The organism is Sphingobium sp. SG1, assembly GCF_057063145.1.
The window spans coordinates 1-223,892 of sequence record NZ_JBVVOJ010000006.1; the positions used below are offsets into that span (position 1 = coordinate 1).

Here is a 223,892-nt window from a genome sequence, read left to right on the forward strand (position 1 = left end):
TTCACGCTCGAGGCCGGCCAGGACCATCGCCTTGAGAATGGCGACATCGTCAGGAAGGTCGGCTGCCGTGGCGGACATGCCCTATTTCTGGCAGTTTCCGGGCAGTCCGCAATGGCATTTCGATCAGGGGAATCAGGCTTGCGACCTATCGCGTCGTCACCGGAGCCTGAGCGCGCGGCGTGTGCATTTTCGACCACTGCAGCCCTTCGAACAAGGCTGACGCCTGTGATGCCGACAGCCGCATCACGCCATCCTGTGCCCGTGGCCAATGGAAGCCCCCAGTCTGCAAAACCTTGCTCACGAGCACCAGGCCGCTGCCATCCCAGACCAGGAGCTTGATCCTGTTCGCCCGCTTGGAGCGGAAGATGAAGACTACCCCCGAGAAGGGTTTAAGTCCGAGTTCATGCTCGACCAGCGCCGCCAGGCTGACGGCCCCTTTCCTGAAGTCGACCGGTTTTGTCGCCACCATCACCTTAAGCGGCCCTGGCGGGATGATCATCCCGACCGGCTCACTGCGGCAAGCACACGGGCGATATGTTCCTCGCTCACCCCTGGCGGCACATGGATCGCCAGCCTTGCCGTGCGGATCACGATCTCATCGCCTCCACCATCAGCCGAGCCGGAGCCGTCCGCATCTTCAACCACCGCCGGAACGAAACCCAGCTTCTTGCTGGCCAGGCGCTTGCCCGGAATGCTGTCATGCCGCCACGCATAGCCGCCCAATGAGCGAAGCATGTTGGCCCGGATCGGCCTTGGTGACGATGATGACGCCTTCTTCATTCGCCTCTCGCATCAATGTCCCGTCGATGCTGGTGAAGCGCTCCTGCTCGACTTCTCTCGCCACGCTGGCAGCGATCTCTTGGCTAGTGCGAGGGCCCAGGTCGAGGGAGACGATCTCGGTCGCCCGGGTGCGAAGGCCCTGGGTCATATAGTCCCGGGCGATGACCAGATCCTTGCCGGTCTCATCCTTGCCGCGCACGATGACATGGCTGTGGGGATGGCCGGTGTTGAAATGATCGACTGCCACCCAGTCGAGTTTCGTGCCCAGGTCTTTCTCGGCCTGTTCCATCAGGCGGCGGACCACCGGCTTCAGGTCATGATATTGTGCGCCATCCTCCGGGGCGACGATGAAGCGGAACTGGTGGCGGTCGCCGGCCGATCGTTCGAGGAAGGACTTGCTGTCGAGCCGATCGTCGTCGCGGCCATAGAGCGAGCCGCGCTCGCCCTCGCGGGTCGTGCCGTCGCGCTGGAGATAACGAAGATGCGCGGCGGCAGCCATGCCCCTGCCCAGCTTCACGATCCGGCTCTTCACAACCACGCGGCGAGCGCTGTGGATCGGCGTGCAAAAAGGACCCCGTTAGCGGGGTGATCGGCGTCTAAAAGGGACCCCTCATTTCGATAGCTTACACAGTCGCGTGGAAGTTCATGCGGCGAGATCGGGATGTTGGTTTTGGAGACAGTGGTTCGTATCCGGCGTGAGTATGCCGGCGGGAAGGCGATCAAGGCGATCGCGCGTGATCTGCATGTGTCGCGGAAGGTAAGCCTTGCTCAATGACGTGCGAATGCAAGGGAACCTCCCTGGCCACTCTGGTCTTCACAGTTCCGGCATCGGGCGTAATTTTCATTACCCAGACGCCCTCCACTTCTATGATGTCCTGTTTGCGGAGTTGGCTAAGTTCATTCACCCGAGCGCCGCTGTAAGCACAGAGCCACGGTATCCAGCGCCGCGCCCTGACGTAAGGAGCTGAGAGCCTGCCCTTTGGAGGTTCAAGGCTGGCCCGCAAAATTGCCAAAGCCTCTTCGGCGGTGAAATCCTTATCCCGAGTAATCGTGCTTTTAGGAATGCGCACTTTCAGCCCGTGAGCGACGTTTTCAGCAAGCATCTTTTCTTCGGTCGCCCACGCCAATGTGCAGCGCACCGCAGTCACATACTTATCGCGCACCGTCACGGGCTTACGCAGCTTCCCTTGCCGCCCCGGAGTTTCCAACAAATGGTCACGCCAACGGGCCAAATCATCACGAGTTATCAGACGGGCATCATCATGCCCCAAGAAGCCGATCAGACTCTGAATATAGCTGCGCCACTCCTTACGGACACCGGGAGACACGCCCTGAGCGGCCGTATACGCCTCAAAGGTCGGCATGAGATGAACCGGCGGCTTCTGCTCTACCGATTTTGCTTGCGGCGCTTCTGGCTCGACTGGCGTAGGAACGTCTTTGCCGTCCAACCGCGCCAGGATGGACTGCCACGTTTCGATCTGGGCATTGTGAAACGCCCGCACATAAGCGGAAAATTCAGCGGTTCTGGTATCAACGATGAAGCCAAGCTCTTCTGCGTGCTCTTTCGCTGGACCGCCCCACAGCGCCGCTATCGCCTCAATATCTCCGAGCGCTCTCAAGGATTTTGCCTCCTCAAGCTCCTCCGCGATTTCGACGATGAAGTTCGCTCGCGCTTCCCTTTTTCTGGCGCTAGGCCGATCTACCCACCGAACCTCCTCGTCCAGTTCCAGTTCTGCAGAAATCCATGCCTCACAAAGGTACTTGGCGAGTTCGGGAGACAGGTCATTGAATTGCCCCGAATGCTTACGCACAGCTAGCGCGACTTCGCGGTCATACTGCTTCACTGCCGCATCATAGCGCTTCAGGAAATCCGGAGATTCAGGATGGCCCAACGATATCCGCAGTTGGGTCCCATGAAGGTACGGCCGGAGATGATTTGGAAATAGACGGCGGAAGGATTTTCTACCTCCCGGATGGTTCTGGATGTGCTTCACGAGCCAACCCATAGCAGATTCCTTGTACCCATGCCATGTACCCTGGCAGGCCTAGAAATCGCAGAAATCCGGTTTTTTCCTGAGAAATCCTCATCTTAAATGAGGAATGGTGCCGCTTACGTGACTCGAACACGTGACCCTCGCATTACGAATGCGATGCTCTACCAACTGAGCTAAAGCGGCACTGGCGCGGGCAGATAACAGCGGTCGGGCGATTGGACAAGCGCCCAAATGCACTTTCTTGCCCCCGCCCCCGCCGTCGCAGCGCAATCGACCGATATTGCGCGCCATCCATCCGCTTTTGCACGCGAATTTACGGCATGTTTACCATCCCCGTGGCACAGCCTTGCGCAAAGTCGCTTATTCTCTGTTCCAAGGACCGACCGGATGGACATTCTGCGGGGGCATGACGTCGCCAACGACCAGGACGATTTCGAATATCCCGGTGATGCCGCGATCGACCGTCCGCTCGCCGTGGGATATGAGGAACGGCGCATGCAGGTGCGCGCCTATAATTATTGGGCGTCGCTGCTGGGCGATCGCGCCCTGCCCCTGATCGAGGATCTTTCGCCCGATCAGATGGACGATTTCGGTCCCTATAGCGTGCTGCTCGATTTCACCGCCGGCATCGAGAATCCCGCGATCGTCTATCTCGGCACCGCGCTGCGCGAGGAATGCGAGATCGAGGGGCCGATCGGCCATATCGCCGATGTCCCGCCACGTTCGCTGCTGTCGCGCCTGACCGATCATTATCTCCAGATCATCGCCAATGCCGCGCCGATCGGATTCGAGGCGGAGTTCATCAACCAGCGCGGCCGCGAGATTCTCTATCGTGGCATCCTGATGCCCTTTTCCGCGCAGAGCGATTCGATCGACTTCGTGTTCGGCGTGATCAACTGGAAGGAAATGGCCAGCCACGCTTTGTCGGTCGCGATCGAGCGCGAGGTCGACACCAATTTGCTGCACAATCCCCCGGCGCGCAGCGATGCGCCGATCTGGGCCGATGGTCCGGGCGCGGACGAGGATGACGATGTGCTGGATCTGGCCGGCATGGAGATGCCGACCGAGGATGCGCCGCTCGCCGACTGGCTGGCGCTCGCCCGCGAAGGCGCGGAAAAGGCCCGCACCAGCGAAGCGCGCAGCCACGCCGCCCTCTATCGCGCGATCGGCCTTGCTTATGATTTCGCGCTGGTGACCCGTCGTTCGGCCGAGGAATATGCCGAACTGCTGGAAGATTATGGCATCAAGGCGCAGGCGCGCAGCCCGATGACCGCCGTCATCAAGCTGGTCTTCGGCGCCACCTATGACAAGACGCGCATCACCGAATATGCGACCGCGCTGGATCATGCCGCGATCGCCAGCCTGCCGGTCGGCAGCTTCGCCGCCTATCTGGCCGGTTATGATGGCGGCCTCAAGGCCCTGGTCCGCGACGAGCGTGCGGCCCGCCGGGCGGACATGCCCGCCCGCCCCGACAAGCGCCAGACCGCCCGCGACACGATGAAATGCGCCACCGCGCTCGATCCGCTGGCCGTCGCCACCGACAATGACGGCCTGGCCGTCGTCGTCGCCCGGCGCGAGGCGGATGGCACGCTGGCGATCGTCGGCGCGCTGCCGGAAGGGTCGGACCTGGGTCAGCGCGTGATCCTGGCCGCCGCCGACTGAGATTTTGCCTCGGCGCCGGCCCTCACCCCCAGCCGTGGCGTAAACGCGCCATCTTGGCGTGACATCGCGGCTTTCCAAGTGCATAGGGACATGCCTGCTCTTCGGGCCATGCCTTCCGGACATCGATATCCGCCAGTAACGGGCGGCCCGACCATGCTGCGCTGCATCATAATATTTCACGCGCGCGAAATTTTATTTCGACCAATACTTGAGACGATCCGGTGAGAGGGGCATATAGAGGCCCCTAGGACAAGGAGTCGTCTGGCGGTGTTCCAGCGCCTCCTCCGTTTCGGCAACGGCGGGACATTTCCCCGCGGCTAAGAGGTAGGCGAATGACGGCGCTGGCTGATCCCAATATCAAGGAAGTCGATTCAACTGTTCGGGCGGCGCTGGAAGGCGTCCTGGCAAAGGGCGCCCTGCCCGGCGAGAGCGAGGGATTTGATCAGGCGGCCATCGCCGCCGCTGCGGCCTTCCTCGGTCGCACCGCCAATGCGCGCAAGGCCGGCCAGCCCGGTATCGCGATCGAGACGCTGGGCGAAGGCGCCACCGGCCGCTTCATGCGGATCGCGCTGATCAATGACGACATGCCCTTCCTGGTCGATTCGATCGCCACCACGCTCGCGGCGGCAGACATCAGCATCCACCGGCTGCTCCACCCCGTTCTGTCGATATCGCGCGGCGCCGATGGCACCCTGTCCGCGATCCTGGACGATGATGCGCCGGGCGCGTTGCGGGAATCGATGATCTATATCGAGGCCGACCGGGCCGACGCAAAGGCCCGCCGCGCGCTCGAAAAGGCGCTGGAAGACACGCTGGCCGACGTTCGCGTCGCCGTGCGCGACTGGCCGCGCATGCAGGAAGCCATGTCGGCCGACGCCAATGCCGTCACCGACGATGAAGGCGCCGCGCTGCTGCGCTGGTTCCTCGCGGGCCATTTCACCCAGATCGGCCATGAACTGTGCAGCCGCGTCGGCACCTCGGAAGAGCGGCTGGGCATCTGCGCGCTGCGCGACAAGCCGATGATCGCGCCGGCCTCGCGCGAAGCCGCCTTCACCTGGTTCGAGGAAGGCAAGCGCAGCCCGCTCATCATCAAGTCCAACATCCTCTCGCGCGTCCATCGCGGCGTGTTGCTGGACCTCATCATCCTGCCGGTGCGCGAGGGCAAGAGCGTCACCGGCCTGTCGATCCACGCCGGCATGTGGACCAGCGCGGCGCTCGCCGCCTCACCGGAAAAGGTGCCGCTGCTGCGCTCGGCCCTGTCGGCGCTGATGGACAAATATGGCTTCGACCCGGCCGGCCATGCCGGCAAGACGCTGGCCCATGCGCTCACCACCCTGCCGCATGACATATTGATCGGCTTCGAGCGCGACACGCTGGAGCATCTGGCGCTCACCTTCATGTCGCTGACCGACCGGCCGCGCCCCAAGCTGGTGCTCGCCACCAGCGCGCTCGCCCGTCACCTCTATGCCTTTGTCTGGCTGCCGCGCGACGAACTGTCGACTGCGCGCCGCGTCGCGATCCAGGACATGCTGGCCAAGGCGGCGAATGGCCCGGTATTGAGCTGGTCGATCGCGCTGGAGGAAGGCGGCCTGGCGCTGCTGCGCATCACCCTCGACCTGCGCGACGGCGGCGTGGTGCCCGATGATGCCGCGCTCGATCGCCAGCTCAAGCAGATGGTGCGCGGCTGGCTGCCCGCCGTCGAGGAAGCGCTGGCCGAAAGCGAGGAAGCCGGCCGCGCCGCGGCGCTGGCCCAGCGCTTCGCCCCCGGCTTCCCGATGGCCTATCGCAACGGCGCCGGCCCGGTCGAGGCGGCGGTCGACATCCGCCTGATCCACGGCCTGTCGGGTCCGGGCGACAAGTCGATCCGCATCTATCGCAATCCGGAAGACAGTGCCGAACGGCTGCGCCTCAAGCTCTACAGCCATGACGCGATCGCCCTGTCCGAAGTCGTCCCCGCCTTCGAGAATTTCGGTTTCCGCGTGATCGACGAGATGACCACGCCGATCGACGGCGGCGCGCTCGGCCATGTCCAGCGCTTCGTGCTGGAACTGCCGGCCGGCGGCGATGCCCAGGCGGTGGTCGACCGCGCCGAAGTGGTGACCGAGGCGATCGCCCAGGTGATCGAAGGCGTCGCCGAAAATGACAGGTTCAACGAACTGATCGTCACCGCCGGCTTCGCGCCGCGCGCGGTGGTGCTGTTCCGCGCGCTGTTCCGCTATCTGCGCCAGACCGGCACCGCCTTTGGCATGGCGACCTTTGCCGACACGCTGCGCCGTGAACAGGGCGTCGCCCGCAATCTTGTCGCCCTGTTCGAAGCGCTGCACGATCCCGCCGCGCAGGACGGCAGCGACAAGGCGACCGCCATCCAGGCGGAGATCGACGCGGGCCTGGAACAGGTCAGCTCGATCGACGAGGATCGCGTGCTGCGCCTGATCCGCGCCGTCATCACCGCGACGCTGCGCACCAACTTCTATGCCCCGGCTGCGGCCGAGGCGCTGGCGTTCAAGATCGACAGCGCCCTGGTCCCCGGCCTGCCGGCGCCGCTGCCCTGGCGGGAAATCTGGGTCTACAGCCCGCGCGTCGAGGGCATCCATCTGCGCGCCGGTCCGGTCGCCCGTGGCGGCCTGCGCTGGTCCGACCGTCGCGACGATTTCCGCACCGAAATCCTGGGCCTGATGAAGGCGCAACGTGTCAAGAACGCTGTCATCGTGCCGACCGGCGCGAAGGGCGGCTTCTACCCCAAGCAACTGCCCAATCCGCAGGTCGACCGCGATGCCTGGTTCGCCGAAGGCACGGAAAGCTATCGCATCTTCATCCGCACCTTGCTGTCGATCACCGACAATATCGTGAAGAACAAGGTGAAGCACCCCGCCCAGGTGGTGGTGCGCGATGGCGACGATCCCTATTTCGTGGTCGCCGCCGACAAGGGCACCGCGACCTTCAGCGACGTCGCCAATGCAATCGCGCTGGAACGGGACTTCTGGCTGGGCGACGCCTTCGCCAGCGGCGGCTCCAACGGCTATGACCACAAGGCGATGGGCATCACCGCCAAGGGCGCCTGGATCAGCGTCCAGCGGCACTTCGCCGAAATGGGCGTCGATGTGCAGAGCGAGCCGGTCAAGGTCGTGGGCTGCGGCGACATGTCGGGCGACGTGTTCGGCAACGGCATGCTGCTCAGCAAGGCGATCAAGCTGGTCGCCGCCTTCGACCATCGCCATATCTTCCTCGACCCCAATCCCGATCCGGCCAAGAGCTGGGAAGAGCGCAACCGCATGTTCGCCCTGCCCCGCTCCAGCTGGGAGGATTATGACAAGGGCCTGATCTCCGAGGGCGGCGGCGTGTTCGCCCGCAGCCTCAAGAAGATCCCGCTCACCCCGCAGGTGCAGGAAATCCTGGGCGTGACCGAAAGCGAGATGGAGCCGACCGCGCTCATCTCCGCCATCCTCAAGAGCCCCAACGACCTGCTGTGGTTCGGCGGCATCGGCACCTATGTGAAGGCCGCCGCGCAGAGCCATGGCGATGTCGGCGACCCGGCCAATGACCGGCTGCGCGTCAATGCCGAACAGCTGCGCGTCAAGGTGGTGGGCGAAGGCGCGAACCTTGGCACCACTCAGGCCGGGCGCATCGCCTTCTCGCTGCATGGCGGGCGGATCAACACCGACTTCATCGACAATAGTGCCGGCGTCGACTGCTCGGATAATGAGGTCAACATCAAGATCGCGCTGAACAAGGAAATGGCGGAAGGCCGCCTGCCCTTCGACAAGCGCAATGCCCTGCTCGAAAGCATGACCGATGCGGTCGGTGCGATCGTGCTGGAGGATAACCGGCTTCAGGCGCTCGGCCTGTCGATCGCCGAAAGCGGCGGCGCGGCGGACCTTGCCTCCTATGTCCGGCTGATCGAGACGTTCGAGGAAACCGGCCGTCTCGACCGCCAGGTCGAAGGGCTGGCCGCCAATGACCAGTTGCTGCGGCGTGGCCAGGATGGCCAGGGCCTCACCCGCCCCGAACTCGCCGTGCTGCTCTCCACCGCCAAGCTGGCGCTGCAGGACGCGATCGAACATGGCGACCTTGCCACCGATCCCAGCATGGGCGCGGAACTGGCCGCCGCCTTCCCTGCCGCGATGCAGGAGAAGGAAGCCGATGCGATCGCGGCCCATGCGCTCAAGAAGGAGATCATCGCCACCAAGGTTGCGAACCGCATCGTCAACCGCCTCGGCATCATCCATCCCTTCGAACTGGCGGAAGAAGAGGGCTGCTCGCTCGCCGATCTCGCCAGCGCCTTCCTGATCGCTGAGCGTCTCTACGACATCCGCACCCTGTGGGCGGATATCGACGCGGCCGACATGTCGGAAGCCGCCCGCCTGGCCCTGTTCGGCGACATCGCCAGCGGCATGCGCGCGCAGATCGCCGACATCCTGCGCAGCGTGCCGGCCGGCACGCTGCCGGACGCCGGCCATGCGATCCTGGCCAAGGGCGTCGAAACGCTCGCCAACCAGGTCGACGACCTGCTCACCAGCGAAGCGCTGCGTCGCGTCACTGCCGTTACCGATCGCCTGCTCTCGCTCGGCGCACCGGACACGCTGGCAGTGCGCACCGCCGGCCTGTTCAAGCTGGACGGCGCGGTCGGCATCGCCGCGCTCGCCGGCCGCCTGAAGATGGACGAGATCGCGCTGACCCGCGCCTTCACCCATCTGGGCGAGGCTGTCGGCATCGACTGGGTCCAGTCGGCCGCCGCCCGCATGGAACCGACCGATCCGTGGGAGCGCCTGCTCATCTCCGGCGTCGCGCGCGACATGCAGCAGGTGCGGCTCGACTTCCTGGCCCAGGGCAAGGGCAAGGACGTATCGGACCATGTCGAGAAATGGCTGATCGAGCGCGGTGCGCGCATCCAGCAGTTCCGCGCCCTGGTGCAGCGCGCCAAGGCAGCGGCATCGCCCAATGTCGCGATGCTCGCGGAAATCGCCGGTCAGGCCCGCGGCCTGCTCGGCCGCTGAGGCCATCGCCCCTTCCCGTCAGAGGGAAGGGGTTTCAGCACCCCAGAAAAAAGGCGCCCGATCCAGTGATCGGGCGCCTTTTTCTTTTCTGTGCCTTCGATGCGATCAGCGCGGATCGGCGGGCAGCGGCTGCACCATCAGCGGCTTGGGCGCCGGTGCGGGGGCCGGTTCGGGTGCCGGCGCAGCAGCAGGCGCCGGTGCCGGCTCTGCAGCCTCCGGCGCCACAGCGGCCGGCGCATCGGCTGCCGACTTGTCCTTGCCCGGCACGCGCAGCCCCGGACCATAGACCGGCGTCACACCCGGCGTGTAGCGACCGTGCAGCGCCTCGATCTCCGCCTTGCGCTGGTTGAGATAGAGGTCGCGATAGCTGCCATAGGGATTGTCGTCGGAACGGATCGCCTGGATGCGCTCGTCGAACGCCGCGCGCTCGCCCAGTTGGTCCAGCACCGCCATCGGGATGACGACCGTGGGCTGGGTGAAGGGCTTGCCCACCGCGAAGGGCAGGATCATCTTGTCGACCGTGTCGCCGATGATGTCGCGCAGCGTCGTCGGGCCGACCAGCGGCAGATACATGTACGGCCCCGGCCCCACGCCATAGAAGCCCAGCGTGTTCGCGAGGCCATTGGGGCGATAGGGCAGGTTGAACGGCTTGCGCTTGGCAACGTCGAACAGGCCGACAAAGCCCAGAGTCGTGTTGATCGCGAAGCGACCGGCCGTCTCGAACGCCTTGCCCGGCTTGAACTGCAGCATATAGGCCGCGAACACCACCGGCTCGCCCAGGTTCGAGAAGAAGTTGCGCAGCCCCTTGCGCACCGGGCGCGGCAGGCCCTTGTTATAGGCCTTGGCCACCGGCTCGATCAGCGCCTTGTCGACGGCCTGGACCGCTTCGAAAGACTGTTCGTTGATCGCGGCGAAGGGATCGCGCTTGCGCAGGCCGGTATCGCCGGTCACGACGATCGCATTGGGATCGACCGGAACCTCTTCCTTGGGCTGCTCCGCAATCGGGCTCAGCGTCGGCAGCACGACCGGCGGCGGATAGGGACTGTCGGGTGACGGCGCCTGTGCCGGCATCTGGGCGGGCTGGATCGGGTCGGCAGGACCAGTCTGGGGCGTTTCCGCCGGCGCAGGTGCCACGGCCGCAGCCGGCACCACCGGAGCGCCGCTGTCCACGACCTCCCCCTGTCCCGCCATCAGCATCATTCCAGTGGCGGCAACCGAAAGCAGCATAAATCGTCCCTTGTCACGGCCCCGTCTGGACGACGGGCCCAACGGCCAGCAACGGCCTGGATAAGGGCCGATAAACAGACATTGCATCCCCGCGACATCGCTGTCCAAGCTGATTTCGCTAGGGGGGCGTGCCGCACCCGTCAAGTATGGTGGTCAAGACGGAGGCGGCAGGCGGAGACGCGCGTGCGGCGCTTTGGTTCCCGACCGCTTACATTTTGATACATTTTTCCTGTTGCGAGCGGTTTGCAATTGCGAGTCGTTCGCGTTATTCGGGCCACCTCATTTCCCACAGGACTCGCCCTTCCCTCGATGCACGCTCCCGCCCGCGCCCAGCCCAAGAAAAAGAAGAGCGCCAAGGCATTCTGGCTGAAGCAGCTGCATACCTGGCATTGGGTGAGTTCGGCGATCAGCCTGATCGGCCTGCTGCTATTCGCCTTCACCGGCATCACCCTCAACCACGCCGCCGATGTCGAGGGTTCGCCCCAGACCGTCGAGAAGAGCGCCACCCTGCCCGCCCCGCTGCGCAAGCTGGTCGCGGCCGATGATGCGCCCGATGCCAAGAAGCCCCTGCCCGCCCCGATCGCCCAATGGGTCGAAAAGGAAATCGGCCAGAGCGGCGCAGGCGAGGCGGAATGGTCGGCGGACGAAGTCTATCTCGCCCTGCCGCGTCCCGGCGGCGATGGCTGGGTGTCGATCGACCGGCATGACGGCAAGGTCACCAGCGAAGCGACCAGCCGTGGCTGGGTCAGCTATCTCAACGACCTGCACAAGGGCCGCAATGCCGGCACCGTGTGGAAATGGTTCATCGATGTCTTCGCAATCGCCTGCTTCCTGTTCGCGCTGACCGGCCTGCTGCTGCTCCAGCTTCACGCCGCCAAGCGGCCGAGCACCTGGCCGCTGGTCGCGATCGGGCTTGCGCTGCCGGCGCTGCTCGCCATCCTCTTCATCCACTAACGGGGGTCCATCTTTCCATGCAGATCAGTCCCAAGCTCATCCTGTCCGGCGGTGCCGCGCTTGGCGCCACCGGTGCGCTGGCCGCACCGGCCGCCGCGCAGACCATGACCGTCACGGTCAATATCCCGCGCCTGTCGGTCGCCGAATATCACCGCCCCTATGTCGCCATCTGGCTGGAGAAGGAGGGCGCCGCCCCCCGCACGCTCGCGGTCTGGTATGATGTCGACAAGGCCAAGGGCGAAGGCACCAAATGGCTGCGCGACATCCGCCAGTGGTGGCGCGTGTCCGGCCGCACGATGAGCTTCCCGGCCGATGGCGTATCGGGCGCGACCCGCGCGCCGGGCGACCAGAAGATCGCCTTCACCGCCGGCAAGGGGCCGCTCGGCGCCCTGGGTCCGGGCAAATATACGCTGGTGGTGGAAGCCGCCCGTGAAGTCGGCGGCCGCGAACTGGTCCGCCTGCCCTTCACCTGGCCGGCCAAGCCCGGCGTCGCCGCCAAGGCACAGGGCAGCAGCGAACTCGGCGCCGTCAGCGTCAGCTTCGGCAAGTAACAGGGGACAAAGACCATGAAAGCCAAATATCTGATCGCGGGCGCGCTTGCCGCCCTGATGCTCTCCGGCGCGGCCCAGGCCCACCGCCAGTGGATGCTGCCCTCCTCCACCACCCTGTCGGGCACCGACAGCTGGGTGACGGTCGACGCGGCGGTCTCCAACGACCTCTTCTATTTCGAACATTTCCCGATGCGCACCGACGGCATCGCCGTGACCGAGCCGGATGGCACCACCGGCAAGATCGAAAATGCCGCCACCGGCAAATATCGTTCGACCTTCGACGTGCATCTGACCAAGCCCGGCACCTATCGCATCGCCAATGTCTCGACCATGGTGATGGGCAGCTACACCCTGAACGGCAAGCAGGAGCGCCTGCCGCGCGGCACCACCAAGGCCAATCTGGCCCAGGCGATCCCGGCCGGCGCCACCAATGTCCAGACCGCCGAGGCGAGCAACCGCAACGAGATCTTCGTGACGCTGGGCGCGCCGACCACCACCATCTTCAAGCCGACCGGCACCGGCATCGAACTGGTCCCGGTGACCCATCCCAATGACCTGGTGTCGGGCGAGACCGCGACCTTCCAGTTCCTGCTCGACGGCAAGCCCGCCGCCGACCTCAAGGTCACCGTCATCCCCGGCGGCATCCGCTATCGCGATGCGCTGGGCCAGATGGACCTCGTCACCGACAAGGATGGCAAGCTGGCCGTCAAATGGGGCGCCCCCGGCATGTACTGGCTGAACGCCAGCACCGGCGGCGGCCGCGAAGGTGGCCCCGGCGGCCCCGGTGGTCCGGGCGCGCAGGGCGGCAAGCCGGAGGGCGCACCGCCCGCACCGCCGGCCGGCCCGCCGCAGAAGCGCGCCTCCTACATCACCACGCTGGAAGTGCTGGCGCCCTGACCCGGCCCGCCGGCCATCCCGTCCGGATCGCGATAGCGCCCGACCTGTCGCCCGAGCAATTTGCCGGGCGCCAGCGTCAGGGCGCTATCGTCACTTTGGGCGGACCGACCATGGGCACCACATGGTCGGCCCGCATCGTCGATCCGCCCGCCGACTGCCAGGCCCATGTCGAGGCCGTGCTGGCCGCCGTCATCGGCGAGATGAGCAATTGGGAAGCCGGCTCCGACATCAGCCGCTTCAACCGCAGCCCGATCGGCCAATGGACCCGCCTGCCGCCCGCGATGATGGGCGTGCTGAGCGCCGGCCTGTCCATGGCCCGCCTGTCGAACGGCGCCTTCGACCCGGCGATCGGCGGCATCGTCGCGCGCTGGGGCTTCGGCCCGGCGCTCGCCGGCGGCAGCGCCACCGCTTCGGTCGCGCCCTGGACCTGCATCGAACTCAATGGCGACCGCGCCCGGCGCACCGCCGACGTCGCGCTCGATTTTTCCGGCATTGCCAAGGGCTATGCGGTCGACGCGGTCGCGGCCTGCCTGCGCAGCCTCGGCCTCCCCAACTTCCTGGTGGAAATTGGCGGCGAACTACGCGGCGAAGGGGTGAAACCCGATATCCAGCCCTGGTGGGTCGATGCCGAAGTGCCGCCGGGCCTCGACCTCCCGACGCTGCGGGTCGCGCTCTGCGGCCTTTCCATGGCCAGTTCGGGCGATTATCGGCGCTACCGGATGGAGGGCGATCGCCGCCTGTCGCACAGCATCGATCCCGCGACCGGCGCGCCCATTGCGGAGGGCGTCGCCGCCGTCACCGTCCTCCACGCCTCCGCCATGCTGGCCGACGCCTGGGCGACCGCGATCACCGTACTGGGCGCCGATCGCGGCATGGCCCTCGCCACCCGCCACAACCTCGCCGCCCGCCTCATCCTGCGCACCGAAACCGGCGGCCAGGAATATATGACCCCCACCCTCGCCGCGATGCTGGCTGATTGAGGGCGACTTCAGGCGGCGTGGCACCCCAGAGGGCGGAGTTGAGTGAGAGCAAGACATTCCTCCCCGTCACGGGGAGGGGGACCGCTCGCGTAGCGAGTGGTGGAGGGGCACAGGCCGGATAGCGCAGCGCTAAGAGGCACCTGCCCCTCCGTCAGCGCTTCGCGCTGCCACCTCCCCGTGCCGGGGAGGAATGTCCGCTTCTGGTCGCAAGCCGCCCTACCCACATCCGTCTTGCCGGGCTTGACCCGGCATCCCGCTTTTAGATGCCACAGATAAAGAAGCGGGACCCCGGCTCAAGGCCGGGGTGACGATGGCAGCTTCTGGTCGCTTCCAATCCGCCCCTAATAAACGTCGCGCTTGTAGCGGCCGGCCTCGGCCAGGTCATTGAGCGCCGCCTCGCCCAGGATCGCGATCAGCGCCTCATGGACGCTCTGCGCCATGCCTTCCAGGCTGCCGCAGACCAGGATGGTCGCGCCCTGTCCGATCCGTTCGCGCAGTTCCGCGCCCGCGTCCGCCAGCAGATGCTGGACATAGCGGCCGCAATCCGCATCGCGTGAGAAACTGCGGTCCAGCCGTGCCAGCGTGCCGTCCGCCAGCCAGGCCGACAGTTCCGCATCGAAATAGCGCTCATGCGCCCGGCTGCGCTCGCCGAACAGCAGCCAGTGGCCGCCCATCCCGTCATGGGCGGCAGCGCGCAGATGGGCACGCAGCCCGGCGATGCCGGTGCCATTGCCGATCAGGATCATCGCGCCGCGCGACGCCGGGTCGGTGCGGAAGCCCGGATTGGGCCGCACCCGCATCATCGTCGTCTCGCCCGGCGCCATATGTGCGGTCAGCCAGCCCGAGCCGATGCCCAGCCGCCCGTCCCCATCGCGCACCTGCCGCACTACCAGGTCCAGCACGCCATCGGTCATGATCGACGCCGCCGAATATTCGCGGGCCGGCAGCGGGCGCAGCGCCCGCGCTTCTGCCATGGTAAGCGGGGTTCCGGCTTCGGGCAGCATCGCGCGTGCCAGTTCCGCCCGCAACGCCGCCGGCACAGCGATCAGGTCGCCCTCGGGCGCCTGGCTGGCCAGCAGCGCCTCGACCGCCTCGGGCGCGTTGCAGGGGTGGAGTTCGACGATATCGCCCGCCTGCCATTCGGGCACGTCCGTACCCACCGGCTCGAACTGCAGATGATAGGCGGTGAGCGCCGGGCTGTCCGGATTGAGCGCATGGCGCGCCACCAGTCGCCACGGCGTGAACGGGATCACCATCTGGCCCCGATCACCCTCGCCCGCGCCCAGATCATGCAGCGCATCATGCCAGACCTGCTCCGCCGCTTCATCTTCATGCCCCATGGCGATCAGCGGGAAGAGCGGCTGCGAGCCCGCCCCCGCCATCCAGCCGTCGACCGCGATGCCGAAGGCGCAGAAATCGGGATATTCCCGGTCGCCGATCGCCAGCACGCCATAATGGAGATGGCCAAGATCGATCTCCCCGCCACGCAGCAGCCGGCTGGCAAAGCCGCGCGCCATGTCCGGCGGCTCACCCTCGCCATAGGTCGAAACGACGAACAGGATTCGCTGCGCCCCCGCCAGCATATCGCGGGTCAGCCGGCCGACCGGCACCACCTGTGCCCGCACCCCGCCATGGGCCAGCGCCTGCGCCGCATTGCGCGCGCGGATCTCGGCCGTCCCGGTCTGGCTGGCATAGGCGATCAGCAGGTCGCCGCCGCCCATGTCGCCGCCCGCAACCGCCACAACATCGCCGGCCAGCGCCCGCGCCGCCTGCTTGCGCTTGCGGCGCGACAGATAGAGCAGGAAGCCGGTCACCGTGAACAGCGGCATGGTGAGGCTGGTCAGCATCATGATGATGCGGCCGGGCAGCCCGAAAAAGGCGCCGCGGTGCAGTTCATAGACGCTCTGGGTGATGATCACGCCCAGCGGCCGGCGATCATAGAGGTCGCGCTTCTCCAGCGCATGGCTGGCCGGATCATAGCTATATTTGTCGGTCTGGCGCAGATGGCGCGCGCCTTCGGGCCGGGCGTCGAAGCTGATCGTCTTCATCGGCTGCGACGGCGCCGGCTGGGTGATGCGCACCCAGATATAGTCATTGCCGGTGGCGCGGCGGAAGGCGGTCCAGGCCGGATCGATCGACGGGCGCGGCGCGATCCCGTCGCGCTTCTCCGGCCGCCGCCCTTCCTCGCTCGGCGCCTTGCCGGTCAGGCTGTAGATCACCCCCTGCCGATACCAGTCATAGCTCCACCACAGGCCGGTGAGCGCGCTCAGCAAATAGAAGAGCAGCACCCAGGTGCCGATCACGACATGCAGCGCGCGCCACAGGTTGCGCCCCGTCTTGCGCAGGTCCAGCACCAGCCAGGCGCGCCAGTCCAGCGCCTGGCGCGGCCAGCGCAGATAGAGGCCGGACAGCGCGAAGAAGATCAGCGCAATCGCGCTGAAGGCAGTGATCTGCCGGCCGATGCCATTGCCGCCGCCCGGCAGCGCCAGCCAGCGATGCAGATCATCCATCAGGTGGAAAAAGCCTTCGCCCGCCGGCGCGCCCAGCCAGGCGCCGGTGGCCCGATCGACCTGCCCCTGCTTGCGACCGCGCCCTTCGCTCGACGACAGGCGCACGCTGTGCGACCGGTCGCGCGCCATTTCCCAGTCCAGCCGCGCGATATAATAGCCCGGATTGTCGGCCTGCACTTTGGCGATCAACTGGTCGGGCGACAGGTCGGGTTTGGAAGGCACGCCGGGCGCATAGAGGCGCGGCGACAGCGCCTCGCTGATCTCGTCCTCAAAGCTCATGGTCGCGCCGGTCACGCCCATCAGCGCCAGCACCAGGCCGGCGGTGATCCCCAGGAGCCAGTGGATCTGGAACAATATGCGCTTGGTCACCGGGGCTCCGTGGGCTGTCATCCGAAAGCCCAGCCTATTACGCATCTGCAACATGAATGCAATTGCGACTTAGTTTCAAGCAGGCCGGATCAAGATCAGCCCTAAAGCGCGGTGTAGAGGCAGGTCGCGCCCAGGATGATGCCGGGCACATTGGCGACGATGATCGGCCAGTCCTTGTCCTTGTGCAGCCAGCCATAGGCCGCCCACAGGCAGGTATTGAGCACGGTCGCCAGCGGCTGGATCACCGATCCCTTCTCCCCGGCCAGGTTCATCCGGATCTGGTCCAGATAGGAACCATACATGAGGATGGCGGTGACGGTCGCGATCCAGCCGACCACCCGCAACGTCCGCTCGTCGAGATGCCGTGCCATCCTGCCCCCATGCCTGTCGTCGGCGGCACTTAGCCACCGACCGCCGCCCGCGCGCAAGACCGCAATTACCCGGAGGCGCGCATGGCACCGCCGGGCATGGGGGAGCAGGCAACCTCCCCCCGATGGAGGGAGGCGCCGGGCGTCAGTCTAGGTTCGGGCGCAGATAGCGTTCGGCGGTTTCCAGGTCGATGCCGCGGCGCTGGGCATAATCTTCCAGCTGGTCGCGGCCGACGCGGGCGACGCCGAAATATTCCGCCTGCTGGTGGCCGAAATAGAAGCCGCTGACCGCCGCCGTCGGCAGCATGGCAAAGCTTTCGGTGAGGGTCGCGCCGGTCGCATGATGGGCGTCCAGCATCTCGAACAGGATGGGCTTCAAACTATGTTCCGGGCAGGCCGGATAGCCGGGCGCGGGGCGGATGCCGCGATATTCTTCCTTGATCAGCGCCTCATTGGTCAGCTGCTCGCCCTCGGCATAGCCCCAGAGCGCGGTGCGGACATAATGGTGCAGCCGCTCGGCAAAGGCTTCGGCGAGACGGTCGGCCAGCGCCTTGAGCAGGATGTCCGAATAGTCATCGATCGCATTCTTGAAGCGGGCCAGATGCGGCTCGATGCCGTGGATCGACACGGCAAAGCCGCCCATCCAGTCACCATCATGGCTGATGAAGTCGGCGAGGCACATGTTCGCCCGGCCTTCGCGCTTGGCGATCTGCTGGCGCAGCATCGGCAGGGTGTAGTGCTTCTCGTCCTCGACATGGACGATGATGTCGTCGCCCTGACGACGGCAGGGCCACAGGCCCGCGACGCCGCGCGCGGTCAGCCACTTCTCGTCAATGATCTTCTGGAGCATCTTCTGCGCGTCGGCGAACAGGCTGCGGGCGCTTTCGCCGACAATCTCGTCCTCCAGGATGGCGGGATAATTGCCGGCCAGTTCCCAGGCGCGGAAGAAGGGGGTCCAGTCGATATAGTTGACCAGATCCTTCAAGTCCCAGTCGGGGAAGCGGTGGGTGCCGGGCAGCAGCGGGCGCGGCGCCTTCAGGCTCTCGTCCATTTCGAAGGCGTTGGCGCGGGCGTCCTCGATGGACAGGAGCTGGCTCTGCCCCTTGTTCGCGCGGGCGACGCGGACATGCTCATAATCATCCTTGGTCTTCTGGACGAAATCGGCCTTCTGCGTTTCGGACACCAGGGCGGTGGCAACACCGACCGCGCGGCTGGCGTCGAGCACATGGACGACCGGGCCGGTGAAGGCCGGGTCGATGCGCAGCGCGGTGTGGACGCGCGAGGTGGTCGCGCCGCCGATGAGGAGCGGCATGGTCATGTTGGCGCGCTGCATTTCGGCCGCCACCGTCACCATCTCGTCGAGCGAGGGAGTGATGAGGCCGGACAGGCCGATCATGTCGGCATCATTCTCGTTCGCGGCCTTGATGATGTCCTGCCAGGGCACCATCACGCCCATGTCGATCACCTCGAAGCCGTTGCACTGGAGCACGACGCCAACGATATTCTTGCCGATATCATGGACGTCGCCCTTGACCGTCGCCATGATGATCTTGCCCTTGCCCTTGGCGCCGGGTTCCTTGGCCGCCTCGATATAGGGCAGCAGATGGGCCACCGCCTTCTTCATGACGCGGGCGGACTTCACCACCTGGGGCAGGAACATCTTGCCCGCGCCGAACAGGTCGCCGACGACGTTCATGCCGTCCATCAGCGGGCCTTCGATGACCTCGATCGGCTTGGCGGCGGCGAGGCGGCATTCCTCGGTGTCTTCCACGACATACATGTCGATGCCCTTGACCAGCGCATGTTCGAGGCGCTTGGCGACCGGCCAGCCGCGCCATTCCTGCGCGGCTTTTTCGGATGCGGCATCCTTGCCCTTGAAGGATTCCGCGAGAGCGACGAGGCGGTCGCCGGCTTCGGGATCGCTGTTCAGCAGCACATCCTCGCACGCCTGACGCAGTGCCGGGTCGATCGCGTCATAGACGTCGAGCTGCCCGGCATTGACGATCGCCATGTCGAGGCCGGCGGGAATGGCATGATAGAGGAAGACCGAGTGCATCGCCCGGCGCACCGGTTCGTTGCCGCGGAAGGAGAAGGAGAAGTTCGACAGGCCGCCCGAGATATGGACGTGCGGGCAGCGCTTCTTGATCTCGCGGCAGGCCTCGATGAAGTCGACGCCGTAGTTGTTATGCTCCTCGATTCCCGTCGCGACGGCGAAGATATTGGGATCGAAGATGATGTCCTCAGGCGGGAAGCCGATGGTCATCAGCAGCTTGTAGGCGCGCTCGCAAATCTCGACCTTGCGCGCCTGGGTGTCGGCCTGACCGGTCTCGTCGAAGGCCATGACCACCACGGCGGCGCCATAGGCCATGCACAGGCGGGCATGGTGCAGGAAGGCTTCCTCGCCCTCCTTCATGCTGATCGAGTTGACCACCGGCTTGCCGGAGACGCATTTCAGGCCGGCTTCAATCACTTCCCATTTCGAGCTGTCGATCATCACCGGCACGCGGCTGATGTCCGGTTCCGAGGTCATGAGCTTGAGGAAGGTGGTCATCGCCTCGACCGCGTCGAGCAGGCCTTCGTCCATGTTCACGTCGACGATCTGCGCGCCATTTTCGACCTGCTCGCGGGCGATATCGATCGCCGCGGCATAGTCGCCGGCCATGATCAGCTTCTTGAACTTGGCGGAGCCGGTGACGTTGGTGCGCTCGCCGATATTGACGAAGGTGGCGCCAGAAAGATCGGGGGAGGTCTGCGTGGTCATTCTATCAATCCGTTCGCTTCGAGCCTGTCGAGAAGCGTTGCGCGCCCGGTTCTCGACAAGCTCGAACCGAACGGAGGGTGGTTTTACGCCGCGATATGCATCGGTTCGAGACCGGCGAGGCGGGTCACGACCGTCAGTTCGGGCACCTGGCGCGGCTTGTGGCCGTCCAGCGCCTTCGCCACCGCGCCGATATGGGCAGGCGTAGTGCCGCAGCAGCCCCCGACCATGTTGACCAGCCCTTCGTCCACCCACTGACGGATCAGCTTCGCGGTGGTTTCGGGCAGCTCGTCATATTGCCCAAGTTCATTGGGCAGGCCGGCATTGGGATAGGCCAGGATCAGCGTGTCGGCATTTTTCGACAGTTCGGCGAGATAGGGCCGCAGCAGGTCGGCGCCGAAGGCGCAGTTCACGCCGATGGTCAGCGGCTTCAGATGCCGCAGCGAATACCAGAAGGCGTTGATCGTGTGGCCCGAGAGATTCCGGCCCGACATGTCGGTGATGGTGAAGCTCAGCATCACCGGCACCGAGCGGCCGGCCGCCGCTTCGGCTTCGCGCGCGGCCATGCCGGCGGCCTTGGCGTTGAGTGTATCGAAGCAGGTTTCGATCAGCAGGAAGTCGACGCCGCCAGCGATCAGCGCATCGCACTGTTCGCGATAATCGGCCTTGAGCGTATCATAATCGACCTCGCGATAGGCGGGATCGTTGACGTCCGGCGAGATCGACAGCGTCTTGTTGGTCGGGCCGATCGAGCCACAGACGAAACGGGGCTTGCCGTCCTTCGCCGTCGCCTTCTCGCAGGCGGCCCGCGCGATCTTGGCGGCCGCGACATTGATGTCCCACACCAGATGTTCGCAGCCATAATCGGCCATGGCGATCTTGGTGGAGGAGAAGGTGTTGGTCTCGATCATGTCGGCGCCATTGTCGAGATAGGCGGTGTGAATGCCCTCGACGATGTCCGGCCGGGTCAGGCAGAGCAGGTCGTTATTGCCCTTCTGATCCTTCGCAAGGTCCAGATCACCGCGATAATCGGCCTCGGTCAGTCCATGTTTCTGGATCGACGTGCCATAGCCACCGTCGAAGATCAGGATCTTTTCCGCCGCCAGGGCGCGCAATTTCTGTTCAGCGTTCATCGTCATATCCCCTCGTCCCGTTCGGTTCGAGCTTGTCGAGAACCCTCGCGCTACCGGTTCTCAACAAGCGCGAACCGAACGGAGGGGATGGTTTCAAATCAGGCGTCCACCGTCACCTGCGGGCGCAGGCCCAGCAGGTGGCAGATCGCATAGCTTAGTTCCGCCCGGTTGAGCGTATAGAAATGAAAGTCGCGCACGCCGCCCATATAGAGGTTGCGGCACAGTTCGGCCGCCAGCGTGGCGGAGACGAGCTGGCGCGCGGCGGGATGCTGGTCCAGCCCGTCGAACAGGCGGCCCATCCAGGCGGGGACGTCCGTGTTGCACATCGCCGACATGCGCTGGACCGCGGCGAAATTGCTGACCGGCATGATGCCGGGAATGACGTCCGCATCGATGCCGGCGGCGGCGACCGTGTCGCGGAAGCGGAAGAAGGTGTCCGCCTCGAAGAAGAATTGGGTGATCGCACGGGTCGCGCCGGCGTCGATCTTGCGCTTCAAATTGTCGATGTCGCTCTGCGCGCTCAGCGCATCGGGATGGGTTTCGGGATAGGCGGCGACCGAAATCTCGAAATCATGGCGCTTGCGCAGCCCCTCGACCAGTTCGGCCGCGCCCTTGTAACCATCGGGGTGCGGCTGGAAGGCGGTGCCGGCCTCCGGCGGATCGCCGCGCAGCGCGACGATATGGCGCACGCCCGCTTCCCAATAGGCGTCGGCGACCTCGTCGATCTCGGCCTTGCTGGCGGCGACGCAGGTCAGGTGCGCGGCGGCGGCCAGCGGCGTTTCCCTGGCGATGCGGGCGACCGTATTATGGGTGCGCTCGCGGGTGGAGCCGCCCGCGCCATAGGTCACCGACACGAATTTGGGCGCCAGCGGGGTCAGCGTCTCGATCGCGGACCAGAGCTGCTCCTCCATCTTCTCCGTCTTGGGCGGGAAGAATTCGAAGCTCACATTGAGGTCGCCGGCCAGATCCGCATAGAGCGGCCCTTCGGCATCATGGCGGGCGCGGTCAGTCTGGGTCATGCGGAAATCCGTTCTTCGATGGGCAGGATGTCGGCGCCGCGCTGGCGCCCGAGCCATAATTGTACCGTCAGTTCCTGGCCGGGCAGCACGTCCACCCGCTCCAGTTCCAGGCCCGCCTGCGCGAACCAGCCTTCGATCTGCATGTCGGAAAAGCCCAGGCGCGCATGCTGGTCGCGGGTGCGCAGTTCCTCGCGTTCATGGGCGGCGAAATCGACGATCAGCACCCGGCCGCCGGGGCGCAGCACCTGCGCCGCCTGCGCGATCACCTGCTCGGGCGCCTGCGCATAATGCAGCACCTGATGCAGCAGCACCGTGTCGACGCTGGCGGGATCGATCGGCAGCGCGGCGAAATCGCCGAGCAGCAGCGCATATTTGTCGCCCGCATCCTCGGGCAGCTTGGCGCGGGCCAGCCGCAACATATCGGGGCTGCGATCAAGCGCCGTCACCTGATCGGCGGCGGGGCCGAACAATTCGATCATCCGCCCGGTGCCGGTGCCGATATCGAGCAGATGGCCGATCGCCTGCCCGTCCAGCATCGCGCGCATCGCCGCTTCCACATCGGCTTCGGCGACATGGAGCGAACGGATCGCGTCCCATTCCTCGGCATGTTCGGCGAAATAGGCTTCGGCTGCGCGCGCACGCTCGGCCCGCACGGCGGCAAGGCGCGCGAGATCCGCGCTCTGCCAGGCGGCCTCAGCGGGCGACGGCTGCAACTGGTCGAACAAGGTGATGAAGGGTTGGACCGACACCTTCTGGCCCAGCCGCAGGAAGACCCAATTACCCTCCTTGCGCCGTTCGACCAGGCCGGATTCCACAAGAATGCGGATATGGCGCGACACGCGCGGCTGGCTCTGGTCGACCACCTGCGCCACTTCGCCCACGGCCAGTTCCATCGCCCGCAACAGGTGGACGATGCGCAGCCGCGTCGGGTCTCCAAGAGACCGGAAAATGTCGAGGACGCCACTCATGGGGCAATCATATAAAGAAATCTTTATATGCGTCAATGGCCGTCCATTGCGGGCACTTCCGACAAAAACCGCGCCTTATCAGGCCCTCCCGTTCAGGAATGGGATTGCCTTGCTTCGCCCAAAGCATTACGAATCAGCGCGCAGGCGCAATGGGGGGTGAGCTTTTCTCCGAGAGTGGTCTGCATCTTTTTTTCTCTGAGAGGGGTTTGCCCATGTCCAAGTCGATTGCTCTTTCGCTCGTTCTCGCCGCTTCGCTGGGTCTGGCTGCTTGCGGTGGCCACACCGCCGAAAACGCTGCCAACAACGCCGCCAACGCTGCTGAGAACGCTTCGAACGCTGCCGACAACGCCATGAACGCCGCGATGAACGCTGCCGACAACGCTGCGAACGCCGCTTCGAACGCGACCAACAACGTCGCCAACGCGATGTAATTTCCCTTTCGGGAAGAGTTTCTTGGAAAAGGGCCGCACCGGAAACGGGAGCGGCCCTTTTCTTATGCGCGAAAGGACCGGCGAGTGATCAAGCGACCTGCCCTGCTGCTCCTGCTGGCGCTGGGCGCCTGCAATTCCGGCCAGGATGATGGCGTCGGCGGCGTCAGCGCGGCCGAAGCCAGCGCGCTCAATGCCGCCGCGGCGCAGCTGGATGCGCGCGCCGGCGCCGCGTCGCCGCAGGAGGCCGAGCTCAACCCCGCCGCCGTCGCGGCCGCCCGTGCCGACCGGCGACAGGCCGGGGGCAATGGCGCCCGATAGCAAAAAGGCCGCCCCCTTCACGGGGACGGCCCTTCAAAGTCACCAGATGGGGTGACGCTCAGCAGTTGCGATCGATCGCGCGGCCAGCCAGCGCACCGACGCCCGCGCCGATGATGGCGCCCGTGGTGCCGTCGCCCCGGCCATAGCGGCCGCTGCCCCGACCCACCTCGTTACCGAGCAGGCCACCGGCGATCGCACCGATGATGGTGCCGCCCGTGCCATTGTCCCGGCAGCGATAGCCGCCACGATAGCCGCGATAGTCATTGCGATAATAATTGCCGCGATAACCGCCGCGATAGCCACGGTCGCCGCGATAATAGTCGCCCCGATAACCGCGATAGCCACGGTCACCGCGATAGCCGCGATCACCCCGGTAATAGTCGCCGCGTTCATAGCCGCGGCCCCAGCCATCGCGCGCCATGGCGGGCGTCGCGGTGACGGCGAGGGAGGCAGCGCCCATGGCGAGCGCAGCACCCAGATTGATCAGATACTTCATCTTCATGGCGTTGCTCCTCAGATTGCCATTTCCGCGGTGAACCGGACGGGCCGATCACCAGGATTGATGCCCTTATGACTGATTCGCGTTGAGTGGAGCCTGAATGGCGGTGACAGCCACCGTTCAGCTGCCAACGCTTCGCCACTCCCCTGCTGCGTCCCGCCGACATTTCCCCTATGGCAGAGCGCGATGCGTCGAATCCTGATCGTTCTCGCTCTTGCGATCCTGCTGCTGCCTGCCCCGCCGTCCACCAAGCCCGCCGCCGTGCGGCCGGGCACCTTGCTGGTGACGGCGCGGTCGGTGCCGCTCGACAGCAGCGATCCCGATCGCCGCCGGGTCGGCACGCTCACCTATCTGGGCGGCTGGCAGCTTGGCAGCGACAATCCGGGCTTTGGCAGCATATCCTCGCTGCTGGTCGACGGACCGGGCCAGATATTGGCGCTGAGCGATGCCGGCGTGCTGATGGGCTTCCATGTCGGCCCCGGCCGCGCCAGCCGCCGCCCCTTCATCGCGCCGCTGCCGGTAAGGGCGCAGGACAGGGACCGGCCCTGGTGGTCCTGGGATTCGGAATCCATGACCCATGATCCGGCCAGCGACCGCTATTGGGTCGGGTTCGAGCTGCTCCAGGCGATCTGCCGCTACTCCCCCGGCTTCGCGCGGGTGGAGGCGTGCCGGACCTGGCCCGAAATCGTCGCCTGGCCCAAGACCGGATCGATCGAATCCTTCACCCGCCTGCCCGAGGGCCGCTTCATCGCGATCGGCGAGATGGGCATGACCGCCGACGGCCATCATGACACATTGCTCTGGTCGGGCGATCCGGCCGAGCATGACACGGCCGACCCGATCCATCTCCATTATGTCGCGCCGCAGGGCTATCGCCCGACCGACATGGTCGCGCTGGACGATCACCATCTGCTGGTGCTGAACCGGCGCCTGACCCTGCAGGAACTGTTCACCGCGACGATCGCGATGATCGAGCTGCCTGAGAATCCCGCCCCGAACACGGAGTTGCGCGCCCGGACGCTGGCGCGGCTGGCGCCACCGCTGCTGGCCGACAATTTCGAAGGACTGGCGCTCAGCCGGGAACAGGGCCGGACGATCCTGTGGGTCGCCTCCGACGACAATCACGAATTCTTCCAGCGCACCTTGCTGCTGAAATTCCGATTGGATTGATCAGGGCCGAAACGCGGGCTGGTGCGGCGCATTCCCTGCTCAGCAGAGAATATCAGAAAACGCAAAAAAGCGGCCTGTTGCCAGGCCGCTTCTTATGCCGAAACGAATCGAAGCGAATCAGGCGGCTGCGGCAGCCTGCTTCTTGACGATGTCGCGCTTCAGGCGACGGGCCTTCAGCGACAGCTTGTCGTCGCTGGTCTTGACCAGCCAGTTGTCGAGGCCGCCATTATGCTCGACCGAGCGCAGACCATGGGTCGACACGCGCAGCTTAACGGTGGTTTCCAGCGTTTCGGAGATCAGCGACACGTTCTGCAGGTTCGGCAGGAACACGCGCTTGGTCTTGTTGTTGGCGTGGGAAACATTGTGACCCACCTGGCGACCCTTACCGGTCAGCTCGCAAATGCGCGACATAGTCAATCAACCTTTGAAATTCGGGTTCGTTCGGAAAGCGGCGCCGATAGCGGGATTCCCGCTCGCCGTCAACCTTCCGCTCGGTTCGTGGCACTATCGCAACCATTTCACCGGGCCCCGCGTTCATCCCCCCGTTCAATAGAGGAGAGTGCCATGCGTTTCATCGGCGGATTGCTGCTGATCGCGCTTATCGTCATCGGCGCCGGGATAGCAACCGGATTCATCGACCTGCAGAAGACTCAGGAAGGTCGTCTGCCCGAAGTCTCCGTAAAACAGGGCGCCCTGCCCAAATATGAGGCGAGCGTCGCCAAGGTCGAAGTGGGCAGCCGCAACGAAACGGTCGAGGTTCCGACCGTTGACGTGAAGAAGCCCTGAGTCGATTCGCGGCATTTTGATGCGCCGCCCGGCGCATGGACGGCACCAGCCCGCACCCCCACCCGGCCGCCCAACAGCCTATCCTGGAATGGGAGGCCGGGTGGGGGTTCAGCCGAGTCCCGTGCCTTCCGCTGAAGGCTGGTGCAGCTCTCCCTCTCCGACTAAGGCGGGGTCATGACCTCGCCCTTTCCCTTGCCCGAACCGATGCGCCGCGCCTTTGCGCTGGCGCGGCAAGCCGAAGCGGCGGGCGAGGTGCCGATCGGCGCCGTGGTCACGCGCGATGGCGTCATCATCGGCGAGGGCGAGAATCGCAACCGCCGCGACAATGACCCCACCGCCCATGCCGAAATGGTGGCGATTCGCGCCGCCGCCAACCGGATCCGCGATTTCCGACTGACCGGCTGCGACCTGTGGGTGACGCTGGAGCCCTGCCCGATGTGCGCGGGCGCGATTGCCCACGCGCGCGTCGCCCGGCTCTATTATGCGGTGTCCGACCCCAAGGGCGGCGCGGTCGAACAGGGACCGCGCCTCTTTGCCCAGCCGCAATGCCTGCACCGCCCCGAAATCTATGGCGGGCTGGCCGAGGCGGAAGGATCAGCGCTGCTGCGCGACTTTTTTGCCGCCCGGCGCTGAGTAATCAATTCTGTAGAGCATGTAGGGCAGCGTCATCGCCGTCTTGAGCGTCACCGGCTGCAACCAGGCGGGAATCGTGCCGCGCATCAGGTCCGCATAGAAGCCGCGCGGGCTGCGCGACTGATAGATGGTCCCTTCGGGGAAATTGGGACAGACCAGCAAATAGGTCGCATGATGCTTCGCCGCGATCGGGCGGAAGGCGTCGGCCGGCCCGTCATAGGCATGATGCATGTCGAGGATCGTCGCGCCATTGCGATGATAGGGACCGGCCACCGCGCTATGATGCGTCGTGGCGATGATGCGCGGCCCCAGGTCGACCATGGTGAAGATGGTCGCCGGCGGCAGCTGGTCCAGCACCTCCAGCGCCGGCAGGGTGCGACAGCGGCCATTGGCCTTCTTGATCGCATCGGTGCGGGCAATGGCGGACGGGCGCCATGGCTTGGGCTTGGTGCCGGTCGCCTGCTGCCACAGCGCGATCACCTGCGGATAGAGCGGATAGGCACAGGCGATGGCGCCCACCAGCAGCGTGCCGATCCCCGCCAGGATGCGCACCCGGCGCGATCCGGTGAAGATTGCCGTCACAAGCCGCCATCCGGCCCAGGCGGCGGGCGGGATCGCCAGCAACTGTGCCGCCGGCCCGGCGCGCAGCTGCCAGAAGAGCAAAGCGGTCGAGAAGAGCATCATCAGGCCGATCGTCGCGAACGCCCAGAGCCGGTCGCTATCGCGCCGCAGTTCCCACAGCGCCCAGAGCAGGCCGAGGAGGCCCACCGCCGGCAGCGCCATCAGCGGCACGACCAGGCTCTGCGCCTGCGCGGTGATCGGCTTGGCCTCGCGGATATTGGCGAGCCAGAGCTGCTGCAGCTCAGGCGAGATCTGATAGGGGGTCAGGCATTGCGGCCAATTGAGCAGGAAGAACAGGCCCACCGCGCCGCCGACGATGATGCCGGCGATCAGCCGCTGCCACCAGAGCCGCAGCGGCAGGCGGCCGAGCAGCACCATGCCCGCACCGGCCGCGCCGAACACCGCGACCCAGATCGGCGAGATCGCGTCGCACACCATGTGGCGGTTGTCGTAGCTGGCGAAGAGGACGTAGCAGAGCGAGGTCGCCCCCGCGAGGCTGAGGCCATAGGGCAGCATCCGCCGCCCGGCCCCATCGCGGAACACCCAGCGCAGCGCCACCAGCGCGCCGCCGGCGGCGAGATAGACGATCATCTCCATGCCGATCGCCACCGACAGGGCGCTCGACACGCCGGCCACCACGCCGCCGCGCAACCAGTTGCGATCGATAAGCCCCGCCATCATCGTCAGCGCCAGTGCCAGCTGCCAGCCATGATGGTCGATCCGCATCGGCGCGAACATGCCCAGGCCCATCTGCGCGGCGAGCGGCGCCAGCACCGCGAACAGCCAGGCCCAGCGCGCACCGACCGCGTCGCCCGCCAGCCGGCGTGCGATCGACCCCAGGCTCAGCATCAGCAGGAACAGCGGCAGCAACGGCGCGATCGCGCAGGCAAGTCGGTCGGCCAGATCCTGTTCGACAAAGGCGCGGAAGAACAGCATCAGCCCGGCGAGCGGGATGTCGACCAGCCGCGACCAGTGGATATTGGCACCGCCCGGCGGATCGAGCCGATATTGGCGCAGATCATACCAGCCTTGCCCGGCAAGCCAGTCCTTGACCTGGACGAAGCGGATATTGTCGTCGGTGTCGCTGAGCGTCAGCCAGTGGATGGCGGGCCAGCGGTCGACCAGCATGCCGACCAGGATCGCGATCCAGATCAGGAAGGTCAGCCACTTCCAGTGGCGATCGGCATAGGCGGTGAGGATCGCGAACCAATGGGACGCGCGGGCGCGGAAAGCAGGCCAGCTTTGCAAATTCATGGCCGGTGGATTAGACGCTCCACACCAAAGCGCAACGGGGCTCCATGAAAATCATCGACCGACTGTCGCCGGCCCATCAGGCCCTGTTCTGGCAGATATTGCGCTATGGCATCAGCGGCCTGTTCATCACCGCCTGCCAGGCGGCGATCTACTGGACGCTGGCGGCGCCGGTCGGCCTCCATCCACAGGTCGCCAACGGCATCGGCTATCTGTGCGCGGTGGCGATCGGCTATGTGCTGCACAATGCCTTCACCTTCCGCGGCCATGGCAGCCAGTCGGGCCATGCCGCGCGCGGTGTCCGCTTCGTTGCCGTCTCGCTGGTCAGCTATGCGCTCAACGCCCTGTGGGTCTATCTGTGCGTCACCCATATGCGCTGGCCCGAATGGTCGCCGATCCCGGCGATGATCTTCCTCACCCCCGCCGTGGTCTTCGGCCTCAACCGGCAATGGGTGTTCCGCTAAGGGATCGGGCGCCAGCAAGTTCCCCCTCCCGCAGGCGGGAGGGGTTGATGGGAGGCAAGTGACTCCCATCAAGGGGGTGGGCCAGCGCAACGGCGCGAGAGCCCCTCAGATCGCCAGCGCTCGGTTCGGCATGGCGCGCAAACGGCCGACGTCGCGCTGGGGTGGCGCGCCGAACAGGCGGCGATATTCACGGCTGAACTGGGACGGGCTGTCATAGCCGACCTGATAGCCGGCCTCGGCCGCGTCGATCCGCTGCGCCAGCATCACCTGCCGCGCCTGCTGGAGCCGCAGTTGCTTCTGATATTGCAGCGGCGTCATCGCCGTCGCGCGGCGAAAATGATCGTGGAAGCTCGACAGGCTCATGCCGGCAAGATCGGCCAGCACCGGGCCGCTGAACGGTTCGCGATAATGCGCCTTGAGCCAGCGGATCGCGCGCGCAATCTGGCCGGTGCGGCTGTCGCCGCTGGCAATTGCCCGCAGCAACCCGCCGCTCGGCCCCATCATCAACCGCAGCAGCAATTCCCGCTCGACCAATGGCGCCAGCAGGGCGGCGCTATCCGGCTGGCCGAGCAGGCCGGTGAGCCGGCTCGCCGCGTCCAGCAGTTCGGGCGTGATCGGATGGAGCGAGAGCGCCCACCCCTCCTCCACCGCCGCGGCAGCCGGCAAGGTCAGCGCGATGTCGGACAGCATCGCCGGGTCGAGATAGAGGCAGAAGCAGAGATAGGGGCTGTCCGCATCCGCCTGCGTCACCGTGCCGGTAATCGGCAGGTCGAGCGAGGCGACCAGATAGCTGGCCGGCCCATAGGCTATGACCGCGTCGCCCATCATCACCTGCTTGGCGCCCTGCGCGATGATGCACAGCGCCGGGCGCTGGAGCATATGCACCGGTTCGCCCGGCTGCGACCAGCGCACCAGCGTCAGGCGCGGGATCAGCGTGTCGACTATGCCGTCCGCGTCCATATGGCGGGCGATCTGCTCGCCCAGATGCTCATGGCTCATGCGCCCCCTTCCAGGAATTTCAGGCAATCTGAATAGCCCATAAGCCCGCCAATGGCCACGTCCGATCATTCATTCGGAATATCGTGCAATCATGGCGCAGGACCATTCTACCGCTCCACGGCCGATCGGGCGCATTCCTGCTCCATCGGATCGGATGTCGATCCGCCCCAAGGATGGAGCTTCAATCATGGCTATCGAGAACAAGGTCATCGCGATCACCGGCGCCAGCAGCGGTATTGGCGAGGGCACGGCGCGGCTGCTGGCGGCGCGCGGGGCGAAGCTGATGCTGGGTGCCCGCCGCACCGACCGGCTGGCAGCGCTTGCCGACGAACTCAATGCTGCCGGCGGCCAGGTCGCTTTCCGCGCGCTCGACGTCACCGACCGCGCCGATGTCGAAGCGTTCATTGCCGCAACCGAAGCCGAATTTGGCCGCATCGACGTGCTGGTCAGCAATGCCGGGCTGATGCCGCTGTCGCGCTTCGACAGTTTGAAGGTCGAGGAATGGGACCGGATGATCGACGTCAACATCCGCGGCGTGCTGCACGGCATCGCCGCCGCCCTGCCCCGCTTCAAGGCCCAGGGCAGCGGCCATTTCGTCAATATCTCGTCGATCGGCGGCTATCGCGTCTGGCCGACCTGCGGCGTCTATTCGGCGACCAAATATGCGGTCCGCGCCATTTCCGACGGGCTGCGGATGGAGCATGACGATATCCGCGTCACCATCGTGTCGCCCGGCGTGGTCGAATCCGAACTGGCCAGCACCATCACCGAAGCGGGCGCCGCCGCCGCGATGGAGGATTTCCGCGCCATCGCCCTGACGCCCGACGCGATCGCCCGCGCCATCGCCTATGCGGTGGAACAGCCCGACGACGTCGATGTGAACGAATTGATCGTCCGTCCGGTGCGGACGATGGACTGAGGAAGAGACCATTTGAGAAATGGCTGTACCAGCCCGCTCCCCCGCCTAACCACCCGATCCAGTGTCATCCTGTCGGGTGGTTGGGCGGAGGAGCGGGCTGGTACCGTACCGAAAAATCGCTCTTTCGCGATTTTTCCAAACAGACTCCGGGATCGGTTCAGGCCATCCCCCACCAAACGGCCGGCCGCCCCTGCACGGGCGGCCGGCGCCGTTTCGTCAGTGGACGAAACGCGCGACGACGTCGCGGTAGGAACGGCTGACCTTCACCTGGGCGCCGGATTCCAGCACCAGGAAGCATTCGCCGTTGGTATGGGGCTTCACCTGACGCACCTGGCTCAGGTTGACGATGGTCGAACGATGGACGCGCTGGAAATTGCGCGGGTCGAGCCGCTTTTCCAGATCCTTCATCGTCTCGCGCAGGATCAGCGAGTTGTCGGCGGTATAGATGCACATATAGTCGCCCGCCGCGTCGATCCGCTCGATCGAATCCACGTCGACGCGGAAAATCTGCCCGCGATCCTTGATGTTGATCAGTTTCTCGAAGCGGTTCGACGCCGGCGCATCCTCGTCGCCATTGGCAAAATCGTGCATCGCGTCGGGCGCCACTTCGGCCAGCACCTCACGCAGCTTTTCCGCTTCCTGAACCTGCTTCTTCTCGGACAGGCGCAGGCGCACCCGGTCGAGCGCATCGGCCAGGCGGCCTTCGTCCACCGGCTTCATCAGATAATCGACCGCCTGTGCCTCGAACGCGCGGATCGCATGGTCGCTATAGGCGGTGACGAAGATGAACAACGGTGGTTCGACCTCCATCATCCCCTGGACGACGGAGAAGCCGTCGAAGCCGGGCATCTGGATATCGAGGAACACAAGGTCGGGTTTATGCGTCTTGATGGCACGGATGGCTTCGCGGCCATTGGTGCAGGTCTCGATGATTTCGACATCCTCATGCGCTTGCAGACGGAGCTTAAGGCCTTGGATAGCCAGGCTTTCGTCGTCGACGAGGATTGTTCTGATGGTCATGCGGCCACTTTCGATGTTTCATCCATGTTAAGCGGAATTTCGATGATGACCGAAAATCCGCTTTGCGTGGAACGCGTTTCGAACCGCTGTCGTTCCCCGAAGGCCTGAATTAACCGGTCCCGGATGTTCGGCAGGCCGACGCCCGTCCCCTCGCTGACCGGAATGTGTGGCTTCATTGCGCCATCGTTCAATCCCGGCCCGCTGTCCGACACGACGATCCGGACATTTTCACCGGCGGGTTGCGCCGAGACCGAGATTTCCGCCCCTTCTTCCTTGGGCGTGACCGCATATTTGATCGCATTTTCCACCAGCGGCTGCAGCAGCAGCGACGGCAGGCGTGCATGGGCGACCGAGGGATGGACGTCGAAGGACGGGCGCAGCCGGTCCTCGAAGCGCATCTTCTCGATCTCCAGATAGAGTTTCAGCGTCTCAATCTCCTGCTCGATCGTCACCTGCGCGGTCGGCTCGTTGATCAGTGTGTAGCGCAGGAAGGAGGACAGCCGCGACAGCATCGCATTGGCGCGCGTCGTTTCCTTGAGCAGCACCAGGGTCGAGATGGAATTGAGCGTGTTGAACAGGAAATGCGGATTGAGCTGATAGCGCAGCATGGCGAGCTGCGCGCTCGACGCCTGATTCTCCAGATGCAGCAGCTGGTCCGCCTGTTCCTCCACCGTCAGGTAGAAGTTGATCGCATAATAGAGCGCCGACCAGGCACCCAGCAGCGTCATCGACAGATAGAAGGCGCCTAGGAACAGCTGCAACCCGGCGGTTTCGCTGCCCTTGTTCTGGGTCGAAAAGACCCAGGCATCGATGAAGGCGACCATCGCGGCAGCGGCGACCACGGTGACGATCGACGCGCCCCAGGTGAGGATCGGCCGCTGTTTCTGCAGGAAGCGGAAGGCGACAGCGATCAGCAAGGTCGCCGAATAGCCGGTGACGGTGGAGATCAGCACCGGGATCAGGCTGGAGAGCGGCTGACCATTGGCGATGGTGGACGACCCGCGCAGCAGGAAGGCCCCGGCCCAGCCAAGCGACTGGAGGTTCCAGAAAGCGCGATTCTTGTCCGCGAAAAAGGGTTTGGGCTGCAGGGGATGGACTGACATTGCCGACAGCCTAGGCGATTTCAGCGCCATGGTGAAGCCGCCCCGTCGTCCGGTATCAGGCCGCCGCAGCCGGCTCTTGCGCCATCGGGGTCACTTCGTCGCGGCACAGCCAGACCAGGTCGCTCAGGTCCAGCGTGCGGCCGTCATGCGCCTGGATCGCGATCGCGCGGATCGGCATGCCATCGCGCTTGTCCGCCAGCACCTGGCAGAAGGGCGGCGCGCTGCCCCATTTCTCGCCCCACTGGCGCAGCGCAATCATCGCGGGGGCCAGTTCCTGCCCCTTTTCCGTCAGCCGATATTCGACCTTGCGCCGGTCGCATTGCATCGGCTGGCGCAGCATGATGCCATTTTCGACGAGCCGCGCGAGGCGGTTGGCCAGGATGTTGCGGGCGATGCCCAGCGTCGACTGGAACTCCTCGAAATGGCGAATGCCCGACAGGGCACCGCGCAGGATCAGGAAGGACCAGCGCTCACCCATCGCCTCCAGCGCGGCGGGAAGGGCGCATTGTTCCAGGTCCTGGGCAAGATTATGTTTCATGATGTCGATCTAATAGCGCAAAGCGGCAACCGTTGCAAAAGTTGCACAAAGGCAACCCAAATCACACAGATCGGGATTTTTTTGTTGCGCTGCAAGGCGCTTCCCACACAATCGGGAAACGATGCTACGTCAATATGAACTTGTCGAACGGGTAAAGCGCTACGATCCGGATGCGGATGAAGCGATGATCAACCGCGCTTATGTCTTCTCCGTCCAGAAGCATGGCTCACAAAAGCGTGCCAGCGGTGACCCCTATTTCAGCCATCCGATCGAGGTCGCGGGTATCCTGACCGACTTCTATCTGGACGACCAGACGATCGTGACGGCGCTGCTGCACGACACGATCGAGGATACGCTGGTCACCTATGACGAGATCGAGGAGGCCTTCGGCAAGGATGTCGCCCGCATGGTCGACGGCGTGACCAAGCTCTCCAAGATCGAGGCCATGTCCGAAAATGAGCGGGCGGCCGAAAATCTGCGCAAGTTCCTGCTCGCCATGTCGGACGATATCCGCGTGCTGCTGGTGAAGCTGGCCGACCGGCTGCACAATATGCGCACGCTGCACTTCATCAAGAATGAGCAGAAGCGCCGTCGCATCGCCAAGGAGACGATGGACATCTATGCCCCGCTGGCGGAGCGGATCGGCATGTATGACTTCATGCGCGAGATGCAGCTTCTCTCGTTCCGCGTGCTGGAACCCGAAGCCTATGACAGCATCACCAAGCGGCTGGAGCAGCTGAAGGAAGGCGGCCATGACAAGGTCGACCGGATCGGCGCGGAACTGCAATTGCTGCTGGGCAGCCATAATCTGTCCGTCACCGTGTCGGGCCGCGAGAAGCATCCCTATTCCATCTGGAAGAAGATGCAGGAACGGCACATCAGCTTTGAACAGCTGACCGACGTCATGGCTTTCCGCGTCATCACGGAAACGACCGAGGATTGCTATCGCGCGCTCGGCGTCATCCACCAGACCTTCAAGATGGTGCCGGGCCGGTTCAAGGACTATATCTCCACCCCCAAGCGCAACGGCTATCGCTCGCTGCACACCACGGTCATCCATCAGGAAAATGCCCGTATCGAGGTGCAGATCCGCAGCCGCGACATGCATAATGACGCCGAACTCGGCCTCGCGGCGCACTGGGCCTACAAGCAGAAGGGCGACGCCACCGACCAGAATGCGGCCTGGCTGCGCGACCTGGTCGAAATCCTGGAACAGAGCCAGGATGCCGACGAGCTGCTCGAACATACCCGCATGGCGATGTATCAGGATCGCATCTTCGCCTTCTCGCCCAAGGGGGAGCTGCACCAGTTGCCCAAGGGGTCGACCCCGGTCGACTTCGCCTATGCCGTCCACACCTCGCTCGGCAACCAGACCGTGGGGGCGAAGGTGAATGGCCGGGTGGTGCCGCTGCGCACCTCTCTTGAAAATGGCGACCAGGTCGAAATCCTGAAATCCGCCGGCCAGGAACCCCAGCCCGGCTGGCTCAGCTTCGCCATCACCGGCAAGGCGCGCGCCGCCATCCGCCGCTTCATCCGCCAGAAGCAGCGCGGCGAGGAAGTGGCGCTGGGCGAAAAACTCTATGAGGAAATCATCGGCCGCTTCTCGCCCGAACTGGCGAGCGAGCTGGGCGACAAGGCGCTCAACGCCGCGCTCAAGCGATTGAAGCTGGAGGATCGCGCCTCGCTGATGGTGGCGATCGCCACCCATCGCCTGCTCGATTCCGAAGTGATGGAGGCGCTGATCCCCGGCTCCACCAGCGGCGAGGAACTGGTGGAAGCCCATCCGCGCCAGCATGCCCCGGTCTCGATCCGCGGCCTGACGCCGGGCATCGCCTACAAGCTGAGCGAATGCTGCCACCCGGTGCCAGGCGACCGCATCGTCGGCATCCGCCGCACCGGCGAGCCGATCGAGGTCCACACCATCGACTGCCGCACGCTGGAGGCGGGCCAGGACGACGACTGGGTCGACCTCAGCTGGGACAGCAAGTCCAAGGGCGGCACCGCCCGGCTGCAGGTCATCGTCATGAACCAGCCCGGCGCCCTCGCCGCGGTCGCCAATGTGTTCGGCGCGACCAAGGCGAACATCCTCAACCTGCAACTGGTCAATCGCGAAGGCCCCTTCCACACCGACATCATCGACCTGGAAGTGGCCGACGCCCAGCATCTGAGCCGCATCGTCTCCGCACTCCGTGCCCTCGATACGGTGGTGCAGGCGGACCGGGTCTAGGACCATCCTCGCTTCGGCGGTGGCACCTATCGCCACCGCCGAAGCAGGCCATCGATCAGGCGGCCGCCTCGACCCGCATCCGCAGGCCCAGCGCCGGCAGCAGCTTCAACATGCTGCCCAGCGTCGGATTTCCCTCGGGGCCAAGCATCCGATAAAGTTGCTGGCGCTTCATGCCGGTCTCCTTTGCCAGTTCGGTCATGCCATGCGCCCGCGCCACAATCCCGATGGCCTGGGTGATGACATGCACGTCACCGGTGGCGAACGCATCGGCGAGCAGTTCCGCCTGATCCTCCGCTTGCGTCAGCGCCTCAGCCGCATCAAAGCGGGTCAATTCGATCGTCATACCAGCCTCCTTGGCCGGGTCGATGAGGGACAGCTCAATCGATCCGGGCCGCCATATCCTTTGCCCTGGCGATGTCCCGCGGCTGGCTCGACTTGTCGCCACCAACCAGCAGGACGATCAGCCGATCCCCGCGCCGCACGAAATAGAGGCGATAGCCCGGACCGAAATCGACACGCGCCTCCAGCACGCCATCGCCCACCGACTTCACATCGCCCAGCAATCCCAGTTCGAAGCGCGCAATACGCCCGGCAATCTTCGACCGCGCCCGGCGATCGCGAAGCGCGGCAAACCATTCTGCAAAGACCGGCGTTTGCAGCACTTCCATGCCGACAACACATATGTGACACACCAACGCTTATCAAGCCATCGTCGGCCGCACCCGCCGTCCTGCCAGCGTTTATCCGTTGCGCTCCATGCCCAAAATCTGTAAGGGCGCCCCAGCAGACCCGTGGCTCATGCCATTGGTCTTCCGTCCGAGACAGTTGGTGAAGGGAATTTGCCCTTCTTAATCTCCAGCCTAGACGGGGAAAAGTTCTTTACCGGACGGGCCATGCGCCCGATTCGGGTCTGCCTGATTTCCTTTTCGAGGATATGGGCCAGTCGACCTCTCCCCTTCGGACTTAACTGCCCCATGGCTTGCCATGGGTTTTAGCCGTTCGCGTGGCGCAAGCGACGCGAACATGAAGTGGAGAATGGCATGGATCGTAATCAGAAATCTGAGATCGTCTCCGCGCTGAACGCTCAGCTGGCAGAAGTTGGCGTGGTCGTCGTGACCCGCAACCTCGGCATGACCGTCGCTCAGTCGACCGTCCTGCGCCAGAAGATGCGCGACGCCGGTGCGTCCTACAAGGTTACGAAGAACCGCCTCGTCAAGATCGCCCTCGAAGGCACCGACTATACCGGCATCAGCGACCTGCTGACCGGCCCCGTCGGCCTCGCCTCCTCGGTCGATCCGGTTGCAGCCGCCAAGGTTGCAGTCGATTTCGCGAAGACCAACGACAAGCTTGAGATCGTTGGCGGCGCGATGGGCGAAGTGCTGCTCGATGCGGAGGGCGTCAAGGCCCTGGCATCGATGCCGTCGCTGGATGAACTGCGTGCGAAGCTGGTCGGCCTTCTGGTCGCCCCGGCTACCAAGCTCGCAACCGTCACCCAGGCACCGGCTGCGCAGCTTGCGCGCGTCTTCAACGCCTATGCGGAGAAGGAAGCGGCCTGAGCCGCCCCTCATCCTCATTAACTTTTGAACCTCATTTGTTCGGGGCGATCGCCCCTTAGAAGGAATTGAAAAATGGCAGACATCAACGCTCTGGTCGATCAGCTCTCGGCCCTCACCGTCCTCGAAGCCGCTGAGCTGTCGAAGGCTCTGGAAGAAAAGTGGGGCGTTTCGGCCGCCGCTGCTGTCGCTGTGGCCGCTCCGGCTGCTGGCGGCGCCGCTCCGGCTGCTGAAGAGCAGACCGAATTCGACGTGATCCTGACCGGCGACGGTGGCAAGAAGATCAACGTCATCAAGGAAGTCCGCGCCATCACCGGCCTGGGCCTGACCGAAGCCAAGGCTCTGGTCGAAGGCGCCCCGAAGGCTGTCAAGGAAGGCGCCAGCAAGGACGAAGCTGAAAAGCTGAAGAAGCAGCTGGAAGAAGCCGGCGCGACCGTCGAGCTGAAGTAAGCTGTTGCGGCCTTGCTTCGGCAAGGCCCGGCTTTCCGGTTTCCTTATGGAAAGAGCCTGATTCACGTCGTCGGCAGAAGCGCCAAGCGCCTCTACCGACAACGATCAGGCTCTGGGCCGGAGAAATTTGGGGTGGTGCCTTCGGGCGCCGCCCCTTTTTCTTTGTCCGATCAAGCGGATTGATTTCCGCGCCATATTTGCCTCTATTCCCGCCCACAGAATGGAATGGAGGATGCAGGCGATGCGGCGGACCACTATCATCGGGCTGGGCGCCCTGTTGCTCGGCACCAGCGCCCTTGGCACGGCGCCGCTTGCCGCCCGTTCCCCCACGCCCCAGCCACAGATGGTCCAGACCGAGGCGGGTATCGTCCATGGCGCGCTCGACGCCGGGGTGGAAAGCTGGAAGGGCATTCCCTTTGCCGCGCCGCCGGTCGGCGACCTGCGCTGGCGCATGCCCCAGCCGGTGGCCCGCTGGCAGGGGGTGCGCGAAGCCACCGCCTATCGCAACGACTGCATGCAGCTTCCCTTCCCCAGCGACGCCGCGCCGCTCGGCACCCCGCCGGCCGAGGACTGCCTCTACGCCAATGTCTGGAAGCCCGCCGGCGCCACCGCCAAGCTGCCGGTCCTGTTCTGGATCTATGGCGGCGGCTTCGTGAATGGCGGCTCCTCCCCGCCGACCTATTCGGGCGCGGCGCTCGCGAAGCAGGGGCTGATGGTGGTCAGCTTCAACTATCGGCTCGGCCGCTTCGGCACCTTCGCCCACCCCGCCCTTGCCGCCGCGAACGAGGACAAGGGCCTCGCCGGCAATTACGGCCTGATGGACCAGGTCGCGGCGCTGCAATGGGTGAAGCGCAACATCGCCCGCTTCGGCGGCGATCCCGCCAACATCACCATCATCGGCGAAAGCGCGGGCGGCATGTCGGTCCACGCGCTGCTGACCTCGCCTTTGTCACAGGGCCTGTTCCAGCGCGCGGTCATCATGTCGGGCGGCGATGGCCAGATGATGGGGCCAAAGGATGGCAGCGCCGCGACGATCGGCGAAGCCTTTGCCGCGACCAAGGGGATCAAGGGCAGCGATGCCGCCGCGCTCAAGGCGCTGCGCGCCCTCCCCGCCGACCAGGTGATCGACGGCCTCAACCTGGAAGGCATGTTCAAGGGCCAGCTCGGCCCCTACAGCCCGCCCTTCCCCGACGGCAGGATCGCGGTCAATCCCGCCGCAGCCTATGCGGCCGGCAATTTCGCCCATGTGCCGGTGATGGTCGGCGCGACCGGCGCCGATATTGGCGGGCCGACCGGCTTCATGGTCGGCGGCGCCCGCACCGTCGCCGCCACGCTCGCGGCGGCCAAGCTGCCGGTCTATGCCTATCGCTTCGACTATGTTGCCACTTCGGTGGGCAAGCCCGGCGCGGGCCATGCCACCGACATCCCCTATTTCTTTGACACCCAGGCGATCAAATATGGCGCCGCGACCACGCCACGCGACAATGATATGGGCCGCACCATCAGCGCCTATATCGTCAATTTCGCGCGCAGCGGCGATCCGAACGGCACCGGCCTTGCCGCCTGGCCGCGCTATGACGCGAGCGAGGACCGGATCATGCTCTTCAACCCCGACGGCAAGGCCGCAGCGCAGAAGGATCCGCTACCGCCGGTCACGCCCTAACAGGGGCATGGCCGGTCAGTAGTTCCACTGCACCTGGGTGCGGATCAGATTGCCTTCCGCCCGGCCGGTGCGCCGTTCATCGGCTTCGGCGCGCTTCATCCGGCTATAGGCGAAGGTGAATTCCAGCGCCTTCCACGGCTGCCATTCCACACCCAGTTCGAACTCGTCGGTTTCCAGCCGCGGCGCGTTAGTGCCGGCCTTCCACCCGCCGCGATAATGCTGCCAGCGGCCATAGGGCATCAGCGCGCCGATCGTCTCGGTCGGCAGGCGATACATCATCTGGACATAGCCACCGCTCAGATTCTTGGTCTCGATCGACTGGCTGGCGACGTCATATTCCGGCCCCTTGCCCCAATTCCATTCGGCCTGGATGCCGAAGGGCTGGGGATAGAGAATGGCGTGCAGGCCGACGCGATCATCGTCATAGGCAATCGTGCTGACGCCGCCGCTGCGCAGTTCGGGCTGCACATCGTTCATCATCGCCGATCCGCCGATTTCCAGCACCTGGCCTTCAAAGGCACCGCCCAGCCCGTCCAGCTCGAACGGCCAGGTCGCGAACGCCACCTTCATCAGCCCGCGATTCTGCTCGGTCCGGTTGGTGCCCTGGCCGTTGAAGACGCCCAGGCCGAACGCGCCATAATTGCCGAACAGCTTCTGTCCGTCATGCCCCAGCCGGTCCCAGATCTGCTGCACCGATGTCGGCGTATAATAGCCGACAATGCCCAGATCGCGCTCGCTCGGCACCGCGCTGTTGATCGCGTCGCTGCGATCCAGCGTCAGCCGGTTGGACGAGGACTGCATATTCTCCCAGCCGAACGGCACCTTCGACTGGCCGAAGCGCACACGCCAATTCTTCTGCTTGTCGAGGAAGACATCGGCATAGGCATCGCGCAGCTGGACGAAGCCCTCGCGCCGCTCGCTGCCCGCCTGGTTGTTCACCGCCGACGCGAAATCGGATTGGAGATAGAGCGACACCCGATCGGACACATCACCCTGCAGCACCAGCCGCGCCCGACGCAGCGAGAAGCCGCCACGGTCGGAGATCGAACTGTCATGGGGCGAACGGAGCCGGGACTGGCCGGACGGCGCCGTATCGTCACCCGACAGGAAGCCATTGTAGCGCATCTGGGTATAGCCGCGCAGCGACAGCTTCTCATACCAGGCCTTGGACTTGGGCGCGTCCGCAGACACCGGGACGGCCGCCGGTGCGGCCGGTGCAGCGGCAAGGGCGACGGGCGCAGCAGGCGCTGAAGCGGCCTCCACCGCGGGCGCTGGCGCGGCCGCCACCGGCGGCGCGCTCTTGTTGGCCGCCAGTGCGGCGGTCAGCGCCTGCACCTGCGCCTTGAGTTCGTCGATCTGGCGCTGCAAGGCCGCATTATCCTGCGCCTGTGCCGGCGTGGAGATCATCAGCGTCGCCAGCGCGGTGCCGGCGGCCAGTCGCAATCGGAGCGTCATTCCTGTCCATTCCCCTGTTTCGGGGACGCCAGTATGAATCTTATGTTACATCGCAGCGTCTTTCAGATGTCGGTTTTGTTACATTGGCAAAAGCGCCGATCGCGGTTGGCGGCGGCGCCCCATCGGGCTGGAGCAGATTTCGATCCGGCTGTGCCGGATCGGCTGCTCCATATTTTTGATTTCCCGCCTTTTCCGAGTCATCAGGTGATTCCACCTGATTGGAAAACGCTTTAAGCCCGTTCCTGCATGTTCGCCGTCCCGCCCCGCCTGCGTCGCCTGTCGCGCCGCGCCGCCCTGATCGCCGGGGCCAGCCTCGGCCTCGCGCTCGGCAGCTGCTCCGACGAAGGCAGCGGCCCGGTGGTGGTCAGCGTCATCGGCAGCCGCACCGAACTTGCCAAGCCCTTGCAGAACCTGCCCAATCCGGCGGCGAAGCTGATCCTGGAGGCCACCGCCCAGGGGCTGGTCGCCTTCGATGCAGGCGGCGACATCTTGCCGGCCCTCGCCCAGCGCTGGGTGGTGGAGGATGATGGGCGCAGCTATATCTTCCGCCTGCGCCGCGCCTTCTGGGCCAATGGCGCCCGCGTCACCGCGCCCGATGTCGCCCGCATGCTGATGGCGCGGATCGAGATGCTGCGCCAGCTCGACCCCGACGGACCGCTCGACGCGGTAGAGGCGGTCGTGCCGATGACCGGCGAGGTGATCGAGATTCGCATGGCCGCACCCCGACCCTATGTGCTGCAGATGCTGGCCCAGCCGCAAATGGCGGTGCTGTCGCGCGACGGCGGCACCGGCCCCTATCGCAGCGTCTGGCGCAGCGGCGCGGCGATGCTCGCCCCGGTCGATCGCCTCAGCGGCGACGATGCCGACAGCGATGAGGAAGAAGCCGGCGTCCCCGCCTGGCAAACCCGCGTGCTGCGCGCCGAGCGTGCATCCCTCGCCATCATCCGCTTCCGCGAGAAACAGTCGGCGCTGGTGCTGGGCGGCCGCTATGCAGACCTGCCCCTGCTGGTGCCCGCCGGCATCGATCGCGACGCGGTGCGGATGGACCCGGTGCAGGGGCTGCTGGGCCTTGCCGTCACCGGCAAGGGCGATCTGCTCGACGATGACGGCGTGCGCGTCGCGATCAACATGGCGGTCGATCGCAACCAGCTGCTCCAGATGTTCCCGCTGGGCGGCTGGGCGATCAGCGAGCAGTTGCTGCCCGGCCAGCTCGACCTGCCGGTGGCGCCACCCACGCCCGCCTGGGTCGGACAGGCGATGGATGATCGCCGCGCACAGGGCCGCGCCATCATCGACCGCTGGCGCAATACCCATGGCGATCCGCCGCCGCTGCGCATCGCCCTGCCCGCCGGCCCCGGCTCGACCCTGTTGTTCGGCCTGTTGGCCCGCGATCTGGGCGCCATCGGCCTTGCCGCAGAGCGGGTCGACCTGGCCGACAAGGCGGACCTGTCCCTGATCGACGAGGTCGCCGCCTATGACAGCGCGCTCTGGTATCTCGGCCGCATCGGCTGTGCCCGCAAGATTCACTGCAGCCCGGAGGGCGAAGCCGCGCTGCAGGCCGCCAGCCTCGCCAGCACGGCGGAGGAACGCGCCGCCCGCGTCGCCCAGGCGGTGGGCCTCATTCAGGGCCATGATGGCTATATTCCGCTCGGCGCACCGATCCGCTGGTCGCTGGTGTCGAAACGGCTCAGCGGCTTTCTGCCCTCGCCGCGTGGCCGCCACCCATTGAACCATCTCTTCCGCAGCACCAATTAAGGATCTGCGCCCTTTTTGCCGCGCCGGACGTTATCCGGCAGCACGGGGCTTTGGAGAGTGATGGAATGCCCGTTTCGGCCAAGCAGTTCGATGACCTTGTTCGTGACATGCCCGGTTTCGGCCGCGACCCCGCCTCGATCCGTCGCCGGATCGAGATGATGGAGGCCGTGCTGGAGGGGCTGTTCGTCATCCCCGGCACCAAGCGCCGGGTCGGCATGGACAGCCTGATCGGCCTCGTCCCCGTCGTCGGCGACATTGCGACCGCCGCCATGGGCGCCTGGATCGTGTGGGAAGCCCGCAATCTCGGCCTGTCGAAATGGCAGCTCACCCGCATGGCCGCCAATGTCGGCGTCGACACGCTGGTCGGCGCCATCCCCTTTGCCGGCGATATCTTCGACTTTCTCTACAAGTCGAACACGAAGAATCTGCGCATCATCCGCAAGCATCTCGATCGCCACCATCCCTCGACGGTGACGATCGACGGCTGACATGCACCATCGTTGATCCTCCCCTGCCAGGGGAGGGGGACCAGCAAAGCCGGTGGAGGGGTGTCCCGCTCTCGATGGAGCGCTGCCCCTCCGCCTGACCCGCGATCATTGCCCTTCCCACGCGAGAAAGGGCGCCTGGGTCTCAGCGACGCGGCTCGATCCGCAGCTGCGCCCGGTCGCGCACGCCGCCTTGCTGCGGCGGACAGGCCATGTAGCGATATTTGCGGTCCATGCAGATCCACACTTCGTTCAGCGCGCCGTCGCGGTTGACGTTCAGGCGGATGCCATCGGCGACCATGCCCTTGTTCTCCGCCGCGAACGCCTTGGCGAAATCCTGCGCCGACAGGGTCGGCCGCGCGGCCAGCGCCGCCATGTCGGGATAGCGCAGCGCCTGATAGAGCTTGCGCGACAGGGCGAAGAATTTGGTCGGCGTGGTCGGCATGCAGGTGCCATGCTTGACCCACTCATGCTGGATCAACTGCACCGAAGGCGTCGAACAGAGATGTTCGCGGATCACCTTGCGCGGCAACGGCGCGGCCGGTTTGCAATATTGCGGCCATTCCTTGCCATAGCCGTCGGGCCACAGGCCATGCAGGGTGAAACCGAAATCATTGCCCGACCCGCACTGGAAGGCATCGCGGGCGCCGCCCCGCGACGTCTTGCAATATTGCGGGCTCCAACTGACGGCCAGCGTGTAATAGCCGATCGGCAGCACGCGCTTGGGCTCGTCGGCGCTCGGCCCCTCCACCTGCGGGCGGGCGATGATCTCGGGCAGGCGGCACTGATTGGCCTGGGCGTGGGCGATGCCGGGCAGCAGCAGGGCGATCAGGGGCAGCAGATATTTACGCATGGGAAAAATCCAGTCCGATGTCGGCGGCAGGGGCAGATTGGGTGAGGCGGCCGACGCTGATATAGGTGACGCCGGTCTCCGCCTTGGCGCGGATCGTCTCCAGCGTGACGCCGCCCGATGCTTCGGTCGGCACCCGCCCGCCGACCAGGGTGACGGCGCCGCGCAACGTGGCTGCATCCATATTGTCGAGCAGCAAATGGGTCGCCCCGGCGGCCAGCGCCGGTTCGATCTGGTCGACCCGATCGACCTCGACGATGATCTGGGCGATGCCGGCGGCAACCGCACGGCGCGCCGCTTCCTCGACCGACCCGGCGACCGCGACATGATTGTCCTTGATCATCGCCGCATCCCACAGGCCCATGCGATGATTGGTCGCGCCGCCCATGCGGGTGGCATATTTCTCCAGCCGGCGCAGGCCGGGGATCGTCTTGCGCGTATCGAGCAAGGTCGCGCCCGTGCCCAGGATCGCGTCGACATAGGCGCGCGTCATGGTGGCGATACCGGTCAGATGCTGCACCGTGTTGAGCGCCGAACGCTCGGCCGTCAGCAGCGCGCGGGCCTTGCCCCGGATGCGCATGATGTCGGTCCCCGCCGCCACCCGATCGCCATCCTGGTGCAGCAGCGCGATCTCGACATCGGGATCGAGCGCGCGGAAGAAGGCGACCGCGATCGGCAGGCCCGCCAGCGTCACCGCGTCGCGGCTGTCCATCACCCCGTCGAAGATCGCGTCGGCCGGGATCACCGCCTCGCTGGTGACGTCGCGGCCGTCCGGCCCCAGATCCTCGGCCAATGTTGCCGCGACAAAGGCGTCGAGGTCGAACCCCTCCAGCGTGAAAGCCGCGCTCACTTCTTCTTCTCCACCAGTTCGCGGGTCAGGAAGGCGTGCAGCAGTGCCGCGCGCACCGCATCCTCGGCATGGTCGGCGCCGACCGAATGGCCGCCCTCGCGATATTCATGATAATAGACCGTGCTGCCGGTCGCCTTCAGCTTCGCCGCCATCTTGCGCGCATGGCCCGGATGCACCCGGTCATCCTTGGTCGACAGGTAGAAGAAGGCGGGCGGATAGTGCACCCCGGTCTTCACATTCTGATAGGGCGACCATTTGGACATGAACGCCCAGTCGGAGGGCACATCGGGATCGCCATATTCCGCCACCCACGAGGCGCCAGCCGACAGATGCGAATAGCGCTTCATATCCTCCAGCGGCGATCCCGCGATCACCGCGCCATACAGGTCGGGCCGCTGGGTCATCGCCGCGCCGACCAGCACGCCGCCATTGGAGCGGCCGGAAATGCCGATATCGCCCTTGGTCGACACGCCGGTCTTGACCAGATCCTCGGCCACCGCCGCCAGATCGTCGAACGCATTCTGGCGCTTCTCGCGCAGCGCATCCTGATGCCAGGCCGGGCCATATTCGCCACCGCCCCGGATATTGGCGAGGACATAGGCATTGCCATCCTCGACCCAGAACAGCCCCAGCGGCCCGGCGCGATAGGGTTCGGTGGTGAGGTAGGTCGGCGTCTGCGCCGCGCGGAACCCGCCATAGGCATGGATGAACGCCGGCACCGGCCCCGTCACGCCCTTCTTGCGCGCCAGGAAATAGGGCACCTTGGTCCCGTCCTTCGACGTGGCGAAGCGCTGCTCCACGACGAACTGGCTGGCGTCGAAGCGCGCGGGCAGTTGCTGGATCGTGCGCGCCGGCCCCTGCGCTCCTGCCACCATCAGGCTCGGCGGGGTCAGCATCCCCTCGACCGAGGCGAAGACCCGGTCGCCCTTGTCGTCGGTGCCGACCAGATGGACCGTCGCCTTGTCGGCCAGCGGCACCGAACGGCTGGTCCAGCGGCCGGTGGCGGCGTCGCGGGTCATCGCCAGCAGCGCGCCCGAGACATTGTCGAGCTGCTTCACCCACAGGATATTGTCGGTGGTGCGCACTTCCTCGACCACGGTGGTCACGGTCGGCTTCAGCACGACCTGTGGCGCCCCCGCCTTGCCCGCCGCCACATCGGCGATCGGCCAGGACACCAGCGATCCGGTCGGAATGTCGCCCAGCGGCTTGTTCAGCAGCACGATCATCTGCCCGTCGATCAGGCCGCGGAAATCGGCCGTGTCGGGCACCGGCGTGCGGATCAGCTCGCCGTTCGCGCCCTCGACATAGAGGTCGTTGGTGTAGAAGGTCAGCGCCCGGTCGATGAAGACCCAGCGCTTGGCCCCATCCTGTTCGACGCGCGGCCGCACCGAAATATCGCTGTCGACGCCTTCCTTGACCAAGGTCGCGGCCGACAATGGCGTGCCCCGCTTCCAGCGCTTGACGATGCGCGGATAGCCCGACGCGGTCAGCGATCCCGCGCCATAGTCGGTGCCAACCAGCAGCGTGTCCTTGTCGGCCCAGGCGACGTCACTCTTGGCTTCGGGCAGGGTAAAGCCACCCTCGACGAACTTGCCGGTGGCGAGGTCATATTCGCGCACGACATCGGCATCGGTGCCGCCCGCGCTCAGCGAGATCAGGCAGCGGCTGTAATCGGGCGCCAGGCAATCGGCGCCATGCCAGACCCAGCTCTTGCCCTCGGCCTTGCCCAGCGCATCGACGTCGATGATCGTCGTCCAGTTGGGCTTGCCGGCGAGATAGGATGCCAGGTCGCTCGACCGCCACAGGCCGCGCGGATTCTTCGCGTCGCGCCACAAATTGGTGACGCGGCCGCCCATCACCTTGTCGGGCACCGCAATCTGGCTTTCATCGTCCAGGATCGCGCGCGCGCGCGCCCGGTCCGCCTCGAACCGCGGGCTGGCCCGCAACAGCTTTTCCGTCTCGCCATTCCACTGCTCGACCTGCGCGATCGCCTTGGCGCCCTCGATATCCTCCAGCCAGAGATAGGGATCGTCGCCCGTGGCGGGCGCGGCGGCGATCAGGGCAGGAGCGGAAGCGATGGCGATCGCCATCAGGGCGGAACGGAGCGTCAGCTTATGTCTCATGGCCCGATGCGATAGGCGATGATGCGGGGCCGTTACAACAGCGAGCCCACCATCCGCGCGACATTTTCCGCAACCTTGCGATAGAGCGGCCGCGCCCGCCATGTTTCGCGGTCCAGCGTCTCCGCCCGCGCCATGAAGCGGCGCTGCACCAGCTCCACCGCCGCCACCGTTTCCGCGTCATAGATGAGCAGGCTCGCCTCCTCGTTCAGCTCGAAACTGCGCATGTCGACATTGGAGGAGCCGACCACCGCCAGCCGACCATCGATGCTGACCGTCTTGGCGTGGACGAATTCGGGCCGGTGGGCATGGATGCCGATGCCCGCCGCCATCAGCTCGGCATAATAGGAGGCTTGCGCTGCATGGACCAGCCACTGGTCCACCGGCTTGGACACGATCAGGTCGACCTTCACCCCGCGCACTACCGCCGTGCGCATCGCATCGACCAGGTCATCGTCGGGAATGAAATAGGGCGTCACCAGCATCACATGGCTGCGCGCCTGGTGCAGCTGCCACACCAGCAGCGTCTTGAACCCTTCCAGCGGATAATTGGACCCGCTCGGCAGCAATTGCGTCACCGCGTCGCCGGCCGGCTCGGGAATGACCACCGGCCCATCGGGCAACTGGTGCGTCTCCATATACCAGTCGGCGCGCACCAGCGCCTCCAGCTCCGCCACCACCGGCCCGGTCACCCGCGCCACCAATTCCTGGTTGACGATGCCGGGCTTGAAGTCGCGCGCGACGATATTCTGCGATCCGACATGGCCGATCATCCCGTCGATCACGAACAGCTTGCGATGGTTGCGCATGTCGCGCCTTGTCCGCCCGCGGATCCAGCGGAACGGCAGGGCGGCGCACAGCTCGACGCCCGCCGTCGTCAGCATCGCCTCCATCCCCTTGCGCCAGGGCCGCGATCCGACGGGGTCATACATCACCTGCACGGTGACGCCGCGCTTGACCGCTGCGCCCAGCGCGTCAGCCACCCGCCGCCCCACCGCATCATCGGCAAAGATATAGACGAGGATGCGTACGCTTTGCCGCGCGGCGTTGATGTCCGCCACCAGCCGGTCGATCGCCACGATATAGTCGAAGATCAGATCGACCCGGTTGCCCCCGGTCGCCGGCATCTTGCCCAGCTTTGCGGCGAGGTCGACGATCGGCGCGCGATCAGGGTCGGGTGACGGCGCATGGGGCAGCAGCCGCGCGGCAATGCCGCCGAACCAGGGATCAAGCTCGCCGAACCGGGCGCGCCGCCATTCGGGGAAACGTGGGCTGCCGATGATCCAGAACAGGATCAGCCCCGGCACCGGCAGGAAGAAGATCAGCAGCAGCCAGGCCCGCGTCGCCGCCGGCGTCCGGCGAAAGGGCACGGCGATCAGCGCGCCGATGCGGATCGCCCATTCGAGGCAATAATAGAAAAGGCCGAAGTCGCTGTCGGGGAGGTTGACCATGTGACCGACCTCCCCCGTCTATCCTCAGCGTGCGCCCAGATCGCCCTGGCCGACCGTGCCGCTGGCCATTTCCAGCATCCGGTCCAGGCTCTTCTTGGCGGCGACGCGCAGCGTCTCGTCCATCTCGATGCGCGGGCTCAGGTCGCGCAGCGACAGATAGAGCTTCTCCATCGTGTTAAGCGCCATATAGGGACAGATATTGCAGTTGCAGTTGCCGTCCGCGCCCGGCGCGCCGATGAAATTCTTGTCCGGCACGCTTTTTTGCATCTGGTGGATGATATGCGGTTCGGTGGCGACGATCAGCGTGTCACCCGGCATCGTCTTGGCAAAGTCCAATATGCCGCTGGTCGAACCGACATAATCGGCATGGTCGACGATATAGGGCGGGCATTCCGGGTGCGCGGCGACCGGCGCGTCTGGATGCTGGGCCTTGAGCTTCAGCAATTCGGTCTCGCTGAACGCCTCATGCACGATGCACACGCCCGGCCACAGCAACATGTCACGTCCCAGCTTGCGCTTCAGGTAACCACCCAGATGCTTGTCGGGGCCGAAGATGATCTTCTGATCCTTGGGGATCTGCGCCAGGATCTTCTCGGCCGAAGAGCTGGTGACAATGATGTCGGACAGCGCCTTCACCTCGGCCGAACAGTTGATGTAGCTGAGCGCAATATGATCGGGATGCGCCTCACGGAACGCCTTGAACTGGGCGGGCGGGCAGCTGTCCTCCAGCGAACAGCCGGCGTCCATGTCCGGCAGCACGACGATCTTCTGCGGCGACAATATCTTCGCCGTTTCGGCCATGAAGCGCACGCCACAGAAAGCGATGACATCGGCGTCGGTCTCGGCCGCCTTGCGCGACAGTTCCAGGCTGTCACCGACGAAATCGGACAGATCCTGAATCTCGGGCGACTGATAATAATGGCCCAGGATGACGGCGTTGCGCTCCTTGCGCAGGCGGTCGATCTCCGCGCGCAGGTCCGTCCCCTGCGGAATATCGGTGAAAGCGTTCATACCCTGTGACTCCTCGGTCTTACCGGGCGCCCTAGCGGGCCTGTCTCCGGTTTGCCAGTACCTCGTTAACCGGCGTGGTCACGTCCCAGCGATCGCGATTGGGTCGTTCCGCCGGGAAAGTGACGATCACCCGCGCATCGCCCTGCCCGGCCGCCGCCAGCGGCGCGCCCATCAGCTTCACCAGCGCGGCCCGGCCATATTCGCGCGCCTGCGCCATCCGCTCGGGCGATCCGGCCGATTTGGCGGCCCGCGCCTGCGCGTAAGCAGATGTGCGCCGGCTCAGTTCCTCGCCCGCCTCGCGCGTCACGAACAGGCCGCCGGTGCGCACCAGAGTACGCTGGCTCTCGTCGACATTGGGCTTGCCGACGGTCACGTCAGGTGCGTTGACGATCAGGGTGCGGCGCTCCGCATCCCATTCCAGGTCATCCGCGCCGATCGCACCGACATTGACGAAATAATCGACCGAAAAGGGCATCTTCACCACCTGATCGGACTTCAGCCAGCCAAAGCCGCGCACATCGCGCGCGCTGCTCTGGATCGTGCCGCTCAGTTCGGAGACCTTCAGGCTGCTGGTGCCGGCGATCCTTTCGGCAATGACCTTGGTCACCGCCGTCCCGTCCTCCTCGACGCTCACCACATAGTCGCGATTATAGCGCTGCCAGCCGACCAGCATCGCCCCGCCGACGATCAGGATCAGCAGCGCGACCGCGACCGGCCCGGCATAGCGCTTCAGCGCATCTGCCATCGCCCATCCTCCAGCGGCGCGGCCATACCCCGGCCATTGAGGTCGATCAGGTGCGCCAGCACCGATCGCCCTGCCGCCCCATAAAGGCGCGGGTCCACGCCCTTGTACATCTCCGCCACCATGTCGGGGATGGCGCTGTCGCCATTGCGCTCCAGGAAGCGCATGATCTGTCCCTCGCGCTGCTTGCGATGGCCCATCATGCCGCGCACCAGCCGCTGCGGATTTTCCACCGGTTCGCCATGGGCCGGATAATAGACGATATCGTCCCGCTCCAGCAGCCGCTGCATCGATCGCATATAGGCGGTCATGTCGCCATCGGGCGGGGAAATGACGCTGGTGGACCAGCCCATCACATGGTCGCCGGTGAACAGCGCCTTGTCTTCAGCCAAGGCAAAGCAGAGATGGTTGGACGTATGGCCCGGCGTCGCCACCGCCGCCAGCGTCCAGCCGGTGCCGGCTACCAGCTCGCCATCGCCCAGCACCCGGTCAGGCCGATAGTCCGCGTCAAAGGCCGCGTCCGCGCGCGGCCCGTCGTCGCTCAGCGTCAGCGGCGCACAGCCGATGATCGGTGCGCCGGTCAGCGCGCTCAGCGGCCGCGCCGCCGGACTATGGTCGCGATGGGTATGGGTGCAGAGGATCGCCACCACGCGCCGCCCGCCGATCGCGGCGATCAGCGCGTCGAGATGCTCGGCCTCGTCCGGCCCCGGATCGATCACCGCGACATCCGCGCCACCGACCAGATAGGTCTGGGTGCCGGTATAGGTGAAGGGCGACGGATTGGGCGCCAGCACGCGCGCCACCAGCGGCGACAGCGTCATCAGGATGCCGGTCGGCAAATCGGCCGGATCAAACGGGGTAGCCATGGCTCCCATGTGCCCATTTCCCGGCGGATTTCAAGGGCCGCAGATGATCGTCACCCGGCCTTCGCCGGGGTGACGATCAGGTAGGAGAGCGCCACCTGTCCTACATCGCCCCCCTCTGCTAGGCTGCCGTCATGCGCAACGCCGCCCCTCCCCGCATCCCCCGTTCCTCGCAACAAGATTTCCAACTCTTGTTTCATCCTATCAAAATGTGCGGGAAATATGCGAAGTTAAGCGCGGTATTTCCAACATGACCCCCTCCCTCCCCGAACGCTGGCGCCAGCATCTCAGCCTCGACCGGCGGCGCTCCACCCATACGGTGCGGGCCTATGTCGCCACCGCCGAGCGGCTGGTCGCCTTCCTTGCCGAGCATCAGGGACAGGCCGTGACCGCCGCCAGCCTTGCCCGGCTGGAGCAGGCGGACCTGCGCGCCTATCTCGCCAGCCGCCGGGTCGACGGCATCGGCAATATCTCCGCCGCGCGCGAATTGTCGGCAGTGCGCGGCTTCCTGAAATTTGTCGGCGGCGCGGAGGCCCGCGTCCCCCAGCTCAAGGGGCCACGAGTCAAGCGCGGCCTGCCACGCCCGATCTCTCCTGACGAGGCGCTGGCGCTGGCCGGCGACATTGCCGAGGGCGCGCGCGAGGACTGGATCGGCGCGCGCGACTGGGCGGTGCTGCTGCTGCTCTATGGCGCGGGCCTGCGCATTGGCGAGGCGATGGGGCTGATGGGCGACATCATGCCGCTGGGCGACACGCTGCGCGTCACCGGCAAGCGCGGCAAGACCCGGCTGGTGCCGCTGCTGCCGCAGGTCCGGGCCGCGATCGAGGCCTATGCCGACCAATGCCCCTGGTCGCCGGAGCGCGACCAGTCGCTGTTCCGGGGCGCGCGCGGCGGTCCGCTCTCGGCCGCGCTCATCCGCCGGTCCGTGCAGGGCGCGCGCGGGCGGCTTGGCCTGTCCGACCGGACCACGCCCCATGCGCTGCGCCACAGTTTCGCGACCCATCTGCTCGGTCGCGGCGCGGACCTGCGCTCCCTCCAGGAACTGCTCGGCCATGCCAGCCTGACCTCGACCCAGGTCTATACGCAGGTCGATGCCGCCCATCTGCTCGACGTCTATCGCGCCGCCCATCCCCGCGCCTGAAACGGCCATGGATTCGCCGTAATCCTGCGTCAGCCTCGCTGACAGATCCCCGTTGCGACCGGAGGAACCCCAGGATGCTGCGTCTGTTGATGGCCCTGCAAAGCGTTGGCGGCACCGACATCCCGCCCGATTTCGACCTTCAGAAGGTGCAGCCCGCGCCCAATCCCAACGCCATCGTCGTCACCGGCCGCCGCCGCGACGAACGGGTCGACCGCGAGATCGTCGCCACCAGCGACGAGCCACCGCTCGGCCGCGCCGAGACCACCCTGTTCGGCAAGTTGAAAGGCAATGTCCATGTCGAGAGCCAGACCATGGCGAACGGCACCACCTCACAGCGGGTGATGGTGGGGATCAAATTGCCCTTCTGAGCCTGTTTGAAAAATCGCGAAAGGGCGATTTTTCAATACGGTACCAACCCACTCCCCCGCCCAACCACCCGACAGGATGACACTGGATCGGGCGGTTGGGCGGGGGTGCGGGCTGGTACCGGCTTTCTCAAAAAGACGCTTACCCCTTGGGCCGCCAGGTCGCCAGCCGCCAGAGATAGAGCAGCACCGCGCCGACCACGCAGGCGGTCGCCACCGGTCCCACATATTTGTCGATGTCGCGGAAATTCTGGCCGAGCAGGAAGCCGGCATAGGCCAGCACCAAATTCCACACCAAAGCGCCGCCGGCAGTCCAGATCAGGAAGCGCACATGCCCCATGCGGAACAGCCCGGCGGGCAGCGAGATCATCGTGCGGAAGGCCGGCATGAAGCGGAACACGAAGACGACGATCTGGCCATATTTGCCGAACAGCCGGTCCAGCGCCTCGACATCGCGCCATTCCAGCGTCGCCCAGCGGCCGAAGCGGTCGACCAGCGGCTTCAACCGGCCAAAGCCCAATATATGGCCGACCAGATACCAGAAATAATTGCCGATCGTGGTGCCCAGCGTGCCCGCCAGCAGCAGCCATTCCATCGCCATCCGCCCCTGGCCGACGCGGATGCCGCCAATCCCCATGATCAGTTCGGACGGGATCGGCGGAAAGACATTTTCGAGGATCATCAACAGGAAGATCCCCCAATAGCCCCCCGCATCGATCAGCCGCAGCACCCAGTCGGTCATGCCCCTATGTCCGTTCGTGCTGAGTAGAGGCTGAGCGAAGTCGAAGCCTCGTATCGAAGCATCGCGTGCAACATCCTTCGATACGCCATTTCGACATGCTCAATGGCTACTCAGGACGAACGGAGGAATGGCACACATCCGTCAGGCCGCCGCCCGTGCCGCCAGGCGCGCGTCGATCGCGTCCCAGATCATGCCGCCGGTGTCGGTGCCGTCGAACGCGTCGATCGACACGATGCCGGTCGGCGACGTCACGTTGATCTCGGTCAGCCATTCGCCGCCGATCACGTCGATGCCGACGAACAGCAGGCCGCGACGCTTCAATTCCGGACCCATCGCCTCGCAGATTTCCCGCTCGCGATCGGTCAGCACCGTCTTGGCGGCCGATCCGCCGACCGCCAGGTTGGAGCGGATTTCGCCCGCACCCGGAATGCGATTGACCGCACCCGCGACCTCGCCATCGACCAGCACGATGCGCTTGTCGCCCTGCGCGACGCCGGGGATGAAGGCCTGGACCATGAAGGGTTCGACCCACGAGGCCTTGAACAGTTCCACCAGCGACGACAGGTTCGCGCCATTGCTACCGACATGGAACACCGCGACGCCGCCATTGCCATAAAGCGGCTTCACCACGATCTCGCCATGCTCGGCCAGGAAGCACTTCACCTCGGCCAGGTCGCGGGTGATCATCGTCGGCGGCATGAAACGGGCATAGTCGAGCACGAACAGCTTTTCCGGTGCATTGCGGACGCTGGCCGGGTCGTTCACCACCAGCGTCTCTTCCTGCACCCGCTCCAGCAAATGGGTGGCGGTGATGTAGCTCAGGTCAAAGGGCGGGTCCTGCCGCATCCACACGACATCGACGTCGCGGCCCAGGTCCAGCATCTCCGGCTCGCCCAGCGCATAATGATCGCCCTCGACCTTCTGCACCTTCACCGGCCGCGCCTTGGCCAGCACCCGGCCGTCGCGATAGGTGAGGTCAGGCGCCAGATAATGATAGAGCTTATGCCCCCGCGCCTGCGCCGCCAGCATGATGTGGAAGGTCGAATCGCCAGCGATCCTGATCCCTTCCATCGGGTCCATCTGCATGGCGACGGTCAGGGGGTTGAGTTCGGTCATCTTCATTCCTTTTACCGTTCGCCCTGAGCGAAGTCGAAGGGCTCCGCCGAGCGTTAGCGAGGTGATTTGCCTTCGCTGGCGCTCAGGCGTGGGCTTCGACTTCGCTCAGCCCGAACGGAATGGAGAGCCTTCACCCCCCATGCCAGACATTGGCCAGATGGCGTGGCGGGCGGCCGGGCGCAAGGAGGATGACGTCGATTCGCATGTCGTCTCCGGGTCTTGCCAGTTGATGCCACAATATTTCGGCGCTCGCCGCCACCCGCGCCAGCCGGCGCTGGTCGATCGCGACATCCAGCTCGGCGTCGGTGGCGCGGCTCTTCACCTCGACAAAGGCCAGCATTGCGCCCTTGCGCGCAACCAGGTCGACCTCGCCCGCCGGCGTGCGCAGGCGCTGGCCGACGATCTGCCAGCCCTTGAGGCGCAGCCACCAGGCGGCGATGCGTTCGGCCTGTCGGCCGCGCTTCTCCGCCTGCTGGCGGTTCACGCCTCGCGTTCTCCCTTCAGCTCATTCGCCCGGTCATAGAGCGTCCGCCGGTCGAGCCCCAGCTTCTTGGCGACCTCACCCGCCGCCTTCGACACCGGCAGTCTGGTCAGCGCCTCCCGCAGCGCCGCGTCGGCATCCTCGGCGCTGGCCGGGGGTGCCTCGCCGGGCGGGCCGACGATGACGACGATCTCGCCCTTGGGCGGGGCATCGGCATAGCGGGCAGACAGTTCGGTCAGCGTGCCGGTCGCCGTCTCCTCGAAGGTCTTGCTGATCTCGCGGCTGACCGCCGCCTCGCGATCGCCCAGCGCCGCCGCCATCGCCGCCAGACTGTCCGACAGGCGCGGCCCGCTTTCGTAGAAGACCAGGGTCGCGCGCAGCGCCACCACTTCGGCCAGCACGTCGCCGCGCGCCTTCGCCTTGTTCGGCAGGAAGCCCATGAACAGGAACCGGTCGGTCGGCAGGCCGGACAGGGTCAGCGCCGCGATCGCCGCGCTCGGCCCCGGCAGGGTCGTGATCCTGCGCCCGGCCGCCCGCGCGTCGCGCACCAGCTTGTAGCCCGGATCGGAAATCAGCGGCGTCCCCGCGTCCGACAGCAGCGCCACCGATTCGCTCGCCATCCGCTCGATCAGCCGCTGCCGCACATTTTCGGCGCTATGGTCATGATAGGGAATCATCGGCCGATCCGATCCCGCATGCCGCAGCAGCCTTGCGCTGACCCGTGTATCTTCCACGGCGACCACGTCGGCCAACCGCAGGACTTCCGCCGCGCGCGGCGTAAGGTCTCCAAGGTTGCCGATCGGCCCCGCCACGATGTAAAGCCCGGGCTCAAGCCCGGATGCCAATATAGTTTCCATAAGGATCCCAGATGACAGAGACGGATGCCCCCCGGCAAGCGAACATGTTCGCGGCGATGAAGCGCAGCGCGCGATTGCTGTTCGTTGCCAGCACGATCATGCTTGCCGCCTGTCAGTCGATCGTGCCCAAGGGCCCCGGTCCCGCCCAGCCCACCGGTCCCGCCAAGCCGACCGGCCCGGAAGTGACCCAGGGCCTGCCGACCGACACCGCGCGCCACCGCGTCGCCCTGCTGGTGCCGACCAGCGGCCCCAATGCCGGCGTCGGCCAGTCGATCGCCAATGCCACCACCCTGGCGCTGATGGATATCAAGACCGACAAGGTCCGCATCACCACCTATGACACCGCCACGGGCGCGGCGGCCGCCGCCAACCGGGCGCTGGCCGACGGCAACCGCCTGATCCTGGGTCCGTTGCTGGCCGATGACGCCCGCATCGTCGGGCCGATCGCGGCCAAGGCCAATGTGCCGGTCATCAGCTTCTCCAACGACACCAGCGTCGCGGGCAGCAACATCTTCCTGATGGGCTATACCCCCAACCAGTCGATCGAGCGCGTGATCGGCTTCGCCCGTCAAAAGGGCCTGTCCAATTTCGGCGCGCTGGTGCCGCGCGGCACCTATGGCGAGCGCGCCGGCAATGCGCTGCTGCGCGCGGTCGAACAGGCCGGCGGCACGGTCGTGTCGATGCAGACCTTCGACCGCACCCCCGCCTCGATCACCGCTGCGGTCAAGAAGCTGCAAGCCTCGTCCAGCTATGACGCGCTGCTGATCGCGGACAGCGGCCGGGTCGCGCTGCAGGTCGCACCGATCGTGCGCAAGAATGGCGGCGCCAATGCCCGCCTGCTCGGCACCGAAATCTGGAATACCGAAGAATCGCTGGCCACCAGCCCCGTGCTGCGCGGCGCCTGGTATGCCAGCGTGTCGGATGGCCTCTATCGCCAGCTCGCGACCAAATATCGCACCCGTTACGGCAGCGCGCCCTTCCGCCTGTCGTCGATGGGCTATGACGCGGTGTTGCTGACGGTGCGGATCGCCCAGGACTGGAAGCCGGGCGCGCCCTTCCCCACCGCGCGCCTGCGCGATCCGGGCGGCTTTGCCGGCATCGACGGCGCCTTCCGCTTCAACCGCAACGGCATCGCCGAACGCGCACTGGAAGTGAGCGAGGTCGGCGCCGGCACGATCAGCGTGGTCGATCCCGCCCCGCGCGGCTTCGGCAACTAAGCAAAGGGGGCCGGAAGGCCCCCTTTTTCGTTACCGATCAGACCCGTGCCGTCGGCACGATCAGCGGCAGGCCGTCGCTGACGTCGATCCGCGCTGCGACGCCATAGACGGATGCCAGCCGCTGCGACGTCAGCACGTCCATCGGCGCCCCGTCCGCGACCAGCGCGCCGCCATCCATCAGCAGCAGCCGATCGCAATAGCGCGCCGCCATGGCGAGATCATGCAGCACGGTGACGACCAGCGCCCCGCCCTGTGCTTGCGCTCGCAACAATGCCATCACATCGATCTGGTGGCCGGGGTCGAGCGCAGCGAGCGGCTCGTCGGCGATCAGTGCCGGCGCGCCCACGGCTAGCGCCCGCGCCAGCAGCACCCGCGCCCGCTCGCCACCCGACAATTCGGTCGCGATCCGGCCCTTGAAGCCGGTGACGTCGGCGCGGACCATCGCATCCTCGATCGCCGCCTCATCGTCGGCGGTCAGGCGCGACAGCGGCCCCAGATGCGGCAAGCGCCCCAGCGCCACCAGCCGCTCTACCGCCAGGGGCCAGTGCAAGGTCTGGCCCTGCGGCAGATAGGCGATGGACCGCGCGACCGCCTGGCGCGACAGCCGCTCGACCGGCGTGCCGTCCAGCAGCGCGCGTCCGGCGGCCGGCTTCACCAGCCCCAGCAGCGCCCGCACCAGGGTCGACTTGCCCGCGCCATTGGGGCCGATCACGCCGATCAACTGGCCCGGCGCCATGGTCAGGTCGACGCCGCGCACTGCCAGATGGCGGCCCAGCCGGACGTCCAGTTGCTCGGTCGACAGGGTCACCATAGCCGCCGCTCCCGCATCAGGTGAATGAGGAAGACGGGCACACCCAGCATCGCGGTCAGCACGCCCAGCTTCAATTCGCTGCTGGTCGGGATGACGCGCACGCCGATATCGGCCAGGGTCAGCAGCACCGCGCCGCCCAGCATCGAGGGCAGCAGCAGCGCGGAGGGCGAGCGATCGGTCAGCGGCCGCACCAGATGCGGCACGATCAGGCCGACGAAGCCGATCGATCCCGTCACCGCCACCGCGCCGCCGACGCCGATCGCGACGCCCGCCATCAGCCGCAGCCGCGCCCGCGACAGGTCGACGCCCAGCGCCCGCGCGCCATCCTCACCCAGGGTCAGCGCATCGAGCGCGCGCCCGTCATAGAGCAGCAGGGCCGCGCCGACCGCGATACAGGGCAGCGCCAGCAGCAGATGGTCGATGCTGCGATTTTCCAGGCTCCCCATCAGCCAGCTCATGATCTCCATCGCGGCAAAGGGATTGGGCGACAGGTTGAGCGCCAGGCTGATCCCCGCCCCCGCCAGCGTCGCGACCGCGATCCCGGCCAGGATCAGCGTCAGCGGACTTTCCGACGGCCCGGCAAGCAGGAACAGCGCGCCGATCGCCGCCAGCGCAGTGACGATCGCCAGCAGCGGCAACGCCATCGGATGCAGTTCGGACAGGCCGAAATAGAGTGCGATCACCGCCCCCAGCGCCGCCGCATTGGACACGCCCAGCACGGCGGGTTCGGCCAGCGGATTGCGCAGATAGCCCTGCAATGCCGCGCCCGACAGACCCAGCATGCCGCCGACCAGCAGGCCGATCGCCATGCGCGGCAGGCGCAGGTCGATGATGATCGCCCGCGCCACCATGTCGCCGCCGCCCGCCAGCACCGCCAGGATGCGGGCCGGCGCCATCGTCACCGATCCCAGCGCGACCGACGCGATCGCCGCGACCAGCAGCAGGGCGATCAGCCCCGGCAGCAACAGAGGATGCCGCCGCCCCTTAGAAGCGGACACGCACGCCGCCATAGGCCGACCGGCCATAGGTGCCATAGCCATAGGCGGTGGCGTAATCCGCATCGAACAGATTGTCGATCCGGCCATAGACTTCCAGATGATCGCCCACGGGGAAGGACGCGCGCAGCCCGGCCAGCGCATAGCCGTCGAGCCGGCGCGCGTTGGCCGTGTCGTCATAGCTGTCGCCGACCATGGTCAGTGCCGCGCCGGTCGACAGGCCGAAGGACCAGAGATAGTCGGCCGACACACTGACCGCATTGGCGGCGCGGCGCGGCAGGCGATTGCCGTCGGTGGCCCCGCCCGATCGATCGCGCGCATCGACATAGCTGTAGGATGCCGCCACCGTCACCGCCTCGACCGGCTTCAGCGTCAGCGTCGCTTCCACGCCCTTGGCGCGGGTCCGGTCCAGATTGCCATAGATGTAGGTCGCATAATCATAGTTGATCTGGTTGCGGGTATCGCGCCGGAAGGCGGTCAGCGACAGCACCGCCTTGTCCCCGTCCAGGCTCTGGTCGAAGCCGATATCATAGCTTTTCGACCGTTCCGGCCGCAGCGCGCTGTTGCCGCTATAGGTGTCGTAGAGCTGATAGAGCGACGGCGCCTTGAACCCCTCGCCATAGGAGAGGCGGATATTGGTGGCGCCGGCGTTGGGCGTGTAATTGGCGTTGGCGCCAAAGGTGGTCGCGCCGCCGAACTGGCTATGATCGTCATGGCGCAGGCCCCCGGTGACGGCGAGGCCGGCAAGCGGCTTCACCACCGCCAGCGCATAGACGCTGTCGATGTTCGCCTTCGCGCTCGCTATGTCACCAAAGCCGAAATACTCATAGTCCGGCCGCTCATGCTCATAGCCGAAGATCAGCCTGGCCTGATCCACCGGGGCATAGACGCCCTCATATTCGAAGCGCAGATTGGTACCCGAATAGCCATAATCCGGGTCGGTGCCGCGCACGAAATAATAGTCGCGGTCGTTGCGCATCCAGGTCACGGCGGCACGATTGGTCAGCTTGCCGTCCAGAAGCGCCAGGTTGATCCCGGCATAGCCGACATATTGGTCCAGCTTGCTGACATCGCTGCTGTCGGCCGGCGCGCCGAAGAAGCTGTCATAGTCGAGATCGGCATGGATATAATAGCCGCGCAGGTCGAGGCTGAGCGTGTCGGAAAAGGCGATCTTCAGCTTGGCGTTGGTGGCGATATTCTCATAGCCATCCTTCTCCACGCCGCCGAACGACCGGCCGACCGAGGAAATTCCATCGGTGTTGAAATAGGCGACGCCGACGCCGCCCGACACCGCGCCGCGCGTGCCGGACACATCGGCCTTGGCATTCAGCGTGTCGCTATAGCCATAATCGGCCGAGGCATTGACCTCGAAACCCTCGCTCGGCGCGCCGGTCATCACATTGACCACGCCGCCGATCGCCTGGCTGCCATAGACGACCGAGTTGGAGCCGCGCAGCACTTCGATCCGGCGGATGTTGCCGGTCAGCAAATGGCCGAAATCATAGCCGTCGCCGATGCCGCTCGGGTCGTTGACCTTGACCCCGTCGATCAGCACCAGCGTCTGGGTCGTCTCCGCCCCGCGCAGCGACACGCCGGTCACGCCGCCGGTGGAGCCGTTGCGGCTGAAACGGACGCCCGGCGTGGTGGCGAGCAGGTCGACGACATCGACCGCCTGGCGCGTTCTGATCGTGTCGGCATCGATCACCGTGATCGCCTGGCCAACCTCGTCGCGCGGCTGCGCAATGCCCGAAGCGGTGACGACGATATCGTCATCCTGTGCCAGATCCTGGGCCAGTGCCGGCGTAGCGGCCAGCAGCGCGATCAGCGAAATCCCCAACATCTTCATTTTATCGTCCCCCGGCGTCCGTCGATTTGGAACCGGGGCGTCCGCGCGAACGGTCGCTGCGTGAGGATCGGGAAGACGCCAGCGCCCCGCCCCACGCACCGATGCGGCCCCGGCCGCCATGGGCGTCGCTCGACGGAAACACCGCGCCATGGCCATCCCCTGGGCCAGGGCAAGAGCGACCAGACGCCGGCAGGTCTCCTGGCTCGCGGGTCAGGGCAGCGATGCGCCAGCCTTCCCGGACCTGTCGGTCCAGTGGCCGGTTCCGGCCCTCCCCTTTTGAAGAGCTTGGGAACCCTGCGCATCGCGCTCACCGCTTACAGTTGCAGGGACAGCCGCGGATTTGGAAGGGCTGCGCCCCCCGCACCGCATTCCCGTTTTCAGCCCATGCGGGCACCGGCGCGATCATGCGCGTCCGGGGCTTTCGATCACCCCGGCGCGCGGCCCCCATAAGCCAAAGCACAAGCCCTGCCAAGCGGGCCCGGATCGCCCCGGCGGATCGTTGCGCGGCGCCGGCGGGCGGCTATGCAGGGGCCTCTGACCCAAGGAGCCGACATGACCGATTCGCTTGCTATCACTGCCGCCGACGTCGCCGATGCCGCGCGGCTGATCGCGCCGGCGGCGGTCCGCACCCCGCTGATCGAGAATGCCGCGCTCAACGATTTGTGCGGCCGGCGCGTGCTGGTGAAGTTCGAGGGCGCCCAGCATAGCGGATCGTTCAAGTTCCGCGGCGCCTATAACCGCCTCGCCCGGCTGAACGATGCGGAGCGGGCGGCGGGCGTCGTCGCCTGGTCCTCGGGCAATCATGCCCAGGGCGTCGCCTTTGCCGCGCGCCTGCTCGGCATTCCCGCCACGATCGTGATGCCGGCCGATGCCCCGGCGATCAAGACCGCCAACACCCGTGCGCTCGGCGCCGAGGTCGTCCCCTATGACCGCTTCACCCAGAGCCGTGAGGCAATCGCCACCGCCCTGGCCACCGAACGCGGCGCAACGCTGGTCCCCTCGTTCGACGATCCCTTCATCATCGCCGGCCAGGGCACGATCGGCCTCGAAATACTCGACCAGGCCCAGGCCGCCGGCGCCGACCTCGCACAGATTCTCGTCTGCTGCGGTGGGGGCGGGCTGGTCGCGGGCACGGCCACGGCGGTCAAGGCCGCCCGCCCCGACATCAGCGTCTATGCGGTCGAACCCGCCGGCTTCGACGACACGGCTCGCTCGCTCGCCAGCGGCGTGCGGGAAAGCGTCTCGCCCGACGCACGCAGCATCTGCGATGCGCTGCTGGCGCCCAGCCCCGGCACGCTGACCTTCCCGATCAACCACGCCCTGCTCGCCGGCGGCCTGGTCGTCAGCGACGATCAGGTACGTGACGCGATGCGCTTCGCCTTCACCACGCTCAAGCTGGTGGTCGAACCGGGCGGCGCGGTCGCGCTCGCCGCCATGCTCGCCGGCCTCGCCCCAGCGACCGACGGCGCCACCGCCCTCGTCATCTCCGGCGCCAATGTCGATCCGGCCGCCTATGCCGCGATCATCGGCGGCCCGAACGCCTGACCGCTGGTCTTTTGCCCCGTCCCGCACTAAATGCGGCGCCATGATGAGCCGCTTTTCCAAGATGCATGGTCTGGGCAATGATTTCGTCGTGATCGACGCGCGCCAGGCGCCGGTCGCGATGACGGAGGCGCGCGCCCGCGCCATTGCCGATCGCCATGCCGGCATCGGCTGCGACCAGTTGATCGTCATCGGCTCCCCGCAAGCCGGCGATCAGGCCGACGTGTCGATGCTGATCTTCAATTCCGACGGTTCGGAAGTGGAAGCCTGCGGCAATGCCACCCGCTGCGTGCCGCTGTTCGTCGGCAAGGACGTGCTGATCCGCACCAGGGCCGGGCTGCTCGACGCCAAGGGCGTGGACGGCGGCGCCAGCGTCGATATGGGGGCGCCCCGCTTCGACTGGGACGCGATCCCGCTTGGCTATCCGATGGACACGCTGACGATGTCGGCCAGTTGGGAAGACCTGCCCGCGCCGGCCGCCGTCAATGTCGGCAACCCGCATGTGATCTTCTTCGTCGAGAATCTGGACGCGGTCGATTTCGAACGCCTCGGCCCGCTGATCGAGCATGACCCGCTCTTCCCCGCCCGCGTGAACGTCAATTTCGCGCAGGTCGTCGGCCCGCAGCATCTGCGCCTGATCGTCTGGGAACGCGGCGCCGGCCTCACCCGCGCCTGCGGCACCGGCGCCTGCGCCACCGCCGTCGCGGCGATCCGGCGCAAGCTGATGGCCGGCCCGGTAACGGTCAGCCTGCCGGGCGGCGACCTGGAGATCGACTGGGCACCGGGCGGCACGATCCGCATGACCGGCCCCGCCACCCATGTGTTCGACGGCGAGGCGGACTGGGACCGCTTCTGACCGTGGCCGGTCCCGACATCATCACCCTGGGCTGCCGGCTCAACATCGCGGAAAGCGAAGCGATCCGCGAAATGGCCGGCGCACAGGACGACCTGATCGTCGTCAACAGCTGCGCCGTGACGGCCGAGGCCGTGCGCCAGACCCGGCAGGCGATCCGCCGCGCCAGGCGAGACCGCCCCGACGCCCGCATCCTCGTCACCGGCTGCGCCGCCCAGACCGAACCCCAGACCTTCGCCGCCATGGCGGAAGTGGACGGCGTGATCGGCAACCGGGAGAAGCTGGAGGCAGCCGCCTTCGCCCCGGTGGCGGATAAGGTCAACGTCTCCGACATCATGGCCGTGCGCGACACCGCGCCGCACATGGCCAGCGCCTTTGCCGAACATGCCCGCGCCTTTCTGGAGGTGCAGAATGGCTGCGATCACCGCTGCACCTTCTGCATCATCCCCTATGGCCGGGGGAACAGCCGCTCCGTCCCCGCCGGCGCGGTGATCGACAAGGCGAAGCAGCTGGTCGATGCGGGCTATAGCGAGATCGTGCTGACCGGCGTCGACGTCACCAGCTATGGCCCCGACCTGCCGGGCAGCCCCTCGCTCGGCCAGCTTGTCGAACGGCTGCTGCGCCATGTCCCGGACCTGCCTCGACTGCGCCTCTCCTCGATCGACAGTGTCGAGATTGACGAGCGGCTGTTCGACCTCATCGCCCATGAGCCACGGATGATGCCGCATCTGCATCTCTCGCTACAGGCCGGCGACGACATGATCTTGAAGCGCATGAAGCGCCGCCATGCCCGCGCCGATGCCGTGCGCATCGTCGATCGGGTGAAGGCTGCCCGCCCGGACATCAGCATCGGCGCCGACATCATCGCCGGCTTCCCGACCGAGGATGACGCCATGTTCGCCAACAGCCTGGCGCTGGTCGCCGATTGCGACATCGTCCATGGCCATATCTTTCCCTATTCGCCGCGCACCGGCACGCCGGCCGCGCGCATGCCCCAGCTGGATCGCACGACCATCAAGGCGCGCGCCGCGCTGCTGCGCGATGCCTGCACGGCGCAGCGCGACGCCTGGCTCGCCCGCCTGGTCGGCACCCGCCAGTCGGTGCTGGTCGAACGCAACGGCCTGTCGGGCCATGCGGAAAATTTCGCGCCGGTGCGCTTCACCACGCCCCAGCCCCCCTCCACGATCGTCGCGGCCCGCATCAGCGGCCTTGAGAATGGCGCGCTGATCGCGCAAGAGGCGCAATAATGACTGACACCGGCACCAGCTGGCGCGACCGCCTCTTCGGCGGCCTCAAGCGCACATCCGACAAGCTCGGCGAGAATCTGACCGGCCTTTTCACCAAGGCCGCGCTCGACGACCAGACCCTCGACGAGATCGAGGAAGCCCTGATCATGTCCGATCTCGGCCCGGCGATGGCCGGCCGGGTGCGCGACCGCCTCGCCGAGGGGCGCTACAACAAGGAACTGACCGAGGAATATCTGCGCGAGATCATCGCGGAAGAGATCGAGAAGGTGCTGGCCCCGGTCGCCCGCCCGCTGGAGATCGAAGCCTTTCCGCGGCCGCAGGTGATCCTGGTCATCGGCGTCAACGGATCGGGCAAGACCACCACCATCGCCAAGCTCGCCAATAATTTCCTGGAACAGGATTATGGCGTGATGCTGGCAGCGGGCGATACCTTCCGCGCGGCCGCCATCGGCCAATTGAAGGTCTGGGCAGAACGCCTCGGCGTGCCCATCGTCGCGGGCAAGGAAGGCGGCGACGCGGCAGGCATCGTGTTCGACGCGGTCAAGCAGGCCACGGCCACCGGCATCGACGTGCTGATCGTCGACACCGCCGGCCGCCTGCAGAACAAGACCGAACTGATGGACGAACTGGCCAAGGTGCGCCGCGTGCTCGGCCGATTGAACCCGGCCGCCCCGCACGACGTTGTCCTGGTCCTCGATGCCACCACAGGACAGAATGCGTTGAACCAGATCGAAGTCTTCAAGGAAACCGCACAGGTCACGGGCCTGGTCATGACCAAGCTGGACGGCACGGCGCGCGGCGGCGTGCTGGTCGCGGCGGCGGAGAAATATCGCCTGCCGATCCACGCCATTGGCGTCGGCGAAAAGATCGAGGATCTGCGCCCCTTCGATGCCGGCGACATGGCACGCGCGATCGCGGGGACAGCCTATGCCCGCTGACGCCAAGAAGCCCGCCCATGGCGGCAGCCTCAGCCTCGCGCTCGATTTCGGGCCGCTGCTGGTCTTTTTCCTGAGCTACAAGGGCGCGGGCTGGTTCTGGGGTGCGGGCAACCCGATCACCGCCATGAGCTTTGGCACCGCCGCCTTCATGGCCGCGATCGTGATCGCCGTCATCATCTCGAAGGTGAAGCTGGGCCGGGTCTCGCCGATGCTGTGGCTCTCGGCACTGCTGATCCTCTTCTTCGGCGGCCTCACCATCTATTTCCACGACCAGCGCTTCATCCAGTTGAAGCCGACCATCATCTACGCCTTCTTCGCGCTGATGCTGTTCGCCGGGCTGCTGCGCGGCAAGCCGCTGCTCAAATATCTGCTCCAGGCCGCCTATGACGGGCTGACCGAGGAAGGCTGGCGCAAGCTGTCGCGCAACTGGGCCTTCTTCTTCGTCTTCATGGCGGTTGCCAACGAGCTGATGCGCCGGTCGATGAGCTTCGACACCTGGCTCGCGGTCAAGGTCTGGGGCGTCACCATCGTGTCGGTCGTCTTCGCCGGCGCCAACATCCCGATGCTGCTGCGCCACGGCCTGACCCTGGACGATGGCCTCGACAGCGACGAGGTGGGCGAAACCACCCCGCCGCAGGGCTGACACGGCGCTGATCCGCGTGGTTCAGGCCTCCGCCTGAACCACCGCATCCACCATGATGTCGCGCAGATGGCCGTCGCGGTCCGGCCACAATATCGCATTGCCCGCCCGCATCCCGATCAAGGCGGCGCCGACCGGCGTCAGGATCGATATCCGGCCCAGCGCCACATCGGCATGGCTGGGAAAGACCAGTTCCACCCGGCGCGGCGTCCCGCGCGCACCATCGCGATAGAGGATGGTCGATCCCATCGCCGCGACATCGGCCGGTAGCGCCGCCCGGCTGCACAATTGCGCCCGGCCGACCTCCTCCAGCAACAACTGGCTGACGTCAGGAAAGCGGTCGCGCGCCGCCCAGGCGAGGTCGGAAATCATGTCGGCTTCGGATTCGACGATATGGATCGGCGGCACGGCCGCCCACTTCTGTTGCAGGGTCATGGGAAAACTTCCTGATAGGGGTGCGCGCCCGGTCCTCGGGCGCAAAGCGTCAAGAAGGGTGCCCCGAACCTGCCGGCAGCGCGCCTGTCAGGTCCGGGGCGGATGGCCCGCGAGAAGCTGTCCCCCATGATGGCGGAAGCGTGCAAAGATGACCTTGAACGGCATGGCCGGGATCATGTTCGGCCCCGTCCCGCCTGTCAAGCAAGCCGCCCCGGCCCTGCCCGGCCGTCATCGCCCGAAAGCCCCGCCAACCGCCTGTTTCTGCGATCGTTTCGCAATAGGCACATATTGGTTTTCTTGGGCGTTGGGTGCGCATATGGGAAGCGACGGAGGCGTCCACGCCCCGCATGGACCATATGATAAACCGGCATCGCAAGCATCGCTGCGAGCCGCCCCATAACGAACCCGAGGAGTTCCGCCATGGCCTTTGTTCTGCCCGATCTTCCCTATGCCAAGGACGCCTTTGGCGACATCCTGTCGGTCGAAACCTTCGACTTCCACCACGGCAAGCATCACAATGCCTATGTCGTGAAGGCCAATGAACTGGTCGCCGCCGACGAGAGCCTGCAGGGCAAGTCGCTGGTCGAACTGATCAAGTCGTCGAAGGGCGGCCTGTTCAACCAGGTCGGCCAGATCTGGAACCACACTTTCTACTGGAACTCGCTGTCGCCGGTGAAGACCGCCCCGACCGGCGACCTGCTCGCCAAGATCGAGGAAGCCTTCGGTTCGGTCGACGCGCTGATCGAAAAGCTCAAGGCAGAGGCCGTCGGCCACTTCGCCAGCGGCTGGGCCGCGCTGATCCTGAAGGACGGCAAGCTGGAAGTGACCAGCTATCATGACGCCGACACCCCCGTCGCCCATGAAGGCCACGCGCCGCTGCTGATCCTCGATGTGTGGGAACATGCTTACTACATCGACTATCGCAACCTGCGCCCAGCCTATGCCGAAAAGCTGCTGAAGGAAGCGATCAACTGGGACTTCGCGGCCCTCAATCTCGACGGCCAGGGCGCCAGCCGCGCCGACCAGCCGGCCTGATCGCGTCAGGCTCCGATGGAGCCTGATCCACAGGATCTATGACAGAAGGACCGTCCGGTGCGCAGGCGCCGGGCGGTCCTTCTTTTTACAGGCTTTGCGCGCTTTGCCTGCCCTGCGCTCCAATCCCCTCTTAACGCCGGCCGATGCATGATCGCACGGGGCAGGGAGGATGATCGCGATGAACATGGACGAGTTGGGGACGCAGCATGAGGAGATCGCCCTGATCGCCGCGCAACTGCGCCAGGCGATCGCCGATCCCGACCTGCCCCAGGCGGTGAGCGCATTGCGCTGGCAACTGGCGCGCAAGCTGATGGCCCATCTCGCGCTGGAGGATCGCATCCTCTACCCCGCGCTCCAGCGCCAGGGCGACGATCGCGTCCGCACCACCGCCGCCCGCATCCAGGCCGAGATCGGCGCGCTGGCCGAGAGCTTCGCCCGCTACATGGCCGCCTGGACCGACGAGCGGATCACCCGCGACTGGCGCGGCTTCTGCGCCGACAGCGACCGGATACTGGATGCCCTTGCCCGGCGGATCGATCGGGAAGAGCGCGTCCTCTATCCGCTGGCACGCTCTATCGATGACCAGGCAACCGGCCAGATAGCCCGCGCCGGCTGACCGGCGATCAGGCCGCTTCCAACTGCGCCACGAACAGGTCGGTCGCGCGCTGCAACTCCTGCGCGGTGCGCGACAGGCCGGCCGCCGCGCTCGATACGCGATCGGACAGATTTTCGGTATTGCGCGCGACATCGGCCACGGTCGCCATCCGCTGCGCCATATGATCGGCGTCGCGGGCGGTATCGCGCGCCGACTGGCCGATCGCCGCCGTCGCATCCCGCTGGTCGGCCACTGCACGCTGGATCGCCTGCGCCGCCTGCGCCAGTTCCTCGACGCTGCCGGCCACCTCGGACAGGGCTTCCTGTGCCACCCCGGCGCCCTGCCGCGCGGACGAGGCCAGCGACTGGATTTCGCCGGTCGCACTTGCCGTCTGGTTGGCCAGCTGCTTCACTTCGCCGGCCACCACCGCAAAGCCGCGCCCGACCTCGCCGGCCCGTGCCGCCTCGATCGTGGCATTGAGCGCCAGCAAATTGGTGCGGGCAGCAATCTCGGTGATCGAATCGGCGAAGCTGGTGATCGACGCCGTGCGCCCTTCCATCGCCTGCATCGCTTCATGCCCCGCCACCGACACGCGCTGCGCCTCGCCGCCCAGGCTCGCCTGCTGGCTGGCCGCCGCTGCAATTGCACTGATCGATTCGGACAATTGCTCGATCCGCCGCGCCAGCACCGCCGCGCTGGCCGAGGATTGGCCCGCCGCCGCCATCGTCTCGTCCGTGCCCACGCTTGCCCGGCGCGCCAGATCATGCAGCAGCCCGGCCGATTCCTTTAGCTCGCCCGTTGCCGCGCTGACCGCGCTCACCACGCCCGCGACCGACTGGCGGAACGCGCCGACCAGCGCCAGCGTCTCGCTGCGCCGGTCCTGCGCCATCCGTGTCTTTTCGGCATCCCGCTCGATCCGCAGATGCGCCTCGCGCGCGTCGGACTGGCGCTGGGCATCCATCGCCGATTCCGCCGCATTGCGCCCCGCCTGCGCTTCCCGCGCCAGCCGGGCGGTGTCCGCCACATGCGCGTCCTGCGCCAGCAGCAGCCCATGCAATTTGATGCTGAGATAGCCCAGGATCGTGCCCTGCAGCACCACCGCAAAGCCGTGGATGATGACCCGGCCGATCTCCGCCTGCCCCGAGAACACCCAATTGGGCGCGACATAGGTCAGCACCAGATGATGCAGCGCGATCAGCACCGACGCCAGCAGGATCGGCCGCCAGTCGTAGAGCACCGCCAGCGAGGCGAGCGCCACGAAGAAATACATGTGTGCGTCCATCTGCCAGACATGGCCGCTCAGCAGGAACAGGGTGATCGCCGGCTGCACCGCCGCCAGCGTCCCCATCACCAGCCGCACCTCCAGGTCGTTGCGACGCCGCATCACCATCCAGGTCGGCAGGATGTTGGCCAGCGCCGACAGCAGCATGGCGGGCGCCGCCCGCTCATTGCCGATCATCATGCCGCCAATGCCGATCAGCACGGTCCAGATCAGGCTGCACAGCAACAGGATACGCAGCCCGTGCAGGCGCAGACTTTCGAGACTGTTGAATGCCATCAGGCCAATCCTCCCACCGGTTCGCCACAGGCCGCGGCAAAGGCGCGCAGCGGCAATATGCCGCCCCGCAACAAGGGCAGCAGCGCGTCGCGCTGCCCCTCCACCACCATCGATCCCGGCAGGCGTCCGCTCGCCACCAGCCGGGCGCCATGCGCCACCGCATCAGGCACCAGATGCGCACGCGCGCCGGCCGTCATCGGGATCAGCAGGATGCGCCCCTGCGCCGGCGGATTGCCATAGAGCAGGGCGAGACCCAGGAGGATGATCGCGAACTGGGCCAGCAGCACCGCACCGCGCGAGGAAGGAAGCCATATCCGCATGGCATCCCCCCTAGGAAATGTTGGTAAGGATAGGCTTAACAGGCCCGTCCGGATTTACGCATTTTGCGTAAGTCAGCCCGGTTTCTGCGATTCCGCCTGCGCCGGCAGGTCCAGCGCCGTCGCCAGTGCGTCCAGATCCGCCCCCGGCCGCACCAGCAGCCAGTCGCGGCTCGCCGCGCCGTTGACCACGGTGATCGCGCCCTTCGGACAGACGCCCAGGCAATTCACCTCTATGATGCCGGCCGCCGCCTTGCGCCCCTTCTTCAGCGACAAATGCCGCCGTAGCGCCTTGGCCAGCCGCTCCTCGCCATCCTTGCCGAAGCCGCCGTCCAGCTTCTTCGAGCATTTGCGGCAGACCAGCACGGCATTTTGCCAGTTGGACCGGACATGATCCTTCAATCGCTGGCGCCCCGCGGCTTCCAGGTGCGCCGCTCCTCGGCCGCACGCAGCACCTCATAGGCGGCCTGGATTGTCTGGAACTGCACCGCCGCCTCGGCATCGCCCGGCTTCACGTCGGGATGATATTCCTTGGCCAGGCTGCGCCAGCTCTTGCGCACCGCCTCGAAATCGGCGTCATCCTCCAACCCCAGCGCCTGCAGCGCGTGCATCTCGTCGCGCGACCGGCTGCCGTCGCCGGGACCGCCCCAGCCATGATGGGCGCTCGACTGATAGCCGCCGGCATCGCGCCGTTCGGTGCGCTCGCGTTCGGCCCGCTCTTCCTCGTCCAGTCCCTGAAAATAGTCCCAGTTGCGGTTATATTCGGCCGCATGCTCGCTGCAGAAATACCAGCGGTCCGGGCTGTTGGGCGATTTGGGCGCGGGGCAGTTACCCGGCTGGTCACAGCCGAAACGGTCGCAGATGCGCACGCGCTGCGCTTCCCGCGTCGCGCCATAGGCACGCCAGCGGGGAAAACCCCAGTCATTTGATCGGCTCTGTCTTGCCATCGGACCAAATTAGGGAAGCCGCGCCCGGAAAGCCAGCCCTGCGCCGGGATTAGCGACGGAAAGTCACGCCCTGCATGTTGCCGCCACAGCCAAGCCCCCCATCGGGACGATAGCTTTGCTCATATTTGGCCCGCGTCACGATCTTCGTGCCGTTGGTGCCAAAGATCATTGGCGGATAGGTGATGACCGCCCGCTGGTTGCGCGTCGTGCCGTCCGCCGCGATGTCGAACTGAACCCGCGTCCATCCCTCGACACCCACGGACACCATGTCCGTGGGATAATCCGCGGAGGATACCGGCGCGCTGCGCAGGCTGGGCTTGGCATCGACGATCGAACATTGCTGCGCCGACAGCCCGGTCGCGGCATAATCGGCCCGTGCCGCTTCCAGATTGCCGCCGGTCGCCTGCAGGCTCGCCCGCCGCACCAGCGCCGCCACGCGCAGCGGATCATTGGCCGGCAAGGCGCCATCATCGATCACCGCGTTCAACAGCGCCTGCGACCCGGCCTTTTCCCTGGGCCTCAGATCATCATAGGCCAGGATCGCGAAGGTCGCCCGTGCATCGGCATCGGCCTGATAATCTGCGGCGCGCAACGCATAGGGGGAATCGGCCCGGATACGGATATCCACATGTTCGGCGGCATCATGGACCAGGCGGTCGACCCGCAATTGCGCCAGCGGCGGGGCATCCGCCGTCCGCACCACCCGGCGCAGCAGCGGGCCATAGGTCTCGACATCCTCGCGCGCGGCCATCGATCCCGCGAGCAGCGGGATCAGCACCGGCACCAGCTCCACCGTCGTGTCGCCCTTCTGGCTACGGATCAGCTGCGCCTGCTGCAACAGCAGCGCGCGCTGCCGGGTCATCGGCACATTGTCCAGCACCGGGCCGGGAACGCGCTTGGCCTCCAGCCAGTCGCCCAGCGCCTTGGTCGGCCCCGCCAGCATCGACGGACCACCTTCCGCGGTCGAACAACGCAGTTCCAGCCGCGTCACGAACCGGAACAGCGCCGGGATCTTATTGACGTCATCGGGCCGCCACGACCAGTCCCGCACCGCCCGCGCGAACGCGAGCGCCGAAGGGCCGGGGCGCGATCCATAGACCGGCCGGGCATAGGAAACAGCGCCGCTATCGCTGATGCCGAATTCCACCACGGCATAATCCTCGGGCTGGACGCCATCCTCGCCACAGCGCGGCAGCGCCATGTCCGCGCCCTGGGTGAAGTCCTGCTGCGGCATGCGCCCGGCACCGGTATAGACCAGATAATTGCGCGCCGTGTCGCGATGGCCGGCCAGCATGGCCGCGATCGACGCATCCGACCGGGTCACCAGATCATCGAAATCGACCCTGGTGGTCAGCCCGCCCTGCTGCTTCACCGCCCGCGCGAACAGTTTTTCCGCAGGATCGAACTGGCCCAGATTGAGCAGCGCCCGCCCCCGGATCAGGTCGATATGCGCCAGCGACGCCTTGTCGAACATCTTGGGGTCCGCGACCGCGATGGCATTGGCCGTTTCGGCGGCCTTCAGCGCTTCGGCCGGATCGACGAACGTACCGGCCTGCGCCTGCCCCAGCAGCGCCTGGATGCGCGCCGCCGGCCCCTCCGCTTCGGCCAGCGCCGCGCTGAAATGGGCCAGCGCACCGACATAGTCGAGGTCGCCCATCGACACGCGCCCCAGCGTGTAGGCGGCACGATAGCGGTCGGTCGACAGGCTGGTATCATCCCTGGGCAGGGCCGGCGCCGCCTGGTTCAGCAGGTCGCGCGCCTCGGCCCAGCGCGACAGTTCCGCCAGTACCATCGCCTTGCGCACCCGCACGATCGCCAGGCTGCGCGGATTGCGCACCACCCGGCCTTCGAGCGTGGTGAGGATTTCAAGCGCGCGGGGATAATCCGCCGCCTCGGTGGCTTGCGTCGATTGCTCGAACAATTGCTGGATCGTGCCAGTTGCGGGCGTGGGCGTTGCGGGGGCTGGGGCAGGCGCTGCCGGCGCCGCATCCTGCATCGCATGGCCGATAGCGGGCATGGCGGCCATCGCCATCAGCAAGGCCAAATATCTGTTACGCAAACCGAATCCCCCCAAGACCGCGGACCGGTTATTGCGATAACCTCGCAACAGGGGAAATGCCAGAGGGCCTGTAAGCCGGGTTCTGTCCACCCCCAAAGGGGGATAGGCGACCATTCCTCTAGGGGACGGATTGCTCCGTCCCTCAAGCAACCAACCCGAGCGGTCTCAGTCGAAACAGACCTAGCAGTCAAGCTGCGCGCCGCCCCTATTCGGTCTTGCTCCCGGTGGGGTTTACCGTGCCGTCTTGCGTTGCCGCAGACGCGGTGCGCTCTTACCGCACCCTTTCAATTTCACTGGGCCGAAGCCTTAGTGACCTGCTTTCTGTTGCACTGTCCCTTGGATCACTCCAGCCGGCCGTTAGCCGGCACCGTCATTTCGTGGAGCCCGGACTTTCCTCGCCGTGGAAGTTACCCGCCACGCCGCGGCCGCCCGGCCCTCTGGCACAGGCGCCTATAGGCGCAAAAATCGGGTCAGTCATCCCCTGTCGGCTTGGGCAGCAACAGGGCGAGCAAAATCGCCCGGCATTCGCCATCGATGACGCCGTCGATCAGTTCGGGGCGAAAGCGCCGCTGGAAGGCGACGACCGCCGGCTCCGGCTCGGCAATGTCATAGCCGAAACGTTCGAGCGCCAGCATGAAGCCGCTGTCGGTCCAGTGCGGGTCCATCAGATTCTTGGTCGGTCGCGGCAACGCCAGCCGCAACCGCGCCAGTTGCCCCCAGGGGAATAGTTCGCCCGGATCCTGCTTGCGCGCGGGCGCGATGTCGCTGTGCCCGACGATATTGCCGCGCGTGATCCGGTGGCGCTGGACGATGTCATGCACCAGCGGGATCAGCGATCCCATCTGCGCCTCGGGAAAAGGCCGATAGCCCCATTCATGCCCCGGATTGACGATCTCGATGCCGATGCTGGCGCTGTTCACATCGTCGATGCCGCGCCAGTGCGACCGGCCGGCATGCCAGGCGCGCTTGTCCTCGGCCACCATGCGGATGATCTGCCCATCCTCGGTCACGACATAATGGGCCGACACCTTGGATTCGGCATTGGCCAGCCAGTTGATGGCGCTCGCCGCGTCCGGCATGCCGGTATAATGGAGCACCAGCATGGTGATCGGCAGGCTGCGCTCGTCATAATTGGGCGACGGCGTCTCGATCATGGGGATGTCGGTCATCGCAAAGGGCCCGTCACCACGAAAAGTCCAGTCTCACGCCCTGTTCCGCCCTGCGTCGCGCCGCGTCATGCAGCCACAAGCGGAATCATGGCCGAGACCGGCGCGGCAATCAAGCGTGGTAAATGATCGGCGGACGATTAGCCCGCGCGCCGGGCCGAATTGCCGGCATCGGCCGATGGCCCCCGCCGCGCATAGCTGCCGCGAAATTCGGGGTGCGGCACAAATTCCTCGCTCTGGCCGATCACCGTCTCGCCCGCGCCCAGCAGCAGCACCGATCGGTCGTGGCTGTGCCGGGCCAGTAGGTCGAACACGCTCTGGCGCCGTTCGGGCGAGAAATAGAGCAGTACATTACGGCAGAGCAGCAGGTCATAGGCGCCGGTCGGAACCCGCGCGGCGAACAGATTATCCTGACGGAAATCGATCATCCGTCGCAGCTCCGGGTTCGCCCGCCAGTCATCGCCAGCCGGCTCGAACCATTTGATCAGGTCGCCGATCGGCAGGCCACGCTGCACGTCCATCTGCGAAAAAATGCCGCTGCGCGCCTGGTCGATCGCCGCGCTCGAAATATCGGTCGCCAATATCTCGATCCGCCAGCCCGCCCAGCGCGCCGCCTCGTTGCAGAAGCGGATCGCCAGCGAATAGGCTTCCTGCCCGGTCGAACAGCCCGCGCTCCAGATCCGCAGCACCCGGTCGCCCCGCGCTTCCTGGATGCGCGGCAATATCTGCCGGTGAATGAGGTCGAATATCTGCAGATCGCGGAAGAAGCTGCTTTCGTTGTTCAGCAGGGCGTTCACCACATCCTCGTCCAGCCGCGGATTGCGGCTGCGCAACAGCTTGCCGGCCAGTTCGTCGATATCCTGCAGGCCATGATCGCGCAGCACGGGCTTCAGCGCCGTCTCCATGCGCCAGGCCCGCCCCTCGGACAGAACCTGGCCGGTCCGCGCTTCCAGCAGACCCGTCAAAATCCGGGCAGCGCCCGATCCCATCCTGGAAGGGGGCAAGGCCATCAGTCGTTTATCTTTCCGCGTCGTGCGACAAAATCCATGATCGCATGGGGTTCCATCAGGGCACAGGTCAGCCCTGCCCCTGCGACCGATCCCGGCATCCCCCATACCACGCTGCTTGGTTCATCCTGGGCAACGATCCAGCCGCCCGCTGCCACGATATCCCGCGCCCCGGCCGTGCCGTCGCGACCCATGCCCGTCAGCACGATCCCCGCCGCGCCCGCGCCATAGACATCGGCCATGGCAGCGAACATCGGATCGACACCCGGCAGATTGCCCGACGGCGTCCGTTCCGGGTCCAGCACCACGCTCACCCGGCCATGCAGCCCGCGCCGCAGCAGCAGATTGGCGTCGCCCGGCGCGACATAGACGGTGTCGGGCGCCAGCAGATCGCCGGCCTGCGCCACCTTGACCCGCAGGCTGGTCATGCGCGCCAGTTGCTGCGCAAAATAGACGGTGAAGCTGACCGGCAGATGCTGGGTCAGCAGGATCGGCACGCCCAGCGGCGCGGTCAGGCCGCTGAACAACTGGCTGAGCGCATGGATGCCCCCGGTCGACGCCCCGATGCCCAGGCAGGCCAGGGGTTCGACCGCAGCGCCGGTCGCATGGGCGGGCGGAACCATGGTCGACCGCTGCGCCGGTGCCGTCGGCGCTTCACCGCCGAACAGCCGGCCGAGCCGTTCTATCAGTGCCTGGGGAAATTGCTCGCCAAAGCTGCCGCTCCCCGGCTTGGACAGGATATCGCTCGCGCCCAGCGCCAGCGCCTCGATCGCCGCCGCACTGCCCTCCTCGCAGCGGCCCGACAGGATCGCCACCTTGCCCTGCGGGTTCGATCGCAGGATCGCGGGCAGCGCCGCCAGGCCGCTCTGGCCCGGCAGTTCGATGTCGAGCAGCACCAGGTCGACGCTATGTTCGGCCAGATAGCGCAGCGCATTTTCCGCGCTGTTGGTCTTGTGGACGACGGTAAAGCCGGGATCGGCGTTCAGGATGCGCTCGATCACCGTGCGCACCACCACCGAATCGTCAACCACCAGCGTGCGCACCGCGGGAGCGGTGTGGCTGTCGAGGCTGACCATGGTCGGCACGAAGACGGTCATTGACGGGCTTTCAGAACGAAGAGGCTGGGAAAGACGGCGATATCCTCGAAGGGAGGGATCGGACCTAGATGACCCCGACGATCGCCAGCTTGCTCTCCAGCGTCTCGCGGTCGAACGGCTTCATCACATATTCGTCGGCACCGGCCTCGACAGCCGCCTTGATATGGCTGATGCCGTTTTCCGTGGTGCAGAAGATGATCTTGGGCCGGGCCTCCATCTTGGTGGCCGACAGCGCCTGCAGGAATTCCATCCCGCTCATCACCGGCATGTTCCAGTCGAGCAGCACCACATCGGGCAGGCTGGCCTCGCACTGGGTCAGGGCATCCTGCCCGTCCACCGCTTCGGTCACGGTCAGGTCCAGCGATTCCAATATGTGGCGTGCCACTTTGCGGATGACCTTGGAATCATCGACGACCAGGCAGTTCTTCATGAAGCGTCCCTTTGATTTTTACGTGCCGGGAAGAGAGGCGTAAACGCGAAAGGCGAGGAAATGGTAAACGACGCGGTCAAGCGATCAGGCCGCCTGTGCCTGGGCACCGGCCTCGATGAAGCCGGCAAGCGACACCAGCAGATGGGGCACGCCCTCATGCTCCACCACGCCGCGCGCAAAGGGCATCCAGGCCGGGTCGAGCTGTCCGCGCAGCGGCAGTTCGCCCTCGGGCACGCGGCAGATGTCCGACACGCCATCGACCATCAGGCCATAGCTATGACCGCTGATATTGGCGATGATCGCCAGGTCGCGCTGGTCCGCCGGGGTCGCGCGCCCATGAATCAGCGCGGCGACATCGATGATCGTCAGCACCCGGCTGCGCAGCGCGGAAAGGCCCGCAACATGCACGCCCATGCCGGGCACGGGCGATATCTCGGTCAGCTTGACCACCGCCTCGACCTCGCTGGCATCGACCGCGATGCGGGCGCCGGCCAGCGTCGCCAACAGATAGAGTTGCTCCATCGCTCTTCCCCTTATCCGCGTGCGCCGGACAGCGCCGCCATCAGCGCGTCCTGGTCATAGCGGTAGATGCTGGCATCCATTGGCCCGGTGGCCCGCGGCGTGGCGCGCAGATGCACCACCCGGCATCCCATGATTTCGGCCACCTGGCCGACATCGCCGGCCGAATAGAGCACGATATCCTGCGCATCGACGGCGTCGCCCGGCAGGCCCAGCACGACCTCATGCCCGGCCTGGCGCAGCAGCGGCGCCAATATCTCGCGGGTCCAGCCATCCTCCGCATCGGCCAGCAGGCAGCGGCCCCGGCTATGCGGCGCGATCGGCTCCTGCGGCAGCGCGGCGAACAGGGCGAAGGGGTTGATGACCTCCAGATGCTCGCCATCGACCACCGCGACACCGCTCAGCATGCCGTGCATCGCCACCATGTCCGGCACCAGCGGCATCTGGACGATGTCCAGCACCGCCGCGACCGGGTAACAGGCTTCCAGACTGCCATCGCGCAGGCGCAGCGCACAGACCTTGTCCTCGGCAAAGGCGTGGCGGCCGTTCACCACCGGCACCAGCCGCTCGTCCAGCCGGACGAAGGCCTGGCCGCCGGACCGGCCGAACAGCCTGGCCTCGATATCCTCGACCCGCTCGATCAGCGACAGGCGCAGCAGGCGCCGTTCGCCCGACAATTCCTCGAAACGCAGTGCCGCCACCATTTCGACGCCGGCTTCCTGCGCGGCGGCATCCGCCACCGCCCCATGGGCGCGATCGTCGATCAGGTTCGGCAGGCGCGCCGCATTGGCCAGACCCGCCGCATCCAGCAGCAGCATCGGCTTGCCATTGTCGGGCAGGGTCATGCCGGCATAGACGCCGCTCGCCATCACCAGCGGCGATGCGGGACGGATCACCAGTTCCTCATGATTCTCGACCGCGGACACGCCCATGGCAAAGGGCACGCCGGTCGCCGATCGCACCACCATCACGGCGCGCGGCCCGATCTGCTGCGGCTTGTCCATGCCAAGCACATCTTCCAGGTCGATCATCGAATGGCGGAGCGACCGGATCGTCGCGATCTTGGCGCCGCCGACATCGGCGATCTGCATCATCTCGTTATTGTCGTGCAGTATCTCGACCACCGCCGCGCGCGGGATCGCGAAATGCAGCCCGCCGGCGCGCACGATCAGGCCCGGAATGATGGTCAGCGTCAGCGGCACGCGCAGCGTGATGCGCAGCCCCTGCCCCGGATGATTGTCCAGCGCGATGACGCCGCCGATCCGTTCGATATTGGCGCGCACCACGTCCATGCCGACACCGCGCCCCGACACCGCCGTCACCTTGGCGGCCGTCGTCAGCCCCGGCTGGAAGATCAGGTCCAGCTTGTCCTGCTCGGTCATCCGCGCCGCCGCATCGGGCGTCAGGCGCCCGGCTGCGATCGCCTTTTCGACCAGCCGCGCGGTGTTGATGCCGGCGCCATCGTCGCTGATCTCGATCACGATCTGGTTACCCGACTGGCGCGCCTCCAGCCGCAAGCGGCCGGCCTCCGGCTTGCCCGCCGCACGACGCCGCTCGGGCGTCTCGATGCCATGGTCGATGCTGTTGCGCACGATATGGGTGAGCGGGTCGACGACCATCTCCACCATCTCGCGGTCCATCTCGACATCGCCGCCTTCCAGGCTCAGTTCGATCCGCTTGTCGAGATCGCGGCTCAGGTCGCGCACCATGCGCGGCATCGCCGCGAACAGGCGCTCGACCCGCTGCATGCGGGTCTTGGAAATCACGTCGCGCATGTCCGCGACACAGGTGGACAGCCGCTCGAACGCGCTGTCCAGTTCGGGATCGGCCGACCGGTCGCGCAGCTTGCGCGACAATTCGTTGCGCGCCAGCACCATGTCCGACACGCCGTTCATCAGTTGGTCGATCAGCGACAGCGGCAGGCGGATGGTGCGCAGCGCCTGGCCCTGGCGCACCGCCGCGACCGGGGCCGCCGGCTCTTCGGGCTCAGCTTCTGCGGCGGGCGCGGCCGGCGCCTCCACCTGCGTCAGCGCGCCGATCAGATATTCGTCATTCTCGTTAGGCAGCGCCGCGCCGCGCGCCACCGCCTCGGCCAGTTCGCCGATCCGGTCCATGATCGCCAGCACCGCGCTGACGGTCGCGGGATCGGGCTTGCGGTTGCCGGCGCGAATCTCCGACAGCACATCCTCGGCCGCGTGGCTCAATTTCTCGAAGCGCGGCAGATTGAGGAAGCCGCAGCTGCCCTTCACCGTATGGAAGAAGCGGAAAATGGCGTCCAGCCGCTGGCTATCGCCCGGATTGGCCTCCCAGGCGACGACTTCGCCCGCCAGGGCCTCCAGCGTTTCCTGCGTTTCGGATATGAATTCCTGAAGTAACTCGTCCATTCCCACGACCTTTGGATGCGCGCGAGGGCACCATGGCCGGCCGTGGTTAAGGGGCCGTTAAAGGCGCGGGCAGGCAAAGAAAAAGGGCGCCGCAAGCGCGACGCCCCTTTGGCCCGATGGTCGGTGCCGCAGCGGATCAGTGCTGCTTCTTCTCCACCGCGTCGGCGGCAGCCTCGCCCGCCTCGCGGGTGGCGTCGGCCTTGTTCTCCAGCGCGTCGGCCGCATTTTCGGCTGCGTTTTCGGCGTTGCCCGACAGGTTGTCGGCCATCGCTTCCATGTTCGCGGCCTGATTGTCGAGAGCGTCCGCCTGATTCTCGTAGGCATTCTCGACCTTGTTTTCCTGCTTGGAATCGCACGCGGCGAGCGAGACCATGCTGGCAAGGCCAAGGATTGCGACGAAGCTTTTCACAGCGTTTTCTCCTGTTGCGCCCCCTTTAGGGCAGACATGTTCGACACGAGGTCCGGGACGATCCATGCCATCCCGAACCCTGACGCCGATCAACCGGCCGCGCCCCCAATGGTTCCCACCGGGGCCTCGGTTCGTCGCAATCGCTTATTTTTTCAGCGAGTCGCGAATCTCGCGCAGCAGCACGATATCCTCGGGGGTGACGGCCGGCGCCGGCGCCTCCTCGGGCTTGGCCAGAACCTTGTTCACCAGCTTCACCAGCAGGAAGATGATGAAGGCCAGAATGATGAAATTGACCAGCACGGTCAGGAACTGGCCCCAGCCGAACATGGCGACACCGGCCGCCTTCAGGTCGGCATAGCTGTTGGGATTGCCCTTGAACCCCTCGGGCAGGTCGCCCAGGCGCAGGAAGTAGCCCGAAAAGTCAGCGCCGCCGAAAAGATAGCCGACCACCGGCATGATCAGGTCATCGGTCAGCGACTTGGTGATGGTGGCGAACGCGCCACCGATGATGACACCAACCGCCAGGTCCATGACATTGCCGCGATTGATGAACGTCTTGAATTCCGAAATCAGCCCCATGATGAACCTCTTGTCTCGCCTTCGATAAACTCTGCATGGCCCGTTGCACGCCATCCGACAACGCCCTATTTCCGTCAGCGAAACAGAGCCGAGGATGTTCCATGCTTTTCCCGCGTCGCCTCTCCCGCCTTTTGCTGCCGGTCATGGGCGCACTTGCGCTGTCCGCCTGCGGCATCAACAGCGTCCCCACTGCCGAGGAAAATGCCAAGGCCAAATGGGCTGACGTCCAGGCGCAATATCAGCGCCGCGCCAACCTCACCGGCAATCTCGTCGCCACGGTCAAGGCCGCCGGCAAGCAGGAACAGGCGACGCTGACCGCCGTGACCGAGGCCCGCGCCAAGGCGACCTCGATCCAGATCAACGCCGCCGACCTGTCCGATCCGGCCAAGGTCGCGCAATATCAGGCCGCCCAGGCACAGCTGAGCCAGGGCCTTGGCCGCCTGCTCGCCTCGGTCGAGGCCTATCCCGACCTCAAGACCAACGAGAATTTCCTGCAGTTCCAGTCGCAGCTGGAAGGCACGGAAAACCGCATCGCCGTCTCGATCCGCGACTATAATGAAGCGGTGCAGGCCTATAACACCCGCATCCGCACCTTCCCCGACGCGATCGGCGCCAAGCTGATCCATGGCGCCAAGCCCATGGCCCCGTTCCAGGCGGTCACGCCCGGCGCGGAAGAAGCGCCCAAGGTCGACTTCGGCAACTGAGCCGATAACGATGATGCGGCGCCTGCTGCTGGTCCTTGCGCTGCTGGTCTTCATACCGGCGGCGCAGGCACAGACCTTTCCCAAGCTGACCGGCCAGGTGGTCGATGCCGCCAATCTGCTCTCGCCGCAGCAGGAGCAGGCGCTGACCGCCAAGCTGGCCGCGCTCGACAAGCAGAGCGGCCGGCAGGTGGTGGTCGCCACCGTGCCCGATCTCCAGGGCTATGAGATTGGCGACTACGCCTATCAGCTCGGCCGCAGCTGGGGCATCGGCAGCAAGGAAAAGGACGACGGCACGATCCTGCTGGTCGCCCCGAACGAGCGCAAGGTGTGGATCGCCACCGGCTATGGTGTCGAGGGTATCGTCACCGACGCGCTCGCCTCGCGCATCTATCGCACCGCCATCATCCCGCGCTTCAAGGCGGGCGACTTTCCCGGCGGCATCGATGCGGGTGTCAACGAACTCGCCACCCTGCTGACCCTGCCGCCCGAGGAGGCCAAGGCGCGCGCCGCCGCAGCCGAGGCGGAGCAGCGTAAGGGTGACAGCGGCGGCGGCGCCGTGATGCTGGTCTTCTGGGTCATCGTGATCGTCATCGTCGGCATATCGATGTTCGCCAGCCGCGGCGGCCGCGGTCGCCGCTATCGCGGCGGTGCCGGCCCTGTCATCATCTGGGGCCCGTCCGACAGCGGATGGGGCAGCGGCGGCGGTTCCGGTTGGGGCAGTGGCGGCGGTGGCTGGGGCGGCGGCGATGGCGGCGGCTTTTCCGGCGGTGGCGGCAGCTTTGGCGGCGGCGGTGCGGGAGGCAGCTGGTGAAGCCGGTTCAGTTCAGCGAACGCGATCATGACCTTGTCTCGGCCGCCGTGATGGAGGCCGAACAGCAGACATCGGGCGAGATCGTGCCGATCGTCGCGCGCCGGTCCGACGCCTATCATGATGTCGGCCTGCACTGGGCGATCGGCACCGTGTTCGTCGCCCTCGCCTTTTTCGCCTTCTTCCCGGACTATCTGCGCGACCTGGCCGGCCGGCTGCTGGGCGATTGGGACCATCAGGTCGCCGACTGGAAGATGTTGACCATCCTGCTGGGCGACCTGATCCTCGACTTCCTGGTGGTGCGCTACCTCCTCGCGATCATGAAGCTGCGCATGGCGCTCACCCCGCGCGCGACCAAGGCGCGCCGGGTCCGACGCCGCGCCATATTGCTGTTCCGCGCCGCTGCCGAGGCCCGCACCGCCGGCCGCACCGGCGTGCTCATCTATCTCTCGCTCGACGAGCATCGCGCCGAAATCGTCGCCGACAAGGCGATCAACGATCGCGTCACGCCGGAAGCCTGGGGCGAGGCGATGGCGCTGTTGATCGATGCGGTGCGCGACGACCGGCCGGGTGAAGGGCTAGCCCTCGCCATCGGCCGGGTCGGCGCGATCCTGGCGCCGCACTTCCCCCGCGCCGCCGACGACATCAACGAACTGCCGGACAGACTGATCGAATTATGAGCGACAATGACTGGAATGCGCCCGAGGAAGTCATGTGGACCGGGCGCTTCATTACCGCCAAGAAGCGCGGCAAATGGGAATATGTCGGCCGCGCCCGCGGCATCCGTGCCGCCGTCATCCTGGCGATCGACGAGGATGCGGACGGCCGCCATGTCCTGCTGGTCGACCAGTATCGCGTGCCGCTCGGCAGGCGCTGCATCGAACTGCCCGCGGGCCTGGTCGGCGATCATGACGCTGGCGAGGACGCCAGCCTTGCCGCCAGCCGCGAACTGGAGGAGGAGACCGGCTATCTCCCCGGCCGCCTCGAATCGCTCGGCGAATTTTTCAGCTCGCCCGGCATGGTCTCGGAAAGCTTCACCCTGTTCCGCGCCCATGATCTGGTAAAGACCGGCGAGGGCGGCGGCGTCGACAGCGAGGATATCCGCGTCCACCGCGTCCCCCTCGCCACCCTGCCGGACCAGATCGCCGCCTGGCGCGACCAGGGCTTTGCCATGGACGTGAAGCTGCTCCTGCTGCTCGGCGCAGGATTCTTGGCCTGAATGCAAACATACCGCGCCCCTCCCTTCCAGGGAGGGGTTGGGGTGGGTAGCGAGCGCAGCGGGGGCCATGGCCTAGGCGCTACGGGCCGCTGCATATTTATTCCGTTCGCCCTGAGCGAAGTCGAAGGGCATGACTGAGCGAAGGCGAAGTCATCGCCTCGCGCCGCTCGGCCGAAGGCTTCGACTTCGCTCAGCCCGGACGGTTCATTTAGCCCCCCTCACCCCATCCGATACCAGTCCGCCACCCGGTCGAGCGCCAGTCCCAGCACCAGCTTGCCCGCGCGACTGGGCCAGCCCAGCGCCCGTTCCGCCGGCCCCAGCCCCTCACCCGCGCACACCACCCGCCACAATATGTCGGCCAGTCCCGGCCCCGCCGCCCGCACCGCGCCGTCGAACCGCTCGCGCGCCGACAACTGCGCGGCGCTCGGATCGGGCATCGCCGCCGCGCCGCCCCGTCGCCGCTCCGCCGGTGCCCCGTCCCAGCGCATCGTCACCCGCGCGCCCAATCCCGCCTGCTCCCAGTCGCGCCGCAACCTCTCGCCCGCCGCCAGTTGCCGGTCGCTCACATGGCCGCGCGCATGCAGCCAGCCGAGCGGCGATTCCCCCAGATGCAGTTTCACCGCCTGCATCTTGCCGGCAGGGTCTTCGATCATCTGGTCGACAAACTGGGTGGCCATGGCGGCATCTCCTGACAGGGTGGCGAAGGCCAGGGGCTTGCCACGACGGATAATCTGTAGGAAAGAGAAAACCAAATAGGTTATCAACCCGAGGACAGCCATGATCACCCGCATCCGCGAGGTCCGCAAGGCCAAGGGCCTGACGCTGGAACAGGTGGGCCTGCTCTGCCTGCCGCCTACCACCGCCCAGACCATCGGCCGGCTCGAAACCGGCACCCGCACCGTCTCGGTCAAATGGCTGAACCGGATTGCCGATGCGCTCGGCGTCACCAGCGCGGAACTGGTCGCCCTGCCCGGCCAGAGCGAAGTGCCCGTCGCCGCCCTGCTCGGGCCGGAGGGCGCGCGCGCACCGGTCCGCGCCCTGTCCTTCCCGCCGCCCGTGCCCGCCGACGGCATGATCGGCATCCAGGTCAATGCCAGCATAGGCGACTATCGCAGCGGCGACGCCATCTGGTGCCGTCGCATCGCCCCGGCCGATTTCGCCAGCGCCTTGAACCGCGACGTCCTCTTCCCCCGCCCCGCCGGCCGCTTCCTGTTCGGCCGCCTCATCGGCCGCGAGGGCGACCGGCTCCAGATATTGCCGCTCGGCCATGGCGCCCGGCAACAGGTACTGACCGACCCACCCTGGGGCGCAGTGGCGGTGCAACTCGTCCGACGGCTATAGCCAAGCGCCCCCGCCACGCCTAAGCCTCGCTTAACCGACATGCAGTAGGGAGGGCCCATGACACTCAACGTCCTCACGCTTTCCACGCTCTTCCCGGACATGAGCCGGCCCAATTTCGGTGTCTTCGTGGAGCGACAGGCCCGCGAACTGGCGAGCCGCCCCGACGTCAGCGTCACCGTCGTCGCCCCGATCGGCATGCCGCCCTGGCCGCTGTCGCGCGCCGGCCGCTATGCCCCGCTGCGCGCCCTGCCGCCCAAGGAAAGGTGGAAGGATCTGACCGTCTATCGGCCGACCTTCCCGATCATCCCGAAATTCGGCGGCCGCACCAACGTCCTCACCATGACCCGCGCGATCCTGCCGCTGGTCAAGCGGCTGCACGCCCAGACTCCGTTCGACGTGATCGACGCCAGCTTCTTCTTCCCCGATGGTCCGGTGGCCCAGCGCCTGTCGAAGGCGCTTGGCATCCCCTATTCGGTCAAGGCACGCGGCGCCGACATTCATCATTGGGGCACGCAGCGCGGCACCAGGAAGATGGTGAAGCGCGCCGCCGACGGCGCCGCCGGCCTGCTCGCCGTCTCGGCCGCGATGCGTCGTTCCATGGGTCGGATGGGCATCGATGCCGACAAGATCCGGGTCCATTATACCGGGGTCGACCTTGATCGCTTCGAAATCGCCGACCGCGATCAGGCCAAGGCCGCGCTCGGCTTCGAAGGGCCACTGATCCTCTGCGTCGGCGCGCTCATCCCGCGCAAGGGCCAGGATATTCTGGTCCGCGCCCTGCCGCTGCTGCCCGGCACCACCCTGCTGCTCGCCGGCCAGGGCCAATATCGCCGGATGCTCGAAAATCTCGCGCAGGAACTCGGCGTCGAACGGCGCATCGGCTTCCTCGGCTCGGTGCCGCACGACCGCTTGCCGCGCCTCTATGCCGCCGCCGACGTGATGGCGCTGCCGTCGGAATCCGAAGGGCTCGCCAATGCCTGGGTGGAATCGCTCGCCTGCGGCACGCCGATCGTCATCACCGATGTCGGCGGCGCCCGCGAACTGCTCGACCGCCCCGAAGCCGGTAAGATCGTCGATCGTGAACCCGAAGCCCTGGCCGAAGCCATCGCCGACATATTGGCCGCCCCGCCCGAGCGCGACGCCGTCCGTGCCGCCGCCCTGCGCTTCACCTGGACGGCCAATGGCGACGCCCTGCTCGATCACCTCACGGACATGGCGCGGGGCTGAAGCTATCCAGAATATGGCCTTAGCCCTCCGCTGGGATGCCGAAGCTGGGTGGTTTCCCGCCATTCCCCTCCCGCTGGCGGGAGGGGCAGCGAGACTTGCGCGCACAGCGCGTTAGTCGCAGCGGGGTGGGCTTCGCGATGCCCAGCCCACCCCCTAACCCCCTCCCGCCTGCGGGAGGGGGAACAGGTCTGCTTCTGGTCGGTAGCAGCCCCATCGCTTTCCTACTCGCGTCCTTTCTGTTCCACATGCGTCGATGGAACGCCGCGCCCTTTCCCGCCTCCACTGCCGCCGCCCACGCGACACTGTCGCGTCGCTGTCCTTTCCCCGTTGCCTCGCTGTCGCGTCGCAGGTGCGGCACCGGCGTCTAATCGTCGCGCGGCCATTACCCCGCGCCGACCGACCTGGCGCAAATCCGCCAGAAGCCGCGCCACCATATGCCGCATAACGGTGTGAACTTTCTACTGTCGCGTCGGCGCCTCATCGCCCGGCGATCTACCGCCTAGGACAGGGGCAGCAGGCGGGCCTTGCTATCCGGCGTCGGGAAGCGTCCCTCGTCGAACGGCAGTTCGCCCCAGCGCCAGGGGGTCAGTTCCTCATAGGCGGGGTTGGAAATCGGGGCATGGCGGCGCAGGTTGAGCAGCCGCGCGCCGTCATTGCCATAGGCGGTCAGGCGCACATGCTCGCGATAGATTTCCGCCGCCCATTCATAATGGAAGGCCGCCTGCCAGCCCATGGCGCGCGCGACCTGGGTGACGATCCACCAGTCGGGCTTGGCTTCGCCGGGCAGCGGGAACAGCCGGCGCTGGCGGCTGATCAGCCGGTCCGCCCCGGTCAGCGTGCCGTCCTTCTCGACCCAGCTGGCCGATGGCAGCAGAATGCCGCGCCCGTCCCGCTCGGGATCGGCCCAGGGGGTGGAGCGGACCGCCAGCGGCACCGCGTCCAGCGCTGCGCGCAGCCAGGCCGGATCGATGCCGTCGCCGCCTATGCTCCACAGCGCGCGGATGCGCCCGCCCCGGACCGCTTCGGCCAGTTCCGCGCCGTCCAGTCCCGGCCCGGTCGCCATCGCCTCGGCCGACCAGAAACGGGTTATTTCGGCCATCGCCTCCGCCGTGAAGCCGCGATGCGCCGCAAGCCCCGTCGCATTGCAGCCGACCTCGCGCCCGCCCATGCCATTGGCCGCGGCCGTCATGGCAAAGGGCGTCGCCCCCGGCCTGCCAATCCGTCCGGTTGCCAGATGGAAATCGATCACCGCCCGTGCCAGCCCCTCGTCCGCGCCGCCAAACAGCGTCACGATCCGCGGCACCGCGGCGATCCGGTCATAGAGCGCACGTAACTCCACCGGCGACAGGCCGCACCCCCGCGCCACCGACCACAGATCATGGCGGGTCCGCAGTTGCGCCCAGAAATCATCGGGCACGCTGACACTGCGCGCCAGATAGTCGTCATCCGTCGCGTCTGTGTCATGGCAATGGCGCAGCAGCCCGGCGATCCAGGACGCCATGCGGTCGCGCGGCACGTCGATGCGCAGATCCGCCTCGATGCTCGTCCCCTCGCCCGGCGCCGCCAGCAACAGCAGTTCGACGCCCTGCTCGGCCCGCGCCGCCGCGATCCGCGCGTTCAGCACCGGATGATCCTGCGCCAGATCCGCGCCGATCATCAGGATCAGTTCGGCCCGCTCGATATCCTCATAGGCGGCGGGCATCACATCCTCGCCATAGGCCGCGCGCTGCGCCAGCGCCGCGCCATCATTGGCGGCCCAGCCCGCATCGACATGGGCCGAACCGATGAAGCCCTTCATCAGCTTGTTGGCGACATAATAATCCTCGGTCAGCAGGCCGCCGCCGACATGCAGCGCCACGCTGCCCGCGCCATGCTGAGCGATCACCGCCGACAGCCGCCGCGCAACCTGTGCGATCGCCTTCTCCCAGCGTTGCGGCCGACCGTCGATCATCGGCTGGAGCAATCGCCCTTCCAGCCCGACCTCTTCCGCGATCTCCAGCCCGCGCCCGCACAGCCGCCCGGCATTGGCCGGATGCATCCGGTCGCCCTCGACCATCAGGTCGCGATCCTCGCCGGTGATGGCGCGCAGGCCACAGCCGACGCCGCACCGGCCGCAAAGCGTGCGTATCACTGCCATGTCAAAGGGCTGCGCGGGTCCGGCCGGAACGGACGAAGGGGGGAAGGATCGGCGTCACCGGCGTCTGCTTAGCGGATCGAACGCGGCGACAAAAGCATGTGCCTACAATTGCATGGCCGCGGCGCCAAGCGCACAAGGCGTCCATGCGCTTCCTTCATCCGATTCCGCTCCTGCTGCGCGCGCTCGCGCTGCTGTCACTATCCTGGGCGGCCGCGCAGGACAAGCGCGGGCCGCTGGTCCTTGCCGCCGCCAGCCTGCAGGAATCGATGAATGCCGCCGCCGATGCCTGGGCGCGGCAGGGCCATGCCCGCCCGGTCCTGTCCTTCGCCGCCTCCTCGGCGCTGGCCCGGCAGATCAAGGCCGGCGCGCCTGCCGACCTGTTCGCCTCCGCCGACGAGGATTGGATGGACGATATCGAGAAGGCCGGCTTCGTCGCGCGCGGCAGCCGCGCCGACATGGCCGGCAACCGGCTGGTGCTGGTCACCCCGGCCGGCAAGCCGGTGCGGCTGCGCATCGGCCGCAACATGCCGCTAGCCGCAGAGTTGAACGGCGGCCGCCTCGCCATGGCCGATCCCGACGCCGTGCCGGCCGGCAAATATGGCAAGGCGGCGCTCACCGCGCTCAATGTCTGGCCCTCGGTCGCGGACAAGGTCGCGCGCGGCGACAGCGTGCGCGCCGCCCTCGCCCTGGTCGAGCGCGGTGCCACCCCGCTCGGCATCGTCTATGCGACCGATGCCCGTGCCTCGAAAACGGTACAGACCGTCGGGACTTTTCCCGCCAACAGCCATCCGTCGATCCGCTATCCGGTGGCGCGGCTGACCGCCAGTCGCCACCGCGACGCGGAAGGCTTCCGCCGCTTCCTGCTGTCGGCGCAGGGCCGGGCAATCCTTGGCCGTTACGGCTTTAGCGCGCCCTGATCGCCGATTGTTTTTCTACGGATCGCGCACGCCATCATCTCAAAGCCCCGCCCCATCTCCGGTTTTCGACGGACGGATCGAGACAAGGTCGGCTCCCAGCGCCTCCAATTCTGCACGATCGTGACTGACATAAAGAATCGGGATCGATGTGGCCGCGTGCAACTTGCGTATAAGCTCCAGTATCTGGTCCTTCAGGCCCTGGTCCAGGCCCGTCAATGGCTCATCCATCAACAAAAAATGAGGATTGGCTAGCAAGGCACGCCCAATCGCCACGCGCTGCGCCTCCCCCCCGGAGAGAGAATGTGGCCGGCGCTCAAGCAGATCGCCGATGCCTAACATGTCGACGATAGCTGGCATATCAAGCGCGCTTCCTCCACTATGCCTTCGGCCATAAATAAGGTTCCGGCGCACGCTCATGTGCGGAAAGAGGCGCAGATCCTGAAAAATATAGCCGCAATGCCTCTGCGCGATGGGCAGGTCTACGCCGACGGCGCTGTCAAACAACGTGCCCCCGGCAATCGCGACACGACCTTCATCGGGACGTAATAGACCGGCCACCATGTTGAGCAGGCTGCTCTTACCTGCCCCAGATGGACCAAATAGGCCGACGATCGCACTGGAACTGGCAATGTCTATGGCCAGATGATTGGCCCCTAGTCGGCGACGGACATGGATGTCAAAGGACATGGTCGCCCCTGCCCATGCGTCTCGCGAGCCATTCGGATGCCATCAGCGCGCCGAGCGACAACGCAATCGAAATCAGTGCCAGCCGCAATACCGCATTTTCGCTGTCCGGCAGTTGCAGCGCGGAATAGATGGCGATCGGCAGTGTTCGGGTCTCCCCTGGTATATCGGACACAAAGGTAATGGTGGCGCCAAATTCCCCGATCGATCGAGCAAAACCCAGGATCATGCCAGCCAATATGCCCGGAACCGCGAGTGGCAACGAGATGGTGCAGAAGACCCGGATACGGCCGGCTCCGAGCGTCTGGGCGACAGTCTCCAATCGTCGATCGATTGTCTCAATCGACAGCCGGATAGCGCGCACCATCAGCGGCATCGCCATGATTGCTGCCGCGAGCGTTGCGCCCGTCCAGCGAAACAACAGACTGATGCCAAACCAGCTTTCCAGCCAATGACCAAAGACACCCTGCCGACCAAACAGAAGCAGCAGTAGCCAGCCGGTGACCACCGGTGGCACCACCAACGGCAAATGCACCAGTGCATCAAGCATCAGTTTGCCAGGAAAACGATAGCGCGCGAGCAACCATGCCAAGGCAAAAGCTATCGGCAGCATCGCGAAGACCGCTGTCAGACTGACCCGGAGCGAAAGCCCGATGATCGCCCATTCTTCAGCACTGATCGATGACAATAGCATGTAGTCACCGATTCACTTCGGCAAGATTGCGCATTCGCCGATCAATGGCGATGGTCACCAAAATTGTCCTTTAGCGTACTCCACGTAACGCCGTGCCCTTTTGCATTGTCCATCGTGGTGCCCGGCCTCTGTCTGGCCGGATAATCTGCGCAGGCGCCCGCAACAGCCGATCAACCGCGTTGCTGACGAGCATCTGCAGCCCTTCCTCGCTCAGAAGCCCTCCGCGAATGAGGCAGCGATCGACCAGAACTCGCCGAAACGCTGAATAGAGCGTCATGTCCGGCTGGCGCGGCGCCAACCAGAAATCATCAAGGCTCGACTGATGCACCACTCCTGGCACCTTGTAGACTGCGTGCCCCAGAACCACGACAGGCTTGCCGGCATTGAGCGCCAACGTGCCTACAGTGCTGTTCACCGTCACCACGCCCAACGACTTGCCCACCACTTCGGCAATGTCCCAATCGGCCAGATAGACGACACGGTCCTTTACGCCATAATGAGCGGCCAGCCGGCGAGTCAGTCGGTCCCAGGCGACAAGACCGGGGTCCAGCGGATGGCGTTTCACCACAAGAGAGACATGATCAGGCGCATGCTGCGCAAAGCTCTTGATAGCGAAACGCAGCGCAGCGCGCATGTTGCCGAAGGGCGAATGAACGCGAATCTGATAGTCGGAGTTGAGTTGCAACGGGAGCGCGAAATAGGGCTTATCCTTGACCGTATCCCACGCCTTAAAAGACCGGCGCCCGTCACCGCGACGCATGACCAGCTTGCGACACCAGGCGACCGATTCCATCAGGAAACTATGCGGTCGGTGGGTTCGGTAGAATGGGAAATAGGGCCGCATGAATGCAGCGGCCAGACCATTGCGCATCGTGTTGCGCGCACGGGCAGTGAAGGTCGAGGGCACGGGCGGCAGATTATCGATATAGTCCGGCAAGCCCCGGACCTGGTCTAGATACCATTGTGGGTCCAGCGGCAGAGTCGAATTGCCGTTAACGCCATCGTCCTGCAAGGTCAGGAAATCGGGGCGAATATACCCTTCCTCCACGACATGAACATGCAAGTTGCGCAGCCGTGCCATGCCATGTGCCGAGGTATGGTAGGGACGGCAATCACCATAGAGAATCAGGTCCGTAACGCCATGATTGACGATAAAATCGTCAAAGAAGAGCGGCCAGTTACGAAATGTTCCACGATAATCGGTGGCATCTCCTGGCCAATCGACCTTGTCGCCACCATTGATGTTGATCCGCAGAGCAGAATGCCCGCGCTTGCGCAACGCGTCCGCAAGCATCGAGAAATAGGGACCATGCGGCCCCTGCAGGAACAAGAATGTTTTCGACGTTGGTTCAGCCATGAAGGAACTCAGCGGACAATGTCATAAATCTTCGTAGCTTCCCCTGTAGCGCGCGCAGCCGGATGAGCCATGTCATCGGCGGCGTCGATCCACTCGCTAGGCGGTCCACCATCAGTTCGGGACCACAAGGCAAGCGCGTCACGGGATCGATGTAGCGAGGATAGAGAATGAGTGCGGCCGCGACAAGTCGATCCACGTCGAGTTGTCGCCCCCGTCGCGGAGAGGATTTGGCAAGGTCGCGAGTCAGCCCCCAACCAGCGTAGAAAGGCATGCCATGCACCGTAACGGAACAGCCGCGCATCAACGCCTCAAAGCCTGTCAGCGATGACAGGACATGCACTTCGTCCACCGCCTGCACCAACGCCATCAGGGGCGCGCCGCTGTCGATCTCGTCGGCATGTTCCAGCACGACAGCGTCGCTCAAATGCCCCTTGCGGTGGCCGGCCTGCACATCGGGGTGCGGGCGATAGATGATCCAGGCGTTCGGTTCTGCACGGCGCACTCGCGCCAGAAAGTCGAGATTGCCATCGACCCCGGCCCCGCCCAGTTGCACCGACATGTCGTCATCGACCTGCCCCACCGCCAGTACCGTGCGCCGGCCGGGCGGCAAGTCGATCATTTGGCCCGCCTCGGCACCATATTTGGTGACACCGGCATCACAGACTCGCGCGCGCAGCAGCCGCGCGCGTTCGACCAGGTTCGGCGAAAATACATGCGTGGCGAGCAAGCTTTCCAGATCGCTTGCCCCGCGCGCATTATAATAGATGCCGCATCGATCGATCACCACCGATCCGGGCGGATGCAGCGCCGCGCCAAGCCCCCGTGAACGCAAAAACCCGTCCTCGACGCGTGCCAAAGCAACGCCGGCAGCAGCCGCATCTGCTGCGATGGTCACGGGCACCCGCGATGGCCAGATCGCCAGCGCGCCCGCTTCCCGCCGTGCCCGCGCCAAGCCGCGTGCAGGTGGCAGGAAGGGCGGTGAGCGGACTCCATCCCACAGGAAATGACGCATCGCTTCCCGCTTCCAGAATGCCATGCCGCTTGCCGCCGCAATTCCTCTGTTGCCGTCCACATGCCGTCGCCAATCGGCCAGTTGCGCAACTGCATATGCGGCATCGACCATTTCGCCACTGAAGCAATCGCGATAGCGGGCACTGGCCAGCCGATAACGGGCCGCTTCCTTCAACTGCTCTGCAGAGAACGCCGCACCATCCGGCCCGAAGACCGCAATGCCCAACAAGCCGGCAACGATGGCCAGGTCATCGTCCACCTCGGCATGGACAGTACGCGCGTCGGCCAGCAACGCCCAGGGATCGCAGACCGAAGGCAGCCAATGCCCGACTGCTGGCGCTGGCCCACGCTTCGCGCTAACATCAGCGGGCACAACGCCGATCTGCCCGGCAACAAGACCGACGCAGATGGAGGGATCGATGCGCACGCCTTCGCGCGCGACCAGCAGCAGACCTTTTGGCCGATGTCCCCAGAAATCGCCGCCCACCCGCGCCAGCCGCAACGCATCCAGTAACGCGTCGGATATGGGCGCCAAGAAGCCGCCCTGGTCATCCTGACTGATGGCCGCAACAGCGGGATCAATGCCGGGGAAAGGCGGCGACCGCAGGAACGGAACACGGTCTGCGCGACGGCAGGCTCCGACTCCCGCGTCGGCCATTTCCGCCATGTTCACATACCCCCGACGACGCCCCCCCAGGCCTACCAACGCCAAGGAGGGAAATTGCATTCAACCCATTCCATGATCGCCTGAAAATTCCAGGTCAAGGAACAGTAGCAGTCACATCTTCCAATAGTTCCGCCACTATGTCGAAATAGTCACGCCAAGTCGGCGCATGCCATCCGCCGATCCGCGCAAGCTGCGCCGCCCGCTGCGGCGAATCCGCTGCGGCATAAGCGTGGATCATCCGCATCCAGCCGATGCCATCGAGTGGATCGATATAATCGGGCGCGTCCCCGCCGACTTCGCGATGCGCCGAAATGTCGCTGCAGATCACCGGGACGCCGGCACACAGCGCCTCGACCACCGGCATGCCGAATCCTTCGGCAAAGGATGGCATCAGCATCGCCCGCGCGCCCGCGACCAGATCCTGCATCTGGTTGTCGGGCAGCTCGCCCGCCTCGACCACATGGCCGCGCAGCGCCTCGCCGCGCTCCAGCATGTCGATGACATTCTCATTTTCCCAGCCGCGCCGACCGATCAGCACCAGCATCGGCGCCGCATCACCCAGTTCGTCCACCATCCGCCGCCAGATATTGAGCAGCAGCAGATGGTTCTTCCGCGGCTCGATGGTCGACAGATAGACGAAATAGGGCCGCTCAGGGAGCGTCGTGCCGGACCCGCCAAACACATCGGGCGGATCGGCGCCGAAATGGGCGACGCATGTCTGGCGATCGGTCAGGCCGTTCGACAGATGCGGTTCCAGCGCGTCCAGCGTCGCCTGGCTGTTGCCGATGATGCCGGTTGCATAAAGATCGATGCTGCGCAGCCGGCGACGATGCTCGTCCGCGCCCTGCGGCCGGGCGAACTCGGGATGGCTGAGCGGAATGACGTCATGCACCAGCGTGACGAACTTCGCGCCCTCCGCGCGCAAAATCGCGCCCACCTGCGCCGCATCGTCCAGATGATGGGGCGATGCCTGCAGATAGATGCGCGGTCCCCTGGCCCTGGGCACCGGGCGCGGGCGCGTGGCGAACATGTGGCGGATCACCGCCGCCCGCTCCTTGCGCTCGTCGGGCGAATCCACATTACGCCATTTCGCCGCGGTGAAGGCCAGGAACTGGCGCACCGCGGCATGGTTCAAGCGCCCATAATAGCCGCCCGCCGGATGAACGGCGGCAAAGGCCAACCGATCGGGCATCCGCTCCAGCAATTCGCGGGCATAGACATATTCGACCCGGTCGATGCCGGTCGGCGTCGGGTGGAAAGCACGCGAGAGCAGGCGCGAGATGTCGAGGATCACCTCGGCCCCGCCCCGGTCGCCGGTCAGATAGCTGTTCGCCGTCTTGGACCGCAGCGCCAGCCGCGCGCCCGGCGCCTTGAAGGGTTTCAGCGCCACGTCAGAACTGCGCGCGAATCTCTTCGGCCAGCGCCGCCAGCGCATCCTTGTCCGCCTGTGCGCCCGCGCCATGGGCGGCAAAGCCCTTGGGATCGCCCTCCCAGCGCGGCAGGATATGGACGTGCAGGTGGAAGATGGTCTGGCCCGCCGGCGCGCCATTGAACTGGGCGATCTGGATGCCGTCGGGGTTCAGCGCCTTGCGGATGGCGGTAGCGACCTTCTTGGTGGTCGCCATCACCTGGGCCAGCGCCTCATCCTCCATCTCCAGCAGGTTGCGTGCCTTGGACCATTTGGAAATGACCAGCGCATGGCCCCGCGTCTGCGGCATGATGTCGAGGAAGGCGAACGTGTTCTCGTCCTCGTACAGCTTGGTCGACGGGATCTTGTCCTGCAGGATCAGGGCAAAGATATTGGCTTCGTCATAGGTTCCGTCGAGGCTCATGAAACGCCCTTAGCTGAGATAATGGGCGGTCGTCTTAGCAGCGACTTCCTCGGCGGTCACGCCCGGTGCCAGCTCGACAAGCTTGAACGGGCTGTCATGGTCGAGACGCTGGAACACGCACAGGTCGGTGACGATCATGTCGACCACATTCTTGCCGGTCAGCGGCAGGGTGCAGGCCGGGATGAACTTGGGATCGCCATTCTTGGACGTATGTTCCATCACCACGATGATCTTCTTGACGCCCGCGACCAGATCCATCGCGCCGCCCATGCCCTTGATCATCTTGCCGGGGATCATCCAGTTGGCGATGTCGCCATTCTCGGCCACTTCCATCGCGCCAAGGACGGTCAGGTCGATATGCCCGCCGCGGATCATCGCGAAACTGTCGGACGAACTGAAATAGGCCGATTGCGGCAGCTCGCTGATCGTCTGCTTGCCGGCATTGATCAGGTCCGCATCCTCATCCCCCTCATAGGGGAAAGGGCCGATGCCCAGCATGCCATTCTCGCTCTGCAGCGTCACTTCGACGCCATCGGGAATATGGTTCGCCACCAGCGTCGGGATGCCGATGCCCAGATTCACATAGAAGCCGTCCTCCAGCTCCTTCGCCGCACGCGCGGCCATCTCGTCACGGGTCCAGGCCATTCTCACTTCTCCCCTTGGGCGGGCGGCGCCCACCTCTTGTCGGCAGGAAAAACATCGTCGAAGCCGCCCTTGAGGCCGCTGCCATAAACGGGGTTGGGCAGGACGAACCAACCCGCGCCCCAGAGTTTCGCGATTCCCAGGCCTTCGGTCGCGGCGCGGCGCGCCGGCACGTTCTGCCCGACATTGAACAGGTCGGTGAAATCACCCAGTTGGTCGCCGCCCAGCGCGATCACGCAATAGCTGCGCGAAATCGTCCAACGTCGGCCGTCCTTGCGCGATCCCATCGCATCGTCGCCCGCCAGATACAGCGTCTGGCCATGCACCGCCTCGCCCAGCCCCGCCGCCTTGATCGCGCGTGCGGTCGCGTCGGCATTGGCGGCCGAGCGGTTGGTGTTGAAGATCACGGTGACACCCATCGCCCGCAGCGCGCTGAGGCCGCTGTCCGCGCCCGGCACCGGCCCGACCGCGCCTTCGCCGGTCTTTTCCCACGCATCCCAGTCGGCGGCATCATAGCCCTTTCCGGTCTTCGCATCATGATATTCGAAGCCGGTGTTCAGCATCACCGTCTCGTCGACGTCGAACACGGCGGCGAAGGGCCGGTTGCCGCACGGCACATATTTGGGCGCATCCAGGCTCGCGCCTTCGGCCAGCACGACAGAATCGGCCGGCCGTGCCTTCACGACGGCAGCGGCATGAGCGACCAAAGCGGTCCAGGCCTGGCGCGACAGCGCCGCCGCCTCGCCCGATCCGTAGAGATATTGCATGCCAGCCGGCGGCACCGCCGGTCCGGTCGGCGTCACCGGCGCCGGTTCACTTGCCGTGGTCGTCGCACAGGCCGCCAGCGGCGCCAGCAACAGTGCCGGCGCAAGCCGCATCATCGTCGCCATCAGGCCGCGTCCCTCTGGCGCACGGTACGGAACTCGATCTTCTTGTCATAGGGCGCGCCGACGATCATCCGCTTGACGTAGATGCCGGGCAGATGGATCGCATCGGGGTCCAGGCTGCCGACCGGCACCACTTCCTCCACCTCGGCGATACAGATCTTCGCCGCCGTCGCCATCGGCGCGTTGAAATTGCGCGCGGTCTTGCGGAAGATCAGGTTGCCGCTCTCGTCCGCCTTCCAGCCCTTGATGATCGCGACATCGGCAAAGATGCCGCGTTCCAGGATATAGTCCTGGCCGTCGAAATTCTTCACTTCCTTGCCCTCGGCCACCGCCGTGCCGACGCCGGTCTTGGTGTAGAAGCCGGGAATGCCCGCCCCGCCCGCGCGGCAGCGCTCGGCCAGCGTTCCCTGGGGGCAGAATTCCACCTCCAGCTCACCGGCCAGATATTGCCGCTCGAACTCCTTGTTCTCGCCGACATAGGAGGAGATCATCTTCCTGACCTGGCGCGTGCGCAGCAGCTTGCCCAGCCCCTCGCCGTCGATGCCGGCATTGTTGCTGGCGATGGTCAGATCCTTGACCCCCGAATCGCGGATCGCATCGATTAGCCGTTCGGGAATGCCGCACAGGCCAAAGCCGCCCGCGCACAGATGCATGCCGTCGAACAGCAGCCCCTCCAGCGCAGCGGCGGCATCGGGGTAGAGCTTCTTGGCCATCGGCATCCATCCTTTGTACGATTTCGGTGCAGACTAGGCAGGCAAACCGATCAATACCAATGATTTGTTTTTTCGGTTAAACCCAAACAATGTCTATCAATCGCATCGCCTTCTACCATCTCGAAACCCTGCTCTGGATTGCGCGGCTGGGCACATTCGCGGCGGCGGCGGCGCGCCTCAACACCACCCAGCCGGCCATTTCCGCGCGGGTGCGCGAACTGGAAAGCCATCTGGGCACCGCGCTGTTCCGGCGGGAGGGGCGGACGATGGCGCTGACCCCGGCGGGACGGGAGTTGGTGCGCGAGAGCGAGCCGCTCTGGGCGCGTTTCCAGGGCGTGCTGATGGGGTGCAGCGACATATCCGGCGCGACCGGCATCATCCGCATCGGCGCGGGCGAGATTGCGGCGGCCAGTTGCCTGCCCGGCTTCGTCGCCCAGCTTGGCCGCGACCTGCCCCATGTCAGTCTGGAGGTCGACATCGCGCTCACCGCCGACCTCATCCAGCAGCTCGCCTCGGGCCATGCCGACCTCGCCTTCGCCGCCGGCCGCATCGCCCATCCGATGCTGCGCACCGCGCCGATCGGCAACGTCGACCTGCTCTGGCTCGCCAGCCCCGCAACCGTCGCGACCATGGCAGACATCCGTCCGCCAATCTGGTCGCTCACCAACCTGTCGCCGCTCTACCGCATCATGAAGGACGCGATCGCCGCGTCGGATCTGGCCGATTGCCCGCTCAACCTGTGCAACAATGTCCGCACCATGATCGACATCGTGCTGGAAGGCGGCGGCATCGGCATCTTCCCCCGGCCAATGGCCCGCCAGCAACTGGCCGAAGGCCGACTGGTCCCGGTGCCCGGCGCCCCGCTCATGCCCCCGGTCGATTTCCACGTCGCCGTCCGCGCCGCCGAAGCCGACCCGCTGGTGCTCGCGATCTTCGACCGGGCCAGCCGGCTGGAATTGCGGGGTGAGGATGAGGTTTAGTATTCCTCCCCGGCACGGGGAGGGGGACCGCTCGCGCAGCGAGTGGTGGAGGGGCACGGCCCCAATAGCGCAGCGCTAAACGCCCGCCATCACCCTGTCCTACACGCGGGTCTTCTGATCTACCTTTGGGGATGGGCTATCCGTACGCATTCGACCGCCTGCCTGCAGTCCAGGCGTCGCTTCACTGTCGCCTCAGTGTCGCGTCGGACGCGCGCGATCGTGACCCGATTGTCGCGCTACTGTCGCTTCGCTGTCGCGTCGCGGGCGCATTCCCGGCGCATTGGTCCGGAATCACCCCCACGACACTGTGAACTTCGACTGTCGCGTCGAATCTTCCGCCGAGACGCCCTGGAATCAGATCAGGCCAGCGAGCGGGCTCGACGGGTCGGCATACATGCGCTTGCCCATGCGGCCGGCGCGATAGGCCATGCGGCCGGCCTCGACGCCCGCCTTCATCGCCGCCGCCATCAGCACCGGGTCCTTCGCCTCGGCAATGGCAGTGTTCATCAGCACGCCAGTGCAGCCCAGCTCCATCGCCTGCGCCGCTTCCGACGCGGTGCCCACGCCCGCATCGACCAGCACGGGCAGCTTGGTGCCTTCCACGATCAGGCGGATCGTCACCTTGTTCTGGATGCCCAGGCCCGACCCGATCGGCGCGCCCAGCGGCATGATCGCGACCGCGCCGGCATCCTCCAGCCGCTTGGCCGCGATCGGATCGTCGACGCAATAGACCATCGGCTTGAAGCCTTCCTTGGCCAGCACCTCGGTCGCGCGCAGCGTTTCGACCATGTCGGGATAGAGGGTGCGCGCCTCGCCCAGCACTTCCAGCTTCACCAGTTCCCAGCCGCCCGCCTCGCGCGCCAGGCGCAGGGTGCGGATAGCCTCCTCTCCGGTGAAGCAGCCGGCGGTGTTGGGCAGATAGGTGACCTTCTTCGGGTCGATATAATCGGTCAGCATCGGCGCGTTGGGATCGGAGACGTTGACGCGGCGCACCGCCACGGTGACGATCTCCGCACCCGACGCGACCAGCGCGGCGGCATTCTGCTCGAAACTCTTATATTTGCCGGTGCCCACGATCAGGCGCGAGCGGAAGGTCTTGCCCGCCACCGTCCAGCTATCGTCATCCACCGGGGACATATCCCCGCCGCCCACAAAATGGACGATCTCCAGTTCGTCGCCGTCCTCGACCTTCACGTCGGCCAGGGTCGAACGCGGCACCACCTCCAGATTCCGCTCCACCGCCACCTTCTCCGGCGCGAAGCCCAGCTCGCTCGCCAGCTCGGCCAGGGTCAGGCCATCGCGGATGCGGCGATGCTCGCCATTGATATGGATGGAGATGGTGCCGTCGATGCTCACTACATTATCCCATTCGTGGCTGGAAACGTGTCTCGACTTGGCGCGACACGAAGGGCTAAAGATCAGCGCGCATATAGGGGCGGCGACGCCGCGCCCGCAACAGACAAGTCTCGACCGACTGGGGGATCGCCATGGCGGACACACGCAAAATCTATGTTCTGAACGGCCCGAACCTTAACATGCTCGGCACCCGCGAACCGGAAATCTACGGCTATGACACGCTCGACGACATTGCCGAGCGGATGGAGGATGCCGCCCACCGCGCCCATGTCGAGATCGATTTCCGCCAGTCCAATCATGAAGGCCATCTGGTCGACTGGGTGCAGGAGGCACATCGCGAGGGCGCCCATGCCATCATCATGAATCCCGGCGCCTATACCCACACCTCCATCGCGCTGCATGATGCGATCAAGAGCATCACCGTGCCGGTGATCGAGATCCACCTGTCCAACCCGCACGCGCGCGAAGCCTTCCGCCACAAATCCTATGTCGGCATGGCCGCCAAGGGCACGATCGCGGGCTTTGGCGCCATGTCCTACATGCTGGCGCTCGAAGCAGCTCTGGAACTGTAGAACGCACAAAAGTTGCGCTTTGGCGCAAATGAGCATAGGCGCTGGCCGCCAGAACGCATTTTGAAAGACGACAAGGGTCAAGCATGAACGACAAGCATGACAAGGGCGCGATGCAGGTGGACGTCACCCTGGTGCGCGAACTGGCAGCTTTGCTGGACGACACCAACCTGACCGAGATCGAGGTTGAAGACGGCGACCGCAAGATTCGCGTGGCGCGCAAGATCGGTGGCGGCGCCCCCATCTTCGCAGCGCCCGCTGCCGTAGCGGCACCCGTCGCTGCCCCGGCTGCGGCACCGGCCGCTGCCCCCGCCGCGGCGGCCGAGCCCGCCCTGCCGGCCGGCAATGTGGTGAAGTCGCCGATCGTCGGCACCGCCTATCTTTCGGCCGAGCCGGGCGCCGCGCCCTTCGCGCGCGTCGGCGCGCAGGTGAAGGCCGGTGAAACCGTGCTGATCGTCGAGGCCATGAAGGTGATGAACGCGATTACCGCACCCGTCGCCGGCACCGTCAAGGCCGTGCTGGTCGATAACGGCCAGCCGGTCGAATATGACCAGCCGCTGATCGTCATCGAATAAGGCCGCGATCCCATGGCCATCGAAAAACTGCTGATCGCCAACCGGGGCGAAATCGCGCTGCGCATCCACCGCGCCTGCCATGAAATGGGCATCAAGACGGTGGCGGTCCATTCGACCGCCGACGCCGATGCCATGCATGTGCGCCTCGCCGACGAGGCGATCTGCATCGGGCCGGCCGCTGCCAAGGACAGCTATCTCAACATCGCCGCGATCATCTCGGCGGCGGAGATCAGCGGCGCCGACGCGATCCATCCGGGCTATGGCTTCCTCAGCGAAAACGCCAAGTTTGCCGAAATCGTCGAGGCTCATGGCCTGGCCTTTGTCGGTCCCAAGCCCGAACATATCCGCACCATGGGCGACAAGATCGAGGCGAAGCGCACCGCTGGCGCACTCGGCCTGCCGCTGGTTCCGGGTTCCGACGGCGCAGTCAGCGATGTCGAGGAAGCCAAGATCATCGCCGAAGCCGCCGGCTATCCGGTGATCATCAAGGCCGCGTCCGGCGGCGGCGGTCGCGGCATGAAGGTCTGCACCTCGCCCGACCAGCTCGAAACGCTGATGCAGCAGGCCGGTTCGGAAGCGAAGGCCGCATTCGGCGACGCCACCGTCTATATCGAGAAATATCTCGGCAACCCGCGCCACATCGAAATCCAGGTGTTCGGCGACGGCAATGGCAACGCCATCCATCTGGGTGAGCGCGACTGCTCGCTGCAGCGCCGTCACCAGAAGGTGCTGGAAGAAGCGCCCTCGCCCGTCCTGAGCCAGGCCGAGCGCGAACGGATCGGCGGCATCTGTGCCAAGGCGATGGCCGACATGGGTTATCGCGGCGCGGGCACGATCGAGTTCCTGTGGGAAAATGGCGAATTCTACTTCATCGAGATGAACACCCGCCTGCAGGTGGAACATCCGGTGACCGAGATGATCACCGGCCTCGACCTGGTGCGCGAACAGATCCGCGTTGCCGAAGGCAAGCCCCTGTCGGTGAACCAGGAAGATATCCGCTTCACCGGCCATGCGATCGAATGCCGCATCAACGCGGAAGATCCCAAGACCTTCGCGCCCTCGCCGGGCACCGTCACCAGCTATCATGTTCCGGGCGGCATGCACGTTCGCGTCGATAGCGGCCTGTATCAAGGCTATAAGGTGCCGCCTTATTACGACTCCATGATCGGCAAGCTGATCGTCTATGGCCGCACCCGCGAGGGCGCGATCATGCGTCTGCGCCGCGCGCTGGAGGAATATGTGATCGAGGGGATGAAGACCACCATCCCGCTGCACCAGGCGCTGCTGAAGGATCCCGAATTCCTCAACGGCGACTATACGATCAAGTGGCTGGAAGAATGGCTTGCCCGTGAGGATGGCCAGTGAAGGCCACCATCTGGCACAATCCCAAATGCGGCACGTCGCGCAAGACGCTGGCGATCCTTGAGGAAACGCCCGGCGTCGAGGTGGAGGTGGTCGAATATCTCAAGACCCCCTTCACCCGCGACAAGCTGGCCCAGCTGTTCGCCGACGCCGGGATGACCCCGGCCGAAGCGATCCGCAAGATGGACACCGATGCCGAGGAACGCGGTCTGCCGGACATGACGGCGGATGCGATCCTGGACGAGATGGCGGCCAATCCGGCCTATGTGAACCGCCCCTTCGTCGAAACCGAAAAGGGCGTGCGCTTCTGCCGCCCCCAGGACAAGGTTCTGGAAATTCTCTGAATATCAGCCGCTTGTCACGCCCATGTAACAAGCGGCTGATTTGAGCCCTTGCTTTGACGGGGGGAAGCCGTAGCTTCCTCTCCCATGGCAAAGGAACCGGCATTGGCGACCATCGCCGTCTACAGCCTCAAGGGGGGCGTTGGCAAAACCACCTTTTCGGTCAACCTCGCCTGGGCGGCGGCGAGCATATCGAAGCGGCGGACCCTGCTCTGGGATCTCGACCCGCAGGCGGCGTCGAGCTGGCTCCTCTCCACCGATCTTGAAAGCCGCGATGCGGCCCAGGCCATCTTCAGCAAAGATGTCGAGGTCCGCAAGCTGATCCAACCCACCACCGTGCCGGGTCTGGACCTGATCGCCGCCGACACCTCGCTGCGCAGCCTCGACCATCTGTTCCGCGAGATGGACAAGAAGAAGCGGCTAGCCAAGTTGATCGACAGCCTGGGCAAGGATTATGACCGCATCATCCTCGATTGCCCGCCGGGCCTCACCGAAACCAGCGAGCAAGTGCTGCGCGCCGCCGACCTGATCGTCATCCCGGTCATCCCCTCCCCCCTGTCGCAGCGCGCGATGGGCGAGGTGGCACGCTATCTGGTGCAGCGCGGCGGCAATCATGCGCCGATCCTGCCGGTCTATTCGATGGTCGACCGCCGCCGCAGCCTGCATCGCAAGGCACTGGACGAACAGCCCGGCTGGGGCGCGATCCCTATGGCCAGCACGATCGAGCAGATGACGGTCCGTCGCAAGCCACTGGGCGCCTTCGCCCCCGCCTCGCCCCCGGCCCAGGCCTTCGGCGCGCTATGGACGATGGTCGAGCGGCAGGTTCAGCAGGGCTGAGGCCGTGCCTCAGCCAACGGCGCAGGCCTGCGCCGGCGGATCAGGGAACAGGCGCGCCGCATCCTGCGGCAGCATCGGCCGGCCATAATAATAGCCCTGCACCTTCTTGCAGCCTAGCCGGCGCACCATGTCCAGTTCGGTCGCGGTTTCCACCCCTTCCGCCGTGGTCGACATGCCCAGGCTTTCCGCCAGCGTCACCACCGCCCGGATGATCGCCAGATTCTCCGGCGTGTTATGCGCCGCGCCGACGACGAAGCTGCGATCGATCTTGATCGTGTTGAAACGGGTGCGGCTGAGATAGCCGAGCGAGGAATAGCCGGTACCGAAATCGTCGAGCGACAATTGTATGCCCATCGACTGCAACTGATCCAGTACGCGCAGCGCGCCGTCATCCTCATGCATGAACACGCTTTCGGTGACCTCCAGCTCCAGCCGCCGCGCATCGAGCCCGCTCTGGGCCAGCGCATTGATCACTGCGGAGATGAAGTTGGACTGGTGCAGCTGTTCCGCCGACACGTTGACGGCCACCCTTATATGCGCGGGCCAGCGCATCGCCTCGCGGCAGGCGGTCCGCAGCACCCATTCGCCGATCGGCCCGATCAACCGAGCCTCCTCGGCCACCGGCACGAATTTCGACGGCGGGATCGGCCCCAGTTCGGGATGGGTCCAACGCGCCAGCGCCTCGAAACCGGTAATCACGCCTGAGGTGGCATCCACGACCGGCTGATAGAGAAGATGGAGCTGATCCTTCTCCAGCGCCTCGCGCAGCGCCTGCTCCAGACGCTACCGTTCCTCCGCCTTGGCATGCAGCTGCGGCTCATAGGGACAATGGACGCCGCCCCCTTCGTCCTTGGCGCGATAGAGCGCCAGATCGGCGCTGCGAATGATCGATTCGGACTGGTGCCCGTCGATCGGCGAGACGGCCGAGCCAACCGACGCCCCGACATGCAGCACATGCTGATCGATCTGATAGGGGGCCGACAGGGCGTCGATGATCGCGATCGACAGGCGCGCCACCGCCCGGTCGTCGTCGATCCGCGCAATCACCACGCCAAATTCGTCGCCACCGATACGACCGCAAAATCCGGCACCGCCACAGACATGGCGCAAACGCTGCGCCACCTGGCTGAGCAGCTGGTCGCCGACCTGATGGCCCAGGCTGTCATTGATCGCCTTGAACCGGTCGAGATCGAGCATCAGGAACGCGCAGCCGGGCCGGCGATTGCCGGTGTCTGCCATCGCCTGATCCAGCGCATCGCGCAGATGAGCGCGGTTGGGCAGGCCGGTAAGCGTGTCGAACCGCGCCAACTGGGCGATCTTGTCGGCCGATTCCCGCTGGATGGTGATGTCCGACCCGACACCGCGAAAGCCCTGGAAATTGCCATTGTCATCATAGCGGGGCGAGGCCGACAGTTCGAGCCAGCGCGTGCGCCCCTGCACATCGACGGGCAACGCCAGATTGCTGAAGCTCTCCCGCCGCTTGAGATGATCCGCCAGGCTATGCAGGCTGGAGGCAAAGCGGCCACTTTCCCATCCGGCGCCAGCCAGAACCTGGACCAGCGGCGCCCCTTCCAGCGCCTGCGGCGTCATGCCGACGCTTTCGGCGAAACGCTGGGATACGCCGCTGATCCGGCGCAGCGCATCGGTCTGCCACAGCCAGTCGGATGCGCCCTGCTCATATTCGCGCAGCAACAGGCTGACGACCTCGGTCTGCTCGGCCAGCTGGACCGTGGTGCTGTGCTGGCGCGCGAAGGTGCGGGCATAGATGAGGCAGCCGACCAGCAGCGACAGCGCGTAGCTGGTAGCGAGCGCCCGCAGCGGCAACAGGGTTTCGCCATCGAACATCGCCGACAGGCCGACGATGCAGGGGACCAGGAAAGCGATCGCGGCCAGCGGCGTCGCCGCATAGCTGATCGCGCCGCACACCATGATGCAACTGATGAGGGTCCAGAGCGCCACCAGATGCTCGGCCCCCTCTCCCTTCGAAAAAAGCGTCATGCAGGCCGCCCAGACCAGGCCGTGCAGCAGGCCGGTCAGGGCATGACGGCGCAGGTCGCGCGCCTGCGGCACGCCGCCGGCGCCGATCTTCCGGCGATGGATCAACAGGGCACTGATGACGACGGCACCGATCAGCGCGACGCTCCAGCCGATCATGACGGTCGCCGAAACATGGCTGCCGAACACGCGCCAGAGGAACAGCAGGCCGAACACGTTCATCGCCAGACGCAGCAGCGCGACGCTGTCTGCCGACTGCAACTGGGCAGTCAGGACGCGCATATCGGCTTCATCGACGAGGCGTGCGAGCCCCATCATCGCCCTTAGCGAGCCCCGTCCCTGTCGGTCGGTTTCGGATTGCCCTTGCTCGATACCCACATGCCCGGCCTAGCAGGCAATGGTTATCAATCGGTATGCGTCGCCCGATCAGGCAGCGATATCGTAAGGACGGATCTCGCCGGTCAGATAGAGGTTGCGTGCCTTGGACCGGCTGAGCTTGCCGGAGCTGGTGCGCGGCAGGGTGCGCGGCGGCACCAGTTCGACGACGCAGTTCATGCCGGTGATGGCGCGAACCCGCTCGCGAATCTGGTCGCGCAGACGCGAACGCTCCTCATTGTCGGAGGTGCGGCAATGGACCAGCACCGCCGGCGCTTCCTCGCCGCCCGGCGTGGTGATCGCGAAGGCGGCAATGTCGCCCTGCTTGAAGCCCGGCAGCTGTTCCACGGCCCATTCGATATCCTGGGGCCAGTGATTCTTGCCGTTGATGATGATCATGTCCTTGGCGCGGCCGACAATGTAGAGATAGCCATCGGACAGATAGCCCATGTCGCCCGTGTCCAGCCAGCCATCCGCCATGCAGGCCTCGGTCGCTTCGGGATCGCGGAAATAGCCGACCATCAGCGAGGGGCCGGTGGTCCAGACCTTGCCGATCTGGCGCTCGTTCATCAGGCCGCCATCCTCGTCGCGGATCTCGACGATCATGTCCTTGGCGGGCTTGCCACAATTGACGATCGAGCGGAAACGCTGCGGACGGCCTTCCGGTGCGGCACCGCCCGACAGGTCGGTTTCCTCGACCAGCTCGACGATGATGCCTTCGCCCGGCGGCATGATGGTGACCGCCAGAGTGGCTTCGGCCAGGCCATAGCTCGGCAGGAACGCCTTGGGGCTGAAGCCGGCATCGCCAAACGCATCGACGAAGCTCTGCATCACGTCGGGGCGAATCATGTCGGCGCCGTTGCCGGCCAGGCGCCAGCGCGACAGGTCGAAACGGTCGGCCGCCTTGGTCTGACTCGACATGCGACGCGCGCAGATGTCGTAGCCGAAGGTCGGCGAGTAACTGATCGAGGTGCCTTCATTGCGGCTGATCAGGTCCAGCCAGGCCAACGGACGGCGGGCAAAATCCTCGGTCTTCATATAATCGGTCGACACCTGATTGGCGACGACCGACAGGAAGCAGCCGACCAGGCCCATGTCATGATACCAGGGCAGCCAGCTGATGCAGCGATCGCTTTCCTGCACTTCCATGCCATGGCTGTGCGCCGACAGGTTGGACAGCAGCGCATGGTGCGTCACGGCGACGCCATGGGGGAAGCGGGTCGAACCGCTCGAATATTGCAGATAGGCGATTTCCTCGCCCTTGGCCTGCGGCAGGTCGCAGGGGACCGCCTCGCGGGCGATGAAATCCTCGAAGGCGATGCTCTCGACCGACTTCTGGCGACCGGATTCGCCCGCCATGTCCTCCAGTTCCTTGGGGAAGAGGAACAGCATCGGGTCACAGCTCGACAACTGGACATTGAGCTGGTCGATATAGCTTTCCTTGCCGCCAAAGCTGGTCGGCAGCGGCAGCGGCACCGGCCAGGCGCCGGCATAGACGATGCCGAAGAACAGCATGGCGAAGTCGGCGCCGGTTTCAGCGACCAGGGCGACGCGGTCTTCCGGCTTCACGCCATGGGCGATCAGGCGATGGGCACAGGCGATCGCGTCCGCGCGCAGTTCGCTGAATGGATAGGGCCGCGCCAGATTGCCGCGCGCATCATGGAAATTGAGACCGCGCTTGCCCTGCGCCGCATAGTCCAACGCTTCGCCCAACGTCTCGAAATCGGAGAAGCGGCGCGGAAGAACATCGTTGGTCGGCGTAGGTGCCATCATAATCTGCGAACCCGTCATATTGGTGTCACCCAATGTCATATCTGTCATATTCCGGCGGCCGCTATCAGTTTTGACGTCGACTTGCACCGGATAGTTTCAATCCAGCCTGTGCTTCTAGACCATAAGGCGCGGTAAAATTCCGGCCCGACTGTGGCATAAAGATGGCGCTTAGCGCATGATGGCGCACAATGCACGACCGGTCATGACCAGCAAACGCCCGCCCCCCCCCCTGGACGAAGACGCCTTGCGCGAATTGGCGCTGCGCTATGTCGGCCGGTTCGCGACCAGCCGCGGCAAGCTGCTCGCCTATCTTGCGCGCAAATTGCGCGAGCGCGGATGGGGCGGGGAAGCGCCGGCCGATCCCGAAGCGCTGGTCGCCCGCTTCGCGGAACTGGGCTATGTCGACGACAGCGGCTTTGCCCTGATGAAGAGCGCGGCGCTCGGTCGGCGCGGCTACGGCGCCCGCCGCATCACCGAAACGCTGCGCGCCGCCGGCATAGAGGAGGCCGATCGCAGCGCGGCCGATGCCCAGGCACAGGCTGATCGCTGGGCGGCTGCCGACCGATTCGCCCGACGCAAGCGGATCGGCCCTTATGCAATGCAGGCGCCCGATCCCAAGGGACGGGAAAAGGCGATCGCCGCCTTCCTGCGCGCCGGCCATGATTATGCCCTGGCCCGGCGCTGGGTCGATGCTGCACCCGGCGACTTCCCCGAAGCGGAGGATTGAGGGTTAATTCTCTCCCGCACCTCCCCGAAACCCGCTAGGCAGGATCGCATGATCCTTACCCGACTGCTTTTCGCCGCCGCCCTGCCCGCGCTGCTCCTGGCCTGCTCTGCCAAGCCCGATGCCGGCGCCGATGCTGCAAATGACAGCGGCAATGTTCAGGTCGCCGCACCGCAGGGCGCGCTGCTCCCCCTCGTCATCCACACGGCGAAGGGGGTACATCGCTTCAACGTGGAAGTCGCCCGGACCGAGGCGGAGCAGGAACAGGGGCTGATGTTCCGCAAGGCGCTGGATGCCGACAAGGGCATGCTGTTCCCGATGGAGCCGCCGCGCACCGCCAGCTTCTGGATGAAGAATACGATCATCCCGCTCGACATGTTGTTCATCCATACCGACGGCACGATCGCCTTCATCGGCGCCAATGTCGCCCCTTATTCGCGCGAGCCGGTGTCCGCCGGCGTGCCGGTGGTGGCGGTGCTGGAACTGCGCGGCGGCCGTACCGCGGAACTGGGCATCAAGGAAGGCGACCGCCTATCCTGGGGCAAATGCGCAACAACCGACGGCAAGAGCGCGATCGACCTCGATTTCTGCCCGTCAACCGCCCGTTAGGGCCATATCGTCCTTGCCCACGTCAATCCCAGCGGCTAAGCGCATCGGCCATGGGTATCCTGGCAAACATCTTCACCTGGTGGAATGGCGCCACCTTCGGCACCTGGCTCTTCACGGCCCGCAAGGGCACGAAAGTGGGCGAGGACCATCAGGGCAATGTCTATTATGAAGGCGGCGTCGATCCGAACGGCCTGACGCGCCGCTGGGTGATGTATAACGGCGCCAATGATTCGAGTCGCGTGCCGGCCGAATGGCATGGCTGGCTGCACCACTCGATCGAGGGCACGCCCGAAAGCTTCCTGCCGCCACCGCGCATCTGGGAAAAGGAATTCACCCCCAACGCGACCGGCACCGCCAACGCCTACCGTCCCTCGGGCGCGCTTGAAAAGGGCGGCCAGCGCCAGAAGGCGACCGGCGATTACGAGGCATGGAGCCCCGACGCGGCATGATTCGGCGTCCGGCGGGGGGATTCCCGCCGATCCTGCTTGACGCGTCGCTTCTGGGGTGCGCGCTGCTGGCGGCCTGCGGTCGCAATGATGCGCCAGAAGCGAATCAGAGCGGCCCGGTGAAGATCGAGGGCCAGCCTATCCGCAACGCGGACGAGGCCAGCCTGTCCGGCACGCCGATGGCCGAGCGCACCGCCGTGATCGGCCTGCTCAACAAGCGCAACGGCCTGACCCGCGACCTGACGATGAAGCCCGGCGAGGCGCTGCGCGTCGGCGACGCCATCGTCCGCCTGCAGGCATGCGAGACCACGGCCCCCTGGGAGAATGTGCAGGAAACCGGCGCCTTCGTGCAGTTGGACGTGCGCAGCAGTTCCGACGGCAAGTGGCGCCGCAATTTTTCCGGCTGGCTGTTCCGCGAACGGCCCGACCGCAATGTCGTCCAGCACCCGGTCTATGACGTCTGGGTCAAGAACTGCACGATGGAATGGCCCGAAAGCGGTCCTGCCACGGTCAAGCTGGGCGACAAGGGCAAGGTGCCTGCCGCCGCATCCCCGGCCAGCGGCGCAAACGCCAGTTCGGCCGCCGCGCCAGAACCGGCCGACAGCACGGCGTCGCCCGCTCCCAGCGGCACGTCGCCGACGGCAACGCCCAACAACTGAAGATAGTCGCGCTGGCTGATTTCCTGCGCGCCCATGCTGCGCAGATGATCGGTCATGAACTGGCAGTCGAGCAGGCCGAAGCCGCCAAAGCGCATCCGCGCCACCAACCAGGCCAGCGCCACCTTTGACGCATCGGTGCGGCGCGACACCATGGACTCGCCGAAAAAGGCACCACCCAGCGCCACGCCATAGAGGCCGCCGACCAGTTCATCCCCGTCCCAGCATTCGATCGAATGGGCAAAGCCCAGTTCGTGGAGATGGCGATAGGCGCGCTCGATGGGGCCATTGATCCAGGTCGACGGACGATCGGGCGCGGCTTGCGCACATAGGGCGACGATGCCGGCAAAGGCGCGGTTGGCGGTGACGCGAAACCTGTCCTGCCGGATCGTCTTTGACAGCGAACGTGACAGGTGAAGGCCATGGAGCGGCAGGATCGCCCGCCTTTTGGGCTCGACCCAATAGACATCGTCGGCCTGCCGGTCATCGGACATCGGGAACACGCCGATGGCATAGGCCTGCAGCAGCAACAGCGGATCGATCGTCATCGTTTCAAGGGTCTAGCCAATGTCGTACCCGCCCGCCAGCCGCGATTGACTTGATCCGTCGCCCCCCTAGTCTCCCGCGCCATGATATCCCTCCGCCTCGCAGCCCTGCCGCTGCTCCTCGCCACCGTCGCCCTCCCCTTCGCCGCCTCGGCCGCGCCCGCATCCGATCCCTATGCCGCGCGAATCGCCAAGGTGCTGAAGGCCACCCCGCTGATCGACGGCCATAATGACTGGCCCGAAGCGATGGCCGGCAAGGCCGGGGACGCCCGCTGGACCATGCCGCTCGACCGGCTCGATCCCAGCCAATATCATACCGACATCACCCGCCTGCGTGCCGGGCAGATGGGCGGGCAATTCTGGTCCGTCTGGGTGTCGGCCGATCTGCCCGAACTGCAGCAGGTGAAGGACACGGTCGAGCAGATCGAACTGGTCCACAGCCTCGCCCGCCGCTACCCGCAGGACTTCACCCTCGCCACCACCGCTGCCGAGGTCCGTGCCGCGCACAAGGCCGGACGGATCGCGTCGATGATCGGGGTCGAAGGCGGCGGCCAGATCGACGGCAGTCTGGCCGTGCTGCGCGCCTATCATGACCTTGGCGCCGGCTATCTGACGCTGACCCACAGCCGGACCATCGCCTGGGCCGACAGCGCCACCGACAATCCGCAGCATGACGGCCTCACCCCGTTCGGCGAGGCGGTGGTGCATGAACTCAACCGCCTGGGCATGCTGGTCGACCTCGCTCATGTCAGCGAAGGCGTGATGCTGGACGCACTGAAGATCAGCAAGGCACCAGTCATCTTCTCCCATTCCAGCGCGCGCGCCCTGTGCAACACACCGCGCAACGTGTCCGACGCGATCCTGCAGCAGGTCGCGGCCAATGGCGGCGTGGTCATGGTCAATTTCGCGCCGCAATATGTGTCGGAGGCCCGCCGGGTCTGGAGCGCGGCGCGCAGCGCGGAAATGGCCCGCTATAACGCCCCGCCCTTTGGCGGCCTTTATATCGGTGATCCCGAGGGCGCGAAGAAGGCGCTGGCGGAATGGGAAAAGGCCAATCCCGAACCGGTCGTCACCCTGTCGATGGTCGCCGACCATATCGAACATATCGCCAAGGTTGCGGGCGTCGACCATGTCGGCATCGGCAGCGATTTCGACGGCGTGGGATCGCTGCCCCAGGGGCTGGGCAGCGTCGCCACCTATCCCGCGCTGCTGGCCGAACTGATGCGCCGCGGCTGGAGCGATGCCGACATCGCCAAGCTGGCCGGCGAGAATGTGCTGCGCGTCATGGCGGCGGCCGAGAAGGTTGCAGAGGGGATGAAAGGCGAGCCGATCGGCAATGGCACCGTCGCCTCGCTGGACGGCGCCAAGCCCGCAACAAAGGAATAGAGCCTGATTCACGCCATCGCTGGAAGCGCGGAGCGCTTCCAGCTCAAACGATCAGGCTCTAACTGACAGCCGGCTCCAACAACCGGATCGTACCCGCGTCCGCGTCGATTTCGGCGCGGGCGCCGACCGGCAGGCTGAACTGGTTGGCGATATGGCCGAACAGCGCGCCCTGGAAAGCGGGGATGCCGAGCGGCGCCAGATGCTGCTCCAGCACTTCCGACAGGGTGAAGCCGCCATAGGACACGCCGGTGGCCGTGCAACTGGTGCATTGGCCGAAGACGAATCCGGCGAGCTTTGGCAATATGCCCGCCAGCGACAATTGGGTCAGCATCCGGTCGATGCGATATTCCGCCTCGTTGGTTTCCTCCACGAACAGGATCGCGCCGGTGAAATCGGGCAACCAGGGCGTGCCCATCAGCGCCGTCAGCACGGTGAGATTGCCACCCAGCAGCCGCCCGCTCGCCTTGCCGCTGCCAAAGGTGCGGATGCGGCCGCTGCGCGGCACCAGCCTATCCTCCGTCCCCACCGGATTGACATAGGTCGGTGTCGCCCCGTCGAACGCCACCGCGCGAAAACTGTCCCAGCTGAGCTTGCCCCAGCCGCTGGCGGCATTGGGGCCATGGATGGTGGTGAAGCCGGCGCGGGCCGCAAAGGCGAGATGCAGCGCCGTGATATCGGAAAAGCCGGTCAACAGCTTGGGATTGGCGCGGATCGTCTTGAAATCGAGATAGGGTAGCATGCGCGCGCAGCCCCAGCCGCCGCGCACCGCGAACACCGCCTTCACCTCCGGATCGGCATACATGGCGTTGACGTCGGCGGCGCGGTCGGCATCCTTGCCCGCCAGATAGCCATAGCGCTCGACCAGATGCGGCGCGGCCTTGGGCTTGAGCCCCATCGCCCGGATCGTCTCCTTGACCAGGTCCAGATCGAAGGCGTCATCGGTGAAACCGGCCGGCTCGACCAGGCCGACCACATCCCCTTCGCGCAGGCGCGGCGGCCGGATCAGCCCGGCGGGCGCCGCTGCCGAAACCGAGGGCACGCCCGCCGCGACCACAGCACCACTTATTCCGGCCAGCAACCCACGACGATCCATCATGCAAAAACGCTCCCATCCTTGTGGCGATAGACCCCACCGGACAGGTGCAGATCGATATCGGGATAATGGCAATCACTGACAGACGGACGGCCAAAGGCAAGCAACACGCAGTCCTCATCGCTTTCGTTAAGCAGATGATGGCCATCCGCCACACCCTTGGGAAAGGCCGCCATGTCGCCCGGTGCCATCGGCGTGCGCCCGCCCTCCTCGACCAGCACCGCCTCGCCCGACAGCAGGACGACAAATTCGTCCTCGCCCTCATGCCAGTGGCGTTGCGATGAGGCTGCGCCGGGTTTCAGCACGACGTGGCTGACGCCGAAATCGCCAAGACCCGTCGCCGGGGCCAGCCGGCGATAGTAGCGACCGGCCACCGCCAGCGCATGATCGCCCGGATAGCCGGTGGCATTGCTTTGTGGAATGGCGGCGAGATCGATCTTCGGCATGGCCCCTCTCCTCTGCGCTGGTCAAGAAAGACGGCTTTCGCTAACGCTGCCCCATGACCAAGACCAGCACCAATCATGACGCCCTGGCCCTGGCCGAGCGTCTGCTCGCCTGCCCCTCCGTCACCCCGGCCGTCGGCGATGTGTTCGCCGAACTGGAAGCGATGCTGGTCCCGCTGGGCTTCACCGTAGACCGTTTCGTCAGCGGCGTCGCGCCCGACGGCCCGGTCGAAAATCTGCTCGCCTGGCGCACCACCGGCGCCGGCCCGCATTTCGCCTTTGCCGGCCATCTCGACGTCGTCCCGCCCGGCCATGGCTGGGCCAGCGATCCTTTCACCCCGGTGGTGCGCGGCGACCTGCTCTACGGCCGCGGCGCGGTCGACATGAAGGGCGCGATCGCTGCCTTCGTCGCGGCGCTGCACGAATTGCCCGACGGCCTGCCTGGCACGATCAGCCTGATCATCACCGGTGACGAGGAAGGCCCGGCCACCTATGGCACGCTCGCGCTGATGGACCGGATGGTCGCCCATGGCCTGCACCCCGACATGTGCCTGGTCGGCGAACCCACCTCCTCGGCCCGGCTGGGCGACGTGGTGAAGATCGGCCGGCGCGGCTCGGTCAACATGTGGATCAAGGTGGCGGGCACGCAGGGCCATGTCGCCTATCCGCACCTGGCCGACAATCCGATCCCGGCGCTGGTCCGCATCCTGGCCAAAGTGGATGCCGAAGTGCTGGACGAGGGCACCGACTGGTTCCAGCCCAGCAATATCGAGATCACCGACCTGGAAGTCGGCAACCCGGCCCATAATGTCATCCCGGCGGCAGCAACCGCGCGCATCTCGATCCGCTTCAACGACCAGCATAGCGGCGCGTCGCTGATCGATCGGATCAGCGCGATCGCGGCGAGCGAGGGCGGCACGGTGGACGCCAAGATCAGCGGCGAGCCGTTCCTGACCCAGCCGGGCACGCTCTCCACCTTGATCAGCGATGCGATCCGCGACGTGACGGGCCTCGACACCGAATTGTCGACCACCGGCGGCACGTCGGATGCACGCTTCCTCTCGCGCCTCTGCCCGGTCGCCGAATTCGGCCTCAACAATGCGACGATGCACAAGCTGGACGAGGCCGTTGCGGTCGCCGACCTGCACGACCTGACCCGCATCTACACGCTGATCACGGAACGGGCGCTGCGGGGCTAGATTAACCGTCTGCCTGGAAGCAATTCGTCCAGAGCGGGCGCCCAAGCCCGGCATGACGGGTGAGCATGATCACATCTTGAACAGAGGAGCAGTTGCCCTCTGCTCCGCGATCATTCCTCTTCGGGATATCCGCATGCGCATTTCGCAGGCTCACGCCAATCGGCGGTAAGTTCCTCGACCTTTGCGATCTGCGTGGAACAGGAAGGGCACCAGACCCCGAATTCATCAACATAAGACCAGCTAGTATCGGGCCAGCAGACTTTCTGATTCATCAAATTTCTCCGTGGCGCACCGTTTGGAGCGATCCACGAAGAGACACCAGTTAAAGAAAGGTAATCTTGCTACGTGGCGGCCTGTAGCTTGGCCTTACTTGACGAAGGCCGGACCGATGGCTCGCTCCTACTCCTTAGCTTCTGATCGCGATGCCTCGGACAGGAGGCAAGAACAATATTATGAAAAATCATGATAAAAATTGCCGCAGCAATCAATTGGCATCATTTTTCTCCGTATCTTCACGTAAATTCATGCCAACAGGCGTCGCGCCTAGTCGATCGATGATGCGAGTCACCCCCATGTCGGCGGTGACATTGCCGACGGTACGGAAGATGTCGGGCACGGTTTCCACCGCGAGCAATAGCGGTAACGCCTCGACCGGGACGCCCATGGCGAGGCAGATGGGACCGGTGGTGGTGAAGAAGGTGATCTGGCTCGGCAAGCCGACCGCCGCCAGGCTGACGATCGCGGCGACCGCGACGCCCAACATGATCTGCACCGGGCCGAGCGCCACGCCGTTCATCGCCGCCACATAGAGGGCGACGCCCAGATTGGCGGGCGGACTGGTGATGCGGAACAGCGAGATGGCGAGCGGCAGCACGATGGAGCGCGTGCTTTCCCGCACCGCCAGCGGGCCGTCGCTCGCTGCGATCATCGCCGGCAACGAGGCGATCGAGCTTTGCGTCGAAAAGGCGATGAGCTGGGCCGGCAAGGCCGCACGGGCAAAACGGCCGGGCGCGATCTGGCCCAACAGGATCACCAGCGGGTAGACCAGCGCCGTCACAGCCAGGCAAATGAGGACGATGAAGGCTATATAGTGGAGCAGTGCCCCGGCGGTGGCGAGGCCTGAGCGGCTACCGGCCACCAGTGCCAGGGCGAACACCCCGATCGGGGCGAGCCACAACACCCAGCCGACGACGATCAGCAATGTATCGACCAGCGCGGTGAGGAAGCCCGTCAGCGCGGCGCGCCGCTCCTCCGCCACCCGCGTCACGGCAAAGCCGAAGACGAGGGCGAAGAGGACGACGGCGACCACCTGCCCCTCGGCCGCACTGCGGATCGGGTTGGCCGGGATGAAACCCAGCAACCATTCGGCGGACGGGCGAACGCCGGGCACCTCGCTGGCCGGCCCCGCCCCGGTGAGCGCCCCCACAGCGCCAGCCGGCACTGGCCAGAATTGCAGCAGCAACAGCCCCAGCAGCGCCGCGACAGCCGCGGAGGCCGTGAGCAGCAGCGCAAAGAGGATCAGCGTCCGGGTCGCCGTGCCGCTGGTCCGCGCCGTGCTGGCGGCGGATGCGACACCTGTGACGAGCAGCGCAAAGATCAGCGGGATGAGCGGCATCTGGAGCCCGTTGAGCCAGGCCTTGCCGACTGGCTGGGCGATATCGACGATGCGCGCATCCAGCGCGCCGCCAAATTCCGACAGGGCAATGCCGCACGCCAGTCCCGCGACCAGCGCTATCATGATCCTGACCGTCAACGACATGTGCATTCCCCCTGATGCGTGACGGCATCGCTCCCCTGCCGATCAGCCTAAAAGCTTGCAGGCAAAAAGAAAGCCCGGCGATCGTTACGATCGCCGGGCCAATTTGGTCTGGCTGGGAGCCGACCGTATCTTGACTGCTCAGCCCTTCTTTTCGGGCGGCAGGGTGATCTTCACATCCTCGCCATTCTGGCCGGGGAAATTGGTGAACATCGCGTCGATCAGATTGGGCACCAGATAGGTGAGCTTGTTGGACAGCGACTGGGCGCTGGCCTTGCCCTCGAACAGGCGCAGATTATCGGCCGCACGATCGATCTTCATGCTGAGATCGCTGGTGTAGACGGTGTAGCTCGACACGTCGTTGAAGCCGGCACCGCCGAACAGCCAGGGATCATAGAAGCCATAGCCCCAGGGACGACCCCAACGGCCATAGCCCCAACCGCCGCCGAAATAGGGGCTCGGCCCGAAACCACCGGTCGAGCGCACACGCTCGCGGCCATTGTCGACATCATAGGCGACACGCACGATGAGGTCGGCCTTGGCCGGATCGCCGGCGGCGACATAGCCGGTCTGGGTCAGGCGTTGCCCGACCATCTGGGCATAATGGGAAAATTCGAGCCCACCGGCGAGCTTGGGATCGTCGGCGACGATCGTGTAGCTCTGCCCTGCGGGGGCGGGGAGCTGCTGGAAACGGGCGACGTCCGCCTTGAACGACGTGGCGCAGCCGGACAGGGCCACCAACGCCAGCGCGGGCGCTGCGAAAAGGCCGATCTTGCTGAAAGCTTTCATTTTTTCGCGTCCTGAATCAGGCGGATGCCTGTTAGTCTTCTTGCGCCCTGCTCTAGCAAAACGCAACTGAACATCGTTTGAACGCACCAACCCGTCGATTGGACGCAAGCCATGTCCGGTCAATGAAGGGACGGAGCGGCGGCGCCCATTCCGTATGCATGCCGCAGGGGATGGACTCTTTCCCTACCCCCTGTGGCATCAGGGCATCACTCAGCGCATCAGACCCATGGCATCATAGGCGGCTCGCAGGGTCGGTTCGGCTGCCGCCGCCGCCTTGGCCGCGCCCTTGTCGAGGATCGCATCGAGCGCGGCATCGTCGGTGCGCAGTTCCACGAAGCGCTCGCGCATCGGCCGCAGCGTTTCGACCAGCAATTCACCCAGCGCCGGCTTGAACGCGCCGAAGCCCTTGCCGGCGAACTGCGCGCAGACCGCATCGGGCGTGCTGTTCGACAGGGTGGCGTAGATGCCGATCAGGTTGGTCGCTTCCGGACGACCGGCCAGGCCTTCCGCCGTTTCCGGCAGCGGCTCGGGATCGGTCTTGGCCTTCTTCACCTTGGTCATGATCGCATCATCCTCGTCGGTCAGGTTGATGCGGCTCAGGTCCGAGGGGTCGGACTTGGACATTTTCGCCGTGCCGTCGCGCAGCGACATGATGCGCGCCGATTCCTTCGGGATGATCGGCGCCGGCAGGGTGAAGACGTCAGCGCCGAAATCGGTGTTGAACTTGGTGGCGATGTCGCGCGACAGCTCGAGATGCTGCTTCTGGTCCTCGCCCACGGGGACATGGGTCGCCTGATAGAGCAGGATGTCGGCCGCCTGCAGCACCGGATAGACGAACAGGCCGACCGACGCGCCCTCGCGGTCCTTGCCCGCCTTGTCCTTGAACTGAGTCATGCGGTTGAGCCAGCCGATGCGCGCGGTGCCGTTCAGGAGCCAGGCGAGTTCGGCATGGGCCGGCACGCGCGCCTGATTGAAGAGGACCGAGCGATCGGGATCGATGCCCGATGCGACCAGGGCGGCGGCCATGTCGCGTACGTTGCGGATGCGCTGCTCGCGCCCTTCATGCACGGTGATCGAGTGCATGTCGGCAAGGAAGAAGAAGCACTGGCTGCCTTCATCCATCTCGTCCTGCATCTTCACCCAGTTGCGGATCGCGCCAAGGTAGTTGCCAAGGTGCAGATTGCCGGTGGGCTGGATGCCGGAAAGGACGCGCATACTCTAATCCATTCTGTTGGTTATGGGGTGCCTCGCCGCCGCATCAGCGCCTTGAGGTCGGATAGGCGATAGGCGCCGGTGACGAAGCAAGCCAGCCCGTACAGCGCGACGCCCGCGCCGACAAGCAGGGCAAGCCCGATATAGCGGCTGACCATCGGGCCCGAGAGCATCGGATCGAGCAGATCCTCGCCCGCCCAGAGCGCCAGCCCCATCACCACCGCCGCCACGGCAAGGCGCGGGATACGGCGGCGCAGCTGCGGGTCTGCCGTAAAATGGCCACGCGCGACCAGCGTGCGATAGAGCATCGCGACATTGACGGTGGAGGAGAGCGCGGTGGCGAGCGGCGGCCCGATATGACCGAGCGTGGGGATCATCGCGAGATTGCCGACGATATTGATGGCGATCGACAGCATCGCATAGCGCACCGGCGTCTTCGTATCGCCGCGCGCGTAATAGCCCGGCGTCAGCACCTTCACGAGCACATAGCTGGGCAGGCCGATCGAGAAGGCGGAGAGTGCCCAGCCGCAGCGCATCGCGTCCTCCGCACTGAAGCGGCCATATTGGAACAGGCCGCGCACGATCGGTTCGGCAACGGTGATGAAGGCGATGGTCGCCGGCAAGGTCAGGAACAGGGCGAGTTCGATGCCCCGGTTCTGCGTTTCCATCGCCGCCTGATCCTCACCCTTCGACAGCATGCGCGAGATGGTGGGAAGAAGGATGGTGCCAAGGCCGATGCCGATCAGGCCGAGCGGCAACTGATTCAACCGGTCGGCATAATAGATATAGGTGATCGAGCCCGAGGCGAGCAGCCAGCCCGAGAGCGCCGTGGAGATCAAGAGGTTGATCTGCGACGCGCCGGCGCCGGCAGCGGCCGGCACGATCAGGCGCAGCAGCTCGCGCACGTCGGCGTCGAGGCGCGGACGCTTCAATTTCATCGAGACGCCGGCCCGCTTGCAGGCCCAGATCAGCCAGAGGAGTTGCAACGCCCCGCCGACCGTGACCGACATCGCCTGAACACGCGCGGTTTCATATTCGTCGGCGCCGTGGAAGAACCACAGGCCGGCGATCATCGCGACGTTGAGCAGGATCGGCGCGGCCGCATTGACCCAGAATTTGTCGAGCGAGTTCAAGATGCCGCCCAGCAAAGAAGCCAGGCTGATCAACGCAAGATAGGGAATGGTGATGCGCGACAAGGTGACGGCGAAGGCGAACTGATCCGGCGTCGGATTCTGGCGCGAAAAGCCGCCCGACAGCGCCCAGGTGATCGGCCAGGCCGCCGCCAGCAGCACGATCGTGAACAGGATCAGCACCGGCAGCAGCACGGCCAGCGCCCGCTCGGCGAAATGATAGCCGTCGGCCATGCCGCCCGGCCCGGCCGCCTTCTTGTTGAACAGCGGGATGAAGGCGGCGGAGAAGGCGCCCTCGGCAAAGAAGGCGCGGAACATGTTGGGCAGGCGGAAGGCGACGCCGTTGAAGGCGTCCGACGCGAAGCCGGCGCCGACATAACGAGCCGCGAGCGAATCGCGCACCAGCGCCAGCACCCGGCTGGCGAGCGTCAGCCCGCCGACCGAGCCAAGGGCCTTCACCAGTTTCATGGCAATCTCCGTTCGGGCTGAGCGAAGTCGAAGCCCTGCCCTGAGCGTAGCGAAAGGGCTTCGCTACGCTCAGCCGCGCCCTTCGACAGGCTCAGGGCGAACGGATGGGTACTCATCAAGAATCAGGCGTGGCCGGCGGGTTCGCCTGCGGTCTGCTGCATCTGTTCGGCCTGCTGCAGGTAGAGCGCGCCGAAATCGATCGGATCGAGCAGAAGCGGCGGGAAGCCGCCGTCGCGGATCGCGTCGGCCAGCACGCGGCGGGCAAAGGGGAAGACGAGGCGCGGCGCTTCGGCCAGCATGAAGGGCTGGATCTGGTCCTCGGGCACGTTGCGCATGCCGAACAGGGCCGCATAGACGAGTTCGACGGCAAAGGCGGTGCCCTGCGGCGCGACGGCCTTCACTTCGATCTTCAGGGCGATTTCCAGCACTTCGTCACCGACGCGGTCGGCACCGATGTTGAACTGGACGTCGATCTGGGGCTGGTCCTGCCACTGGTAAACGGCCGGGGCGTTCGGATTTTCGAACGACAGATCCTTCACATATTGGCTGATCAGCGCAATCTGCGGCGCGGTGTCGGCGCCATTGCCGGTCACGTTGGTCTGGATGGTGTCGGCTTCGTCGGCCATTGTCCTCAAATCCTTGCTGATCGTTCGTTGCTCGAAGGGCCGGAACGGCCCGCGATATCGATCCGCGCGCTTAGCAGTGGCGAAAGATCAGGGCAATGCCGCCCGACAGGAAGCAATGTCGGCCAATTGCTGCGCATTACAGAGCAAGCCGATATTTGAAGTATCGTGCAAACATGCCTATGTTGATGGAACATCATCCCGAACAAAGGGTATTTGCCTCCGTGTACGTGATCGTCATCCTCGCCATGATTGCCGGCTTCCTGGCACTGCGGCTCTATTCCGTTCTTGGAAAGCGGACGGGCCATGAGCAGGAGCCTGCGCTGCGCCCGGCGGAGGAACGCGCCAAGGTGGGCGGCTTGCAGCCCCGCCCGATGCCGGAAGCGACGGGCGATTCGGTTCGTCTGGCCGAAGGCCTCATTACCCCGGCGGGCGAAGCAGGCGTGCGCGCGCTGATCAGTGCCGATCGCAGCTTTGACGTGCCGCAATTCGTCGAAGGCGCCAAGAGCGCCTACAAAATGGTGCTGGAAGCCTTCTGGCGCGGTGATCGCGACGAACTGGCCTGGCTGTGCGACGCCGATGTTCTCGGTTCCTTCGAGGAAGCGATCGCGGCGCGCGAAGCCGAGGGCCATGTGCTCGACAATCGCCTGGTGCGGATCGAGAAGGCGCAGATCGTCGATGCCAGCGTCAATGGCCGTATCGCCGAAGTTTCGCTGCGGTTCGAGGCGGACATTGCCGCCGTCACCCGTGATAAGGACGGCAATGTCATTGCCGGGTCGCTGACCGACGCGGTCGGCACCAACGATATCTGGACCTTCACCCGCGACATCCGCAGCGCGGATCCCAACTGGAAGCTCAGCGAAACCGACGAGGCGGCGTGAGCCTGCGTCATTCGGGGGGAGCGCTGCTTGCGGCGCTGATGCTGTCCGCCTGCGCGGGCGGCGTCATTCCGCCATCGGCCGGCGGCCCTGCGCCAAGCCGGCCGAGCGGTAGCGGCGAAGGCGCGACCCGGCCGGTCCCGGCCACGCCCCGCCCCACCCTGCCCCCGAAACTGCCGACCGTATCGCCGGACGACCTGTCCACGGATCAAGCCAATGCCGCCGGCTTGGGCGTCACGCCCGGCCCCGACATTGCCAGCCTGATCCCGTCCGGTGAGCGCGCCCGCGCCGCCCTGCAGGCCTTTCGCATTTCCTGTCCGACGCTGATGAAGCGCACCGACCAGAGCGGGCTGACGCGCGGATCGGACTGGAACAGCGCCTGCAGCGCGGCGTCGAGCTGGCCCGAAGCCACCGCGGCCGAGTTTTTCTCCCGCTATTTCGAGGCGGTGCAGGTGGGCGAGGGCAAGGCCTTCGTCACCGGCTATTATGAGCCGGAAATCGCCGGATCGCGCACCCGCCAGCCCGGCTATCAGGTGCCGATCTATCGCCGCCCGGCGGAACTGATCGACGTCAACCTTGGCCTGTTCAGCGAAAGCCTGAAGGGCCGCACCATTCGCGGCAAGGTGCAGGGCAGCAATTTCGTGCCGTTCGACGAGCGATCGCAGATCGTCGACGGATCGCTGGCGGGACGCGGGCTGGAACTGGCCTGGGCGGCCGACCCGGTCGAATTCTTCTTCCTGCAGGTCCAGGGCAGTGGCCGGCTGACCCTGCCCGACGGCGGCGTGATGCGCATCGGCTATGACGGGCAGAATGGGCGCGACTATACCGGCATCGGCAAGCTGATGAAGGATCGTGGCCTGATCCAGGCCGGGTCGATGCAGGACATCATGCAATATCTGCGCGCCCACCCCGCCGAGGGCGCGGCGATCATGAACGAGAATAAGAGCTTCGTCTTCTTCCGTGAATTGACCGGCGCGGGACCGATCGGCGCGCTGGGCGTACCGGTTACGGCCGAGGCGACGGTGGCAGCCGACCCCAAATATATTCCACTGGGCGCCCCTGTCCTGCTGTCGCTGGACCGGGCCGAACCCAATGGCATCTGGATCGCCCAGGACACTGGCGGTGCGATCAAGGGCGCCAATCGGTTCGACAGTTTCTGGGGGGCAGGCGACCGCGCGCGCGGCATTGCCGGCGGCATGTCCGCTCGGGGCAGCGCACTGATATTGCTGCCGATCGGGTCCGCCGCACGGCTGGCGCGCCCGTGATCGCGCGCCATGCGACGCCGGACCCTATCTTCTGAAGAGCAGGCGCTCTGGGGCGCATTGACGCGCTCGGTCCGGCCGTTGCGGCCGGGGCTGATCCGTCCGCCTTTGCCCGTTGTCGCCCCGGTGCCGATCCCGGAAACAAGGTTAACGCCGCAGCCTGCCAAGGCGGTGCCGATCACCCCCGCCCGCACGCCAGCGGCCGTACTCGACACTGGCTGGGAAAAGCGAATCCGTAGCGGCAACATCGCCCCCGATATGTCGATCGACCTGCACGGCCATAATCTGGCCGGCGCCCATGTCAGGCTTAATCAGGCGCTGGCGGCAGCGATTGCTCGTGATGTCCGGGTGCTGCTGGTCGTGACCGGCAAGCCGCCAAAAGCCAGCAGCCACGGGGATTCGAGCCGGCGCGGCGCGATCCGGGGCGAGATCGGCCACTGGCTGGAGACCAGCCCCTATGCCGATCGCATCGCCAGCGTGCGCATCGCCCATCCCCGCCATGGCGGCGACGGCGCCATCTACCTGATCCTGCGCCGCAAAAAATGACGCAATTTGCGCAGCCACTGACCTTTTCTTAACCACTGTCCTTCATATCCGCCTGATCCAGCAGCACCGATTATCGGGGGCTTTGAGCAGGCAGGGAGGCACATGCAGGGCGTGACAGTGAAAAGCCGCGCTGCTGCCTTTGCCTGTGCGGCTGGCGCGCTCGTCTTCATCCTGTCGCTACTATTGGGCCATGGCGCGGCCGACAATCTGGTCGATGTCGGCCGATCCCTGATCATCGCGATCCTGTGCGGCACGATGAGTTGGGCGTCGGCCCAGCGCACCATCGCCGCGACCGCAAACGCGATCGATACCGCGACCGAGCGGCTGCTGGCCGCTGCCCATGGCGATCTTCATTCCCACGTCCCCGCCGAGATCGGACTGGAACTGCCCGACCTGTCAGTGGCGATGGAAAGCCTGTTCAGCCAGGTCCGCACCAATCTGGATCATGTCCAGACATTGGCGCTGTTCGACCAGGTGACCGGCCTTGCCAACCGCACCAGCTTCTGCCGGCAGGTCGAACGCCTGCTCGTCGAACGCAGCGGCATGGGACCGGCCGCCTTGTTCTTCATCGACCTGGACGGCTTCAAGGCGGTCAACGACACGCTGGGCCATGCAGCCGGCGACCAATTGCTGGCGCGGGTGGCGGGCCGCCTGCGCGAAGTGGTGATGGCGCAGGTCAGCGCGGGTTTGGGCGACGCCGTGATCGGCCGCCTGGCCGGCGACGAGTTCACCATGTTCTTCCCCACCCTGCCCAGCCGCGATGCCGCTTCACGCATCGCACGTGCCATCCAGTTCGCGCTGGGCGAGCGATTCGAACTGGGCAGCCAGCATGTCGACCTGGGCGCGTCGATCGGCATCGCCTGCTATCCCGAACATGGCGACAGCCTGTCCGCGCTGCTGCGATCGGCCGACATCGCCATGTATCATGCCAAGCATGAAGGCCGGGGCCGCGCCGAGATGTTCACCGCCGAACTGGCGCTGGAAGCGGCGGACCGGGCCGAACTGGAACGCGACCTGCTGCTGGGGCTGGAGCGCGACGAATTCCTGCTGGAATTTCAGCCGCAGATCGAGATGAGCCATGGCGGGGTGGCGCAGGCGGTCACGGCCGAGGCGCTGGTGCGATGGGTCCATCCCGAACGCGCGCTGATCATGCCCGGCGCGTTCGTGCCGGTTGCCGAGGAAAGCGGCATGATCGTCGCGCTGGGCGACTGGGTCATGGGCCGGGTATGCGAGACCGCTGCGAGCTGGGCGCGATCGGGCGTGCATCAGCGAATCGCGATCAACATTTCGACCCGCGAACTGGCACAGGCCGATTTCTTCCTGCGCCTGCGCCACGCCATGGCGACACACCAGACCCCGCCGGCCATGCTGGAGCTGGAGATCACCGAATCGCTGGCAATGGACATGGACGAGCGCGTGTTGGGACAGCTCAGCGCGCTGCGACAGGATGGCGTGCGAATCGCCATCGACGATTTCGGCACCGGCTATTCCAATCTGGCCCGGCTGCGTGAATTGCCGGTCGACCGGGTGAAGATCGACCGCAGCCTGGTGCGCGACATCGCGACCTCCGCAGAGGCGCGGACGATCTGCAGCGCAGTCGTTGGGCTGATTCAGGGCCTTGGCATGGAAGTGGTGATCGAAGGGGTCGAGACGCAGGCACAGATGGACATGCTGCGCGTCATCGGATGCACCCTGTTTCAGGGCTATCACCTCGCCCGACCGATGGGCGAGGCGCAATATCTGGATCGATATGCCGCCGCCCCCACCGTCGAACCGACGGAACGACGCAGCCTCTAAGCTGGACGATTCAGGGCAGGCGCCGGGCCGACAGGATCTTGACCGTCGGCTCCAGCATCTGCCCCTTCATCACGCCATTGCCGGCGGTGGGCGATTTCGGCCCGGCCTGGATGGCCTTCACGATATCCAGCCCCTCGACCACATGCGCGAAGACGGCAAAGCCCTGATTGTCGCCGGCCGATTCGGGCTGCGCGTCCATCGCCGGCATCTTGCCCAGCACGATGAAGAAATCCCCGGTTGCGCTGCCCGGTGCATAGCGCGCCATCGACAGCGCACCGTCATCATGGGTGAGGCCCGTCTGACTGGTCGGCTCATGCTTGATCGGCGGCAGGACGCGCTTGGGATCATTCTGTGTCCCGCCCTGGATGAAGCCATAGTCCGGGCCGCCGACCGCGCGATAGAAGACGGTGCCATCGAACCGCTTCTGATCGACATAGCGCAGGAAATTGCCGGCCGTGACCGGTGCCTTGTCGGGATGCAGTGTCACCACGATGCGCCCGGCACTCGTATCGAGCGCCACCCGGACATCGCTTGAGGCGACAGGCGGCGGAACCGAGGTTGAAGACTGGGCCATCAGCGGGCCGGAGGCCAGCGCGACAAGGAGGAACAGGGCCAGGGTGCGGATCATGGCATCAAGCCTAGTCCAACCACCCTGCCCTGTCAGCCCATGGAGTCAGCCCATGGTTGGGTCTGCTATCAGCCTTCCAGCTGGCGCATCAGGGCGCGGACGTCGGCGTCCATGTCCGGATGGCTTTCACGCAGCTTCTCGATCGTGCGCACCGCGTGAATCACCGTGCTATGATCGCGACCGCCAAAGGTACGGCCGATTTCCGGCAGCGAGCGCGGCGTCATCTTCTTCGAGATGTACATCGCCACCTGACGGGGACGCGCGACGGCGCGCGCACGGCGCTTCGACTTCATTTCCGACAGGTCGATCTTGAAATGCGCGGCACAGGCCTTCTGGATCTCGTCGATGGTCAGGCGACGCACATTGGCGCGCACTGCGTCGGCGAGCATGGTCTGGGCAAATTCCAGATCGATCGAACGACCGGTCAGCTGGCCATAGGCCACCAGCTTGTTGAACGCGCCTTCCAATTCGCGCACGTTCGAGCGGATCGAACGGGCAAGGAAGTCGATCACCGCATCGGGCACCGGCGGATCGCCGGCATGGGCGCGGCGCGCTTCCAGAATCGCAAGGCGCAGATCGAGACCGGCCGGACGGATATCGGCTACCAGACCGCCCGCCAGACGCGACAGGATGCGCGGATCAATGCCGTCCAGCATCTGCGGCGCCCGGTCGGCGGTCACGACGATACGGGCACCGGTATCGATCAGGTCGTTGATCGTGTGGAGGAATTCTTCCTGGGTCGAACCCTTGCCGGCGATGAACTGGATATCGTCGATCAGCAGCAGGCGCGCGGCGCGCAGGCGGGCCTTGAATGCCATCGTCTCGTTCGAGCGCATCGCATTGACGAACTCGACCATGAAGCGTTCGGCCGACATGTAGAGCACCGGTGCGCTCGGCGAATGGGCAGAGAAGGCCCGCGCGATCGAGTGCAACAGGTGCGTCTTGCCCTGGCCGGTGCCGCCATGGATGAAGAGCGGCGTGAAGCGGGGCTCCGCCTCGCCCGCCATTGCCAGCGCCGCCGAATAGGCGAGCTGGTTGGTTTCACCCGGAACGAACTGGTCGAAGGCGTGACGCGGCTGGAAGTTGCAGGCGACGGTCGGCGCAGCGGCAACGATCGCCGGCGCCGTCACGGCTGCGGCCACGTCGCGCTTCACCTCCAGCAGGCGCGGACCCGACGAATCGGGCGCACGGCGCAGGCGCACTTCACGCACACCGGCGCCCGAACAGCGCCAGGCCATGCGCAGGCGATCGCCAAACTGGCCGGAAACGAAATTCGCGCTGAAATCCGACGCAAAATGGAGATCCAGCGTCTGCGAATCGGGGCAATAGTCACCCAGGCGCGCAGGCTTCAACCATTGGTCGAACATGCGCGCGCCGATGTCGCGGCGCAGACCGGTGCGGATGGTCGTCCAGGCGGATTCCAGGCGGGCCATATCTGCCGCTGCCTCTCCGTCCTGAATTCCAAGCACCGCCGCATTATCCTTCATTGAATGCTGCCCCCAAAATACCAACAAAAATGCCCCTGAGGGCACGACTATCGGACGCAACAAGATGGTTCGGAAAAGCGCCCCCGCCTTTCCGAGTCTGATACATCGACTGACATTATGACGACCGCCAGGAAGTGATTCGATCAGCGGCCGGAGGATCAAAATAGACAGGGCCGCTTCGCCGGATCAAGGGCGGGTCGCTTCAAAAAACTGAAATAAAGACGTTGACTCGGGAATCCCGCGGAAAACTGCAGATTCACAAATTATGGCTATTTTTCAGTGAATTACTTGGCAGCGATTCTGACGATCCGGCTCGAATCGTGAGAAATTCGCGGGTCAGGGAAATGACTATTCCGTGACTCCAGCAGAAAAAGCCCGCTCCGGCGATCCGGAGCGGGCTTTTCAGATAAGCGGGTAGCTTAACGTAAGGCTTAGGCGATCGCGCCGACGGCCTTGGTCAGGCGACCGAACTTACGAGCGGCGGTGTTCTTGTGCAGAACGCCACGGGCAACGCCGCGGGCCAGTTCGGGCTGGACAGTCTGAAGCGCGGTCGCAGCAGCATCCTTGTCACCGGCGAGGATGGCGGCTTCCACCTTCTTCACCAGGGTGCGGATCCGGCTGATGCGGGCGCCATTGATCGCGGCGCGACGCTCATTGCGACGGATGCGCTTCTTGGCTTGCGGCGTATTGGCCATTCTATTCCTCGGTTCTCATCAAATCTCGGGAAGAGGCCCGTCGGATTCGCCAACCAGCCTCGTGAAGGTGCGCCCCTTACAGCTGTTCCGGGGTGTCGTCAACCAGCGAGCCCCCCGCTATTTCTGGCATTTGGGGCAATGGAAGGTCGATCGCCCCCCATCGACTCGGCGTTGCACGGTGCCGCCACAGGGACAAATCTGTCCCTCGCGCCCATAGACTCGCCATTGGTTGGAGAAATAGCCCAATTCGCCATCCGGCCGCGCATAATCGCGCAGGGTGGACCCGCCGGCGACGATGGCGGCGGACAGAACGGTACGAATCGCTTCTACCAGCAAAGTGAGTCGGGGCTTCGATATGCGCCCTGCCGCTCGAGTCGGGGCGATGCCCGCCATGTTCAGCGCTTCGCAGACATAGATATTGCCCAACCCCGCGACGATGCGCTGGTCGAGCAGCGCCGCCTTGATCGATGTTGCCTTGCCATCCAGCGCCTGCGCCAGATAGGCCGCGTCGAAATCCGGCCCCAATGGTTCCGGGCCCATGCGGGTGAAGGGGGCATAGCCCTGCCAGGCGTCACTGCGCACCAGATCGAGCGAACCGAAACGGCGCGGGTCGTTGAGCGAGAGAAGATGCCCGCTGCCCGTCTCCAGCAACAGATGGTCATGCGCCCCGATTTCCGCCGGATCGATTCGCCAACGCCCCGACATGCCGAGATGGAAGATCATCATGTCGCCGCGATCGGTTTCGATGAGGCCATATTTGGCCCGGCGCGAGAGGCCCGTGACGGTGGCGCCGGTCATACGCTGACGCAGGTCCACCGGAATCGGGAAGCGCAGATCGGCGCGGCGTGGCTCGACCCGTGTGAGGGTCGCCCCCTGCAAGACGGATCGCAGACCGGAAACGGTGGTTTCGACTTCGGGAAGCTCTGGCATGGCCCCTATGTAGGATGCCGGATAGCGGAGCGACAGGGGCGTTTACGCCCAGCTCCCAACCCATGCCTTCGCGCTGGATTGGCGCTGAAACTGCGCAATCACATAAGAGCGTAATTCACCGTATCGCGTGAGCGCGCATAGCGCTTCCATCTGGCACGATCAGGCTCTAGAGCGAACCGCATGAGCGAAACAGCATCCTTCGGCTATCGCGACGTCGATGCCGCCGAGAAGGCCGGCATGGTCCGCGCCGTATTCTCCAATGTCGCCGCCAAATATGACCTGATGAACGACGCCATGTCGGGCGGCGCCCATCGGTTGTGGAAGGATCAGTTCGTCAAGCGGGTGAAGCCGCAGCCGGGCGAGCAGATATTGGACATGGCCGGCGGCACCGGCGACATCGCCTTTCGCATGCACAAGCTGGGTGCGCATATCACCGTGTCCGACATCAACCCCGAGATGCTGGCCGTGGGTGTCGAGCGGGCGCAGAAGAAGGGCTATGAAGGCCTGATCTGGTCGGAGCAGAATGCCGAGACGCTGACCTTTGGCGACCGGGAATTCGACGCCTATACGATCGCCTTCGGCATCCGCAACGTCACCCATATCGACATGGCGCTGCGCGAGGCGCACCGCGTTCTGAAGTTCGGCGGGCGCTTCTTCTGCCTGGAATTTTCGACCACCACCTGGCCGGGCTTTTCCGACGTCTATGACAGCTATTCGCACAAGCTGGTGCCACAGCTGGGCAAGCTGTTCGCCAATGACGCCGACAGCTATCGCTATCTGATCGAATCGATCCGCCGCTTCCCGCCCATGCCCAAGTTCGAGAGCATGATCCGCGACGCCGGTTTCGTGAATACCAAGGTCGAGCCGATCCTGGGCGGACTGGTGGCGATCCATTCGGGCTGGAAGATCTGACGCCCGCATGACCACCCACGCGACTCATATCTGGCGGCTCCTGAAATGGGGCCGGACACTCGCACGCCATGGCGCCCTCACTGGCATTGAACGCGATCCGCTGACGCCGACGCCGGTACGCCGGCTGGTGCGCCTGGCCCGGTTCGGCGCGCGCGTGCCCAAGCAGCCACGCTATGCCGATGCGTTCCAGTCGATCGGCCCGGCCGCGATCAAGCTGGGTCAGACGCTGGCGACCCGCCCAGATCTGGTCGGTGAGGAGGCGGCGAACGATCTGTTGCGCCTGCAGGACGCCCTGCCCCCGGTTCCGTTCGACACGATCCGCGCGCAGGTCGAGCAGAGTTTCGGCCGGCCGCTGGAGCAGGTCTATGCCCGCTTCGACGAGCAGCCCGTCGGAGCCGCGTCAATCGCGCAGGTGCATCGCGCCGTTACCAGCGACGGCCGCGAGGTCGCGGTCAAGGTGATCCGGCCCGGCGTGATCGACCAGTTCAACCGCGACATCCAGACCTATGAATGGGCTGCCGCCCATGTCGAGATGCTGGGCGGCGAAGTCGCCCGCCTGCGCCCGCGCCTGGTGATCGCCAATATGAAGCGCTGGACCGCGCGCGAGCTGGACCTGCGGCGCGAAGCGGCATCGGCATCGGAACTGGCCGAAGCGATGGAAGCGATGCCCGGCTATCGCATTCCCGCCATCGACTGGGATCGCACGACCGGCAAGGTCATGACGATGGAATGGATCGACGGCATCAAGATCTCCGATCGCGATGCGCTGATCGCCGCCGGCCATGACCTCAAAGACATCGCCGCGCGGCTGGTCAACGCCTTCCTGCGCCAGGCGATCGCCGAGGGGTTCTTCCACGCGGACATGCATCAGGGCAATTTGTTCGTGAAGGGCAATGGCGACATCGTCGCGATCGATTTCGGCATCATGGGCCGGATCGATCGGCGCGCCCGCATGTGGCTGGCCGAGATTCTCTATGGCCTGATCACCGGCAACTACAAGCGCGTCGCCGAAATCCATTTCGAGGCGCAATATGTGCCCGGCCATCATAATGTCGACGAGTTCGCTACCGCGTTGCGCGCCGTGGGCGAGCCGATGCGCGGCAAGCCGGCGAGCGAATTGTCGGTCGGCGGTATGCTGGACGGACTGTTCGCCATCACCCGCGATTTCGACATGCAGACCCAGCCGCATCTGCTGCTGCTGCAGAAGACGATGGTGATGGTCGAGGGCGTCGCCCATCAGCTCGATCCCGAAATCAACATGTGGGAGACGAGCGGCCCCTATGTGAAGGAATGGCTGCGCACCGAATTGGGGCCGGAAGCCAAGGCCGCTGATGCGCTGATCGAGAATTGGCGCCTGATTCAGCGGCTGCCGGCGCTGGTCCGCCGCATCGAAGACGCCTTCCCCGAAAAGGGCGGTGCCCCGCCGCCGCTGCCGCTGGGCGACGTGAAGCTGATCCAGGTGGGCGGCGGCTGGCGCTATGGGCTGGTTGCGCTGCTGGCGGCGGCGATCGGCGCCGGGGCGATGGCCGCCGCCACGACCTTCTTCTAAGTCGGCGACCGGGCTGGACAAGTCCCGGTCGCACGACCAAATGTTGGCCATGACCCAGCGTGTCCTTCTCATCGTCTCCGGCGGCATTGCGGCCTATAAGTCGCTGGAACTGGTGCGCCAGTTGCGCAAGCGCGGCATCGCCGTGCGCGCGGTGCTGACCGAAAGCGCGCAGCAGTTCGTCACGCCGCTGAGCCTGGGCGTGCTGACCGAGGATCATGTCTATGGTGACATGTTCGATCTCAAGGAAGAGCGCGAGATCGGCCATATCCAGCTGTCGCGCCAGGCGGACCTGATCGTCGTCGCGCCGGCGACCGCCAACATCCTGGCGAAGATGGCGGCGGGCATTGCCGATGACCTGGCCACCACCATATTGCTCGCCACCGACAAGCCGGTGCTGGCCGTACCGGCGATGAATGTGCGCATGTGGCACCACAAGGCGACGCAGCGGAACCTGGCGCAGCTCCATGCCGATGGCCTCCACATCATGACGCCCGACGATGGCGAGATGGCCTGCGGCGAATATGGCAAGGGGCGCCTGCCCGAGCCGGAAGCTATTGCGGCGGAGATTGGGCGCTTGCTGGCCGCTCCGACTTTGCCCGATCCGCTGGCGGGTCAGCCGGATTTCGCCGGCGCGGATGAACCGCTGACCGGACGGCATATATTGGTGACGGCCGGGCCGACGCATGAGCCTATCGATCCGGTGCGCTACATCGCCAATCGCTCTTCGGGCAAACAGGGTTTTGCTATCGCCGCCGCCGCTGCGCGTGCCGGGGCGAAGGTGACTTTAGTGGCGGGCCCCGTGCATCTGCCCACGCCCGCCGGTGTCACCCGCATCGATGTCGAGACCGCGCGCGAGATGCTGGCGGCGGTCGAAGACGCGCTGCCCGCCGACGCAGCGATCATGGTCGCGGCCGTTGCCGACTGGCGCACCGCCGACGCGGCCGAGCAGAAGCTGAAGAAGGACGGATCGGGCGCGCCCGCGCCGCTTAGCCTGGTCGAGAATCCCGACATATTGGCGACGCTGGGCCATCATGTCCGCCGACCCCGCCTGCTGATCGGCTTTGCCGCCGAAACCCAGAAGATCGCCGAACATGCGCAGGCCAAGCTGACCCGCAAGGGCGCCGACTGGATCGTCGCCAATGACGTGTCCGGCGACGTCATGGGCGGCGACAGCAACAGCGTCCAGATCGTCACATCCACCGGCATCGAAAGCTGGGCCGCCATGGCCAAGAGCGATGTCGCCACCAAACTCATCGAAAAGGTTGCCAATGCCCTCTCCCCTGCCGCCGATTGATATCCAACTCATGCGCCTGCCCAATGGCGAGGGCCTGCCCGTCCCCGCCTATGCCACCGCGCATGCCGCCGGCATGGATGTGGTGTCGGCCGAGGAGATCATTCTCAACCCTGGCGATCGCCATCCGGTCGCGACCGGTTTCGCGCTGGCGATCCCCGAAGGCTATGAGATTCAGGTCCGGCCTCGTTCCGGCCTGGCGCTCAAGCATGGCATCACCCTGCCCAACGCCCCGGGCACGATCGACGCCGACTACCGCGGCGAACTTAAGGTGCTGCTGATCAACCATGGCGCCGATCCCTTCCCGATCAAGCGGGGCGATCGCATCGCGCAACTGGTGGTTGCGCCAGTTCAGCTTGCGAGCTTCGTCGAGGTCGATATGCTCGACGATACCGTCCGGGGACAGGGCGGCTTCGGTTCTACGGGAGTGTGACATCATGATGACCCCGCTGCTTTCGCTGATGCTTGCCGCCGCCACACCGCAGGCGCTTCCCGCCATGCCCCAGGATCTGAGCGAAGTGCCGGTGATCGAGGGCTGGCAGGGCCGCAAGGTGTCGCCCAAATGGTCGGAGAATGTTCACACCCTCTACCGCAAGGCATCGTGCAGCGGCGCGGTCAATTATGAAGGCTCGCAACTGCTGGAACTGGATGTACTGTTCCTGCTCGACGGTCAGGGCCGGCCGCTGAAGATCGCGCCGGTCAATGTCCGCTGCCCGGATGTCGAAACATTCGTGAGCAAGCGCATCCTCGGCACGCTCAAGGGCAGCTTCCCCAAGACCGGCACCGACGAACCGGTCTGGATGCGCTCGCAGGTGCGCTTCCTCTGGTCGGACGCCTCGTGACGCTGACCGACGATCAACTGGAGCGCTATGCGCGCCATATCGTGCTGAAGGAAATTGGCGGCGCCGGTCAGGCCCGGCTGCTGTCGGCCGATGTCGCGGTGATCGGCGCGGGCGGCATCGGCAGCCCGGCCATCCTCTATCTGGCGGCCGCCGGCGTCGGCACGATCCGGGTGATCGACGATGACGCCGTCGCCCTGTCCAACCTGCAACGGCAGATATTGTTCGGCACCGCCGAGATCGGCACGCCCAAGGCGGAAGCGGCCATGACGGCGGTCGCCCGGATCAATCCCGACGTCAAGCTGATCCCGATCAACGCACGGATCGATGCGGACAATGCCGCCATGCTGCTGCGCGAGGCCGATGTCGTGCTGGACGGGTGCGACAGCTTCGCGACCCGGCTGGTGGTGGCCGACGCCGCGCAGGCGCTGCGCATGCCGCTGGTATCGGCGGCGGTCGGCCCGTTCGAGGGGCAACTCGCCACCTATCGCGGCTGGGAGGCAGGCAAGCCCTGCTATCGCTGCCTGGTGGGCAGCCCGGTTGACGCGCCCGAACGCAATTGCTCCGAAACCGGCGTGATCGGCGCGCTGACCGGGGTGATGGGCAGTCTGGCGGCGCTGGAGGTGATCCGCGCGCTGGTGCCGTTCGGCACCGACATGGCGGGGCAGTTGCTGATCGCGGACCTGCTGGCGATGCGCTTCCGCACGCTCGGCGTGCCCAAGGATCCGGCCTGCCCCGGCTGTGCGGCGTAACTATGCGCGCCCTGAGGATCGTCGTCATGACGGCCGATGCGGAGCGACTGCGCGGCGCATTGGTGATGGCGACGGCGCAGGCCGCGCTGGGCGGCGAGGCCAGCTTGTTCCTGCAACTGGATGCAGTTGCGCTGCTGGCGACGCCGCTGGCCGCGCCGGAAGATGCGGCGCATCAGGCGGCGGGCCTGCCGACGCTGGCCCAATTGCTGGCCGAGGCGCTGGACATGGGGGTAGCCCTGATCGCCTGCCAGAGCGGCCTTGCCCTGTCGGGCCTGTCCGCCGACGCCCTGCCCGCCGGGGTCGAAATTGGCGGCCCGCTTTCCTTCCTGCAACAGACCAACGACGTTGCCCGGTTGCTGATCGCCTGATCGCGGTCTGCACGTTCAGCGGCAGACATGGCCGACCTGGATCGTTTGACGCCCTAAATTAACGACTTCCCCCGACTTGAGCGCTTGTTAGACGGCGAGTCGCGCAGGGTGGCGTCAGGCTTTTCAGTGCCTTAGCTGGAAACGGTCGAAAGTTTGCGCGTATGCGCCATGAAAGATTTTCGCGGCCCGCGAAAAATCGACGACAATTGAGTGGGTTGACGATCAAAAGAGCCGGCCGGAACTTTACACCGGACACGCCGCTGTAGGACAGGGCTCTCATCGCGAAAGCGACCGGGATGGGTGGGAAGCAGACGGCCTGCTTTCTGTTGCCCCTACCGCTTGTGGGAGGGGGAACATGTCCGCAACTGGGCGTCTGCGGACCGGCCGAATTGTCCAGTAGCTTTAGTCGGCCAGGCGCGTATCAGGCGTGGCGCGTGTCAGGCGTGGCGCGTGGATCCAGCGTCAGTTGAAGGAAGGCCAGGTCGAGCCATCGGCCGAATTTCATGCCGACCTGCGGCAGCAGGCCGACCTGGGCGAAGCCCAGCCGTTCGTGCAACCGGATCGACCCGATATTGCCGGCCTCTATGCCGGCGACCATGACATGCTTGCCGATTGCGCGGGCACGATCGATCAGGGCGAGCATCAGCGCCTTGCCGATTCCCGCCCCGCGCTGATCGACGCGGACATAGACCGAATGTTCGACCGTGTTGCGATAGCCATCCCAGGCGCGCCAGTCGCCAAAGGAGGCATAGCCAACCACGTCGCCCAGCGCATCGACCGCCACCAGCACCGGATAGCCCTGCCCCTGCCGCTCCGTCAGCCAGGCGAGTCGATCGGCGGCATCCACCTGATGCTCGTTCCAGATCGCCGTCGTGTTGACGACCGCGTCATTATAGATGGCCACGATGGCCGGCGCATCGGCCGGGCCGGCATCCCGAATGGTCATTGGCGCAGGTCACTCCTCGATCGGTGCATGTCATGGTTCAGGCGGCACTCGGCACGATCAGATATTTCTCGCCGGTGCGGCGGGCATTATAGGCCAGCACCGCGTCGCGCGTCAGCGCATCCCTGAGCGACAGGCGCGCCTTGTAGTGGCTGGCGAAAAGGCCGGTGAGATTGTCGCGCACGCGGGCGCGCATCCGCTCCACCGTTTCCGCCCCCGCCTGCGCCAGGAAAGGCGAAAGCAGCCAGCCGCCGACCCGCCAGCTGAAGCCGAAGCTGCGGGTCAGCAGGGTTGGCGACAGGTCTAGGGCGCCATAGATATAGGCCTGCTTCATGGTGGCGGAGCCATAGCGGCTATAGGCAGCGCCCGCACTCGCCACCTGTTCCATCGCGCCCAATATCCGGCTGACCAGCGATCCGCCGCCGATCGCGTCAAAGGCGATGGTCGCCCCCGTTTCGCTCAGAGCGGCGACCAGCAGTTCGGCAAAATCATCGGCCGTGCTGTCGAGCACATGGCGCGCGCCCAGATCGCGCAGCAGGGCGACCTGCGCCGGGCTGCGGACGATATTGACCAGCGGGATGTCGTCCGCCTGGCAGATTTTGACGAGCATCTGGCCAAGGTTGGAGGCCGCCGCAGTATGGACCAGCGCCTTGTGCCCCTCTGCCCGCATGGTTTCGACGAAGCCAAGCGCAGTCATCGGATTGACGAAGGCCGATGCCCCCTGCTCCGCCGTGGCGCCATCCGGCAAGACCATGCAGGCTCGCGCGTCGACCAGCCGATATTGGGCATACATGCCGCCCGGCACACAGGTGACGCGCTTGCCGAGCAGCGCCTGCGCCTCCGCCGCTTCGCCCGCTGCGATCACCGTGCCAGCCCCTTCATTGCCGACCGGCATCGCTTCACCCAGGCGCGAGGCCATGGCGCGCATCGACGCCTCGGGCATCTGCGCCACCAGATAGCCATCGCCATATTCGGCATGGTCGACATCGGCCGACCCCAGCAGCAACCCGAGATCGGATGGATTGATCGGCGCCGCTTCGACCCGCAGCACGACCTGAGATCCGGTCGGCGCTGGCAGGGTCTGCTCTGCCAGCGCTACGGTCAGGCGGCCATCGGGCGCGAGGGTCGAAAGAATTTGCAGACCGGTGATGTCGGACATGAGGAGGCTCCCTTGGCGGCGATGATTGGGGCTTAGCCTGCCACTTCGCCATCGGCCAGCATGGGCGCGATCAGGCGGCGGGGACCGCCCGGTAGAGCGTGGGATACATGGCGCGGAATGCCTTGAGCTTGGGCATGTCCCAGCGCTGAATATAGGGGTGATAGGGATAGCGGGCCATGAAATCCTGATGATCGGCCCCGGCATCCTGGAAACCGGTGAAGGGCTCCACCCTGGTCACGATCGGATCGCGCCACAGCCCGGCCTTCTGCAACTGGACCAGATAGGCGCGCGCGGCCTTGTCCTGCTCGGCATTGAGCGGGAAGAGCGCGCTGCGATATTGGGTGCCGCTGTCGGGCCGCTGATAGTTGAGCGTGGTGGGGTCGGTGATGACCGAGAAGAAGATGCGCAGCAGCGTGCCATAGCTTACCAGCTTGGGATCATAGGTGACCCGGACCGATTCGGCGAAACCGGTATCGCCGCCGCTGACCATGTCATAATCGACCTTGCGGTCGCGCGGCCCGCCGGCGAACCCCGCCACGACGAGCCTGACGCCCTTCACATGGGAAAAGACGCCCTCGACGCCCCAATAGCAGCCGCCCGCGAAGATCGCGGTTTCCAGCGACCGGGTCGGCTGCGCATCCAGCGCCGGAATCGGCGCGGGGACGGCAGGTTCGGCATGCAATGGGGAAGACGCGGCGGCGAGCGCCGCAAGGGGGAGTAGGAAAAGGCCCTTAGAGCGCCGCACTGCCGACAGGGGTCGCGGTCGACGCGATCGCGGTCGAGGTCAGCGCCGGCGGCTCATTATTGGGCTGAAGCGCGAACATCGCGACCGCCCCGATGGCAAAGCCACCCAGGAAACGGAAGAACAGTTCGGATTTCAAAAACGCCAACATGGCCAAGCCTTTCTGTCGCGATATCTTCGCGATCGTTGCCCGGTAGGACATTGCGCCTTGCCCCTGTCTGAACATGATCGCGCCGGACAGCGGCTTTCGACCAAGGACGGGAGTGGAGCGACGAAATGTCACCGCACATAAGTTTCTTTACGCAACGGACATATAGCGCCTGCGGCGTCAATCACAAGACGCTGCAGTGCGAAAAAGACCGTTTCATTTTTTGAGACAATGGAAAAATCCGGCCGCGATAGACAGTATCGCGACCGGATTTTCAAGAGCTTATTGCAGGCCGATAATCATCGGCCGGCGCTTATTTCAGCGCTGCGCAGGCTTCCTGGATGCGCACGCAGGCGGTCTTGAGCACCTCTTCCGAGGTCGCATAGCTGATGCGGAAGGCCGGCGAGAGGCCGAAGGCGGCGCCATGGACGGCCGCGACCTTCGCTTCGTCGAGGAAATAGCCGATCAGCGCTTCGTCGCTGTCGATCAGTTGGCCCTTGGGCGTCACCTTGCCGATCACGCCGCTGGCGTCGGGATAGACATAGAAGGCGCCTTCGGGCGTCGGGCAGTCGAGGCCCGGCGCGTCGTTCAGCATGGCGACGACCATGTCGCGGCGCTTCTTGAAGGCGGCATTGCGCTCTTCGAGGAAATCCTGCGGGCCGGTCAGCGCGGCCACGGCCGCGGCCTGGCTGATCGAGCAGGGATTGCTGGTCGACTGCGACTGCAGCTTGCCCATCGCCTTGATGATCCATTCGGGACCGCCGGCAAAACCGATGCGCCAGCCGGTCATGGAGAAGGCCTTGGAGCAGCCATTGACCGTCAGAGTGCGGTCATAAAGGTCCGGGCAGACCTGGGCGATGGTGGCGAAGGGGGTCGGCGCGTACCAGACATGCTCATACATGTCGTCGGTCATCACCAGCACATGCGGGTGACGCAGCAGCACCTCGCCCAGCGCCTTGAGTTCGGTCGCCGAATAGGCGGCGCCCGACGGGTTGGACGGCGAGTTGAGCATCACCCACTTGGTGCGCGGGGTGATCGCGGCGTCGAGTTGGGCCGGGGTGATCTTGTAGCCCTGGCTGGCCGGGCCTTCGATGAACACGGGCGTGCCGCCAGCGAAGTTCACGATGTCGGGATAGCTGACCCAATAGGGCGCCGGGATGATGACTTCATCGCCCACGTCGACGGTGGCGACCAGCGCGTTGAACAGGGTGTGCTTGCCGCCCGAGTTCACGCTGATCTGGCTGCGCTTGTAAATCAGGCCATTGTCGCGCTTGAACTTGAAGGCGACCGCTTCCTTGACGTCGGCGGTGCCGTCGACGTCGGTATAGCGGGTCAGATTCTTGCGGATCGCCTCGATCCCCGCTTCCTTGACGAAGTCGGGCGTGTCGAAATCAGGTTCGCCGGCGGAAAGACCAATAACGTCCACGCCTTCGGCTTTAAGGGCATTCACGCGCGCGCTCATCGCCAGGGTGGCGGAGGGCTGGATGCGACCGAGGGCTGCGGAAGTCTGGCTCATGGCAATGATCTTTCTCCAGAGCGATGCCCAGACGGACAAAAGAGTCCGCGTTCGACGGCATCGCGACAAAAAATAATATTATCTCCTCGCCTGCCGCGCAGGCAGACGCGGCGGTCCTTAGTGCGCAAAGGACGCCGGAGCAACCGCCAGTTGCCGGTTATTGGCTTGTGCGCGTCCTAGGAAAACTATCGGACCAGCGAGGCCGCGACCATCCCGCGCGACGCATTGCCGATGAAGAAGCCGCGTTCCAGATCATGGATGCGCAGATCGCCCTCCACCGCCTCGCCCATGTCGAGCAGGCTCTGGCGCAGGATTCCGCGCAGCAACCCGCGCGAGGCCGGCGGCGTCACCAGCTTGTCGCCCCGCTCCACGAAGATGGAGGAGAAGCAGCCTTCGGTCAGATAGCCCTGTTCGTCGGTCATCAGCACCTCATAGGTGCCGCCGCGGCGCAGCGCGTCGCGATAGAGGGAACGGTCGGTGGTCTTGTGCTCCAGCCGGGGATCCGTGGCGGCGGCGAGCCGGGGCACGACCTTCACCTGCATGATCGCCTTGGGCCAGGTGCGATGTTCGCGCACCTCGATCGACACCGAGCCCTGGCGCGATACCAGCAGCCGCACGCGGCTGAGTTCGCGCAGGCGGAAAGTGGCGGCCTGAAGCTCGTTGCGCACGCTGTGGCGGTCGAAGGCGAAGCCCAGCGCCTGCGCACTGTCCTTCAGCCGGCCAAGATGCAGTTCCAGCAGACGCACGCCTTCATGCGGATCGAAGGCCATGGTCTCGAGCAGATCATATCGTCCGTCAGCCACCGACATCGAACCTATTCACGCCCCACTGCAATCATCTTTCATCCCAGCGACAGGAAGCGCCCCTTGGCCAGGCATTCCGCCCATTCGGCCGACGCATTCGAATCCGCAACGATGCCGGAACCCAGGCCCAGGCGACCGATACCGCTTCCTTCTTCGACGCAAATGGTGCGAATGGCAACATTGAAAGCCGCGTCCCCCGCCGGATCCATCCAGCCCATCGCCCCGGTATAGACGCCGCGGGCAAAAGGCTCGACCATGTCGATGATCTCCATCGCCCGCACCTTGGGCGCGCCGGTGATCGATCCGCAGGGGAAAAGCACGCGCAACACGTCGACCGGCGCCAGCCCCGGCAGCACCCGGCCGCGAATGGTGGAGACCATCTGGTGGACGGTCGGATAGGTTTCGACCTTGAACAGGTCGGGCACTATCACCGACCCGGCCCGCGCCACCCGCGACAGATCGTTGCGCAGCAGGTCGACGATCATCAGATTTTCGGCGCGCTGCTTGGCATCGCGCGCCAGCTCGGTCGCCAGGGCGGCATCGCGATCTGGATCATGATCGCGCACGGCGGTGCCCTTCATCGGCCGCGCCGTCAGTTGCCCGCGCACCTGGGTGAAGAAGAGTTCGGGCGAGAAGGACAATATCTGATGCCCGCCAATGTTGATGACGCCGCCATAGCCAGCCTGCGCGCGCGGACGCAGCGCCGCATAGAGGGCCATCGGATCGCCGGCGAAGCGCAGTTCGCACGGGAAGGTCAGGTTGACCTGATAGATGTCGCCGGCACGGATCAGTTCCTGCACCTGGTCGAACTGCGTGCGATAGTCGGCCTCGCTGACCAAAGGCCAGGGCGCATCGACGCTGACCGCCGCAGGATCGGGCAGCAGGTCCGCGACGCCATCGGCCGGGATGAAGCGGCAGCCCTCGAACAGGCCGAACCAGAGCAAGGGCATGGCCTGCGGCCCGCCCTTGGGCGGACGGTGCGCGATCGGCGCCAGCCGATCCTCCAGCGCCAGCCCGGCTTCATAGCTGATATAGCCGGCGGCATGGAGGCCGGCCTCGCGCGCCTCGGCGATGCGGTCGAGCGCGGGCTGCACCTCCTCCATCCGCCAGGCGGCGATGACCGACACCGGATCGCGATACAGCCGCGCGGGCGCTGCCCCCTGGACGCGCGCATCGTCGAACAGGGCAAAGGCTTCGGTGGGACCAGGCAGGCGCATGGCGCCCTCTTAACAGGCTTTGGCGCGCACGAAAGAGCGATGCAGGTGGCGCCATGATTGCCCGGCGGGGCAAAGCTGGCCTAGACAGGGGCCATGTCCGACCAGCCCCCTGCCCCGACCAGCGAACCGCGTCCGTTCAAACCGGCCTTGCTGCGGGGCCTGCGCAGCCGCTGCCCGGCCTGCGGCGAGGGCAAGCTGTTCGCGGGCTTCCTGAAACCGGTGTTGGCGTGCAGCCATTGCGGTCAGCGCTGGGACGGGCATCAGGCCGATGATTTCCCGGCCTATATCGTCATCCTGCTGCTCGGCCATCTGCTGGTGCCGCTGATGATCGAGGTCAATGCCGCGCTGGCCATCCCGATCGGTTGGCAGGCGGAGCTATGGCCGACTCTGGCGGCGATATTGGGGCTGGCGATGATCCAGCCCGCCAAGGGGGCGGTGCTGGCCTTTCAATGGTCGCGCCGGATGCACGGCTTCGCCTGACGGCGCGCCGGCGCGCCGGGCCTTATTCTGCCGGCTTGCGGATGAAATTGAGTTCCATCGCTTCGCGCAGCGTGTCGTCGATCGAGCGACGGCCTTCGGCGCCATGGGTAACGACGGTGGTGTCGCAGGTGGCGACGCAGACACCCTTCTGGAAGCCGGCCGAGCTGATCGTCCAGCTGGTGCGGCCGATATGGCCGATCGCGCAATGCACCTCGAACGGATAGGGGAAATGCGATTCCTCGATGAAGTTGAGGTTCACATTGGCCACCAGCCAGCGCACGCCCTGTTCCTGCGGGTGGCGGCCCATATGGTGATGAAAGCGGATACGGGCCGTTTCGAAGATACCGGAAATGGCCACATTATTGATGTGACCCATGGTATCGAGATCCTGGAAACGCGTATCGATGCTCGTGATGAAGCGATATGCGTCGGGACTGAACCGCCAGGATTCGGGTTTGGCCATGTCCTGCTTTCCTTGAAATTGTTTTTTTCGCTCTTAGCCCAGCGATCTTGCGATGCAATGTTCGCGGCGAAAATGCCGCGACTGCGACCTTTATGACACAGGCAAAATCATAACGATATTGTCACGAAAATGACGCCATAGCGTCTCCATCGTCACATTGCAGTGCAACATGCCAAGCCTAGAGCGCCCGCCAATCACATTCGATTGGGGGATTTCACCATGCGCCACGCACTCAGCCTGCTGCTCGCTTCGACCGCCTGCATCGCCGCACCCGCCTTTGCCCAGGACATGGCGCCTGCCGCCGATGCCGCGGCCGATGCGGACAGCACCGGCATCATCGTCTTTGGCCGCGGCGAGACCCGCCAGGTCCAGGAAATCACCACCCGCGATCTCGTCACCCTGACGCCCGGCACCAATGCGCTCAAAGCCATCGAGAAGCTGCCCAGCGTCAATTTCCAGTCGTCCGATCCGTTCGGCAGCTATGAATGGTCGCAGCGCGTCAGCATCCGCAGCTTCAACCAGAACCAGCTCGGCTTCACTTTCGACGGCATTCCGCTGGGCGACATGAGCTATGGCAATCATAACGGCCTGCACATCACCCGCGCCATCAGCAGCGAGAATATCGGCACCGTCCGCGTGTCGCAGGGCTCGGGTTCGCTCGGCACCCAGTCGACCGGCAATCTGGGCGGCACGATCGAGACCTTCTCGATCGACCCGGCCGATGCGCTGGGCGCGCAGGGCAACCTCACCTATGGCAGCGACGAGACCTGGCGCGCCTTCGCCCGGCTGAACATGGGCAGCGCCGACGGCATTCGCGGCTATGTCTCCTATGCTTACGGCTCGACCGACAAGTGGAAGGGCCAGGGTACGCAGGACCAGCATATGGTCAATGCCAAGGTCGTGATCCCGGTCGGCGACGGCAAGCTGGATGGCTGGCTCAACTATTCGGACCGCCGCGAGCAGGATTATCAGGACATGTCGATGGACATGATCAACCGCCTGGGCTGGAAATGGGACAATACGTCGCCCGATTATGCCCGCGCCGTGCTCTATGCCGACATCGGCAATAATCGCGGCGAAACCGGCGCGCCGGTCAGCAACGCCGCTGCCGGCACCGTCTATCCCGACAATGTGACGTCGGTCTGGGACGCCTATTATGACGCCGCCGGCCTGCGCGAGGACTGGCTGGGCGCGATCGGCTACAGCACGCCGCTGGGCGATCATGCCAATTTCAAGATCAAGGGCTATTATCACAATAACAGCGGCATGGGCCTGTGGGCGACGCCCTCGGTCCCCAGCCCCACCGGCGGTTCGCCGCTGTCGATCCGCACCACCGAATATGACATGGACCGGATCGGCGCGTTCGGCAGCGTCGATGCGACGATCGGCATCCAGACGCTGGAAGCGGGCGCCTGGTACGAGAATAACAAGTTCAACCAGGCCCGCCGCTTCTATGCGTTCAAGAGCCGCACCGAAGCCGGTCTGTCCTTCCGCGACTATCCCAAGAACCCGTTCGCGACCCAGTGGGAGTTCGATTTCACCACCGACACGATCCAATATTATGTCCGCGACAAGATCGACCTGGGCATGCTGACGATCAACCTGGGCTGGAAGGGCTTCAAGGTCACCAACGAGGCCGAGGCGGTCGTGTCGAGCAGCTTCCCCGAGGGCAAGATCAAGGCCGAGGACTGGTTCCAGCCCCATGCCGGCTTCGCCGTCGAGCTGAGCCCCGAGGCGGAAATCTTCGGTGGCTTCACCCAGGTGACCAAGGCCTTTGCCAGCGCCACCACCACCGGCCCCTTCTCCACCAACCAGGCCGGCTTCGACCAGATCCGCGACGACCTGAAGCCGGAAAGCTCGGACACGTACGAACTGGGCCTGCGCTACAATAGTTCGCGCTTCAACGGCACGCTGGGCGCCTATCTGGTCAATTTCCGCAACCGCCTGCTGGCGGTGCAGGTCGGCAGCCCGATCCTGGGCCTCGCCTCCGCGCTGCAGAATGTCGGCAATGTTCGCGCCGTCGGCATCGAAGCGGCGGGTAACCTGACCCTGGGCCAGGGCTTCGGCCTCTATGCCAGCTACAGCTACACCGACGCCACCTATCGCGACGATGTGCTCAACAGCTCGGACGGCACGCTGGTTGCCGCGATCAAGGGCAAGACCGTGGTCGACAGCCCCAAGCATCTGCTGCGCGGCGAACTCAATTATGACCAGGGGCCGCTGTTCGGCCGGATCGGCGCCAACTATATGTCGAAGCGCTATTACAGCTACACCAACGATGCGTCGGTCGATGGCCGGGTGATCGTGGACGCCTCGATCGGTTATCGCGTCACCGACCAGATCGAAGTGCAGCTCAACGCCAGCAACCTGTTCGACAAGAAATATATCAGCACGATCGGCTCTGGCGGCTTTGGCAATAGCGGCGACGCGCAGACGCTGCTGATCGGCGCGCCGCAGCAATTCTTCGTCACCCTCAAGGCGGGTTTCTAAGATGAACAAGGCCGCGCTGCTTGCCTCCGCCCTGCTCACCCTCGCGCCGTTCCCGGCGCTGGCCGAGCCGGTGCTGCTGATCTCGATCGACGGGCTGCGCCCCGGCGACGTGCTGGAGGCGGACAAGCGCGGCCTTGCCTTGCCCAATCTGCGCCGGTTCCTGACCGATGGCGCCCATGCATCGGGCGTCACCGGCGTGCTGCCGACGCTGACCTATCCCAGCCACACGACGCTGATGACCGGCGTGTCGCCGGGCAAACATGGCATCGTCAGCAACAACAGCTTCGACCCGATGCAGATCAACCAGGGCGGCTGGTATTGGTATGCGCAGGATGTGAAGGTGCCGATGCTGTGGGATGCGGCCGCGAAAGCCGGCCTGTCCACCGGCAACATCCACTGGCCGGTCAGCGTCGCCGCGAAGGGCATAAGCTGGAACCTGCCGCAAATCTGGCGCACCGGCCATGCCGACGACGCGCAACTGCTGGATGCGCTGGCGACGCCGGGCTTGAAGGCGGAGCTGGAACGGGCGGTCGGCCAGCCCTATGCCATGGGCATCGACGAGAGCCTGTCCGGCGACCAGAACAGGGGCCGGTTCGCCACCGCCCTGATCGCCGCGCACCAGCCTGATTTCCTGACCGTCTACCTCACCGCGCTCGACCATGAGCAGCATGGCAGCGGCCCCGACACGCCGGCCGCCAAGGCCGTGCTGGAAAAGATCGACGCGATCGTCGGCGACCTGATCGCGGCCGAGCGCAAGGCCCATCCCGACGCGCTGATCGCACTGGTCAGCGACCATGGGTTCGAGGCGACGCACAGCGGCCTCAACCTGTTCCGCCCCTTCATCGACGCCGGCCTCATCACCCTCAGCGCCGACGGCAAGGTTGCGTCGTGGCAGGCCATGCCCTGGATCGGCGGCGGATCGGCCGCGATCATGCTCGCCCGCCCGGACGACAAGATGCTGGCCGACAAGGTGAAGGGCCTGCTCGACAGGCTGGCCGCCAATCCCGCCAACGGCATCGACAGCATCGTCGACCGGGCGGAAATGGCGAAGCTCGGCGGCAATCCGCAGGCTGCCTTCACGATCAACCTCAAGCCCGGCTTCGTCACCGACATCTTTCGGGGCGCCAATGCGCCGCTGGTCGCGCCGACGCCGGTCAAGGGCATGCACGGCTATTTCCCCGGCCCGGCCAATCTGCGCGCGACCTTCATGGCGATGGGGCCGGGGGTGAAGCCGGGCAAGGATCTGGGCCTGATCGACATGCGCGCGATCGCGCCGACCCTGGCCAAGGCGATGGGCGCCAGACTGCCCGACGCGGAGGCGGCGCCGGTCGACCTGCGCTGATCCACCCGGCAACGGATCGTTTCCGGCTGCGACGATGGACTTCATTACCCCCGCGACATAATTTTGCGCCCAATCCAACAGGGTCATTTTCGGGGTAGTCCATATGCCGCAGCGTTACAGCCTGGCCGCCATCATCTTGCACTGGGCGATCGCCGCCCTGCTTGCCTTCCAGATTGCCGTCGGCTGGGCGCTGGGCAGTTTGGGCGCGCGCGGCTTTGCGCTGTTCCAGTTGCACAAGTCGATCGGCATCACGGTGCTGCTGCTGACCCTGCTGCGCATTGTCGTGCGCTGGTGGAAGCCGCGCCCGGCCAAGCTGGAGGGCGGCTGGCAGAGGGCGCTGGCCTCCGGCGTCCATGTCGGCCTCTATGCCTTCATGCTGGGCGCGCCGCTGACCGGCTGGGCGCTGGTCTCGACCGCCAAGGTCAAGGTACCGACGCTGTTCTTCGGCGTCATTCCCCTGCCCCATCTGCCGCTGCCGATGGCGAGCCATGGCCTGGCCGAGGGTGGCCACAGCCTGCTCGCCTGGATCGGCATCGCGCTGGTCGCGCTGCATGTCGCCGGCGCTCTGCGCCATCATGTGCTGATGCGCGACGGGCTGATCTGGCGGATGGTGCCGGGCCGTTCGACCGCCTTGCTGATCGGCCTGCCCGCGCTGATCCTCGCCGGCTTCCTGCTGGGACGGGCGATCCTGCCGGGTGCCGCGCCCGTCGCGCCGGATGCGCCCGCTGCCAATGCGGTCGAAGCGGAAGAGGCGCCGGTCGAAGATAATGCCGTCGAAGCCGCCGCCAATGCGAGCGACAATGCCGCCGCCCCGGTGGCGAACGAAGCCGCGGCTGTTGCCGAGGAACCCGCCGGCCCGCCGCCGGCCTGGGCCGTACAACCCGGCGGCAAGATCGGCTTTGCGGTCGGCAACAGCGGCGAGACGATCAGCGGCAGTTTCTCGAAATGGACCGCGAAGATCGTGATGGACCCCGACCATCCCGAAAGCGCCGACATCAAGGTGACGATCGACATGGCGTCGGCCAGCGTCGGCGATGCATACAAGGACGGCATGTTGCCGGGCGACGAATTCTTCGCCAGCGCCGCCCACCCGACCGCGACCTTCGTTGCCAGGGGCGCGGAAAAGAGCGGCGCCAACGCCTATCGTGCCCATGGCACGCTGACGCTGAAGGGCGTGGCCAAGCCGCAGGCGATCCGCTTCACCCTGTCGGGCAGCGGCAAAAACCGCAAGGTCAGCGGATCTGCCAGCGTCGCCCGCCTGCCCTTTGGCGTGGGCAATGGCGACAGCAGCACTGGTCTCGATCCCAAAGTGATGGTGACCTTCAACTTTGACGCCAAGGCGCAATAAGGCCATGCGATGCATGGATTAACGTAACGGTTTCTGCCAAGAAGCGGACATGGAACGACAGAGCCGGCATCGCCGAACGCAGATTGAGGATGGGGTGTTCGTCGCCCTGGTGGTGCTGGTTTCCATCGCCTTCGCGCTGGTGGTCGAGCCCTTCTTCGGGGCGATCCTCTGGGGCGTGATCGTCGCCATCCTGTTCATCCCGGTGAACCAGGGACTGCTCAAGCTGATCCCCGGCCATCGCAACAGCGCCGCGCTGCTGACGCTGTTGCTGATCATCGCAATCGTGATCGTGCCGGCCATCATCCTGTCGATCGCGCTGGTGCAGGAAGCGACCGCGCTCTACGCCCAGATCAATGTGGGGAAGATCAACATTCCCCACATGTTCGCGCAGTTCCAGGCGGCGCTGCCGGATTGGGCGTCGATCGGCCTGCGGCGGCTGGGCATATCCAATTTCGCGGCGGTCCAGCGGCTGCTGACCGACGGCCTGACCGCCAGTTTCCGCACCGTCGCGGCCCAGGCCTTCCTGATCGGCCAGGGCGCCTTCAGCTTCATCATCGCGCTGACGGTGATGCTCTATCTTACCTTCTTCCTGCTGCGCGACGGGCTGGACCTAGCGCGCAAGCTGGACCGGGCCGCGCCGCTGCGGGTGCTGCATCGCCGTGCGCTGATGCGGCAATTCGTCATCGTCATCCGCGCCACGATCAAGGGCAGCATCGTCGTCGCCATCTTGCAGGGGCTGATCGGCGGACTGGTATTCGGCGCACTGGGCATTTCCGGCGCGCTGCTGTGGGGCGTGATGATGGGCTTCTTCTCGCTGCTGCCGGCCGTCGGCACCGGCCTCATCTGGGCGCCGGTGGCGATCTATCTGCTGGCGACCGGCGCGATCTGGAAGGGGCTGATCCTCATCTTCTGCGGCATGTTCGTGATCGGCATGGTCGACAATCTGCTGCGCCCGATCCTGGTCGGCCGCGACACCCGCATCCCCGACTATGTGGTGCTGATCACCACGCTCGGCGGGCTGCAATTGTTTGGTTTCAACGGCATCGTCATCGGGCCGGTGATCGCCGCCCTGTTCATCGCCACCTGGCAGATCGTGATCCGCACCCGCTCCAACGAAGCGGGTGCGCCACCACTGACATTCTAGACCCTGATCGTCTGAGGTGGAAGCGCTCCGCGCTTTCACCGATGGCGTGAATCAGGGTCTAAAGCCGAAGAATCAGCCTGCCTCGAGCGCCGCGCCGGCCTCCATCCAGACTTCCTCGGCCGCTTCCAGCTTCTTTTCCACCGCGGCGCGCTTCACCATCAGTTCGCTGGTGGTCATCTTCGCCTCGGCCCCGGTTGCGCTCTTGGGATCGGACAGTATGGCGTCGATCCGCTTACGCTCGGCGATCAGGGTGGACATCTCGCGCTCGGCCTTGTTGACGGCGTTCTTGAGCGTCTTCTGCTTCTCGCGCCATTCGGCGGCAGCCTTCTTGTCCGCCTTGCGATCGACCTTGGGCGCGTCACCGCCCGACGGATTGCCGTCCGCCTTGCGCAGGATGATGTCGGTATAATCATCAAGCGATCCGTCGAACGGCTGCGCGGTGCCATTGTCGACCAGCACCAGCCGGTCGGCGACCAGTTCGATCATGTGGCGATCGTGGCTGACGATGACGACGGCGCCCGAATATTCGTTGAGCGCCTGCACCAGCGCCTCGCGGCTGTCGACGTCCAGATGGTTGGTCGGTTCGTCGAGGATCAGCAGGTGCGGCGCATCGCGGGTGATGAGCGCCAGCGCCAGACGCGCGCGCTCGCCACCCGACATGGAGCCGACCTTCTGCGTCGCGCGCTCGCCCGAGAAACCGAAGCGGCCAAGCTGGGCACGCACCGCACCGGGCGTCGCCCCCTTCATGACGCGGGTCATATGCTCCAGCGGCGTGTCGGTGACGTCCAGTTCCTCCACCTGATATTGGGTGAAGTAGCCGACATTCATCTTGGCCGAACTGTTGATGGCGCCTTCCATCGGCGCCAGCTGCGCCGCGATCAGGCGGGCCAGCGTGGTCTTGCCGTTGCCGTTGCGGCCGAGCAGCGCCAGACGATCGTCGGGATCGATGCGCAGATTGACACGGCGCAGGATCGGCGTGTCGTCATAGCCGACCGAGGCCATGTCCATGGTGATGAGCGGCGGGCGCAGTTCGGCGGGGCTGGGGAAACCGAAATGCAGGCTGGGGTCTTCGATCGCGGCGGCAATGGGCTGCATCTTGGCCAGCGCCTTGGCGCGCGACTGGGCCTGCTTGGCGGTCGAGGCGCGGGCGGAGTTGCGGGCGACATAATCCTGCAATTTCTCGCGCTCGGCCTGCTGCTTGGCGCGTGCCGCCTCCTGCTGGGCCAGGCGCTCGGCGCGCTGGCGCTCGAACGCGTCATAACCGCCGGGATAGAGGGTCACCTTCCCGCCTTCGAGATGCAGGATATAGTCGACCACATTGTTGAGCAGGTCGCGCTCATGGCTGATGATGACCACGGTGCCGCGATAGGCCTTGAGGAAATTCTCCAGCCACAAGGTCGCTTCGAGATCGAGATGGTTCGACGGTTCGTCGAGCAGCAGCAGGTCCGGGTTGGAGAAGAGCAGCGCCGCCAAGGCAACGCGCATCTTCCAGCCGCCCGAATAGCTGTCGAGCGGACGGCCCTGCATTTCCTCGTCGAAACCGAGGCCGACGAGGATGCGGGCGGCGCGCGCGGGCGCGGTATAGGCATCGATCGTCGTCAGCCGCTCATAGATATGGCCGAGCCGATCGGGATCCTCGGTATGCTCCGCCTCCGCCATCAGTGCGGCGCGTTCCTTGTCGGCGGCGAGCACGGTGTCGAACGGGGTTGCGGTGCCCGAGGGGGCTTCCTGCGCGATATAGCCGAGGCGCGTGTCGCGCGGCATGTCGCAGCTGCCCTCGTCCGGGTCGAGCTGGCCGATCATCACCTTCATCAGGGTCGACTTGCCCGCGCCGTTGCGGCCGATGAGGCCGACGCGGCTGCGCGGCGGCAGTGCGGCGCCGGCGCGGTCGAGGATGGTGCGGCCGCCCAGGCGCACGGTGATACCGTTCAAGTTAAGCATGGCCGCGCCTGTAGCAGAGCTGCGGCGGGGGGTGAAGCGGCTTGGCGCGCTTGCGAAAGCTGCAAAGTATATAGTGTCGCAGAGGACGCATTTGCGCCGCTGCCGGTCCGCAGCCGGGACTTTGCAATAGGAGATTTTTGCAAAGTGACGCGATCGACGCGCAAAAAATTGGGGTGGGCAAGGGCCCACCCCGCAGGGGTCAGAGGCCGTCGACGGCCTTGCTGACAAGGATATTGACCGCGACGCGGCGATTCTGCGCCTTGCCCTCGATCGTGTCGTTGCTGGCCACCGGATCGGCCTCAGCCATGCCGGTGGGGGTCAGCATGCGATAGGGCTTCCAGCCGCACGCCTGCTGCAGATAATTGACCACGCGCGAGGCACGCTTTTCGCTGAGTTCCTGATTCAGCTCCTCGCCGCCGGTGGAGTCGGTATAGCCCACGACCAGCAGCAGCGCGTTGCTCATGCCATTGGCCGAGGTCGCTGCGGCGCAGAGGTCATTCTTCGCCTGATCCGACAGTACCGCCTTGCCGGTGTCGAAATTGACGTTGGTCGTGCCCTTCACATTATACTGGTCGATCTCACCCATGCGGCCACGCAGCGCCTCGGTCGCGGCGGTCTGTTCATCGAACCGCTGGGCCGTGCCGTTGTTGATCATCGACGCGGTCTTGAGATCCTTGTTCTGCAGGGCGATCTTGCTGGCAAGCAGCCCTTCGCCGGCCTGCAGGGTCTTCACCGTCACCGGCAGACCGTTCAGCAGCGACGTCGCGGCCAGATGGTCGCGGCCAAGGCCGAACAGCCCCTTGCTGGCGCTGATCTTGGTATCGTCATTGATGGTGATGACGCTCTTGCTGCCGTCGGCGGCGGTCACCTGCATCCGGTCGCCGCTGCGCGCGGAGATGATGCCCTTGATCTCGGGCCCCTCCGTCAGTTCGGCAGCCGGCATGGCGACGCTGGCCGACACATCGGCCGGCGGCGCGTCCTGGGCCTGGTCCTGCGCCACGACGGCGGCCGGGGCGGCCCCGGCCAGCAGGGCAAGCATCACAAGATATTTTTGGTTTTTGGACATGATAGGCATCACGCTGCTCCTTCACTTCTCGATCGGTCGGGCCTGCAGCATTGCAGCTTGTCGTCCGACGGCGGCCGCCTGGTGGCGTTTCCGGCCGTCAGAACCCCCTTCTTCTGACCTTCATAAATTTTGACGTCTTGGCGCCGTGGGATGCGCCAGACCCATTGCCTGTTCGTGTCCGGCTTTCTGCTGCATGAACAGCCCGTGTTCCGGCCGTGTTGCGCAGGCCAGATGAGCGGATGTTGCGACGAAACGAAGGCGAAGACGGAAATTGTTAACGCGATCCACTTGAGTCAGGACATCTATAGATTGCAAACACACTTTGCAAAGAAGCACCCTGTTGTTGTGAAACAAAAATCAGCTTCCGCGTGGAACAAATTCCGAATTTCTATTTTTGCGCTTTCATAACATTGACTTGAAACATTATTTGACGATCCGGTTTGTGTGGGTGTGCAGAGGCAGGCCGAGGGACGCCTCGACCGGCCGCAGCCGCAACGCGCATCACCCCCCAGTCAACGGCACTGGCTGTGGCAATATGGCCACAGAGGGAAATATTCGCATATTTTGCGCAAAATAGCATTGCGACGCATTCGCATTATTGTTGCGATCGCCTCGCAATACCGCTTAGGACGACGCCCAATTTCCTACCAGAAAACAGGGGTCTTCATGCTGTCCAAATATCACTGGCTTGCCGGCGTCGCACTGTGCGTCGTCGCCCTTCCCGCCGCCGCCCAGACCAGCGCCGCACCGGCCGATGAGAATCGCGACGACCAGATCGTCGTCACCGGCACCTATACCCTGCCCGACAAGATCGACACCGCGACCGGCCTTGGCCTGACGGTGCAGGAAACGCCGCAGTCGGTCAGCATCATGACCGCGCAGCGCATCCTCGACCAGAATCTGATCAGCGTGAAGGATGTCATCACCAATGCGGTGGGCGTATCCGCCAACGAAGTCGACGATGTGCGCAACAGCTTCTTCGCGCGCGGCTTCGAAATCCGCAACACCCAGGTCGATGGCGTGCCCGCCGCCTGGACGCTGGCCGGTGGCAATGGCGAGACCAGCATCGACGTCTCCATCTATGAACGGATCGAGGTCGTGCGCGGCGCGACCGGCCTGCTGTCGGGCGCGGGCGATCCGTCCGCGTCGGTCAACCTGGTGCGCAAGCATGCCGATGCCACCGACCTGACCGGCTATGTCAATGCCAGCATCGGCAGCTGGAACACCTGGCGCCTGTCGGCCGACATTGGCGGCGCGCTGACCGCCGATGGCCGCATCCGCGCCCGGCTGGTCGGTCGCTATGAAAAGGGCGACTATTTCATCGACATCCAGGACCGCAAGAAATGGGTCCTCTATGGCGTGGTCGAGGCCGACGTCACCGATAGCACGCTGGTCCGCGTCGGCATGAGCCACCAGGACAGCAAGCCCAAGGGCGCGACCTGGGGGGCGCTGCCCACCTTCTACACCGACGGCACGCTGACCGACCTGCCCCGGTCGCAGACCACGGCGGCGGACTGGACCTACTGGAACACCACCAACCAGAATATCTATGCCACGGTGCGCCAGGAATTTGGCGATCGCTGGAACCTGACCGCCAATTACAACCGGCTCAAGACCACCGGCGATACGCAGCTTCTCTATCTCTATGGCGGCGTCGACAAGGCGACCGGCACGATGGACGGCACCAACCCCTACAAGTCCAAGGGCGAAAGCATCCAGAACAGCATCGACGCCCAGCTGAAGGGCCAGGTGGCGCTGTTCGGCCGCGATCATGAGATCGTGCTGGGCGCGCTGCACAGCGTGCTGAAGCGGCACACCGACAATTATGTGGCGCCCTCGCCCTGGCTGACGGACGTGCCGGTGCTCGGCCAGGAAGGCGTGCCCTATCCCGAGCCGGTCTGGGGCACCGACGCGGTGCGCAACGAACAGGAACGGATCGAGCAGACCGGCTATTATGGCGCGTTCCGCCTGAACGTGGCCGATCCGTTCAAGGTCATCCTGGGCGGCCGTATCGCCAGCTGGAACCAGCGCGGCTTCGCCTGGAGCGGGCCGAGCGACTATGGCGACGACAATGTGTTCATCCCCTATGTCGGCGCATTGTACGACATCACGTCGAACCATCGCGTCTATGCCAGCTATACCAAGATCTTCCAGCCGCAGAACCGCTATGACCGCGAACAGCGCCTGCTCGATCCGCTGAACGGCGCCGCCTATGAAATCGGCCTCAAGAGCAGCTTCTTTGGCGACGCGCTGCAGACCTCGATCGCGCTGTTCCGTATCGAGCAGGATAATGTCGGCGAGATGGACGGCCCGGAAATCATCCTGAACGGCCAGACCTTCCAGCCCTATCGCGCGGTCGAGGGTGTCACCAGCAAGGGCTTCGAACTGGAAGCCACCGGCCAGCCGCTGCCGGGCTGGAACGTCAATGCCAGCTACAGCCAGTTCAAGATCGAGGATCCGGACGGCAATGACGTGAACACCGCGCAGCCGCGCAAGCTGCTCAAGATCTTCACCACCTATGACCTGCCGGGCGCGCTGACCGGCCTGACCATCGGTGGCGGCGTCAATTATCGCAGCAAGGCCTATTCGGACGGCACCATCCCCGGCACCACGCCGGCCGTGCCCTTCCGCTTCCAGCAGGACGGCTATACTTTGGTCAGCCTGATGGCGCGCTATGCCGTGACCGAGCAGCTGCAACTCCAGGCCAATGTCGAAAATCTGTTCGACAAGAAATATTACAGCCAGGCCGGTTCGTTCAGCCAGTATCGCTACGGCGCCCCGCGCAACTTCACGATCAGCGCGAACTACAAGTTCTGATAAAAGAAGGGCGCCGTGGGAGACCAGGGCGCCCTTTTTGGTTTGGGGGGTGCGAACTGGAGAAGCGCCAGTTTGATTTGGAATATTGCCTCGAGATATTTATATTACCCCTTAGAATAGGGGCTCCCATGTCAATTTTCGAGTTATTTTCCAAACGTCAAGCGAACGCAGCTTTATCCAGTCAAACTGATGTCTATCAGTATGACGACATTCCTTCCAACCTTCGCGTCCAAGTGCATCAGATCGCGATTGAGGGTATCGGTCTTGTAGGCGCTTCAGGCGACCGAATGATCCGGCCCGACGTGGAAAATGACTGGTGGGTCCAGATTGAACGAATATTCCTTCGAGAAAAGGGACTGGACCGAGTAGCCCACGGTTCATTCGCTGGCGAACGCCTCCTTACTTTCATGCGCAATTGTTCGACGGCTGATTGGCTCGATCTTCTGGAACTGATTGCAACAGGCATTCGAATCGTGGCGGAACCACAGCGAGCTTACCAACGCCAACAGTGGAGCGTCTCTGCGTCTGGTGACGATTCAATTGATGAGTTGAACTATCGGCTTCGACAAGCAGCCGTCGGCTATCAGATTGAAGACAATCGCCTCATACGCGTAGACAGCCAATTCGTGCATGCAGAAGTCGTCAAGCCCGCTCTGGCTTTACTTTCGGAAAGCGGTTTCGAAGGGCCGAGACAGGAGTTCCTTGTCGCTCATCGACATTATCGTGCTGGCGAGCATCGCCAGGCAGTTAGCATGGCTGCAAATGCGCTAGAGAGCACCTTTAAGGCAATCTTTGAAAAAAGGGGATGGTCGTACAACAAAGGCGCCCGAATCTCAGACCTCGTCAGAGTGGCCCGTACAAACAATCTATGGCCAGACTATCTCGATAACAGCTTCGATCAATTACTCGCCACATTACAGAGTGGATTGCCAAAAATCAGAGACAACGATGCGTCTCATGGCCAAGGTGCAACACCAAAAGACGTCCCTGCCTACATTGCCGCCTACGCACTTCATCTTGCGGCAAGCAAGATCGTTTTCATCACCGAAGCAGCTAAAAATCCGCAATGATCAAGACACGATAATGCGGCGTTTTCTTTTTTAAAATCACCCCGCCTCGACCAATCGGGTTACAAGGAACCCGGCGACGCCCTGCGCCGCCGGGTTGCTTATTTTCAGAAGCGGTCCGCGTTCATGACCTTGGTCCAGGCGGCGGCGAAGTCGGTGACGAACTTCTCCTTCGCGTCGTCCTCGGCATAAACTTCGGCCACGGCACGCAGTTCGGAATTGGAGCCGAAGATCAGGTCGACCGGGGTCGCCGTCCACTTCGCCGCGCCGCTGGCCCGGTCCTTGCCGTCATAGAGGCCCGGCGTCGCCGACTTGCTCCACACCGTGTCCATCGTCAGCAGGTTGACGAAGAAATCGTTGCTGAGCGTGCCCGGACGGGTGGTCAGCACGCCATTCTTCGATCCGCCGCTATTGGCGCCGAGCGCCCGCATGCCGCCGACCAGCACGGTCATTTCCGGCACGGTGAGGTCGAGCGCATCGGCCTTGTCCACCAGCGCGTCGGCCGGGCTGACCTCCGCCCTGGGGCCATACCAGTTGCGGAAGCCGTCCGCCTTGGGCTCCAGATAGGCGAAGGAGGCGACATCGGTCTGCGCCTGCGCGGCGTCGACGCGGCCGGGCGTGAACGGCACGGTGATGCTGTAGCCACCCTTCTGCGCGGCCTGCTCGACGGCCGCATTGCCGGACAGGACGATGAGGTCGGCCAACGACACCTGATTGCCAGACTTCGCGAAATCCTTCTGGATCGCGGTCAGCTTCGTCAGCACCTTGTTCAGCTCGGCCGGGTCATTGACCGCCCAGCCCCGCTGCGGGTCGAGCCGCAGGCGCGCGCCATTGGCGCCACCGCGCATGTCGGTGCTGCGGAAGGTCGCGGCCGAGGCCCAGGCGGTGCGCACCAGTTCCGGCCCGGTCAGGCCCGACGCCAGCACGGCGGCCTTGAGCTTCGCCTGATCGGCGGCGCTAACGGGGGCGAAGCTCGCCTTGGGCAGCGGATCCTGCCAGCTATAGGTTTCGGACGGGATGTCCTTGCCGAGATAGCGGGCCTGCGGGCCGAGATCGCGATGGGTCAGCTTGAACCAGGCGCGGGCGAAGGCCTTGCTGAACAGCTCGGGATCCTTCTGCCAGCTTTCCAGCACCTTGCGGAAACCGGGATCTTCCTTGAGCGCGATGTCGGTGGTGAACATGATCGGCGCGTGCCGCTTGTCCTTCACATGCGCGTCGGGGACCATCTGCGCGGTGGCGGGATCGGTCGGGATCCACTGGGTTGCGCCGGCCGGGCTCTTGGTCTTGACCCAGTCGAAGTTCAGCAGATTGTCGATATATTGGGTGGTGAACTGGGTCGGCGTGGCGGACCAGGCGCCTTCCAGGCCCGAGGTCAGCGTATCCTCGGCATTGCCCTTGCCGCACTTGTTCTTCCAGCCGAAGCCCTGATCCTCGATGCCGGCGGCGGCGGGTTCCGCGCCCAGGCATTCCTCGGGCTTCTTGGCGCCATGCGCCTTGCCGAAGGTGTGGCCACCCGCGATCAGCGCCAGCGTTTCCTCGTCATCCATTGCCATATTGCCGAAGGCGCGGCGGATGTCGGCGGCGGCGCCCTTGGGATCATGATTGGCGCCGGGGCCTTCGGGGTTCACATAGATGAGGCCCATGGTGGTCGCGGCAAGCGAGCGCTTGAGCGAACCGTCGGGATTGGAGCGCTCGGTCCCCATCATCTTGGTTTCCGGGCCCCAATAGACGACGTCCGGCTGCCAGGCGTCGATGCGGCCACCGGCAAAGCCCACGGTCTTGAAGCCCATATCCTCCAGCGCGACATTGCCGCTGAGGACCATCAGGTCGCCCCAGCTGAGCTTCCGGCCATATTTCTGCTTGATCGGCCAGACCAAGCGGCGGGCCTTGTCGAGGCTGACATTGTCGGGCCAACTGTTGAGCGGATCGAACCGCTGTTCGCCGCCGTCCGATCCGCCGCGGCCGTCACCGACGCGATAGGTGCCGGCGCTGTGCCAGGCCATGCGGATGAAGAAGGGGCCATAATGGCCATAGTCGGCCGGCCACCAGGGCTGCGACGTGGTCAGCACCTTGCGGATGTCGGCCTTGACCGCTTCCAAGTCTAGGCTGTTGAATTCCTTCACATAATCATAGTCGGCGCCATAGGGATTGGCGCGGGTCGCCTCATGCTGGCGCAGCGCGGTGAGGTCGAGGCGGTTGGGCCACCAGTCCTTGTTGGTCATGCCGCCGGGCTTTTCGGCGACGGGCGGCTTGGGCGCCTCGGTCACGGTGTCAGCCTGCGGCGCCGGCTTGGGCTTGGGATCGGCGGCGAGCGCCGGGCTGGCGAGCAGCGCGCACGCCAAAGCGAATGTGGAAATGCGGGTCGTGGACATGTTTCTCTCCCCTGTCCTGTTCTGCCTGTTCAAGGCGCGAAAAGGGGTAGTCCTGTGCGGCGGCGGATCGAAACGAATCGATTCCGTCACAGTGATCGGATTTTCCTATGAGAGAGGGTGGATCGGAGAGTTCAGCCTTTGGCGGGCGGAGAGGCCGGCGCCGCCGCATAGAGGGTGAACTGGCCGTGCAGGCCGCCGGTCGAGGATTGGCCGACCCACAGGTCGAACAGGCCCGGTTCGGCGATGCGGCGGTTGCCGGCGCCGACAAATTCGAGGTCGGTGCGCGACAAGGTGAAGCGGACCTGGGTGGAATCGCCGGGCGACAGGGTGACGCGCTGGATGCGCTTCAGTTCGCGGATCGGGCGGGTGCGGCTGGCGACGCGGTCGCGGATATAGAGCTGCACCACTTCGCTGCCCTTGCGCTTGCCCTTGTTGGTGAGGCGCGCGGTGATCTCGACTGCGCCGTCCCAGCGCAGCGCGGTGTCGGAGAGCTTCAGGTCGCTGAGGGCGAAATCCGTGTAGCTGAGGCCATGGCCGAAGGGGAAGCGCGCGCTGTTGTCGGTGGTGGCGTAGCGCGCCTTATATTCGGTGCTGCCATTGTCCACGGTCGGCCGGCCGGTCGACTTGCGATCGTAGAAGAAAGGCTCCTGCCCGCTTTCCCAAGGGAAGCTGACCGGCAGCTTGGCCGAGGGATCGATCTTGCCGAAGAGGATGTCGGCCAGCGCATGGCCGGTTTGCGACCCCAGGAACCAGGTCGCCAGCAAGGCCTGGGCATTGGCGACACCGTCATGCAGGGCCAGCGCGCGGCCATGGCGCAGCAGCACGATGACCGGCTTGCCGGTGGCGGCGATCGCATCGGCCAGCGCCTGTTGCGAGGACGGCAGCTCGATCATCGTGCGCGATTGCGCCTCGCCCGACATCGCCTGGGATTCGCCGACCGCCAGGATCACCACATCGGCCGCCTTCGCCGCCGCGACGGCACGGGCGATCCCGTCCTTGATCGGGCCGTTGACTGCGCAGCCCAGTTCGACCGTCAGTTTCGCGGGATCGGGCATCGCCGCGCGCAGGCCGGTGGCGATGTCGACGCCCTTGTCGGGATCGCCGTAAAAGGCCCAAGGGCCGTAGAGATTGACCTTGTCCTCGCCGAACGGGCCGATCAGCGCGATCCTTTGCCCGGCGGTGGGATCGAGCGGCAGCACCCCATCATTCTTGAGCAGCACGACCGATCGCGCCGCCGCCTCGCGCGCCAAGGCATGATGAGCGGGCGTGCCGATGCGCGCCTTTTCAACCTCTTCGTCGAGCGAGCGATAAGGGTTGTCGAACAGCCCCATCGCGGTCTTCACATAAAGAATGCGGCGCACGGCGACGTCGACCGTTGCCATCGGCACCGCGCCGCTCTTCACCAGATCGGGGATGTGGCGGATATAAAGGCCGCTCTGCATCGACATGTCGACCCCGGCCAGCACCGCGAGGCGGGCGGCGTCGCGCTCATCCTCGGCAAAGCCATGGGCGACCAGTTCCTCGTCGGCGGTGTAATCGGAGAAGACGAAGCCGCGAAACTGCATCTCGCCGCGCAATATGTCGGTCAGCAATTCGCGGTCGGCGGTGGCGGGCACGCCGTTAATCTCGTTGAAGGCGGCCATGGTGGTGAGCGCGCCGGCGGCAAAGGCCTTGCCGAAGGGCGGCAAATGGGTTTCGCGCAGCGTCTCGTCACTAATGTCGACGCTGCCATATTCGAGGCCCGCCGCGACCGCGCCATAGGCAGCGAAATGCTTGGGACAGGCGAGCAGCGAATCGTCGCGGCGCAGGTCGCGCCCCTGAAAGCCGCGAATGCGCGCCGCCGACAACAGGCCGGTCAGATAGACATCCTCGCCCGCGCCTTCAACCACCCGGCCCCAGCGCTGGTCGCGCGCGACATCGACCATCGGCGCGAAGGTGAGGTGCAGGCCCGCCGCCGTCGCCTCCACCGCCATGACCCGCGCCGTCTTTTCCACCAGCATGGGATCGAAGCAGGAAGCCTCCCCCAGCGGCACGGGAAAGATGGTCTTGAGGCCGTGAATCACGTCGCCCGCCAGCAGCAGTGGGATACCCAGGCGGCTGTTCTTGACCGCCATCTCCTGCGCGCGGCGCCCGTCGGCAACGCCGATTCCGTTGAACAGGCAGCCGACCCGGCCCTTGCGGATCTCGTCGGCCAGGCGCTTCTCGTCCTGGATACCGGCCGCCGGGTTGGGTGGGTTGAAGGGACGGAAGCTGTCGGCAAGGCAGGTCATTTGCCCGGCCTTTTCCTCCAGCGTCATCTTCGCGATGAGGTCATCGACGCGGGCGACGTCGGCCTGCGCCAGCGCGCGGCGGGGAATGCCAAGGGCGAGGACACCGCCCAGGGTGCGGATCAGGAGGTCGCGGCGATCAAGAGTCATGCGGGAGAGAGCGTAACCGGGGAAGAATGAACGGGGCTTGTCCGAAGACAAACGGACTTCCGCCGATTTTGTTGCGCTGCGGCAATAAGCCTGCGGCGCGACGCCCCGATCCCGCGATCAGGCCATGCGCCGAATCATGTCGCGCGAATCAGCGGCGACGATCAGGGTCGGATATCAGGCCTGCGCCGACAATTTGGTGCCGACCACGCCGATCACGATCATCGCCATGAAGCCGATCTGGGCCATGTTGACTCGATCGCCATAGAGAATCATGCCGCCGATGATGACGCCCACGGCGCCCAGGCCCGTCCAGATCGCATAGGCGGTGCCCGCCGGCAGATCCCGCATCGCCAGCGCCAAAAGGCCCATGTTGAGGAAGCTGAGGCCGATCGGCACGGCCGATGCCTGCCAGCTGCCAATAGTGGCGGCCCATTTCAGGCTCAATGCCCAGATGATTTCGGTGAATACGGCGATGCCGAGAATGACCCAGGCCAAGCGGCGTTCCTCTTGCGGTAACGGGCTCGGCTGGAGCGGCGCGCGGACCGGAAACCCGAAAGAGGCGGCGCGCCGATGAGGGCAGTGGTGGACAGGGCTGGATTCGAACCAGCGTACGGAAACCCGGGCAGATTTACAGTCTGCTGCCTTTAACCACTCGGCCACCTGTCCAGTGCCCTACGCGGTGGAAATTTGCTGTCCCGCCGCGCTGGAGGCGGCTCAATGGCGAATGGAGGCTTGCCTGTCAATGGGGTGATGTGAAAAGAGCGAAAACATGAAAAGAGGACATCGTACCGGCAAGCCGAAAGGCGCCTTCCCCCGCTTCTACGGACGCCACGCCATCACGGCTGCGCTCGCCAATCCGAACCGCGTCGTGCGCAAGATATGGGGCACGCGCGAAGCGATCGGCGCGCTCGACCTGCCGCCTGTGCTGCCGATCGTCTATTCCGACGTCGCCGACATGGGCCGCATGGTGCCGTCGGATGCGCCGCATCAGGGCATTGTCGCCGAAGTCGAGCCGCTGGACGATGTCTGGCTGGGCGACGTGCTGGAACAGGGGCGGGACGACCAGCGCCCGATCCTGGTGCTCGACCAGGTGACCGATCCGCATAATGTCGGCGCGATCCTGCGGTCGGCCGCGGCCTTCGACGCGCTGTGCATCGTCACGCAGGACCGGCATGCGCCGCCCGAATCGGGCGTGCTGGCCCGCGCCGCGTCGGGCGCGCTGGAAACCGTGCCCTGGGTGCGGGTGGTGAACCTGGCCCGCGCGCTCGAAGAGATTGCCGAAGCCGGTTACTGGCGCATCGGCCTGGACGGCGATTGCGACACCGTGCTGGCCGACGCGATCGGCGAATCGCGCGTCGCGCTGGTGCTAGGCGCCGAGGGCGAAGGGCTGCGCCACAACACCATGGCGCATTGCGACATTATCGCTAAGCTGCCGATCAGCCCGCGCATGGAGAGCCTGAACGTCTCCAATGCGGCAGCGATCGCCCTCTACGCCGCCACCAGCCGGTAAGCGGCCGCCGGGCACCATCTTGCGGCGATGTGGGTAGGGCGCCCTGCCCACATCGTCGCGCAGACGAACGGGGGTTCGCCATGGTCCTATTGTCCCGCGCGGCGGGCGCGCTGGCGGCGCTGCTGATGCTGCCCGGATGCCTGGTGACTCCCGGCAATTTCACCTCCACCCTCGACATCCGCGCCGACCGCAGCTTCGCCTTTGCCTATAAGGGCGAGATATTGGCGTCGGACATGGACAAGGCGCTGGGCGGCCTGAACAGCGATGCGGAGGAGGATCCGCTGGAAGGCGTCGCGCCGCCCGAGGGCGAGGAGGCCGTGCTGCAGAAGGTGGCGCAGAGCCAGAGCAAGACGCCTGTGCCGCCCGCCGAGCCCGAGTTCGACAAGGCCAGCGGCGACGATACGCAGATGCAGGCGATGGCGAGCGCGCTCACCAAGGAAAAGGGGTTCCGGTCGGTCCAGTATCTGGGCGATCACAAATTCGCGATCGACTATGCGATCAGCGGAAGGCTGGACCATGCCTTCCTCTTCCCCTTCAACATCGACGCGCAGATTGTCCTGCCCTTCGTCGCGGTCGAGATGCGCGGGGCGGACCGGGTGCGGGTGAAGGCACCGGGCTTTTCCAACGGTTTCGACAAGAGCCAGGGGCCGGCCGGCATGGGTGGCGGATCGGGCGACGCCGCCGCCAAGGCGCTGAACGGCACGTTCACGCTGACCACCGATGCGGAGATCGTCAGCCAGAATCAGGAAGATGGCTCCACCACCGTGCCGGAGGGCAAGCGCATCATATGGACCATCACGCCGCTGACCGGCGATGCGCCGGCCGCGACGTTGCGGGTCAGGCCCTGAAATAAGGGATCAGTCTTCCGGCGCGATGGTGACGCGCAGGCCGTCAAGCGCATCGCTCAGCACGACCTGACAGGACAGGCGGCTGGTCTCATTGCGATGATCGCTGCTGTCGAGCAGGTCATTCTCGTCCTCGCTCATCGCCGGCAGGGCGTCGGCAAAGGCCGGGTCGACATAGACATGGCAGGTCGCGCAGGAGCAGCAGCCGCCGCATAGCGCGAGCAGTTCGTCAAAGCCATGGTCGCGAATGACTTCCATCACCGAGAGACCCTTGTCCCCCTCAACAGTCTGTTCGGCACCATCACGGTTGACCACGATCAGCTTCGGCATCTACCCATTCCTTTTGGACTTATCCCCGCCGCTCTGACCGACAGCGACGGCGAAATCAAGGGCTGGACGGGCGGACATGGTAAGCACGGCGGAAGAATTGCGCGTCAGCCTGGACTTCATCGCTGCGGCGGAGCCGGCATTCGGCGCGGCGATCGCCAGCGTCGGCTATCCGGTGCCGCGCGTGCGCGAGCCGGGCTATGAGACGCTGCTGCGCACCATCGTCGGCCAGCAGGTCAGCGTCGCCTCCGCCGCGGCGGTCTGGCGCAAGCTGGAGGCGGAGCTGGGCGTGGGCTGCACACCCGAAGCGCTGCTGGCGCGCGATTTCGATGCGTTGCGCGCCTGTGGCCTGTCGCGGCAGAAGCAGGGCTATGCCCGCAGCCTGGCCGAACTGGTCGTGGACGGCACGCTGGACCTGCATGCCCTCCCCGCCGAAGATGAAGTCGCGATCGCGCAACTGGTGCAGATCAAGGGGATCGGCCGCTGGTCGGCGGAAATCTATCTGCTGTTCGCCGAAGGCCGCCCCGACATCTGGCCGGCCGGCGACCTGGCGGTGCAGATCGCGGTCGGGCGGATATTGGGCCTTGGCGAGCGGCCGAGCGAGAAGCTGACCCGCGACCTTGCCGAAGCATGGCGGCCGCATCGCGGCGCCGCCGCGATCATGGCCTGGCACCATTATAATAGCGGGCAGGACATGCTGCAAAGCTGAGACGCGGCGGGGCACAGACCCCGCCCGCCTGCCCGCGCTTCAGCCCAGCAGGGCGATGTTGAAGACGATGCCCAGCACCGCCGCCAGCGCCAGCGCCAACAGACACAGCGCAATCACCAGCGTCACCGAGATCGGGAAGCGGCTGTCGGAGTGAATCAGCCCATCCTCCGTCATGATCTTGCGCCGATCCCGCAATTCGGTCGCGAACTGGACATGGCGCACGATCCCGCCGGCCAGCAGCACGATGCCGAACACCAGCAGCGCCACGCCGAAATTGCGCGGCGCGTTGACATTCTGGATGCTGCCCGCGTCCTGCATCTTCTGGAATGCCTGGTTGATGGTGAAGCCAAAGCCGATCAGCGACAGCGCCGTGCGCATTTCCGACATCAAAGTCCGGTCCGCGCTCATCCGGGTGCGCTGGAAAGACATGCCGGTCCGGCGCATCGACATTTCGGTGCGATGCCCGGACAGGTCGGTGCGATATTCGGACAGGTCGGTGCGATGTTCCGACAGGCCAGTGCGATGGCGCGACAGGCCGGTGCGGAAATGCGAATAGGCGGTCGATGCCCCTTCGGCATCGCTCATGTCGACCGACGGAATGGGCGGCACGGGCTCGCCCACATTGCGGATCGGGCGGATGGGCACGCCCCTGGGTTCCTGCGATTCGGCCATATGCCCCCTCCTGTCAGTTCGGCTTGATCGGCGGCGGGAAATTGGCGAGCACGGCGGTCACCGCCTTGTCGATTGTCGCCTGGTCGGGGCTCTTGCGGCTGACCTCCTGCGTGGCCGTGCCATGCCAGACCGGCTGTTTCGTCCCGGTGTCATAGATATCGACCGTCAGCGTGCCATCGGTCACGTTGCGCACATCGACATTGCGATAGCCACCCCAGCCGGCCCACCCGCCCCAGGGACGATAATAGGTGGCGTAGGGACCAAAATCGGTCACCTCCACCCGGTCGCGGGCGCCCAGGGTAAAGCCGATAGCAAATTCGCCGGGTTCAGCCTGGCTATAGCCGCGCGCCGCGAGGGCGGTGTCGATCGACGCCTTCACCCGCTGGAACAGCAATGGGTTCATGCCCTGCGGCACATTGATCGACGCCCAGCTATAGCTGCGATAGCTGGCGAAATTGGCCGCAGGATCGGCATCATAATTGACCCGTGGCGTGGTGGCACAGCCTGCCAGCGCCAGCAGCAGACCCGTGACGAATATGCGCCTGATCATATCGCGACCTCCCTTTGAATATCCCTGGGCATAGCCAAGCGGACGCCCGGCCAGCCATCGGGATTCTCCCCTAGGGAGCGCCCCGGATATCCCTAGCCAATGGCGTGACGCGGCGCCCGAAAGCCGCGGTCGGACCAAAGCGGGACGATCGCCCCGCCCCCCGGAAAATCCGCTATGGCGCGATGCCCGCGAATGCGCGATCATCCCCCTATTCCAGCGTTCGGACGGGTGAGTCGCGGCGCCAATCGCGAAACTTTTCCTGCCGATCGCAGCCCAGCAGAGGGAGCTGTGTGCGATGGTAAGAGACTGGCCTGCAATGGTCGCAGCGGGCGCCGGCATTTGTGTGGCACTGGCCACGGCTAGCAGCATGGGCACGCCGCAGGATGCAACCCCCACCGTCAGGCTGGCGCCACCGGCCCTGCCCTGGCTTGACGATCTGACCGCGGACAAGCCGGCGGTGCGCGCCGGGCAGCAACTCGCCAGCAACCGCTAGCGCGGCCATCATCCGAGCCGGACGGGCCTGCGTTGAACAGGCTGACGGATTCACGCTCAATCGGTCTGCGCTGAACCTTCCCAACTGAACCGGGAAACATTGGGCCGTGACGGTTTCGACGCCTGCCCGGCTCACCTGCACGATCCGGCCCCTGCGGCGGGATGCCAGCCTTCCTCATGATCGGGAGTATCGATGGATTTCCTACGCCTGTTCCAGTCGCTGGAAGAATTTCTCTATGAGGCGATGAGCTGGCTGGTCTTCTATCCCCGCACCTTGTGGCGGACGATCCGCCACCCGATCCAGATGCTGCGCTATTCCGACAAGGAACTGGAGGATGCGCCGGACCAGCAATTCACCGACATGCTGAGCCCGCCCCTGTTCCTGATGCTGACCATATTGCTGTCGCACCTGATCGAGGTGGCGTCGCACCAGAAGATGCCGGAGGTCGCGACCACCGGGATCGGCAAGGAAATCACTGCGTCGGAAATGAACCTGCTGGTGCTGCGCGCCTTCCTCTTCGCCATCTATCCGCTGATGTTCGCGGTGCGGCGACTGAAGGCGCAGGGCATGGCGCTCAACCGCGACACGCTGCGCCGCCCCTTCTACGCCCAATGCTATATTGCCGGACCGGCCGCGCTGGTGCTGGGCATCGCGTCGATCCTGGCGCGCCTGGGCGATGTCGGCTGGGCGATCGCCGCGCTGGTCATCATGCTGCTGACGGTCAGCTGGTATCTGCGAATCGAGACGATCTGGCTGCGCAGTCGCACCCGGAAATCAAGCTGGGCCTCCTTCCGCTCGACCTTCGGCACCTGGCTGCTCGCCTCGCTGATCAACAGCGGGGCGAGCTTCCTGATCCTGGGCGGCTGACCCGGCTATTCGCCGTCCGGCGTCATCGCCATGACGTCGACGAAGCGACGTTGCGCATCGAAGCGGCAACGGAAGCGCTTGATCCCCTCGCTGCCCTTGTCGACCGTGCCGTCAATGAAGAAGCCACCAGGCGCCTTGGCGATTGCACCGGTCTTCACATAGGTCGGGCGCGTGCCATATTGGCCGGACACTTCCCCCCGGCAATAAGCGGGCATGTTGCCCGGCGTCAGCGCCGGGCCGGTCGCCGCCGGCATCACCTGCGCCGCGGTCGCCGCCAGCGCCTGCACGCTGACGGTCAGCGTATAATTGGCGACTTCGTTGCGGCGGGCGGCATTGCGCATCAGATAGACGCGAATGCGATAATCGCCATTGGCCGGCAGGCGGCCGGAAAAGCTGTTGCCGGCGGTCGAACCGACGAACATGGCGCTATCCCCGGCACCGGGCGCGATCACGTTGAAATAGCTGGAGGCGTTGCTGGTCTGAAGCCGGACATTCATGGTCTGGCCGGCCCGCGCGCCGACCAGATAATCGACCATGTCATAGCCCTTGAGCGACGCCTTGATGACCTTGGACGCGGTCCCTTTGGCGAATTGCACCCGCTCGCTGCGCACCGGGGCCTGGGCAATGGCCGGCATGGCCAGTGCCGACAGCGCGACGGTCGCGATCATGGCATTCCTCATGATGCATCCTTTCGTTCAATAGGGGTCCATCGACATCACATTGCCGTTGCCCGTCACGGTGCAGCGCGAGCGATAATGGCCGGACGCGATGATGATCTCGTAGCGATCCCCACCTTGCGGATAGACGCTGACCGGCACGGAACTGCCCGCCGGCACGTTCTGGAACTCGTCGCCGCGCCGGGCACAGGCCCGCTGCGCCGCTGCCGGCGCGCCCCGCACGATCTGGCTGTTGGCGGCAAGGCGATTGCTCCGCTCCGCATTGCCCGCCGAAAAGCCCGAATGATAGGCTTCGCTGTCGTTGCGATCATAGTCACCGCCATACAGGCCGTCATGATAGCCGCGCTCATATTCGCTGTCATGCTGAGCCGAACTGTCGCCATGGCTCTTCTTGTGGCTGGCGAGCGCCGCGATCAGGCCGATCGCCGCAACGCCGGCTACGGCCGCTGCGGCCGTATTGCCGCCGCCATGACCGCAATCGCCGTCCGACGCGCTGTCGATCGCATCATAGCGGCCATTATAGGTGACGACGCGGATGCACTGGTCCTTCGCGCTGTTCCACCAATAGTTGGTGAGGCCATTCTGCTTGGCGATGCGATAGCCGCGCGACTGTAGCGCATTTCCCCCGAAGAGCCTCGCGCGCCGCCCAGATCATCGACATCGCGCGGCGGCGCCGCATGGGCCGGCGAGATCGGAAGGGCAGCCGCCAGCAAGGCGGTCACCGACAACAATGTCGAAAAACGCGTCATCCTCATTTCCCCTGTTCCTGCGACGCCGGAAAGCGGAGTCGCAAACGGCCGCATGCTACAGCAATGCTGGCGCGGCGCATTCGGCAAAGCCGTGGATAGGGCTCAGGGAAAATACCGAGAAATAAAGTCCGGGAGCGATGCAAGCACCGCTCCCGGACGGCCATGGTGCCCACCGCGAAAGGGGTTAAGCGGCGGCACGGACCCGCGCGCCGATTGGGGCGACGCGCTTATGGCAGAATTCAGACGACCAGCTTGGCCGCGTAGATCAGGCTGCCCCGGCCCAACTGGGCCATGACCTGCGACCGGACGCTGTCGCCGACCGCGAAACAGCCCTGGCTGCGCCCCAACTTGCCGCGCGCACCGGCCAGCGTGGGTTCGGCATACCAGGCACCATGCAGCACGATCGCCCGGCTCATCGCATTGTCATTGGTCGGATCCAGCCCCTGCAAGCGCTGCGACGGGCCATGTTTCCCGACATAGGGATCGGCCGTCAGGAATGCGCCCGAACAGGAGGCGTTGGAACCGGGCGCATTGGAAAAACGCTCCAGCCAGCCGCTGTGATCCGGGTCCGATCCGCTGCCATGCGCCACCAGATAGGAGGTGGTGGTGCCATCCAGCAGATTGACGATGTGCAGCCGCGGCTCCGACGAGGGTGCGGCAAAATCGACCAGCGCCATGCGGTGCCGGTTGACGATCTGCGGATGCCGTTCCAGCGCCGCGCGGGCCTGCGCGAACAAAGCGGGCTTCACCAGCGCCGGCGGGGTCGGCGTGGTGACCGGCGCGATCGGCTGGGCCGGCAACATGGGTTTCAGCGCGCGCATCGGCCCCGGCGCGGAGGCACGCGCGGTGCCAACAGCGCCCGCGACCAGAACGGAAGCGGAAAGGAGAAAACGGCGACGATCGGGGTTCATGGATTGTGCAACTAGGGTGCAGGCCCCGCCAAGGTCTTTGCCGGAATCGGGCGCCGCGCACAAAGTCTTGCGCACATCCGTCCGGCCCGGCATTTTTGTCGGGCGGGGCACGTCGAAGCGGGAGAAGCGGGACATGGCCGGAACGCGGCTATCGAACGGCATCTATCGGGAAGCGGTCGCCACCATCGTGCGGCGCATCCAGAAGGCCCATGGCCTGTCCGACAGCCAGCTGGCGGAGCGGATCGGCTGTTCGGCCGGCACGGTCAAGAATGCCCGCAACGAGGCGAGCAACCTGGACGCTGTGACCCTCGCCAATATTGAGCAGGTTTTCGGCCCCGGCGCGATCGACCCCTATCTGGCGCTGGCCGATGTTCGCGCCGTGCCGCTGGCCGCGCCGGTCTCGGTCGAGCGACTGCACCCGACGCTGGCGATCGTCGAGGCGCTGCACCGGATCATCGAGAAGCAGATGCCCGACAGCGAAGGCGGCACCCGCATCACATCCCACGAACTGCTGACGATCCTGAGCGAATTGCGCGAGGCGCGCGGCGTGTTCGACGCCCTCATCATGATCGCCGATCCCGCGATCGACAGCGGCGAGATCAGCTTCCGCGACAAGGGGCGCAAGCGGCTGGCCGTGGTCCACAGCCAGGGCGGCACCATCACCCGCGCCGACATCATGCACAGCGAGGACGAGGAATGATCCCTAGCGGCAGTCGATATGCGCGCCGTCCAGCCAGCGCAGGCGCCATCCCTTGCCGCGCGGTTCCGCCGTCACGAAAGGGCGCCAGGACGATCGGGGTTTGGGCAGCGCCACCGCGACCAGCCGGCTGTCATCGCGGATGATGGTAGCACCCTCCAGCGTGCCGATCCGCACCGCCATCTTGCCGCACTGGCCCGATTGATCCGGCGCAGCATCATGGACCAGCGCCGCCAGCACGGCCGTCCGTTCGGCATAGGCGTCGCGCAGGCAGTCGGGCTGATCATCGGCGAAGGCGCAGCGGTTGCGGCGCTGGAACCAGGCGTCCTGCCGCTCAACATAATCGGATGCGGCATCCAGTAGCCGGGCCTGATCCGCGCTGGGCACCCGGACGCGGGCATCGGCCGCCTTGAGCGCCGGGTCGGCGCAGACCAGCCTGTCCACGACGAAGGCCGATCCTTCACAGCCGGCAAGATCGGCCGGGGTTGGCGGCGGCACGGCATCGGCCGCGACCGGCGTCAGGAACAATAGCAGGGAGCAGAGCCGGGCACGCATCATGACGTCAGCCTTTTCACGCGGGGCGTGCCGACCATAGGCCAGCGACGCCCCGCCCGGCAATCGCCCGTCGTCAGCCCGCCGTCTTGGCAATCTCCGCCGCGTAGATTTGCGGCGCGCCGTCCATGTTGGAGCGGAAGATCATCCATTTGCCGTCGGGCGTGAAGGTGATGTTGGGCTCCAGCCGATAGTCATGCTTGCGCATGTCGACGATCTTCTCGACGCCGAAAGTGCCCGGCGCGATCAGGTCGGCGGCATTGTCGGCATGGATGCCGGCGACGTCGGGAATGGCCTGAGGCGTGAAGAGATAGAGATATTTGCCGTCGGGCGCATGGGCGACCATTTCGCTGTCGCCGCCGTCGCCGGAGAAATGCTTCAAGTCGGGCGCCTGATTATAATGGACCGACCATTGGTTGCGGTCGACCTTGAACCATTGGCGATGCCCGGTCGCCAGCTCATAGCCTGCGAGCCAGAACACCTCGCCACGCGGGGTCTGCAGATCATACCAGATCCACTTGCCGTCGGGCGAGAAGAACTCGTGGCCGGCGATTTCCATGTTCATGCTGCGCTTGTGGACCAGTTGCTGGCCGCTGCCGTCGGTGCGGATCGTCCAGATCCGGTCGACCTTGTGCCAGGGGCCTTCATGGCAATACATGATGAGCTTGGGGTCGGTCGGCGAGAACTGGATATGGTTGAGCCAGTCGGTCGAGGCGACCACCACCTTGCGCTCCCCGGTGCGGATGTCGATGGTGAAGATCTCCATCGGGATGCGCGCTTCCAACCGCTCGTTAAGGCGCACTTCTTTCGCCTCGGCAAAGCTGAGCGGCTTTCCGTCCGGGCCGTTGGCGGCATAATTGGCCTGACCGAACTGCTGCTTGATCTCCGGCGCGGCGCGCTTCTGGGTGCCGTCGGGCTGGAGCGGCTTGTCGCTTGCCGCCCACTGGCCGAGCAGCAAGGTCTCGTCCGCATTGATCGAGCCGATCGAGCCGCGATCGACGGTCGCGATCTTGCGGACCTTGCCGCTGTCGATGTCGGCGGCATAAAGGGTCGTCGCGCCGGCGCCATCATCGCGCCTGTGGCTGGCATAATAGGCGGTGCGCGTCTTGCGCCCGGTGAAGAGCAACTGGATATCCTTGCCCTTGACCAGCGGCCTGATGCTCCAGTCGGCCAGCGTCAGCACCGAAATGCCGTCAGGCGTGGAGATCACCATCTTGTCGCCCTGCGGCGTATAGCTGTTCTGATGGAAATAGAGGCTGGCGCTGCCCGGCGTGTCGGTCAGCCGCAGCACGCGGTGGCCGGTGGTCTGGTCGACCCATTCGGCCACGGGCTTGGCCAGCGCCGGGGTCGCCGCGCTCACCGTCAGCGCCGCCATCAGGCCCATCATCATCGTCTTCATCTTATGGCCCTTCATCATTTGGCAGCGTCAGCGAGCGCGTCGGGAATGAGCGCCAGATTCTCGATCGCGGCAAGGCCCCATTGCGACGCCGCATTGGTGGAGACGTCGGGCCATTCGACGATCGGGCGGACATAGGCCGGTCCCTTCAGCGCCACGCGCGGATCGCCGTTTGACAGGCCCAGGCCCGCGTCGCCGCCGAGAAATTCCTTCCAGGCCCGGACCGCCAATTCCCTGTCGCCGGTTTCGCGCGCGACATAGGCGGTCAGGCGCGAATGGCCTTCCTTGAGGTTGCGGCGGCCGAAGGGCTGGTCGAACTTCGCCTTCCATTCCTGCGGCGAGGCGTTGAACCAGCGGCAATAATCGAGCCAGGCAGTGCGATAGCGCGGCACCTCGAGCAGCTCCAGAAGCTCGGCATTCACCTCCAGCGCGCCAAACACGGCATTGAGGTGCGAGATGGAAATCTTGTCCCCCGCGCCCATGAAGCGCCCGGTCTTGAGATCATAGGGGGCGCTGCCCGCGAGCCAGCCATATTTCAGGCGACCGATGCTATCCATGCCGTTCAGCAGTCGCTCGCGCCACTTCTTGTCACCAGTCCGCTCCCATTCGGTGAGCCAGGCCGAGGCAACCGAACACCACATGGTGCCGAAGCTGAGGTCAATGACGCCGGCCGGCAGCGGATTGCGCTTCGCGCCCGGCACCTTGCGGCCGATCTCGACATGCTCCAGCGACAGGTCGGACGTGACCAGATCGCGCATCAGGTCGCCGGCGCGCTCGTCGGCGGTCAGATAATAGAAGATGCGGCGATACATGGCGTTGCTGACGCGCGGCTGCTTGCTGCTGTCGCTCCAGTGCTGGACGCCATGGCGCGTGCCCAGCCCCTTGAAACGGCCGAGATGATAGACGTCGACCTCGCCGGTATGGCGGGTCAGCGCCTCGGCAAAACGGAAGGCGGCGGCATTGCCGGTGCGCAGCACGCTGGTCCAGAACCACAGGTCGGGCGACAGCTCGCTATTGTCCCAGGCGAAGCCGCCAATGTCGTAGCGCCAGACATGCCGGTCGAAATCATAGGTGTGCATGATGTCGCCATGGTTCCAGAAACCATACCAGCGGCGGCGATCGACCTCACCGACATAGAAGTCGACGAGGTTGCTGTTCTGGTCCTCGATCCGCGCCTTCATGGGCGTCGAGCGGTCGGGCAGGCTCCAGATGCCGAACACGCCGGCTTCATGGATGCGATCGGGCGTCACCATCAGCTGCGGCGGCACGGCGTTCGCCTGCGCCATCGCGGCCAGCGCATCGGCCGAAGGGGTGGCGGCGCAGGCCCAGAGGGTCAGCTCGCTGGTACGAGCAACGCCGGTCGCGGCATCCCAGCCGGGCTCATAATCCTCATAGGTGATGTCGAGCCCTTCATTTTGGGCGTCATAACCCTCCATCCCCAGGACACCGCGATAGGAGCGCATGTCCATCGGCTTGGCATCGGGCGACCAGAGCCAGGCGGTCAGCGTCGCAGTGTCGCTTTCGGCGTCGCGAATGCTGATCTGGGACGGGTGGCGCTGCCAGAAATAGCGGGTGGCGATCGCCGCGCCGCCCTGGGGCGAGCCGATATAGCCCAGGCCCTGCGACCGGCTGCCAGCGACGGAATCGACCCAGGCATGGCCGTCCTGCGTGCGCTTGGCGATGGCGAAACCGTCGGCGGACAATTGGGTCAGGTCGAAATCGCCCCAGGTCGGGATGCGATCGAGCAGCTTGGCGACGCCCGGCGCCATCGCGTCCATCGGCACCGCCTTGCCGGCGATCTGCGCGGCGCGCACCGCCTTGCCCGGATCGCGGCGCAGGCCGGTGAGCGGCCGCACCGCTTCGCTGAACAGGCCATCATCGGCGGTGGCGAGGCGGACATGACGGTCATGCGCGGCGCCCGCCATCGGCACCGCAGCGGTGAGGCCGATGCCGCTGATGAAATCCTTCGCCGGATCGCCATCGAAGATGAAGCTGTGGACGATGCGCAGATGATCGCCGCCGGCATGGGCATAGAGGCGCAGGGTGAAGGGCAATATCTGCCGTCCCTGCCCTTCATGCACACCGGTCAGCTTGACCACGGCGCGGACCGGCCCCTTCTGCTCGACGGTGGCGCTGGTGATGCGGCCGGTGAAGGGCGTGCGGGTGCCGCCTTCGGGCGCGCTGTCGACGCTGGCGACCAGCGTCAGGGGGCCGACGACGGTGCGACCGCCCTGCTGCGCCGACTGGATGATCGCAGTACCCGAGCGGCCGATGCTCCAGCGCAGCGCACCGACCTGAATCTCGATTCGGTCGGCGAGTTCGCGCACCAGCACCGGCGCCTGCGGCGCGGCCGGCTTGCCCGGCACCACCTTCAGCGCGCCGGGCTGGCCACTGCCGGCGGGCAGCGCATGGGCGGTCCATTTGATCGAACCGTCGGGCCAGGTCGCCAGCGTCCAGTGCTGCGAGGGCAAAGCGGTGCCATCGGCGCCCTGCACCGACAGCGGCTTGCCTGCGCGCAGCACGCCGCGCGGCCATGGCACGCCGAAGGTCTGGCCAAGCGAGAGCGGCGGGGCGGCATCGTCGATCCAGCGCACCGGGGTTTCTGGCATGGCGCCGCCACGCGCACCAGTCGCCGCCTGCGCCGCGCCCGGCAGCAGCGCGGTCGCGCTCGCCATCAATCCGGCCTTCAGGCTGTCACGCCGGCTGATCCCCGCCCTGATATCCATTTTGCTCTCCCTTTTATGTTGTTCAGATCTTGGTGATGGTGAAATTGCGGACCTGAAGATGGCTCTGCGTCGTGCGCAGGCCGAAATGGCCGCTGCGATAGGGATCGGGATCGTCGAGCGTGAACAGTGTCGCCCCGTCCCGCTCCACCACGATATGAGATCCGTTGGCGATCAGGCCGATCGAAAACCATTGATTGGGCACCAGCATCGCCGCCTTGTCGGTGCGGTCATGTTCCGGCAGCAGCGGGCGATGGCCCGGTTCGCCGACATAGCGGCGCATCCGCGTGGTGCTGTTCCGGTTGCCGCCAATGCCGACATAATAGGTCTGGAGGCTGTCATACTCCTCGAACGTGCCGCTGCGGGTGCGGCCGAGCGCCGATCCGCCGGGCGCCGCCGGGTCGCGTGCCATCCAGAAGGCGTTGACGTCGCTGACCTCGTCATAAGGGCCGCCGTCCGACACGGCGCGCACGTCGTAGCGGATCGCGATCGGGCCCTTGAGCGCCTGGCGGAACCAGAGCGTTAGCCCCTTGGGCGCGACGATGTCGAGCAGCCCGTCCTGCGCGGTCACGCGCGCGCCGCCCACCGCCTCTAGCTGCCATTGTTTGAGGCCATGGCGGAAATCGTCGCGCCAGAGCGGCCCCCGCGCCGTAGCGTTCAAGGGGCCGGCGATCGGCGCCAGGGCCAGCGATGCAAGGAGGGTGCGGCGAGAGAACATGGCGACCTGTCCCGCTTGATCTTGAAAACATGATGCTGCGGGTCGGGCATGTCCCGACCCGCAGCCTGTCTCATGACCTGGGGGAGGCCAGGCCATGAGCGCCAATCAGAGCTTGAAGCGGATACCGCCATAGACGCGGCGGCCGACCGTCTCGATGATGGTGCGGCGTTCGACGCTGTTGGCATTTTCCTTGCGCGTCGCGTCGAGCAGGTTGACGCCTTCCAGGAACATCGAGATGCCCGGCATCAGCGTGACGTTGAGCGACGCGTCGAGCTGGCCATAGGCTTCGCCGAACTCGGGATTATTGCCGCGGCCCTGCGCCGTGATCAGATATTTGGACCGCCAGTTATAGGCGCCCCGCAGGCTGACGACGTCATCCTCATAATAGGCCGAGATATTGTAGGCATGGCGCGACAGGCCCTGGAACGGCAGGGAATCGCCGGTGAAATAATCCTTCCCTTCATAGCCGCTATCCTTGGAATAGGTATAGTTGGCGACCACGCCCATCTGCTTGAGCACCGGCACGTCGATGAAGTCGAACGCGATCTGCGCGCCGGCTTCCACGCCGTTGATCGTCACCTTCTGCGTGCCGTTGGTGGGCACGGTGATGGTGTAGGTCACGCCGCTGGCATCGGTGTAGGGTTCGGTCGTGTTCTGGATGAACGAGCTGATTTCCTTTCGGAAATAGGTGACCGACGCGAAGCTGGTGCGGTTGATATAATATTCTAGGCCCGCATCATATTGGCGGGCGCGGAACGGCTGCAGATCCGGGTTGCCGCGCGAACCCGACAGGCCGACCACGTCGATGGTGAAGCGCGGGGCCAGCTGCTGCGGCAGCGGACGGGCCATCACTTCGGTCGCGGTCGCACGCGCCATCAGCTTGTTGGGGATGAGTTCCGCCTTCATGTTGATCGAGGGCAGGAATTCGGTGCTGTTGCTGTCATAGGATACGGGCGAGATCACGCCGCCGGTGCTGAGATAGCCCGAAGTGTTGACCTTGGTATTGACGACGCGGGCGCCGATCACGCCGCTGACGGGCACGGCCCCGACGTCGAAGGCGAAGCTGGCCTGGCCATAGCCGGCCAGGTTGCGTTCGCCGACCTTCCAGGTGTCGGTATAGACCTGGCAGGTGCCGTCGGCATTGGCCGGGCAGCCGCCTTCCGCGAACGGATCGGGAATGCCGACCGCATCGGCCACGCCCTGGGTCATGTTGAGCCAGCCGCTATAATCGCCGGTGAAGCCCAGATTGCCGGTATGGAAGAAGGGCGAGGTGCCGAGCGCCGCATTGCCGCTGACGATGCTGTCGATCTGTGCCTGCACCGCCGGATCGCTGAAGCCGTTGAGCGTCGTGGTGCGGGTGTAGAAGCGGCTCTTGACCGTCAGGTCGCGATACTGGCCACCAATCTTGAACGAGGTGAACAGGCCGCCGTCGGTCTTGTACTCGGCGTCCAGCTTGGCCATCTTCTCGGTCTGGTCGTCATAGCGCGGACGACGCAGCACGGTCAGCTGGTTGATGCCGGCCGTAGTGGTCGGATCATTGGGCAGGATGATGTTCGGCGCATTCTGGCCGTTGCTATAGTCGACGATCAGGCTGGACATGCCGGTGACGGCCGCGGTCGCATTGATCTCGTTATTATAGGCCTTGGCCTTGGACAGCGAGATTTTCGGCGTCAGCGTCAGGTTGCCGGTCGTCCAGTCGGCGCCCAGCGCGACATTATAGGTGGTACGCTTGATGTCGCCCAGAATGTTGCGATAGGACACGCCCAGCTGGCTGGTCTGCGCCTTCGACGTATTGTTGGTCATCACCAGATATTCGACCGTATTGTCCGGGCCGATGATGGTGTTTTCCGTGTCGACGATGCCGCCGCTGGTGCCGGTCTGCAGATATTGCGAGGTCACCGACTGGATCGACTTGGTCCAGTTGCTTTCGACATAGGCCTTGAAATCGTCGCTCGGGCGCCATTCCAGGATGCCGTTCAGCGCATAGCGGCGGGTTTCCAGGCGGTTGATGACATAGCGCGGAATGTCGGGGAAGAAATCGCCGACGCCGTCATTGTTGAGGTCGTAGGCCTGCATGCCGGCCGTATTGGGATCGCTGTCCAGCTGGACCCAGCCGGTGGTGCGCGCCTGATGGCTTTCGACATTGCGGTTCTCGAACGTGCCCGACACCAGCACGCCGATCGTGCCATTGGCGAAGGTGTCGCTGCCGATCAGCGCCAGGCGCGGATCCATATGGTCGCCGATATCGGCATAGATGGCCTGGGCGGAACCGGCCAGATAGGGCTTGCCGCCATTGTCGAACGGCCGGCGGGTGATGACGCGCACGGTGCCGCCGACGCCGCCTTCGGTCATGTCGGCGGTGGCCGACTTCACCACTTCCAGGCGGTTGACGAATTCGGAGGGCAGATCGCGGAAATCGACATCGCGGCCGCCGCCCACGGTGGTGGACAGGGCGGTGACGCCGTTGATCTCGACGCGGTTCAGTGACGGATCGGCGCCGCGGATGGTGATGCCGGAGCCTTCACCGTCGGAACGGGTCAGCTGGACGCCGGTCACGCGCTGCAGCGCTTCACCGACATTCTTGTCCGGGAACTTGCCGATATCCTCGGCCGAAATCGCGTCCAGAACCTGTGCGGCATTGCGCTTGGCGTTGAGCGCGCCCTGAAGGCTGGAACGGATACCGGTGACGACGATATCCTCGCTGCTCGCTTCGGGCGCCTGCTGGGGCTGTTCGGGCTGCTGCTGGTCTTGTGCCGCGGCCGGCATGGCGCCCAGCAGGACGGCGGCGACGGCCGACGTCGACAACAAGGCGCGATAATTGGAAAACCTCACTTAAACATCCTCCCTATGCGTGCCCCCCCGTTTGGGCACGGGTTTGAGGTCGACCGCGACCAGACCCCGCCGCGACAACCCTTTGATATCCCATATATTGGGTGTTCATATCTATATATGGACACACAAGGATGGCGCCGCCTTTGCGACGAAACGAGCCATATCATCGATGAATGACATGATAACGAAACAGGGTTCCACAATATGGAACATCGCCAAGGCAATGGCGTGATGGAGGACGGCTGTTGCGACAGCGGGATTCGCGCTGACAGCGCAACATGCCCCCGCCGCCGGAGCAGCGGAAAGCCAGGCATGATAATGGCGAAGACCTGTCGCCTTCGCCGTCAATCTTGCGGCGCGAACTAGCCCGCCAAGCCCTTGATATCCGCGGTCAGATCCAGCACCTGCGCTGCCTCGAAACTGGCGACCGGATAGGCGCAGTAATCGGCGGCATAGTAAGCGCTGGGGCGGTGGTTGCCCGATGCGCCCAGACCGCCGAACGGCATCGCGCCGCTGGCGCCGGTGGTCGGCCGGTTGCGGTTGACCACGCCGGCGCGGCTTTCCAGCAGGAAGCGGTCCCACAGCGCATCGTCAGCGGATATGAGGCCCGCCGCCAGGCCGTAGCGGGTCGCATTGGCGGCCGCGATCGCGGCGTCGAAATCGGCGACGCGGATCACCTGCAGCAGCGGCGCGAAAATCTCCTCGTCGGGCGCCTCCACCCCGGTCATGTCGATCATGCCCGGCGTCAGGAAAGCCGCGCCGAGGTCCGCCGGCTGTTCCAGCGACAACAATTCAGTGCCGCCCAGCGCCAGCAGCGCAGCATGGCGCGCCCTGGCATGGGCCGCCGCCTCAGCCGAGATCAGCGCGCCCATATAGGGCTCAGGCTGGCTATCCCAGGCACCGATCGTCAGCCGCCGGGCCAGCGCCACCGTCGCGTCGAGGATCGCGTCACCCACCGCGCCCTGCGGCAGGATCAGCCGGCGCGCGCAGGAACAGCGCTGGCCCGCAGTGATGAAGGCCGACTGGACGATGATCGAGGCGACCGCCTGCGCATCGCCGTCCCAGGCGACCAGCGGATTATGGCCGCCCAGTTCCAGCGCCAGGATCACGCCCGGCCGATCGGCCATCACGCGGGAGAAATGTGCGCCCGCCGCCGCCGATCCAGTGAACAGCAGGCCGTCGATATCCTGCGCGATCAGCGCCGCGCCGGTGTCCCGACCGCCCTGCAACAAGGTGAAGACGCCATCGGGCAGGCCGGCGTCGCGAAACGCCTGCGCCATCAGTTCGCCCACCAGCGGGGTCAGTTCCGACGGCTTGAAGATAACCACATCGCCCGCCAGCAGGGCCGGCACGATATGGCCGTTGGGCAGATGGCCGGGGAAATTATAGGGGCCAAGCACGGCCATCACGCCATGCGGCTTGTGGCGCAGCACCGCCCGACCGAACGGGGTCGCCTGCTCGCGCGATCCGGCGCGTTCCGCCTGGGCCGCGATCGAGATGTCGACCTTGCCGATCATCGAGGCTATTTCGGTCTTCGCCTCCCATAGCGGCTTGCCGGTCTCCCGCGCGATCGCCTTGGCAAAGGCGTCGCTGCGGTCCGACAGCAGCGCCTTGTAGCGGCGGACATGATCCTCGCGCGCGGATTGCGGCAGCGCAGCCCAGGCCGGAAAGGCAGCGCGGGCGCGGGCGACGGCCGCCGCGCAGGTCGCGGCATCGGCCGCCTCCCCTTCCCACAGGAGCGTGTCGCTGGCCGGGTCGATCGAACGGAAAATCATATGGCCTCCAGAAAGCGGGACAAGGATAGCGCACCCTTTTCCAGCCTCCTAGCGCCTTGCGGGCGCGACGGGATAATGAATCCCGCCGCGCCCTTCATGCCGATCCGGAATAAGCGGTGCCTATTCCAGATAGGTGGTGCGCAGCGCCGCAATGTCCACCGGTGTCAGGCCGATTTCCTGAGCCAGATAGGCATCCACCGATCCCCAGCGCTTGTCGATTTCGGCGAAGGCATAGGTCAGGAAGGGCGTGCCGTCGGGCAGCACCAGCGGATTGGCCTTGGCCATCGCTCCGCCCTTCTGCATCTGCGCGAACATGCCGGCGACCGGGCTGCTCTGCGCGACGGCATCGCTCATCGGCGGCACTTCATATTGCGGGCGGCGCGACGGGGTCGAGAGCACATAGTCGCGATAGATGACGTCGCGCGGCACGCCCAGCGCCGACAGGATCATCGCGCTGACAAAGCCGGTGCGGTCCTGCCCGGCCGAGCAATTGTAGAGCAGCGGTCCGTCCTTCGACAGCAGGCGGGCGAAGACGATACGCAACTGCGGCTTCAGCTGGGTCGCCATATTGCCATAGGTGCCGGCATAGGCTTCGGCCTGCTTGGCCATGTCCATATTCTTGGCATCGAACTTCATGCCCTGCATCATCGCGGCCATCGAATAGCCGACCGCATTATAGGCAATGCCGTCCAGCTTGGTCGGCGCGAACAGCCGCTCTTCATCCGAGCGGAGATCGACCAGATTGGCGACGCCCAGCGCCTTCACCTGCGCCACGTCGGCCGGGGTCAGCATAGCCTGCCCGCCCGACCGGTAGATCCGGCCCCAGCGGACATGCTTGCCACCGGCCGCCGGATAGCCGCCCAGATCCCGGAAGTTGGAGGATTGCTCCATCACCAGCACACGCTCGGCCACGCGGGTCACCGCGCCGCTCTTGCTGTCGCGCAGCAGAAAATAGGGCCGGGTGCCCGGCGCCACCTGCACCTCCTGCACGCCGTCCTTGTCCCCGGCCGCCACCAGCGTGGCATTGGCAATGGGGGCATCGGGGCGATCCGCCTGCAACAGATCGACCGGATCGGCATCGCTCCAGCGGATCGCCAGCTTGTCGGGCGCCACCCGTTCCACCACCGGATCGGCGATAGTGCCGGCCAGGGCTGCGGCCGGCACCATCAGGGGCAGCGCCGCCAGCGCGGCGGGGATCATCATCTTGCGCATAATCTTTCTCTCTCCCTCTGTTTTAGAAGCGGACCGTGGCTTCCAGGCCATAGGTGCGCGGTTCGTTGAAAATGCCCATTTGCAGCGACGAGGAGCCGGTCTGGAAGAATGTGTGCTGTTCGTTGAACAGGTTGCGCGACCAGGCCGAAATCTGGAGCTTGGCGTCGCCCTTGAGCGTGATGTCGGCGAGCGACAGGCGGGCATTCACCAGGAAGGAAGAGTCGGTCAGCGCCGCGTCGCTGGACTGGGAATGATAGCCATCGCCGCCATTGGCATCGACATGGGCGCGCAGCGTCGCCCAGTCGAGCGGCAGGCTATAGTCGATTGCACCGCTGAAGGCGTTTTTGGGCGTGTAGACCACGAACACAGTCTGCAGCGCATTGCCGGCAAAGGGGTTGGCCGCCTGTGCCAGATCGCCCTTGGTATAGGCATAGGCGGCGGTCAGCGTCAGCCCCTCGACCGGCATCGCTACCAAATCCGCCTCGACGCCCTTGATCGTGCCCTGACCGTCGACATTGACGGTCTCGATCGTGGTGCGGGTCGGGCCGCCCGGCACTTCGGACAGCACCGCGTTGAAGTCGATCTGCTGATTCTTGTAGATCGTCTTTTAGGCGGCCAGGTTCAGCCGGACATGATGGTCGAGAAACTCGCCCTTGAAGCCGATTTCGGAGGTTTCGACCTCCTCGGACTTATAGGCGCGATAGGTAACGGAGCGCGAATTGGCGCCGCCCGCGCGATAGGCCGTCCCCCATTTGCCATAGAGATGGATATTGTCGGTCGCGTCGAACGCCAGAGTGACGGTCGGGTCGATCCGGCTGCTGGAAATGTCGAAGCGGAAATCCTTGTCGACGCCATTGACCTTGAACAGGTCGCCGCTCTTCTTGTCACGGGTGTAGCGCGCGCCGCCGGTCAGGTGCAGCGCATCGTCCAGGATCGCCGGGGTCCAGGTCGCCTGCCCATAGAGGGCGAAACTGTCTGCCTTGGCGTCGCTGGCGCGATCGGGATAGGGCGTGACCTGCCCGGCATCCAGCGTCGGCAGCCGGGTCGGCGCGTCGGCCGCAGTTGCGCCCCACTGCATGGTGTAGGGCGCCCAGGCCCAATCCTCGCCCTTTTCATGATAATAATAGGCGCCGGCGACGAAATCGACGCGCGAGAGCGAACCTACCAACTGCACTTCCTGACTGAACTGATTCTGGTCGAGGCCCGCCAGGCTGTAGCGCGCAAACTTGGCATAGGGGGCGAAGGCCCCCTGATGCGCGCCGCCATTATCATATTGGCTCTGGCTCAGCTCACGATAGGAGGTGATGGAGCGCAGGTTGATGCCATCGGCGACCTGCCAGTCCATATGCAGCGCATGGCCATGGGTCTTGCCGATGCTCTTCTGGATCGGCACGCCGATGTCCGCGGTCCTGGCCCGATCGGGCTGGACCTCGACCATGTCCGCGACCGGCAGACGATCCGACTTGCCCAGCATCTGGAAATAATAGGGCGTGCTGGCGTCGTAGGAGGTGTCGAAATCATATTGGGCGGAGAAGCGGCTGCTCGGTTCCCACAGGATCGCGCCGTGCATGCCGCGCTGGTCGAGTTGGTTATAATCCTCCTCGTCCGCCATCGGATTGTCGGTGGTGCCGCCGCGCTTGGTGACGAGCGCGTCCAGCTTGACGCTGAAATTGGCGAAGCTGGGCAGGTCGAGATGGGTTTCGACCTTGTAGCCGTCATAGTTCATGACGCCCATGGTCTGGCTGAGGTGAAACTCGCCGCTCGGCTTCCTGCTGACGATGCTGAGCGCGCCGCCGGTCGAGTTGCGGCCGAACAAGGTGCCCTGCGGCCCCTTCAGCACCTCGATCCGTTCGATGTCGAACAGGGCGGTGCCCAGCCCCTGCGAGCGGCCGAGATAGACGCCGTCGATATAGATGCCGACGCCCGCGTCGCGGCTGGGCTGGTTGGCGTCGAACGGCACGATGCCGCGAATGCCGACGGTCAGCGCCGAATTGCGCGACGCAAAGGGGGCGATGCGCAGCGAGGGCACCGCACCGTCGCCCAGATCCTTCAGGCTCACCACGCTGCGCGCCTTGAGATCATCGCTGCCCAGCACCGAAATGGCGATCGGTGTCTTCTGCAGATTGGTCTCGGTCTTCTGTGCAGTGACGACAATCGAACCAAGGCCGGCATCTCCTTCGTCAAGCGGCGCGTCCTCCGCATGGGCCGGGGCCGCGAAGCCCGCCCCCATCAGCCCCGCCCCCATCAGCATGGTGCCGGCCAGAATGAGTGCGCGACGGCGCAGGACAGACGAACATTTCATGATGCGTATCCCCCGAATGATGTTGAATTCGGAGGGGCAGTTAGAACGTCTGTATGCAGCCGCAGTTACATATGTATCTCAGTTCGATGACAGGATCAGCGGCAATATGACAGCGGCGAGACACGGATATCGCCCCGACGCAGCCTTTGCCAGTTCGGGGGGATATGGCATAAAGGACGCTATGGCGACGGCTGCACATTCGGGGAAAACATCGGAAATCGGCGCAATGGCGCGGCTTATCGAGGCGGTTATCGACCTATGGGAACGTGATGGCGCGAGCGGCACATCGGCCCGTGCGATCAGCCGCCTGGCCCAGACCCCCGTATCCGGAATCTATCATCACTTCGGATCACTGGAACGGTTGTTTCTTTCCGCACATGAGCAGGCCCAGCGCGAGTCGGAACGCTGGTGCGCGGCGCGGCTGGCGGAACTGGAGGGGGTCGCGCCCCTGTCGCGTGGCGCCTTCGCGCCCCTGCTCGCCGCGCTGATCGACCAATGGTGCGAGGAGGAACGCCGGCTGGCCTTCGCCTGGCGCGAATGCCAGTTGATCGCTGCGCGTGAGGATCGCTATGTGCCGGTCTGCGATCGCTGGGCAGCGATGTGGCGCAGCTTCTGGGAAGAAGTCTGCACCCGCTGCGGACATGGGGGGCATGGCGCCCATACCGCCTATCTGTTCGATGGCGAAGCGACGCTGCACCTGATGCGCTGGCGCCGACCGGTCGACCGCGCCGCGCTGGACGACATGTGCGCCGGCTGGAGCGACTGGCTGTGCGGTCGCCCGGTGCGCGCCGGCCATTGGCGTCAGTTCGCCCGCGAACAGGCCGATCTTGCCCTGCCCGAACAGACGATCAGCAGCGGCACGATGGAACAGATTGCCGAGGCGGCGGCCGATGTGCTGGCGCAGGAGGGCATGGCGGCCCTGACCCATCGCGCCGTCGCCGCGCGGGCGGGCCTGACGCTGGGCGTCGTCTCCTATAATTTCCGATCCAGCGCCGAGCTGGTCCGCGCGGCGTTCGAGATGATCTATCGCAAGGCGGTGGAATCGGGCGGCGGCGCCGTGCCGGAGGCAGCGACATTGACCGACGAGCAGTTGCTCGCGCGCTATTCCAATCCCCCGCCCCGCAACGACCGTATCCTGCCGGCGATCGACGAGTTGATGCTGGCCGCTGCGCGCGACGGCGACCTGCGCGATTTCGCCCCCCAGTTGCGCTATCGGCGCGGTCGTACCAGCGGCGGCCTGCTCCGCGCGATCCTGGGCCGCGATGTCGCGCCGCTGGAAGCCGCGCTCTTTTCCGGCGTCATATCGGGTCATCGCAAGACCTGTTTCGGCCTGACGCCGGCCGAGGCCGCCAGAGCCGGCGCACAGGCCATGCTGGACCTGCGCACGATGGTGCGCACCGCTGCGGATATGGCTCAGTCGGAAAGTGCCTGAGCGCGCATCAAGCGCCTCAATCCCGCCGCGTGCAACGGATCGATGGCCAGCGATGCCAGCATCACCCGTGGCGCGCCGTTGCTCGGCGAGCATAACCATCTGGTCTATGGCGATATATTGGACTTGAGTGACAGCGAAATTGACGACCTGATCGCCTGTCGCGTCATCTGGTAATCAGCCGCTCTTGCAAGTTGATCGCCAGCCACTAGATTTTTGAGAACGATTCGCAAAAAGGAAAGAAGATGGCGCAGCCCAATGTCTATCAGGTGTCGGACTGGAACGGATCGAGCGGTGAACGCTGGGTCACGCACCGGCAGCGGCTCGACGCCATGCTCGCGCCCTTTGGCGATGCGGCGATGGCAGCTGCCGCCGCCCGGCCGGGCGAGCGCGTGCTGGACGTGGGATGCGGCGCGGGCACCAGCAGCATCGCCCTTGCCCGCCAGGTCGGCGCGACCGGTGAAGTGCTGGGCCTCGACATTTCCGGGCCACTGATCGCGCTCGCCCAATCGCAGCAGCCCACCGAGCTGCCGGTCCGCTACGCTCTGGCCGATGCCGGCAGTGCGACATTGACCACCCACGGCTTCAACCTGCTCTTCTCCCGCTTTGGCGTGATGTTCTTCGACGATCCGGTGGTCAGTTTCGCGCATATGCGGCGCTGGCTGCGGCCGGGCGGACGGATCGCCTTCGTCTGCTGGCGCGCGGCGGCGGACAATGACTGGGTGCGCCTGCCGATGGGCGCGATCCGCGACATCGTGCCGCCGCTGGCGCCGCCCGATCCCGAAGCGCCCGGCCCCTTCTCCTTCGGCGATCCGATACGGGTAACGCGCATCCTGACCGAGGCCGGCTTTGCCGAAATCGACCTCACTGCGCTCGATGGCGTGATCCCCTTCGGCCAGGGCGCAAATCGCGAGGCAGCGCTGGACGATGCCCTCGCCATGGCGTTCGAGGTCGGCCCGCTCTCCCGCGCGCTCGCCGATCAGCTTGCCGATGTGCGGGATCGCGCCGCCCAGGCCGTGCGCAGCGCCTTCGCCGCGCGGCCCGGCGAGACCGCTATCCTGATCGACGGCGCCGCCTGGATCGTCACCGCCACCAATCCGGGCTAGAGTAGCCGCACCGGCCGGGATATAGGCGCGCCATGACCGAGCATCCCGCCTATCGCCAGATCGGCCTCATCGGCACCGGCCGGGTCGCGCGCGCGCTGGGGCTGGCGCTGGCCCCGCACAGCGCTGCGCCGATCCTGGTGCAGGGTCGCAATCCGGATCATGCCGCCGCTGCGGTCGAGGCGATCGGCCGTGCGCAGGCCGTTACCCTGTCACCTTCGCTGTCATCCGGCTGCGACCTGATACTGCTGGCGGTGGCGGACGACGCCCTGCCGGCGGTGATCGCGGACCTGGCCACCATGCCCCTGTCCGCCACCATCTGCCATGTCAGCGGGCGCAGCGGCGCGCCGCTGCTCGATCCGCTCCGGGCGCGGGGCGCGACCACCGCCGCCGTCCATCCGGCGATGACCTTCACCGGCGATCCGGCCGCCGAAGTCGCGCGGATGCGGGGCGCCCGCTTCGCCATCACCGGCGCCGATGCGCTAGCGATCGCGGCGGCGCGCAGGCTGGTCGCGCTGCTGGGCGGCGTCGCGGTCGAGGTCGCGGAGGCGCATCGCGCCCTTTATCATGCAGCGCTGTGCCATGCGGCCAATCATCTGGTGACGCTGATCGCCGGTGCCGCCGATGCGCTGGTCGCGGCCGGCGTGGCGGAACCCGGCGCGCTGCTGGCGCCACTGGTGCGGGCCGCGCTCGACAACAGCCTGGATCGCCGGATCCATGCCCTGTCCGGCCCGCTGCTGCGCGGCGACCGTCAGACGATCGGCAACCATCTGACAGCGCTGCGCGCGCATGCGCCCGAGCTGCTGCCAGCCTATCGCGCCATGGCGCTGGCGACTCTCGACGCGCTGGACCGGGACGAGAGCGCGCTGCGCGACGATCTCAGCCGGCAAAGCGGCTGTTGATCATCCGGGTGGTCGACCAGCCGCTATCCACCGCGCCCGAGCGGTCGATGCGCCGCCAAATTGATGTCCCTTCTGCACAACCAGGACCGACAGGCCCAGATGGACCGCATGCACACCTATATCTGGAAACCGGCCACGCGATGACCCCGCCGGCCAAGGCGCCGATAAATGTCTACGAGATGCGGGTTGTGGACGATCGGATCGAGATCGCCCGCTAGCCTGCCCGCGGCCGCATCAGGGCCAGGAAATCGGCCAGTGCCAGCCGCGCATCGAGCTGGGTGAAGAGGCGGATCGAGCGGCCGGGGATTTCCGCGCCATAGCGGGAATCGTCCAGCAGGCGCCGTCCGGCGATGACCGAGGAGGCGCTGCTCTCCGCAGACACGGACGTCAGCAACACCATCGGACTGTCGCCCAGGGTGATGGCGCCGCCCAGCTGGACGAAGGGCGGCAGATCGGCATAGCGGCCATAGAGCCATGATGTCGTCGCCGACATCGGCCGCAAGGTCGCCGTCATTTCCGCCACCGACATCTGCAACTGGCGATAGGCGCCGGCGGGAATTTGCCAGATCGGCATGCGGCTCCGTTCGATCACGACACGCGCCGCTTCCAGATCGGTGGACAGATTATATTCGGTGCCGCCCTGCGGATAATCGGCGCCGCCGATCCAGACCAGGGTCATGCGATCGGCGATCGCCGGCTCCAGCTGCAGCGCCTGGGCGAGATTGGTGAGCGGCCCGCCGCAGGTGAAGAAGAGCGGCAGCGGATCGTCCCGCATCGCCTCCGCCACGATCGCCCGTGCCGCCGCCGACGCCTGTGCCCCGGCGATGCCGAAGCGCTCGCTGCCTGCAATCACCGGGCAGAGGTTCGTCAGCCCCATGATCTTCATCAGGTCCAGCGCCGCCTGTTTGCCCGCCGCAGCGGTCGCGCCGGCCGGTTGTCCGCCCAGCGCCGCCAGCTTCGCGTCGAGCGCCGATGTCGTGACCAGCACCGGCCGCGCCGCCTTCGTCGCCAGTTGATGCGCGAGCGCGATCAGGCCGTCGGGATCGCCAGCGAAATCATTGTCGATGATGATGCGCGCCTTGGGCGCCTGCCGGATCACCGGCAGGGCGGATCGGGCGGCCGTGCCGATCATCAGGCTGGCGCCCGCTGCGATGAACCCGCGCCGATCGATCCCTGTCCGCATGCCTCTCCCCTGTCTGGGCCGAGGGCTGGCATGGGGCGGCCAAAGGGTCAAATAGCGATTTGCAGGTAGGCCATAGGCCAGCGCTATGGATGGCTGAGCAGCCCGCGCTGGCCCAATTTTCGGCGACCTGGAAGCACGTTCATTGGTGCGGCCGGCCGGTGAGGAATGCCGAGCGCCACGGCGGAGCGGCTGGGCTATGCCGAACAGACCAGCTTTGGCCGCGCCTTCAAACGCTGGACCGGGCAGACGCCGCGGCAATTCCGTAACGCCTAGCGCAGCAGCCGCACCCAGGCATCGGACAGCGCGTCCAGGCCGAAATGGTCGATCCGGTCGCCGGGGCGGATCGCGGTGGCGAGGTCCAGTTGCCGTGCCAGCGCATCGGCCATCGCCGCCGCATCGGCCGGGTCGACCAGTAGACCGCAGCGTCCATGATCCAGCAGGTCGACGGCGTTGCCGGCGCTGCGGGACGCGACGATCGGCACATCCACGGCCATCGCCTCCAGCAACACATTGGGCGATCCTTCCCACCAGCTGGGCAGGACAAAGGCATCGGCATGGGCGAGCCAGGGGAAGACATTGTCGACCGTGCCGGGCAGGTCGATATGCTCGACCACGCCCAACGCCGCCGCCTGCGCCCGCAGGCTGTCGCAGGCGCGGTCGCGGCTTTCGCCCAGGATGATGAGCCGCGCCGGTCTTTGCCGTCGCAGGATCGCGAAGGCGGCAAGCAGGGTGGCGAAATTCTTCTGCGGTGCCAACCGGCCGATCGCCAGGATCACCGGAGGCGCGCGGCCCATCCAGCGATGCGGCACCGGTCCATCGGCCAGGAAGCGGGCAGCATCGGCGTCGATGCCATTGGGGATCACCGCCACCTTGCCCGCCCGCGCCGCGCCGGCAAAAGCAGGCGTATCCGCCAAGGTCGGCGACACCAGCACCAGATGATCGGCGTCGCGCGCCAGCAGCCGCGCCATCGCGGTGCGGCCAAGGCGCCCCAGCCCGCCCGACGGCGCACCGGCCGCGCTCCGCATGATGTCGTTGCTGATGCGATAGATGCGCCGCACGTCGCGCAGTCCCTGGCTCGCCGCCCAGGCCGTCCCATGGCCATGATTGCCCGCCGAAATCAGCGTCGCGTGCCCCCGCGATCGCAGATGCCGCCGCAGCGCCGCGATCGCCTGCACCTTTTCGCGCGGGCGCGACGGGTTCGGCCCGGCCAGCAGCGCATGATGCGGCACGCCGGTCACGCCCTCGCCACCCGGCAGCGCCGTCACCAGTTCGACCGCCAGCCCGCGCGCCGCCAGTTCGGCGGCCAGGATACGGACATTGCGCACCACGCCGGTCGCGGCCAGCGCATGGACATAGAGGATGATCACACCCGGCGCGCGTCGCGCTCGATCGCGCCGGCCGCCTGCCAGCGCTGCGAAGGCAGATGACGCAGATGATGGCAATAGAGCGCGCCCAACCGGCTGTCGGCCAGCCCCCGGCCGCTCACCAGTTGCATGATATCGGTGCCGGGGTTCCAGTTGCCCTCGACCAGCACCGGGCCGTCCGGCGTCAGGCCAATATCCCAGCCGATCACGGTAAAGCCCGATCGGAAAGCGAGATGTGCCCGCAGCGCCAGCGCCACGGCGGCGTCGAGATCGGGCACCGGCCGGCCGCTGATAAGTGCGCCGGTCAGCGGATGCCGGTCGCAGCGGATCGGCGCGCCGTCCGGTCCCGCCTGCCATACCGGGCCACAGCGTCCGTCGGCGTCGATCGATAGTACCAGGTTTCCGGCATTGAAATTATCCACAGGTCGCCCGCCGCCAGCAGACAGGCGCAGCGCCAGCGCGCAGGCCTCGGGCGTGCCCACCTCGTCCAGGCAGGTAACCACGCGCAAGGTTGGCAGTGCACCGGGCGACATGTCCGCCAGCGCGTCATGGGTGGCCAGGCAGCGCTGGATCACCCCGCCGGCCGCCCAGAGCGCCAGCAGGCGCGCGCGCAGCGCATCGTCGGCGATCGGCCCTTCGGCCCCTTCCCAGCGTCCACCCTTCTTTGCGAAGCGCACCACGCCCTGCCCCTTGGAGCAGTAACTGGGCTTGGCGATGATGATGCTCTGGCGATTCAGCCAGTTGGCGATATCGCTTGTTTCCAGCGCGAAACTGTCGGGCACCGGCAATCCCGCCGCAGCGGCATGGCGGGCGAAAAGCTGCTTGTTCTTGAGTGGATTGGCCTCGGCCGGGAAGGCACCGGGATTGAGCAGCCGATGCAGCCCCTTGCGATCGCGCATGCTGAGCCCCTGCGCCCGCACCGTCTCGCACAGCAGGCGCCGTTCCGATGCGGCCCAGCCGCTCCGCCCGCTCGCTGCGATCAGGCGGGCGATGGTTCGGCGACCGACCGACCAGTGGCGGCGCAATCCGTCATGATAGGCCGCCAGCAGGACATTGCCGTCGGCCGGGGGCAGCGCACGCAGCGTGAACAAGGGTCAGGCCGCCTCGACCCGCGCCAGCCGCCGCTCCAGCAATTCGCTTGCCACGCCATGGCTGCGCGCATTGTCGACGTCGATCGCGACCGCGCCGTCGCTCAGGATCACCGGCGCGATCACCATGCGGAAGCGGCGGGAGAAGCGCACAAAGGCCTGGCCCAGCGTGCCGATGCCGAAGCGGAAACGGATCAGGTTGATCAGGCCGAAGGCGCCGATGATCCGCATCGGATGCTTCACGAATTGCCCGCCCGTGCGGAAGGTCTCGGCCGCCGCCAGCGCCTTTGCGTCCTTCAGCCAATAGGTGTTGCAGTTGGAAAATTCGTCGTCGGCAAAGCGATAGAATTTGCGCTGCCCCTGCGGATGGGCCGCCAGCACCGACGCGCGCCGGGTGAAGGCGACGCCGGCGTTCGCGCCCTGCGCGGCGCAACCGTCCAGCATCTCGGCCAGCGCATCGGGCGTCAGCAGCACATTATCGGCGGTGGTGATGAGCAGCGGGAAGCGCGCGCCATCGGCGGCTGACAGCACGGAGTCGACCAGATTGGGCCGGGCAGGAATAGCCACCAGCCGCCCGGTATTCCGTAGCCCGCGCAACTGGGGCAGCGCATCGAGCACCGCCACATCCTCGATCGCGACGCGGATTTCACCGATGCGCGGGCTGGCCGCCAGCGCCTCGATCACATGGACCAGCATCGGCTGGCCGACCACCGGGACCAGGCATTTATGGGTAACGCCCGCCGCCTGCGCGAGCGGATCGGTTGCGCCGTCGCGCTTGCCGGCAAGCACCAGCGCCGTTGCCGTGCCGGGCATCAGGCGGCCTCCAGCACCGGCATTTCGGTCAGCAGGCCATGCCGGGCTAGGCTGTGCGCGACGATGGTTTCGACTAGGCTCTGATGATCGACGCCGATCGACGCGGCAGAGCGCGAGATCGTCTTTTTCGACCAGAGATTGCAGGACAGGTTCACTTCCATGAACAGCAGCTCGCCCGACGCCGGATCGTAGCGATACTCGAACCGGCCATAGTCGAACGGCCAGAGTTCCGGCAGCAGGCGGCGGGTCATATCCTCCAGCCGCGCGCGCAGGTCGCGATCCTCGACCAGGATCAGCGGATCATCGCCCGCATCGATCAGGCCGCGCTTCTCCTCATAGCTGCGTTCGCGATGCGGATCGGCCGGCACATACATCATCGGCGGGAGAATCCAGGGCTGGCCACCGCTGCCGCCGACGACCGGCACGGCCACGTCGAGCAAGGGCGCCCAGGCCTCGACCAGCACGTCATGGCCCAGGCCATGGAGATGATCGGCATGGGCATGGGCCTCCGCCCAGCTATCGACCATTGCGAGGCCCCAGGAGGCCGAGGAGGCGTTGGGCTTCACCACCAGCCGTTCCGCCTGAAATTCCGGGCCGGCCGGCATCGCGCCGCGGCGCAGGATGCGCGCCGGCATGGTCGGCACGCCATGGGCGCGGGCGATCAGCTTGGAGAGATATTTGTCGTCGGACACGCCACGGACGATCGGGCTTGCCCCCAGGAAGGGCACACCGCGCCAGGACAGCAGGAGCGGCGCCAGCATCTCGCTATTCTGGAAGCCGCCGCGATTGAGCAGGGTGACGACGAAGTCGACATCGGGCTTGTCGAACAGCGCATCATAGCTGTCGGCGACCGCGACATGGAGGCCGATCGCCTCCAGCGTCGATCGCATCTCATGATGATAGACGGCATGATTGCCATCCACGCTGTCGGCGCCGCCGCCCTTGCAGGCATGCTTGGCCAGGAACAGGAGGCGCAGCCGGGCCTTGTCGGCCGGGGAGATGCGCATGCAACGGTCGATCGGGTTCAGCATGGCGCCGCAATAACGCGCGCCCGTTACGCTGGATTGACGGTGCGATGACGCCGAAGGGACGAAGACGGGTCAGGGCCGTGACGGCTTCATGACCGGGCGATGTCAAACCCGTCGCAGATCAGGACTGGACCATCTGCACAGCCACCGCCTCGGCCACCTTGATGCCGTCGATCGCGGCCGAGAGGATACCCCCGGCATAGCCCGCGCCCTCGCCCGCCGGGTAGAGGCCGGCAACGTTGAGGCTCTGAAAATCCTTGCCGCGCGTGATGCGGATCGGCGAGGAGGTGCGGGTTTCCACGCCGGTCATCACCGCGTCGGGATCGTCATAGCGGGCGATCTGACGACCAAAGGCGGGCAGCGCCTCATGGAACGCCTCGATCACATAATCGGGCAGGCAGAGCGACAGATCGGTCGGCGTGACCCCCGGCTTGTAGGAGGGCACGACCGATCCCAGCTGGGTCGAAGGCCGATGCGCGAGGAAGTCGCCCACCGTCTGCCCCGGCGCCCAATAGGAGGAACCGCCCGCGACATAGGCCAGGCTTTCCCAATGGCGCTGCAGTTCGATCCCGGCCAATGGCCCCTCGGGGAAGTCGCGCGCCGGATCGATGCCGACGACCAGCCCCGAATTGGCGTTGAATTCGGCGCGGCTATACTGGCTCATGCCGTTGGTGACGACGCGCCCTTCCTCCGAAGTGGCGGCGACCACCCGGCCACCCGGACACATGCAGAAGCTGTAGACGGTCCGGCCATTGGCGCAGTGATGGGCGAGGCTGTAGGCGGCCGCCCCAAGATCGGGATGACCGGCACAATTGCCATAGCGCGCCTTGTCGACCCAGCTTTGCGGATGCTCGATCCGCACGCCGATCGAGAAGGGCTTGGGTTCGATATGCACGCCCTTGCCGTGTAGCATCTCGAAGGTCGGGCGGGCACTGTGGCCCACCGCCATCACCACATGGTCGGCCTCGATCACGCTGCCGTCGTGCAGCACCAGCCCGCGCAACTTCTGCGTGCCGTCGCCCTGCCGTTCCAGCACCAGATCGTCGACGCGGTGCTGCCAGCGATATTCGCCGCCCAGCGACTCGATCTGCTTGCGCATCGCTTCGACCATCGAGACCAGGCGAAAAGTGCCGATATGGGGGTGCGCCTCCCACAAGATATCGTCGGGTGCGCCGGCGGCGACGAACTCCTCCAGCACCTTGCGACCCAGGAAGCGGGGATCCTTCACCCGGCAATAGAGCTTGCCGTCGGAGAAGGTGCCGGCGCCGCCTTCGCCGAACTGGACGTTGGAATCGGGGTTGAGTTCGGCCCGGCGCCACAGCCCCCAGGTGTCCTTGGTCCGCTCGCGCACCACCTTGCCGCGATCCAGGATGATCGGCTTGAACCCCATCTGCGCCAGGATCAGGCCGGCGAACAGGCCGCACGGCCCCGCCCCGATCACCACCGGGCGCTTGCCCTGCCAGCCGTCGGGCACATGGGCGACGAACTTGTAGCTGGTGTCGGGCGTCGGCCGGACATCATGGTCCTTGGCAAAGCGCTCCAGCACCGCGGCCTCGTCGGCCACGTCGATGTCGAGCGTATAGACCAGCTGGATCGCGCTGCGGCGGCGCGCATCATTGCCGCGCCGCACGACGCTGTGGCCAAGCAGTTGCTGCGGCTCCAGCCCCAGGCGTTCGCAGATGGCGACGGGCATCGCCTCGGCCGGATGGTCGAGGGGCAATTTCAAACCGGAAAGACGGATCATGGCGCCGCCCATAGTCGCAAATCGCCCGAAATGCTATTCCCCGAGGCCCTGGCACGGCCGATCGTCCTGCGCATCTTCTAACCTTGACGTAAACGTAAAGCCGTCATAGTCTTTGCTCATGAACACGCGCACCAGCATTGCCGGCATCGAGCTTCCCGATGACCGTGACCAGCAGAGCTACAGCATCACCGACCTCAGCGAGGAGTTCGGCGTCACCGCCCGTGCCCTGCGTTTCTATGAGGATGAAGGGCTGATCGCACCGGAGCGCCAGGGCCTGGCCCGCGTCTATTCGCGCCGCGACCGCGCCCGCCTTGCCTGGATCCTGCGCGGCAAGCGCGTGGGCTTCAGCCTCAACGATATTCGCGAGATGATCGACCTCTATGACGCCGACGAGGGGCATGAGGAACAGCGCCGCGTGACGATCGACAAGTGCCGCGCGCGCATCGACCTTCTGACCCGCCAGAAGGACGATATCGATGCCGCCATCGCCGAACTGGCGAGCTTCATCGGAACGATCGAGAAATAAGCCGGAGCCGCATCGTCGGCTCCCCCGCAGCAGAACAAAAACGCCTGGAGAAGATTCATGCCCAGCTACAACGCCCCTGTCCGCGACACCCGCTTCGTGCTCGACCATGTCGTCGGGCTGGAGCGCTACGCCAATCTGCCCGGTTTCGAGAATGCGACCCCCGACCTGGTCGAAGCGATCCTGACCGAAGGCGGCAAGATCGCTTCGGAAGTGCTGTTCCCGATCAACGCCGTGGGCGACAAGGAAGGCTGCACCCGTCATGCCGACGGCAGCGTCACCACGCCGACCGGCTTCAAGGCGGCCTATGACCAGTTTGTCGAGGGCGGCTGGACCACGCTGCACGCGCCGACCGAATTTGGCGGCCAGGGTCTGCCCAATGTCGTCGCCACCGCCGTCACCGAATATGTGCTGTCGGCCAACCAGGCGTTCGAAATGTATCATGGCCTGACCGCCGGCGCGATCGCCGCGCTGATCGCCAAGGGCAGCGACGAGCAGAAGGCCACCTATCTGCCCAACATGGTGTCGGGCGTCTGGACCGGCACGATGAACCTGACCGAGCCGCATTCAGGCACTGACCTCGGCCTCATCAAGACCAAGGCCGTGCCGAACGGCGATGGCAGCTTCGCGATCAGCGGCACCAAGATCTTCATCTCGGCCGGCGAACATGACCTGGCGGAGAATATCATCCACCTCGTCCTCGCCAAGACGCCGGGTGCGCCCGACAGCAGCAAGGGCATCTCGCTGTTCGTCGTGCCCAAGTTCATCGTCAACGAAGACGGCTCGCTGGGCGACCGCAATGCCGTGTCCTGCGGTTCGCTCGAACATAAGATGGGCATCCACGGCAACGCCACCTGCGTCATGAACTATGACGGCGCCAAGGGCTGGCTGGTCGGCGAGGAGAATAAGGGCTTGGCCGCCATGTTCATCATGATGAACGCCGCGCGCCTTGGCGTCGGCCTGCAGGGGCTTGGCCAGGGCGAGATCGCGTTCCAGAACGCCGTCCATTATGCCAAGGACCGCCGCCAGGGCCGTGCGCTCACCGGCCCCAAGGAACCGGAAGAAAAGGCCGACACGCTGTTCGTCCACCCCGATGTCCGCCGCATGCTGATGGAAGGCAAGGCGCTGACCGAAGGCCTGCGCGCGCTGATCCTGTGGGGCGCATTGCAGCATGACCTGTCGCACAGCGCCGCGACCGAGGAAGAGCGCCAGGCGGCCGACGATCTGCTGCAACTGCTGACCCCGGTGATCAAGGGCTATGGCACCGACAAGGGGTTCGACGTTGCGGTGTCGAGCCAGCAGGTGTTCGGCGGTCATGGCTATATCTGGGAAAATGGCGTCGAGCAGTATGTTCGCGACGCCCGCATCGCCCAGATCTACGAAGGCACCAATGGCGTGCAGGCGATGGACCTGGTCGGCCGCAAGCTGCCGATGAATGGCGGACGCGCGCTCCAGGCCTTCCTCAAGATCCTGGCCACCGAAATCGCCGAGGCCAAGGGCAACGAGAAGCTGGCGAGCTTTGCCGATGCGCTCGAAAAGGCCAAGGGCCAGCTCGAAGCGGCGACCATGTGGCTGATGCAGAACGCGATGAAGAACCCCGACAATGCCGGGGCCGGCGCGCATCATTACATGCACATCCTGGGCATCGTCGCCACCGGCCTGATGTGGCTGCGCATGGCGAAGGCCGCCACCGGCCTGATCGATGCGGGCGAAGGCGATGCCGGCTTCCTGGAAGCCAAGCTGGTCACCGCGCGCTTCTTTGCCGAGCGCATCATGCCTGACGCCGGTTCGCTCCGTCGCAAGATCGAGGGCGGCGCCGACACGCTGATGGCGCTCGACCCGGACATGTTCCTGGCGGCCTAATCAGCCTTAATCCCGCCCTGCCGCGCCTTCGGGCCGGGAGGGCGGGCATTCGCCGATGCGGCGACCGTTGAGCAGGTAGCGCGTCTCTTCGCGAACGCGCTCCATTTCGGTCGCTGCGAGCATCACCCCCTCGATTGTCTCGGCGGACAATATTGCACTCAGGCGCATGTCGGTGCTGCCATAGCGCGACGGACAGGACCGGGTGACACTCAGCCGCCCCTCCTCCACCTCCATGCGCGCCAGCATGCAGCCCTTGAGCCCCTCGCGCTCGAAATGATCATCGACAAATTGCTGCAGCGTCTCCGCATCGCTGCGGCTGAGGCATAGCTGATAGCGATAGCCCGGCGGTGCCGGCGGCGGGCTGCTCTGCGGGCGGGCACCGATCACCTTCCACCCTACCATCTGGCTGAACATCCGTCCCTTCTCGATCTCCCACAGGCCCGGCCTGATCCGGTAGCGCGATCCGGTGACGAGGATGTCCGCATCCCGCTCAACCGGCGGCAGGCTGATCTGCGGACCGGGCAGCGCGACCGAAGCGACCGGTTGCCGCGCCTGTTCCAGCGCAGCGGGACGAACAAGGACCACATCCTCCGCCTCCATATCCGCATCGACCAGCGCCGCGATCCGGTCGCTGACGCAGGCCTGCGCCTCGCGCCGCCGGCCATGACCATCGGCCACGCACTGGCGCACGAACTCGCACATCGCCTGATCGACCCGATCCTCGCCGCTGCTGCGCGTGATCGTGCAGCGGACGAGGTCACGGCCGCGCACATCATAGTCGATACCGACCTTGCGCAGCTTGGCGGCAGTGACCACGATCGGATCGTCGGCATCGACCGCATTCAGCGGCGATGACAGGGAGAGAAGCATCAACGCGCCTGTTGCGATCGGTCGCATGTCCCGCCTCTCCTGCCCTGTCCTTGGCCAAGGATCACCCGAAGCGCGCCGCCATGCAAGTCCGAACGAAGGCGCAACGATCCGCTCTGGCCCTGCACCCTTTTCACCGATAGACAGGGGCGATGAACAGCCCGCCGCCGGCACAGGATGTGATCCCCCACCGCCCGGTGCGGACGCTGGGGCTGGCCGCCTGCATCGCGCTGGTCATGGGCAACATGATCGGATCGGGCGTGTTCCTGCTGCCCGCTGCGCTCGCCCCCTTCGGCTGGGATGCGGTCGCCGCCTGGGTGTTCACCATCGCCGGCTCCTTGATCCTGGCCTTCGTGATCGCCCGGCTGACCGTCGCCATGCCCGATGCCAATGCCGCGCAGATGAGCGCGCGCGCCTATGGCCCGTTGGCCGGCTTCGCGATCGGCTGGATCTACTGGCTGTCGATCATCATCACCAATGTGACGATCGCGGTCGCGGCCACCGCCAACCTGTCCAGCCTGTTGCCGGTGCTGAACCGGCCGGGCATGGGCGCGCTCTGCTCGATCGGCTTCATCTGGCTGACCACCGCGATCAACCTACGCGGCGCCCATGCAGCAGGTACGGCGCAACTGGTGACGACGATCATCAAGGTCGTGCCCATCCTGGTCGTGCTGGTGCTGCTGGCGTTGACGATCGGGCGCGGCACGGCGGAAATCGTGCCCTTCCCGGCCCAGGGCTTTACCGGCAGCGGCATCACCGCCGCCGCCGCGCTGACACTGTGGGCACTGCTCGGTTTTGAATCGGCCTCGGTCGCCGCCGACAAGGTCAAGGATCCCGCCCGCACCGTCCCGCGCGCAACGATGATCGGCACGGCCGTCACGGGGCTGCTCTATCTCTTCGTCTGTTCCGGCATCGCCCTCACCCTACCCGGCGCGGAAAGCCAGACCGGGTCGCCCTTCGGCGCCTATGTCACCCATTATTGGTCGGCCGGCCCCGCCAGCCTGATCGCGACCTTCGTCGTCATCAGCTGCCTTGGCGCGCTCAATGGCTGGACCCTGTTGCAGGGTGAAGTGCCGCTGGCGATGGCGCGCGCGGGCGAACTGCCGGCCTGGCTGGCGGGCACGGATGCGCGCGGCACGCCGGTGCGCGGGCTGATATTGTCGAGCATCCTTGCCAGCCTGCTGCTGATTGCCAACAGCCTGCAGGGGCTGGTCGCTTTGTTCACCGCCATGGCGCTGCTCGCGACATCGGCGACCCTGTGGCTTTATGTGGGTTGTGCGCTGGCCGCGCTGCGGCTGCGGATTGCCGTACCCGCCGCAGCGGTCGGCCTCGCCTATGCCTGCTGGACTTTATGGGGTGCGGGCCTCGTTCCCAGCGGCGCCAGCTTCCTGCTGATGGCGGGCGGCCTGCCCTTCTACTGGTGGGCGCGGCGCACCAGCGCCACGCCCTGACCAGCCAAGTGGGGAGGTTCAGTCCCCCCACAATTCCTTGAGCTTGCCGAAGAAGCCGCTCGATTGCGGGCATTCCTCGCCGGTCTCGGTCTCGCGGAAGGCTTCGAGCAGTTCGCGCTGCTTGGCCGTCAGCTTGGTCGGCGTCTCGACATCGACCTGGACGACCAAATCGCCCTGACCGCGACCGTTCAGCACCGGCATGCCGGCGCCACGCTGCTTGATCTGCTTGCCCGACTGGATGCCGCTCGGGATCTTGATCTCATGCCGCTGGCCATCGAGGCCCGGCACTTCGATCATCCCGCCCAGCGCCGCCGTCGTGATGCTGACCGGCACGCGACAGAATAGCGTGGTGCCATCCCGTTCGAAAATGCTGTGCCGCTTCACATGCAGGAAGATGTAGAGATCGCCCGCCGGCGCGCCACGCGCACCGGCCTCGCCCTCGCCCGACAGGCGAATGCGGGTGCCTTCGTCGACGCCCGCCGGGATATTGACCGACAGCGTCTTGGGCCGATCGACCCGGCCTTCGCCGCGACAGGATTTGCAGGGGCTTTCGATCACCTGGCCCGCGCCATGACAGCTGGGGCAGGTCCGCTCGACCACGAAGAAGCCCTGCTGTGCCCGCACCTGGCCATGGCCATGGCAGGTGCCGCAGGTCTTGACCCCGGTGCCCGGCTGGGCGCCCGAACCTTCGCAGCTATCGCAGGCGGCCGACACCTCGATCTGGATCTCGGTCTTCTTGCCGTGATAGGCTTCGTCCAGCGTGATTTCGAGATCATAGCGCAGGTCAGCGCCGCGACGCTGCTGCTGGCGTCCGCCACCACCGCCGCCAAAGCCGGCCTGGCCAAAGATCGTCTCGAAAATATCGCCAAGGTCGGAAAAGCCACCGGCGCCGCCGTGGAATCCGCCACCGCCGCCGCCCTGTTGCTGCTGCTTGAATGCGGCATGACCGAACCGGTCATAGGCCGCCCGCTTCTGCGGATCCTTCAGGCAGTCATAGGCTTCGGAAACGGCCTTGAACTTGGCCTCGCTGTCGGTGCAGCCCCCGGTCTTGTCCGGGTGATATTTCATCGCCAGCTTGCGATAGGCGCTCTTGATCGCGGCCCCGTCGGCTGTGCGTTCTACTTCGAGCAGTTCGTAATAGTCGATTTCGGTCGTCATCTCGCCCTCGGCGCGCACGGTCCCCGGCCTCGCTCCGAACGGATGCACTGGTCAGAAACCAGCCTGTCCGCCCGAAGCGAAGTCGAGGAGCGTTTCATGGGGCTTACGCCTTGTTGTCGTCCACTTCGGAGAATTCGGCGTCGACGACGCCGTCATCGGCCTTCGGCGCTTCGGCCTCCGGCGAGGCTGCAGCAGCCTGCTCCTTCTCGTAGATCGCCTGGCCCAGCTTCATCGCGACGGTCGCGAGTTCCTGCGCCTTGGCCTTCATGGCTTCGGCATCGCCACCTTCGATCGCCGACTTGGTTTCGGCAATCGCGGCTTCGATCTCACCCTTCAGCGAGGCGTCGACCTTGTCGCCATGTTCGGCCAGCTGCGCCTCGGTCGTGTGGACCAGGCTTTCGGCGTTGTTCTTGGCTTCGGCCGCTTCACGACGCTTCTTGTCCTCTTCGGCGAAGCGCTCGGCATCCTTGACCATCTGGTCGATGTCGGAGTCGCTGAGGCCGCCCGAGGCCTGGATGCGGATCTGCTGTTCCTTGCCGGTGCCCTTGTCCTTGGCGGACACGTTGACCAGGCCGTTGGCGTCGATGTCGAAGGTGACTTCGATCTGCGGCACGCCGCGCGGCGCCGGCGGGATGCCGACCAGGTCGAACTGACCCAGCAGCTTGTTGTCCGCCGCCATTTCACGCTCGCCCTGGAACACGCGGATGGTCACCGCCTGCTGATTGTCGTCGGCGGTCGAATAGACCTGCGACTTCTTGGCAGGGATGGTGGTGTTGCGGTCGATCATGCGGGTGAACACGCCACCCAGCGTCTCGATGCCGAGGCTCAGCGGGGTCACGTCGAGCAGCAGCACGTCCTTGACGTCGCCCTGCAGCACGCCGGCCTGAATGGCGGCGCCCATGGCGACGACTTCGTCCGGGTTCACGCCGGTGTGCGGTTCCTTGCCGAAGAATTCCTTCACGGCTTCGCGCACCTTGGGCATGCGGGTCATGCCGCCGACCAGAACGACTTCGCTGATCTCGCTGGCGGTCACGCCGGCGTCAGCCAGAGCCTTCTTGCAGGGCTCCATCGTGCGCTTGATGAGGTCGGCGACCAGACGCTCCAGATCGGCGCGGGTGATCGTCTTCACCAGATGCTTGGGACCATTCTGGTCCGCGGTGATGAAGGGCAGGTTGACTTCGGTCGACTGGGCCGAGGACAGCTCGATCTTCGCCTTTTCAGCGGCTTCCTTCAGACGCTGGAGGGCCAGCTTGTCCTTGGTGAGGTCGATGCTTTCCGCCTTCTTGAAGTCGGCAGCCAGATATTCGACCAGCTTGGCGTCGAAATCTTCGCCACCCAGGAAGGTGTCGCCGTTGGTCGACTTCACTTCGAACACGCCATCGCCGATCTCCAGGATCGAGATGTCAAAGGTGCCACCGCCAAGGTCATAGACGGCGATGGTCTTGCCGTCCTGCTTGTCGAGGCCATAGGCGAGCGCGGCCGCGGTCGGCTCGTTGATGATGCGCAGCACTTCAAGGCCCGCGATCTGGCCGGCGTCCTTGGTCGCCTGACGCTGGGCGTCGTTGAAGTAGGCGGGAACGGTGATGACCGCCTGCGTCACGGTTTCGCCCAGATAGCTCTCGGCGGTTTCCTTCATCTTCTGCAGAATGAAGGCGCTGATCTGCGACGGGCTATATTCCTCGCCACCGGCCTTGACCCAGGCGTCGCCATTCGGGCCCTTCGCGATGTCATAGGGGACGAGTTCCATGTCCTTCTTGGTCATGGGATCGTCGAAGCGGCGGCCGATCAGGCGCTTCACCGCGAAAATCGTGTTGTCCGGATTGGTGACAGCCTGGCGCTTGGCCGGCTGGCCGATCAGACGTTCGCCATCCTTGGCGAAGGCGACGATCGACGGCGTGGTGCGCGCACCTTCCGCATTCTCGATCACCTTGGGCTTACCGCCGTCCATCACAGCGATACAGCTGTTGGTGGTGCCAAGGTCGATACCGATAACTTTTGCCATTTGTGTCCTCTTTGAACCCCAAAATAAATTCAGCGGTTGACGGCCCAATACCTCACGTAAGCGCCAAGGCAAGGCCGGTTTGCGCAAGGGATATAGGCGCGCTTTCGCTTGGCACAAGGATCAGGCGCGATTAGTCAGGCATTGACCGGAAACGAGACAGTCACGGAGCCCTGATCCATGCGTGCGCCCCTTGCCCTTATCGCCCTCGCCGCGCCGCTGGCCCTTGCCGGCTGTGGCGACCCTGCGCCGAGCTATGTCGACCAGGCCTGGGTCCGGCTGTCACCCAACAAGGATACGCCGTCGGCGGGCTATTTCGTGGCCCATGGCGGCGACGCCGGGGTGCAGTTGCGCGGAGTGATGACCGACTATGCGCTCAAGGTCGAGATGCATGAGAGCGTCGGCAAGGACGGCATGATGTCGATGCAGCCGATCGAGAGCGTCGACGTGCCGGCCAAGGGCACGGTGGCCTTCGCGCCGGGCGGCAAGCATCTGATGATCTGGGGCGTCAACGATACCGCGATCAGCCGGGGCAAGATGCAACTCACCTTCCTGATGTCGAACGGCGACCGGTTGCTGGTCGACGCGGTGATCCGCAAGCCCGACGGCAGCGCGACGGCGGCCCCTGCTGCGGGCAATGCGACGGAAGAGCATAAGGCACATTGACCAGCCGTCCGCTGACATTTGAGGAGGCCGCGCTCGCCCGGACGATGTTCGGTGACGCGATCGCCTATGACCGGGTGCGCGTCCACAACCGCAAATGGTGGCCTTTCCAGCCGCGCGCCGTGACCATGGCGCCCGATGGCGACCTGTGGTTTCATCCCGAAGGCGGCCTCTTCTGCGACGATTTCTGCGCCAGCCCGCTCAGCCTGCAGGGCCTGTTCATCCATGAGATGACCCATGTGTGGCAGGCGCAGCGATCGGGCAAATATTGGCTGCCGCTGATGCGACACCCCTTCTGCCGCTATGACTATGCGATCGAGCCGGGCAAGCCGTTCGCCCGATATGGCATCGAGCAGCAGGCCGAAATCGTCCGCCATGCCTTCATCCTGCGCCAGGGTGGCCGGGTGGAAGGCAAGCCGGGGATCGACGTTTATCGGGCGCTGTTGCCTTTTGCCATGACCTGATCGCTCCCCTCACCCCCCATGGCCGCTGCGGCAGCCATCGGGGACGACGCTGCGGCTAAGCGAGGCGGTTGAGAAGATATCGGCTTCGGGCAGACTGTGGCTGTAGGTGAGGACCGCGCTGGTCAGCCGCTCCGTCGCGTCGTCATTGGCGTCATGGATCGTCGCCGCGATGATCGCGCCGTCGTCGAGCACATCATAGGTGCGCAGATTGCCGTCATCGGCGACCGCGATGCGGGATACGGGGCCATAGCGACCGCCGGTCTCCCGCCCCAGAAACTCCTTGGCGACCAACTTGCGGTTGGCATCGACGCCACAGGCGGCGGCCGCGAGTGACGGCGAAGTTGACACTTCACCAGTGCGCACGTCGAGATGCTGCGCCTCCCCGGTAGCGCAATTGGCGATAATCCGGTCGCGCGGGGTTTCGACCCGGTGACGGTCGCCCTGATGATATTCGGCCGCCCATTCCTTCAGTTGCACTTCCTCGCTGGGCGTCACCACATTCCAGGTGCAGACCGCATATGTCGCTTTCGTTGTCCGCGTCAGCGCGAGCACCGCGTCCACATCTTTAGGGGGAGCCGCCGCCGTCAGCAGCAAGGGCAGCAGGATCATCCCCTGACGTCCAACAGGTTTCCGCATCGCCGGCACCTCCTTGATCGATCGGCACCCAAGCTAGAGCCTGATCGCGCGCTGGCAATGGGCAAAGAAAAAGGGCGGACCAGATGGCCCGCCCTCTTCACATTTCCGGCATGATGCCAGAGGCTTAATATACGCGCGCCTTCGGCTTGATATACTCGGCCTCGTCGGTCATCGTGTAATCGTGGACCGGACGATAATCGAGCGTCACCTTGCCGCCCGAACCACCCCAGCCTTCGAACCAGCTGATGGTGTGCTTCATCCAGTTTTCGTCGTCGCGGTTCGGGAAATCCTCATGCGCATGGGCGCCGCGCGATTCCTTGCGGGCCTCGGCGCCTTCCATCGTGCAGATGGCCTGGCTCATGAGATTGTCCAGTTCCAGCGTCTCGATCAGGTCGGTGTTCCAGATCAGCGAACGGTCGGCGATCTTGACGTCCTGCAGGCGCTTGTTGACCGCCTGCATCTTGACGACGCCATCGGCCAGCAATTCGCTGTCGCGGAACACGGCGGCATGCTTCTGCATGGTGCGCTGCATGTCCATGCGAATGTCCGCCGTCGAGGTGGTGCCGTTGGCGTTGCGGTAGTGATCGAGGCGCGACAGCGCCAGATCGGCCGCATTGGCCGGCAGCGGCTTGTGCGGGGTGTTGGGCTTGAGATTGTCCTTGAGGAACAGGCCGGTTGCGCGGCCGAACACGACAAGGTCGATCAGCGAGTTGGAGCCAAGGCGGTTCGCGCCATGGACCGACACGCAGGCCGCTTCGCCGACCGCGAACAGGCCCGGCACCACGACTTCCGGATCGTCGCCGACCTTCGTCACCACCTGGCCATGATAGTTACAGGGGATGCCGCCCATATTGTAATGGACCGTCGGGGTCACCGGCAGCGGCTGGCGGGTCAGGTCGACACCGGCAAAGATCTTGCCGCTTTCGGTGATGCCCGGCAGGCGCTCGGCCAGCACCTTGGGGTCGATATGGTCGAGGTGCAGGAAGATATGATCCTTGTGCTCGCCGACGCCCCGGCCCTCGCGCATTTCCATCGCCATCGAGCGCGACACGACGTCGCGCGACGCCAGATCCTTCGCCGACGGGGCATAGCGTTCCATGAAACGCTCGCCTTCGGAATTGGTGAGGTAGCCGCCTTCGCCGCGCGCGCCTTCGGTGATCAGCACGCCCGCGCCATAGATGCCGGTCGGGTGGAACTGGACGAATTCCAGATCCTGCAGCGGCAGGCCGGCGCGTAGCACCATGCCACCGCCGTCGCCGGTGCAGCTATGGGCCGAAGTGGCCGAGAAATAGGCGCGGCCATAGCCACCGGTCGCCAGCACGACGGCATGGCTGCGGAAGCGGTGGATGCTGCCATCTTCCATGCAGATGGCGATGACGCCGCGGCATTCCTTGCCGTTCGGGCCATCTTCCATGATCAGGTCGATGGCGAAATATTCGATGTAGAAGTCGGCGTCATACTTCAGGCTCTGCTGGTAGAGAGCGTGCAGCATGGCGTGGCCGGTACGGTCGGCGGCGGCGCAGGTGCGCTGCACCGGCGGGCCGGCGCCCATATTCTGCATGTGGCCGCCGAACGGACGCTGATAGATGGTGCCGTCCTGGTTGCGGCTGAACGGCACGCCGGCATGTTCCAGCTCGATCACGGCCGCCGGTGCTTCACGCACCATATATTCGATCGCGTCCTGGTCACCCAGCCAGTCCGACCCCTTGACGGTGTCGTACATGTGCCAGGTCCAGTGGTCGGGGCTGTTGTTGCCGAGCGAGGCGGCGATGCCGCCCTGCGCCGCCACGGTGTGGCTGCGGGTCGGGAACAGCTTGGTGATGCAGGCGGTCTTGAGACCCGCCTCGGCGCTGCCCATGGTGGCGCGCAGGCCCGAGCCGCCAGCACCCACGACGACGGTGTCGTAGGTATGGTCGATGATCTTATAGGCTTCGCTCATTACTTGACGACCCCGATGAAGGCGATCTTGGCGATCGCGAAGACGCCCGCGGCAGCGCCGGCATAGGCATAGAAGTTCAGCAGCAGCATCGAGAAGAAGGCCAGCCCCTTGTCGTGGACATAGTCCTCCAGCATGACCTGCATGCCCAGACGCAGATGCATGAAGATGCTGACGACCATCAGCATCAGCGGCACGGCGACCAGCGGATTGTGGATCCAGTTGACCACGCTCTCATAATCGAGGCCGGGCAGCGCGATCAGGCTGAAGAGCAGCCACAGCACCAGCAGCAGATTGCCGATGGCGGTGTAGCGCTGTGCCAGCCAGTGGTGCGCGCCATGCTTGGCCGAGCCAAGACCGCGGACGCGGCCGATTCCGGTTCCGGTACCCATCAGAATTTCCCCAGGCAGATCGCGGCCCAGAAGGCGGCGGTGGCGATCGTCGACAGCACGAAGGTCAGGATCGACCAGGTCTTGCTGGTCTTGAGATCATAGCCCGCACCCATGTCGAGCACGAAGTGACGCAGACCCGAGAAGAGGTGCTGGAAGAAGAACCAGGACAGGCCCGCCATGACCAGATAGCCGATCGGCGAGGTCGCGCAGGTGACGAAGGTGGCATAGGCTTCCGGGCCGGTCGCGGCGGCCATCAGCCACCAGATGAGGCCAAGAGCACCAGCGGTGGCCAGGCCATTGCCCGTCACGCGGTGAATGATGGAGACGGCCATTGCCGGCCCCCATTTCCAGATCGTCAAATGCGGCGAGAGCGGCCGGCTTGTGGTTCGCGCCATGTCTACCCAGGTCCCTGCTATGTCCTTTGAGTCCGCTCCCCTTAGGAGCGAAGACGCCGAAGGGCAAGCCGCGCGGACCATGTCGATGCGCGCACCCAAATAAGAAGTGATTAACCAAATGGCGCTATCACCGCCTGGTTCGTCCTGACACCTATTTGGGGTTCTGCAATCCATGACTTCCGCCACCACGCCCAGGAACGCCATCGCCCAGATGCTGGCCGAAGTGGACCCCCGCGGTGATCTGGCCCGTGGCATGGCCGAAATCGAGCAGTTGGTTGCCGATGATGCGGTGATTGCCGCGCGCACCTTCTTCTCCACCTATATGGACAGTTCGGGCCTGCGAAACCGGTTGCAGCCCACGACGCTGGCGAAGATCGAGACCGCCGCACATGAATATGTCCGCCAAAAGCTGCGCCATTACAGCGCCGGCGACTGGGCGCTGTCCTCCACCGCCTGCGTCCGCCACGCCCGCAAGCACGGCATTTCCGTGCGCGGCGTGCTGCTGCCCGTCGCCGCGGCCAACGAGAAACTGACCGATATCATCTGGGAACGCGCAGCCGACGACGCCACCCGGCGCCGGCTGGTCGACATCATGGCGCAGGTCGGCATGGTCGATGCCGGGCTGATGGCCAATGTGATCGCGATCGATGATGCCGAAAGCCAGCGCAATGCGCGCCAGCAGTTCGGCGTCCTGTTCGAGCAGCGGATCATGGGCGAGATCGACGGCGCGTCGCAGCTGGGCGAATCGCTGCGCGAACAGGCCAAGGATGCCTCTGCCGCGACCCGCGGCATGCTGGGCAAGGCGTCGGAAGTCGCCGCCGCCGCCGAACAATCCGCCCTTGCGATGCGCGAGGCCGCCCGCACCTCGGCCGGCCTGATCCGCGCCATCGAGGACGCCCGCACCGAAGTGGAAAGCGCCGCCGAAGTGGCACAGCGCGCCGCGTCGCAATCGGGCGACGCCGTTTCCATGTCGGCCACCCTGTCGGACCATGCCAAGTCGATCGAATCGATCCTGGGCTTGATCCGCGACATTGCCGGCCAGACCAACCTGCTGGCGCTCAATGCCACGATTGAGGCCGCCCGTGCCGGTGACGCCGGTCGCGGCTTTGCCGTGGTGGCGCAGGAAGTGAAGAGCCTGGCCAACCAGACCGCCCGCGCCACCGACGAGATTGCCGGCAAGATCGCCGCCATCCAGGCATCGACCCGCCAGTCGGTGGAGACCAACGAGCGTATCCGCGACACCGTCGGCGAAGTACAGGCCAGTGCCCAGCGCATCCGCCACGCCATGGACGCGCAGGCCCAGACCGTGACGATGATCACCGCCGCCGTCGACGAGACCGCGCTTGCCGCCGACTCGATGTCGACCACCATTTCGGCGATCCGCCAGGACACCGAAGTGGTCGCATCGGAAATCGACCAGCTGGAACGCGGCTTCATGAGTGTCGAGGGCAAGCTGTCCAGCCTGCGGCATGCCTCCAGCGACTTCGGCCGCCAGGTCGCCTGACCCTTTTCCTGCCGCTGCCGCTGGTCTAAAGGCGGCGGCATGAATGATGTCGCTGCGCCAGCCGCCCAGAGCTGGAAAGTCACCCTGCCCTGCACCCGCGCCGAAGCGGAGGCGCTGGACGGGGACATCGCCGCCTTCGCCCTGATGGAGCATCCACCGGTGCTGATGACCAGCGAGGCGGAGCCGGACGACGAGAATAAGTGGCAGCTCGACGCCTATTTCGAAGGCAAGCCGAGCCCGGCGGCGATCAAGCTGCTCAAGACCCTGGTGCCCAGCGCATCGGGCATCAAGCCGCAGGTCGAGGCGCTGCCCGATGAGGATTGGGTGACGATGAGCCAGCAGGGGCTGGAGCCCGTCACCGCCGGCCGATTCCATGTGCGCAATGTCGCCAGCGACCCCGAACAGCCCGGCCATGTCAATTTCCTGATCGAGGCGAGTCGCGCCTTTGGCACCGGCCAGCATGAGACCACCGCCGGCTGCCTGGCGATGATCGACCGGATGCGCAGCGTCGGCATGCGCTTCCGCAATGTCGCCGATATCGGCACCGGCACCGGCCTGCTCGCCTTTGCCGCGATGACATTGTGGCCGCGCGCCCATGCGATCGCATCGGACATCGATCCGGTAGCGGTCGACATCAGCCGGGAAAATGCCGTGGCGAACGGCATTGCCCTGGGTGGAGGCGCCGGCCAGTTGGCGCTTTGCACCGCCGCTGGCGTGGATCATCCCGCGCTGGTCGGGCGCGCGCCCTATGACCTGCTGATCGCCAACATATTGGCCGGGCCGCTGATCGAACTGGCGCCCTCGCTTTGCGCATTGGTGGAGGATGGCGGCACGATCGTGCTCGCCGGTCTGCTCAACGAACAGGCCGATGCGGTGATCGCCGCCTATCGCGCGCAGGGCATGCGCCTCGCCGAACGCAGCGATCGCGGCCATTGGCCGACTTTGCGCCTGCGCAAGCGCCCGCAGATCGGCTGGAAGCGCCCCCGCCGCATCAATGCCGCCGCGCGTGGCGAAGCCCCCGGCTTCGGCAGCATCTGACTTTTCGACTTATCCACAGGAGACGCTTTCATGGTCCTCACCCGTCAGACGATCATCCATGACGGTCCGGGCGGCCCGTTCGAAAGCGTCGCCGTGGTCGACGATGCCGCCGCCGGCCCGGTGCCGGGCATCCTGCTGGTGCCCAATGTCCTGGGCACCAAGGAAGCCGACTTCCTCTATGCGGAAAAGGTCGCGGCGCTGGGCTATGCGGTGCTGGTCGCCGACGTCTTTGGGCAGGGCAAGCGCACCACCCGCGAGGATCCCGATGCCGGGCGCTACATGAACGAACTCAACGCCGACCGCGCGCTGCTTCGTGACCGGATGCTGAGCGGCCACGCGCTGCTCAAGGATATGCCGGCGGTCGATGCTGCCCGCACGGCCGCGATCGGCTTCTGCTTCGGCGGCAAATGCGTGCTCGACCTGGCCCGCGCGGGCGCCGACATTGCCGGCGGCGTCAGCTTCCACGGGGTCTATGAGGCACCGCCCTTCCCCAACGCCACGATCACCGCCAAGCTGCTGGTCTGCCATGGCTGGGAAGACCCGATCGCGCCGCCCGAGGCGACCATCGGCCTGGCGAAGGAGCTGACCGAGGCGGGCTGCGACTGGCAGATTCATGCCTATGGCCATACCGGCCACGCCTTCACCGACGAAAGCGTCCATATGCCCGAAAAGGGGCTGGCCTACAGCCCCGACGCCGACCGGCGCAGCTTCCGCGCGATGGTGAATTTCCTGGAGGAACTGTTCGGCTAAACCGCCAGCAGCTTTTCCACCGCTGCCGCGATCGCGAACAGGCGCTGGTCCTGCCCGGCCCGCGCCATCAGCATCAGGCCGACCGGCAGGCCGCCCTCGCGCGGCAGCGGCAGGGAAATGGCGCACAGGTCGAAGCTGTTGCCGAGGCCGGTGTTGCGCAGCAGCAGCCGGTTGCGGGCGACGAAGGCGTCGACATTCGCCACCTCGGCTTTGGTCGGCGCGACGATCGGCGTGGTCGGCAGGACGAGGACGTCCAGTCCGGTCAGGCGCGCGTCCATCGACCGCACCAGCGCGGCGCGCTCCACCAGCATCTGCCGGTGGCGTTCGGGCGTCACGTCACAGCCCGCCTGCATCCGCGCCAGCACGATCGGATCGAAATCCTGCGCGCGGGTCGCGATTCGATCGCGATGAATGGCATAGGCCTCGACCGAGGCGATCGGCACCGGCGACTGGAGCGCCTGCATCGCGTCGAATTGCGGGAAGACTTCGTCGCTGAGCGTCAAGCCCGCCTTGCCCAGCCGCGCCAGCGCATCGGCGAACCGGGCCGCGACGGTCGCGTCCAGATCGGCCAGCGGCAGGCCCTGGGGAATGCCGGCGCGCAACCCCTTGAGCGGCGCGAGGTCGAGCCGGCGGGGCGCCTCGCCCGCCAAGATCGCATCGGTGCGGAAACAGGCGTCGACACTGGTCGCGATCGGCCCGATCGAATCGAGCGTGGGCGACAGCGGAAAGGCGCCATCGGTCGGCACCCGCGCCTTGGTCGGCTTGTAGCCGACGACACCGCACAGCGCGGCGGGAATGCGGCAGGAACCGCCGGTATCGGTGCCGATCGCGATCTCGCACATCTGATCGGCCACCGCGACGCCGCCGCCGCTGGTCGATCCGCCGGGCACGCGGGTCCGGTCGGCCGGATTGCCCGGCGTGCCATAATGGGGATTGGCGCCGACGCCGGAAAAGGCGAATTCGACCATGTTGGTCTTGCCGACGATCACCGCGCCGGCCTGCTTCAGCCGGGCAACGACCGGCGCATCGACGGTGGCGGGCGGCGCATCGGCCAGGATCAGCGAACCGGCGCGGGTCGGTTCGCCCGCGACATCGAACAGATCCTTGATGCTGACGATCGCGCCGTCGATCGGCGAGAGCGGCGAAGCGGCGCGGGCATCGGCCGCGTCCGCCGCCGCCCGCGCGCTGTCCGCATAGAGGGTGAGGTAGGTGCGCCTGCCCTCCCCCGCCGGGTCGGCGATGCGCGCGAGCGCTGCTTCCAGACGCTCGCGCGACGGGCGGGATTTGGCGATGGCCGGCGCGCCGACGGTGCCGAGCGCCATGGCGCCACCGGCGCCGTGCAGGATCGTCCGTCGCGTCACGCCGCCATGCTCCATCTATTGCCCCCCCGATCAGCCCGGTCAGATATCCTCGATCATCTCCGCCAGCACCGCCAGGCAATCCTTGCCCAGTTGCGCCGAACGGGCCGGCGACCAGCCGAAATCGGCGTCGGGCAGATCGTCATTATCCTTGAACGGCATTTCCAGCGTCATCGCGACCGCGCCGAAGCGTTCGGCCAGCTGATTGGTCGACATGGCGAGATTGGCCTTGCCGCCGCCTGCCACCGGATAGCCGAGGCGGGTCTGGAAATCGGGCGTCCGGGCCGCCAGCGTGTCGCGATAGCGATGATAGAGCGAGAGTTGCCGGTCGGTGATCGAGGGAATGCCCTCAAAGCCTGCCAGGAACACCGCCGGGATCGCCTCATCGCCATGCACGTCCATGGCGAAATCGACGCCGGTCTCGTCCATCGCGGCACGGACCAGATAGACTTCCGGGCTCTTGTCCATCGACGGCTCATGCCATTCGCGGTTGAGATTGATGCCCGCCGCATTGGTGCGCAGATGACCGCGCCGGCTGCCGTCCGGATTCATGTTGGGGACGATGTGGAAGGTCGCCTTCTGACGCAGATAGCGCGCCACCGCGTCCTCGTCGTCGGTCAGGCGCTCCAGCGCGCCTTCCATCCACCACTCGGCCATGCTTTCGCCCGGATGCTGGCGGGCATAGAGCCAGACATTCTTGGGGCCTTCGCCGACGCTCAGCATGTCGAGCGGCTGGCCGTCCAGCGTCAGGCCGAGTTCGCGATGCTCGACGCCCGGCTGGCATGCGGCCCAGGCGACCAGATCATGATGGCGCTCCATCGAATAGGGCGCGAAATAGGCAAGCCAGACGGCATTGCTGTCGGGCGAGAGGCGGATCGTCAGCGTGCCGTCTGCATAGTCGGTATCGGCCTGAAGCCAATTCTCGCGATCCTCGCTCATCCGCGCCTTGTAGCCCGGCCAGCCGTCGGGATAGGCCGAGCCCGCGCAGTTCACGATCGCCAGTTCCACTTCGCGTCCGGCGGCGCCCGCCAGACGGAAATGGAACCATTGATAGAAGTCGCTGTCCTTGTCCTTGACGATTTCCAGCTCGGCGCGGACGCCCTCTGGACTGTCGGTGATGGAAAGAACGCGGATGTTGCCGCTGTCGAAGGCGCTCGAAATGGAGATGGTCATTTGACCGTTATAGTGCGCCCGGATTCGCCCGGATAGCCCCCGAGGAGGGCGGCAGCGAGCTTTTGCGCGACGGCGCGCGGCTGCGACTCGGGCGTGCCTTCACGCGATTCGGTCGAGGCGCGACCTTCCCAGATGGCGGCCTGATCGCTGCGACGGCGAATCTGGATCTGCAATTCGGTAGAGACGATATCCTTGGGCTTGCCCGACAGGTTGATGCCGACGCCCAGCCCCAGGCCGGAATAGCCGCCACTGCCCAGCGCCCCGCCAACGCCGACGCTGACCGGCTTGTCATTGCGCGCGGTGCCGGTCGGGCGGAAGCTGCGGCGGAAGCCGACCAGCGCGACATAGTCGCTGCCGGCATCGCCCGCATTGGTGAAGCCGACGCGCTGCAGCTCCTGGCTCACCGCCCCGGCATAGGTGCGAAATTCCAGGCCAACGTCCGGATTGCCGGGGATTTCCTGCACCGCGATCGATCCGGCCCGTGCCGGGCTGCCATTGTGGAATCGCGTCACCTCCACCGACGGCACCGTCGCGCAGGCGGCGAGCGACAGGGCAAGGCAGGAGGAGAGGATGGTCTGTTTCAACATGCGATTGCACTCCAACGGGACTATGTCCAACACGCCGCCGACATAGCATTCCCTTCCAACGGGTGAAGCCATGACTTGGCTGCATGCAGGATGAACGGTGGCAAAAGGCGGTGGCCTGCGCTTGACTTTCGGCCGCCTCCCCCATAGGGGCTGCGCTTCGATTTTTCCAATCAGACATGATTCCAGAAGGCTGACAATGAAGATCCGCAACTCGCTCAAGTCGCTCAAGGGCCGCCACCGGGACAACCGCGTGATCCGTCGTCGTGGCCGGACCTACGTCATCAACAAGACCAACCGTCGCTTCAAGGCCCGCCAGGGCTAAAAGCGCGGACGGATCGGCTCGCCGATCCTCCGGACCTTCCAAAGGTCTTATTGAGCGCCCGATCCCATGGATCGGGCGCTCAACGTGTTGGCGCGGCATTTTCGCGCGAATCGATTCGCGGCCATGAAAAAAAGCGCGGCCGCCCGAATGGGGCGGCCGCGCCGAATCGATCATGCCAAAGCCGTCAGGCCGGCAGGCTGGGTGTCTCGTCGCGCCCCTTCAGCTCGTCGCCGCGCACGGTCGCCACATGCAGCACATTGGTCGAACCGGGCGTGCCGAAGGGCACGCCGGCCAGCACCACGATCTTGCCGCCCTTGGCGCTCATGTCGTGGCGCAACGCCATGCGGCGCGCCTTGCCGATCATTTCCTCGAAATTGCCGATATCCTTGGTGCGGATCGCATGGACGCCCCAGGTCAGGCCCAGCTTGCGCGCGGTATCGGATCGCGGCGTCAGCGCCAGGATCGGTGCAGACGGCCGCTCGCGCGCCACGCGGCGCACGGTGCTGCCCGATGAGGTGAAGCAGGTGATGACGCTGGCGCCGACGACCGGCACGATGCCGGCGGCAGCCTCCGCCAGGGCGTCGGCGGTGGTCGGGTCGGGCCGCGTTTCGGTGAAGTGCAGACGGGCGAAATAGCCCGGATCGCGCTCCACGCTATGGGCTATGCTGTCCATCATCGACACTGCCTCGACCGGCCAGTCGCCCGCCGCGGTCTCAGCCGACAACATGATCGCGTCAGCGCCGTCATAGACCGCAGTGGCCACGTCCGACACTTCGGCGCGGGTCGGGGTCGGCGCCTTGATCATCGATTCGAGCATCTGGGTCGCAACCACCACCGGACGGCCCATGCGGCGCGCTGTCGCGACGATCTGCTTCTGCAGCGGCGGCACCGCCTGCGGCGGCAGTTCCACGCCCAGATCGCCACGCGCGACCATCACGCCGTCGGCCATCTCGATAATCTCCTCCAGCCGCTGCACGGCCGAAGGCTTCTCGATCTTGGCCATCAGAGCGCCATGGCCACCCATCAGCTTGCGCGCCTCGGCCAGATCCTCGGGCCGCTGGACGAAGCTCAGGGCGATCCAGTCGCAGCCCTGATCGACCGCGAAGCTGAGGTCTCGGCGATCCTTGTCGGTCAGCGCCGGCACCGGCACGACCACGTCAGGCACATTCACGCCCTTGCGGTTCGACAGGGTGCCGCCGATTTCGACGATGGTGTCGATTCGCGTGTCCGTGACTGCCTTCACCCGCAGCACCAGCTTGCCGTCATCCAGCAGCAGCCGGGTCTCGGGGACCAGCGCGGCGTAGATTTCGGGGTGTGGCAGGTTCACGCGCTCGACGGTGCCCGGCGTGTCGTCCCGATCGAGGACGAAGGCCGCGCCGGTTTCCAACACCACCAGCCCCTTCTCGAACGTGCCCACGCGCAGCTTGGGGCCCTGAAGGTCGGCCAGAATCGTGGTTGGCCGGGAAAATTCCTTTTCCAGCTCGCGGATCGTGGCGATGCGGGCGGCATGATCCTCATGCGCGCCATGGCTCATATTGACTCGAAAGGCGTCGGCACCCGCGACAAACAATGCGCGGATCATCTCTGCGCTCTCGCTGGCGGGACCGAGGGTCGCGAGAATGCGAACCTTGCGCGAGCGGGGCGATAGTCGTGTCATGTCTTCTCCTGGCCGTATTGATCGCCTCTGGCTTGCCAGGGCGTCGTTATCGATTATCCGTGCTGCACGACAGGATGATGTAGATTAAGCGAAAGGTTCCGCCTGTGTCCGCTACCATACTCAGTGACGCCGTCGCTGCAACCGCCTTCCGTCGGCTGATCGCGCATTTGCAGCATCGGACCGACGTGCAGAATATCGACCTGATGGGCACGGCCGGCTTCTGCCGCAACTGCCTGGCCGACTGGATTGCAGAGGCCGACGGCCATCTGACCCGCGACGAGGCCCGTGCAATCGTCCACGGCATGCCCTTTGCCGAATGGAAGGCCCGCCATCAGAACGAAGCGACGCCCGAGCAGATCGCAAAGATGCAGGAGAGTGTGGCGAAGAACGCGGACAACCACTAAGCTTTGGCATTAGGCTTCGGGCGACCCTGCCGGATCAGCCTGGAGTGCATTTCGCAACCCGGCATTTCTCAATTAGAGCCTGATTCACGGTATCGGCGGAAGCGCAAAGCGCTTCCACCTCAACCGATCAGGCTCTAGGAGCATCCGCCAACCGATTCACACTGACACGGAGATTCCCATGAGCGAGGGCAATATCGCAGCCGACCAGCTGCGCCTTCTGATCGAGCGCATCGAGCGCCTGGAAGAAGAAAAGAAGGGCATCGGCGACGACATCAAGGACGTCTATCTGGAAGCCAAGGCGACCGGTTACGACCCCAAGATCATGCGCCAGATCATCCGCCTGCGTAAGATGCAGCCGCATGACCGCCAGGAAATGGAAGCGATCCTGCAGACCTACCTGTCCGCGCTGGGCATGGAATAAGGCGGTCCACACCTTATTCCCGACCGGTGCAAGCCACCGGACCTTGCCGAGGGGTGCTGTCGACCTACATCTGGTCCAGCCCCCTCGCGCCAGGGGCGCCACCAAAATGAGAGGACGCCCCTTATGACCGACATCATCGTCAGCACCACCAGCCGCCTGGAAGGCCGTCCCGCCCAGGATTATCTGGGCATCGTCACCGGCGAAGTGATCGTCGGCGCCAACCTCTTTCGCGACCTGTTCGCCAGTGTGCGCGACATCGTGGGCGGCCGATCGGGCGCCTATGAGGATGTGCTGCAACGCGCCCGCAGCGAAGCGATCGAGGAGATGCAGGGCAATGCCCGCAAGCTCGGCGCCAATGCCGTCGTCGGCGTCGACCTCGACTATGAAGTGATCGGCGCCAATGGATCGATGCTGATGGTCTCCGCCTCGGGCACCGCGATCCGCTACTGATCGCGCCACCCCCGCTATCCTCTAGCGTTGCAGGATGGCGACGCGCTCGCTAGAGAGCGCGCTTCGGTTTCACAGAAAATGTCAGGAGAAGGCCGTGGCCGGCCATTCCAAATTCAAGAACATCATGCATCGCAAGGGTGCGCAGGACAAGAAGCGCTCGTCGATGTTCTCCAAGCTGTCGCGCGAAATCACCGTCGCGGCCAAGATGGGCATGCCCGATCCGGACATGAACCCGCGCCTGCGCCTGGCGGTCAACGCCGCCAAGGCCCAGTCGATGCCCAAGGACAATATCCAGCGCGCGATCGACAAGGCGATCGGCGGCGACATGGAGAATTACGAGGAAATCCGCTATGAGGGCTATGGCCCCGGCGGCGTCGCCATCATCGTCGAGGCACTGACCGACAATCGCAATCGCACCGCGACCAATGTCCGCACCGCCTTCGCCAAGAATGGCGGCAACCTCGGCGCATCGGGCGCGGTGAGCCATGGCTTCGACCGCCTGGGCCTCATCACCTATCCCGCCAGCGCCGGCGATGCCGACGCCGTCTTCGAAGCCGCGCTGGAAGCGGGTGCGGACGATGTCTCGTCGAACGAAGACGAGCATGAGATCTGGACCGCGATGGACGCGCTGCACGAAGTCGCCAAGGCGCTGGAAGCCAAGCTGGGCCCGGCAGAGGGCGCCAAGCTCGCCTGGAAGCCGCAGACCACGCTGGAAGTCGACGAAGCCAATGCCGCAACGCTGCTGAAGCTGGTCGACACGCTGGAAGATGATGATGACGTCCAGACCGTCTGGGGCAATTATGAAGTCTCCGACGCCGTGATGGAGAAGCTGGGCTAAGATGCCCGGCACCCGTTCGCTTCGGGCGAGATCGCGCAGCGCCGATGCGCGCCGGTCTTGCCCGACGCGGACGATCCTGCACCCATGATCATACTTGGCCTCGACCCCGGCCTCGGCACCACCGGCTGGGGCCTGATTGCCGCCGACGGCAATCGCCTGACCCATGTCGGCAACGGCCAGATCAAGACCGACAGCGCGATGTCGCTGGCGACGCGGCTGATGGCCCTCGACCTGGCGCTGACCGACCTGATCCTCGAACATCGGCCCGATGGCGCCGCGGTCGAGGAGGTGTTCGTCAACGTAAACCCGCAATCGACGCTGAAGCTGGGCCAGGCGCGCGGCGTCATCCTGCTGAATGCGGCCCGTTCCGGCATGGAAGTGGGCGAATATGCCGCCCGCCTCGTCAAGAAATCGGTCGTCGGCGTCGGCAACGCGTCGAAGGACCAGGTCCATGCCATGGTCCAGCGGCTGCTGCCCGGCGCCAAGATCGTCGGGTCGGACGCAGCCGATGCCCTTGCGGTTGCGATCACCCATGCCCATCATCTGGCGAGCGCCCGGCGAATGCCCGCGCGCTGACCTGCCATCGGAGACCATCGCGACCATGACCGACCTGCCCCACGCCCGCTACATCATCGTCCCGCATGACGGCGCGTGGAAGATCAACCTCAACAACAGCTATTATGGCCCCTTCGCGACGCAGCAGGCGGCCATCGACAGCGCCACCGAAACAGCGAAGAAGGCGGCGGCAGGCGGCTATCCCGCATCGGTCCTGCTGATGAACGGCACCGCGTTCGACACGGCCTGGACCAGCATCGAAAACGACGACACCTGATTTTTACATATTTCGGGAACTCTTCGTCCCTTTCCGCATTTATCGACACCAGCATAAGCGGGCGCAGGGATGAGCAAGAAGATTCTGATCGTCGAGGACGAGATTTTCGTCGCGTTGGAAATCGAACAGATTGTGCAGGATGCCGGCTTCGATGTCGGCGGCATCGCGGCCGACCGCGAGGCGGCGATGGCCGCCGCCGAATCCTGCGACATCGCCCTGGTCGACCTCAACCTGCGTGATGGCCCCACCGGCCCCGCCATCGGCATGGAACTGGCCAGCCGCTTCGGCATCAAGGTCATCTATGTGACCGCCAATCCGGCGCAGATCGGCACGGCGTCCGTTGCGGCGCTGGGCGTCGTCACCAAGCCCTTCCGCGCGCAGAGCATTGCCCAGACCGTGCGCCTGGCGGCCACCGAAGCAGCCGACCTCGCCACGGCGGAAATTGCCGGCTTTACGCCCTTCCCGCCGCAGCGCGGTGCATCGAGCGTCGCGGTATCCGCAGGCTGAGCCGAAGCCCTTCGGGGCACCATTGCCGTTCGAGTTGACCACCCAGCTGACGCTCGACGCTAAGCGCGATCAGGCGACTGCCAAAGCCTTCGCTAGCGATCGGCGCCACACTCGGTCCGCCCTCTTCGCGCCAGTCGAGCCGGATATCCTCATCCTGCATCACCACATGCAGCGCGATAAAGCCATCGGGCGTCGATAGCGCGCCATATTTGGCGGCATTGGTCGCCAGTTCATGAAACAGCAGCGCCAGCGGCGTCGCCGAGCGATCATCGATCGGCGGATTGTCGCCCGACAATTGCAGCCGTTCCCGGCCGCCATAGGGCGCAAAAATCTCCTCCAGCACGCCATGCAGCGATGCTTGCTCCTCTGCCATGCTGACGCCGCCGCCATGGGTGCGGACGAAGTCATGCGCCCGCCCCAGCGCCAGGATGCGGTCGCGCAGGTCGTCCGCCCCTTCCTGCATGCCCGGACGCTCGCGCGCTGACAGGCCAATGAGGCCGGCAATGACGGAAAAGATATTCTTGATCCGATGCGACAACTCATGCGCGATCATCTCGCGCTCTTCGAGCATGAGCTTCTGTTCGTGAATCTCGGTGCAGGTGCCGATCCAGCGGATGATCTGCCCCTGCGCGTCACGGATTGGCAGGGCGCGCCCCAGCGTCCAGCGATAGAGGCCGTCGCGGTGCCGCAGCCGATATTCGATTTCATAGGGATCGCCGCTCGCCAGCGAATGGCGCCATTTCTCCCAGGCCTTGGGCTGGTCATCGACATGGAACATGCCGTTCCAGGCATCGCCATCGGTCGATCCGGCCGGCACGCCGGTATATTCATACCAGCGCGCATTATAATAATCATGATAGCCGTCCGGCAGGGTCGACCAGACCATCTGCGGCATGGTGTCGGCCAGGGTGCGGAACATGCGATCGCTGTCCGCCACCGCTGCCGCGTCGAGCCGCTGCTGGGCGATCACGTCGCGATCGCGGCGGCGTCCTTCCAGTTCCACCATCACCTGCCGTGCCAGCAGCGACAGCCCCTGACGCTGCAGCGGGGTCAGATCATCGCGCGGCACCGTGTCGATGACGCAGAGCGCGCCCAGCGGCTCACCATCGCCGCCGACCAGCGGCGCCCCGGCATAGAAGCGGATATACGGCGCACCGGTGACCAGCGCATTGTCGATGAAACGCGCATCCTGCGTCGCGTCGGGCACGACGAAGATATTGTCGCCCAGCATAGCGAGGGCGCAGAAGGAGACGTCGCGCGGCGTCTCCTCCGCATCCAGCCCGACCCGCGCCAGAAAGCGCTGCCTTACATCCTCGACAATGCTGACGAGCGCGATCGGCGCCCCGCATAGTTGCGCGGCGAAGCTGGTGATGTCGTCAAGGGTACGGAAACCGCCGGCGTCGAGATCATAAAGCGCCAGCAGCGCCGCCCGATCCGTTGCCAGGCCGCGTCCGTCAGCCATCGCTGACCCGCTCGATGTCGGCGCCGACGGCCGAGAGCTTTTCCTCCAACCGCTCATAACCGCGATCGAGATGATAGACGCGGCTGACGATGGTCTCGCCTTCGGCAGCAAGGCCGGCCAGGATCAGGCTCATCGAGGCGCGCAGATCGGTCGCCATCACCGGCGCACCGACCAGCTTGTCGACGCCACGCACGACCGCAGTGCGGCCGTTGACGCTGATGTCGGCACCCATGCGCGCCAGTTCGGGCACATGCATGTAGCGATTTTCGAAGATCGTCTCGGTCAGGACCGACGCGCCCTCCGCCTTGGTCAGCATCGCCATGAACTGCGCCTGCATGTCGGTCGGGAAGGCCGGGAAAGGCGCGGTCGAAAGGGTCAGCGGCTTGAGCTTGCCGTCGGACGAAACGCGGATGCCGTCGCGATGCTCGTCGACCTGCACGCCAGCGTCGCGCAGCGCAGCCAGGATGGCGTGCATATCGTCGGCATTGGCGCCGATCAGGTCGAGCGAACCGCCGGTGATCGCCGCAGCGCAGGCATAGCTGCCCGCCTCGATACGGTCGGGCATGACACTGTAGGTCGCGCCGTGGAGCCGATCGCGGCCATGGATCACCAGCTTGTCGGTGCCCACGCCCTCGATATCGGCGCCCATCGCGATCAGCAGCTTGCAGAGATCGACGATCTCGGGCTCGCGCGCGGCATTTTCCAGGATGCAGGTGCCCTTGGCGAGCGAGGCCGCCATCAGCGCATTTTCGGTCGCACCAACCGACACCACCGGGAAGGTGTAGATGCCGCCGGGCAGACCGCCATCGGGCAGGCTGGCGCGGACATAGCCGGCCGCGATCTCGATGATCGCGCCGAAGGCTTCCAGTGCCTTGAGGTGCAGGTCGATCGGGCGGTTGCCGATCGCGCAGCCGCCGGGCAGCGACACCCGTGCCTCGCCGGCGCGGGCGAGCAGCGGGCCGAGCACCAGGATCGACGCGCGCATCTTGCGCACGATGTCATAGGGCGCCTCGGTCGAGGTCACGCGACCGGCGCGCATCGTCATGACGCGGCCGAAATCCTCCGGACGGGCGCCTTCGATCATGGTCGACACGCCAAGCTGGTTGAGCAGATGGCCGAAGCTGTCGACGTCGGCCAGGCGCGGCAGATTGCGCAGCGCGACGGGTTCGTCAGTCAGCAGCGCGCAGGGCAGCAGCGTCAGGGCAGCGTTCTTAGCGCCGGAGATGGGAAGGCGGCCGTTGAGTTGCTTGCCGCCGCGAATGTGAATGCGGTCCATTGGCTAGGTTTCATAGCGTCTATTGCGCGCCGTGCAAGGCGCGCGCGCGGTCGTTCGGCGTGAAAAACGGCCAGGGACGAGCGCGACGGAAGACTATTTTCGCGGATCGCCGCAACCTTGATCGAGTTTAGTGCGCCTTGCCGAAATGCAGCCAAAAGGAGGTTGGGGCGTTCTGCCATCGTAACAACAATTTCAAGAAGAAGGTGTATTGGTGGCGACGAGCTGTTTCGCGGAAAGACTGGCCAAGACGGTTCCCCTGTCCGACGCAGAAAAAGCAGCATTGGCTCGGCTGGAAGAAAATCCCCGCAAGATCAAGCGCGGGGCAATGATCCAGCGCGTCAACGAGACGATCACTGAGTTGTTCGTGCTGCGCGAAGGTCGGGTCATGAGCTATGTCATCCTGCCCGATGGCAGCCGCCAGATATTGCGCGTCTACTTCCCCGGCGATTTCATCGGTTCGGCCAGCACCATATACAGCAAGGCCCCTGAATCCTTGGTCGCCCTGTCGGACGCCATCGTCTGCCCGTTCGACAAGCATGCGCTACGCCGGCTGCTGGAGGAATATCCGCGCGTCGCCGCCCTGCTGTTCCTGCTGTCCAATGCGGAGCGGGTAGCGATGACCGACCGGCTTGCCTCGCTGGGCCGCACATCGGCCAGGGCGCGGGTCGCCTCCTTCCTGCTCGACATGTTCGACCGGCTGCGCGTGACGGACGACAGCATCACCGACAGTTTCGACCTGAAGCTGACGCAGGAAGAGATTGGCGACGCGATCGGCCTGACGTCGGTTCATGTGAACCGGATGATACGACAGATGGAGCAGGAAAAGCTGATCAGCCGTGCCAATGGCCGGATCACGCTGGTCGACATGGCCCGGCTGGAAGAGATCGGCCATTATACCAACCGGCACAAGCATATGGACCTGGACTGGCTGCCCGCAATGAGCTGACGCGCCGCGCGTCAGGCCAGCAGTTCGACATCCCAATAGAGCCAGTCGTGCCAGCTTTCGTGGAGATAGCCGGGCGGAAAGGCGCGGCCATGTTCCTGCAACTGCCAGCTGGTCGGCCGGATCGGCTGGACATGCAACTGCATGCCCGCTTCCCTGGGCGTGCGCCCGCCCTTCTTGAGATTGCAGGGCGAACAGGCGGTCGCGACATTTTCCCAGGTGGTACGGCCACCCGCGCGCCGCGGCACGACATGGTCGAAGGTCAGATCCTGCGTCGTGCCACAATATTGGCAGCTGAAACGATCGCGCAGGAACAGGTTGAACCGGGTGAAGGCCGGATGCTCCGAGGGTCGCACATATTGCTTAAGCGCGATGACCGAGGGGATGCGCATCTGCAGGCTGGGGCTGTGGACTTCCCGCTCATAGGAAGAGACGATGTCCACCCGCTCCAGAAAAATCGCCTTGATGGCGGTCTGCCAGGGCCACAGGCTCAGGGGATAATAGCTGAGCGGGGTATAGTCCGCATTCAAAACCAGCGCCGGGCAGTTTTCCGGATGCCGTATCAGGTCGGGATGGTACATAGTCGCCTCTACCCCCTTGCCGACGCCGCTGATCGATCAACAACGTGACAAGAGCATGACAGCATTAACGAATATCCGCCGTCAAGAGCCTGTATGACTCAATCCACCGCACCACAGCATCTTGTGAGTCGTTTCGCGCCAAGCCCCACCGGTCGATTGCATGTCGGCCATGGCTGGTCGGCGCTGATGGCGATGGACCTGGCACGGGCCATGGGGGGCACCTTTCGCCTGCGGATCGAGGATATCGACGGCACGCGCAGCCGACCCGAACATGTCGACGGGATTGTCGAGGATCTGCGCTGGCTGGGCGTGGCATGGGATGGTCCGATCATCTTCCAGTCGCAGCGCCTGGCCGACTATGACGCGGCGCTCGACCGACTGCGCGCGATGGACCTTCTCTATCCCTGCTTTTGCACGCGCGCCGATATCCAGGCGAGCCTGACCGCGCCGCATGGCCCGGAAGGCCCGGTCTATCCCGGCACCTGTCGCGCCCTGCCGAACGCCCAGCGCGCGCAACGTATCGCGGCGGGCATGCCCCACGCCTGGCGGATCGACATGCAGGCGGCGGTCGCACGGACGGGGCCACTCCGCTGGGCCGCCCTGCCCTATCCGCCCGATCCCAACGCGGCGCCATGCGAAATAGCAGCCGATCCAGCGGCAGCGGGCGATGTCGTGCTGGCGCGCAAGGATGCGCCGGCCAGCTATCATCTGTCCTGCACGCTGGACGATGCGGCGATGGGCGTCACCCATGTGCTGCGCGGCAATGACCTGCGCGCCGCGACCGACATCCATCGCCTGCTGCAGGCGCTGCTCGACCTGCCCAGCCCCGCCTATATCCACCACCCGCTGCTGCTGGGCGCCGATGGCAAGAGGCTGGCGAAGCGGGACGGGGCGATCGCGCTCGCCGAACTGCGTGGCGCCGGCATGGCCCCGCAGCGCCTGGCCGATGATCTGCGCGCCGGGCGCTTTCCGGTTGGCATCACCGCCGGAGCGGCCTAGCATCCCCCCATGACTACCGTGCTCGTCATCGCCCTGATCCTTGCCATGGCCGCGACCCTGTTCGCGCTGGTCCGCGGCATCATCGCCTTCCTCCAGGCGACAAAGGAGGAACTGAACCTGCCCGAGGGCGCACCGCGCCCGTCCAGCCTGAAGCAGAACCGGATGATGATGAACCGCATCCTGTTCCAGGCCGGCGCCGTCATCATCATCGCCCTGTTGCTGATGATGAAGGGCAATGGCTGAGGGCTGATGGTCAAGCTCAACAAGATCTACACCCGCACCGGGGACGCGGGCACCACCGGCCTGGTCGACGGATCGCGCCTGCCCAAACATGCGCCGCGCATGCAGGCGGTGGGCGACGTGGACGAGGCGAACAGCGCGATCGGCCTGGCCATATTGGCGATCGGCGACAGGCCCGAGGGGGCCTGGCTGACCACCATCCAGAACGACCTGTTCGATCTGGGCGCCGACCTCGCCACGCCGATCCCGGATGGCGCGGACGAGCCCTGGGCGCTGCGCATCATTGCCGGCCAGGTCGCGCGACTGGAACAGCAGATCGACGACATGAACGCCGATCTGGCTCCGCTCGACAGCTTCATCCTGCCGGGCGGCAGTCCGGCCGCCGCCGCGGTCCATCTCGCCCGTGCGATCACCCGCCGGGCCGAGCGCAGCGCGACGGCCGCCGCCGCCGATGTCGCGCTCAATCCGCAGGCGCTGGCCTATCTCAACCGCCTGTCCGATCTGCTGTTCGTGCTCGCCCGCCGGCTGAACGACAATGGCGCGCGCGATGTTAAATGGGTGCCGGGCGCGTCAAGACAGGTCTGATTTCAACGGCCTGGCTACCATCGGCCACGCTTTGCCTTGCAGCGCAACATTAACCCTATTCATTCAGAGCGCGTTTAGCCAATTCTCCAAATTTGCGGGTTATTCGCAATTAGTGAGAGGGCCAAGATGCAATTCTATCTGGCAACATCCTTCATCTTTCCGCGCAGCCTGCGCCTGCGCCTGTTCGCACTCTGCTTTGTCGCCACCCATTTGCCGCTGATCGGCTATATCAGCTGG

At 65.5% G+C, this 223,892-nt stretch carries 220 protein-coding genes, 2 tRNA genes, 1 other RNA gene, 3 pseudogenes and 1 riboswitch (1 of these 227 running past the window's edge); of the genes and pseudogenes, 99 read left to right on the forward strand and 127 right to left on the reverse strand.

Annotation, left to right across the window (positions count from 1 at the left end; genetic code table 11):
* Positions 1-145 precede the first annotated feature (145 nt).
* The 5 genes from tnpB to AC0KVN_RS14410 form a co-directional block, all read right to left on the reverse strand.
* Positions 146-499: an IS66 family insertion sequence element accessory protein TnpB gene (gene tnpB / locus AC0KVN_RS14390; protein WP_048578803.1), complete on the reverse strand. Its 354-nt coding sequence runs from the start codon at positions 497-499 to the stop codon at positions 146-148.
* Positions 496-735, reverse strand: a complete 240-nt coding sequence (locus tag AC0KVN_RS14395) for a hypothetical protein (RefSeq protein WP_483656184.1) — start codon at positions 733-735, stop codon at positions 496-498. Before AC0KVN_RS14395 ends, tnpB begins: the two co-directional genes overlap by 4 nt.
* Positions 698-1,297, reverse strand: a complete 600-nt coding sequence (locus AC0KVN_RS14400; protein ID WP_483656185.1) for a hypothetical protein — start codon at positions 1,295-1,297, stop codon at positions 698-700. The genes AC0KVN_RS14395 and AC0KVN_RS14400 overlap by 38 nt, the downstream gene beginning before the upstream one ends.
* Before the next feature lie 202 nt (positions 1,298-1,499).
* On the reverse strand, positions 1,500-2,786 hold the full coding sequence (locus AC0KVN_RS14405; protein ID WP_435567108.1) for a recombinase XerD: 1,287 nt from the start codon (positions 2,784-2,786) through the stop codon (positions 1,500-1,502).
* Between the two features lie 95 nt (positions 2,787-2,881).
* Positions 2,882-2,957: transfer RNA gene (locus AC0KVN_RS14410), tRNA-Thr, on the reverse strand.
* 204 nt (positions 2,958-3,161) lie between these two features.
* Between AC0KVN_RS14410 and AC0KVN_RS14415 the strand changes: the two genes are divergently transcribed.
* Positions 3,162-4,436 carry a PAS domain-containing protein gene (locus tag AC0KVN_RS14415; RefSeq protein WP_435567109.1) on the forward strand — a complete coding sequence of 425 codons (1,275 nt, stop codon included), beginning with the start codon at positions 3,162-3,164 and terminating at the stop codon, positions 4,434-4,436.
* Positions 4,437-4,768: 332 nt separating this feature from the next.
* Positions 4,769-9,430, forward strand: a complete 4,662-nt coding sequence (locus AC0KVN_RS14420) for an NAD-glutamate dehydrogenase (protein ID WP_435567110.1) — start codon at positions 4,769-4,771, stop codon at positions 9,428-9,430.
* A 105-nt stretch (positions 9,431-9,535) separates the two neighbouring features.
* Here AC0KVN_RS14420 and AC0KVN_RS14425 read toward each other — a convergent pair whose 3' ends face one another.
* Entirely contained in the window at positions 9,536-10,657 is a 1,122-nt protein-coding gene (locus AC0KVN_RS14425; protein ID WP_435567111.1) for an MlaA family lipoprotein, read from the reverse strand.
* Positions 10,658-10,966: 309 nt separating this feature from the next.
* Here AC0KVN_RS14425 and AC0KVN_RS14430 point away from each other — a divergent pair, with 309 nt between their 5' ends.
* The 4 genes from AC0KVN_RS14430 (at position 10,967) to AC0KVN_RS14445 (ending at position 14,039) form a co-directional block, all read left to right on the forward strand.
* A complete protein-coding gene (locus AC0KVN_RS14430) occupies positions 10,967-11,611 on the forward strand; it encodes a PepSY-associated TM helix domain-containing protein (RefSeq protein WP_435567112.1) in 645 nt (214 codons plus the stop codon).
* 17 nt (positions 11,612-11,628) lie between these two features.
* Positions 11,629-12,162 (forward strand): DUF2271 domain-containing protein, encoded by a 534-nt coding sequence (locus AC0KVN_RS14435; protein ID WP_069336671.1) that lies wholly within the window; start codon positions 11,629-11,631, stop codon positions 12,160-12,162.
* A 15-nt stretch (positions 12,163-12,177) separates the two neighbouring features.
* On the forward strand, positions 12,178-13,059 hold the full coding sequence (locus AC0KVN_RS14440) for a DUF4198 domain-containing protein (protein ID WP_278988548.1): 882 nt from the start codon (positions 12,178-12,180) through the stop codon (positions 13,057-13,059).
* Between the two features lie 110 nt (positions 13,060-13,169).
* A complete protein-coding gene (locus AC0KVN_RS14445; protein ID WP_483656186.1) occupies positions 13,170-14,039 on the forward strand; it encodes an FAD:protein FMN transferase in 870 nt (289 codons plus the stop codon).
* Between the two features lie 341 nt (positions 14,040-14,380).
* On the opposite strand, the gene AC0KVN_RS14450 is transcribed toward AC0KVN_RS14445, so the two are convergent.
* From AC0KVN_RS14450 to AC0KVN_RS14475, 6 genes are all read right to left on the reverse strand, one after another.
* On the reverse strand, positions 14,381-16,918 hold the full coding sequence (locus tag AC0KVN_RS14450; protein WP_435567114.1) for a PepSY domain-containing protein: 2,538 nt from the start codon (positions 16,916-16,918) through the stop codon (positions 14,381-14,383).
* A 101-nt stretch (positions 16,919-17,019) separates the two neighbouring features.
* A complete protein-coding gene (locus tag AC0KVN_RS14455) occupies positions 17,020-17,289 on the reverse strand; it encodes a SemiSWEET family transporter (protein WP_026109570.1) in 270 nt (89 codons plus the stop codon).
* A gap of 142 nt (positions 17,290-17,431) precedes the next feature.
* Complete coding sequence (metH, locus tag AC0KVN_RS14460) at positions 17,432-20,047, reverse strand: methionine synthase (RefSeq protein ID WP_435567115.1); 2,616 nt, start codon at positions 20,045-20,047, stop codon at positions 17,432-17,434.
* A gap of 83 nt (positions 20,048-20,130) precedes the next feature.
* On the reverse strand, positions 20,131-21,177 hold the full coding sequence (locus AC0KVN_RS14465; protein ID WP_069336676.1) for a homocysteine S-methyltransferase family protein: 1,047 nt from the start codon (positions 21,175-21,177) through the stop codon (positions 20,131-20,133).
* A gap of 98 nt (positions 21,178-21,275) precedes the next feature.
* Complete coding sequence (gene metF, locus AC0KVN_RS14470) at positions 21,276-22,196, reverse strand: methylenetetrahydrofolate reductase (RefSeq protein ID WP_125986110.1); 921 nt, start codon at positions 22,194-22,196, stop codon at positions 21,276-21,278.
* Positions 22,193-23,164, reverse strand: a complete 972-nt coding sequence (locus AC0KVN_RS14475) for an ArsR/SmtB family transcription factor (protein WP_435567116.1) — start codon at positions 23,162-23,164, stop codon at positions 22,193-22,195. The genes metF and AC0KVN_RS14475 overlap by 4 nt, the downstream gene beginning before the upstream one ends.
* A gap of 212 nt (positions 23,165-23,376) precedes the next feature.
* Between AC0KVN_RS14475 and AC0KVN_RS14480 the strand changes: the two genes are divergently transcribed.
* Positions 23,377-23,595 carry a hypothetical protein gene (locus AC0KVN_RS14480; protein WP_004210488.1) on the forward strand — a complete coding sequence of 73 codons (219 nt, stop codon included), beginning with the start codon at positions 23,377-23,379 and terminating at the stop codon, positions 23,593-23,595.
* A gap of 84 nt (positions 23,596-23,679) precedes the next feature.
* Positions 23,680-23,913, forward strand: a complete 234-nt coding sequence (locus AC0KVN_RS14485) for a hypothetical protein (protein ID WP_435567117.1) — start codon at positions 23,680-23,682, stop codon at positions 23,911-23,913.
* A 58-nt stretch (positions 23,914-23,971) separates the two neighbouring features.
* Here the strand turns inward: AC0KVN_RS14485 and AC0KVN_RS14490 are convergent, their stop codons facing one another.
* Complete coding sequence (locus AC0KVN_RS14490; protein ID WP_010336747.1) at positions 23,972-24,415, reverse strand: DEAD/DEAH box helicase family protein; 444 nt, start codon at positions 24,413-24,415, stop codon at positions 23,972-23,974.
* 183 nt (positions 24,416-24,598) lie between these two features.
* On the opposite strand from AC0KVN_RS14490, the gene AC0KVN_RS14495 reads away from it, so the two are divergent.
* Positions 24,599-25,582 (forward strand): esterase-like activity of phytase family protein, encoded by a 984-nt coding sequence (locus AC0KVN_RS14495; protein ID WP_483656187.1) that lies wholly within the window; start codon positions 24,599-24,601, stop codon positions 25,580-25,582.
* Positions 25,583-25,699: 117 nt separating this feature from the next.
* Here AC0KVN_RS14495 and rpmB read toward each other — a convergent pair whose 3' ends face one another.
* On the reverse strand, positions 25,700-25,993 hold the full coding sequence (gene rpmB, locus AC0KVN_RS14500; RefSeq protein ID WP_004210484.1) for a 50S ribosomal protein L28: 294 nt from the start codon (positions 25,991-25,993) through the stop codon (positions 25,700-25,702).
* A gap of 153 nt (positions 25,994-26,146) precedes the next feature.
* On the opposite strand from rpmB, the gene AC0KVN_RS14505 reads away from it, so the two are divergent.
* Entirely contained in the window at positions 26,147-26,368 is a 222-nt protein-coding gene (locus AC0KVN_RS14505) for a hypothetical protein (protein ID WP_004210483.1), read from the forward strand.
* Between the two features lie 174 nt (positions 26,369-26,542).
* Positions 26,543-27,001, forward strand: a complete 459-nt coding sequence (locus AC0KVN_RS14510) for a nucleoside deaminase (protein ID WP_435567119.1) — start codon at positions 26,543-26,545, stop codon at positions 26,999-27,001.
* Here the strand turns inward: AC0KVN_RS14510 and AC0KVN_RS14515 are convergent.
* Positions 26,963-28,876, reverse strand: a complete 1,914-nt coding sequence (locus AC0KVN_RS14515) for a hypothetical protein (RefSeq protein ID WP_435567120.1) — start codon at positions 28,874-28,876, stop codon at positions 26,963-26,965. The two genes, AC0KVN_RS14510 and AC0KVN_RS14515, sit on opposite strands and share 39 nt — an antisense overlap.
* 44 nt (positions 28,877-28,920) lie before the next feature.
* On the opposite strand from AC0KVN_RS14515, the gene AC0KVN_RS14520 reads away from it, so the two are divergent.
* The gene (locus AC0KVN_RS14520) at positions 28,921-29,337 is read left to right on the forward strand and encodes a GtrA family protein (protein WP_136186494.1); all 417 of its coding nucleotides are present in this window, start codon (positions 28,921-28,923) and stop codon (positions 29,335-29,337) included.
* Positions 29,338-29,442: 105 nt separating this feature from the next.
* Here the strand turns inward: AC0KVN_RS14520 and AC0KVN_RS14525 are convergent, their stop codons facing one another.
* Positions 29,443-30,336 (reverse strand): AraC family transcriptional regulator, encoded by an 894-nt coding sequence (locus AC0KVN_RS14525; RefSeq protein ID WP_435567121.1) that lies wholly within the window; start codon positions 30,334-30,336, stop codon positions 29,443-29,445.
* Between the two features lie 187 nt (positions 30,337-30,523).
* On the opposite strand from AC0KVN_RS14525, the gene AC0KVN_RS14530 reads away from it, so the two are divergent.
* Entirely contained in the window at positions 30,524-31,255 is a 732-nt protein-coding gene (locus AC0KVN_RS14530) for an SDR family oxidoreductase (RefSeq protein ID WP_270092284.1), read from the forward strand.
* Positions 31,256-31,471: 216 nt separating this feature from the next.
* Here the strand turns inward: AC0KVN_RS14530 and AC0KVN_RS14535 are convergent, their stop codons facing one another.
* From AC0KVN_RS14535 to AC0KVN_RS14545, 3 genes are read right to left on the reverse strand one after another with little or no spacing between them, the layout of a single operon-like run.
* Positions 31,472-32,275, reverse strand: coding sequence for a LytR/AlgR family response regulator transcription factor (locus AC0KVN_RS14535; RefSeq protein WP_004210477.1), 804 nt, complete (start codon positions 32,273-32,275; stop codon positions 31,472-31,474).
* The gene (locus AC0KVN_RS14540) at positions 32,272-33,378 is read right to left on the reverse strand and encodes a sensor histidine kinase (RefSeq protein WP_004210476.1); all 1,107 of its coding nucleotides are present in this window, start codon (positions 33,376-33,378) and stop codon (positions 32,272-32,274) included. The genes AC0KVN_RS14535 and AC0KVN_RS14540 overlap by 4 nt, the downstream gene beginning before the upstream one ends.
* A gap of 55 nt (positions 33,379-33,433) precedes the next feature.
* Positions 33,434-33,916 (reverse strand): winged helix-turn-helix transcriptional regulator, encoded by a 483-nt coding sequence (locus tag AC0KVN_RS14545; protein WP_004210475.1) that lies wholly within the window; start codon positions 33,914-33,916, stop codon positions 33,434-33,436.
* Between the two features lie 121 nt (positions 33,917-34,037).
* Between AC0KVN_RS14545 and AC0KVN_RS14550 the strand changes: the two genes are divergently transcribed.
* Complete coding sequence (locus tag AC0KVN_RS14550; protein WP_435567122.1) at positions 34,038-36,143, forward strand: RelA/SpoT family protein; 2,106 nt, start codon at positions 34,038-34,040, stop codon at positions 36,141-36,143.
* A gap of 55 nt (positions 36,144-36,198) precedes the next feature.
* Here the strand turns inward: AC0KVN_RS14550 and AC0KVN_RS14555 are convergent, their stop codons facing one another.
* Positions 36,199-36,486, reverse strand: a complete 288-nt coding sequence (locus AC0KVN_RS14555; protein WP_017500300.1) for an addiction module antidote protein — start codon at positions 36,484-36,486, stop codon at positions 36,199-36,201.
* A gap of 34 nt (positions 36,487-36,520) precedes the next feature.
* Positions 36,521-36,811 carry a type II toxin-antitoxin system RelE/ParE family toxin gene (locus AC0KVN_RS14560; RefSeq protein WP_010336738.1) on the reverse strand — a complete coding sequence of 97 codons (291 nt, stop codon included), beginning with the start codon at positions 36,809-36,811 and terminating at the stop codon, positions 36,521-36,523.
* A 372-nt stretch (positions 36,812-37,183) separates the two neighbouring features.
* Here AC0KVN_RS14560 and rplJ point away from each other — a divergent pair, with 372 nt between their 5' ends.
* The 3 genes from rplJ to AC0KVN_RS14575 all read left to right on the forward strand — a co-directional run bounded on the left by rplJ (position 37,184) and on the right by AC0KVN_RS14575 (position 39,809).
* Positions 37,184-37,699 carry a 50S ribosomal protein L10 gene (gene rplJ / locus AC0KVN_RS14565; protein ID WP_004210472.1) on the forward strand — a complete coding sequence of 172 codons (516 nt, stop codon included), beginning with the start codon at positions 37,184-37,186 and terminating at the stop codon, positions 37,697-37,699.
* Between the two features lie 72 nt (positions 37,700-37,771).
* Entirely contained in the window at positions 37,772-38,146 is a 375-nt protein-coding gene (gene rplL, locus AC0KVN_RS14570; protein WP_004210471.1) for a 50S ribosomal protein L7/L12, read from the forward strand.
* 241 nt (positions 38,147-38,387) lie between these two features.
* Positions 38,388-39,809: a carboxylesterase/lipase family protein gene (locus AC0KVN_RS14575; RefSeq protein WP_435567123.1), complete on the forward strand. Its 1,422-nt coding sequence runs from the start codon at positions 38,388-38,390 to the stop codon at positions 39,807-39,809.
* Positions 39,810-39,824: 15 nt separating this feature from the next.
* Here AC0KVN_RS14575 and AC0KVN_RS14580 read toward each other — a convergent pair whose 3' ends face one another.
* A complete protein-coding gene (locus tag AC0KVN_RS14580; RefSeq protein ID WP_435567124.1) occupies positions 39,825-41,264 on the reverse strand; it encodes a porin in 1,440 nt (479 codons plus the stop codon).
* A 246-nt stretch (positions 41,265-41,510) separates the two neighbouring features.
* Between AC0KVN_RS14580 and AC0KVN_RS14585 the strand changes: the two genes are divergently transcribed.
* The gene (locus tag AC0KVN_RS14585; protein ID WP_483656188.1) at positions 41,511-43,019 is read left to right on the forward strand and encodes an ABC transporter substrate-binding protein; all 1,509 of its coding nucleotides are present in this window, start codon (positions 41,511-41,513) and stop codon (positions 43,017-43,019) included.
* 65 nt (positions 43,020-43,084) lie between these two features.
* Positions 43,085-43,507, forward strand: a complete 423-nt coding sequence (locus AC0KVN_RS14590; protein WP_010336734.1) for a DUF4112 domain-containing protein — start codon at positions 43,085-43,087, stop codon at positions 43,505-43,507.
* Between the two features lie 142 nt (positions 43,508-43,649).
* Here the strand turns inward: AC0KVN_RS14590 and AC0KVN_RS14595 are convergent, their stop codons facing one another.
* Genes AC0KVN_RS14595 through AC0KVN_RS14625 form a run of 7 tightly spaced genes read right to left on the reverse strand, consistent with a single transcriptional unit; the run spans position 43,650 to position 51,394 of the window.
* Positions 43,650-44,357 carry a ribonuclease T2 family protein gene (locus tag AC0KVN_RS14595; protein WP_435567126.1) on the reverse strand — a complete coding sequence of 236 codons (708 nt, stop codon included), beginning with the start codon at positions 44,355-44,357 and terminating at the stop codon, positions 43,650-43,652.
* The gene (gene nadC / locus AC0KVN_RS14600) at positions 44,350-45,204 is read right to left on the reverse strand and encodes a carboxylating nicotinate-nucleotide diphosphorylase (RefSeq protein ID WP_435567127.1); all 855 of its coding nucleotides are present in this window, start codon (positions 45,202-45,204) and stop codon (positions 44,350-44,352) included. Before nadC ends, AC0KVN_RS14595 begins: the two co-directional genes overlap by 8 nt.
* Positions 45,201-47,327, reverse strand: a complete 2,127-nt coding sequence (locus tag AC0KVN_RS14605) for a prolyl oligopeptidase family serine peptidase (protein ID WP_435567128.1) — start codon at positions 47,325-47,327, stop codon at positions 45,201-45,203. Before AC0KVN_RS14605 ends, nadC begins: the two co-directional genes overlap by 4 nt.
* A gap of 32 nt (positions 47,328-47,359) precedes the next feature.
* The gene (gene cls / locus AC0KVN_RS14610; protein ID WP_435567129.1) at positions 47,360-48,775 is read right to left on the reverse strand and encodes a cardiolipin synthase; all 1,416 of its coding nucleotides are present in this window, start codon (positions 48,773-48,775) and stop codon (positions 47,360-47,362) included.
* A gap of 24 nt (positions 48,776-48,799) precedes the next feature.
* A complete protein-coding gene (gene nadA / locus AC0KVN_RS14615) occupies positions 48,800-49,786 on the reverse strand; it encodes a quinolinate synthase NadA (protein WP_037506126.1) in 987 nt (328 codons plus the stop codon).
* Between the two features lie 31 nt (positions 49,787-49,817).
* On the reverse strand, positions 49,818-50,531 hold the full coding sequence (locus AC0KVN_RS14620) for a DUF4230 domain-containing protein (RefSeq protein WP_125997159.1): 714 nt from the start codon (positions 50,529-50,531) through the stop codon (positions 49,818-49,820).
* Positions 50,516-51,394, reverse strand: coding sequence for an MBL fold metallo-hydrolase (locus AC0KVN_RS14625; protein ID WP_435567131.1), 879 nt, complete (start codon positions 51,392-51,394; stop codon positions 50,516-50,518). The genes AC0KVN_RS14620 and AC0KVN_RS14625 overlap by 16 nt, the downstream gene beginning before the upstream one ends.
* Positions 51,395-51,641: 247 nt before the next feature.
* Between AC0KVN_RS14625 and AC0KVN_RS14630 the strand changes: the two genes are divergently transcribed.
* Both AC0KVN_RS14630 and AC0KVN_RS14635 read left to right on the forward strand, forming a co-directional pair.
* Complete coding sequence (locus tag AC0KVN_RS14630) at positions 51,642-52,532, forward strand: tyrosine recombinase XerC (protein ID WP_214863218.1); 891 nt, start codon at positions 51,642-51,644, stop codon at positions 52,530-52,532.
* A 74-nt stretch (positions 52,533-52,606) separates the two neighbouring features.
* Positions 52,607-52,900 (forward strand): hypothetical protein, encoded by a 294-nt coding sequence (locus AC0KVN_RS14635; protein ID WP_435567132.1) that lies wholly within the window; start codon positions 52,607-52,609, stop codon positions 52,898-52,900.
* A 139-nt stretch (positions 52,901-53,039) separates the two neighbouring features.
* Here the strand turns inward: AC0KVN_RS14635 and AC0KVN_RS14640 are convergent, their stop codons facing one another.
* The 4 genes from AC0KVN_RS14640 to rsmI form a co-directional block, all read right to left on the reverse strand.
* Positions 53,040-53,639, reverse strand: coding sequence for a DedA family protein (locus tag AC0KVN_RS14640; protein ID WP_004210450.1), 600 nt, complete (start codon positions 53,637-53,639; stop codon positions 53,040-53,042).
* Between the two features lie 141 nt (positions 53,640-53,780).
* Positions 53,781-54,755: a glutathione synthase gene (gene gshB, locus AC0KVN_RS14645; RefSeq protein WP_435567133.1), complete on the reverse strand. Its 975-nt coding sequence runs from the start codon at positions 54,753-54,755 to the stop codon at positions 53,781-53,783.
* 130 nt (positions 54,756-54,885) lie between these two features.
* Complete coding sequence (locus AC0KVN_RS14650; protein WP_004210447.1) at positions 54,886-55,239, reverse strand: YraN family protein; 354 nt, start codon at positions 55,237-55,239, stop codon at positions 54,886-54,888.
* Complete coding sequence (gene rsmI / locus AC0KVN_RS14655) at positions 55,236-56,093, reverse strand: 16S rRNA (cytidine(1402)-2'-O)-methyltransferase (RefSeq protein ID WP_159365322.1); 858 nt, start codon at positions 56,091-56,093, stop codon at positions 55,236-55,238. Before rsmI ends, AC0KVN_RS14650 begins: the two co-directional genes overlap by 4 nt.
* An 11-nt stretch (positions 56,094-56,104) precedes the next feature.
* Here rsmI and AC0KVN_RS14660 point away from each other — a divergent pair, with 11 nt between their 5' ends.
* Complete coding sequence (locus AC0KVN_RS14660; RefSeq protein ID WP_483656189.1) at positions 56,105-57,310, forward strand: penicillin-binding protein activator; 1,206 nt, start codon at positions 56,105-56,107, stop codon at positions 57,308-57,310.
* Positions 57,311-57,347: 37 nt separating this feature from the next.
* On the opposite strand, the gene AC0KVN_RS14665 is transcribed toward AC0KVN_RS14660, so the two are convergent.
* Genes AC0KVN_RS14665 through AC0KVN_RS14675 form a run of 3 tightly spaced genes read right to left on the reverse strand, consistent with a single transcriptional unit; the run spans position 57,348 to position 60,962 of the window.
* Positions 57,348-58,121 (reverse strand): ABC transporter ATP-binding protein, encoded by a 774-nt coding sequence (locus AC0KVN_RS14665; RefSeq protein WP_435567135.1) that lies wholly within the window; start codon positions 58,119-58,121, stop codon positions 57,348-57,350.
* Complete coding sequence (locus AC0KVN_RS14670; protein WP_435567136.1) at positions 58,115-59,119, reverse strand: FecCD family ABC transporter permease; 1,005 nt, start codon at positions 59,117-59,119, stop codon at positions 58,115-58,117. Before AC0KVN_RS14670 ends, AC0KVN_RS14665 begins: the two co-directional genes overlap by 7 nt.
* Positions 59,106-60,962: a TonB-dependent receptor plug domain-containing protein gene (locus tag AC0KVN_RS14675; protein WP_435567137.1), complete on the reverse strand. Its 1,857-nt coding sequence runs from the start codon at positions 60,960-60,962 to the stop codon at positions 59,106-59,108. Before AC0KVN_RS14675 ends, AC0KVN_RS14670 begins: the two co-directional genes overlap by 14 nt.
* 171 nt (positions 60,963-61,133) lie before the next feature.
* Positions 61,134-61,375: riboswitch (cobalamin riboswitch) on the reverse strand.
* A 139-nt stretch (positions 61,376-61,514) separates the two neighbouring features.
* Here AC0KVN_RS14675 and AC0KVN_RS14680 point away from each other — a divergent pair.
* From AC0KVN_RS14680 to ispZ, 5 genes are read left to right on the forward strand one after another with little or no spacing between them, the layout of a single operon-like run.
* On the forward strand, positions 61,515-62,507 hold the full coding sequence (locus AC0KVN_RS14680) for a threonine ammonia-lyase (protein WP_435567138.1): 993 nt from the start codon (positions 61,515-61,517) through the stop codon (positions 62,505-62,507).
* Between the two features lie 40 nt (positions 62,508-62,547).
* Positions 62,548-63,360, forward strand: a complete 813-nt coding sequence (gene dapF / locus AC0KVN_RS14685) for a diaminopimelate epimerase (RefSeq protein WP_435567139.1) — start codon at positions 62,548-62,550, stop codon at positions 63,358-63,360.
* Between the two features lie 2 nt (positions 63,361-63,362).
* Positions 63,363-64,604, forward strand: a complete 1,242-nt coding sequence (gene mtaB, locus AC0KVN_RS14690; protein ID WP_435567140.1) for a tRNA (N(6)-L-threonylcarbamoyladenosine(37)-C(2))-methylthiotransferase MtaB — start codon at positions 63,363-63,365, stop codon at positions 64,602-64,604.
* Positions 64,604-65,542 (forward strand): signal recognition particle-docking protein FtsY, encoded by a 939-nt coding sequence (gene ftsY / locus AC0KVN_RS14695; RefSeq protein WP_004210433.1) that lies wholly within the window; start codon positions 64,604-64,606, stop codon positions 65,540-65,542. Before mtaB ends, ftsY begins: the two co-directional genes overlap by 1 nt.
* Positions 65,532-66,185 (forward strand): septation protein IspZ, encoded by a 654-nt coding sequence (gene ispZ / locus AC0KVN_RS14700; protein WP_435567141.1) that lies wholly within the window; start codon positions 65,532-65,534, stop codon positions 66,183-66,185. Before ftsY ends, ispZ begins: the two co-directional genes overlap by 11 nt.
* A gap of 21 nt (positions 66,186-66,206) precedes the next feature.
* On the opposite strand, the gene rnk is transcribed toward ispZ, so the two are convergent.
* The gene (gene rnk / locus AC0KVN_RS14705) at positions 66,207-66,617 is read right to left on the reverse strand and encodes a nucleoside diphosphate kinase regulator (RefSeq protein ID WP_435567142.1); all 411 of its coding nucleotides are present in this window, start codon (positions 66,615-66,617) and stop codon (positions 66,207-66,209) included.
* A gap of 420 nt (positions 66,618-67,037) precedes the next feature.
* Here rnk and AC0KVN_RS14710 point away from each other — a divergent pair, with 420 nt between their 5' ends.
* Together AC0KVN_RS14710 and AC0KVN_RS14715 are read left to right on the forward strand one after the other, a co-directional pair.
* Entirely contained in the window at positions 67,038-67,652 is a 615-nt protein-coding gene (locus AC0KVN_RS14710; protein WP_010336711.1) for a superoxide dismutase, read from the forward strand.
* 169 nt (positions 67,653-67,821) lie between these two features.
* Positions 67,822-68,268 carry a hemerythrin domain-containing protein gene (locus tag AC0KVN_RS14715; RefSeq protein ID WP_287431104.1) on the forward strand — a complete coding sequence of 149 codons (447 nt, stop codon included), beginning with the start codon at positions 67,822-67,824 and terminating at the stop codon, positions 68,266-68,268.
* A gap of 7 nt (positions 68,269-68,275) precedes the next feature.
* Here AC0KVN_RS14715 and AC0KVN_RS14720 read toward each other — a convergent pair whose 3' ends face one another.
* The 14 genes from AC0KVN_RS14720 to mscL all read right to left on the reverse strand — a co-directional run bounded on the left by AC0KVN_RS14720 (position 68,276) and on the right by mscL (position 80,719).
* The gene (locus AC0KVN_RS14720; protein WP_010336709.1) at positions 68,276-69,805 is read right to left on the reverse strand and encodes a methyl-accepting chemotaxis protein; all 1,530 of its coding nucleotides are present in this window, start codon (positions 69,803-69,805) and stop codon (positions 68,276-68,278) included.
* Positions 69,805-70,125: a hypothetical protein gene (locus tag AC0KVN_RS14725; protein WP_435567143.1), complete on the reverse strand. Its 321-nt coding sequence runs from the start codon at positions 70,123-70,125 to the stop codon at positions 69,805-69,807. The genes AC0KVN_RS14720 and AC0KVN_RS14725 overlap by 1 nt, the downstream gene beginning before the upstream one ends.
* A gap of 72 nt (positions 70,126-70,197) precedes the next feature.
* Positions 70,198-70,548: a (2Fe-2S) ferredoxin domain-containing protein gene (locus tag AC0KVN_RS14730; protein ID WP_435567310.1), complete on the reverse strand. Its 351-nt coding sequence runs from the start codon at positions 70,546-70,548 to the stop codon at positions 70,198-70,200.
* On the reverse strand, positions 70,521-71,069 hold the full coding sequence (locus tag AC0KVN_RS14735) for a J domain-containing protein (RefSeq protein ID WP_004210421.1): 549 nt from the start codon (positions 71,067-71,069) through the stop codon (positions 70,521-70,523). Before AC0KVN_RS14735 ends, AC0KVN_RS14730 begins: the two co-directional genes overlap by 28 nt.
* A gap of 49 nt (positions 71,070-71,118) precedes the next feature.
* The gene (locus AC0KVN_RS14740; RefSeq protein WP_435567144.1) at positions 71,119-73,128 is read right to left on the reverse strand and encodes a hypothetical protein; all 2,010 of its coding nucleotides are present in this window, start codon (positions 73,126-73,128) and stop codon (positions 71,119-71,121) included.
* A 55-nt stretch (positions 73,129-73,183) separates the two neighbouring features.
* Positions 73,184-73,569, reverse strand: an RNA gene (gene rnpB / locus AC0KVN_RS14745) — RNase P RNA component class A.
* A gap of 29 nt (positions 73,570-73,598) precedes the next feature.
* Positions 73,599-74,297: an N-acetylmuramoyl-L-alanine amidase gene (locus AC0KVN_RS14750; protein WP_004210419.1), complete on the reverse strand. Its 699-nt coding sequence runs from the start codon at positions 74,295-74,297 to the stop codon at positions 73,599-73,601.
* A 137-nt stretch (positions 74,298-74,434) separates the two neighbouring features.
* Complete coding sequence (locus AC0KVN_RS14755; protein WP_182115363.1) at positions 74,435-75,304, reverse strand: CheR family methyltransferase; 870 nt, start codon at positions 75,302-75,304, stop codon at positions 74,435-74,437.
* Positions 75,304-76,398: a chemotaxis protein CheB gene (locus AC0KVN_RS14760; RefSeq protein WP_435567145.1), complete on the reverse strand. Its 1,095-nt coding sequence runs from the start codon at positions 76,396-76,398 to the stop codon at positions 75,304-75,306. The genes AC0KVN_RS14755 and AC0KVN_RS14760 overlap by 1 nt, the downstream gene beginning before the upstream one ends.
* Before the next feature lie 64 nt (positions 76,399-76,462).
* The gene (locus AC0KVN_RS14765) at positions 76,463-76,828 is read right to left on the reverse strand and encodes a response regulator (protein ID WP_004210416.1); all 366 of its coding nucleotides are present in this window, start codon (positions 76,826-76,828) and stop codon (positions 76,463-76,465) included.
* Positions 76,829-76,912: 84 nt separating this feature from the next.
* On the reverse strand, positions 76,913-77,350 hold the full coding sequence (locus tag AC0KVN_RS14770) for a chemotaxis protein CheW (protein ID WP_017500268.1): 438 nt from the start codon (positions 77,348-77,350) through the stop codon (positions 76,913-76,915).
* A gap of 11 nt (positions 77,351-77,361) precedes the next feature.
* Positions 77,362-79,731, reverse strand: a complete 2,370-nt coding sequence (locus AC0KVN_RS14775) for a chemotaxis protein CheA (RefSeq protein WP_435567146.1) — start codon at positions 79,729-79,731, stop codon at positions 77,362-77,364.
* A gap of 136 nt (positions 79,732-79,867) precedes the next feature.
* A complete protein-coding gene (locus AC0KVN_RS14780; RefSeq protein ID WP_004210413.1) occupies positions 79,868-80,140 on the reverse strand; it encodes a hypothetical protein in 273 nt (90 codons plus the stop codon).
* Positions 80,141-80,284: 144 nt separating this feature from the next.
* On the reverse strand, positions 80,285-80,719 hold the full coding sequence (mscL, locus tag AC0KVN_RS14785; protein ID WP_004210412.1) for a large conductance mechanosensitive channel protein MscL: 435 nt from the start codon (positions 80,717-80,719) through the stop codon (positions 80,285-80,287).
* 101 nt (positions 80,720-80,820) lie between these two features.
* On the opposite strand from mscL, the gene AC0KVN_RS14790 reads away from it, so the two are divergent.
* The 4 genes from AC0KVN_RS14790 to AC0KVN_RS14805 are packed head-to-tail and all read left to right on the forward strand — an operon-like array spanning position 80,821 to position 83,450.
* Positions 80,821-81,423, forward strand: a complete 603-nt coding sequence (locus AC0KVN_RS14790) for a LemA family protein (RefSeq protein WP_435567147.1) — start codon at positions 80,821-80,823, stop codon at positions 81,421-81,423.
* A gap of 10 nt (positions 81,424-81,433) precedes the next feature.
* Positions 81,434-82,234 carry a TPM domain-containing protein gene (locus AC0KVN_RS14795; RefSeq protein ID WP_029547562.1) on the forward strand — a complete coding sequence of 267 codons (801 nt, stop codon included), beginning with the start codon at positions 81,434-81,436 and terminating at the stop codon, positions 82,232-82,234.
* A gap of 50 nt (positions 82,235-82,284) precedes the next feature.
* Entirely contained in the window at positions 82,285-82,911 is a 627-nt protein-coding gene (locus AC0KVN_RS14800) for a TPM domain-containing protein (protein WP_435567311.1), read from the forward strand.
* Positions 82,908-83,450 (forward strand): NUDIX hydrolase, encoded by a 543-nt coding sequence (locus AC0KVN_RS14805; protein ID WP_483656190.1) that lies wholly within the window; start codon positions 82,908-82,910, stop codon positions 83,448-83,450. Before AC0KVN_RS14800 ends, AC0KVN_RS14805 begins: the two co-directional genes overlap by 4 nt.
* Positions 83,451-83,668: 218 nt before the next feature.
* Here AC0KVN_RS14805 and AC0KVN_RS14810 read toward each other — a convergent pair whose 3' ends face one another.
* The gene (locus tag AC0KVN_RS14810; RefSeq protein WP_004210406.1) at positions 83,669-84,127 is read right to left on the reverse strand and encodes a DUF6456 domain-containing protein; all 459 of its coding nucleotides are present in this window, start codon (positions 84,125-84,127) and stop codon (positions 83,669-83,671) included.
* A gap of 100 nt (positions 84,128-84,227) precedes the next feature.
* On the opposite strand from AC0KVN_RS14810, the gene AC0KVN_RS14815 reads away from it, so the two are divergent.
* Together AC0KVN_RS14815 and AC0KVN_RS14820 are read left to right on the forward strand one after the other, a co-directional pair.
* A complete protein-coding gene (locus AC0KVN_RS14815; RefSeq protein ID WP_004210404.1) occupies positions 84,228-84,791 on the forward strand; it encodes a helix-turn-helix domain-containing protein in 564 nt (187 codons plus the stop codon).
* 57 nt (positions 84,792-84,848) lie between these two features.
* On the forward strand, positions 84,849-86,018 hold the full coding sequence (locus AC0KVN_RS14820) for a glycosyltransferase (protein WP_435567149.1): 1,170 nt from the start codon (positions 84,849-84,851) through the stop codon (positions 86,016-86,018).
* 499 nt (positions 86,019-86,517) lie between these two features.
* Here the strand turns inward: AC0KVN_RS14820 and AC0KVN_RS14825 are convergent, their stop codons facing one another.
* On the reverse strand, positions 86,518-88,155 hold the full coding sequence (locus AC0KVN_RS14825) for a molybdopterin oxidoreductase family protein (RefSeq protein ID WP_435567150.1): 1,638 nt from the start codon (positions 88,153-88,155) through the stop codon (positions 86,518-86,520).
* A gap of 143 nt (positions 88,156-88,298) precedes the next feature.
* Between AC0KVN_RS14825 and modA the strand changes: the two genes are divergently transcribed.
* On the forward strand, positions 88,299-89,072 hold the full coding sequence (gene modA / locus AC0KVN_RS14830) for a molybdate ABC transporter substrate-binding protein (RefSeq protein ID WP_483656191.1): 774 nt from the start codon (positions 88,299-88,301) through the stop codon (positions 89,070-89,072).
* A gap of 39 nt (positions 89,073-89,111) precedes the next feature.
* On the opposite strand, the gene AC0KVN_RS14835 is transcribed toward modA, so the two are convergent.
* From AC0KVN_RS14835 to AC0KVN_RS14875, 9 genes are all read right to left on the reverse strand, one after another.
* Complete coding sequence (locus tag AC0KVN_RS14835) at positions 89,112-89,759, reverse strand: ATP-binding cassette domain-containing protein (RefSeq protein WP_017500259.1); 648 nt, start codon at positions 89,757-89,759, stop codon at positions 89,112-89,114.
* Complete coding sequence (gene modB, locus AC0KVN_RS14840) at positions 89,749-90,450, reverse strand: molybdate ABC transporter permease subunit (protein ID WP_287003063.1); 702 nt, start codon at positions 90,448-90,450, stop codon at positions 89,749-89,751. The genes AC0KVN_RS14835 and modB overlap by 11 nt, the downstream gene beginning before the upstream one ends.
* Positions 90,451-90,520: 70 nt before the next feature.
* Positions 90,521-91,807, reverse strand: a complete 1,287-nt coding sequence (locus AC0KVN_RS14845) for a capsule biosynthesis protein (protein ID WP_435567152.1) — start codon at positions 91,805-91,807, stop codon at positions 90,521-90,523.
* Complete coding sequence (locus AC0KVN_RS14850) at positions 91,800-93,485, reverse strand: capsular polysaccharide export protein, LipB/KpsS family (protein ID WP_435567312.1); 1,686 nt, start codon at positions 93,483-93,485, stop codon at positions 91,800-91,802. The genes AC0KVN_RS14845 and AC0KVN_RS14850 overlap by 8 nt, the downstream gene beginning before the upstream one ends.
* Before the next feature lie 94 nt (positions 93,486-93,579).
* Positions 93,580-94,875 carry a glycosyltransferase family 4 protein gene (locus tag AC0KVN_RS14855; protein ID WP_483656192.1) on the reverse strand — a complete coding sequence of 432 codons (1,296 nt, stop codon included), beginning with the start codon at positions 94,873-94,875 and terminating at the stop codon, positions 93,580-93,582.
* A 1-nt stretch (position 94,876) separates the two neighbouring features.
* The gene (locus AC0KVN_RS14860; RefSeq protein WP_435567153.1) at positions 94,877-95,317 is read right to left on the reverse strand and encodes an HIT family protein; all 441 of its coding nucleotides are present in this window, start codon (positions 95,315-95,317) and stop codon (positions 94,877-94,879) included.
* Positions 95,318-95,326: 9 nt separating this feature from the next.
* Positions 95,327-95,962 (reverse strand): CoA transferase subunit B, encoded by a 636-nt coding sequence (locus AC0KVN_RS14865; RefSeq protein WP_097382192.1) that lies wholly within the window; start codon positions 95,960-95,962, stop codon positions 95,327-95,329.
* A 2-nt stretch (positions 95,963-95,964) separates the two neighbouring features.
* A complete protein-coding gene (locus tag AC0KVN_RS14870; RefSeq protein ID WP_435567154.1) occupies positions 95,965-96,849 on the reverse strand; it encodes an HAD family acid phosphatase in 885 nt (294 codons plus the stop codon).
* Entirely contained in the window at positions 96,849-97,559 is a 711-nt protein-coding gene (locus AC0KVN_RS14875; protein ID WP_010335662.1) for a CoA transferase subunit A, read from the reverse strand. The genes AC0KVN_RS14870 and AC0KVN_RS14875 overlap by 1 nt, the downstream gene beginning before the upstream one ends.
* 89 nt (positions 97,560-97,648) lie before the next feature.
* Between AC0KVN_RS14875 and AC0KVN_RS14880 the strand changes: the two genes are divergently transcribed.
* Positions 97,649-98,539 (forward strand): LysR family transcriptional regulator, encoded by an 891-nt coding sequence (locus AC0KVN_RS14880; RefSeq protein ID WP_161731982.1) that lies wholly within the window; start codon positions 97,649-97,651, stop codon positions 98,537-98,539.
* Between the two features lie 354 nt (positions 98,540-98,893).
* Here the strand turns inward: AC0KVN_RS14880 and thiS are convergent, their stop codons facing one another.
* Entirely contained in the window at positions 98,894-99,895 is a 1,002-nt protein-coding gene (thiS, locus tag AC0KVN_RS14885; RefSeq protein WP_097382188.1) for a sulfur carrier protein ThiS, read from the reverse strand.
* Between the two features lie 131 nt (positions 99,896-100,026).
* Between thiS and aroQ the strand changes: the two genes are divergently transcribed.
* The 5 genes from aroQ (at position 100,027) to AC0KVN_RS14910 (ending at position 103,579) form a co-directional block, all read left to right on the forward strand.
* Entirely contained in the window at positions 100,027-100,467 is a 441-nt protein-coding gene (aroQ, locus tag AC0KVN_RS14890) for a type II 3-dehydroquinate dehydratase (protein ID WP_010335659.1), read from the forward strand.
* Positions 100,468-100,550: 83 nt separating this feature from the next.
* The gene (gene accB, locus AC0KVN_RS14895; RefSeq protein ID WP_004210355.1) at positions 100,551-101,039 is read left to right on the forward strand and encodes an acetyl-CoA carboxylase biotin carboxyl carrier protein; all 489 of its coding nucleotides are present in this window, start codon (positions 100,551-100,553) and stop codon (positions 101,037-101,039) included.
* A gap of 12 nt (positions 101,040-101,051) precedes the next feature.
* Positions 101,052-102,404 carry an acetyl-CoA carboxylase biotin carboxylase subunit gene (gene accC, locus AC0KVN_RS14900; protein ID WP_287431132.1) on the forward strand — a complete coding sequence of 451 codons (1,353 nt, stop codon included), beginning with the start codon at positions 101,052-101,054 and terminating at the stop codon, positions 102,402-102,404.
* Complete coding sequence (locus tag AC0KVN_RS14905) at positions 102,401-102,745, forward strand: arsenate reductase family protein (protein WP_483656193.1); 345 nt, start codon at positions 102,401-102,403, stop codon at positions 102,743-102,745. The genes accC and AC0KVN_RS14905 overlap by 4 nt, the downstream gene beginning before the upstream one ends.
* An 84-nt stretch (positions 102,746-102,829) precedes the next feature.
* The gene (locus tag AC0KVN_RS14910) at positions 102,830-103,579 is read left to right on the forward strand and encodes a ParA family protein (protein WP_435567155.1); all 750 of its coding nucleotides are present in this window, start codon (positions 102,830-102,832) and stop codon (positions 103,577-103,579) included.
* A gap of 9 nt (positions 103,580-103,588) precedes the next feature.
* On the opposite strand, the pseudogene AC0KVN_RS14915 reads toward AC0KVN_RS14910, so the two are convergent.
* Positions 103,589-105,892 (reverse strand): annotated as a pseudogene (locus tag AC0KVN_RS14915) (putative bifunctional diguanylate cyclase/phosphodiesterase).
* A 108-nt stretch (positions 105,893-106,000) separates the two neighbouring features.
* A complete protein-coding gene (locus AC0KVN_RS14920; RefSeq protein WP_037506178.1) occupies positions 106,001-107,761 on the reverse strand; it encodes a fatty acyl-AMP ligase in 1,761 nt (586 codons plus the stop codon).
* A 163-nt stretch (positions 107,762-107,924) separates the two neighbouring features.
* Between AC0KVN_RS14920 and AC0KVN_RS14925 the strand changes: the two genes are divergently transcribed.
* From AC0KVN_RS14925 to AC0KVN_RS14940, 4 genes and pseudogenes are all read left to right on the forward strand, one after another.
* Positions 107,925-108,449, forward strand: coding sequence for a regulatory protein RecX (locus AC0KVN_RS14925; RefSeq protein WP_214863280.1), 525 nt, complete (start codon positions 107,925-107,927; stop codon positions 108,447-108,449).
* A gap of 48 nt (positions 108,450-108,497) precedes the next feature.
* Positions 108,498-109,055 carry a DUF192 domain-containing protein gene (locus AC0KVN_RS14930; protein ID WP_435567157.1) on the forward strand — a complete coding sequence of 186 codons (558 nt, stop codon included), beginning with the start codon at positions 108,498-108,500 and terminating at the stop codon, positions 109,053-109,055.
* Between the two features lie 50 nt (positions 109,056-109,105).
* Positions 109,106-109,504, forward strand: coding sequence for an NADH:ubiquinone oxidoreductase subunit NDUFA12 (locus tag AC0KVN_RS14935; RefSeq protein ID WP_004210347.1), 399 nt, complete (start codon positions 109,106-109,108; stop codon positions 109,502-109,504).
* Positions 109,505-109,746: 242 nt separating this feature from the next.
* Positions 109,747-109,917: pseudogene (locus tag AC0KVN_RS14940) on the forward strand (DUF2155 domain-containing protein); the annotation flags it as partial.
* Positions 109,918-109,952: 35 nt separating this feature from the next.
* On the opposite strand, the gene aat reads toward AC0KVN_RS14940, so the two are convergent.
* On the reverse strand, positions 109,953-110,705 hold the full coding sequence (gene aat / locus AC0KVN_RS14945) for a leucyl/phenylalanyl-tRNA--protein transferase (protein WP_435567158.1): 753 nt from the start codon (positions 110,703-110,705) through the stop codon (positions 109,953-109,955).
* Between the two features lie 81 nt (positions 110,706-110,786).
* Here aat and AC0KVN_RS14950 point away from each other — a divergent pair, with 81 nt between their 5' ends.
* Positions 110,787-112,088 carry a dipeptidase gene (locus AC0KVN_RS14950; protein WP_435567159.1) on the forward strand — a complete coding sequence of 434 codons (1,302 nt, stop codon included), beginning with the start codon at positions 110,787-110,789 and terminating at the stop codon, positions 112,086-112,088.
* Positions 112,089-112,146: 58 nt separating this feature from the next.
* Here the strand turns inward: AC0KVN_RS14950 and AC0KVN_RS14955 are convergent, their stop codons facing one another.
* Positions 112,147-113,184 carry a S66 peptidase family protein gene (locus tag AC0KVN_RS14955; protein ID WP_004210342.1) on the reverse strand — a complete coding sequence of 346 codons (1,038 nt, stop codon included), beginning with the start codon at positions 113,182-113,184 and terminating at the stop codon, positions 112,147-112,149.
* On the reverse strand, positions 113,181-113,627 hold the full coding sequence (locus tag AC0KVN_RS14960; protein ID WP_010335647.1) for a cupin domain-containing protein: 447 nt from the start codon (positions 113,625-113,627) through the stop codon (positions 113,181-113,183). The genes AC0KVN_RS14955 and AC0KVN_RS14960 overlap by 4 nt, the downstream gene beginning before the upstream one ends.
* 53 nt (positions 113,628-113,680) lie before the next feature.
* Between AC0KVN_RS14960 and dapE the strand changes: the two genes are divergently transcribed.
* The gene (gene dapE, locus AC0KVN_RS14965) at positions 113,681-114,823 is read left to right on the forward strand and encodes a succinyl-diaminopimelate desuccinylase (protein ID WP_169859731.1); all 1,143 of its coding nucleotides are present in this window, start codon (positions 113,681-113,683) and stop codon (positions 114,821-114,823) included.
* A gap of 484 nt (positions 114,824-115,307) precedes the next feature.
* On the opposite strand, the gene AC0KVN_RS14970 is transcribed toward dapE, so the two are convergent.
* The 5 genes from AC0KVN_RS14970 to secB all read right to left on the reverse strand — a co-directional run bounded on the left by AC0KVN_RS14970 (position 115,308) and on the right by secB (position 120,804).
* A complete protein-coding gene (locus AC0KVN_RS14970; RefSeq protein ID WP_435567160.1) occupies positions 115,308-116,582 on the reverse strand; it encodes a dicarboxylate/amino acid:cation symporter in 1,275 nt (424 codons plus the stop codon).
* 138 nt (positions 116,583-116,720) lie between these two features.
* Positions 116,721-117,368, reverse strand: coding sequence for a DUF4136 domain-containing protein (locus tag AC0KVN_RS14975; RefSeq protein WP_004210337.1), 648 nt, complete (start codon positions 117,366-117,368; stop codon positions 116,721-116,723).
* Positions 117,369-117,578: 210 nt separating this feature from the next.
* The gene (gene trpS, locus AC0KVN_RS14980) at positions 117,579-118,583 is read right to left on the reverse strand and encodes a tryptophan--tRNA ligase (RefSeq protein ID WP_097382177.1); all 1,005 of its coding nucleotides are present in this window, start codon (positions 118,581-118,583) and stop codon (positions 117,579-117,581) included.
* Between the two features lie 20 nt (positions 118,584-118,603).
* A complete protein-coding gene (gene murJ, locus AC0KVN_RS14985) occupies positions 118,604-120,178 on the reverse strand; it encodes a murein biosynthesis integral membrane protein MurJ (RefSeq protein ID WP_435567161.1) in 1,575 nt (524 codons plus the stop codon).
* A gap of 122 nt (positions 120,179-120,300) precedes the next feature.
* Positions 120,301-120,804, reverse strand: coding sequence for a protein-export chaperone SecB (gene secB / locus AC0KVN_RS14990; RefSeq protein ID WP_004210332.1), 504 nt, complete (start codon positions 120,802-120,804; stop codon positions 120,301-120,303).
* A gap of 221 nt (positions 120,805-121,025) precedes the next feature.
* Between secB and AC0KVN_RS14995 the strand changes: the two genes are divergently transcribed.
* From AC0KVN_RS14995 to AC0KVN_RS15010, 4 genes are all read left to right on the forward strand, one after another.
* Entirely contained in the window at positions 121,026-121,682 is a 657-nt protein-coding gene (locus tag AC0KVN_RS14995) for a Tim44/TimA family putative adaptor protein (protein ID WP_037491994.1), read from the forward strand.
* The gene (mltA, locus tag AC0KVN_RS15000; protein WP_435567162.1) at positions 121,679-122,944 is read left to right on the forward strand and encodes a murein transglycosylase A; all 1,266 of its coding nucleotides are present in this window, start codon (positions 121,679-121,681) and stop codon (positions 122,942-122,944) included. Before AC0KVN_RS14995 ends, mltA begins: the two co-directional genes overlap by 4 nt.
* 9 nt (positions 122,945-122,953) lie before the next feature.
* Positions 122,954-123,487: a Smr/MutS family protein gene (locus tag AC0KVN_RS15005; RefSeq protein ID WP_048936409.1), complete on the forward strand. Its 534-nt coding sequence runs from the start codon at positions 122,954-122,956 to the stop codon at positions 123,485-123,487.
* A gap of 102 nt (positions 123,488-123,589) precedes the next feature.
* Positions 123,590-125,284, forward strand: coding sequence for a putative bifunctional diguanylate cyclase/phosphodiesterase (locus AC0KVN_RS15010; RefSeq protein ID WP_483656194.1), 1,695 nt, complete (start codon positions 123,590-123,592; stop codon positions 125,282-125,284).
* A gap of 10 nt (positions 125,285-125,294) precedes the next feature.
* On the opposite strand, the gene AC0KVN_RS15015 is transcribed toward AC0KVN_RS15010, so the two are convergent.
* From AC0KVN_RS15015 to mutM, 4 genes are all read right to left on the reverse strand, one after another.
* Positions 125,295-125,912, reverse strand: a complete 618-nt coding sequence (locus tag AC0KVN_RS15015; protein WP_483656195.1) for a peptidylprolyl isomerase — start codon at positions 125,910-125,912, stop codon at positions 125,295-125,297.
* A gap of 68 nt (positions 125,913-125,980) precedes the next feature.
* The gene (gene dnaA, locus AC0KVN_RS15020; protein WP_004210320.1) at positions 125,981-127,399 is read right to left on the reverse strand and encodes a chromosomal replication initiator protein DnaA; all 1,419 of its coding nucleotides are present in this window, start codon (positions 127,397-127,399) and stop codon (positions 125,981-125,983) included.
* Between the two features lie 431 nt (positions 127,400-127,830).
* Complete coding sequence (gene rpsT / locus AC0KVN_RS15025; RefSeq protein ID WP_010335635.1) at positions 127,831-128,094, reverse strand: 30S ribosomal protein S20; 264 nt, start codon at positions 128,092-128,094, stop codon at positions 127,831-127,833.
* 117 nt (positions 128,095-128,211) lie between these two features.
* A complete protein-coding gene (mutM, locus tag AC0KVN_RS15030; RefSeq protein ID WP_435567165.1) occupies positions 128,212-129,024 on the reverse strand; it encodes a bifunctional DNA-formamidopyrimidine glycosylase/DNA-(apurinic or apyrimidinic site) lyase in 813 nt (270 codons plus the stop codon).
* Between the two features lie 180 nt (positions 129,025-129,204).
* Between mutM and AC0KVN_RS15035 the strand changes: the two genes are divergently transcribed.
* Genes AC0KVN_RS15035 through AC0KVN_RS15065 form a run of 7 tightly spaced genes read left to right on the forward strand, consistent with a single transcriptional unit; the run spans position 129,205 to position 134,735 of the window.
* The gene (locus AC0KVN_RS15035; protein ID WP_435567166.1) at positions 129,205-129,936 is read left to right on the forward strand and encodes a class I SAM-dependent methyltransferase; all 732 of its coding nucleotides are present in this window, start codon (positions 129,205-129,207) and stop codon (positions 129,934-129,936) included.
* Between the two features lie 7 nt (positions 129,937-129,943).
* Entirely contained in the window at positions 129,944-131,485 is a 1,542-nt protein-coding gene (gene ubiB, locus AC0KVN_RS15040) for a 2-polyprenylphenol 6-hydroxylase (protein ID WP_125985636.1), read from the forward strand.
* A 49-nt stretch (positions 131,486-131,534) separates the two neighbouring features.
* Entirely contained in the window at positions 131,535-132,779 is a 1,245-nt protein-coding gene (gene coaBC, locus AC0KVN_RS15045) for a bifunctional phosphopantothenoylcysteine decarboxylase/phosphopantothenate--cysteine ligase CoaBC (protein ID WP_029547396.1), read from the forward strand.
* Positions 132,754-133,209: a dUTP diphosphatase gene (gene dut / locus AC0KVN_RS15050; RefSeq protein WP_004210314.1), complete on the forward strand. Its 456-nt coding sequence runs from the start codon at positions 132,754-132,756 to the stop codon at positions 133,207-133,209. The genes coaBC and dut overlap by 26 nt, the downstream gene beginning before the upstream one ends.
* A gap of 4 nt (positions 133,210-133,213) precedes the next feature.
* Positions 133,214-133,618 (forward strand): hypothetical protein, encoded by a 405-nt coding sequence (locus AC0KVN_RS15055; protein WP_048936461.1) that lies wholly within the window; start codon positions 133,214-133,216, stop codon positions 133,616-133,618.
* Positions 133,615-134,367 carry a HesA/MoeB/ThiF family protein gene (locus tag AC0KVN_RS15060; protein ID WP_435567167.1) on the forward strand — a complete coding sequence of 251 codons (753 nt, stop codon included), beginning with the start codon at positions 133,615-133,617 and terminating at the stop codon, positions 134,365-134,367. Before AC0KVN_RS15055 ends, AC0KVN_RS15060 begins: the two co-directional genes overlap by 4 nt.
* 2 nt (positions 134,368-134,369) lie before the next feature.
* Complete coding sequence (locus AC0KVN_RS15065) at positions 134,370-134,735, forward strand: DsrE family protein (protein ID WP_435567168.1); 366 nt, start codon at positions 134,370-134,372, stop codon at positions 134,733-134,735.
* Between the two features lie 421 nt (positions 134,736-135,156).
* Here AC0KVN_RS15065 and AC0KVN_RS15070 read toward each other — a convergent pair whose 3' ends face one another.
* From AC0KVN_RS15070 to pabB, 7 genes are all read right to left on the reverse strand, one after another.
* Positions 135,157-135,681 (reverse strand): GNAT family N-acetyltransferase, encoded by a 525-nt coding sequence (locus tag AC0KVN_RS15070; protein WP_435567169.1) that lies wholly within the window; start codon positions 135,679-135,681, stop codon positions 135,157-135,159.
* A gap of 37 nt (positions 135,682-135,718) precedes the next feature.
* Entirely contained in the window at positions 135,719-136,837 is a 1,119-nt protein-coding gene (locus AC0KVN_RS15075; RefSeq protein WP_435567170.1) for a zinc-binding dehydrogenase, read from the reverse strand.
* Positions 136,838-136,907: 70 nt separating this feature from the next.
* The gene (gene msrA, locus AC0KVN_RS15080) at positions 136,908-137,582 is read right to left on the reverse strand and encodes a peptide-methionine (S)-S-oxide reductase MsrA (RefSeq protein ID WP_435567171.1); all 675 of its coding nucleotides are present in this window, start codon (positions 137,580-137,582) and stop codon (positions 136,908-136,910) included.
* Positions 137,569-137,730, reverse strand: a complete 162-nt coding sequence (locus AC0KVN_RS15085) for a hypothetical protein (RefSeq protein ID WP_170319005.1) — start codon at positions 137,728-137,730, stop codon at positions 137,569-137,571. The genes msrA and AC0KVN_RS15085 overlap by 14 nt, the downstream gene beginning before the upstream one ends.
* A gap of 310 nt (positions 137,731-138,040) precedes the next feature.
* Positions 138,041-139,243 carry a pyridoxal phosphate-dependent aminotransferase gene (locus AC0KVN_RS15090; RefSeq protein WP_037515969.1) on the reverse strand — a complete coding sequence of 401 codons (1,203 nt, stop codon included), beginning with the start codon at positions 139,241-139,243 and terminating at the stop codon, positions 138,041-138,043.
* Between the two features lie 185 nt (positions 139,244-139,428).
* On the reverse strand, positions 139,429-140,052 hold the full coding sequence (locus tag AC0KVN_RS15095; protein ID WP_017500849.1) for an aminotransferase class IV: 624 nt from the start codon (positions 140,050-140,052) through the stop codon (positions 139,429-139,431).
* Positions 140,053-140,084: 32 nt separating this feature from the next.
* Positions 140,085-141,263, reverse strand: coding sequence for an aminodeoxychorismate synthase component I (gene pabB / locus AC0KVN_RS15100; protein WP_435567172.1), 1,179 nt, complete (start codon positions 141,261-141,263; stop codon positions 140,085-140,087).
* A gap of 93 nt (positions 141,264-141,356) precedes the next feature.
* Here pabB and AC0KVN_RS15105 point away from each other — a divergent pair, with 93 nt between their 5' ends.
* Complete coding sequence (locus AC0KVN_RS15105; RefSeq protein WP_483656196.1) at positions 141,357-141,743, forward strand: DUF983 domain-containing protein; 387 nt, start codon at positions 141,357-141,359, stop codon at positions 141,741-141,743.
* A gap of 22 nt (positions 141,744-141,765) precedes the next feature.
* Here AC0KVN_RS15105 and AC0KVN_RS15110 read toward each other — a convergent pair whose 3' ends face one another.
* The gene (locus tag AC0KVN_RS15110) at positions 141,766-142,206 is read right to left on the reverse strand and encodes an acyl-CoA thioesterase (RefSeq protein WP_004210293.1); all 441 of its coding nucleotides are present in this window, start codon (positions 142,204-142,206) and stop codon (positions 141,766-141,768) included.
* Positions 142,207-142,425: 219 nt separating this feature from the next.
* Here AC0KVN_RS15110 and AC0KVN_RS15115 point away from each other — a divergent pair, with 219 nt between their 5' ends.
* The 4 genes from AC0KVN_RS15115 to AC0KVN_RS15130 all read left to right on the forward strand — a co-directional run bounded on the left by AC0KVN_RS15115 (position 142,426) and on the right by AC0KVN_RS15130 (position 148,530).
* The gene (locus AC0KVN_RS15115; protein ID WP_435567174.1) at positions 142,426-144,696 is read left to right on the forward strand and encodes a TonB-dependent receptor; all 2,271 of its coding nucleotides are present in this window, start codon (positions 142,426-142,428) and stop codon (positions 144,694-144,696) included.
* A gap of 1 nt (position 144,697) precedes the next feature.
* Positions 144,698-146,038 (forward strand): alkaline phosphatase family protein, encoded by a 1,341-nt coding sequence (locus AC0KVN_RS15120; protein ID WP_435567175.1) that lies wholly within the window; start codon positions 144,698-144,700, stop codon positions 146,036-146,038.
* A gap of 103 nt (positions 146,039-146,141) precedes the next feature.
* Positions 146,142-147,386 (forward strand): YceI family protein, encoded by a 1,245-nt coding sequence (locus AC0KVN_RS15125; RefSeq protein WP_483656197.1) that lies wholly within the window; start codon positions 146,142-146,144, stop codon positions 147,384-147,386.
* A 49-nt stretch (positions 147,387-147,435) separates the two neighbouring features.
* A complete protein-coding gene (locus tag AC0KVN_RS15130; protein ID WP_037506225.1) occupies positions 147,436-148,530 on the forward strand; it encodes an AI-2E family transporter in 1,095 nt (364 codons plus the stop codon).
* Positions 148,531-148,602: 72 nt separating this feature from the next.
* On the opposite strand, the gene AC0KVN_RS15135 is transcribed toward AC0KVN_RS15130, so the two are convergent.
* Entirely contained in the window at positions 148,603-150,471 is a 1,869-nt protein-coding gene (locus AC0KVN_RS15135) for an ABC-F family ATP-binding cassette domain-containing protein (RefSeq protein WP_214863336.1), read from the reverse strand.
* Positions 150,472-150,670: 199 nt separating this feature from the next.
* Entirely contained in the window at positions 150,671-151,546 is an 876-nt protein-coding gene (locus tag AC0KVN_RS15140) for an OmpA family protein (protein WP_026109112.1), read from the reverse strand.
* Positions 151,547-152,203: 657 nt separating this feature from the next.
* On the opposite strand from AC0KVN_RS15140, the gene AC0KVN_RS15145 reads away from it, so the two are divergent.
* Both AC0KVN_RS15145 and AC0KVN_RS15150 read left to right on the forward strand, forming a co-directional pair.
* Positions 152,204-154,354, forward strand: coding sequence for a TonB-dependent siderophore receptor (locus AC0KVN_RS15145; protein ID WP_435567177.1), 2,151 nt, complete (start codon positions 152,204-152,206; stop codon positions 154,352-154,354).
* Between the two features lie 128 nt (positions 154,355-154,482).
* Positions 154,483-155,424, forward strand: a complete 942-nt coding sequence (locus AC0KVN_RS15150) for an STM4504/CBY_0614 family protein (RefSeq protein WP_435567178.1) — start codon at positions 154,483-154,485, stop codon at positions 155,422-155,424.
* A 104-nt stretch (positions 155,425-155,528) separates the two neighbouring features.
* Here AC0KVN_RS15150 and katG read toward each other — a convergent pair whose 3' ends face one another.
* From katG to AC0KVN_RS15170, 4 genes are all read right to left on the reverse strand, one after another.
* The gene (gene katG, locus AC0KVN_RS15155; RefSeq protein ID WP_435567179.1) at positions 155,529-157,793 is read right to left on the reverse strand and encodes a catalase/peroxidase HPI; all 2,265 of its coding nucleotides are present in this window, start codon (positions 157,791-157,793) and stop codon (positions 155,529-155,531) included.
* A gap of 131 nt (positions 157,794-157,924) precedes the next feature.
* Positions 157,925-160,210 carry a glycoside hydrolase family 3 N-terminal domain-containing protein gene (locus AC0KVN_RS15160; RefSeq protein ID WP_435567180.1) on the reverse strand — a complete coding sequence of 762 codons (2,286 nt, stop codon included), beginning with the start codon at positions 160,208-160,210 and terminating at the stop codon, positions 157,925-157,927.
* A gap of 174 nt (positions 160,211-160,384) precedes the next feature.
* On the reverse strand, positions 160,385-160,705 hold the full coding sequence (locus tag AC0KVN_RS15165) for a DMT family transporter (RefSeq protein ID WP_004210275.1): 321 nt from the start codon (positions 160,703-160,705) through the stop codon (positions 160,385-160,387).
* 85 nt (positions 160,706-160,790) lie between these two features.
* A tRNA-Tyr gene (locus tag AC0KVN_RS15170) sits at positions 160,791-160,876 on the reverse strand.
* Between the two features lie 103 nt (positions 160,877-160,979).
* Here AC0KVN_RS15170 and rlmB point away from each other — a divergent pair.
* Both rlmB and AC0KVN_RS15180 read left to right on the forward strand, forming a co-directional pair.
* A complete protein-coding gene (rlmB, locus tag AC0KVN_RS15175; RefSeq protein ID WP_004210274.1) occupies positions 160,980-161,720 on the forward strand; it encodes a 23S rRNA (guanosine(2251)-2'-O)-methyltransferase RlmB in 741 nt (246 codons plus the stop codon).
* 80 nt (positions 161,721-161,800) lie between these two features.
* Positions 161,801-162,568 (forward strand): hypothetical protein, encoded by a 768-nt coding sequence (locus AC0KVN_RS15180; RefSeq protein ID WP_435567181.1) that lies wholly within the window; start codon positions 161,801-161,803, stop codon positions 162,566-162,568.
* A gap of 9 nt (positions 162,569-162,577) precedes the next feature.
* Here AC0KVN_RS15180 and AC0KVN_RS15185 read toward each other — a convergent pair whose 3' ends face one another.
* Positions 162,578-162,895: a 2Fe-2S iron-sulfur cluster-binding protein gene (locus AC0KVN_RS15185; protein WP_004210272.1), complete on the reverse strand. Its 318-nt coding sequence runs from the start codon at positions 162,893-162,895 to the stop codon at positions 162,578-162,580.
* A gap of 76 nt (positions 162,896-162,971) precedes the next feature.
* Between AC0KVN_RS15185 and AC0KVN_RS15190 the strand changes: the two genes are divergently transcribed.
* Positions 162,972-163,601, forward strand: coding sequence for a DNA-3-methyladenine glycosylase family protein (locus AC0KVN_RS15190; RefSeq protein ID WP_435567182.1), 630 nt, complete (start codon positions 162,972-162,974; stop codon positions 163,599-163,601).
* Between the two features lie 39 nt (positions 163,602-163,640).
* Here AC0KVN_RS15190 and AC0KVN_RS15195 read toward each other — a convergent pair whose 3' ends face one another.
* Together AC0KVN_RS15195 and AC0KVN_RS15200 are read right to left on the reverse strand one after the other, a co-directional pair.
* Positions 163,641-164,273 (reverse strand): YidH family protein, encoded by a 633-nt coding sequence (locus AC0KVN_RS15195; RefSeq protein WP_483656198.1) that lies wholly within the window; start codon positions 164,271-164,273, stop codon positions 163,641-163,643.
* A 13-nt stretch (positions 164,274-164,286) separates the two neighbouring features.
* On the reverse strand, positions 164,287-164,823 hold the full coding sequence (locus tag AC0KVN_RS15200) for a DUF4136 domain-containing protein (protein WP_037515925.1): 537 nt from the start codon (positions 164,821-164,823) through the stop codon (positions 164,287-164,289).
* Positions 164,824-165,118: 295 nt separating this feature from the next.
* Here AC0KVN_RS15200 and AC0KVN_RS15205 point away from each other — a divergent pair, with 295 nt between their 5' ends.
* The gene (locus tag AC0KVN_RS15205; RefSeq protein WP_037506240.1) at positions 165,119-165,316 is read left to right on the forward strand and encodes a hypothetical protein; all 198 of its coding nucleotides are present in this window, start codon (positions 165,119-165,121) and stop codon (positions 165,314-165,316) included.
* 192 nt (positions 165,317-165,508) lie between these two features.
* The gene (locus tag AC0KVN_RS15210; protein ID WP_017499381.1) at positions 165,509-166,183 is read left to right on the forward strand and encodes a hypothetical protein; all 675 of its coding nucleotides are present in this window, start codon (positions 165,509-165,511) and stop codon (positions 166,181-166,183) included.
* 5 nt (positions 166,184-166,188) lie between these two features.
* On the opposite strand, the gene AC0KVN_RS15215 is transcribed toward AC0KVN_RS15210, so the two are convergent.
* Positions 166,189-166,863: a hypothetical protein gene (locus AC0KVN_RS15215; protein WP_435567183.1), complete on the reverse strand. Its 675-nt coding sequence runs from the start codon at positions 166,861-166,863 to the stop codon at positions 166,189-166,191.
* Positions 166,864-166,878: 15 nt separating this feature from the next.
* The gene (locus tag AC0KVN_RS15220; protein ID WP_435567184.1) at positions 166,879-167,082 is read right to left on the reverse strand and encodes a ParB N-terminal domain-containing protein; all 204 of its coding nucleotides are present in this window, start codon (positions 167,080-167,082) and stop codon (positions 166,879-166,881) included.
* Between the two features lie 60 nt (positions 167,083-167,142).
* Between AC0KVN_RS15220 and AC0KVN_RS15225 the strand changes: the two genes are divergently transcribed.
* The gene (locus tag AC0KVN_RS15225) at positions 167,143-167,475 is read left to right on the forward strand and encodes a hypothetical protein (protein WP_435567185.1); all 333 of its coding nucleotides are present in this window, start codon (positions 167,143-167,145) and stop codon (positions 167,473-167,475) included.
* A gap of 373 nt (positions 167,476-167,848) precedes the next feature.
* Here the strand turns inward: AC0KVN_RS15225 and AC0KVN_RS15230 are convergent, their stop codons facing one another.
* Positions 167,849-168,520, reverse strand: coding sequence for a murein L,D-transpeptidase catalytic domain family protein (locus AC0KVN_RS15230; RefSeq protein WP_037515921.1), 672 nt, complete (start codon positions 168,518-168,520; stop codon positions 167,849-167,851).
* A 133-nt stretch (positions 168,521-168,653) separates the two neighbouring features.
* Here AC0KVN_RS15230 and AC0KVN_RS15235 point away from each other — a divergent pair, with 133 nt between their 5' ends.
* Entirely contained in the window at positions 168,654-169,220 is a 567-nt protein-coding gene (locus AC0KVN_RS15235) for an XRE family transcriptional regulator (protein WP_435567186.1), read from the forward strand.
* 3 nt (positions 169,221-169,223) lie between these two features.
* Here AC0KVN_RS15235 and AC0KVN_RS15240 read toward each other — a convergent pair whose 3' ends face one another.
* The 10 genes and pseudogenes from AC0KVN_RS15240 to AC0KVN_RS15285 all read right to left on the reverse strand — a co-directional run bounded on the left by AC0KVN_RS15240 (position 169,224) and on the right by AC0KVN_RS15285 (position 182,727).
* Entirely contained in the window at positions 169,224-169,775 is a 552-nt protein-coding gene (locus AC0KVN_RS15240) for a lysozyme inhibitor LprI family protein (RefSeq protein ID WP_435567187.1), read from the reverse strand.
* Positions 169,776-169,845: 70 nt separating this feature from the next.
* Complete coding sequence (locus tag AC0KVN_RS15245; protein WP_287429568.1) at positions 169,846-171,168, reverse strand: oligogalacturonate lyase family protein; 1,323 nt, start codon at positions 171,166-171,168, stop codon at positions 169,846-169,848.
* A gap of 14 nt (positions 171,169-171,182) precedes the next feature.
* Positions 171,183-172,451, reverse strand: a complete 1,269-nt coding sequence (locus AC0KVN_RS15250) for an exo-rhamnogalacturonan lyase family protein (RefSeq protein WP_483656206.1) — start codon at positions 172,449-172,451, stop codon at positions 171,183-171,185.
* A 3-nt stretch (positions 172,452-172,454) separates the two neighbouring features.
* Positions 172,455-173,891: pseudogene (locus AC0KVN_RS15255) on the reverse strand (exo-rhamnogalacturonan lyase family protein); the annotation flags it as partial.
* Positions 173,892-173,913: 22 nt separating this feature from the next.
* Positions 173,914-174,606 carry a DUF6250 domain-containing protein gene (locus AC0KVN_RS15260; RefSeq protein WP_435567188.1) on the reverse strand — a complete coding sequence of 231 codons (693 nt, stop codon included), beginning with the start codon at positions 174,604-174,606 and terminating at the stop codon, positions 173,914-173,916.
* A gap of 105 nt (positions 174,607-174,711) precedes the next feature.
* The gene (locus tag AC0KVN_RS15265) at positions 174,712-177,438 is read right to left on the reverse strand and encodes a TonB-dependent receptor (protein ID WP_004210252.1); all 2,727 of its coding nucleotides are present in this window, start codon (positions 177,436-177,438) and stop codon (positions 174,712-174,714) included.
* Between the two features lie 362 nt (positions 177,439-177,800).
* Positions 177,801-179,213 carry a succinylglutamate-semialdehyde dehydrogenase gene (gene astD, locus AC0KVN_RS15270; protein WP_435567189.1) on the reverse strand — a complete coding sequence of 471 codons (1,413 nt, stop codon included), beginning with the start codon at positions 179,211-179,213 and terminating at the stop codon, positions 177,801-177,803.
* A gap of 120 nt (positions 179,214-179,333) precedes the next feature.
* Entirely contained in the window at positions 179,334-180,425 is a 1,092-nt protein-coding gene (locus tag AC0KVN_RS15275; RefSeq protein ID WP_435567190.1) for a tyrosine-protein phosphatase, read from the reverse strand.
* A 22-nt stretch (positions 180,426-180,447) separates the two neighbouring features.
* The gene (locus AC0KVN_RS15280) at positions 180,448-180,993 is read right to left on the reverse strand and encodes a hypothetical protein (RefSeq protein WP_483656199.1); all 546 of its coding nucleotides are present in this window, start codon (positions 180,991-180,993) and stop codon (positions 180,448-180,450) included.
* A 39-nt stretch (positions 180,994-181,032) separates the two neighbouring features.
* Entirely contained in the window at positions 181,033-182,727 is a 1,695-nt protein-coding gene (locus tag AC0KVN_RS15285; RefSeq protein WP_483656200.1) for a TonB-dependent receptor, read from the reverse strand.
* Between the two features lie 226 nt (positions 182,728-182,953).
* Between AC0KVN_RS15285 and AC0KVN_RS15290 the strand changes: the two genes are divergently transcribed.
* The 4 genes from AC0KVN_RS15290 (at position 182,954) to AC0KVN_RS15305 (ending at position 186,161) form a co-directional block, all read left to right on the forward strand.
* Complete coding sequence (locus AC0KVN_RS15290) at positions 182,954-184,159, forward strand: TetR/AcrR family transcriptional regulator (protein ID WP_435567192.1); 1,206 nt, start codon at positions 182,954-182,956, stop codon at positions 184,157-184,159.
* 42 nt (positions 184,160-184,201) lie between these two features.
* Entirely contained in the window at positions 184,202-184,333 is a 132-nt protein-coding gene (locus tag AC0KVN_RS15295; protein WP_435567193.1) for a hypothetical protein, read from the forward strand.
* 68 nt (positions 184,334-184,401) lie between these two features.
* Positions 184,402-185,262, forward strand: a complete 861-nt coding sequence (locus AC0KVN_RS15300; protein ID WP_435567194.1) for a class I SAM-dependent methyltransferase — start codon at positions 184,402-184,404, stop codon at positions 185,260-185,262.
* Positions 185,263-185,294: 32 nt separating this feature from the next.
* On the forward strand, positions 185,295-186,161 hold the full coding sequence (locus tag AC0KVN_RS15305) for a Rossmann-like and DUF2520 domain-containing protein (RefSeq protein WP_435567195.1): 867 nt from the start codon (positions 185,295-185,297) through the stop codon (positions 186,159-186,161).
* A 214-nt stretch (positions 186,162-186,375) separates the two neighbouring features.
* Here AC0KVN_RS15305 and AC0KVN_RS15310 read toward each other — a convergent pair whose 3' ends face one another.
* A complete protein-coding gene (locus AC0KVN_RS15310) occupies positions 186,376-187,344 on the reverse strand; it encodes a nucleoside hydrolase (protein WP_435567196.1) in 969 nt (322 codons plus the stop codon).
* 165 nt (positions 187,345-187,509) lie between these two features.
* Here AC0KVN_RS15310 and AC0KVN_RS15315 point away from each other — a divergent pair, with 165 nt between their 5' ends.
* On the forward strand, positions 187,510-187,617 hold the full coding sequence (locus tag AC0KVN_RS15315; RefSeq protein WP_010339317.1) for a helix-turn-helix domain-containing protein: 108 nt from the start codon (positions 187,510-187,512) through the stop codon (positions 187,615-187,617).
* On the opposite strand, the gene AC0KVN_RS15320 is transcribed toward AC0KVN_RS15315, so the two are convergent.
* The 5 genes from AC0KVN_RS15320 to AC0KVN_RS15340 all read right to left on the reverse strand — a co-directional run bounded on the left by AC0KVN_RS15320 (position 187,614) and on the right by AC0KVN_RS15340 (position 193,381).
* On the reverse strand, positions 187,614-188,711 hold the full coding sequence (locus AC0KVN_RS15320; RefSeq protein WP_435567197.1) for a glycosyltransferase: 1,098 nt from the start codon (positions 188,709-188,711) through the stop codon (positions 187,614-187,616). The two genes, AC0KVN_RS15315 and AC0KVN_RS15320, sit on opposite strands and share 4 nt — an antisense overlap.
* The gene (locus AC0KVN_RS15325) at positions 188,708-189,799 is read right to left on the reverse strand and encodes a sugar-transfer associated ATP-grasp domain-containing protein (protein WP_435567198.1); all 1,092 of its coding nucleotides are present in this window, start codon (positions 189,797-189,799) and stop codon (positions 188,708-188,710) included. The genes AC0KVN_RS15320 and AC0KVN_RS15325 overlap by 4 nt, the downstream gene beginning before the upstream one ends.
* A gap of 3 nt (positions 189,800-189,802) precedes the next feature.
* The gene (locus tag AC0KVN_RS15330) at positions 189,803-190,609 is read right to left on the reverse strand and encodes an NTP transferase domain-containing protein (protein ID WP_435567199.1); all 807 of its coding nucleotides are present in this window, start codon (positions 190,607-190,609) and stop codon (positions 189,803-189,805) included.
* Positions 190,609-191,640: a D-alanine--D-alanine ligase family protein gene (locus tag AC0KVN_RS15335; protein ID WP_037515845.1), complete on the reverse strand. Its 1,032-nt coding sequence runs from the start codon at positions 191,638-191,640 to the stop codon at positions 190,609-190,611. Before AC0KVN_RS15335 ends, AC0KVN_RS15330 begins: the two co-directional genes overlap by 1 nt.
* A gap of 118 nt (positions 191,641-191,758) precedes the next feature.
* Positions 191,759-193,381, reverse strand: coding sequence for an NAD(P)/FAD-dependent oxidoreductase (locus tag AC0KVN_RS15340; RefSeq protein ID WP_435567200.1), 1,623 nt, complete (start codon positions 193,379-193,381; stop codon positions 191,759-191,761).
* A gap of 118 nt (positions 193,382-193,499) precedes the next feature.
* On the opposite strand from AC0KVN_RS15340, the gene AC0KVN_RS15345 reads away from it, so the two are divergent.
* Positions 193,500-193,907: a MerR family transcriptional regulator gene (locus AC0KVN_RS15345; protein WP_004210206.1), complete on the forward strand. Its 408-nt coding sequence runs from the start codon at positions 193,500-193,502 to the stop codon at positions 193,905-193,907.
* Between the two features lie 57 nt (positions 193,908-193,964).
* Positions 193,965-195,767: an acyl-CoA dehydrogenase C-terminal domain-containing protein gene (locus AC0KVN_RS15350; RefSeq protein WP_483656201.1), complete on the forward strand. Its 1,803-nt coding sequence runs from the start codon at positions 193,965-193,967 to the stop codon at positions 195,765-195,767.
* A gap of 6 nt (positions 195,768-195,773) precedes the next feature.
* Here the strand turns inward: AC0KVN_RS15350 and AC0KVN_RS15355 are convergent, their stop codons facing one another.
* Positions 195,774-196,664: a DUF3617 domain-containing protein gene (locus AC0KVN_RS15355; protein ID WP_483656202.1), complete on the reverse strand. Its 891-nt coding sequence runs from the start codon at positions 196,662-196,664 to the stop codon at positions 195,774-195,776.
* A 122-nt stretch (positions 196,665-196,786) separates the two neighbouring features.
* Between AC0KVN_RS15355 and AC0KVN_RS15360 the strand changes: the two genes are divergently transcribed.
* A complete protein-coding gene (locus AC0KVN_RS15360; protein WP_435567203.1) occupies positions 196,787-198,085 on the forward strand; it encodes an APC family permease in 1,299 nt (432 codons plus the stop codon).
* A gap of 18 nt (positions 198,086-198,103) precedes the next feature.
* Here AC0KVN_RS15360 and dnaJ read toward each other — a convergent pair whose 3' ends face one another.
* Both dnaJ and dnaK read right to left on the reverse strand, forming a co-directional pair.
* The gene (dnaJ, locus tag AC0KVN_RS15365; protein WP_069336877.1) at positions 198,104-199,243 is read right to left on the reverse strand and encodes a molecular chaperone DnaJ; all 1,140 of its coding nucleotides are present in this window, start codon (positions 199,241-199,243) and stop codon (positions 198,104-198,106) included.
* 103 nt (positions 199,244-199,346) lie between these two features.
* A complete protein-coding gene (dnaK, locus tag AC0KVN_RS15370) occupies positions 199,347-201,245 on the reverse strand; it encodes a molecular chaperone DnaK (protein WP_004210200.1) in 1,899 nt (632 codons plus the stop codon).
* Positions 201,246-201,422: 177 nt separating this feature from the next.
* Here dnaK and AC0KVN_RS15375 point away from each other — a divergent pair, with 177 nt between their 5' ends.
* A complete protein-coding gene (locus AC0KVN_RS15375; protein ID WP_435567204.1) occupies positions 201,423-201,908 on the forward strand; it encodes a copper chaperone PCu(A)C in 486 nt (161 codons plus the stop codon).
* Positions 201,905-202,369, forward strand: coding sequence for a hypothetical protein (locus tag AC0KVN_RS15380; protein ID WP_004210198.1), 465 nt, complete (start codon positions 201,905-201,907; stop codon positions 202,367-202,369). Before AC0KVN_RS15375 ends, AC0KVN_RS15380 begins: the two co-directional genes overlap by 4 nt.
* A 9-nt stretch (positions 202,370-202,378) precedes the next feature.
* On the opposite strand, the gene AC0KVN_RS15385 is transcribed toward AC0KVN_RS15380, so the two are convergent.
* From AC0KVN_RS15385 to sdhC, 4 genes are all read right to left on the reverse strand, one after another.
* A complete protein-coding gene (locus tag AC0KVN_RS15385) occupies positions 202,379-203,005 on the reverse strand; it encodes a hypothetical protein (RefSeq protein WP_435567205.1) in 627 nt (208 codons plus the stop codon).
* A 124-nt stretch (positions 203,006-203,129) separates the two neighbouring features.
* Positions 203,130-204,944: a succinate dehydrogenase flavoprotein subunit gene (gene sdhA, locus AC0KVN_RS15390; RefSeq protein ID WP_010339302.1), complete on the reverse strand. Its 1,815-nt coding sequence runs from the start codon at positions 204,942-204,944 to the stop codon at positions 203,130-203,132.
* Positions 204,944-205,333 (reverse strand): succinate dehydrogenase, hydrophobic membrane anchor protein, encoded by a 390-nt coding sequence (sdhD, locus tag AC0KVN_RS15395; protein WP_004210192.1) that lies wholly within the window; start codon positions 205,331-205,333, stop codon positions 204,944-204,946. Before sdhD ends, sdhA begins: the two co-directional genes overlap by 1 nt.
* Positions 205,333-205,665, reverse strand: a complete 333-nt coding sequence (gene sdhC / locus AC0KVN_RS15400) for a succinate dehydrogenase, cytochrome b556 subunit (protein ID WP_004210189.1) — start codon at positions 205,663-205,665, stop codon at positions 205,333-205,335. The genes sdhD and sdhC overlap by 1 nt, the downstream gene beginning before the upstream one ends.
* Positions 205,666-205,939: 274 nt before the next feature.
* Here sdhC and AC0KVN_RS15405 point away from each other — a divergent pair, with 274 nt between their 5' ends.
* The 3 genes from AC0KVN_RS15405 to AC0KVN_RS15415 are packed head-to-tail and all read left to right on the forward strand — an operon-like array spanning position 205,940 to position 209,020.
* The gene (locus AC0KVN_RS15405) at positions 205,940-207,232 is read left to right on the forward strand and encodes a methyl-accepting chemotaxis protein (RefSeq protein WP_010339301.1); all 1,293 of its coding nucleotides are present in this window, start codon (positions 205,940-205,942) and stop codon (positions 207,230-207,232) included.
* 39 nt (positions 207,233-207,271) lie between these two features.
* Complete coding sequence (locus AC0KVN_RS15410; protein ID WP_004210185.1) at positions 207,272-208,270, forward strand: 50S ribosomal protein L11 methyltransferase; 999 nt, start codon at positions 207,272-207,274, stop codon at positions 208,268-208,270.
* Between the two features lie 30 nt (positions 208,271-208,300).
* Positions 208,301-209,020, forward strand: a complete 720-nt coding sequence (locus AC0KVN_RS15415; RefSeq protein WP_435567206.1) for a dienelactone hydrolase family protein — start codon at positions 208,301-208,303, stop codon at positions 209,018-209,020.
* On the opposite strand, the gene AC0KVN_RS15420 is transcribed toward AC0KVN_RS15415, so the two are convergent.
* The 3 genes from AC0KVN_RS15420 to AC0KVN_RS15430 are packed head-to-tail and all read right to left on the reverse strand — an operon-like array spanning position 209,017 to position 212,138.
* The gene (locus tag AC0KVN_RS15420) at positions 209,017-210,381 is read right to left on the reverse strand and encodes an amidase (RefSeq protein WP_435567207.1); all 1,365 of its coding nucleotides are present in this window, start codon (positions 210,379-210,381) and stop codon (positions 209,017-209,019) included. The genes AC0KVN_RS15415 and AC0KVN_RS15420 overlap by 4 nt on opposite strands.
* Positions 210,382-210,420: 39 nt before the next feature.
* Positions 210,421-211,551 carry a M14 family metallopeptidase gene (locus AC0KVN_RS15425; protein ID WP_017499327.1) on the reverse strand — a complete coding sequence of 377 codons (1,131 nt, stop codon included), beginning with the start codon at positions 211,549-211,551 and terminating at the stop codon, positions 210,421-210,423.
* Complete coding sequence (locus AC0KVN_RS15430; RefSeq protein WP_435567208.1) at positions 211,548-212,138, reverse strand: DUF4136 domain-containing protein; 591 nt, start codon at positions 212,136-212,138, stop codon at positions 211,548-211,550. Before AC0KVN_RS15430 ends, AC0KVN_RS15425 begins: the two co-directional genes overlap by 4 nt.
* A gap of 196 nt (positions 212,139-212,334) precedes the next feature.
* Here AC0KVN_RS15430 and ykgO point away from each other — a divergent pair, with 196 nt between their 5' ends.
* Positions 212,335-212,460 (forward strand): type B 50S ribosomal protein L36, encoded by a 126-nt coding sequence (ykgO, locus tag AC0KVN_RS15435; protein ID WP_004210176.1) that lies wholly within the window; start codon positions 212,335-212,337, stop codon positions 212,458-212,460.
* Positions 212,461-212,644: 184 nt separating this feature from the next.
* On the opposite strand, the gene pyk is transcribed toward ykgO, so the two are convergent.
* Positions 212,645-214,117 (reverse strand): pyruvate kinase, encoded by a 1,473-nt coding sequence (gene pyk / locus AC0KVN_RS15440; protein ID WP_080726918.1) that lies wholly within the window; start codon positions 214,115-214,117, stop codon positions 212,645-212,647.
* A gap of 104 nt (positions 214,118-214,221) precedes the next feature.
* Here pyk and AC0KVN_RS15445 point away from each other — a divergent pair, with 104 nt between their 5' ends.
* The 7 genes from AC0KVN_RS15445 to AC0KVN_RS15475 all read left to right on the forward strand — a co-directional run bounded on the left by AC0KVN_RS15445 (position 214,222) and on the right by AC0KVN_RS15475 (position 217,569).
* Positions 214,222-214,521, forward strand: coding sequence for a DUF1244 domain-containing protein (locus AC0KVN_RS15445; RefSeq protein ID WP_004210173.1), 300 nt, complete (start codon positions 214,222-214,224; stop codon positions 214,519-214,521).
* 178 nt (positions 214,522-214,699) lie between these two features.
* Positions 214,700-214,942 (forward strand): DUF2312 domain-containing protein, encoded by a 243-nt coding sequence (locus tag AC0KVN_RS15450; RefSeq protein WP_004210171.1) that lies wholly within the window; start codon positions 214,700-214,702, stop codon positions 214,940-214,942.
* A gap of 123 nt (positions 214,943-215,065) precedes the next feature.
* Positions 215,066-215,392 carry a heavy metal-binding domain-containing protein gene (locus AC0KVN_RS15455; protein ID WP_004210170.1) on the forward strand — a complete coding sequence of 109 codons (327 nt, stop codon included), beginning with the start codon at positions 215,066-215,068 and terminating at the stop codon, positions 215,390-215,392.
* 94 nt (positions 215,393-215,486) lie between these two features.
* Entirely contained in the window at positions 215,487-216,230 is a 744-nt protein-coding gene (locus tag AC0KVN_RS15460; RefSeq protein ID WP_004210169.1) for a YebC/PmpR family DNA-binding transcriptional regulator, read from the forward strand.
* A gap of 84 nt (positions 216,231-216,314) precedes the next feature.
* On the forward strand, positions 216,315-216,806 hold the full coding sequence (gene ruvC / locus AC0KVN_RS15465) for a crossover junction endodeoxyribonuclease RuvC (protein ID WP_004210168.1): 492 nt from the start codon (positions 216,315-216,317) through the stop codon (positions 216,804-216,806).
* A 25-nt stretch (positions 216,807-216,831) separates the two neighbouring features.
* Complete coding sequence (locus AC0KVN_RS15470) at positions 216,832-217,062, forward strand: DUF2188 domain-containing protein (RefSeq protein WP_004210167.1); 231 nt, start codon at positions 216,832-216,834, stop codon at positions 217,060-217,062.
* A 69-nt stretch (positions 217,063-217,131) separates the two neighbouring features.
* Entirely contained in the window at positions 217,132-217,569 is a 438-nt protein-coding gene (locus tag AC0KVN_RS15475; RefSeq protein WP_037515798.1) for a response regulator, read from the forward strand.
* On the opposite strand, the gene AC0KVN_RS15480 is transcribed toward AC0KVN_RS15475, so the two are convergent.
* Both AC0KVN_RS15480 and murA read right to left on the reverse strand, forming a co-directional pair.
* Entirely contained in the window at positions 217,514-219,031 is a 1,518-nt protein-coding gene (locus AC0KVN_RS15480; RefSeq protein ID WP_435567209.1) for a sensor histidine kinase, read from the reverse strand. The genes AC0KVN_RS15475 and AC0KVN_RS15480 overlap by 56 nt on opposite strands.
* Positions 219,024-220,307 (reverse strand): UDP-N-acetylglucosamine 1-carboxyvinyltransferase, encoded by a 1,284-nt coding sequence (murA, locus tag AC0KVN_RS15485; protein ID WP_004210161.1) that lies wholly within the window; start codon positions 220,305-220,307, stop codon positions 219,024-219,026. The genes AC0KVN_RS15480 and murA overlap by 8 nt, the downstream gene beginning before the upstream one ends.
* Before the next feature lie 208 nt (positions 220,308-220,515).
* Here murA and AC0KVN_RS15490 point away from each other — a divergent pair, with 208 nt between their 5' ends.
* Complete coding sequence (locus tag AC0KVN_RS15490) at positions 220,516-221,253, forward strand: Crp/Fnr family transcriptional regulator (RefSeq protein ID WP_004210159.1); 738 nt, start codon at positions 220,516-220,518, stop codon at positions 221,251-221,253.
* A gap of 11 nt (positions 221,254-221,264) precedes the next feature.
* Here the strand turns inward: AC0KVN_RS15490 and AC0KVN_RS15495 are convergent, their stop codons facing one another.
* Positions 221,265-221,831 carry an HNH endonuclease gene (locus AC0KVN_RS15495; RefSeq protein ID WP_004210158.1) on the reverse strand — a complete coding sequence of 189 codons (567 nt, stop codon included), beginning with the start codon at positions 221,829-221,831 and terminating at the stop codon, positions 221,265-221,267.
* Positions 221,832-221,924: 93 nt separating this feature from the next.
* Here AC0KVN_RS15495 and gluQRS point away from each other — a divergent pair, with 93 nt between their 5' ends.
* From gluQRS to AC0KVN_RS15515, 4 genes are all read left to right on the forward strand, one after another.
* Entirely contained in the window at positions 221,925-222,830 is a 906-nt protein-coding gene (gluQRS, locus tag AC0KVN_RS15500) for a tRNA glutamyl-Q(34) synthetase GluQRS (protein ID WP_435567210.1), read from the forward strand.
* A 9-nt stretch (positions 222,831-222,839) separates the two neighbouring features.
* A complete protein-coding gene (locus AC0KVN_RS15505; RefSeq protein ID WP_004210155.1) occupies positions 222,840-223,073 on the forward strand; it encodes a twin transmembrane helix small protein in 234 nt (77 codons plus the stop codon).
* A 6-nt stretch (positions 223,074-223,079) separates the two neighbouring features.
* Positions 223,080-223,655: a cob(I)yrinic acid a,c-diamide adenosyltransferase gene (locus AC0KVN_RS15510; RefSeq protein WP_435567211.1), complete on the forward strand. Its 576-nt coding sequence runs from the start codon at positions 223,080-223,082 to the stop codon at positions 223,653-223,655.
* A 126-nt stretch (positions 223,656-223,781) separates the two neighbouring features.
* On the forward strand, positions 223,782-223,892 hold the 5' portion of the coding sequence (locus tag AC0KVN_RS15515) for a GGDEF domain-containing protein (RefSeq protein ID WP_004210153.1). The gene runs 744 nt beyond the window's last position; only the first 111 of its 855 coding nucleotides appear in the window; the start codon lies at positions 223,782-223,784; the stop codon falls past the right edge of the window.

Bases quoted from the DNA above. Each gene is read 5' to 3' on its own strand.
- sdhC (WP_004210189.1), bottom strand. From the start codon at position 205,665: ATGGCCGTCTCCATCATTCACCGCGTGACGGGCAATGGCCTGGCCACC.
- AC0KVN_RS14820 (WP_435567149.1), top strand. From the start codon at position 84,849: ATGACACTCAACGTCCTCACGCTTTCCACGCTCTTCCCGGACATGAGC.
- AC0KVN_RS14800 (WP_435567311.1), top strand. From the start codon at position 82,285: ATGGAGGCCGAACAGCAGACATCGGGCGAGATCGTGCCGATCGTCGCG.
- AC0KVN_RS15260 (WP_435567188.1), bottom strand. From the start codon at position 174,606: ATGTTCTCTCGCCGCACCCTCCTTGCATCGCTGGCCCTGGCGCCGATC.
- rpsT (WP_010335635.1), bottom strand. From the start codon at position 128,094: ATGGCCAATACGCCGCAAGCCAAGAAGCGCATCCGTCGCAATGAGCGT.
- AC0KVN_RS15475 (WP_037515798.1), top strand. From the start codon at position 217,132: ATGAGCAAGAAGATTCTGATCGTCGAGGACGAGATTTTCGTCGCGTTG.
- AC0KVN_RS15450 (WP_004210171.1), top strand. From the start codon at position 214,700: ATGAGCGAGGGCAATATCGCAGCCGACCAGCTGCGCCTTCTGATCGAG.
- metH (WP_435567115.1), bottom strand. From the start codon at position 20,047: ATGACCACGCAGACCTCCCCCGATCTTTCTGGCGCCACCTTCGTCAAT.
- AC0KVN_RS14810 (WP_004210406.1), bottom strand. From the start codon at position 84,127: ATGGCCACCCAGTTTGTCGACCAGATGATCGAAGACCCTGCCGGCAAG.
- AC0KVN_RS14755 (WP_182115363.1), bottom strand. From the start codon at position 75,304: ATGGCCTTGCCCCCTTCCAGGATGGGATCGGGCGCTGCCCGGATTTTG.
- AC0KVN_RS14660 (WP_483656189.1), top strand. From the start codon at position 56,105: ATGACAGAGACGGATGCCCCCCGGCAAGCGAACATGTTCGCGGCGATG.
- AC0KVN_RS14505 (WP_004210483.1), top strand. From the start codon at position 26,147: ATGCGTTTCATCGGCGGATTGCTGCTGATCGCGCTTATCGTCATCGGC.
- astD (WP_435567189.1), bottom strand. From the start codon at position 179,213: ATGATTTTCCGTTCGATCGACCCGGCCAGCGACACGCTCCTGTGGGAA.
- AC0KVN_RS14675 (WP_435567137.1), bottom strand. From the start codon at position 60,962: ATGAAGATGTTGGGGATTTCGCTGATCGCGCTGCTGGCCGCTACGCCG.
- AC0KVN_RS14635 (WP_435567132.1), top strand. From the start codon at position 52,607: ATGCTGCGTCTGTTGATGGCCCTGCAAAGCGTTGGCGGCACCGACATC.
- AC0KVN_RS14870 (WP_435567154.1), bottom strand. From the start codon at position 96,849: ATGGCGACGATGATGCGGCTTGCGCCGGCACTGTTGCTGGCGCCGCTG.
- modA (WP_483656191.1), top strand. From the start codon at position 88,299: ATGCGCTTCCTTCATCCGATTCCGCTCCTGCTGCGCGCGCTCGCGCTG.
- AC0KVN_RS14955 (WP_004210342.1), bottom strand. From the start codon at position 113,184: ATGATGGATCGTCGTGGGTTGCTGGCCGGAATAAGTGGTGCTGTGGTC.
- AC0KVN_RS15215 (WP_435567183.1), bottom strand. From the start codon at position 166,863: ATGAGGAATGCCATGATCGCGACCGTCGCGCTGTCGGCACTGGCCATG.
- AC0KVN_RS15200 (WP_037515925.1), bottom strand. From the start codon at position 164,823: ATGATCAGGCGCATATTCGTCACGGGTCTGCTGCTGGCGCTGGCAGGC.
- AC0KVN_RS14935 (WP_004210347.1), top strand. From the start codon at position 109,106: ATGGGTATCCTGGCAAACATCTTCACCTGGTGGAATGGCGCCACCTTC.
- AC0KVN_RS14515 (WP_435567120.1), bottom strand. From the start codon at position 28,876: ATGAATTTGCAAAGCTGGCCTGCTTTCCGCGCCCGCGCGTCCCATTGG.
- AC0KVN_RS14475 (WP_435567116.1), bottom strand. From the start codon at position 23,164: ATGAGTGGCGTCCTCGACATTTTCCGGTCTCTTGGAGACCCGACGCGG.
- AC0KVN_RS14530 (WP_270092284.1), top strand. From the start codon at position 30,524: ATGGCTATCGAGAACAAGGTCATCGCGATCACCGGCGCCAGCAGCGGT.
- AC0KVN_RS15095 (WP_017500849.1), bottom strand. From the start codon at position 140,052: ATGTCGGTGGCTGACGGACGATATGATCTGCTCGAGACCATGGCCTTC.
- AC0KVN_RS15310 (WP_435567196.1), bottom strand. From the start codon at position 187,344: ATGCGGACAGGGATCGATCGGCGCGGGTTCATCGCAGCGGGCGCCAGC.
- AC0KVN_RS15125 (WP_483656197.1), top strand. From the start codon at position 146,142: ATGCCGCAGCGTTACAGCCTGGCCGCCATCATCTTGCACTGGGCGATC.
- AC0KVN_RS14445 (WP_483656186.1), top strand. From the start codon at position 13,170: ATGGGCACCACATGGTCGGCCCGCATCGTCGATCCGCCCGCCGACTGC.
- rsmI (WP_159365322.1), bottom strand. From the start codon at position 56,093: ATGGAAACTATATTGGCATCCGGGCTTGAGCCCGGGCTTTACATCGTG.
- AC0KVN_RS14595 (WP_435567126.1), bottom strand. From the start codon at position 44,357: ATGCGTAAATATCTGCTGCCCCTGATCGCCCTGCTGCTGCCCGGCATC.
- AC0KVN_RS14420 (WP_435567110.1), top strand. From the start codon at position 4,769: ATGACGGCGCTGGCTGATCCCAATATCAAGGAAGTCGATTCAACTGTT.
- AC0KVN_RS15005 (WP_048936409.1), top strand. From the start codon at position 122,954: ATGCGACGCCGGACCCTATCTTCTGAAGAGCAGGCGCTCTGGGGCGCA.
- AC0KVN_RS14665 (WP_435567135.1), bottom strand. From the start codon at position 58,121: ATGGTGACCCTGTCGACCGAGCAACTGGACGTCCGGCTGGGCCGCCAT.
- dapE (WP_169859731.1), top strand. From the start codon at position 113,681: ATGACCAAGACCAGCACCAATCATGACGCCCTGGCCCTGGCCGAGCGT.
- AC0KVN_RS14880 (WP_161731982.1), top strand. From the start codon at position 97,649: ATGTCTATCAATCGCATCGCCTTCTACCATCTCGAAACCCTGCTCTGG.
- AC0KVN_RS15405 (WP_010339301.1), top strand. From the start codon at position 205,940: ATGCTGGCCGAAGTGGACCCCCGCGGTGATCTGGCCCGTGGCATGGCC.
- AC0KVN_RS15070 (WP_435567169.1), bottom strand. From the start codon at position 135,681: ATGACCATTCGGGATGCCGGCCCGGCCGATGCGCCGGCCATCGTGGCC.
- AC0KVN_RS14770 (WP_017500268.1), bottom strand. From the start codon at position 77,350: ATGGAGCAACTCTATCTGTTGGCGACGCTGGCCGGCGCCCGCATCGCG.
- coaBC (WP_029547396.1), top strand. From the start codon at position 131,535: ATGACCCAGCGTGTCCTTCTCATCGTCTCCGGCGGCATTGCGGCCTAT.
- AC0KVN_RS14860 (WP_435567153.1), bottom strand. From the start codon at position 95,317: ATGAGCCTCGACGGAACCTATGACGAAGCCAATATCTTTGCCCTGATC.
- AC0KVN_RS14525 (WP_435567121.1), bottom strand. From the start codon at position 30,336: ATGAGCCATGAGCATCTGGGCGAGCAGATCGCCCGCCATATGGACGCG.
- AC0KVN_RS15010 (WP_483656194.1), top strand. From the start codon at position 123,590: ATGCAGGGCGTGACAGTGAAAAGCCGCGCTGCTGCCTTTGCCTGTGCG.
- AC0KVN_RS14585 (WP_483656188.1), top strand. From the start codon at position 41,511: ATGTTCGCCGTCCCGCCCCGCCTGCGTCGCCTGTCGCGCCGCGCCGCC.
- accB (WP_004210355.1), top strand. From the start codon at position 100,551: ATGAACGACAAGCATGACAAGGGCGCGATGCAGGTGGACGTCACCCTG.
- AC0KVN_RS14720 (WP_010336709.1), bottom strand. From the start codon at position 69,805: ATGGCATTCAACAGTCTCGAAAGTCTGCGCCTGCACGGGCTGCGTATC.
- rpmB (WP_004210484.1), bottom strand. From the start codon at position 25,993: ATGTCGCGCATTTGCGAGCTGACCGGTAAGGGTCGCCAGGTGGGTCAC.
- AC0KVN_RS14440 (WP_278988548.1), top strand. From the start codon at position 12,178: ATGAAAGCCAAATATCTGATCGCGGGCGCGCTTGCCGCCCTGATGCTC.
- AC0KVN_RS14520 (WP_136186494.1), top strand. From the start codon at position 28,921: ATGAAAATCATCGACCGACTGTCGCCGGCCCATCAGGCCCTGTTCTGG.
- AC0KVN_RS15225 (WP_435567185.1), top strand. From the start codon at position 167,143: ATGATAGGCTTCGCTGTCGTTGCGATCATAGTCACCGCCATACAGGCC.
- AC0KVN_RS15510 (WP_435567211.1), top strand. From the start codon at position 223,080: ATGGTCAAGCTCAACAAGATCTACACCCGCACCGGGGACGCGGGCACC.
- AC0KVN_RS15205 (WP_037506240.1), top strand. From the start codon at position 165,119: ATGGTAAGAGACTGGCCTGCAATGGTCGCAGCGGGCGCCGGCATTTGT.
- ispZ (WP_435567141.1), top strand. From the start codon at position 65,532: ATGCCCGCTGACGCCAAGAAGCCCGCCCATGGCGGCAGCCTCAGCCTC.
- AC0KVN_RS14550 (WP_435567122.1), top strand. From the start codon at position 34,038: ATGCTACGTCAATATGAACTTGTCGAACGGGTAAAGCGCTACGATCCG.
- AC0KVN_RS14465 (WP_069336676.1), bottom strand. From the start codon at position 21,177: ATGAACGCTGAACAGAAATTGCGCGCCCTGGCGGCGGAAAAGATCCTG.
- AC0KVN_RS15015 (WP_483656195.1), bottom strand. From the start codon at position 125,912: ATGATCCGCACCCTGGCCCTGTTCCTCCTTGTCGCGCTGGCCTCCGGC.
- AC0KVN_RS14455 (WP_026109570.1), bottom strand. From the start codon at position 17,289: ATGGCACGGCATCTCGACGAGCGGACGTTGCGGGTGGTCGGCTGGATC.
- mscL (WP_004210412.1), bottom strand. From the start codon at position 80,719: ATGGGGCTGATTTCGGAATTCAAGACGTTCATCAATCGCGGCAATGTC.
- AC0KVN_RS15140 (WP_026109112.1), bottom strand. From the start codon at position 151,546: ATGCCTATCATGTCCAAAAACCAAAAATATCTTGTGATGCTTGCCCTG.
- katG (WP_435567179.1), bottom strand. From the start codon at position 157,793: ATGTCCACGACCCGCATTTCCACATTCGCTTTGGCGTGCGCGCTGCTC.
- AC0KVN_RS14910 (WP_435567155.1), top strand. From the start codon at position 102,830: ATGGCAAAGGAACCGGCATTGGCGACCATCGCCGTCTACAGCCTCAAG.
- tnpB (WP_048578803.1), bottom strand. From the start codon at position 499: ATGATCATCCCGCCAGGGCCGCTTAAGGTGATGGTGGCGACAAAACCG.
- rplJ (WP_004210472.1), top strand. From the start codon at position 37,184: ATGGATCGTAATCAGAAATCTGAGATCGTCTCCGCGCTGAACGCTCAG.
- AC0KVN_RS15335 (WP_037515845.1), bottom strand. From the start codon at position 191,640: ATGCTGAACCCGATCGACCGTTGCATGCGCATCTCCCCGGCCGACAAG.
- AC0KVN_RS14920 (WP_037506178.1), bottom strand. From the start codon at position 107,761: ATGACATTGGGTGACACCAATATGACGGGTTCGCAGATTATGATGGCA.
- cls (WP_435567129.1), bottom strand. From the start codon at position 48,775: ATGGTCAACCTCCCCGACAGCGACTTCGGCCTTTTCTATTATTGCCTC.
- modB (WP_287003063.1), bottom strand. From the start codon at position 90,450: ATGCTATTGTCATCGATCAGTGCTGAAGAATGGGCGATCATCGGGCTT.
- AC0KVN_RS14760 (WP_435567145.1), bottom strand. From the start codon at position 76,398: ATGACCGTCTTCGTGCCGACCATGGTCAGCCTCGACAGCCACACCGCT.
- dapF (WP_435567139.1), top strand. From the start codon at position 62,548: ATGATGAGCCGCTTTTCCAAGATGCATGGTCTGGGCAATGATTTCGTC.
- dut (WP_004210314.1), top strand. From the start codon at position 132,754: ATGCCCTCTCCCCTGCCGCCGATTGATATCCAACTCATGCGCCTGCCC.
- accC (WP_287431132.1), top strand. From the start codon at position 101,052: ATGGCCATCGAAAAACTGCTGATCGCCAACCGGGGCGAAATCGCGCTG.
- AC0KVN_RS15075 (WP_435567170.1), bottom strand. From the start codon at position 136,837: ATGTCCGACATCACCGGTCTGCAAATTCTTTCGACCCTCGCGCCCGAT.
- AC0KVN_RS15410 (WP_004210185.1), top strand. From the start codon at position 207,272: ATGAATGATGTCGCTGCGCCAGCCGCCCAGAGCTGGAAAGTCACCCTG.
- nadA (WP_037506126.1), bottom strand. From the start codon at position 49,786: ATGAACGCTTTCACCGATATTCCGCAGGGGACGGACCTGCGCGCGGAG.
- AC0KVN_RS15035 (WP_435567166.1), top strand. From the start codon at position 129,205: ATGAGCGAAACAGCATCCTTCGGCTATCGCGACGTCGATGCCGCCGAG.
- AC0KVN_RS15375 (WP_435567204.1), top strand. From the start codon at position 201,423: ATGCGTGCGCCCCTTGCCCTTATCGCCCTCGCCGCGCCGCTGGCCCTT.
- AC0KVN_RS15115 (WP_435567174.1), top strand. From the start codon at position 142,426: ATGCGCCACGCACTCAGCCTGCTGCTCGCTTCGACCGCCTGCATCGCC.
- AC0KVN_RS14765 (WP_004210416.1), bottom strand. From the start codon at position 76,828: ATGAAGAACTGCCTGGTCGTCGATGATTCCAAGGTCATCCGCAAAGTG.
- AC0KVN_RS14590 (WP_010336734.1), top strand. From the start codon at position 43,085: ATGCCCGTTTCGGCCAAGCAGTTCGATGACCTTGTTCGTGACATGCCC.
- AC0KVN_RS15360 (WP_435567203.1), top strand. From the start codon at position 196,787: ATGAACAGCCCGCCGCCGGCACAGGATGTGATCCCCCACCGCCCGGTG.
- AC0KVN_RS15430 (WP_435567208.1), bottom strand. From the start codon at position 212,138: ATGTTGAAACAGACCATCCTCTCCTCCTGCCTTGCCCTGTCGCTCGCC.
- AC0KVN_RS15505 (WP_004210155.1), top strand. From the start codon at position 222,840: ATGACTACCGTGCTCGTCATCGCCCTGATCCTTGCCATGGCCGCGACC.
- gshB (WP_435567133.1), bottom strand. From the start codon at position 54,755: ATGACCGAACTCAACCCCCTGACCGTCGCCATGCAGATGGACCCGATG.
- AC0KVN_RS15305 (WP_435567195.1), top strand. From the start codon at position 185,295: ATGACCGAGCATCCCGCCTATCGCCAGATCGGCCTCATCGGCACCGGC.
- AC0KVN_RS14930 (WP_435567157.1), top strand. From the start codon at position 108,498: ATGATCCTTACCCGACTGCTTTTCGCCGCCGCCCTGCCCGCGCTGCTC.
- rplL (WP_004210471.1), top strand. From the start codon at position 37,772: ATGGCAGACATCAACGCTCTGGTCGATCAGCTCTCGGCCCTCACCGTC.
- trpS (WP_097382177.1), bottom strand. From the start codon at position 118,583: ATGCGCGTCCTTTCCGGCATCCAGCCCACCGGCAATCTGCACCTTGGC.
- AC0KVN_RS14750 (WP_004210419.1), bottom strand. From the start codon at position 74,297: ATGACCGACATCCCCATGATCGAGACGCCGTCGCCCAATTATGACGAG.
- rlmB (WP_004210274.1), top strand. From the start codon at position 160,980: ATGAAAAGAGGACATCGTACCGGCAAGCCGAAAGGCGCCTTCCCCCGC.
- AC0KVN_RS15090 (WP_037515969.1), bottom strand. From the start codon at position 139,243: ATGAGCCAGACTTCCGCAGCCCTCGGTCGCATCCAGCCCTCCGCCACC.
- AC0KVN_RS15415 (WP_435567206.1), top strand. From the start codon at position 208,301: ATGGTCCTCACCCGTCAGACGATCATCCATGACGGTCCGGGCGGCCCG.
- AC0KVN_RS14875 (WP_010335662.1), bottom strand. From the start codon at position 97,559: ATGGCCAAGAAGCTCTACCCCGATGCCGCCGCTGCGCTGGAGGGGCTG.
- AC0KVN_RS15300 (WP_435567194.1), top strand. From the start codon at position 184,402: ATGGCGCAGCCCAATGTCTATCAGGTGTCGGACTGGAACGGATCGAGC.
- AC0KVN_RS14630 (WP_214863218.1), top strand. From the start codon at position 51,642: ATGACCCCCTCCCTCCCCGAACGCTGGCGCCAGCATCTCAGCCTCGAC.
- secB (WP_004210332.1), bottom strand. From the start codon at position 120,804: ATGGCCGACGAAGCCGACACCATCCAGACCAACGTGACCGGCAATGGC.
- AC0KVN_RS15330 (WP_435567199.1), bottom strand. From the start codon at position 190,609: ATGCCCGGCACGGCAACGGCGCTGGTGCTTGCCGGCAAGCGCGACGGC.
- AC0KVN_RS15350 (WP_483656201.1), top strand. From the start codon at position 193,965: ATGCCCAGCTACAACGCCCCTGTCCGCGACACCCGCTTCGTGCTCGAC.
- AC0KVN_RS15120 (WP_435567175.1), top strand. From the start codon at position 144,698: ATGAACAAGGCCGCGCTGCTTGCCTCCGCCCTGCTCACCCTCGCGCCG.
- gluQRS (WP_435567210.1), top strand. From the start codon at position 221,925: ATGACTCAATCCACCGCACCACAGCATCTTGTGAGTCGTTTCGCGCCA.
- AC0KVN_RS15210 (WP_017499381.1), top strand. From the start codon at position 165,509: ATGGATTTCCTACGCCTGTTCCAGTCGCTGGAAGAATTTCTCTATGAG.
- AC0KVN_RS15195 (WP_483656198.1), bottom strand. From the start codon at position 164,273: ATGGCCGAATCGCAGGAACCCAGGGGCGTGCCCATCCGCCCGATCCGC.
- AC0KVN_RS15150 (WP_435567178.1), top strand. From the start codon at position 154,483: ATGTCAATTTTCGAGTTATTTTCCAAACGTCAAGCGAACGCAGCTTTA.
- AC0KVN_RS15240 (WP_435567187.1), bottom strand. From the start codon at position 169,775: ATGATGCGTGCCCGGCTCTGCTCCCTGCTATTGTTCCTGACGCCGGTC.
- AC0KVN_RS14535 (WP_004210477.1), bottom strand. From the start codon at position 32,275: ATGACCATCAGAACAATCCTCGTCGACGACGAAAGCCTGGCTATCCAA.
- murA (WP_004210161.1), bottom strand. From the start codon at position 220,307: ATGGACCGCATTCACATTCGCGGCGGCAAGCAACTCAACGGCCGCCTT.
- AC0KVN_RS14480 (WP_004210488.1), top strand. From the start codon at position 23,377: ATGTCCAAGTCGATTGCTCTTTCGCTCGTTCTCGCCGCTTCGCTGGGT.
- AC0KVN_RS15065 (WP_435567168.1), top strand. From the start codon at position 134,370: ATGCGCGCCCTGAGGATCGTCGTCATGACGGCCGATGCGGAGCGACTG.
- AC0KVN_RS15235 (WP_435567186.1), top strand. From the start codon at position 168,654: ATGGCCGGAACGCGGCTATCGAACGGCATCTATCGGGAAGCGGTCGCC.
- AC0KVN_RS14850 (WP_435567312.1), bottom strand. From the start codon at position 93,485: ATGGCGGAAATGGCCGACGCGGGAGTCGGAGCCTGCCGTCGCGCAGAC.
- AC0KVN_RS14395 (WP_483656184.1), bottom strand. From the start codon at position 735: ATGCTTCGCTCATTGGGCGGCTATGCGTGGCGGCATGACAGCATTCCG.
- AC0KVN_RS14725 (WP_435567143.1), bottom strand. From the start codon at position 70,125: ATGCGGATATGGCTTCCTTCCTCGCGCGGTGCGGTGCTGCTGGCCCAG.
- AC0KVN_RS14560 (WP_010336738.1), bottom strand. From the start codon at position 36,811: ATGGAAGTGCTGCAAACGCCGGTCTTTGCAGAATGGTTTGCCGCGCTT.
- AC0KVN_RS15470 (WP_004210167.1), top strand. From the start codon at position 216,832: ATGACCGACCTGCCCCACGCCCGCTACATCATCGTCCCGCATGACGGC.
- AC0KVN_RS14555 (WP_017500300.1), bottom strand. From the start codon at position 36,486: ATGACGATCGAATTGACCCGCTTTGATGCGGCTGAGGCGCTGACGCAA.
- pyk (WP_080726918.1), bottom strand. From the start codon at position 214,117: ATGACACGACTATCGCCCCGCTCGCGCAAGGTTCGCATTCTCGCGACC.
- AC0KVN_RS15160 (WP_435567180.1), bottom strand. From the start codon at position 160,210: ATGACTCTTGATCGCCGCGACCTCCTGATCCGCACCCTGGGCGGTGTC.
- AC0KVN_RS14495 (WP_483656187.1), top strand. From the start codon at position 24,599: ATGCGTCGAATCCTGATCGTTCTCGCTCTTGCGATCCTGCTGCTGCCT.
- AC0KVN_RS15275 (WP_435567190.1), bottom strand. From the start codon at position 180,425: ATGCGCAAGATGATGATCCCCGCCGCGCTGGCGGCGCTGCCCCTGATG.
- metF (WP_125986110.1), bottom strand. From the start codon at position 22,196: ATGACCCAGACTGACCGCGCCCGCCATGATGCCGAAGGGCCGCTCTAT.
- murJ (WP_435567161.1), bottom strand. From the start codon at position 120,178: ATGAAACTGGTGAAGGCCCTTGGCTCGGTCGGCGGGCTGACGCTCGCC.
- AC0KVN_RS15180 (WP_435567181.1), top strand. From the start codon at position 161,801: ATGGTCCTATTGTCCCGCGCGGCGGGCGCGCTGGCGGCGCTGCTGATG.
- aat (WP_435567158.1), bottom strand. From the start codon at position 110,705: ATGACGATCGATCCGCTGTTGCTGCTGCAGGCCTATGCCATCGGCGTG.
- ftsY (WP_004210433.1), top strand. From the start codon at position 64,604: ATGACTGACACCGGCACCAGCTGGCGCGACCGCCTCTTCGGCGGCCTC.
- AC0KVN_RS14405 (WP_435567108.1), bottom strand. From the start codon at position 2,786: ATGGGTTGGCTCGTGAAGCACATCCAGAACCATCCGGGAGGTAGAAAA.
- AC0KVN_RS14950 (WP_435567159.1), top strand. From the start codon at position 110,787: ATGATATCCCTCCGCCTCGCAGCCCTGCCGCTGCTCCTCGCCACCGTC.
- AC0KVN_RS15245 (WP_287429568.1), bottom strand. From the start codon at position 171,168: ATGAAGACGATGATGATGGGCCTGATGGCGGCGCTGACGGTGAGCGCG.
- sdhA (WP_010339302.1), bottom strand. From the start codon at position 204,944: ATGAGCGAAGCCTATAAGATCATCGACCATACCTACGACACCGTCGTC.
- AC0KVN_RS14710 (WP_010336711.1), top strand. From the start codon at position 67,038: ATGGCCTTTGTTCTGCCCGATCTTCCCTATGCCAAGGACGCCTTTGGC.
- AC0KVN_RS14425 (WP_435567111.1), bottom strand. From the start codon at position 10,657: ATGCTGCTTTCGGTTGCCGCCACTGGAATGATGCTGATGGCGGGACAG.
- dnaA (WP_004210320.1), bottom strand. From the start codon at position 127,399: ATGAAGGATAATGCGGCGGTGCTTGGAATTCAGGACGGAGAGGCAGCG.
- AC0KVN_RS15135 (WP_214863336.1), bottom strand. From the start codon at position 150,471: ATGCTTAACTTGAACGGTATCACCGTGCGCCTGGGCGGCCGCACCATC.
- AC0KVN_RS14795 (WP_029547562.1), top strand. From the start codon at position 81,434: ATGATGCGGCGCCTGCTGCTGGTCCTTGCGCTGCTGGTCTTCATACCG.
- AC0KVN_RS15230 (WP_037515921.1), bottom strand. From the start codon at position 168,520: ATGAACCCCGATCGTCGCCGTTTTCTCCTTTCCGCTTCCGTTCTGGTC.
- AC0KVN_RS14545 (WP_004210475.1), bottom strand. From the start codon at position 33,916: ATGAAACATAATCTTGCCCAGGACCTGGAACAATGCGCCCTTCCCGCC.
- AC0KVN_RS15355 (WP_483656202.1), bottom strand. From the start codon at position 196,664: ATGCGACCGATCGCAACAGGCGCGTTGATGCTTCTCTCCCTGTCATCG.
- AC0KVN_RS14680 (WP_435567138.1), top strand. From the start codon at position 61,515: ATGACCGATTCGCTTGCTATCACTGCCGCCGACGTCGCCGATGCCGCG.
- AC0KVN_RS14575 (WP_435567123.1), top strand. From the start codon at position 38,388: ATGCGGCGGACCACTATCATCGGGCTGGGCGCCCTGTTGCTCGGCACC.
- AC0KVN_RS15085 (WP_170319005.1), bottom strand. From the start codon at position 137,730: ATGTTGGCGTTTTTGAAATCCGAACTGTTCTTCCGTTTCCTGGGTGGC.
- AC0KVN_RS14790 (WP_435567147.1), top strand. From the start codon at position 80,821: ATGCTTTTCCCGCGTCGCCTCTCCCGCCTTTTGCTGCCGGTCATGGGC.
- AC0KVN_RS15105 (WP_483656196.1), top strand. From the start codon at position 141,357: ATGTCCGACCAGCCCCCTGCCCCGACCAGCGAACCGCGTCCGTTCAAA.
- AC0KVN_RS14815 (WP_004210404.1), top strand. From the start codon at position 84,228: ATGATCACCCGCATCCGCGAGGTCCGCAAGGCCAAGGGCCTGACGCTG.
- AC0KVN_RS15495 (WP_004210158.1), bottom strand. From the start codon at position 221,831: ATGTACCATCCCGACCTGATACGGCATCCGGAAAACTGCCCGGCGCTG.
- AC0KVN_RS14845 (WP_435567152.1), bottom strand. From the start codon at position 91,807: ATGGCTGAACCAACGTCGAAAACATTCTTGTTCCTGCAGGGGCCGCAT.
- AC0KVN_RS15455 (WP_004210170.1), top strand. From the start codon at position 215,066: ATGACCGACATCATCGTCAGCACCACCAGCCGCCTGGAAGGCCGTCCC.
- sdhD (WP_004210192.1), bottom strand. From the start codon at position 205,333: ATGGGTACCGGAACCGGAATCGGCCGCGTCCGCGGTCTTGGCTCGGCC.
- AC0KVN_RS15185 (WP_004210272.1), bottom strand. From the start codon at position 162,895: ATGCCGAAGCTGATCGTGGTCAACCGTGATGGTGCCGAACAGACTGTT.
- AC0KVN_RS15425 (WP_017499327.1), bottom strand. From the start codon at position 211,551: ATGACCATCTCCATTTCGAGCGCCTTCGACAGCGGCAACATCCGCGTT.
- aroQ (WP_010335659.1), top strand. From the start codon at position 100,027: ATGGCGGACACACGCAAAATCTATGTTCTGAACGGCCCGAACCTTAAC.
- AC0KVN_RS14925 (WP_214863280.1), top strand. From the start codon at position 107,925: ATGACCAGCAAACGCCCGCCCCCCCCCCTGGACGAAGACGCCTTGCGC.
- dnaK (WP_004210200.1), bottom strand. From the start codon at position 201,245: ATGGCAAAAGTTATCGGTATCGACCTTGGCACCACCAACAGCTGTATC.
- AC0KVN_RS14605 (WP_435567128.1), bottom strand. From the start codon at position 47,327: ATGAGACATAAGCTGACGCTCCGTTCCGCCCTGATGGCGATCGCCATC.
- AC0KVN_RS14970 (WP_435567160.1), bottom strand. From the start codon at position 116,582: ATGTCGTTGACGGTCAGGATCATGATAGCGCTGGTCGCGGGACTGGCG.
- AC0KVN_RS14825 (WP_435567150.1), bottom strand. From the start codon at position 88,155: ATGGCAGTGATACGCACGCTTTGCGGCCGGTGCGGCGTCGGCTGTGGC.
- AC0KVN_RS14975 (WP_004210337.1), bottom strand. From the start codon at position 117,368: ATGAAAGCTTTCAGCAAGATCGGCCTTTTCGCAGCGCCCGCGCTGGCG.
- AC0KVN_RS14865 (WP_097382192.1), bottom strand. From the start codon at position 95,962: ATGGCCTGGACCCGTGACGAGATGGCCGCGCGTGCGGCGAAGGAGCTG.
- ykgO (WP_004210176.1), top strand. From the start codon at position 212,335: ATGAAGATCCGCAACTCGCTCAAGTCGCTCAAGGGCCGCCACCGGGAC.
- AC0KVN_RS14835 (WP_017500259.1), bottom strand. From the start codon at position 89,759: ATGTCCTTTGACATCCATGTCCGTCGCCGACTAGGGGCCAATCATCTG.
- AC0KVN_RS15295 (WP_435567193.1), top strand. From the start codon at position 184,202: ATGGCCAGCGATGCCAGCATCACCCGTGGCGCGCCGTTGCTCGGCGAG.
- ubiB (WP_125985636.1), top strand. From the start codon at position 129,944: ATGACCACCCACGCGACTCATATCTGGCGGCTCCTGAAATGGGGCCGG.
- AC0KVN_RS14415 (WP_435567109.1), top strand. From the start codon at position 3,162: ATGGACATTCTGCGGGGGCATGACGTCGCCAACGACCAGGACGATTTC.
- AC0KVN_RS14775 (WP_435567146.1), bottom strand. From the start codon at position 79,731: ATGGACGAGTTACTTCAGGAATTCATATCCGAAACGCAGGAAACGCTG.
- AC0KVN_RS15315 (WP_010339317.1), top strand. From the start codon at position 187,510: ATGCCGAGCGCCACGGCGGAGCGGCTGGGCTATGCCGAACAGACCAGC.
- AC0KVN_RS15110 (WP_004210293.1), bottom strand. From the start codon at position 142,206: ATGGCCAAACCCGAATCCTGGCGGTTCAGTCCCGACGCATATCGCTTC.
- AC0KVN_RS14540 (WP_004210476.1), bottom strand. From the start codon at position 33,378: ATGTCAGTCCATCCCCTGCAGCCCAAACCCTTTTTCGCGGACAAGAAT.
- AC0KVN_RS15385 (WP_435567205.1), bottom strand. From the start codon at position 203,005: ATGCGGAAACCTGTTGGACGTCAGGGGATGATCCTGCTGCCCTTGCTG.
- AC0KVN_RS14715 (WP_287431104.1), top strand. From the start codon at position 67,822: ATGATCGCGATGAACATGGACGAGTTGGGGACGCAGCATGAGGAGATC.
- dnaJ (WP_069336877.1), bottom strand. From the start codon at position 199,243: ATGACGACCGAAATCGACTATTACGAACTGCTCGAAGTAGAACGCACA.
- AC0KVN_RS15250 (WP_483656206.1), bottom strand. From the start codon at position 172,451: ATGGCGCAGGCGAACGCCGTGCCGCCGCAGCTGATGGTGACGCCCGAT.
- AC0KVN_RS15290 (WP_435567192.1), top strand. From the start codon at position 182,954: ATGGCGCGGCTTATCGAGGCGGTTATCGACCTATGGGAACGTGATGGC.
- AC0KVN_RS15055 (WP_048936461.1), top strand. From the start codon at position 133,214: ATGATGACCCCGCTGCTTTCGCTGATGCTTGCCGCCGCCACACCGCAG.
- AC0KVN_RS14620 (WP_125997159.1), bottom strand. From the start codon at position 50,531: ATGGCAGATGCGCTGAAGCGCTATGCCGGGCCGGTCGCGGTCGCGCTG.
- AC0KVN_RS14435 (WP_069336671.1), top strand. From the start codon at position 11,629: ATGCAGATCAGTCCCAAGCTCATCCTGTCCGGCGGTGCCGCGCTTGGC.
- AC0KVN_RS14805 (WP_483656190.1), top strand. From the start codon at position 82,908: ATGAGCGACAATGACTGGAATGCGCCCGAGGAAGTCATGTGGACCGGG.
- AC0KVN_RS14625 (WP_435567131.1), bottom strand. From the start codon at position 51,394: ATGGCTACCCCGTTTGATCCGGCCGATTTGCCGACCGGCATCCTGATG.
- mutM (WP_435567165.1), bottom strand. From the start codon at position 129,024: ATGCCAGAGCTTCCCGAAGTCGAAACCACCGTTTCCGGTCTGCGATCC.
- AC0KVN_RS15345 (WP_004210206.1), top strand. From the start codon at position 193,500: ATGAACACGCGCACCAGCATTGCCGGCATCGAGCTTCCCGATGACCGT.
- AC0KVN_RS15190 (WP_435567182.1), top strand. From the start codon at position 162,972: ATGGTAAGCACGGCGGAAGAATTGCGCGTCAGCCTGGACTTCATCGCT.
- rnk (WP_435567142.1), bottom strand. From the start codon at position 66,617: ATGACCCTGCAACAGAAGTGGGCGGCCGTGCCGCCGATCCATATCGTC.
- AC0KVN_RS14510 (WP_435567119.1), top strand. From the start codon at position 26,543: ATGACCTCGCCCTTTCCCTTGCCCGAACCGATGCGCCGCGCCTTTGCG.
- AC0KVN_RS14960 (WP_010335647.1), bottom strand. From the start codon at position 113,627: ATGCCGAAGATCGATCTCGCCGCCATTCCACAAAGCAATGCCACCGGC.
- AC0KVN_RS15480 (WP_435567209.1), bottom strand. From the start codon at position 219,031: ATGGCTGACGGACGCGGCCTGGCAACGGATCGGGCGGCGCTGCTGGCG.
- ruvC (WP_004210168.1), top strand. From the start codon at position 216,315: ATGATCATACTTGGCCTCGACCCCGGCCTCGGCACCACCGGCTGGGGC.
- AC0KVN_RS14430 (WP_435567112.1), top strand. From the start codon at position 10,967: ATGCACGCTCCCGCCCGCGCCCAGCCCAAGAAAAAGAAGAGCGCCAAG.
- AC0KVN_RS14735 (WP_004210421.1), bottom strand. From the start codon at position 71,069: ATGGCAAGACAGAGCCGATCAAATGACTGGGGTTTTCCCCGCTGGCGT.
- pabB (WP_435567172.1), bottom strand. From the start codon at position 141,263: ATGCGCCTGCCTGGTCCCACCGAAGCCTTTGCCCTGTTCGACGATGCG.
- AC0KVN_RS14580 (WP_435567124.1), bottom strand. From the start codon at position 41,264: ATGACGCTCCGATTGCGACTGGCCGCCGGCACCGCGCTGGCGACGCTG.
- AC0KVN_RS15130 (WP_037506225.1), top strand. From the start codon at position 147,436: ATGGAACGACAGAGCCGGCATCGCCGAACGCAGATTGAGGATGGGGTG.
- AC0KVN_RS15340 (WP_435567200.1), bottom strand. From the start codon at position 193,381: ATGATCCGTCTTTCCGGTTTGAAATTGCCCCTCGACCATCCGGCCGAG.
- AC0KVN_RS14640 (WP_004210450.1), bottom strand. From the start codon at position 53,639: ATGACCGACTGGGTGCTGCGGCTGATCGATGCGGGGGGCTATTGGGGG.
- AC0KVN_RS14490 (WP_010336747.1), bottom strand. From the start codon at position 24,415: ATGAAGATGAAGTATCTGATCAATCTGGGTGCTGCGCTCGCCATGGGC.
- AC0KVN_RS15145 (WP_435567177.1), top strand. From the start codon at position 152,204: ATGCTGTCCAAATATCACTGGCTTGCCGGCGTCGCACTGTGCGTCGTC.
- AC0KVN_RS15285 (WP_483656200.1), bottom strand. From the start codon at position 182,727: ATGAAATGTTCGTCTGTCCTGCGCCGTCGCGCACTCATTCTGGCCGGC.